Source organism: Cytobacillus sp. FSL K6-0265, from assembly GCF_038003465.1.
Taxonomy (GTDB): Bacteria; Bacillota; Bacilli; order Bacillales; family Cytobacillaceae; genus Cytobacillus; species Cytobacillus stercorigallinarum.
Window position 1 is genome coordinate 518,469 of record NZ_JBBOPE010000001.1, and the last position, 230,686, is coordinate 749,154.

Consider the following 230,686-nt stretch of genomic DNA (forward strand, 5'->3'; position numbering starts at 1 on the left):
AAAGATGGCCAGAAAGTTGTTGGGAAAAAGATTGGTTTAACATCCTTTGCGATGCAAGAACTTTTAGGAGTCGATCAACCCGATTACGGTCACTTATTAGATAGTATGAGCATATCAAACAAGGGATTAATCGATATCGACTCCCTTTTCGAACCAAAAGTTGAAGGGGAAATTGCATTTGTGCTTAATAAGGATTTAAAAGGTCCACATGTGACGGCCGAAGAGGTTTTATCCGCAACTGAATATATTATTCCTTCATTGGAGATTGTCGACAGCCGCATTCGCAATTGGGAAATCAAATTAGCAGACACTGTTGCCGATAATGCTTCTTGCGGGCTTTATGTATTAGGAGAGGAGAAATTTACTGTTAGCGGTTTGGAGCTAAATAAAATCGAAATGAGCCTGTATAAAAATGGTGAATTAATGAACAGGGGAACAGGTGCAGATGTCTTAGGGCATCCAGCTACATGTGTAGCATGGTTAGCGAATAAATTAAGCGAATATGATGTTGTTTTGAAAGCGGGAGAAGTGATTTTATCAGGTGCCTTATCCGCAGCAGTCGTTGCGCAAAAAGGAGATGTGTTTACTGCTGAATTTAGTGAACTAGGTAAAGTGGAAGTTTCTTTTCGTTAGGTTCTGTTAAACAATATTGTTGTTACTTTGACTAAGAAAAGGGACATATGAATTTAAATGTCCCTTTACGTTTATTTTAACTCCCCTATAAACCAAATTTCACCTTCATAGTGGTATCCATCTTCATCAGTAATTAATTCTTTATAACCTGATTTTTGCATATCATTTGGAATAGATAATCCACATTCAGTTTGAATGTTTCTATTATCGGGAAGATGAAGCCACTTCTGATATTCATCGTTTCTATTAAAGAAATCTTTAAAATGGGAGTCACCTTTAAATACAATAATTTGCGAACCCCATAAATCTGGTAAATCAACTGCAACCACTACTCGATATTTTTCTTTATCATTTGGCTTCAAACCAATTAAATGTTCAGCTCTATCTAAAAGTGTTTGAATGCATAATCGTTTGATATTTTGGGGTGTTTTGTTGGAACTTATAAAGTCCTGAGCAACTGGTAGGTGTAGATGCCAATAACCATTATAAAATTCTGTTGGAAACTCCAACGTGTTTGCTTCAATTCGTTCAATCATATTATAAGACTTCCGTTTAATTCCTCGAACCTTTTTCTCCCGCATACCATTTCTCCTCATTTTCCATAACTTAATACCCTAAGTTCTTTATATGTTATCTTAGTTGAGAATAAACAACTATCGAAATGCATCTTGCTAACAGTTGTATTGTCATTACGATGTTTAATGATGTCCAAAAATTGAAACCAACCCAAATAATGGTCGAGATATTTTGTCGCCACACCATTAAAACGGTCAATCCAACCTTTAAGACGGCTGTGATAATTATTAACATTTTGAATATGGTATAGACCTTTCACTCTGTCTTTACCATCAGACCGATAATGCTCCAATCCTTTTTCAGATGCATATGTTTTAAATGCCCTCCACTCATCTGTGCAAAGAACATTTGTAGAAGTAAGTTTTGACCCTATTGCTTTATCTAATCGGTCTTTTACAATATGCCCTCGACCAAGCACCTTGTGGATTTTTGACGGTCTCTCGCAATGAGAACACATACCTGCTCTTTACTAATTCCTCGGTATTGAGATGAACCACCTTGCTTACGAGATTTACGATCATCAATATTACGCTTTCCTTTTTCTGAGTATAGAAAGTAAGTCTCATCCATTTCTACGATACCTGAAAACTGTTCAAAATCCATTTGGTTTAGTGCGGAGAGCAGTTTGTGTCTCCAATAGAATAAGGTTACGAAATGAACATCAATCATCTCTGATGTCTTGCGTAAAGAGAACCCCTCAATCATACACTGAACAAAATCCAACCACTTATGAGGGAGGTGAGTACGATATAAAGGTGTATTGGTGACATCAGTAAAAGTTTTACCGCAGTCTTTACAACGGTAACGCTGACGCTCCATCGTTTTCATACCGACCTTCACTGAATATTTTCCAAAGCGAACTGCATTATTCGAATGGCAATGCGTACAAGTATATCCATCTTTATGCTTTTGTTCGGAAACCTCTTTAAAGAGGTTCACTTGCAGAAAAAGAGTTAAGTGATTTAACGAAAAACTCTTTTAAACGATATTGGTCTGTTGTACTAAGTTTTTCAATCTCTTTAATAATCTCCTTCAATGCCATTTGAACCAGCTCGCTTTCGTTCTTTTCATATATTATAGAACAATCGTTCGTTTGTTTCGAATATCAATAGAGTAATTTAACAGAGCCTTTCGTGAAAAAAATAATCCATGAGAAACCTTTATGAAGTATCAGTCTGATTACTTTATAAAGGTTTTTGCACTTTAATAGCATGCCTATGCTGCTTTTGCTCATAATAAAGGAATAACTAACCATTTTGAGTTACGTTTGATAAGTGATTATTACAGCTGATGTAAAAATTACCGTATCTTCAATACAAAGTCGTTAAGTTAGGATTAAAATGCGTATGATGAATAAATTCTTATGTATAATAAATGCGTTTTAATGCTAAAAAAGTAGGTGTGAAAATTATGGAAACCATCACAGATATATTAAAAAAACCAACTTCAAAGAATGAAATCCAATTCATCGGACCAGCAGATGAAGCACTTTCGTTTGATCATTCAAAGATTAAATTTGTCGGTGAGGGCAATACATTAATTGTTGAACGTGGTGCTAAGTTTAAAGATACGAATATTCATTTTAATGGGAATGATTCAGTTGTGATCATTGGTAAATCGAATCGGCGTGCGACATTTAATGTCTCGGTATGGAATAATAATACTTTCTTTATCGGTCGTAACTATTCCTTTAACGGCCGTGCCAGGTTTATTCTCTCAGAGCAAAAGAATCTTTTCATTGGTGATGATAATATGTTTTCCACAGGTGTGGTTGTAAGGTTAGCCGATCCCCATTTGATTTATGATGCGCCAACGAAAAAGCGCATCAATCCATCGAAAAGTGTTTATGTAGGCGATCATATTTGGATCGGACAAGATGTGATGATTTTAAAAGGTGTGAACATTGGCTCGGGTTCAATTCTTGGTGCAAAATCCCTTGTGTCAAAATCATTACCATCTAATGTATCAGCAGCGGGAAGTCCGGCTCGCATTATTCGGAAAGACGTGTTTTGGGCTCGCCCCTCTGTCCATGCTTATACGGACAATGAAACCGAAGCGGCTGAACATTTTTTGGATGACCGATTTATTTATCGTGAAGGGGGAAGCGTGGATAATCACTTTAAGTTGATAGAAAAAGATTTAACCAATGCAACGAGTGGAGCGGAAAGGGCAAAAATTCTCCTGCCTTATTTGGACAAACATGATAAAAACCGTTTTTTTATTCCTGCGAAAATGAAAAAGAAAGAGCCATTACTTAAAGGGTTATTTTCAAAAGGAGAATAATTACTTTACATAAGTTGGTAAATGGTATATTATAAGTCATAAATAAACAATGATTGATTAATCAATCATTAAAAGAAGGTGTTCAAATGCCATTATCGGAAAAACAAATTCAAAATATGGAGCTCCGTAAAAAGAAAATTCTTGATGCGGCTATGGGGTTATTTGCGACTGAAGGGTATGAGGGTACGACAATTAAGAAGGTTTCTGTTGCTGCCAATGTTAGTTTTGGTAGTGTGTTTACTTATTTTAAAGATAAGGAAGCATTGTTTTATACAGTTGTTGTTGAACCTTTAGCGGAATTGAAGGAACGCGTTTTATTTTTTGATGAGACTTCTGCTGATCCTTTATCGGAAACAAAACGGATGGTAAGAGAGCATTTTAGAGCATTTGCAGAAATGAATCAATATCTGCAATTGGTTGTGCAAGTTGTGGGACAGCATGAACGGTATGCTAATGTATTTAAGGAATTAGACGAGTTCCATGATGTATTTCGTGGGAAGATCGGGCAATTGGTCCAAAACGGGCAGCAAAAAGGGGTATTTACGAAACAGGATCCGCTTATTGTTGCCACGTTGTATACGAGTCTCTTAATTGGCGTTCGTTTAAATTCGACTGATAATCGCTATAGTGATGTGTGGGAACAATATGCTGTTACTGCACTGAACCTTTTTGCACCAACTGAAGAGTGATAGATAGAAGGCTTTCTTGTTGAGGGAAGCCTTCTCATTTACACCAATAATGATTGATTAATCAATCATTTAAAAGAAGGGAGATTTCTATGAAAAATTTGCACCCAGCCATCCGTATTAGATTACTGCTGCAATTCATTTCATCTATTTCAACAATGGCGATTTTACCTTATATCATTATTTACTTTGCTGAAGAAGTTGGAAAGGCAGTGACAGGTGTTCTATTTCTATGTGTGATGTTGGCTAGTGTTTTAGGCTCCTTATTAGGTGGGGTTGTTTCAGACAGAGTAGGGAGAAGGAAGGTAATATTGCTTGCAGAACTGTTTGTGTTTATAGGTTATTTAGGTGCGGCGGCTGTCAATACAACCGTTGGTGCCTATCCTTACATCACGTTTTTATTTTTTATCATTATTCAATTTAGCACAGGTGTCGTCAATCCAGCCTATCAAGCATTAATCATTGATGTGAGTTCCCCTGAAGAAAGAAAAATGATTTACACTTATGCCTATTGGGTTCGAAATTTAGGGGTTGCGATTGGGAGTATGATCGGCGCCTTCTTCTTTTTTTCCCACCTTGTCTTACTACTCCTCAGTGCAGCTCTTGTATCGTTACTTTCTATTTTGATGACAAAGGTGTTTATTAAGGAAACCTATCAACCTAACGTGCAGTGGCAAAAAAGGGGTCAAACGATTCAAATGTATAAAGATTATTTAAAGATATTAAGGCATAAATTCTTTATCCTATTTATTCTTGCAAGCGTATTGATTGTAGCTGTGGAGGAACAATTAACGAATTATATTGGTATTCGTTTAACAGAACAACTCCCAAATCCAGTACCGATCATTACCGCCATTCCTATGGAATTAGACGGTATGAATCTACTAGGATTTTTGAAGACAGAAAATACTTTACTTGTTGTTACCCTTACGTTTGTTGTTATCACAGTCATAAAAAAGTGGAAGGAACGTGTGACATTTTTGGTTGGACTTTTGCTATTTTTCACCGGGTATACGGTTCTTAGTTTTACAACCATTCCCATGTTGCTTATTTTTGCTATGTTCCTTGCATCTATTGGTGAGATGATGTATATCCCGATGCAGCAGGCCCTGCTCGCTAATACTGTGCCTGATCATGCGAGAAGTACTTATATGTCGCTGTATGGTGTTTCAATTTTCTTAGGTGTCAGTGCTGCAGGTGTTATAGTCATTGTAAGTGAATGGTTACCATCTCTTGTTATTACTGGTGTAATTGGTTTCATGGGCGGGTTGAGTTTTATTTTGTTTGCGCGGTTAGTAAGCATAGAAAAGAAACAAGGAGAAAGAAATATCTCTAACTTAAAATCAACTTACAGATATTAGGTTGGTTTTGCATAATACGTTTCAAAACAATTTTGACTTGTCCTGTTGTTTCAAATTTTGTCACTTAATCATTCTTCATGCCCTTTTATCATCAGAGTTAGATTTTTTTCAAAAAGTTAAATCAATTAAAACATTTTAGCTTTACTTTGTTAAAGAGTTTTCTTTTTCTGCAAAAAGGTCTACAATTTGATGTAAGTAATCATTGTGGAGGACTTAGGATGATAAAGCGAAGTTTAGTTGAAATCCAGGATATGTTAAATGGTTCAGGTCTGCAAGAAGAGTACTATGATATCCGTATAGACGGGGTTTCGATAGATACGAGAACCTTACATAAGGGGAATTTATTTATTCCTATTATGAGAATTGATGATGGTCATAACTATGTGAATACGGCATTTGATCGTGGTGCTGCTGCAACTCTTTGGAAAAAGGGGCATAAGCACGCACCAGATGGTGTACCGGTGATTTACGTCGATGATTCGTTACAGGCTTTACAGGAATTGGCGACGTCGTACCGTGAGCAGTTGAATATGAAGGTTGTCGGTATCACCGGGAGTAATGGGAAGACAACAACGAAGGATATGGTTAAGTCCATTTTACAGACGACATATAAAGTGCATAAAACAAAAGGAAACTTGAATAGTCAAATTGGTTTGCCTCTAACGATTCTAGATGTAGAAGAAGGAACAGAGGTACTTGTTCTGGAGATGGGTATGAGTGAACAAGGGCAAATTCATCGACTGTCAACCATTGCTCAGCCGGATGTAGTGGTGATTACGATGGTTGGTTTGGCACATATTGCCACACTTGGTTCAGAAGAAAACATTGCAAAAGCCAAACTAGAAATTATTGACGGACTAAGAGATGGTGGGCTATTTATTTACTATGGCGACGATCTCCATATTCGGAAGGCGTTAGCTAATGTTGATTTACCCATGCGTGTTAAAACATTCGGTCATGAGATGACGAATAATTACTACTATGAAAAAGTAAAAGAATATAAAAAATATCTTGAGTTTGATATAGCAGGAGAGCAGTCATTTAAAGATCTAAAGGTATCGATAATCGGTAAACATAATGTGAAAAATACGTTAGCAGCGGTGGCTGTCGCTCTTGAACTGGGTGTGACGCCTGAAAACATTATCGCTGGATTGGCGAATTTAGATTTGACTGCCATGCGAATGGAAACCATTCAAACAAAAAAAGGATACACTATTATTAACGATGCTTGGAATGCGAGTCCGAACTCTGTACAAGCTGCGATTGAAACAGTACAGGAAATGGATGGCTATCATCAGAAAATATTAGTACTAGGGGATATGCTAGAGCTAGGTGATAGTGCTGAAACTCTCCATAAACAAATGGCAAAGGCAATTGACCCGAATGAAATTGATTTTGTCGTCACATATGGTATATTAGCCTCTGCAATTGCTAAAGAAGCGAAACAAATGATGGGAGAAGACAAAGTGGTGTCTCCTTATACAAAATCAGAAATCGTCCAATTTATTAATAAAAACGTGAAGAAAGAAGCCCTCATTCTATTTAAGGGCTCCAGGGAGATGAAATTAGAAGAAGTAGTGAAAAACTTAATCTAAGTCTGAATGCAGCTCGCTTAAAATTTAAGTGAGCTGCTTTTTTATTTTCCTATTTGGTATAATTCTCCTTTCAATAACAAATAATAAGGTCAGAATATTGTGAAGGGAAGTGCACGCATGACTGAAGAAAAGATTAACCTTTCTTCTTCGGAGTTAGCGTCTTTATGGACATCTTATATGCAAAATACGATGTCAGTTCAGTTTTTAAGTTATTTACAAGCTACCGTTGAGGATAAGGCGATATCTCAACTAGTACAAACTGCTTGTCAGATTTCAGAAGACCATATAACAAAGGTAAAAAGTGTTTTTGAACAAGAGAAAATACCCATTCCAAAAGGTTTTACTGCTGCTGATGTAAATAGAGATGCACCGAAAGTTTATACAGATATTTTTATGTTGACATATATTCATCACATGGCAAAAGCTGGCATGCTTAGTTATAGTGGGTTTCTTGCGCTGAGTGCAAGAAAAGATATAAGGAAGCTTTATAATAAGACGCTTTTTGTAACAGCTGATTTATATGAACAAAGCTCAGAATTACAATTGAATAAAGGTGTATTTGTCCGATCACCAGTTATTCCTTATCCGAAAGAAATCGATATGGTAGATGATAAAAGTTATTTTAAAGGCTTAAATCCTTTTGCAGAAAAAAGGGCGTTGAATGCAGTAGAAATTTCTCATCTCCATCTCAATTTTTTCAATAATGTTGTTGGTTTAAAGTTAGCGACAAGCTTTGCTCAAATGTCTCCTAGAAAAGAAGTGCAGAAGATAAGTTTACAAGGTAAAGATATTTCAGAAAAACATGTAAAAGTGTTTGCGGATAAATTAATTAGCAATAATCTCCAAGCACCGATTGATGGAGATGTTAGTATTACAAATTCTACGGCGGAAGTATTTTCTGATAAATTGATCCTCTTTCAACTAGGGATGTTAACAGCTGCCGGAAGTGGAAATTATGCGACGGGTGCTGCAGCGAGCCAAAGGCATGATTTGATCCTTGATTATGAGCGTTTGTCTATTGAAGTAGGACAGTATGCAAAAGATATTGCAAATCTAATGATTGAATTGGGTTATCTAGAACAACCCCCTGGAACAATGGATAAAGAAAAACTAGCAAAAAGTAAAGAAAAGCAATAAAAAGGTAAGCATCATGAAGGTGCTTACCTTTTTACCTGTGTATGTCAGAACGTTTAACTTTGTGGCATTGCTCTAGCTCTATTTATTCTTAGGAGGCGATTAGTTCTCGTGTAAACAGAGTAGTTTAATTTCATTAACCATCTTTGAATTAGATGAATCAACTGTGCAATAAGTTTCAACGTTCATCCCTCCACATCGATATTACGTGACGAACACGTAAGTTTATCTTTTCCAAAATTATCACAATTATACTGAAGCGATTTGGAAATAAATAACTACCTGAGGATGTTTACTATGCGTAAGAAAGGGAATGGAATAAGTAGGATCAACAATATTTCTAAAGGAGCTTGATTATACTTATGCGAAATTATACAAAGCATTATATTAATGGCGAATGGGTCGCATCAACGGGATCTAAAACTATAGATGTCATTAATCCAGCAACGGAAGAAGTAATGGGGAAAATTAGTTCAGGAACGGAAGAAGATTTAGATAAAGCGGTGGCAGCCGCTAAAGCTGCATTTCCATCATTCTCGCAAACGTCAGTAGAAGAAAGAATTGAGCTACTTGAGCGAATCTGTCAAGAGTACGAAAAACGTAAAGACGATATTATAGAAGTCATTACAGAAGAACTCGGCTCTCCTGTAAATCGAAGCAATAAGGTACATTATCAAATGGGCTTACAGCACTTTAGACAAGCGGTAGAAGAATTAAAAAAATTCCAATTTGAAGAGGAGCGAGGAACGACGCTCGTCCGTAAAGAAGCAATCGGGGTAGCGGGTCTCATTACACCTTGGAACTTCCCTACAAATCAGACCTCAACAAAATTAGCGAGTGCGTTCGCTGCAGGTAGTACAGTTGTGCTTAAACCAGCATCTAATACTCCATTTGCAGCGATGATTTTAGCGGAAATCTTTGAAGCAGCAGGTTTGCCAAAAGGTGTCTTTAACCTAGTAACAGGTTCAGGTTCAACAATCGGTAACGGTATTAGTTCACATCCTGATATTGATTTCGTATCCTTTACAGGCTCTGGTGAAGTCGGACAAAAAATTATGGAAAATGCAGCCTCAACCATTAAGAAAGTTTCTCTTGAGCTAGGTGGAAAATCACCACTTATCGTGTTAGATGATGCCGACATTAAAGGAGCGGCAAAAACAGCCGTTGCGCTCGTCGCAGGAAATACAGGTCAAGTTTGTACAGCGGCAACAAGAACACTTATTCCAAAAGGTATGCATGATGAATTCATTGAGGCTGTAAAAGAAGTGATTGACAACTTCCCAGTCGGTGATCCAACAAGTCCAGATGTTCAAGTTGGTCCTCTTGTCGATGCAGATCAATGGGAGAGGGTACAATCGTATATTAAAAAGGGATCAGAAGAAGGTGCCCAATTAATTGCCGGTGGTCCTGGAAAACCAAAAGGACTGGAAAAAGGATATTATACAAAAATCACTGCTTTTACTAATGTGACAAACGATATGACGATTGCTCAAGAAGAAATCTTTGGACCAGTGATGAGTATTCTCACATACGATAACTTGGATGAAGCAATCGAAATCGCAAATGATACCATTTTTGGATTAGCTGGATACGTGTATGGTGGCGATCGTGACACATTACAAAAAGTGGCCAAAGGCATTCGCGCTGGACAAATCCAAGTCAATAATCCAAAAACTGATTTCTCAGCACCGTTTGGCGGCTTCAAACAATCAGGTATTGGACGTGAATGGGGAGACTTTGGTATCGAAGAATTTTTAGAACCTAAAGCCATCCTTGGTTACTATGCTTAAATATAATAGGTTCCCTTCTACGGGGGACCTTTATTAATTTTTCTAAAGGTGTTGACAGAATGTAACACTAGATGTAAAGTGAACATGGCAATCCATATGTATCCTCGTTAGGTGAGGCTCCTGTATAGAGATATGCTACTGCCCAAAAATGTCCAAAGACGCCAATGGGTCAACAGGAACCATCGACATAAGGTGGTTTTTAATGTAGCTGGTATTTACCTATGCTGTACAGTGCTAAAGCTCTACGAATGGAGGGGTAATTACTGCTTGTACAACGCGTACATGTTGTATTTTCTATGCATTTTATGCACCTCCACGGTAAGTTGGAGGTGCTTTTTCATTTTAAAAAAACAAGGAGGTGGTGCGGGATGGATAGTATTCCCAATCCGAGGTCGAGTAAACAGGAATTGATCAACACGGAGAAAAGAGGAGGGTATTTGTTCTGCACCACTCATCTTATACAGAATAAATAGGCTCTTCTTCCGAAATGGAGGAGTCGAAATGAACCAATTATTAAAATTAAAACAAAAAAAAGATTATCAAAAACAAGTAATAAAATATATTACTGAACGTAATTTGAAAATGTTTCGTGAGACATTCCTTGAATTGCATCCGACAGACCAAGTAGAAGTTTTTAAAGAAATGGAACTGCCATTACAAAAACAATTGCTACTTTTTCTGACCCCCGAAGAGTTCTCGGATATTTTTCAAGGACTAGACTTAGAAGATCAATCTGAGGTTTTCACTCATATTGGCTTTCAATATGCTGTTGCCATGTTTAATTATATGTCTGCTGATGATGTTGCCGATTTCTTGCTTGAAATTGAAGTAGAAAATGCGGACGATATCCTTCAATCCATGGATCAAGAAGAAGCCAATAAAGTCATCGAGCTTATGACTTATGCACCGAGAACAGCCGGTGCGATTATGACGAAAGAATTCATTCGCATTTCAGTTGAGTCCACTGCAGCCCAAGTCATTGAAGAACTAAGACAAACGGCAATGGATGCTGAGACAATTTACTATTTATATGTCGTCGATACAGAGGAACGCCTGGCTGGAGTTGTTTCCCTAAGAGATTTGATTATTGCGCAGCCCGATCAAACCATTGATGATATTATGAGCACACAAGTTGTTTCTGTACCGGTCAATGAAGATCAAGAAGAAGTAGCACGTTTGATTAAAGAATATGATTTTCTAGCGGTTCCTGTCATTGGGAAAGAAGGGAAGCTTGTCGGTATTATTACAGTCGATGATGTTATTGATGTACTAGAAGAAGAGACAGATGATGATTTCGGAGAATTTGCTGCTTCTAAAGGAGCCACAGACTTAAACTTAACGGCTTTTAGTGCCGCAAAAAAGCGTGCACCTTGGATTGTTCTATTAATGTTCTTCGGTATGATTACCGCTAACATCATCGGCCGCTTTGAGGAAACATTACAGCAAATTGTCATCCTCGCTGCATTTATGCCATTGATTATGGGAACGGCAGGTAACACAGGGACACAATCCTTAGCGGTTGCTGTCCGTGGATTGGCTACAGGGTCTGTAGAAAAAAACGGCGTTTGGCAAATTGTTAAAAGAGAATTAGGCACGGGTTTGATGCTAGGTGTTGTTTGTATGGTCGTCCTAACAGGGATTATTGGTGTTTTCTATCAAGGAAATTGGTTACTCGCCTTCATCGTCGGTGCGTCATTATTTTTAGCACTAAGTATGGCTGCAGTAATTGGTGCCGTTGTACCACTCATTATTAATCGCCTAAAAATTGATCCAGCAATCGCATCGGGTCCTTTTATTACAACATTAAATGATATTCTCAGCTTACTCATCTATTTCTCCATCGCAACGACCATGATGGATAAAATGATTTGAAAGAACCAACACTTCCATTTAAGAATGGAGGTGTTTTTTTATGGGGGAAATCCAAACAAAAACAAGGGGAGGATAATTGGGAAATGAGGGAAGGATAACTATATATCATTTTTGACCTGTTCCCGCATATCCGAAACAAGTCAGGTTTTGCGTAGTGTCCAAATTTCCGGAGCGTTTACTACTTAAACAAGTCAAATTCAGCGTTACCGCGGTTTTTTTGAGTGGTTTCCAGCAAGAGTGAGTCAGAATCTGGAGAAAGGTAAAAGATTTGACGCGTTTCGCTGTTAAACGAGTCAAATTTTGCGTAGTGTCCAAATTTTTGGAGCGTTTACTACTTAAACGAGTCAAATTCAGCGTTACCGTGGTTTTTTTTGAGTGGTTTCCAGCAAGAAAGAGTCAGAATCTGGAGAAAGGTAAAAGATTTGACGCGTTTCGCTGTTAAACGAGTCAAGTTTTGCGTAGTGTCCAAATTTCTGGAGCGTTTACTACTTAAACGAGTCAAATTCAGCGTTACCGTGGTTTTTTTGAGTGGTTTCCAGCAAGAGTGAGTCAGAATCTGGAGAATGACAAAATATTTGACGCGTTTCCAACTATAACAATCCAAGCTTGTTCACATATTTTGATTCGATTTCCCTTAAACAATCTAACATTTCCGGCTGAGTACAAAATACGCCCCATACCCTCGACAGCTCATTTATATATGCTACATCATTCTCCGAAAAATAAATGGTTATATAATATGAAGTTTCTTTTTTTGAGATATATCCTGTTATCAGTTAAAATATAATTGAGAATGGGGAGTTGTTTACTGAAAAAGCTACCACTTGATTTCAGTTCCAGTCCATTATATAATTTTCTCATAAACTATAACGTAATAGTTTATGATTTTCTTCAAAAGTTTCAACCTATAAACATAGGTTTTAAATAAAACTGAAACGTAATACTAAATATAGAAAGGGGGTTACTTCATTGGGAAGGCGTTATTGCGAATTGGTCAGGTGGCGAAATTGAGCGGTTTAACATCACGGACGATTGATTATTACACAAAAAAGAATTTATTGAGTGTCGAACGTTCCTCTTCAAACTACCGTCTTTATCCTGAGGATGTCCTGAATACGTTAGAAAGGATTAAAGCTTTGAAGAAAGAGAGATTATCAATTCTAGAGATTCAGAGAGTACTTCATACACAGGATAACCAAGGAGTAGACCCCATGGTGATAGAGGTCCAAGAGGAAATCAATCGTTTAAAAGGAAAGCTTGAGATCGTAGAACAACGATATCAACAATGTTCCGAAATCGAAAAAAAGCGTGTGTTTCGCATACTTGAAAAAGAATTATCTGATTGTTTCAAACGATTGAATAAGTGTTAACTATTTTGGAGGTGAATCCCTCAGATAAGAGGGAAATAATTGGACATAATAACCATTACGAATTTAATAATGCTTGTAATTTTACTTGCTCTGACTGCATTTTTCGTTGCGTCTGAGTTCGCAGTAGTCAAACTCCGTATGTCGAGGATTGACCAGTTAATTGCTGAAGGAAATAAGAAAGCGGTCCTTGCCAAGAAAGTAGCAGCGGACCTGGATTATTATTTATCAGCATGTCAACTTGGTATTACGGTAACAGCCCTTGGTTTAGGTGCATTAGGTAAACCGGCTGTAAGTGCTGTGTTGTATCCTGTTTTTAGTTGGTTAAATATTTCTGCTACGATTGCTGATGTGGCTTCTTATGCAATTGCATTTGCATTAGTGACTTATTTACACGTCGTAGTCGGAGAGATGGCACCGAAAACATTAGCTATTCAATTTTCGGAAAAAGTGACGTTAATGCTTGCTCCTTCACTTTACTGGTTCGGTAAGATTATGTCGCCGTTTATCTTTACTTTAAATGGTGCATCACGTCTTTTATTGCGTATGTTTGGTGTCGCGCCAGCTCCGCAAGAGAAGGCATACACTGAGGAAGAATTAAAAATCGTTATGGCACAAAGTTTCCAAGGTGGAGAAATTGATCAAACCGAACTGAAGTATTTAGAGAACGTCTTTTCTTTTGACGAAAGAGTAGCAAAAGATATCATGGTTCCAAGAACAGATCTTGTGACAATTGATAAGGATATGACCCCAGATGAACTGATCGCCATTTTAGATGAACATAATTATACGCGTTATCCTGTTGTAGAAAATGGAGATAAAGACCGTATTATTGGTGTTGTAAATGCGAAGAAAATGCTCAGTCACATTGTGAGTGGCAGGGAAGTAAAGTTAGAGCAATATATGCGTGATGTTCCATTTGTTGTGGAAGTAACAAGTATACAAGATGCGCTGTTGAAAATGCAGCAAGAACAAGTCCATATGACTGTTGTGATGGATGAGTACGGCGGAACTTCTGGTGTTTTAACGATGGAGGATGTACTTGAAGAATTAGTTGGCGAAATTCGCGATGAGTTTGATGAGGATGAAGTAGCGGATATCCGTCCTGCAGGAGAACAAAAGTATATCATCAATGGACGTGTGTTGTTGACAGATTTGGAAGACCGTTTTGGCCTAACATTTGAAGATAGTGAAGATATCGACACAATTGCTGGTTGGATTCAATATAAAAACCTTGAAGTAGTAGAGCAGGGTGACGAGGTTCATCACGATAATCATGTGTGGGAAGTGGCAGAAATGGATAATTATCAAATTAAACAAGTCATGTTCCATCAATATTTAGAAGATCAAATAGTAGAGGAAACCCCTCAATCATCGTAATCATCTTGGAGGTGAATCCCTCAGGAAGAGGGAAATAATTGGACAGTATAATCATATTAAACTTGTTTTTAGTTGCTTTATTTATTTTGTTTACGGCGTTTTTCGTAGGTGCCGAGTTTGCTATATTGAAAGTGCGTATGTCTAGACTCGATCAATTGATCGCAGAAGGTAATAAAAAAGCAGTACTTGCTAAAAAAGTAGCTCATAATCTTGACTATTATTTATCTGCCTGTCAATTAGGTATTACCATTACAGCGCTTGTTTTAGGTGCTTTAGGTGAACCAACTGTACAGAAGATTTTAGAACCTTTGTTTATTGAATTTGAAGTATCAGCCGCTGTAGCGACAATACTTTCATATATTATCTCACTGACCATTGTCTCGTTTTTACACGTCGTTATTGGTGAACTTGCACCAAAAACATTAGCGATTCAATATGCAGAAAAAATGACACTTCTACTGGCGCCAGCTTTATATTGGTTTGGGCGCATTATGAAGCCAGTTATTAGTTTATTAAATGGTTCCGCAACGTTTATTTTAAGAAGATTTGGTGTAGAGCCAGCTGGTCATGATACAGTGCACTCGGAAGAAGAGTTGAAGTTAATTGTGACACAAAGTTATGAAGGTGGAGAAATCAACCAAACAGAACTTGCTTATTTGGAGAACATCTTTGCCTTTGATGGTCGTCAATTAAAAGATATTATGATTCCGAAAGAAGAAATGATTACACTGCAGAAGAATCAGTCATTGGATAGTATGTTAAATGTCATCGATGAACATGAATTTACAAGATATCCTGTGACATCTAAGACGAAGGAATACATCGGATTCATTAATACGAAGGAAATGTTAACGAGTTTAGCTGCAGGACGTAAGGAAGATTTTAAAGAATTTATGCATGATATTCCAAGCTATAAAGAAACCATCTCCATTAAAGAGGTTTTCTTGAAAATGCAGCAAACACGTACACATATGGCCCTTGTGACAAATAATCAAGGCAAAACAGTCGGATTAGTAACAATGGAGGACATTCTTTCTGAAATTGTTGGTGAAATTAAAGATGAATCGGACGGCAATGAAGTGTACGCTTAACAGAAAAGATTGACAGCTATCCCAAGCTTATATAAACTGAGAAAAGTAAATAAATAGACTGGAAGATATCCAGAAGAGGTTCATAGCTGTAAACCCTCTATAAAAAACTATGGATGCATGAAAAAAACCATGTCCATATTCGGGCGTGGTTTTTTTGTTTCTTAGTTGACAGATGGTTTTAGCTCCCTGAACGAAATCGATTCAAGGAGGCTTTTTTATGTCAGGAAGAAAAGAAGAACAAGGATTAACCGATTTAACTTTATTAGGTAATCAACAGACCCAATACCCATCAGATTACGCACCAGAAGTACTTGAGGCTGTGGACAGCTTACATAGCGGCAGAGATTATTTTGTCAAATTTAATTGTCCAGAATTCACGAGTCTTTGCCCCATTACAGGCCAACCGGATTTTGCCACGATGTATATCTCTTACATCCCTGATGAAAAAATTGTAGAAAGTAAATCATTGAAGCTGTATCTCTTTAGCTTTAGAAATCATGGCGACTTTCACGAGGACTGTGTCAATATTATTATGAATGACCTCATTAATTTATTGAATCCCCGTTATATTGAAGTCTGGGGGAAATTCACGCCTCGTGGTGGCATAAGTATTGATCCATGGTGCAATTACGGCCGACCTGAAACGAAATATGAAAAGATGGCAGAGCATCGGTTAATGAACCATGATCTCTATCCGGAAAAAGTGGATAATCGATGATTCTATATCTAAACGGCATCTATGTGGGTTTGCTTATATTAGCCAATATTGTTGCGGTGAAATTATTCAGTCTTGGCGATTTAGCGATTCTCCCAGCAGCAGTAGTCGTTTTTATTTTTACGTACCCAATCATTGATATTATCGTCGAGTTATATGGGAAAGAAGCTGGTAAACAAACGGTGAAGGCAGGTCTTATCACACAAATATTGGCGATTATCTTTATTATGATTACTATCCAGTTGCCTGCTGCACCCGTATTCGGGGAACAGGCATCATTTCAGGCGATTTTAGGTGGCAGCTTTCGTGTAATACTCGCAAGTCTTGTGTCTTATTTCATCAGCCAGCATATCGTTGTTTATGTTTTTCATAAGCTAAAGATGCGTCATGGAAAGAAGAAGCTATGGTTCAGAAATAATATGTCTGTGATGATTAGTCAAATTGTCGACACATCGATATTTATTACGATTGCTTTTTACGGAACGATTCCAACTTCAGCATTATTGGGATTAATTCTCTCACAATATCTATTTAAATTTATTGCTTCTATTTGTATCACACCGCTTGTTTATTTAGTTGTGCATATGATTCGTAAGCGTGAGTTACTCATGGAAAAAGCGTAATTCAATGAAAAATTGGAGTCTTGCTTCCTTTTATTTGGAGCAAGGCTTTTTTATACCGTGCAAAATTTAGGGTACAGAATTAGGTAGTTATCGATTTGTACAAAGAAAAAGGCGTTAATTATGTAGATATCACTTCTTATCTTTCAGCAATCGTACCATAGTTTAAAGAGCTAGGTATTTTCGCCTTTGCACCACCTTCTCTAAATGAAAATAATATGATGAGGAGGAGGGGAAACCTTATGGAAAGAGGAAAATACGGAAAAGAAACAAAATGTGAGGAGATTGTATTTAGTTTTCCTAAGCAAAAGCAGAATAGACAGCCAGGGATGGAATACGAAATGGTCCCAAGACCTATATATGATAATCCGCAATATAGAGGTACAGGCAAGCTAAAGGATAGAGTAGTAATTGTAACTGGTGGCGATAGTGGGATAGGGAGAGCAGCTGCGGTCGCTTTTGCGAAAGAAGGAGCGAATGTAGTCATTGCCTATTATGATGAACATCGCGACGCAGAAGAGACGAAACAGGCAATCGCTTATTATGGCGGGAAATGTCTTCTTATCCCAGGTGATCAAAGAGAGGAAGCGCATTGTCAACGAATTGTGGCAGAGACCATCCAAACCTTTGGCAGATGCGATGTGCTTGTGAATAATATCGCTGTACAGTATTTGCAAGATGAATTGACAAATATTAGCTCAGATCAGTGGAACGTAACCTTTGATGTGAATATTCGGTCGTATTATTATATGACAAAAGCAGCCATGCCTCATTTGAAAGATGGGGCCAGTATTATTAACACAACCTCAATTAATGCTTATATCGGTAGAAAAGATCTCATTGATTATTCAGCAACAAAAGGCGCAATTGTTAGCTTCACACGAGCGCTAGCTAATAACGTTGTAGACAAAGGCATTCGTGTCAATGCCGTTGCACCGGGGCCAATTTGGACGGCACTCCAACCTGCAAGCCAATCCCCGGAACAAATCCAAACATTCGGACTCGATGTCCCAATGAAAAGAGCAGGGCAACCGTATGAATTAGCACCCGTTTATGTCCTTTTAGCATCTGATGATGGCTCTTACATCACAGGTCAAACCATCCACGTTAACGGGGGAGATTTTGTTGGCTCCTAATAAAAAAGCCGAGCGACTTTAACTAAAAGTGCTCGGCGATTTTTAAGAACTTTTCTGTCCAGCTAGCTTCCCATTCAAAAATTCAATCGTTTCAGCAACCGTCTGCTTATAAGCAACTGCCTCGTGAAGCTGATAAATCGCTTGATTTTCAAGCGCTACCATCTCCTCAAAAGAAATCGTTCCGAACAAATTCTTAAAGGGGTGATCTTTTTTAAAGCGCTTTATCTCTTTCTTTATCTCTTCGGCATTAATTTCATTGATGATATAAAAAGGGAATTGTAGTTGTTTTTCATTCATGATCTCTTGAAGTTTTACACGTTGCTTTTCATTCCAATCGGCATCTAGTATTTCTGTTGTCATTTCTACGTTATCTAGGTCTCCGACAGGAAAAGCAAATTGGGTATCGTATGTTTCCTGACTTGATACTTTATCCGTGTAGCAGGAAACTGCATAATATTGGATCGTTGCTTTTTTTAGTTTTTTTAAATTGAACATACCTTCCATTATTAGCTCAGTCCTTTATACAGGGTGTTGCCCTTTTGTTCTTCTGACGACATCTAAAATATCATTTATTAGTGATTCACCGAAAGCTTGTTTTGCTTCTAAAAACTCTTGACCATTATGTTGTATCATCTTTAAAGTCCAATTATAAGAGGGTGAACTTAACACATGTAATCCTTCGATATTCCATTGCTTCTCTTGGTTATAAAACATCATTAGTCGATTCGTATGAATCTTTCGTTGAATGGATCTCCTGAAATGTTGAATAACGGAAGAATCATTACGATAACCATTATAGGTCGCCAAGTCAGATAAGTTATGAATTTTATCGTGCTTACAATACAATTGATAATCTTTAGGATGAACAAGAATTTTTTCTGAATCTCGTGTTGGTAGAGGCGTTACCCCCCTCAACATTTTTGGCAGTATAATATGTTGCCAAGTCCATTCCGGTGTATCATGGACATAAATCTGATAGTCGTCCTCATCAGTTACTCTTAAACATTGGATAACTTGTTTTTCTCCAAAATAAAATAAAGAGTGATCCTCCTCATCTGTCAATGTTTCTACAACGACATTTGTTCTCGCAATAATCCACATTGTATGAATAAAAGAGGGTTCAAAAGATAATTCCCCATCGATCAGGTCCACTAAATTCATTTCTCGAAGTTTTTTAAACGTAAATTCCCACTCTAAATCCATCTCAGCATCCGTGTAATTTAAGAAGGGATTAGTAATGCCAATGAGTGTCTTCGCATCTAAGATTTTCATTAAAAGACATATATCTTTCGTAGATAAAGTAGTATACATATGTCATCCTCCTTTACTACAGATATTTTTGGTTTCTTTTTGATTTTGGCAAGCCGAATTCGGGGTAAACCTGTTTTACAATTTCTTTATGCTTTTTTATGTAAAAATATTTGTGTATATAAGTGCTAAAAAAAGCGGTAAAAATAGACAGTAAACCAAATAAAAGTACATAAATGAGCATTCGGATGGAGTAGTCATAAATAAAGGTGAGAATCAATTGACCGATCACATAACCTATACCAGATGCTGCAACAATAGGAGAAATATTAATATTATTCCCTTTTGCTTGTAGCTTTCTATATGTACCCGTTTCAATCATTTTTATATTACCAAATTGTATACCAATAATAAGGGCTAAAAAGAGTATGAATCCTATCACAAAGGTAATCGTATGACTTTCTCCAAATATGTACGCACTTGATAATTTTTGAATATTCAAGAAGAATACAAAAGTGTTAATGATTCCATATACGCCAAAGAATAAATAGTAGGAGTGCTCATACTTATAAGGATCGAAAATATAGAGTATTGCCCATAAATGAATAAAGACAATGGGTATGATACCAGCTAGGAAATACCCATATGAAAATGGCTCTGATAATAGGGGAATAATGCCTACGACATCCAAGAATATCAGAAAGAAAACAATAATATTTCCCCTATTTTCTTTCGGTGATTGAAATTTAAGATAAGAGAGGATACTCCCGTCAATTTCTTGATGTTTTTGCAATGTTTACACCTCTTGATTTTATTTAAACCACGACCCGACTTTATCAATAAGACCTTTAGTTCCTTTTTTAATTGCATCCCCAACGGAATCAGACTTACCATCCCCATCAACATCCATAAATTTGAAATCACTTAAAACTGATGTGACGAGTACACCAACTGCTGCACCAGCAACTGCGCCTACAGCTACACCAACAGGGCCACCAAATGTACCAGCTAAAGCGCCTACTTTTGCACCAGCAGCTGCTGAAGCAGCGATAGAGGCACCAGCAACGGCAACATCACCGACAACATTACCGGTAATTTCACTTGCTGATTGATTATTTTGTACACCGTGTGTAATATTTCCTGCTACTGTAGCTCCAATACCAATATAGCCGAGTTTGTTGCTTGCCCATTTAAAAGAATCTTTCACAGCAGCTGCAGGATTAATTAACTTATTTAATTTGGGATGGTTCGTTACATTTGTGCCGGAATAGGTTTTTTTGTTAAAACCACCTAATTCAGGATTATCAATTTTGACTACTGGCTTTCTAACGCCTTGAGCAGTTACTCGGTGTGTATATGTGACTCCAAAACCTCTTCTTGCCAAATCAACTCTTTTAGCTGCACCGTAGGCAGTTACAGACGTAGCAAACAGGTTAGCCCCTGCATTAATAGGCTGATCTTTCCATTGATCAAAATTGACGCCAAATGTTGGCGTTGGATCCCATTCCATATTTAAATGATTAGGGTCTGTTGCATCAACAGCATAGCACATGGCTCGTGGATGATTATAAAAAGATTGCGTATTAGAAGGATTATTATTCATTGTTGTGCTTGTCATCGGATAGTGAACATTAGGATTATATGTATCTACTGATAGTGTACCATTATTAAATAGTGTCTGTATGTCATTTACATAGTTTTTCATCATTTGTACATTTTGATCTAGAGAATCGATTGTAGATTGTTGTTGTTGGTCAAATTGATTTAACTTTTCAATTGTTTGTTCAACATGGTTTTGTGAGGTGCGGACATCAGTGTTGAACTGTTGATCATCTAGTCTAGGCAAACTGACGATATCTTGGACTGAACTCATGGTTTGGTTCGCTTCGTTTGTTAGATCAGTAGTCGTGTTTCTTACTGCGTTTAATCCATTCTCCACATCATTCTGTAAAAAATGTTGCTTGATGAATCCATTTTGAGATGACTCCATTGCACTTAGGTCGCTCTTTATCGTTTGTAAATTGGATTTGTAATCATCTATAAATTGTTGAAAAAAAGTGATAAAGGGTTGATGCATATCTTGATAGAATAAGCGGATTGCCTGCCCGCCACTTCCTTTTAAGGAATCGGTAAGTGAACTGATATTTAAAATGGATGTTTCTATTTGACTTAGTTGTTCATTATAAACTTGAAGTTTATCTATTGTTTGGGAAAGACCATTATTAAATGTTAACGCATCTAACGTCTTCATATAATTTATACACCTTCCTCTACCTCATTTTTATGTAGGATGAAATTTGTTCATCTGCTTCTGATAAGAATGCTACAGATTGACGGGTGGATTGCTCGTTTTGTAGTAAAAGTGTTTTATATGTTTCAGTCACTTGGATAATCACTTGATTAAGTTGATTTAATCTATCTACTGTTGTTAACACATTATTTTGACCGATATCTGCAGGAAGGGAGGATTTTAGGGCATTAGCTGAGGTTTGTAATTTTGCTAATGCTTCTTCCACATCCCCTTTTATTAGTTTAATTTCTGTACTCATATTGCACCTCTCAATTTTATATCTTATTTTTGGTTTTTAGCGCGCTCTTGCGCTTCTAGATAAGATATCGTCTGTTGGATCGACTGAATTTCGCTTTGAAGGTTTTGTATCTTATTTTGCAAAGAATTAAAGACTTGATTGAATTGATTTCCTTGTATGTCATCGTAGCTAGAAAGCATGCTTTCTCTCTTTTGTTCAAATTCATTCGCGTTTTGACCATGCCATGTATGTGGTGTGAGTTCTGGTTGTAACACCGTTCTACGAAAGTGGGAAAATTCTTGCTGTGTACCTTCTAATTGCCCGTTACAAGTATGTAATCGAGCTAGCTCATTTTTTTTCTGTTGTAATAAGGCAGTATAGTAACTGATAGACATGTAATCACCTCAATTTTAATGACGAAAATATTAATCTTATAAAAACCACAGGGTAAATGTGATTAGAAAATTCACTGAATTAGTCACCCCTTTACTATATCATGGGAGAAATTGAACATAATGATGTAAAATACTTATTTTGGGAGATAGTCGATAGGAAAAATGAACTGTTTTTCTTAAATGTGTAAAATATCTACATAATGTGCAATATAACCTCTTTGATAAAGGTGAATATAAAAAAAATTGGTCGTTTTTTTCATTACCTATTCCTTTAAAAAGAAATATACGGAATAAAAGTGTAAATATACAAACAGAGATGATGTTAATTGCTATATCCATTTTTAGAGATATTAAACCTTTTCCTGTTAAAAAAATCAAATAATATGGTTTATAATCCCAATCGTTATGGTAAAAGATGGATGAAATAAGATTAGAAGGTAGGGTATATATTATACTTGAATGTATGTTCTTGATGATAGAATGATAATAAAAATGAGTCCATAGAGTGACATATCACGAGTTTAAAAGAAAATGAATTTTGTTGAAACAGATTTTTCATCCTTCTTAAGTATCTACAACAGAAAGCCAAATAAAACAAAAGTACTGTAGAGAAAAATCAGGAAAAAGCTATTCTAAGTTGAATATAGAAATAAACTTTGCCGCTTAACTTAAAAGAAATCCTTTTCTAATTTTAAAAAAGTCTATAAAATTATTTACATCAGTGAAAATAAAGATAGGAATAAAAGGAAGTGGTACAACGGATAACATACTACGGTTCTTAACGGGAATGATGAGTAACTTGTGAGCAAGCAAAGAAATATGAAGGTCCTTTACCATGTTGTTACATAATTATGGTAAACTTTGTAAATGGTGATAAAATGAATGTAGGAAAATAGATATAGGTTATTGGCTTTTTTATTGCTTTGTAAGCAAAATGAATGATAAGAATAGTAGTTAATTATTACTGTTTTTCAATTTTTTACTAGATATTGATTGACCTTATTATTGTGTATTTTTACAATTAAAATAACTTTGAGAAAAGGAGATGTTTTTTTATGTCAGGAATTATTCGTGTTACCCCAGCAGAATTAGAGGCTATGTCCGCCCGCTATAATAATGAAAGTTCACAGGTAGAAGATCAATTGTCTAGATTGGATAGAATGATTGATGAATTACAAAGTATGTGGGAAGGGGAGTCTAGCCGAGCTTTTGCTGATCAATATGTGGCACTAAGACCTTCTATTGTTGATATGCAGCGTTTATTAACTGAAGTATCTGTACAATTGAAAAATACTGGTCATGCTCTTGCGGATGCAGATAGCCAAATCGCTAGCCAAATTAGAAGTTAATTTTTCCTTAATAGTAGAGCGCCTTCCTAAAGGTAGAGGCGCTCTTTATCTGTATAAATGAGGTGTGTGTATGTACATAGAAGTGACGATTGATTTAAAGAACTATAATAAAGAACTGTTTGATTTAAGACTATCTAACTATCATACTGTGAAGAATCTTGTACATATTGTTTGGCAAGCTCAATCAATTAAAGAACAGCCAAGAGAAGGATATTGGTTAATGGTTTCGAATAAAAAAATGGTTGTTCCTGGAGAGAAGAAATTGGTTGATTGTGGAATAACAAATGGGGATCGTCTCGAAATTTTGTAAGGGAGCTAAGGAAATGTCACAAGAAAAGCAGACCTATTTAGAAGAACAGCTAGGTGCAGAATATAAAGTAAATGAAGACAAAATCAGTATTATTTTTCAAAAAGAAAAGATTAAATTAGATGATGAATCCGAAATTGCCATGCTGAATGAAGTTGGTTCATCAATAGAAAAGCAAATCATCTTCACAGAGGACGAATTGATCCTCGAGTTTCATAAACCTTCAAATTTAAAAACCTTTTCCCAATTAAAGAAATCCGATGAAAGAAGTCGGATGATTTTTGCTGCCCAATTAATTAAAAAAGTGAAATCTCATCGTTTTACTAGACTTCATTTATTCATTTGTCCAGATAATCTATTGATTGACGAGAGCCTCACGCCACATTTTCTTCATTATGGGGTGAAAGAGAGTCTTCCTCCCTATGAAAATGAACCTAAAGAGCAATTAAATGCGCTAAAAGCAACCATTGCTGCAGCAGTTGATGGAAAATATCAATTTAAGCAGTATTTGCAGTTTAATCAAACGATTGATTTAACCCCCTTAGCAGCTGATATTGTTGCAGCTGAGAGTGTGGATGAACTATTGCTTTATATACAAACAAAAATAAAACAACTAGAGAAAAATGACAAGCAATTCTTAAAAGTAGAAAAGAAAAAGTGGAAGGGTATGAAGTATACCGTTATTGGTCTAAGTGTTATACTCATCCCGCTTATTGTCTTTTCCCTATATACCGCTTTTATCACTCAACCAAAACAAAATGCTTATATTAAAAGCCAAGAATCCTTTCTAAAAGATGATTATAGTCAGGTCATTAATACTTTGTCAGGTTACGATGTCCCTGATATGCCAAGAGTGACACAATACCAGTTAGCGCATGCTTATCTCGTGAATGAATCACTTAGCGAGTCACAAAGAAAGAACATTCTAAATACGCTTACTTTACAAGCGGATCAACGTTATAGCCAGTATTGGATCTATATCGGCAGAGGAGAACCGGAGGAAGCGTTAAAAATTAGTCGTGAGTTGGAAGATTATGATTTAATCATGTATGCATTGATTCATTTTGAAGAAGCGGTTAAAGCGGATCAAAGTTTGGATGAAGAAGAGAAACAACAGCAGTTAAATGATATTCAAAACGAAAAGGAAGAATATGAACGAAATATGGAAGAGCAAGAAGAAGGTTCGTTATTAAATAATGAAGAAGAGGCTCAAGAGACATCAACGGAAGAGGAAACAACTGAAGAGCCACCTGTAGAAGAAAAAGAGCAGCCTCAACAAAAAAAGAAAGATGATGAAAGCAAGGAATAGTTGGAACGGAGGTGATTGTATTGTTGAAAAAAACGTTATGGCTATTTTACGGAAGCCATTATCAATCATTGGATTTAGAAAAGGTGCAATCAGAATATATATCGATAGGAAATAGCTTAAAGGATTCCATCACCCTTACGCAATTTCCTTCTGATCAAGAGGCATTACGATTAAAAGTAGCAAGTGACGGGATAACAATTTTTCAAAATGATGAAGAAATAGGCCATTTATCAGCTAGTAACACCGTAGCAGAATTGACTGTTTATCAGATGAATATACGATTTGTCATCACGACGAATCATTTTCAATCAGCTACTTATTACATAGGTGATGTGAATGAAATTACTTTATCGAATGAACAAGAAAAGGCGGATATAAGATTTAAAAAAGAGGCCAACAGTAAATCTTATACTTTTACGCTATTTAAGCGGGAAAATGCGTGGATGATTGAAGGTGGCGAGAAGACGGTTTATAAAAATGGAGAATGGCTAGAAGTTAGCGGTGCCGTTGCTGAAGGAGAATGGCTTTTTGCTCCTTTTTTGATGGTGCGTTTCATCGAGAGTGATGTGATAGAAGTAGCCGGATTAACAGCTGTTGAATCCACATTACCGTTGATGGCCCTACCTGAATCGGAAATGAAAAAGAAATATCCTACCTATAGAAGGACGCCGAGAATGATTTACGAAGCACCAGACGACAAGGTGCGTTTATCTTTTCCTTCGCAAGAGGCGGATGATTCTAATCGAGGCTTATGGTTGATTATTTTGCCACCGCTCGTCATGTTGATAGTGATGGGGGTCGTTGCCCTTATTCAACCGAGAGGGATATTTATCATCATTACGATGGTGATGTTTATGACCACATTAATTACTTCTTCTGTACAGTATTTTAAAGATAAAAGTAATCGAAAAAGAAAAAAAGCAAGGCGTTATAAAGTATATACCAATTATTTGGAGACGAAGAGAAAGGAGCTTCATGATTTATCTGAAAAACAAAGACATTATCTAACCTTCCACTTTCCTTCCTTTGAAAGAATGAAATACTTAACAGGAGAAATATCTGATCGCATCTGGGAGCGCACGTTAGAGAGCGAAGATTTTCTACAGTTTCGTTTAGGTATTGGTAGAGTGGAATCGAGTTATGACGTGGATTTAAACGCAAGTGATATGGCGAATAGAGAAATGGATGAACTTGTCGAACAATCGCAAGCATTAGAGAAAGTATATAGCCATATTGAAGATGTACCGGTTGTAGCAAGCTTATCAGAAGGCCCAATCGGCTTAATTGGTAAAGCATCCGTGATGAAAAAAGAAATCCATCAAATGATTGGTCAATTATCTTTCTTTCACAGTTACCATGATATTCGGTTTGTGTTCATTTTTAATGAGTCTGAGTATAAAGAATGGGAATGGGTGAAATGGTTACCTCATTTTAGACTCCCCCATATGCACGCACGAGGGCTTATTTATAATGAACAAACGAGAGATCAATTATTATCTTCTATTTATGAAATTATTCGAGAGCGTGACTTGGAAGAGGATAAGGAGAAAATAAGGTTTTCTCCGCATCTTGTTTTTGTCATTACGAATCAACAATTAATTTCTGATCATGTCATACTGGAGTATTTAGAAGGCAATCATCAGCATTTAGGTTTTTCAGTTATTTTTGCAGCAGAGTCGAAAGAAAATTTAACAGATAATATTTATACCCTTGTCCGCTATATAAACGCGCAAGAAGGGGATATTCTTATCCAAAAGAAAAAAGCAGTCACCATTCCTTTTCGTCTCGATGATCATCAGCAAAATAGCAATGAAATTTATGCAAGGTGGTTGAGAACACTCGATCATCAAACAGGGATGACCAATTCAATTCCACAAAGTGTTTCTTTCTTAGAGATGATGAATGTGCATGATGTGGATCAATTATCGATAACAGATAATTGGTTGACGAGGGAATCTGCTAAATCTTTAGCTGTTCCGGTTGGATTGAAAGGGAAAAATGATTATGTTTACTTGAACCTACATGAGAAAGCTCATGGTCCACACGGATTACTTGCCGGTACAACGGGGTCAGGGAAAAGTGAATTTCTCCAATCTTATATTTTGTCGTTAGCCGTTCATTTTCATCCGCATGAGGTGGCCTTCTTATTAATTGACTATAAAGGTGGGGGAATGGCCCAACCATTTAAGAATATGCCTCATTTGTTAGGAACCATTACAAATATTGAAGGAAGTAAAAACTTTAGTGCGAGGGCATTGGCTTCTATCAGAAGTGAATTGAAGAGGAGACAGCGCTTGTTTGATCAATACCAAGTCAATCATATAAATGATTATACGCGCCTTTATAAAAAACAAAAAATCAAGGAACCATTGCCACACTTGTTTCTCATATCAGATGAGTTTGCTGAGCTAAAAAGTGAAGAACCTGAATTTATTAGAGAACTAGTCAGTGCGGCACGTATTGGTAGAAGTCTTGGTGTCCATTTAATTTTAGCGACGCAAAAGCCGGGTGGAGTCATTGATGAACAAATTTGGAGTAATGCCCGATTTAAAGTGGCTCTTAAAGTCCAAGATGCCAATGATAGCAAAGAAATCTTGAAAAACGCTGACGCAGCTTCCATCACCACTACTGGTAGAGGGTATTTACAGGTAGGCAATAATGAGGTATATGAACTATTTCAATCTGCTTGGAGTGGGGCACCGTATATGGAAGATCATTCCGAGGTAGAAGATGAGATTGCGATTGTTACCGATTTAGGATTATCACCGTTATCTGATATTTCCGCTAGTGAGAAAGTGAAAAAGGATAGTGTGACTGAAATAGAAGCAGTAGTGAATAGAATTGAAGAAATTCAACAAGAGTTACATATTCAGAAATTAAGTAGTCCATGGCTTCCACCATTAAAAGAAAGAATGATTAGAGAAGAATTTTCATCGGATGTACAGTCACAAATTCATTTTGCACTTGTGGATGAGCCGGAAAAACAAAGCCAGTATCCTTATTCTTATCATGTGATGGACGGTGGCAATATCGGCGTATTTGGTTCCTCCGGATATGGAAAATCCTATACAGTTCTAACATTACTAATGAGTATGGCAGAAAGGTACAATCCGGAAGAATTACATTATTATTTAATGGATTTTGGCAATGGAACACTACTCCCATTAAGACAACTTCCGCATACAGCTGACTTTTTCTCAATGGATGATGAAAGAAAAATTGAAAAGTTTATGAAGATGCTGAAGAGCGAGATTGCCAAACGTAAGCAGCTTCTACAAGCTTATGAAGTAAGCAATATTAAAATGTACAATCAGATGAGTGAAGAAAAACTGCCGATGATTTATGTTACGGTTGAGAATTTTGATTTTATTAAAGAAGAAATGCAAGATTTAGAACCATTGATCAATCAATTTGTACGTGACGGTCAATCATTGGGCATTTATATGATACTAACAGCTACCCGAATTACATCTATTCGCCAAGCCGTGATGAATAACTTGAAAATGAAGGTTGTCCACTATTTACTCGACCAAAGTGAGGCATTCTCGATTCTTGGTAGAACAGAATTCAGCCCAGAACCTATTCCGGGAAGAGCGATTATTAAACGAGAAGATGCCCAATTCACACAAGTGTTCTTACCAGCTAACGGCAAGGATGATATGGAAGTATTAGAGAACATAAGGATGCAAGTGAGCGAAATCAAAGAGAAAAATGCGCATTATCAGGCACCAGCTGCGATTCCGATGCTTCCAAATGACTTAACGGAAGTAAACTTTAAAAATTATTTACAAGGCTCTATACCAACATGGTTGATTCCGATTGGTTTAGATGAAGAGTTTGTCCACCCTGTAAATGTGAACTTCGAAACCATGAAGCATTGTATTGTCATGGGCCAAGGACAGAAAGGGAAAACCAATGTCCTAAAGGTCTTATTGAATGCATTATTAGATCGAGAAGTGGATGGATTAGCTATTTTCGATTCATTTGATCGATCATTAGCCAATTATGCTGACGATGATAAGGTTAGCTATATTGAAACGAAAGAACAAATTACAGATTGGCTAACATCTATCGAGGCGGTTCTTAAAGAAAGAGAAGTTGAATATGTAGCAGCCGTCCAATCAGGACAACTAAATATACAATTTACGCCTATTTCACTTGTTGTCGATGGATATGCGAGATTCTCTCAAACATTAGATAGCTTACTGCAAGATCGCATGGCAAAATTGATTCGCAACTATAGTCATTTAGGATTCAATTTAATTGTTGCAGGAAGTAGTAATGATGTTTCGAAAGGATATGATTCATTAACAACTGAGGTGAAACAAATTCGCCAGGGAATTTTATTAATGAAGAAATCTGATCAGACTTTGTTCACTCTTCCTTACGATAGAAAAGAAGTAGATATTCAAGCAGGTTTCGGTTATTACGTTACAAATGGTAAGGAAATAAAAATGAAAATACCATTATGTCAAACAGAAAGGAAGGTGTACTCGTGACTGGCAAAGTAGGATATATTGTAAAAATGCTTATCGTGATGGTTTTAGTTCTAGGTACGCCAATCATATTTTTCAGTTCTATTGGTGATAACCCTCTAACTGTTCGCACGAATGAAACAAGAAATATAGCCATTGTAAATGAGGATATTGGCGCGGAAAAAGGCGAGGGTGAAATATCTTTTGGTAATGAAGTCACTTCCGTTTTATCTTCTGACTCGTCCTTTGATTGGACAGTATTAAGTAGAAGTGCAGCTGTCAATGGACTAAAAAATAAACAATATGATGCGATTATGTACATCCCATCAGATTTTTCTAGTAATATCTTAACTTATGAAAACTTAACGCCTGTGAAGGCTGAATTTCAATTTACCATACAGGATCAGTTAAATGCTGTAAACAGAGAAAGTGTCCTACGGGAAATCGATAATGCGACAGCACGTGTGAATTCCAGTATTTCTACACTTTACTGGAGCTATGTTTCACAAGATTTAGAAGGCGTAAGAAGTAAGTTTGATGGCATTCTTGAGAAGGAAATCGCCTTTCAAAATACGATGTATGCTTTTTACGCTCCTAGTTCTGAAACGTTAGCGACAGAGATTGAACGGCAAAAAAGCATGTTAGAGGGGATTCAATCCTCGTTGGCTTCTAATGAGGAAATGACGACATCTAACACAGATCAAGTACAACAATTTGAACAATCTTTAAGTGCATTTGTTGAATACGTAGAGCAATATAAACAATATCAAACAGAACAACAAGAATTATTACAGCAATTGCAAAATGATAGCATGGGTATGGTAACAGCAGCTATTAATGAGCAAAACCCTCGCTATATGGAATTACGTAATTATTTGAAAGAGCAAAGCGATGAATTATCGAAAAACTTTGGTGTATTAGGCACAAGAATGTCTGATAACAATCAAACGATGGCGGAATTATCCGCTTATCGAATTGAACAAGTAGCGAAACAAAGAGATGCATTTTTGGCACAGCGAAGCAATGAAGAAAACAGCCAACAAAGTAATCTTATTCAGCGTCTATCGGAATTAAAGGGACAACTTTCTGATGGATCGCAAGAGGATCCTACGCTTCCAGAAGAGCCAGTAGAGGAAGTCCCGGATACCGAAGAAACCCCTGAGAATCCTGGCGAGGGAGAAGGGGAACTACCTGGTGAAGAACAGTCTATTGACACAGAACGAGCCAAGCTTGCTGAAGTCGCTGCAACAATCAATGAAGTTCAGGCGAGCTTAGTGGGTGTTAATGACCCTCCGGTGGAGCAAATCACGCTAGCTATTGAGTCTTTAGATGCTTTAACAGGAGAAATCAATACAGTTAATGAAAACTTAAGAATAATTGGTGAACGGGAAAATCCTTTAGAAGGTACAGTTGAAGAATTAAGAACACAAGTCGCACAACTTCAACAGCAAGTAGTAGACTTGCAGACACGTAATCAAGAATTGACAGAGAAGTTCAGAGAGCAATATTTAGACCTCTTTAGGAATCGTTTAAAACCTGTACTAGATGAAATTGAGAAGAAAGAGGCACAAATCATACAATCTAGTCATCTTTCTGAAGGTCAAAGAGGGCAATTGCAAGGCCTATTTTCACGTGAAATAGTTAATAAAAATCCAGAAGTGGTAATGAATTATCATGCTACTCTTGTGAAATTTGAAAATGCGATCAATAGCAGCCTGAGAAACGACAAAAATTATCAAGCGTTTATGACACAGCTTAATCAAGTGCTCGGTATAAAAGAAGAAGAGCAGGCGATATTGGATGAATTATTATTAGAAATGCCAGAAGCAAATGAAAGACTTACCGTATTAAAAGAGGAAACGGCTACTTTCTTTGATGGCTACCAAAATAATATGCAAACGATGCAGGATAAAATTAATGAGGAACTTGGCTCTATTCAAGAAAGTGCAGACAGTGTGATGCAAAAAATGCTGTCGGTAATTGGAGAAGCACCGGTACAAGGAAATGAAGCGCTTGGTGGTGTTTCATTAGTAAACAATCAGCAATCGATTAGTGAAGGCTTACTGACAATGAATGATGCCATTAATACGATTGGAGAGAGCCAAAGCAATGTTGTGTCGTATACCGATGAGTTACATGGGAAAGTGGAAAGCGTACAACAGGATGCGAACCATTTAAATGAAAAATGGTCAGAGAATGTAGAGACAACACAAATGTATCGCGATGATATTTTCTCTGTACTCGGAAATACATTCGTTGATGGACAGAAGAACGGTCAAGTGTATCAATATTTAGCCAATCCATTACAAGCCAATGGGGAAGTTGCAGCTAAACAAGAAGAGAAGAAAGTACCTCCTGTCGTTGTACTCGTCATTGTGTTAATTAGTAGTCTCTTAATCGGTTACTTTAGCTATTACTTTACGCATTCACCAAAATCTGTACGTGCAGCGATGTTTATTTTATTAAACTTAGTCGTTGGTCTTATCATTAGCATGTACGGCATGGATATCTATCCTTTAGCTGAGCAAGGAGCTATTCAATGGACGATATTTACGACACTACTATTAACAGCAACTGCTTTAGTTGTAACGATTAGTTTTTCTATTAGTCGATTAGTTGGTTGGTTAGCAAGTGTTGGTTTGGTCATCTTCTTTATCAGTCCATTATTGGCACTAATCGCGCCGAATATTGGCTATGAAGACCCAATGTCCAGTGTGTATTTGTCCATTCAATACGGACCAGATACATTATTTATCCCAGCGGTGTTATTGCTAACATCCATTATCGTCTTACTTGCTTGTATTCCTTTAGTGATTCAGTACTTTAAAAATAGAGATAAAACAAATGATGATGTGGAAAATAATGAAGCTTCTTAAAGCAACAATAATTGTTTGCATTCTGACGATCACCTGTAGCGTTCAAGATGCCACCGCATCACCTAATATTGATTCGTTAGTACCTAATTCTTATGAAAAACAAGAATTCAACGACAATAAAGACCTGCTGAGAAATGGCGAGACGAAGGAAACGAAACAAATCTCTGAGGAGAAGCAAGCATTAACTTTTGAAGAACGTAGTATCAATGATAATGAGAATTTAGTTGATACTCTGTTCTCTAATGTATCAGAGCCAAGAAAAACAGTGGCTCTCCAAGCAGAACAATATCAGTTATTCTCAGATGAAGCCTCTTCCGTTGCTACTATCCAACCAGAAGGTGAGGACGAAGATGGTGGATTACGTTTGCAAACAGTTTATCTCATCATTCTCGCCATTGCGATTATTACGATTCTAGCATTACTCGTACCTAAAATGGCACAAGGTCAACCATCCTCTAAATAGAGGATGGTTGACTATTATAAGTAGAAAGCAAATGAAAAAACCAACAAAATAGACCGCCAAAGTCACTTTTTAAAAAGAAAGAACATTTCGACTGACGATGGTATGGTTTTATTTGAAAATAATCTGCGGGGTGAAATATAATGAAGGTATTAGACGCAGAAGAACTACATACAGACATTGAAAATACGTTAAGTGGCTTGCGACGTTTAAACAACCAGCTGGCAAAGACGGAAGAAAGTATTCTCTCACTTACAAGTTTAGAAGAGGAACTAAAAGGAGACGGGGGAAAATCAATTCGGGCGTTTTACAAGGATGTGCACCTTCCTTTCCTTCAATCAATGAAGGCAATGATTGAACACTATGAAACGACCTTAAGAGCGCTTACCCAATCACTTCGATCTCTAGATTCATCCAGTCGCGCACTTATAAGAGAGAGTTTCTTAGAACACGACCTATCTCAAAGCATCAGAAGAACAGAAAACATCACAAGCGACTTAACAGACGAAGGCAACCGCACCATCCAATCAGTCGGTGATATCGTCTCCTTGCCGCGGTTGGATGATAACCGTTTACACCAACATGCCGAGTCGGCCAACAATCAAATCAAACAAACCGTGGAAAGATTACATCAATTCGACCAACAACAAACAAGTAAACTAGAAGCAACTGCCCAAGACTTATCAAGGCTCAAAAGCACGATCAGCGAGATTCAAACCTTATTCCAAAATGGTAAACTAAGTTTATCAACCTATCAGCCCAACCAGCTTGCTAGCCTGTTAAACAACCCAGTCATTGGTGGCATGTCATTATCACAAGCATACGGCCCAATGGCACTTGGCATGATGCCAGCCTATGCCCCACTTTCATCGATGAACTTTGCCTTTGGTGGTCAGCCGATAAAGGATGTCGAAAAGAATCAATCAACCTTAGGCTGGATTTCGACGGGTTTAGACTTTGTACCAGTTCTTTCTAATATCAAAGCCGGTATCGAAGCCGCCACAGGAACCGACTTCATCACCGGAAGAGAAATCGGCAACCTAGAAAGAGCTGCCCTCGTCGCCGCAATCTTCGGTGGACCACTCGTCAAAGGCGGCATCAAAGTCGTGAAGTGGGGAGGAAAACTCTTCAACAAGTTCAAGAATGTCCTCAACCCCAAAAAAGTCAAATCAGTAGTCGATGGTATCTTTAGCAAGGTGACCCAAGGATTTAACGCCTTAAGAAACACAGCCGCTGAATTGACGAAAAAAATGGCGGACATACGGATACCGTTGCCGGTGCAGAATCAGTATGCGCTGGCGGGTGGCGGTGGTGCATCAAACTGGGGCTTTAGATCAACAACAGTAGGCGAAATGGCATCTGGCACAATGGTGAGAATGAGTAGTTCGGTTAGGGATGGGGTTGGTAAGGGTACGGGTAATGTAAAGCATTTGGATGATGTACCAAGAATAAAAGAAGTTGAAGTTAATTTTAAAAGAAATGATAAACATGACTCCGAAGAGTTTGCAAGACAATTGAAAGACCAAGAAAAAGGTATGAATGAACTAACAGTTGATGAGTATTTAAAAAATCGTGAGAAGTATATTGAACAAGGGCGTGCAATTGAAGGTAACGCTGCACAACAAGCTGCTAGGGAAGAAGCTTATGTACAAAAGATAAATGAACTACAAAGAGAAGGATTAACGTTATCGAAAGCTAAGAAACAAGCTAAGGAGTGGTTAGATACTCAAGCTGCACTTCACAACCCAGACCAAATAGCGGGAGGAAAGGCAGAAGTAATAGGAGGTTTGGGAGATAAGAGAATAAATTCATCAATAGGTAGTCAATGGCGGTATAGGATTGATATTGTTGATGAACAAATCAAGGAATTAGCAAAAAGTATGACACCAGAACAACTAAAAAATACTTATTTGAATGTGAAATTAACACATTAGTGGGAGGAGTATAAATGGAAAAATACTTAAAAGATTTTAAATTGCATAATAAAGTTCCGAGTGAAATCATTGAAAAATATATGCAACTGGTACCAAATGAAATTATAGATTTATGGAGTAATTATGGATTTGGTACATTTATGCAAGGGTATTTTAAAAGTGTAAATCCAGAGGAATTTAAAGAGATTTTGGGAGAGAGTAGTCAAAGATACAAGGATTCAGTTGTATTGTTTGCTACAGGTATGGGTGACCTAGTTATTTGGTCAGATGGATATGTTAGACTACTTAATTACAGGTATGGTGTGGTAAAGACAATTATGTTTACATTTGAATTTTTCTTTCAAAATATTAATGATTTGGAATTTAAAGATGAAGATTTGTCTTGGCAACCTTATCCCGAAGCCCTTAAACAATATAGTGAGTTAGATTATGATGAGTGCTTCGGTTATACACCGCTATTAGGTTTAGGTGGAGCAGAAAAAGTAGAGAATCTAAAAAAAGTCAAACTGAAGGAACATATTCTTATTATTACTGAATTTATGGGACCAGTTCAGTAATATTCGGGAGTATGTTACAGAATTAACTATAAGCACTTGATTGCCTTATTAGGAATCAGGTGTTTTTGTTTTTTTAGAAATCTTAACTTTGGACGATATTGGATATTGCTTTACTGAAATTCATAGCTCATGAAGGTAGTACCACCATGGAGTATTGATTTTATATTTGGATTTTGTGAGAAGTACGATAAATAGGCGAGATGACATTTTACATGGCAGCGGTAGTTATGACATGGATTGGCTAATAAACTAACGAGAATGACAAAACTCGTGACGATAAACAATGGATAACGTGAAGGGCGTTCTATTACTGCTTTGGATTAAAAAATTTGGGTTGTGTTTTTACTAAAGACGGCCGTATAATACTCGCTATTCGTTTAAAAAGCGTTACATAAATTTTAATTTTCGTAACGGGAGGGTGAAAAGTTGAACGTTGTTGGGTATATACGAGTCTCAACTCAAGGGCAGGCAAGAGATGGATATAGCCTGAAATATCAAGAAGATGAAATTAAAGCATATTGTGATGAACAAGGCTTGAATTTGATACACATTTTTAGGTGAAGAAGGAACTAGTGGCGCAAAACTAAATGAAGAAGCATTGGAAATAGACAGGGTGGGCTTACAGGAGATGTTGGCTCACCTTTCTTCTGTCCAAATTAATTCTGCGGTGGTGTTAAACCCAAGCAGGCTTTGGCGCTCGGATATTGTTAAGGACTGATCAACGCGAGTTGTTGATGAGCAAATTAATTTGGATTAATATAGCTATTTGGTTATATTAGACTTCAATCATTTTAGACTAGTAATAGGCATTTACAACTCAAAACTATATTAAAAGCCGTCGATCCACAGGAACTGTAAATGCATCTTAGAATGAAATAAGGCACTTAAGGTAGTCTCTAATAATAGTTTTAGATTATTTTTTTCAGTGTCGGCTCATGAAAATAGAGAAAAACAATTGGAATGGGCCTCCCAAAGTATTTGATTGCCAACTAAAGGAACCACGTACTTTTTGTAATTTAGGAAAAGTAACGTGGGAATATTAGACAAAATAACCAATACCTCACTCACTCTTTTCCAACAAAAAAATCAATGCAAAAATTGTAGAACTTTCAATAAAGGAATATTCCTATCCATAGAGAATGTCTTGTGATGAAAAGAAATATCGCGATAAAGTTTATTGCTTTAAATCAAGAAAGCGTGTTATTATCAAAATATTAAAAAAGTTAGTAAGTGGGGGAGTTAGGTCATGAGGAAATTATTGGCAGGTTTGATTGGTAGTTCAATGCTGCTTCTTAGTGCATGTGGTTCTTCAGGTGCTGATGAAGCAAGCAGCAGTGGAGACAATGAAAAAGAGCAAGAGGTTGTTAAGATTGGTATAACACAGATTGTTGAGCACCCTTCATTAGATGCAGCCAGAGAAGGCTTTATTGCTGCCTTAAAGGATGCGGGTTATGAAGAAGGAAAGAATTTGGAGTTGGATTATCAGAATGCACAAGGTGATGCAAATAATAATATGTCCATTGCGCAAAATTTGGTTAATGACGACAATGATTTAATTCTTGCGATTGCAACAGCTAGTGCTCAGTCAGTAGTACAATCGACAAAAGATATCCCCATTTTATTCACCGGAATTACCGATCCACTTAGTGCAGACCTTGTAAAAGACTTGGACAAGCCAGGTGAGAATGTAACAGGCACTTCTGATACTCACCCTGATGCGATAAAAAATACCATTGCTTCTATTAAAAAGTTTGTTCCAGAGGCGAAAACGGTCGGTATTATCTATAACGATGGAGAGGCCAATTCAATTGTAAACGTCGAAAATGCGAAAAAGGCGTTAGAAGAAAATGGGCTAGAATATGCACTGACTGCGATTTCCACTAGTTCAGAAGTCAAACAAGCGGCAGAGTCACTTGTTGATCGCTCCGATGTCTTTTATATTCCAAAAGACAATACCGTTGTTTCAGCTTTAGAATCAGTCATCACAGTGGCCAATAAAGAAAAAATCCCTACATTTGTTGGTGAAAGCGATTCAGTCGAAAGGGGTACATTCTCTTCTTATGGCTTTGAATACCATGATCTCGGTTATAAAACAGGTGAAATGGCTATCGAAATATTAAATGGGAAAAACCCCGGGGACATTCCCGTCGGATTCCCAGATAACTTGGAATTGATCGTTAATAAATCGGCTGCCGAGAAACAAGGTGTTGAATTAACTGATGAACGATTAGAAGGGGCTAAAGTCATAGGTGATTAATTTAAGCCATGTTAAAGGGGTGTAGTTACTATTCTACACCCTCTTTTTATATGAAATCGATGTCTATTTTTGTAAACAGTTTTTTACGGAATTAAATAGTTCATCCAAGAAATATTTCAAGTGAAGTAATGTCTTTGCGAATAGGGTGTATTATTCAATTAGTATATAAAACTAAAATCCATTTGATTACAAAATTCATTAACGTTTATATGAGTATATTTGATGAATAAACGACTTTTGTTTACAAAATGATGCAATCACTCCAAGACTAATCCATCTATATCCACATTTACTCCTTTCTCCTTATGTAAATCAAAGTAAATTCTTTTATTGTTATAGATATAGAGGATAGAAATGTAAAAAAAGGGGTAATTGGATAGAGAAACTTTTTACCTTTTGTATCGTAAGTATGATTGAACTGATATTTATAATGATACGTTTGATAATTTTGGGTTCGTAAGGAGGTTAACATGTTAAAACGAGTTTCGTTGTTTCCTATATTACTTGTGATGGCGGGTGTGTTGCTGGTCGGCTGTAATGATAAGGGAGCCGTGAGTGGCGAAGATGTGAAAAAACAGGTTGATCCGTATGAACAGTTAGTGGAAGAAAAGAATAAAGAGTTAGAGCTAGCGCCTTTGACGTTAACGACGTATAGTGATGAAATTGGTGCGTCGTTTGTTTCGCCAGAGTACCGGGAATTTGCGGCGAATGGTACGGTGACGATTGAAGGAAGTATCGAGGATTACCGGGGATTGAAGTCTGATTATGCATGGATTATTGTGACGGCAGAGGAAGAAGGAGTTGCCGGAAGAGAACATGAATATTATGCGCCCATAAAAGATGGTCAAATCAAGCAGGATATTCAGTTTTTTAATGGTGAAGGAACGTATCATATAAAGGTACAATTACCCGATGATGAGCGGGAGAACTATTATTATGAAACAGTGCGGTTTACTGTCCATAATGTGAATCCGGATATGAAAAGAGATGTGACGTATACACCGTATGGTCAAGAAGTAGGACTTTCATTAGGGTTTGATACAAGCTTCTTTGAAGCAGAACAAACTTTCCCATTAAAAGGTGTGGCAGAAGGGTTGGATGAGGAAGATACGGTGATGCTTCGCGTGTCGAAGGGAACGGATAATTGGAATCATGTCCTCGCTGTTAATCAAGAGCACCAATTTGCTTATGATGTGCCCCTCTTTTATGGAGAAGGCTTGCATAAAGTGGAGGTCATGGTACCGGATGGTGACCGAGAGAATTATTATCAAACGGCTACTACTCTTATGGTGAATAATACGTCTCAGCAAACGATGAAGCCTATCGAGTTCTCTAGTCTTTATAATGAGCGAGGGGTGACTTTAGAAACGCCTGCGTACAGTGGAGATGAATCGAGTGGGGATTATACCATTAGCGGAATGATTCAACCTGAGGCAGAATTAGCGAGTGACACAACCCATCTTTATGTCTCGAGTAAAAAAGGGGAGGATACGGCATTAGATGTGATCCCTATTCATGATTTTCGCTTTGACGATTCCTTTTATTTAAGGTTTGGACCAGGTACTTATGATATTACAGTTAGTGTACCTGAGATTACGAAAGAAAATAGTGATACCTTTCGCTTTTATAGCGTAGCTAAATTTCAGGTGGAAAATAGCGGTGAAGATCGTCGGGATTTGTTACCATCTCGTGGGGTTGAGTCCGACCATCCAAAGATTGTTAGTTTAGCAGAAGAGCTGCTACAAGGGGTGGAAGGCGACCGGGAGAAAGCAAAGGCGATTTATGACTATGTGGCCGAACATATCGCCTATGATGTGGAGAAATATAATACAGATGACTTTCAATGGGATGACAGCGCATTAAAGGCATTAGAAACGAAAAAAGGTGTTTGTCAAGACTATGCCTACTTAGCGATTGCTTTACTGAGGGCAAGTGAAATGGAAGCAAGGTTTGTGGAAGGGAATGCCGGTTCTGGCTTTACAAGGGGGGCACTTGGTGGCCGCCATGCTTGGGTAGAAGTGAAGGTGGATGGTGAATGGCTGACAATGGATCCTACTTGGGGTTCTGGTTATGTAGAAAATGATACCTTTGTTGCTGCCTATAACGAAGACTATTTTGACCCGGAACAAGCCTCTTTTGAGGAGACCCATTATCGTACGGGTATATCTTATTAATAAAAAAACGACATTCTGATTGTGAGTGAATGTCGTTTTTTTATGGCTTATTTATGTTAAAAATGGATGGATTCGTTAATCCTCACGATTTACCCATTAGCTATGAACATTTATATAACCAACTTCAACCAAGTCTGTATGATGTATCTTAAGTGTTAAATCATATAAAATAAGAATCATAAATGTTTGTTCTTTGTGTTTGGTGCAGTGTGTTGATCCATCAATTTGATTCCTTCTCCTTTTTTCCTAATTAATAGGAAGAAAGAAGATGAATTTGTGCGAAGAATGGTAGATTTCACAGGAATTTAGCAAGATTTAGCGAATAAGAGTATAACTAAGGAATGTTTTGCCCTTTATTAAAAAATCAGGAGGATGGTCAATGAATCATAAAATGAATCCGGTTGTCGAGCAAGTGCTCATTAATATAGATAAAGTAATGATTGGTAAAAGAGAAGTGGCAGAGTTGAGCTTAGTTGCCTTATTATCTGGTGGTCATGTGTTACTTGAAGATGTGCCTGGTGTTGGTAAGACGATGATGGTTCGAGCGCTGGCAAAATCGCTCGGCGCGAACTTTAGAAGAATTCAATTTACCCCTGATTTATTACCATCGGATGTGACAGGTGTTTCAATTTATAATCCGAAAGAAATGGCATTTGAATTCCGCCCTGGTCCAATAATGGGTCAGATTATATTAGCAGATGAAATCAACCGGACATCCCCTAAAACACAATCTGCCTTACTAGAAGGGATGGAAGAGAAGAGTGTAACAATTGATGGCGTGACTCATCAATTAGGTAGCCCTTTTTTTGTTATGGCGACGCAAAACCCGATTGAATATGAAGGAACCTACCCTCTTCCAGAAGCGCAGCTTGACCGTTTTCTGTTAAAAATGCGTATGGGCTATCCTGCAGGGACAGAAGAGATTGAATTATTAAGTCGCGTTCAAAGTGCACTCCCGATAGAAGAAATACAGCCAGTAATGGAGTTAGAACAACTGCGAGACATGCAGGCGAAAGTAAAAGAGGTGTATGTCGACCATTCCATTAAAAGCTATATTGTCCATATGGCTGAGCAAACAAGAAACCATAAACATGTGTATTTAGGCGTTAGTCCTAGGGGGTCTATTGCTTTAATGAGAGCAGCACAAAGCTATGCGTTTATGCATGGAAGAGATTTTGTCCGCCCTGATGATGTACAATACTTAGCCAGTGCGGTCTTTAGTCATCGCATAATTCTCAAGTCAGAAGCAAAATTTGAAGGGATCAAGGCAGAACAAGTGATTGAGAAGATTATCGATGTTACACCGGTACCAGTGCAAAAGGCAGTGAAATAGGATGAGGCGCTGGTTATTCGCAGTGAAGGGCGTATGGAAGTTATTATTGTTGTTCCTTCTATTGCTCATTACTTTTTCATACGCGATGTTTCAAGGAGGATTTGTCAGCTGGTTCTTATTTTATAGCTTTTTACCGTTTGGTTTATATGCACTTGCACTGGCAATGTATCCGTTGTATCGCATCCATGTGAAGAGAGAACTTTCCAGTCAAGAAGTAAGTGCGGGAGATACACTATCGATACGGCATGCTATTCATATAGATACGGCTTTTCCGTTATTTTTCCTTGTCGTCGAAGATCATATCACTTCTTCGCTACAGATGAAGAAATATATGTTATTTCCTGGATTTCGTAAAAACATCGTTGTTTCACAATCATTTAAGCAAATCTCTCGCGGAGAGCATGTATTCCGATATATCCGCCTGAAAATAGGTGACCCTCTTGGATTAATTGAACGTGAAGTCAACATGCCCCTAGAAGACCGCATGATTGTGTATCCTACTTATGAAGAAATGGTTTATCAACCATTCAGTCATCAATTTGATCAAGGAATGACGGCTTCAGATGAAAGGGTGCAGAGAGATACATCTATGGCTACAGGCGTCCGTGAATATCAACCAGGTGATCGTTTTTCTTGGATTAACTGGAAAGCATCCGCTAAGCGTAATGAGATGATGGTTAAAGAATTTGAACAGCGCAAATCGCATGATGTGTATCTTCTCATAGATCGTTTCCCTGATGTGCATTTTGAAGCAGTCGTTTCTTTTACCGCTTCTCTTGCACATGCGATTCTGCGAAAAGGGGCACAGGTAGGGTTCCTTTCAGCGGGGAGAAATCGAGTAGAGTTCCCTATACTTGGTGGTGAAGGGCAGTTACAACGAATCTTTTACCATCTAGCTACAGTGAAGGCGGATAGTAAACGTCCTTTAGAACAAGTATTAGACGTAGAAAAAAGTCGTGCCCAACAAAATGATCAATTACTGCTTGTTACCGCTAAGTTAAACAAACGTTTGATTGAAAAGGCGAGCCTTTATTCTCAAAAAGGAAATGTGACGATTTTTCTTGTGAAAAGAAAGGAAGAGCAAGCAGTGCAAGAGGAAATTCGTTTAAAAGACACCGCTACTTCAAGAGGAATACGTATACAAATTGTGCATGAAGGTCAATTTTCTGCCGCATTCTCGGAGGTGAGGAACGGATGATGAAACGATTTTCTACTTTGGTTCTTTATCTATTTGGTTTTCTCCTCATTTGGGAATGGATTAGGCCGTTAGAGCAATTAACCGATACAGGGAATGTGTGGGTGTTCTTTCTTTTCCTATGTATTGCCCTTTCGATGGATTTTCTAAAATGGCATTGGGTCATTCGCTTTGTGATTAATGGAGCGATTATTTTCTTCAGTTTAATGTATATTTATTTTCTTGATCAATATGGGCTGATCGGTTCGGTTCCTATGATGATTCAAGAGTTATTTGATAACTTCTTGACAATGTTACAAGCACAATGGACGTCTATAACGGACATGTTTAGGACTTTATTATTCTTCATTCTTTTATGGTTGATGTCTTACCTTATTCAATATTGGCTCATTCAACGGAGACAAATCTTTATTTTCTTTTTCATGACATTGGTTTATATTACTGTTCTTGATACATTCACACCGTATAATGCAGAAATGGCTATTATTCGTACCGTGGTTAGTGGATTTTTAATGATGGGGATTCTCGCCTTCTATCGTCAACTAGAGAAGGAAGAGATTGAGACGAAAACAACGAAGCTAAGCAGATGGATGATCCCTCTAAGTGGATTTGTCCTCATCAGTTCTCTCATTGCCTTCGCTGCACCGAAAGCAGATCCAATTTGGCCAGACCCTGTCCCTTATATCACCTCATTTAATGAAGATAGTGACAATGAAGAGGCTGGAGGGATACGAAAAATTGGCTATGGTGAGGATGATTCTCTATTAGGTGGCTCTTTTGTTCCTGATGATACGCTCGTGTTTGTTGCGAAAACAGAAGATCCCCACTATTGGAAAGTAGAGACAAAAGATGTCTATACAGGTAAGGGTTGGGAACTTTCAGAAGAAGATCTTGGCAGCCAGTTTTTTGTATCAGGAGAAGAAGTTCCTTTGGAATCATTTTCAGAAAATGAAAATGTGGCTGTTGAGGAAAGAGTTAGTAATGTACAAATGAACGCAGCACGTCCTCAAATTGTCTATCCATTAGGGATAAAAAGTTTTCAAAGTGAAGGCATTCCATTTGAATTGAATGAAGCACTTGAGAAATTTTCTATTAGATATGCAGAGGATTCTCTCATGCCAACTTATGACGTCATCTTTAATGAACCAACGTTTAGTGTGAATGCCTTAACTGCGGTTAATAATGATAATCACGGATTGGATTCAGCGTTTTATGAAAGGTATACGCAATTACCAAAAAAACTCCCTGATCGTGTTCGTGAATTGGCAGAAGAGATTGTAGCAGGGCATGATAATTGGTTTAATCAAATCCGTGAGATTGAAGGATATTTTGCTCGATCGGGTTTTGTTTATTCCCAAACTGATGTGGCCGTGCCAGGACCGGATGAAGATTATGTCGATCAATTTTTGTTTGAAACGAAGTTAGGTTATTGCGATAACTTTTCTACAGCAATGATCGTGCTAGCCCGTTCAGCGGGTATTCCGACGAGATGGGTTAAAGGGTTTACAGAAGGTGAAAGAATCAATGGAAATGGATATAGTGTTGGTACCTATAACATTACGAATAACAATGCTCACTCATGGGTGGAGGCTTATTTTCCTGGTGTTGGCTGGATTCCGTTTGAGCCAACAACAGGTTTTAGTAATCCTGTAGAATATGAGTTTGATTTAGATGAAGAAACAACGCCTAATAACACTGAGGAAACAGAAACACCGGAAAGAGAAGAGAGACTAGAGGAAGCAGAACCAACTGAACAAACAGAAACAGCGTCAAGCACCTTTAGTTTGACGAAACTGTGGGATTCGGTAATGGAAGCTGTTCAACAACATTGGAAAAAGATTGTAAGTATCATCATTGCGCTTGCTTTCATCGGTTGCCTCACGTATATCAAGCGGGGGAGATGGCTGCCTTACTTCTATATTTGGACATATAAACATCGAAATAAAGACCAGGATTTTGAGAAAGCGTACCTTGTTTTATTACACGAATTAGCACGGTTCGGGATGAAAAGGAAACAAGGACAAACCTTACATTCTTTTGCTAAAGAGGTCGATTATGCGCTTGGGCATCAACAAATGAGTCAGTTGACGGCGAGTTACGAAGCTTATTTATACAGTAGTAGGCAAGAAAAGGGTATTTGGAAGAGGAATAAGGAATTGTGGGAAAATTTAATAAAAGCGACAATCGCTTGACCGTTAAAATAACCTGTTGTTAAAATAGTTGAATGAGAAGTCATGGATTCTTATACATGACGACTATCAATAATTTTAACGAATAACCTTCATATATCCTTGGTAATATGGTCCGAGAGTTTCTACCAGGCTGCCTATAACAGTCTGACTATGAAGGCAGAATATATTTTAGCCTAGCTAGATTTCTGCCTTCTGACTGTATTTAAAAGGGAAGAACTCTAGTTTTTTGTATGAAATAGTAGGTGTTGGATAACCTACAAATGATACATTCGGAGTCACTCTTCATTATGAAGTGGAATAAAAGAATGAGGGATTCATTCTATCAATGTTGACGAGGTGAACAGCGTGACGGGGAAAGTAGAATTGCATGACCAGGAAATGATCGTTGTACTAGACTTTGGTAGTCAGTACAATCAGTTGATTACACGCAGAATTAGGGAGTTTGGCGTTTATAGTGAATTACATCCGCATACCATTACTGCACAAGAAATCAAAGAAATGAATCCAAAAGGAATCATCTTCTCTGGTGGTCCAAACAGTGTTTACGGCGAAAATGCTTTTCGTTGTGACCCAGAAATCTTTGAGTTAGGTTTACCAATCTTCGGTATTTGCTACGGTATGCAATTAATGACGATGCATTTCGGAGGAAAAGTAGAAGGCGCAAAGCAGCGTGAGTACGGTAAAGCTGTATTAAAATTACAAAATCAATCTAAATTATTTGCCGATCTTCCTGAAGAGCAAGTGGTTTGGATGAGTCATGGTGACTTAGTCGTTGAAGCACCAGAAGGTTTTGCAATTGATGGCACTAACCCTTCTTGTCCTGTAGCGGCGATTAGTGACGAAGCACGTGGATTATATGGTGTTCAATTCCACCCAGAAGTACGTCATTCTGTATACGGTAATGATATGCTGAAAAACTTTGTTTTCGGTATTTGTGGCTGTAAAGGCGATTGGTCTATGGAAAACTTCATTGAAATCGAAATGGAAAAAATCCGCCAAACAGTTGGAGATAAGAAAGTCCTTTGTGCACTTAGTGGCGGAGTAGATTCTTCTGTTGTTGCTGTTCTTATTCATAAAGCGATTGGTGACCAATTAACATGTATTTTTGTTGATCACGGTTTACTGCGTAAAGATGAAGCAGAAGGTGTTATGAAAACTTTCTCTGAAGGCTTCAATATGAATGTCATTAAAGTAGATGCCAAAGATCGTTTCTTAAGCAAACTTGAAGGCGTCAGTGATCCAGAGAAAAAACGTAAAATTATCGGTAATGAATTCATTTACGTATTTGATGATGAAGCACATAAATTAGAAGGTATTGATTATTTAGCACAAGGTACACTTTATACAGATATTATCGAAAGTGGTACAGCAACTGCGCAAACAATCAAATCACACCACAACGTAGGTGGACTACCTGAAGATATGCAATTCCAATTAATTGAGCCGCTTAATACTTTATTTAAAGATGAAGTACGCGCACTTGGAACAGAATTAGGTATTCCAGATGATATCGTTTGGAGACAACCATTCCCAGGCCCTGGATTAGGTATCCGTGTGCTTGGTGCGATTTCAGAGGAAAAACTTGAAATCGTCCGTGAATCAGATGCGATTTTACGTGAAGAAATCAAAAATGCCGGCCTTGAAAGAGATGTATGGCAATATTTCACTGTCCTACCTGACATTCGTAGTGTAGGTGTAATGGGCGATGCGCGTACGTATGATTACACAATTGGTATCCGCGCCGTTACATCAATTGATGGAATGACATCTGATTGGGCACGTATTCCATGGGATGTCCTTGAGGTTATCTCAACAAGAATTGTTAATGAAGTGGATCATATCAACCGCGTTGTCTATGATATTACTTCTAAGCCGCCTGCAACGATTGAGTGGGAATAAAACAATACACCTTAGAATCCTAGTTTGGATTCTAAGGTTTTTTAATAAGTATTCTTTTGGGAGGGTGTTAGGTGTTATATTTAAAACATGCACAATTAGATGAGTTAGATGAAATCATGTCCATTGTTGACCGAGCAAGAGAAACGATTATTAAAAGAGGTATCCCACAATGGCAGGATGGAGATGGACCCAATCGAGAAATCATTACACAGGATATTTCGAATAAGGAAGCCTACGTGTTGATCGCGAATGAACGAATAGTCGGTATTGGCACGATCTTAACTGCGCCAGAAGAACCTTATGAGCAATTAGTGAATTGGCAGAAAGCAGAAACGCCGTATGCATCAGTTCATCGAGTAGCGATTGATCCAGAGATGCAAGGAAAGGGTTATTCGACGATATTGCTGCAACATTTAATTAGCGCTGCTAGGCTCAATGGATTTCGTGATGTTCGCATTGACACCCATCCGGAAAATGAAGTCATGCAAAAGGTGATTCAGAAAGCTGGTTTTTCCTATATTGGGGATGTGGAACTAGATGTTCCAAATGGTAATCGATTTGCCTACCAAATATTGCTTAAATAAAAGAAGTATTGCTTCCTAAATCCAGTTAGTTTATAGTTAAACCAGATGAAATTAAGTGTATAAAGTGGTAAATAAACCTAATTCCGAACATTGGTAAAAAACGGACTGTAAAATGTTCGTTTTTTTATATTGACTAGGACTTTTTTAATTGCTAATATAATAGAGAAATAAATATTAAAAACATCTTCGTATAATGTTGGGAATATGGCCCAAAAGTTTCTACCAAGTTACCGTAAATGACTTGACTACTTGATGTGTGTGCGTGACAAAGGAATGTGCTTTAGATATTATACTAATCTTATTTTTTACATTCCAGGTTACTTATACCATCCCTGTTGTCAAGACTTCGGTTACTTTCCGAAGTTTTTTTTAATGCCAACTTTAGGGGGAAAATGAAAATGAAAAAGTACTTCCGATTTGATGAACTCGGCACTACCTATCGCCGTGAGATTATTGGTGGGATTACAACATTCTTAGCTATGGCTTATATATTGGCAGTCAATCCAATTACATTAACGTTAGCGGATGTACCTGATCTACCAGATCATATGAGAATGGATTATGGTGCAGTATTCGTTGCAACAGCTATATCAGCTGCCATTGGTTGCTTGATTATGGGCCTCATAGCCAAGTATCCTATTGGTCTTGCACCGGGTTTAGGATTGAATGCGTTTTTTGCTTATACAGTTATCTTAGTGAATGGCATGCCTTGGCAACACGCGTTAGCAGCCGTATTTATTTCGAGTGTATTTTTCTTAATCTTAACTTTAACAGGTTTGCGTGAAAAATTAATCAATGCGATTCCTTTCGAATTAAAGATTGCTGTAGGTGCAGGTATAGGTTTATTCATTACTTTTATCGGTTTACAATCTGCAGGAATTATCGTAAATAATGATGCAACTTTAGTAGCTCTAGGAGATTTAACTGAACCAAACACATTACTTGCTGTATTTGGAATCATTGTAACAATTATTTTTATGACAAGAGGCGTAAAAGCTGGTATTTTCTTCGGAATGGTTATTACAATGATTGTCGGTATGATTTTTGGATTAATTCAAACACCTGAAAAAGTTATGGATGCAGTACCGAGTGTAGCGCCAACTTTCGGATCATTATTCTCAGCATTTGGTGATCCATCATTCTATACAACTGCAATGTTAGGTGTTATTTTAACTTTCTTATTCGTTGATTTCTTTGACAACGCAGGAACATTAATGGCAGTAGCTAACCAAGCAGGATTTGTGAAAAATAATAAGTTACCACGTGCAGGTAAGGCGTTATTTGCTGATGCAACTGCATCTATGACAGGTTCTATTTTCGGGACTTCAACAGTTACTTCTTTTGTTGAATCATCTGCTGGTGTTGCCGCAGGTGCAAGAACTGGTTTTGCAGCCATCATTACAGCGATTTGTTTCTTATTATCATTATTTTTCTTCCCGTTATTAGAAGTAGTTACATCCGCAGTCACAGCGCCAGCTTTAATTATCGTTGGTATCTTGATGGTATCCTCTCTTGGTCAAATTGACTGGAATCGATTCGAAATCGCAGTGCCATCATTCTTTACAATGGTGACAATGCCACTTTCTTATAGTATTGCAACAGGTATTGCAGTAGGATTTATTTTCTACCCAATTACAATGCTTCTTAAAGGAAGAGGAAAAGAGATTCATCCAATTATGTATTTCTTCTTCTTTGTTTTCCTAGCTTACTTGATTTTTCATTAATTGATTGGAATTTGAAGAGCATCCTTTAGAAGGGTGCTCTTTTTGGTGTGAACAATAATCAGATCATCTTTCTTCTATATAATATGTATGTTGTTTGGATGATAAGGAAAGGTGAGTAGGGTTCGTCCTTATTTAAGGCCGAAAGTCGTGTTTTGATTTGGTCATTTACTTTAGGTTTAGTAGACTATTAAAAAGGTAATGTATAAAACATATAATTTTTATTAAGAAAAATAATATTTTTTGTTGACGTAAGTCGGTGAGGGTGATATTATTATAAAGCAGTCGTTGATAACACCTTTTAAAAAACACTTTTGAAAAGAAATTTCAAAAAGTTGTTGACAACAGATTGATAGAATGTTATATTTATAAAGTCGCTTCTGAAGCGAATAAGATTGTTCTTTGAAAACTGAACGAACATAAAACGTCAAGCGTAATTCTAAAAAAGCTGATTTATCAGCAACAAAGCACCATAGGTGCAAACGAGCTAATCAAACACTTTATTGGAGAGTTTGATCCTGGCTCAGGACGAACGCTGGCGGCGTGCCTAATACATGCAAGTCGAGCGAATCGGAGGGAGCTTGCTCCCGATGATTAGCGGCGGACGGGTGAGTAACACGTGGGCAACCTGCCTGTAAGACTGGGATAACTCCGGGAAACCGGGGCTAATACCGGATAATATCTATTTATACATATAATTAGATTGAAAGATGGTTCTGCTATCACTTACAGATGGGCCCGCGGCGCATTAGCTAGTTGGTGAGGTAACGGCTCACCAAGGCGACGATGCGTAGCCGACCTGAGAGGGTGATCGGCCACACTGGGACTGAGACACGGCCCAGACTCCTACGGGAGGCAGCAGTAGGGAATCTTCCGCAATGGACGAAAGTCTGACGGAGCAACGCCGCGTGAGTGATGAAGGTTTTCGGATCGTAAAACTCTGTTGTTAGGGAAGAACAAGTATCGGAGTAACTGCCGGTACCTTGACGGTACCTAACCAGAAAGCCACGGCTAACTACGTGCCAGCAGCCGCGGTAATACGTAGGTGGCAAGCGTTGTCCGGAATTATTGGGCGTAAAGCGCGCGCAGGCGGTTCCTTAAGTCTGATGTGAAAGCCCACGGCTCAACCGTGGAGGGTCATTGGAAACTGGGGAACTTGAGTGCAGAAGAGGAAAGTGGAATTCCAAGTGTAGCGGTGAAATGCGTAGAGATTTGGAGGAACACCAGTGGCGAAGGCGACTTTCTGGTCTGTAACTGACGCTGAGGCGCGAAAGCGTGGGGAGCAAACAGGATTAGATACCCTGGTAGTCCACGCCGTAAACGATGAGTGCTAAGTGTTAGAGGGTTTCCGCCCTTTAGTGCTGCAGCAAACGCATTAAGCACTCCGCCTGGGGAGTACGACCGCAAGGTTGAAACTCAAAGGAATTGACGGGGGCCCGCACAAGCGGTGGAGCATGTGGTTTAATTCGAAGCAACGCGAAGAACCTTACCAGGTCTTGACATCCTCTGACAATCCTAGAGATAGGACTTTCCCCTTCGGGGGACAGAGTGACAGGTGGTGCATGGTTGTCGTCAGCTCGTGTCGTGAGATGTTGGGTTAAGTCCCGCAACGAGCGCAACCCTTGATCTTAGTTGCCAGCATTTAGTTGGGCACTCTAAGGTGACTGCCGGTGACAAACCGGAGGAAGGTGGGGATGACGTCAAATCATCATGCCCCTTATGACCTGGGCTACACACGTGCTACAATGGATGGTACAAAGGGCTGCAAGACCGCGAGGTTTAGCCAATCCCATAAAACCATTCTCAGTTCGGATTGTAGGCTGCAACTCGCCTACATGAAGCCGGAATCGCTAGTAATCGCGGATCAGCATGCCGCGGTGAATACGTTCCCGGGCCTTGTACACACCGCCCGTCACACCACGAGAGTTTGTAACACCCGAAGTCGGTGGGGTAACCTTTTGGAGCCAGCCGCCTAAGGTGGGACAGATGATTGGGGTGAAGTCGTAACAAGGTAGCCGTATCGGAAGGTGCGGCTGGATCACCTCCTTTCTAAGGAATATACGGAATTAACTTGATGTTAGATTGTTCGTTCAGTTTTGAGAGTATAATCTCTCAATTCAATCGTTCTTTGAAAACTAGATAATGTAATGAAGAAGATTACCGAGTAATCGCCACCTTAGTTATTTTCTCTCTATATAATAGAGTAGAGATACTAAACTTTTTTAATAAACACAACCGTGAGGGAAGCGAAAGCAACCCAAACATAGGTTAAGTTAATAAGGGCGCACGGTGAATGCCTTGGCACTAGGAGCCGATGAAGGACGGGACTAACACCGATATGCTTCGGGGAGCTGTAAGTAAGCTTTGATCCGGAGATTTCCGAATGGGGAAACCCCCTATCCGTTATGGGATAGGATCCATACCTGAATACATAGGGTATGGAAGGCAGACCCGGGGAACTGAAACATCTAAGTACCCGGAGGAAGAGAAAGCAAACGCGATTCCCTGAGTAGCGGCGAGCGAAACGGGATTAGCCCAAACCAAGAGGCTTGCCTCTTGGGGTTGTAGGACATTCTATACGGAGTTACAAAGGAACGAGATAGACGAAGAGGTCTGGAAAGGCCCGCCATAGGAGGTAAAAGCCCTGTAGTCGAAACTTCGTTCCCTCCAGAGTGGATCCTGAGTACGGCGGGACACGAGAAATCCCGTCGGAAGCAGGGAGGACCATCTCCCAAGGCTAAATACTCCCTAGTGACCGATAGTGAACCAGTACCGTGAGGGAAAGGTGAAAAGCACCCCGGAAGGGGAGTGAAAGAGATCCTGAAACCGTGTGCCTACAAGTAGTTAGAGCCCGTTAATGGGTGATAGCGTGCCTTTTGTAGAATGAACCGGCGAGTTACGATTACATGCGAGGTTAAGTTGGACAGACGGAGCCGTAGCGAAAGCGAGTCTGAATAGGGCGAATATAGTATGTGGTCGTAGACCCGAAACCAGGTGATCTACCCATGTCCAGGGTGAAGTCCAGGTAACACTGGATGGAGGCCCGAACCCACGTACGTTGAAAAGTGCGGGGATGAGGTGTGGGTAGCGGAGAAATTCCAATCGAACTTGGAGATAGCTGGTTCTCTCCGAAATAGCTTTAGGGCTAGCCTCATGCGTAAGAATCTTGGAGGTAGAGCACTGTTTGGACTAGGGGCCCTCATCGGGTTACCGAATTCAGACAAACTCCGAATGCCAAAGATTTATCCATGGGAGTCAGACTGCGAGTGATAAGATCCGTAGTCAAGAGGGAAACAGCCCAGACCACCAGCTAAGGTCCCAAAGTATACGTTAAGTGGAAAAGGATGTGGAGTTGCTTAGACAACCAGGATGTTGGCTTAGAAGCAGCCACCATTTAAAGAGTGCGTAATAGCTCACTGGTCGAGTGACTCCGCGCCGAAAATGTACCGGGGCTAAACGTATCACCGAAGCTGTGGATTGAACATCGTAGATGTTCAGTGGTAGGAGAGCGTTCTAAGGGCGTTGAAGCTAGACCGTAAGGACTGGTGGAGCGCTTAGAAGTGAGAATGCCGGTATGAGTAGCGAAAGATGGGTGAGAATCCCATCCACCGAATGCCTAAGGTTTCCTGAGGAAGGCTCGTCCGCTCAGGGTTAGTCGGGACCTAAGCCGAGGCTGAAAAGCGTAGGCGATGGACAACAGGTTGATATTCCTGTACCACCGTATTCTGTTTGAGTGATGGGGGGACGCAGGAGGATAGGGTAAGCGCACTATTGGATGTGCGTCTAAGCAGTTAGAGGGACCATGAGGCAAATCCCATGGTCACATACCTTGAGCTGTGATAGCGAGGGAAATTTAGTACCGAAGTTCTTGATTCCACACTGCCAAGAAAAGCCTCTAGCGAGGAATAAGGTGCCCGTACCGCAAACCGACACAGGTAGGCGAGGAGAGAATCCTAAGGTGAGCGAGAGAACTCTCGTTAAGGAACTCGGCAAAATGACCCCGTAACTTCGGGAGAAGGGGTGCTCATTAGGGTGTTAAAGCCTTGATGAGCCGCAGTGAATAGGCCCAGGCGACTGTTTAGCAAAAACACAGGTCTCTGCGAAGCCGCAAGGCGAAGTATAGGGGCTGACGCCTGCCCGGTGCTGGAAGGTTAAGAGGAGAGGTTAGCTCACGCGAAGCTTTGAATCGAAGCCCCAGTAAACGGCGGCCGTAACTATAACGGTCCTAAGGTAGCGAAATTCCTTGTCGGGTAAGTTCCGACCCGCACGAAAGGCGTAACGATCTGGGCACTGTCTCAACGAGAGACTCGGTGAAATTATAGTACCTGTGAAGATGCAGGTTACCCGCGACAGGACGGAAAGACCCCGTGGAGCTTTACTGTAGCCTGATATTGAATTTTGGTACAGCTTGTACAGGATAGGTAGGAGCCTTAGAAGCCGGAGCGCTAGCTTCGGTGGAGGCGTCGGTGGGATACTACCCCCGCTGTATTGAAATTCTAACCCACATCCCTTATCGGGATGGGAGACAGTGTCAGGTGGGCAGTTTGACTGGGGCGGTCGCCTCCTAAAGAGTAACGGAGGCGCCCAAAGGTTCCCTCAGAATGGTTGGAAATCATTCGTAGAGTGTAAAGGCACAAGGGAGCTTGACTGCGAGACCTACAAGTCGAGCAGGGACGAAAGTCGGGCTTAGTGATCCGGTGGTTCCGCATGGAAGGGCCATCGCTCAACGGATAAAAGCTACCCCGGGGATAACAGGCTTATCTCCCCCAAGAGTCCACATCGACGGGGAGGTTTGGCACCTCGATGTCGGCTCATCGCATCCTGGGGCTGTAGTCGGTCCCAAGGGTTGGGCTGTTCGCCCATTAAAGCGGTACGCGAGCTGGGTTCAGAACGTCGTGAGACAGTTCGGTCCCTATCCGTCGTGGGCGCAGGAAATTTGAGAGGAGCTGTCCTTAGTACGAGAGGACCGGGATGGACGCACCGCTGGTGTACCAGTTGTCTTGCCAAAGGCATCGCTGGGTAGCTATGTGCGGAAGGGATAAGTGCTGAAAGCATCTAAGCATGAAGCCCCCCTCGAGATGAGATTTCCCATAGCGCAAGCTAGTAAGATCCCTGAAAGATGATCAGGTTGATAGGTTAGAGGTGGAAGTGTGGCGACACATGCAGCTGACTAATACTAATCGATCGAGGACTTAACCAATTCGAAATGCGGAGGCGCCTTGCCCAGGTGCGACAAGCATAAGACGAATTTGACAGGAGGTTGTTCTTTAACCTCATGACAAATTTGGCTTATGACCTCGAGCACCTAGGCGCCGTAGCTAGACACAACTACCTTAGTAGTACCGTCAGCACGCATAGGCGATTACTCAACAACAATCTTCTTCAACATTACCTAGTTTTGAGGGAACGATTCCCTTATAATTTCATAGTCCGGTGGCGATAGCGAGAAGGTCACACCCGTTCCCATACCGAACACGGAAGTTAAGCTTCTCAGCGCCGATGGTAGTTAGGGGCTGTCCCCTTGTGAGAGTAGGACGTTGCCGGGCAAGATGAAAGAGCACATATTTGTATGTGCTCTTTTTTCGTGCTTATTTGCTAGGTCTCTATAGATGTTTTCAAGTTTTTTACGTTCAAGTTGAAAGGCTTTATCTATTTCATTTGTAAATACTGATAAAAATGATATAAGTCTGCCCGCATTTGAAAGTTTTCTTGTTGGAGGGTGGAAGTGACGTTTTTCAATTGATTCAACTCTTCTTGCAAATATTGCAGTTTCATCTGCATATTTGCCATATCCGTTTTGGCAATATTTTTTTCTCTTTCCTCTTCACGATCGATGATTTCATTTTCTTTTATTCCTTTTATAATCGAGACGGTTCCGATACTTTCTCCGGCAGCTACAATTATACTTCCTAGTAAGGCTAATCTAAATGACTCTAAACTAAGTATTCCTTCACTTTCTGATTCAGTTATGCCTTCTTCATCTTCTTCTAGTTGATCAAAAAGACCAATGACTACAATTATGCTCCCAATAGCAGAGAGAGCGCCGCCTAGTAATGCGAGTCTCTCACTTTCACGAACCCCTTCGCCTTCAGTTTGGAAATTTGCATGTTGTCCGTAAAATGGATACCAAAAGACCATCTCTCTCCACCTCTTCTCCTATCATTAGGCATACATCCTGTATAACAGAGTATTCTTTTATATGTAGATGGTACATTGTTTCAAGCGTTTAATTAAGGAAATTTGGGGAGTCGAACAGGAAAGTAGTGATTTAACCTTGAAAGATTGGGAATAAAGATAATAAGAAGTTTGAAGTGAGATAGGAGTGTTAAAATGTTAGAGAATGCCCTTGTAATGGTAACGATTATTTTAGTTATTAATATTGTGTATGTGTCCTTTTTTACGATTCGTATGATATTAACACTTAAGGGGCAGCGTTATCAGGCAGCATTTATTAGTATGATTGAAATTGTTATTTATGTCATTGGTTTAGGCTTAGTACTCGATAATTTAGATCAGATACAAAACATTATCGCCTATGCAGTCGGGTATGGTATAGGTGTCATTGTTGGAATGAAAATTGAAGAAAAGCTTGCACTTGGCTATATTACTGTTAATGTAATAACGAAGGAGTATGATAAAGATTTGCCAAAGGATTTACGGGCCAAAGGATATGGTGTAACGTCTTGGGCTGCGAATGGGCTTGAAGGGGACCGTATGGCACTGCAAATTTTAACTCCAAGAAAATATGAATTAAAGCTGTATGAAACGATTAAAACACTTGACCCGAAGGCCTTTATCATTGCTTATGAACCAAAAACGATATATGGTGGCTTCTGGGTTAAATCTGTTAAGAAAGGTAAGTTATTTAAGTGAGTCAAAAGAAAAAGAAATTTGAAGTGTTAGAAAATGAAACGATTGATCAATGCTTAGAGCGCATGAAGCAAGAAGGCTATTTTCCAATAAGAAGAATGGAAAAACCGTACTTTAAAGAAATAAAGAAGAATGGGAAAATAGAATATGAACCTGCAGGGCAAAAAATAGTCTTTGAAGGACAACTTTTGTAGTAAAACACGAACATTAATTTTCTGACTTCTTCAATCGTTCGAGATTATCATTGACGGACAATTCGGAAGTTGTTAAGATGAAATTGAAAGAAAACCTAACAACATTTTACCCCCTCATATAATAATGGGAATATGGCCCATGAGTCTCTACCCGGGAACCGTAAATACTCGGACTATGAGGGAAAGCTTCTTGTTTGTCCAAGGGACTGGTGTCTCTAAATTCATAACTTTTGGATTTATGAATGAATGGCTCAGACAGAATCTTTCTCTCTTAGATTAGAGCGAGGATTCTATCTGGGCTTTTTCATTTTTTGGTCAAAAAGAGAATGGAGGAGAAGGATGAATATCGAAGTTGCCGTCATCATGGGTAGTACATCAGATTGGGAAACGATGAAACATACTTGTGACATTTTAGATGAGCTTGAAGTCGGTTATGAAAAAAAAGTCGTTTCTGCACACAGAACGCCTGATTTGATGTTTGATTATGCAGAAAGTGCAAGAAATAAAGGAATCAAAGTCATTATTGCAGGAGCAGGGGGTGCCGCACACTTACCTGGCATGGTAGCGGCAAAAACAACCTTACCAGTCATTGGTGTTCCAGTTCAATCTAAAGCGTTAAACGGGATAGATTCCTTATTATCCATTGTGCAAATGCCTGGCGGTGTCCCAGTTGCTACAGTTGCCATTGGTAAAGCAGGGGCAATAAATGCAGGGTTACTGGCAGGACAAATCTTAAGCGCCTTTGATAAGGAACTTGCTCAACGGTTAGAAGATAGACGAGAAAGAACAAAACAACAAGTGTTAGAAAGTAGTGATGATCTTGTCTAAACAAACCATACTACCTGGACAAACAATCGGCATAATTGGTGGAGGGCAGCTTGGTCGTATGATGGCATTATCGGCAAAAGCGAACGGTTTTCGCATAGCTGTACTTGATCCTACGGAAGATTCTCCATGTGGTCAAGTGGCTGATGTGAAGATTGTTTCAGCTTATGATGATATGAATGCGATTAAACAATTAGCAGCTATAAGTGATATTGTGACATATGAATTTGAAAATATTAGTGCTGAGGCACTTGATTGGCTTTGTGAGAATGCTTACGTGCCTCAAGGTTCACATGTATTATCGCAGACACAGGATCGCATAAAAGAGAAGGTAGCAATCACAAAAGCTGGTGCGACTGTAGCCCCGTACGCAGAGATTCACGCAACGGAAGATATTTATGCTAATATAGAAGCGCTTGGCTTTCCTGCTGTTTTGAAAACAGCAAGAGGTGGATACGATGGGAAGGGACAATATGTGATTCATAACGAAGCCGAAATAGAAAAGGCGAAAGAATTATTAAATCATGGGGCATGCGTCTTAGAGAAGTTCATTCCTTTTCAAAAAGAAATCTCAGTGATTGTTTTCAGGAATCCCAATGGTGAAACAGCCTTCTTACCAGTAGGGGAAAATGTGCATCAAGATAATATTCTACATCAAACGATTGTACCGGCGAGAATTTCTGAATTAGCTGCGCAAACAGCCTTAGAAGAGGCAAGAAAAATTGCCGATGATTTTGAGCTAGTTGGTACACTTGCGGTTGAAATGTTCCTAGGAGAAAATGATGAGATCTATATTAACGAACTAGCCCCAAGACCGCATAATTCTGGTCATTACTCTATTGAAGCATGTGAGACTTCACAATTCGAACAGCATATTCGCGCAGTTTGTAATTGGCCTTTAGCTAGCACAGAATTACTCAAACCTGCTGTCATGGTCAATATCTTAGGAGAGCATGTTGAGTCTCTTATTCAGGCCATTCCAACTGTAACGGATTGGAAGGTTCATTTATATGGGAAAGCAGAAGCGAAGTTTAAACGAAAAATGGGTCATGTGACATTGCTTCGCGACAACGTAGAGGAAGCTTTACGTGAGGTAGAAGAAAGTGACATTTGGCAAATTGCTGCAGAAAAGATCGGAGGATAAATCATGATTGATCGTTATACTCGCCCAGAGATGGGAGCTATTTGGACAGAACAGAACCGTTTCCAAGCTTGGTTAGAAGTGGAGATCCTTGCTTGCGAAGCCTGGGCAGAGCTTGGAGATATTCCTAAAGAGGATGTAGCTAAAATCCGTGAAAAAGCTTCATTTGACATTGAGCGAATTAAAGAAATAGAAGAAGAGACAAGGCATGATGTTGTTGCCTTTACACGTGCCGTTTCTGAAACACTCGGTGAAGAACGTAAATGGGTCCATTATGGCCTTACTTCTACAGATGTTGTCGACACTGCACTTTCCTATATAGTAAAGCAAGCAAATGATATCTTACTAAAAGATATCGAACGTTTTGTAGAAATTCTTAAAGTAAAAGCACAAGAACATAAAAACACAGTGATGATGGGACGTACACATGGTGTGCATGCGGAGCCGACTACTTTTGGTTTGAAAATGGCGTTATGGTATGAAGAAATGAAACGTAACTTGGCACGCTTTAAAGAGGCGGCTGCTGGCGTTGAATTCGGTAAAATTTCTGGTGCTGTTGGTACGTATGCGAATATCGATCCATTTGTTGAACAATATGTTTGTGAAAAGCTTGGTATTCAACCAGCGCCTATTTCTACACAAACACTCCAACGTGATCGTCATGCACACTATATGAGCACGATTGCATTAATTGCAACGTCCATCGAGAAGTTTGCCACTGAGATACGCGGCCTGCAAAAGAGTGAAACACGGGAAGTGGAAGAATTCTTTGCAAAAGGACAAAAGGGTTCTTCAGCCATGCCTCATAAGCGTAACCCGATTGGGTCTGAGAATATGACAGGGATGGCAAGAGTCATTCGAGGTTATATGATGACCGCGTATGAAAATGTGTCATTGTGGCATGAGCGTGATATTTCTCACTCTTCAGCGGAGCGCGTGATTTTACCAGATGCAACGATTGCATTGAATTATATGCTTAACCGCTTCGGCAATATCGTGAAGAACTTAACCGTTTATCCTGAGAATATGAAACGAAATATGGACCGTACGTTAGGGCTTATTTATTCTCAACGTGTGTTGCTCGCGTTGATCGATAAAGGCCTTGTACGTGAAGAAGCGTATGATACTGTCCAACCAAAGGCAATGGAATCATGGGAAAAACAAGTACCATTCCGTAGCTTAATTGATCAAGATGAAAAGATCACTTCTCTTTTAACAAAAGAAGAGATTGATGATTGCTTCGATTATCATCATCACTTGAAGCATGTAGATACGATCTTTAATCGTTTAGGCTTATAAAAAATAATGGGGAGAAGAAGGTTTTCCTCCTCTCCCCATTCATTCCACTTAGTAAGAATATTGCTAATTTTCATGATTGGGAGGCGCAAGTCATGCAAAAAGGTTCACTTGTTTATGAAGGAAAAGCAAAAAGGGTTTACAACACAGATGATGCATCTATCGTTTGGCTAGAATACAAAGATGCTGCTACTGCTTTTAATGGAGAGAAGAAAGCAAGTATTGATGGCAAGGGCCGTTTAAATAATGAGATTACTAGCTTGCTATTTTTAAAACTAAAGGAGCTTGGTATTGATTCTCATTTTGTGAAGCAAATTTCTCCAAATGAGCAACTTGTAAAGAAAGTGGAAATCATTCCATTAGAAACTGTTGTGAGAAATACTTCAGCAGGTAGCTTTGCAAAAAGGCTTGGCGTGGAAGAAGGAAAACCATTAGCAAGACCAATTGTCGAATTTTATTATAAGGACGATGATTTAGGTGATCCATTATTAACAGAGGACCATATAGAAATCATGAATTTAGCAACGGAAGAAGAAGTCGCTATTTTAAAAGAAAAAGCATTGAAAGTAAACGAAGTATTATCGCAATTTTTTAAAGAGTTGGGCATCCGCCTCGTCGATTTTAAATTGGAATTCGGTAAGGATGCATCAGGTGCGATTCTGTTAGCAGATGAAATTTCACCTGATACATGCCGCTTTTGGGATTTAAAAACGAATGAAAAGCTCGACAAAGATGTTTTTCGTCGCGACCTTGGCAATTTAACAGATGCTTATGAAAATATTTTATCCAGACTGGGAGGAAAACTTCATGTATAAAGTTAAGGTGTTCGTCACATTAAGAGAGAGCGTATTAGATCCACAAGGAAATGCTGTTAAGCACTCCTTGCATTCCATGAATTACAACGAAGTGTCAGATGTGCGCATCGGAAAATACTTGGAGCTTTCGATTGAAAAGTCAGAGCGTCCTGTTGAAGAAGTAGTAAAAGAAATGTGTGAAAGACTACTTGCAAATATCGTGATTGAAGATTATCGTTTTGAAATCGAGGAGGCTGTTGCTCAGTGAAGTTTGCTGTGATTGTTTTTCCAGGGTCGAACTGTGATATTGACATGTATCATGCAGTAAAAGATGAGCTGGGCTGTGATGTGGAATATGTTTGGCACGATGAAAAAAGCTTAGATGGTTTTGATGGCATTCTATTACCGGGGGGATTTTCATACGGCGATTATTTGCGAAGCGGAGCCATTGCGCGTTTTAGTCACGTGATGAAGGAAGTCATTAAAGCGGCTGAGGCAGGGAAACCGGTATTAGGCGTTTGCAACGGTTTTCAAATTTTACTAGAAGCAGGATTACTGCCAGGGGCGATGAGAAGAAATGAAAGTTTAAAATTCATTTGTCGTCCAGTGCAATTAAAAGTAGAGAACAATCAAACGATGTTCTCGCAAGGATATGAACAAGACGAAGTGATTACCATACCGGTAGCTCATGGTGAAGGAAACTATTATTGTGATGAAGTGACACTTGCTAGTTTAAAAGAAAACAATCAAATTGTATTTACTTACCATGATGTCAACCCGAATGGCAGCTTAAGCAATATTGCTGGTATTACGAATAAAGCGGGTAATGTGCTTGGTATGATGCCCCATCCTGAGCGAGCGGTAGATGAGCTTATAGGTGGCGCTGATGGGTTAAAACTTTTTCAATCAATTGTGAAACAATGGAGGGAATCACATGTCGTTAATGCTTGAACCAAGTCCAGAACAACTAAAAGAACAACAAGTCTATAAGGAAATGGGTTTGTCAGATGACGAATTTGCAATGGTTGAAAAGATTTTAGGTCGCCTACCTAACTATACTGAAATCGGCCTTTTCTCTGTTATGTGGTCAGAACATTGTAGCTACAAAAACTCTAAGCCTGTATTGAGCAAGTTCCCTACAAAAGGCGAGCATGTGTTGCAAGGTCCAGGAGAAGGTGCCGGAATTGTTGATATAGGAGATGAACAGGCAGTTGTATTCAAAATTGAAAGCCATAATCATCCGTCTGCGATTGAACCTTATCAGGGGGCAGCAACGGGTGTGGGCGGGATTATCCGCGATGTATTCTCGATGGGCGCAAGACCTGTTGCACTCCTCAACTCTTTACGCTTTGGAGAATTGGATACTCCTCGTGTTCGCTACCTTTTTGAAGAAGTAGTGGCAGGCATTGCTGGATATGGTAATTGTATCGGCATTCCAACAGTCGGTGGAGAAGTGCAGTTTGACGCCTCCTATGAAGGGAATCCACTTGTGAATGCGATGTGTGTCGGTTTAATTGATCATAAAGATATTAAAAAAGGGCAAGCGCATGGGGTAGGTAACACAGTCATGTATGTAGGAGCCAAAACGGGGCGTGACGGCATTCATGGTGCTACTTTTGCTTCTGAAGAATTAACGGATCAATCAGAGGAGAATCGTCCGGCTGTTCAAGTGGGTGATCCATTTATGGAGAAGCTGCTATTAGAAGCATGCCTTGAGCTTGTAAAATCTGATGCATTAGTGGGAATTCAAGATATGGGTGCGGCAGGTTTAACGAGTTCATCTGCAGAGATGGCAAGTAAAGCTGGTTCAGGGATTGAAATGAACTTAGACTTAGTACCTCAGCGCGAAACAGGAATGACTGCTTATGAAATGATGTTATCGGAGTCACAAGAAAGAATGTTAATTGTTGTGACGAAAGGAAGAGAGCAAGAAATTATTGACCTTTTCTCCAAATATGATTTAGAAGCAGTGGCAATTGGCCGTGTAACAGATGATAAACAGCTTCGTTTAATTCATAAAGGTGAAGTAGTGGCAGATGTACCAACAGATGCACTAGCAGAAGAAGCGCCTGTATACCACAAGCCGTCCAAAGAGCCAGCTTATTACCGTGAATTCCAGGCGATGGAAAATGATATTCCGGCAGTTGATGATCATAAAGAAACGCTACTGTCATTATTACAGCAACCTACGATCGCTAGTAAAGAGTGGGTATATGACCAATATGATTATATGGTAAGAACGAACACCGTCGTCGCTCCAGGGTCAGATGCGGCAGTTATCCGTATCCGTGGAACGAAAAAAGGGTTAGCGATGACAACGGATTGTAATTCACGCTATATGTATTTAGATCCTGAAGTGGGCGGAAAAATCGCTGTAGCTGAAGCAGCGCGTAATATCGTTTGTTCTGGTGGGGCGCCGTTAGCCATTACGGACAACTTAAACTTCGGTAATCCGGAAAAGCCAGAAATTTTCTGGCAAATTCAAAAAGCTGCTGATGGGATCAGTGAAGCTTGTCGTACATTAAATACCCCGGTTATTGGTGGTAATGTTTCGCTATATAACGAAACAAACGGTACAGCGATTTATCCTACACCGGTTATCGGGATGGTTGGTCTAGTGGAGGATATTGAGCATGTGACAACACAAGACTTCAAACAAGCAGGCGACTTGATTTATTTATTAGGTGATACGAGAGCGGAATTTGGTGGCAGTGAATTACAGAAGCTAAGCTACAAAAAAATCTTCGGCCAAGCACCAGCAATCGACTTAACTGTAGAAGCAGCACATCAAGCACAAGTCTTAACAGCTATTCAAAAAGGGTTACTATCATCTGCACATGACCTTGCAGAAGGTGGGTTAGCGGTGGCGGTAGCTGAGAGCTTATTCGCGAATCAATTAGGTGCGAAGCTTAAGTTAACTGGGGAAGCGACAACACAATTATTCAGTGAATCTCAATCTAGATTCCTTCTTAGTGTGAAGAAGGAAAACAAAGAAGCATTTGAACAATTAACAAATGCAACACTCATTGGTGAAGTAACAAACGAGCAAATACTTGAAATTACTGTGAACGACGACATTGTGATCAAGGAGCAAACAGAAGTGCTAAATAAAGCGTGGAAGGGAGCCATACCAGCATGCTTGCAGAAATAAAAGGGTTAAATGAGGAATGTGGCGTCTTTGGTATTTGGGGTCATCCGGAAGCAGCACAGATTACTTATTACGGATTGCATAGCTTACAGCATCGCGGTCAAGAAGGCGCAGGGATTGTTGTAACAGATGGAGATAAGTTGAAAGGTGTAAAAGGAGAGGGTCTCGTCACCGAGGTTTTCTCTCAAGCTGCTATTCAAGAATTAAAAGGAACTTCAGCAATTGGTCATGTGAGGTACGCTACGGCAGGTGGCGGGGGCTATGAGAATGTTCAACCACTGTTATTCCAATCACAAAATGGCGGTCTAGCTCTGTGTCACAATGGAAATTTAACGAACGCTACTGCCCTTAAATATCAACTAGAAGCACAGGGAAGTATTTTTCAAACGAGTTCAGATACCGAGGTATTAGCTCACTTAATTAAACGAGGCGGTGTGTCTTCTCATAAAGAGCGTGTGAAGAATGCATTGTCCATGGTAAAAGGCGCTTACGCCTTCTTAATTATGACTGAAAATGAAATGATGGTTGCGGTTGATCCGAATGGTCTCCGTCCTTTATCACTAGGTAAAATCGGCGATGCTTACGTAATTGCTTCCGAAACATGTGCCTTCGATATTGTCGGAGCCGAGTATGTCCGTGATGTGTTGCCTGGAGAGTTATTAGTCATTGATGATAATGGCTTCCGTTCCGAGATGTTCGCAATGGCTTCAAATATTTCTATGTGTGCAATGGAATATGTGTATTTCTCCCGACCAGATAGTAATATTAATGGCATCAATGTCCATACAGCGCGAAAAAATTTAGGGAAGCAGCTTGCTGTCGAAGTTCCGATTGAAGCGGATGTCGTAACAGGCGTACCTGATTCAAGTATTTCTGTAGCCATTGGTTATGCTGAAGCAACAGGGATTCCTTATGAGATGGGCCTCATTAAAAATAAGTATGTGGGTCGGACATTTATCCAACCATCACAGTCTTTGCGTGAACAAGGGGTAAAGATGAAACTATCACCTGTAAGAGGCGTTGTTGAAGGGAAACGAGTTGTCATGGTGGATGACTCCATTGTACGTGGAACAACGAGCCGTCGGATTGTGACGATGTTAAAAGAAGCAGGCGCGACAGAAGTACATGTAATCATCAGCTCGCCACCGATTAAAAATCCATGCTTTTATGGCATTGATACTTCAACAAAAGAAGAATTGATTGCTTCTGATCGTTCTGTAGAAGAGATTCGCGAAATTATTGGTGCTGATACACTTACTTTCTTAAGTCCAAAAGGGATGATCGATGCGATTGGCAGAGAAGAAGAAGGCGAGACAAGAGGTCTTTGCTTAGCTTGCTTCACAGGGAAGTATCCAACGGAAATATATCCAAGCACGCTACATCCATACGAAAAAGTATAAATCATAAAGTAGCAACATTGTTTGCTACTTTATTCTTAGAAAACAAATAACTGCGTTTTGGTGTCTAATACTGGGCGCATATTGCTAGATTGAAAGAATACCTGTTAATAAATTGGTGAGGTGGATAGGAATGGCGAATGCTTATAAACAAGCCGGTGTAGATATTGAAGCGGGTTACGAAGCAGTGAACCGTATGAAGAAGCATGTGGAGCGAACGGTGAGGACAGGTATGATTGGTGGTCTTGGCGGTTTTGGAGGCATGTTTGATTTGTCATCACTTGGCTTAAAAGAACCGGTGCTTGTATCTGGGACAGATGGTGTCGGAACAAAACTGATGCTAGCTTTTATGATGAATCAGCATGACACAATTGGGATTGATGCTGTTGCTATGTGTGTCAATGATATCGTTGTTCAAGGTGCAGAACCTCTTTACTTCTTAGATTATATTGCTTGTGGGAAGGCTGAGCCAGAAAAGATAGAAGCCATTGTCAAAGGGATAGCTGATGGTTGTGAACAAGCAGGTTGTGCCCTTGTTGGTGGAGAAACAGCGGAAATGCCTGGAATGTACAGTGAAGAAGAGTATGATTTAGCGGGATTTTCTGTAGGTGCATGTGAAAAGAGTGATTTAATCGATGGTTCAAGCATTCAAGAGGGTGATGTTTTAATCGGCCTTGCATCGAATGGAATCCATAGCAATGGTTACTCTCTCGTACGGAAAATATTTTTAGAGGATGCAAAACTCTCATTGCAAGAGTATAGAGAAGAACTAGGGAGCACGTTAGGGGAAGAACTTCTAAAGCCAACGCGAATCTATGTGAAATCCGTTTTATCGGCATTAAAGCAATTTGATGTGAAAGGCTTCGCCCATATTACGGGTGGCGGATTTATCGAGAATATCCCTAGAGTGTTACCTCAAGGTTTAGGAGCTGAATTAATCGAAGATAGTTGGGAGATTCAGCCGATCTTCAAGCTGATGGAAGAAGTAGGTAAGCTTGCGCGCAAGGATATGTACAATATATTTAATATGGGCATCGGAATGGTTGCCATTGTACCTGTCAAAGATGCTGAAAAAGTAGTCAACCACTTTAATCAAATTGGTGAAAAAGCAAGTGTAATTGGTAAAGTTACACAGCAAGAGGGGATTACAATCCTTTAATAAGACGGAGGTTATCATGAAAAATATCGCCATTTTTGCATCGGGCAGTGGAACAAATTTTCAAGCGATTGTTGATGCCTTTAAAAACGGTGAATTGCAGGTTGATATTAAACTACTGGTAAGTGATAAGCCAGAGTCTTACTGCATTCAACGTGCTGTAAATGAAGGGATTCCAACCTTTGCTTTTCGTGCGAAAGATTTTACGAGTAAAATAGCATATGAAGAGCAAATATTAGTAGAATTAAAGAATGCGAACATAGACTTTATTGTTCTTGCAGGGTATATGCGTCTTATTGGGGATGTTCTTTTACGTGAATATGGCGGAAAAATTGTCAATATTCATCCTTCTTATCTACCAGCATTCCCTGGTAAAGATGCTATTGGACAAGCGCTGTCTGCAGAGGTCAAACAAACAGGTGTAACCATTCATTATGTAGACGAAGGGATGGATACTGGTCCGATTATTGAGCAAAGAAAGGTAGACATCCTGCCAGATGATACGAAGGAAGCATTACAGAGTCGCATTCATAAAGTAGAGCATCAATTTTATCCAGAAGTATTACAAAAGCTTTTAAATGAAGACGCCTAAGAAGAACATCTTACAGGGAGGAAAATGGACGATGAAAAAACGTGCGCTTATTAGTGTATCAGATAAAAATGGTGTAGCCGCATTTGCGAAAGAACTTCACGAATTAGGATTTGAAATTGTTTCAACAGGTGGAACAAAAAAAGCAATCGCTGAGGCTGGGATTCCAGTAATCGGTGTAAGTGATGTTACAGGTTTTCCTGAAATTTTAGAAGGAAGAGTAAAAACATTAAATCCGCTGATCCATGGTGGTTTACTAGCTAAGTTCGATGATCCATCTCATCAAGCACAGTTAGAAAAACATGAGATTCATCCGATTCAAGTGGTATGTGTGAATCTCTATCCTTTCCAACAAACGATTGCTAAGCCAGATGTGACAGTAGAAGATGCCATTGAAAATATTGATATCGGTGGTCCTGCGATGTTACGTGCCTCAGCTAAAAACCACGCACATGTGACAGTTGTTGTTGATCCAATGGATTACGAAACAGTCATTACACAATTAAAGGAAAATGACATTGTAGATGCTGCAACCAAACGCAAGCTAGCAGCAAAAGTATTCCGTCATACAGCTGCTTACGATGCAATGATAGCTGAATATATGACAGAATTAGCAGAAGAAGAGCAGCCAGAAAAATTGACAGTTACGTATGAATTAAAACAAGCATTACGTTATGGAGAAAACCCTCATCAAAAAGCTTCCTTTTATCGCAAACCTTTAGGGTCGGCCTTTTCGATTGCTAACGCTACACAGCTACATGGAAAAGAGCTGTCTTACAATAATATTAATGATGCTGATGCAGCGTTACAAATCGTTAAAGAGTTTGACGGTCCAGCTGCTGTGGCGGTTAAACATATGAACCCATGTGGTGTCGGTGCGGGCACAGATATTTATGATGCTTTCTCTAAAGCTTTTGCAGCTGATCCTGTATCTATCTTTGGAGGGATTATCGCCCTTAACCGTGAAGTCAATGCACAAACAGCAACGAAACTTCATGAGATCTTTCTTGAAATCATTATAGCGCCATCTTTTTCAGCAGAAGCACTTGAGATTTTACAAGGGAAGAAGAATTTAAGATTATTAACGATTCCGTTCGATGGAAATAAAAAGACTGAAAAACGTCTAACTTCTATAGAAGGCGGTTTATTAGCGCAAGATTATGATACTTACGGTCTTGAAGAAGCGAATATTACTGTTGCGACAACAAGAGAACCAACGGAGGAAGAGTGGCAATCACTCAAACTTGGCTGGAAAGTAGTGAAGCATGTGAAATCGAATGCAATTGTTGTCAATAATAGCGACCAAACATTAGGTATTGGTGCAGGGCAAATGAACCGTGTCGGCTCTGCAAAAATTGCGATCGAGCAAGCAGGAAAAGCAGTAGAAGGAGCAACGATGGCATCAGATGCCTTTTTCCCGATGAATGATACAGTTGAAGCAGCAGCACAAGCGGGTATTACGGCCATTATTCAACCAGGTGGCTCAATTAAAGATAAAGATTCTATCGAAAAAGCAAATGATTATGGCATTGCAATGGTATTCACTGGTGTGAGACATTTCAAACATTAAACTGGGGGAGAACATGAAAATGAACGTATTAGTAATCGGTAGAGGCGGACGTGAGCATGCCATCAGTAGAAAGTTAAGTGAAAGCAGCCAAGTGAAAACAGTGTTTGTCGCACCAGGAAATCCAGGAATGGAAGATGTGGCGACGATCATTGATATCTCTGAGAACGAACAAGAAAAACTGATTGCTTTTGCGCTTGAGAACCATGTTGAATTAACAGTTATTGGACCTGAAGTCCCTTTACTTGAAGGTTTGGCTGATAAGATGGAAGGAGCTGGACTTACTGTTTTTGGACCAAAAAGTCGAGCGGCTGAAATTGAAGGCAGTAAATCCTTTGCCAAAGATCTTATGAAGAAATATGCCATTCCAACAGGAAGTTATGAAGTGTTTGATCAGTATGAAGCTGCAAGTGCTTATGTGAAAAAACATGGTGCGCCGATTGTAATAAAAGCGGATGGATTAGCTGCCGGAAAAGGTGTCGTTGTCGCATTGACAGAAGACGAGGCGTTAGCGGCGTTAGAGGATATGTTAGTTGGAGAAAAATTTGGTGAAGCTTCTGCTACTGTCGTTATTGAGGAATTTTTAGCTGGTGAAGAATTTTCATTAATGGCTTTTGTTAATGGAAAGACAGTTATCCCCTTAGAGATTGCTCAAGACCATAAACGTGCTTTCGATGGAGATAAAGGACCAAACACAGGAGGAATGGGTGCTTATTCACCTGTCCCACATATCAGCAAGGAGACGGTTGAAACAGCGATTGCAACGATTTTAATTCCAGCGGCAGAAGCGTTAGTTCAAGAGAATCGCAGCTTTTGCGGCGTTCTCTATGCAGGACTTATCGCGACAGAGCAAGGGCCAAAAGTGATTGAATTCAATGCCCGCTTTGGTGATCCGGAGACACAAGTCATCTTACCTAGAATGAAGTCGGACTTAGCCCATGTCATGTTAGAAGTAATTGCCGGACATAAACCTGTGATTGAATGGGATGATGAGGCAATGCTTGGTGTCGTTGTCGCGGCCAATGGTTATCCGGATGCCTATGAAAAAGGCGCGGAACTAATCGGGATTGAAAAAGTTGCGGAAAGAGCATTCGTCTTTCATGCCGGAACAGCGAAAAATGCCCAGGGTACCTTTACAACAAATGGCGGACGTGTTCTACTAGTTGGCAGCAAAGCAAGTGATTTAGTAACCGCACAGAATCAAGTGTATGATGCGTTAACAAACTTAACAACTAATGAAGTCTTTTACCGAAAAGATATCGGCTATAAGGCGATTGATCAGGCTAAAATCAACGTTAAATAGAGGAAAAGTAAATGCCCCCAAAAAATAAGGGGGCATATTTTTTATTCTAAATCAGTATCTTTTAATAACTTTTGCTCTTTTAAAAAATCTATAGGTGGTTTAAACTGGTGATCAGAATCTTTTATGTTCTCTTTCCCTTTTTCAAATAAGGCAATGATAGGGCAGTAGCGGACAATACCTTCTGCGACTTTCATTGCACCAAGTGAAGTAAGAATGAGAAAACGATCACTCCAAGGTTTTTTAACGAGCTTTGTGGCACTCCAAGCAACAATGGTTAATCCACAAGTAATACGGATTAATGCCTGAATGATACCAATATTGGGCTTAACATTCATAAAAGGACCTCCTTCACAAAAAATTAACAAATATTTGTTATTCTTTACTGCGTTAAAAAGTTATATATGTTATGATAATAGGCAACAAATGAATGCTGCTTCATTATCGTAAACGAAAAAAAATAGATAATTGTAGTTACCATAAAAGGAGGAAACAGAGTGCTAGAACAGCGATACCGTTGGAAAAACAAACATCTACGTGAACATGTATCTGTTCTAGATGGGCGTATTGCGCCAACGATGTTACTGAAAAATGCTCGTTACTTAAATCAAGCAATTAAAAAATGGGTACATGCGAATATTTGGATTCTCGGTGATCGTATTGTTTATGTCGGTGAAAAGCTTCCTGACAAGTTAGATGGCTGCGAAATTGTTGATTGTAATGGTTTGACACTTGTTCCAGGATATATTGAACCACATGCACATCCATTTCAGTTATATAATCCCCTTTCTTTTGCTCGTTATGCAGCGCAATTTGGCACAACCACTTTGATTAATGATAATATGGTGCTAGCATTACAATTAGAGAAAAAGAAAGCGTTTTCATTCTTAAAAGAAATGAGAAATATCCCTTCAACGATGTATTGGTGGTGCCGTTTTGATGCACAAACGGAAATACAAAATGAAGAAACAACATTTTCACATGGTAATATTAAATCTTGGTTAGAGCATGATGCGGTATTGCAAGGTGGGGAATTAACTGGCTGGCCGAAGCTACTTGATGGTGATGATTTGATGCTTCATTGGATGCAAGAAGCGAAAAGAATGAGGAAGCAGATTGAAGGTCACTTTCCTGGAGCGTCAGAAAAGACTTTAGCGAAGTTAATGCTGCTCGGAGCTGATTGCGACCATGAAGCAATTAGCGGACAAGAGATTATGAATCGTCTTATGCAAGGATATACTGTATCGTTGCGTTATTCATCTATTCGACCTGATTTACCGCAATTATTAGATGAAATGCATGAATTGGGCATTGATCATTATGAATCATTTATTTTTACCACAGATGGCTCTTCTTCATCCTTTTCCGATCAAGGGATTATTGATCAGATGATTCGGATTGCCCTTGAAAAAGGGGTGCCGGTAATTGATGCGTATAATATGGGTACAATTAATGTAGCTAAATATTATAACATTCAACATCTGCATGGAAATATCGCAACAGGTAGAGTGGCGAATATCAATTTTCTAGAGAATGAAAGTAACCCAACACCTGTTAGTGTGTTAGCAAAAGGGAAATGGATAAGAAAAGATGGTGAAAATACATCATTTGAAGATAATATGCCGTGGGAAGAGTATGGATTTGAACCGCTAGAAATGAACTGGGAGCTTACTTCTCATGACATGCAATTTTCGATGCCATTCGGTATTAAAATGGAGAGTGCTGTTATTACAAAGCCTTACTCACTAGCCATTGATATTTCCGGTGATGAGCTAAGTAGGGAGCATGACGAATGTTTCTTCATGTTAATTGACCGTAAAGGAAAGTGGCGTGTGAATACGGTCATTAAAGGATTTGCCAATGAGTTAGACGGTTTAGCAAGTTCATATTCTAATACCGGTGATATTATATTAATCGGGAAGAGCAAGAAAGATATGATGAATGCCTTTAATCATATGAAAGAAATTGGTGGGGGAATCGTTATTTCTGAACAAGGAAGAATTGTTACAGAAATCCCACTTACATTAAAGGGGATCATGTCGAATAAACGAGTGGAAGATTTGATTGAAGAAGAAAGAACCTTATTAGCTTATTTGCGAGAAAGAGGCTATCGATTTGCCGACCCAATTTATACATTATTATTTTTTTCCTCGACTCATCTCCCATATATCAGGGTTACACAGCGAGGAATGTATGATGTCATGAATAAAACTGTACTCTTTCCAACTATGATGCGTTAAAATGTAAAAGAGGGTAATCATATAGTGATAAGGGGTGCATCATGCTGAACAAATGGATGACTACGTCTCTCGTAGCAATGCTTTTGGTAACAGGATGCAGCAAGAATGAAACAGTTGAGGATCCAGCAAACGAAGAGTTAAATGGTATGGACAATCAAGGTGAAGAAAATATTGATACGCCTGAAGAAAAGGTAGTTTATCCCCTCACAGGCTTAGCTCAAGAGGGGAATGGGAATCAGCGTGCTATAGCAGTTATGATTAACAATCATCCAAAAGCAAGGCCACAATCAGGGTTGACTCAAGCGGATATTGTTTATGAATTACTGGCTGAAGGTGAAGTCACGCGATTCCTGGCTATTTTTCAAAGTGAACAACCGGATAGAGTAGGGCCCGTGCGTAGTGCCAGAGAATATTATATTGAACTGGCAAAAGGGTTCAATAGTCTTTACATCGCTCATGGAAATAGTCCAGAGGCAAAGAAGATGCTTGCTGAAGAATATGTGGATCATTTGAATGGCTTATATTATGAGGGTACACTTTTTGAACGTGTGAGTGATCGCGAGGCACCTCATAATTCATACATTTCTTTTGCACATATTGAACAAGGGGCTAAAGAAAAGAATTATGAGCTTGAAGGGGCACCAGCTGCTTTTGCACATTTAACGGACGAAGAAGCGGATAAACTTAGTGGCTCTTTGGCTAAAGAGATTGCAGTAAGTTATGGAAAAGATGAACGATTTGATGTCACATATGATTATGATGAAACAACCAAAGCATACAAACGATCTTCAGATGGTGAATGGACAACAGACTATGACACAGGGGACCCTGTGTTATTAAGCAATATTTTAATTATAGAAACGAAGCATACAGTGATAGATGGAGAAGGCCGACGTGAGATTGATTTGACTTCAGGGGGTAAAGGGTATCTTATTCAAAGAGGTATGATGTCTGAAGTGAGCTGGGTGAATAAAGAAGGAAGAATTTATCCAGTAATCGATGGAAAAGAGCAACCACTTGCACCGGGGAAAACATGGGTGAATGTTATTCCACAAGAGCCAGGAATCGATCAGTCGGTAACAATTAACTAAAAAATGAAAAAGGGGTAAACAATATGCAAATTAATAAACTAAGAGGACAAGAATTAGACCAATTATTTCAGGCGGTATTATCATTAAATGATTTAGACGAATGTTATCGATTTTTTGATGACTTATGTACAGTGAACGAGATTCAATCATTAGCGCAAAGACTAGAAGTGGCACGTATGCTTAGAGAAGGAAAAACGTATCATAAGATAGAAACTGAAACAGGTGCAAGCACCGCAACAATCTCGCGTGTGAAACGTTGCTTAAACTACGGAAACGATGCTTACGAAATGGCATTAGAAAGAATTAAAGAAGAAGAAACAACAGAAAAACAATAAAAAATCCAGCGATGAAAACGACCGAACCGAGGGAATCAGCACCCGCGGTTTTTTTGTTTTGGAACGGAAATCAGGAACTAGTAGAAAAAGCGATTGGAGTAGGTGAGAAACGCGTTAGAGACTAGGATTCAAGGTGAAATCTGGTTGGATTAGGGAGAACCGCGTCAGAAACTCGGACCTAAGAGGAAATTTGATTGGATTAGAGAATAAACGAGTCAGAAACTCGGGCCCAAAAGGAAATTTGGTTGGATTAGAGAAGAAACGAGTCAGAAACTCGGACCCAAAAGGAAATTTGGTTGGATTAGGAGAGAAATGAGTCAAAAATTCGGACCCAAAAGGAAATTTGGTTGGATTAGAGAAGAAACGAGTCAGAAACTCGGACCCAAAAGGAAATTTGGTTGGATTAGGAGAGAAATGAGTCAGAAATTCGGATCCAAAAGGAAATTTGGTTGGATTAGGAGAGAAACGAGTCAGAAATTCGGATCCAAGAGGAAACCTGGTTGGATAAGAGGAGAACCGCGTCAGAAACTCGGGCCCAAAAGGAAATTTGGTTGGATTAGGAGAGAAACGAGTCAGAAATTCGGATCCAAGAGGAAACCTGGTTGGATAAGAGGAGAACCGCGTCAGAAACTCGGACCCAAAAGGAAATTTGATTGAATTAGGAGAGAACCGCGTCAAAAACTAGGACCTAAGAGGAAATTTGGTTGGATTAGGAGAGAACCGCGTCAGAAATTCGGATCTAAGAGGAAATTTGGTTGGATAAGAGGAGAACAGCCTCAGAAACTTGGATCCAACAGGAAACCTGATTGGATTAGGAGAGAAACACGTCAGAAAACAGACCCCAAGAGAAAATCTGATTAGCCAAAACAGACATTGCATCGGAATCCGAAAGAATCATATCATTTACATGCTGAATCGCCATGTCACAATGATGTCAATTTAGCCAAATAAATCCATCGCTTATTCTTTAGCGGTTTTCTTTTTGATTCGATGGACAAATGATATAATGATTGAATGGAAAGATAGAATGGAGGAACTATGTATGTATGATGTTCGCGCGTGGCACCATGCGTTTAAGCTTGACCCTAATAAATATATATCTGATGAAGATTTAGAGAAAGTGTGCGAGTCTGGTACGGACGCGATTATTATTGGGGGGACAGATGGCATTACGCTTGAGCGGGTGCTTGATCTGATGGGGCGTGTTCGTAGATATACAGTTCCATGTGTGTTAGAGGTTTCTACAATTGATTCAATTACACCTGGGTATGATTTGTTTTTTATCCCGACTGTCTTAAATAGTAAAGATCCCACATGGATTAATGGAATGCACCATCATGCAGTCAAGGAATTTGGCGAGATCATGAATTGGGACGAAATTCTTATGCAAGGATATTGCGTGTTAAATGAAGATTGTAAAGTTGCTCAATTAACAAGTGCGCATACGGATTTAACGATAGAAGACGTCAAAGCGTACGCATTAATGGCAGAAAAAATGTTTCATTTGCCGATTTTTTATCTCGAGTATAGCGGTACATACGGCAATGTAGAAATAGTGAAAGAAGTAAGTCAAACCTTGGATGAGACGATGTTATTTTATGGTGGCGGGATTACGACTGTGGAACAAGCAAGAGAAATGGGCGCGTATGCTGATGTAGTTGTCGTTGGAAATATCGTCTATGATGATATCAAAATGGCGTTAAAAACAGTAGAAGCGGTGAAACAATAAATCTTGAATAACCAAATCAATCAAGTTAGACTAAAAACAGAACAAATGTTTGTATGGTGGTGAAGAAAAGGAATGCAATATTTATCTGATAAATTATTAAATGGTTTGAATAAGGAGCAGCAACAGGCTGTAAAGGCAACAGATGGTCCTTTACTTATTATGGCTGGAGCAGGAAGTGGGAAGACGCGTGTACTTACCCATCGCATTGCTTATTTAATGGTAGAAAAAGGCGTGAATCCATATAATATTTTAGCGATCACGTTTACGAATAAGGCAGCAAGAGAAATGAGAGATCGTATTCGTGCGATGATGGGCGGTGTGGCTGAAGAGATTTGGATTTCTACTTTTCACTCGATGTGTGTGAGAATTTTACGTCGTGATATCGACCGAATTGGATTCAATCGTAACTTCACAATATTAGATGCTACTGATCAGCAATCTGTTATTAAGAGTATTTTGAAAGAGCGGAATCTAGATCCGAAAAAATTTGATCCTAGAGCGATTTTAGGGACGATTAGTTCTGCAAAAAATGAACTCATTGAACCAGAGGAATTCGCCAAGTCTGCCGGTGATTATTTTTCCCAAGTGACAAGTGATGTGTATACAGATTATCAAAAACGTCTGCGAAAGAATCACGCATTAGACTTTGATGATCTTATTATGAAGACGATTCAATTGTTTAATCGTGTCCCTGAGGTATTGGAGTACTATCAACGTAAATTCCAGTATATCCATGTGGATGAATATCAAGATACGAATAGAGCGCAATACATGCTAGTGAAATTATTGGCGAATCGTTTCAAAAATATATGTGTGGTTGGAGACTCCGATCAATCTATTTATAGATGGCGCGGCGCAGATATTGCCAATATCTTATCTTTTGAAAAAGATTATGCCCAAGCACAAGTCATTTTGTTAGAACAAAATTATCGCTCTACGCAAAGAATTTTAAATGCAGCTAATGGCGTCATTGATAAGAACATGAATAGAAAAGCGAAAAACTTATGGACCGAGAATCCTGAAGGAAATAAAATTCAGTATTACCGTGCCGACAGTGAGCAAGGCGAAGGTCAATTTGTCGTAAGTAAAATTAAAGAGTTGGCGCAGAGTCAGAATCGCAAGCTTGCTGATTTTGCTATTCTTTACCGCACAAATGCCCAGTCCCGTGTGATGGAGGAAATGCTATTAAAGTCGAATATTGAATATGCGATTGTCGGCGGGATTAAGTTCTATGATCGTAAAGAAATAAAAGATGTATTGGCTTATTTACGCTTAATTGCCAATCCTGATGATGATATTAGTCTACAACGAGTGATTAATGTGCCGAAGAGAGGGATTGGTTCTGGATCAGTTGATAAAATAGCTAATTTTGCAGCCATGCATGATATGACAATGTTTGAAGCGCTAGAATCTATTGAATTAATTGGTTTAAGCCCAAAAATTACGAAATCGGCTATAGAGTTTCGTGATTTAGTAAAGAACTATACACAAATGCAAGAATACTTATCTGTGACAGAATTGGTTGAGGAGCTTTTGGACAAGTCAGGTTATCGTGACATGTTAAAAGCGGAGAAATCGATCGAGTCTCAAAGTCGTTTGGAAAACTTAGATGAGTTTCTATCTGTAACGAAGAATTTTGAAGATGCGTCAGAAGATAAAACACTTGTTGCCTTCTTAACAGATTTGGCACTTGTTGCTGATATTGATAAGTTGGATGATGACGGCGAGAAAGCCGATGCAGTTGTGTTAATGACGCTTCACTCTGCAAAGGGATTAGAGTTCCCAGTTGTCTTTTTAATGGGTATGGAGGAAGGTGTATTCCCTCATAGCCGTTCGTTAATGGAAGAAGCAGAAATGGAAGAAGAACGTCGACTGGCTTATGTAGGAATTACGAGAGCAGAAGAACAGTTATTCATAACAAATGCACAAATGCGTACACTATTTGGCCGTACAAATATGAACCCACCGTCTAGGTTTATTCAGGAAATTCCGGCTGATTTAATAGAAGGATTAGAGCCAAAAGCCAAACCTCTTAGTCGAAGTCAGTCCGCGTTTAATGGTTCATCAGGAAATCGAATGCAACCTGCTCGTAAAGCGGTTGTGCGCCCAGCTGTACAAAATACTGGCGGTAGCAGTATGGATTGGAAAGTTGGAGATAAAGCTGTGCATGGTAAATGGGGTACAGGAACAGTTGTAAGTGTTAAAGGTGAAGGTGATGGAATAGAGCTTGATATTGCTTTTCCAAAGCCAGTAGGTATTAAACGATTACTTGCTAAATTTGCCCCGATTTCGAAAGGTTAAAGGAAAGGGTTGAACGTCTTGGAGGAAAAGAAGGTAGAACAAAGGGTCAAGGATTTGCAAAATCTCCTTAATCAATATAATTACGAATATCATGTACTTGATCAGCCATCTGTACCTGATGCAGAATATGACCAGCTTCTTCATGAGTTAATTGCACTTGAGGAGCAACATCCAGAGTTGAAAACAGAAGATTCACCTACGCATCGGGTTGGTGGGCAAGTATTAGATATGTTTGAAAAAGTTGAACATCGAACGCCGATGCTCAGTTTAGCCAATGCATTTAATGAGCAAGACTTAAGGGATTTTGACCGTCGTGTCCGCCAAGCTGTGGGAGAGCATTTCTCATATGTCTGTGAGTTAAAGATTGACGGATTGGCTGTTTCTCTTCGCTATGAAAATGGATTGTTTGCCATCGGAGCAACGCGTGGAGATGGTTCCATTGGTGAAAACATTACCGTTAACCTTCGCACCATTCGTTCTATTCCTCTGCGTGTAAAGGAAACGGTAACCTTTGAAGTGCGCGGAGAGGCGTTCATGCCAAGGAAATCGTTCTTAAGTTTAAATAAAGGAAAAGAAGAACGAGGTGAAGAACCATTTGCGAATCCTCGTAATGCTGCCGCTGGTTCACTTAGACAATTAGATCCGAAAATTGCTGCATCAAGAAATTTAGATATTTTTGTTTATGCTATGGCTGATGAGGGGAAAACGGGGATTCGTTCTCATAGTGAAGGGCTGGATTTTCTTGATTCCCAAGGATTTAAAACGAACAAAGAGCGCCAGAGGTGTAAAAATATAGATGAGGTCATCCAATATATCGAGAAATGGACAGAAAACCGACCAGACTTATCGTATGATATTGATGGAATCGTAATCAAAGTCGATTCATATGACCAACAAGATGAACTTGGGACAACAGCAAAGAGTCCAAGATGGGCGATTGCTTATAAGTTTCCCGCGGAAGAGGTAGTCACACAGTTAAAAGATATTGAATTAAGTATCGGCCGCACCGGTGTGGTAACGCCAACAGCATTACTTGAACCTGTTCGAGTGGCTGGTACTACCGTGCAACGTGCCTCCCTTCATAATGAAGATCTTATTCGTGAGAAGGACATTAAGCTAGGTGATTTCGTTGTGATTAAGAAAGCAGGCGATATCATCCCTGAAGTTGTCAATGTATTACCTGAAAGAAGAACGGGAGAAGAAGTTGATTTTCATATGCCAACTCATTGCCCGGCATGTGAAAGTGAACTTGTACGTTTAGAGGAAGAGGTCGCACTTCGTTGTATTAATCCGAAATGTCCTGCGCAGATAAGAGAGGGACTTATTCATTTTGTCTCACGAAATGCCATGAATATCGATGGTCTAGGGGAAAAAGTAATAAGCCAATTATTTGCAGAAAAGTTAATTGAAGATGTGGCAGATATTTATCATCTTACGTATGAACAGCTTATTCAATTAGAGAGAATGGGCGAAAAATCTGTTAACAATTTGTTAAAGGCGATTGAAGTCTCTAAGGGAAATTCTTTAGAAAAATTATTATTTGGGTTAGGGATCCGTCATGTGGGGGCAAAAGCGGCAAAAACGCTTGCGCAAACATTTGGAGAGATGGGTAAAATCCAGCAGGCAACTATGGATGATTTTATTAGCATTAATGAAATAGGCGATAAAATGGCTGATGCACTCGTCACATATTTTGAACAGGAAGAAGTAACATCTCTTATTCAAGAGTTACAAGATGTTGGCGTGAATTTGACTTATAAGGGACCAAAACCTGTCAATATAGAGGAATCTGATTCTATATTTGCTGGGAAAACCATTGTGTTAACGGGTAAATTAGAACAGCTTGCTAGAAATGAAGCCAAGGAAAAAATCGAAGCTTTAGGAGGCAAGGTTTCTGGCAGTGTGAGTAAAAAAACAGATCTAGTTATTGCCGGAGAAGACGCAGGCTCAAAATTAACCAAAGCGCAGGAATTAGGCATTACGATTTGGGACGAGGAAAAATTGATTGAGGAATTAAATTCGTAAGAGGTGAAAATCGTGAAAAAACTCATGGCAGTGTCGCTGTCATTCGTTCTTTTACTCGCGGGTTGTGCACCTAGTTTTAACCAGCAAGAAGAGGTTGTGCAAAATGAAAATGAGAGTAGCGAAGAAGAACAGGCGATCATACCAAACTTTAAAATATCCGATTCGTACTATCGGACAATCCTACCTTTTAAGCCAAGTGAGTCACGCGGTTTAGTCGTTAATAATGTAAATACAAAATATGATATAAATGAATTTGAGACAGGTTTAATGAGAGTTGCGCAGAACCATTTTGATACAGAAAAGTTCTTCTTCCAAGAAGGACAATACCTAGATAAAGCAACGATTTCCTCATGGTTAAGTCGCCAATATACGAAAGAACAATTAAAAGAAAAAGACATGACGGAAAAAGAGAATCTCGGTCTAAATCCCGTAGATGATGGAAAAGGGACAAAAGAAGAAAGAAATGCCCGTGCACCTCTTTACTTAGCGCATATTTTAGAACATAACTATCTTGTAAAAGATGGTGATAATAAAGTGAAACTTGGCGGTGTTGTCATTGGTTTGGCGCTTAATTCCGTCCATTATTATCAAAAAGAAGCATACGGTGCCACATTTGAAGAAGATATTTCTCATAGTAAAGTAGAAGCAGAAGGCAAAAAGATGGCTGAAGAAATTATAAAGAGATTAAGACAACAAGAAGGCCTTGAGAATGTACCGATTACCATTGCGCTATTTGAACAATCGGAAAGAACTTCTGTCGTCCCAGGGAACTTCTTCGCCTATGCGCATGCCGGTGAGGGAAGTAACCAGCTAAGTGGTTGGGAAGATGTAAAGGAAAACTATATTTTATTCCCATCTAATACAGCCGAAGAGAAGTATCGAGAAGACTATACGAATTTCTTGAATTTTAAGCAAGATGTTGAAAAATATTTCCCTAATTTTAACGGCGTCATTGGAAAAGGTTTCTATATTGGTGATCAATTGCAGCAGCTAAATATAGATATACCTATACAATTTTACGGTAAGTCAGAAAGTGTCGGATTCACCCAATATGTAACCAGCAAAGTCGTTAGCATGTTTCCAGAATACATCTCTGTCCAAGTAAACGTTACGTCAGTCAACGGACCAGAATCATTAATCGTCCGTAACGCAAACGAAGCTGAACCATTTGTTCATATTTATCAATAATACCGAAAACGCCGCTACTTAATGCGGCGTTTTTTATTTTGGGATAGGATTCAATGTGTTTTAACAGAGTACGCTAAAGATAGCGGAACTTATTGCGCGGGTTTAGGTAATATTCTGACACGGGTGATTGAGCCCTTGCACTGCACATCCCCCATGAATTGGTCCAGCCAAGACGAAAGCAAGGGTCAGCTAAGCTGAAGAAGGAGTAACCTATGATTCTGTGGAAGAAATAGTAGAATGAACTAAGAGTTTATAACAAAAGTAGAAACTTTGATTATAGACCAAAGGAGGTTTTGTTATGGAAAATAGAACAGATACAGCGTCAAGAGTGATCATGGCAGAATCACACACGATTTATGAAGCATTTCTCCATCCGAAAGCTTTAGTTTCATGGCTCCCACCTAAAGGAATGTCAGGTTATGTTGAAGATTTTGATCCGCGTGAAGAGGGAACTTACAAAATGACACTCTACTATGAAGGAAACCAACCCTCATATGGAAAAACTACTGAGAACAGTGATGTGTATCAAGGGAAATTTTTAGAATTAGTTCCTGATAAAAAGATAATACAACTAGTAATATTTGACTCAGAATCCCCCGAATTCACTGGTGATATGAAACAGACATGGCTATTTGAACCCCTTGCAAAAGGAACAAGAGTCACCGTTAAATGTGAAAATGTCCCTAAAGGAATAAGCAAGGAAGATCATGACATTGGTTTACAATCAACATTGGAAAATCTAGCGCTATTTGTGGAATCATTTTAAGTATTTGCGTGTGGCCTTTACTTAAAAAGTACCGACTAAATTTAGTCGGCATGTCATTTCTCAATATTTATGGTTTCTAATAAGACGGACTGAAATGTATCTATAAAAAAAGAGCGATGGGATATCCGCCGCAAACAACATGATGAACCTGTAAAGAAAGAGGTAAATAAATATTACCAATCTTATTGAAAAAATTTACCCAAGTATTAGCAAAAGATATCCAGTGAAAGCAGTCCATGGAATTATAGATAGGTTTAAGTCATTTTTACGTACCTAATGTATGTAATATGCTTTAAGCACCTATTTCTATGCAATCTATGCCCTTACTTGAAAAAGGGAGACAGCCACCCGTTGGAGCTTCTAGCTTTAAGAATGGTGAACCAACAAGATCATGTTTGTCACGGGTGGATCTATTATTTGCTATTTTCCACATACAAATATCCGGTACCCTAATAGCTCATTATATTTCATTAATAGGTTAAAATGTTCGGTCATTACAGTATAAAGTTCTGGTTCAATCTGTTTTGAGTAAAGAAAATCAGGATTGGGGTTGTATTGGAGCATCGATTGATTTTGACCACTTATGCGTATGTTCGTAAATCCTACTTCTTCAAATAAACGGAGCCAATCGGCTTCTGTGAGAACAGAATTGATCCCATAAAATCGGTTTATTTCCTCTGCTATCGATGGAGGGAGTGGGACATTGGCAGTAAACTCATTAGAAATGAAGCGACCACCATTTTTTAATAAGCGAAAAATCTCTTTGAGCGCTTTTGGTTGATTGACAAAAGTAAGGACTGATTCGCACATAATGAAATCAAATTTCTCATCTTCAAGTGGGAGTGCTTCGATAGAACCTTGGAAAATACGTACGGGCAGTTTAGCTTTCTTCATTCTATGAGTTGCTTTTTCCACCATAATCGGGTTAATATCAACCCCTGTTACGTTTGCTCCTGATTTAGCAGCCAAAAAGGCGGCTGTTTGACCGGTTCCGCAGCCTACATCTAAAATTTGTGACGTAGCGTCTAATTCTTCATTCATAAGAAGTGCCTTTGTTAGTTCAAAACCACCTGGGTGCGCCCCTCCAACACCAAACTTTGATAAGAAATCTAAATAAATAGGAACCACCTCCTTTTGTATTTCTATAAGGTATGAAAAACCAAATTTAATGTTCTTTGCCAAATGGGCTTTTACATCAGTAACAACTACCTAAAAGCATCATACGTTGTTACAGAGGGCAGGCTTGAGACGCTCTTTATACGTACTAAACCTAAAAAGGGGAAGAAAAGATGCAAAATTTTCAAAACGAACTTCAATCACTTGGAATGGATCAATATCAGGTGGGGGATTTAACACCTATACAATATCAAGCACCAGTTCCAGTTCAATTTAACGATATGCGTCGCTGTGGCGGCTGTGGTGGTTGTGGCGGTTGTGGTGGTTTTCGCTGTGGTGGTTGTGGCGGTTTTAGATGTGCAGGCTGTTTCGGTTGTTTTGGTTGCTTCGGGTTCTTTATTTAAAAAGTATCTGTGTAAGTTATCTTCGTTCCTTCGCTACAAAATCAATAATGACGCGTGTGTATACTCCCTACAAGTCCCTTTTATTAGGGGCTTCCTTTTCATTATTCATAATGGACAAATACAAATACATAAATTATAAGGAATATTTAATGAATGCTTAGTACGAAGGAGGGGCTACATGACAAAATTGAACGCAACCTCACGTCTCAAAGTGAAGAATGATACATTTTATCTACCAGACCCTAAGGGAGGCGTCTATTTTAGGAATAATGCCAGTTCATTTTGGATGGAAGGAGGCACTATTTATCAATGGATTGAAAAGCTAATACCTATGTTTAATGGAGAACATACTTTGGCAGAACTAACTGCGGGGTTGACAACTCCCTATCGTAACAGAGTATATGAAATTGGCGAGGCTTTACTTACAAAAGGCTACGTGCGAGATACTAGTCAAGATCAACCACACCAATTAACCGCAGATGTTCTAGAAAAGTATGCTTCTCAGGTTGAATTCATTGAGAGTTTTGTTGATTCAGGTGCTTATCGTTTTCAAATGTATCGCCAAGCAAAGGTATTAGTGATTGGATCTGGTTCTTTATTCGTTTCACTGACATCTTGTTTGGTGGAATCAGGGCTACCAACCTTTCACATGATGGTGACAGAAGCAGCACCAACAAACTATGGGCGGATTAATGAAATAGTGAATCATGCCAAAAAGGACGATCCCACCGTAAGGGTGAAGGAAATTCCTTATGGTAAGAACTTAGCTTTTTGGAGAGAAGTCGTACAATCATATGATTGGATATTATATGTTTCCCCCAATGGAGATATAGACGAAGTGAAGGAGATTAATCAGGTTTGTAAAGAAGAAAAGAAGAACTTTCTTCCTGCCTTATATCTAAAGCAGGTGGGAATGGCAGGGCCTATAGTGAATCCAGAAACAGAGGGATGCTGGGAATCTGCATGGCGTCGAATGCATGAGACAATATTGCAAAAAGAACGAAAGCAACAGCCTTACTCTTCGACCGCAGGTGCTTTATTGGCGAATATTATTGTTTTTGAGTTTTTTAAGCAGATGACAGGAGCATTTGATACGAAAGAAAACAAACAATTTTATTTGCTAGATCTTGAAAGTTTGCAAGGTGAATGGATTTCGTACTATTCACATCCATTAGTTGAAAACCCTACCTTTAAACCTGAACTTGTCGATGATGTAAACAACCGACTTCAGAGGGAGAATACGGAACAGCCAAAAGCAAACAAACTCTTAGAATATTTGAGTTTATTAACGGCTGAAGAAACGGGGATTCTTCATATTTGGGGGGAAGAGGATTTAACACAGCTTCCGCTTTCACAATGTTATGTTCAGGCAGTGAACCCCTTAGCAGAAGGACCTGCGACTCTTTTGGAAAAGGCTTTATGCTCGGGTCTAACACATGAAGAAGCAAGAAGGGAAGCAGGCCTCACTGGGCTTGAGATGTATGTTTCAAAAATGGTGAAGGGAAGAATGAGTGAATTTATGGGCATTGGTGCTGGTGAATCCCTTGCAGAAGCGGTTTGCCGTGGACTACAAGTGTATTTGGAAGAGGAAAGGAGAAGTCTTCCTGTTGATCAGCAATCGCTGTTACCTGTGAATCTTGAAAAGATAGAAGATCGCGCTTGTCGATATTATTTACAATCACTGACAACCTTAAATGGTCCACCCACTATCAGTATGGGAAATCAAATACTAGGCTTTCCAGTTATATGCATAGAGTCAAATGGGGTTTGTTACATTAGTTCTGGTTTAAATATAACACTGGCACTACGTCATGCGTTGCAAAAAGCATTATTGAATGTGCAAAATGAACCAACAACAATCAGTAAAGGGGAAATGAACGCCAATGATTATATAAGAGGGAAAGAAGGAAAATTAGACATTCCTTCATGTGAGCTTATGACAAAAAAGGAGTTATTACAATCTGCAATTTATAAATTAAACGAGAATCATAAAGAGATCGTTGTTTACGATCTTTCTTTTGAACCATTTTTAAGAAGAGAGTTAGCTGGGGTTTATGGCGTACAGATATGTGAGGAGGTACGTTAATGATTGTCATCGTCGGTAATGGTGAACTGGCCGATTTTGTCTATAGGCAATTGTCTAGCAATTATACAGTCAGACGGCAAGATCTATTAACGGATTTCCCTGAAGATACAACATTGGTGCTCGTATTGCATGATAATTGGCAGCCCTCTGTTCATCAACAAGCAGAAGAAAAATTCAGAAAGGAAAATATCCCTTGGCTTCGTGGCTTTGTTTCTTTTGGTGAAGGCATTATTGGTCCATTGGTACAACCGGGAAAACGGGGGTGTTCTCGTTGTGCCGACGTAAGGCGCATCATAGCAGGTACAGATTCTAAAGAAATGTGGGGGCTTTATTACAAACTATCAGGAGAAAGTCGCCCGCAAGACGCATGGGCATCACGAACGGGTCTTTGGCAAATGACCACTTTACTGTGTACAGAAGTGGATTATATTCTTCAAGGGGAGCCCAATCATTTAGAAAATCAACTGTTCATTACAAATCTTAAAACGTTCATGCATTCATCTCATCATTTCTCCTTTGATCCAATGTGCCCATTATGTGGGGACATTCCAGAAGATACAGCGAAATTAGCGGAAATTAAGTTGCAATCTAGTCCGAAAATTCAAGGTGCTGGCTATCGCTGTCGATCCATTGAAGAATTAGAAACCGTGCTTTTAAGAGATTATTACGATCATCGGACAGGTGTAATCAACGGGAAAATACAGGATTGGACACTTCCTTTTGCTGATGTTCTTATGAATATGCCCCTGTTTGGTGCTAGCGAGGGAGTGGCTGGAAGATCTAACTCTTATCAAATGAGTGAGTTAACCGCCATTTTAGAAGGATTAGAACGGTATTGCGGTATCGAGCCTAAGGGAAAAAGAAAGGGTGTACGAGAAAGTTATCAAGATGTCATGGATCAAGCTTTAAACCCTGCAACTGTTGGTTTACATGCACTGGAACATTACGAGAAGCCCGATTTTCCGTATCAACCATTCGAGCCTAATAAACCAATGAATTGGGTTTGGGGTTATTCATTTTTACAAGAACGATCTATTCTCGTCCCAGAATTACTTGCTTATTACAGTTTAGGTTGTGGGGAAGGCTTTGTTTATGAGACCTCAAATGGATGTGCCATCGGGGGTAGCCTAGAGGAAGCTATTTTTCATGGAGTAATGGAAGTCGTTGAGAGAGATTCATTTTTACTCACTTGGTATGCGAAACTTCCATTGCCACGTCTTGATTTAAGTTCTGCCGATGACAAGGAATTGCAGTTGATGGTTGACCGGGTACGTGAGGTGGCAGGGTACGATCTCCATTTTTACAATTCGACGATGGAACATGGGATCCCGAGCGTGTGGGCCGTAGCAAAAAATAGAAAAGAAACAGGAGTAAATATTATTTGTGCTGCTGGAGCTCATATGGATCCAGTAAGAGCTGTCAAAAGTGCCATCTATGAGCTTGCGGGCATGATGTTTGTTCATGATGAGAAATTAGCAGCAAACAGGCAGAAATACGAGGAGATGCTTAAAGATCCGTATAAAGTAAGAACGATGGAAGATCATGGCATGTTGTATGGTCTACCCGAGGCAGAAGAATACCTAGCGTTTATTCTGAAGGATCAGGGGCCATTACGTACATTTGCTGAAGAATTCAAGCAACCACCAGTATACAACGATTTGAAAGATGATCTTCAAGAAGTTCTTCAGACATTCCGTAAAAATAATCTTGAAGTCATCGTTGTTGACCAAACAACGCCAATTATTCAAGAGAATGGATTGTACTGTGTGAAGGTCATTATTCCTGGCATGTTGCCGATGACATTTGGACATCATCTGACACGGGTGAAAGGACTGGATAGAGTACTAGAGGTACCAAGTCAGTTAGGGTATAGGCAGAAGAAATTAGCGTATGAAGAGCTTAACCCACTTCCACACCCATTTCCGTAATGGAAGGATAGGAGGATGAAAGAGTTGGAGTTAGATACATTCATACACAATCTCCACTTTGATACAGAGAAGCTCGCTCCACCCGATTGGCAAGTCGATTGGGAAGGCGCCCCCCTTCCGTATAAATTGTACCGTGGGTTACCAGCTATTCCACTGGACGCTAATGTACCTTCAACCCTTCATCATGATCTATTGCCAACGTTAAAGGAGATTGGGCATTTTTTATGGTATACCTATGGAATCACTCAATATGTCCGGCTCCCTCATGGCACTCAATCATTGCGGAGATTTGTTCCCTCCGGTGGCGCACTTTATCCGAATGAAATATATGTATATATGAAACTCGAAGATGCCAAAACAGGCATCTATCATTATGATGTGGCTCATCACCGCCTCATTTTGTTGCGAGAGGGAAATTTTGATGCATTCGTTTCTAAAAGTTTAGGCACAGTGATTGAAGATTGTTTTTGCACTGTTTTTATTTCAGCTTTCTTTTGGAAAAATTTTTATAAATACAATCATTTTTCCTATCGATTACAGGGACTAGATACAGGGGTACTCATTGGACAATTATTAGAAGTAGCATCTCAATTAAATTATAAGACGAAGGTATGTTATCAATTTCTAGACCGAGCAATGAATCATTTACTAGGTTTATCTGAGGAAGACGAAAGTGTGTACGCAGTTATTCCGATATCAACTGAAGCCATTGTCCAAACGATTAAAGAAAATGTGTCCTCTCATACATTGTGCGCAGAAATAGCGAAATTAGATCAGTTGCCTCATAATCTGTCAAAGACCATGGACTATTCGTTACTCAGAAAGCTCAATGAAGCGGCCATGTTTGAATCAACAAAGTCTTTTAGAAAGGTAAAGAGCGATGGTGAGACCTTCACTTCTGGTACTGAAATAACCTTGCCACATACACAAAACTTTCCATATGAATTCTCATCGATTTGTAAGAAGCGGTATTCTCCAGACGCAGATTTTATCATGGAGAAAATAAGGAAGACGACTCTAGCAACCTTGTTAAAAGAGACATGTTCATTCTCTTATCATCACGACCTTGATGATACAGACGGCCATGTTACTGCACGCTTAGCTTTTTACGGCAGCTTCTATAATGTGGAGGGTATAGCGAATGGGGCTTATGCTTATGACAATGAAAATCATGTGCTTCGTCTAATTAAAGAAGGGGATTATCGCCCGTTTTTACAATCGGGTTTAGTTATTCCTAATGTTAATTTGTATCAAGTGCCGCTTTGTATGCATGTAGTAGGAGATCAAAGCCATTACAGAGAGTCATTAGGTTACCGAGGATACCGTATTCAACAGATGGAAGCAGGTATACTCACACAACGACTCCTCTTGCATGCGTCTGCTTTAGATTTGGGAGGGCATCCACTGCTGGGCTATTCTGCCAGTCAATGCGACCAACTCTATGAACTCGCTTCTAAAGGGAAAACGAGCTTAATTCAACTCCCGATTGGCAAGCACCGTCCTCGTGCTTGGTTGAAAGGAGGATTAGGAAGCTGAGTGTTATGTTGATGTCGTTCTATCATTAAGAGTGTAATACCTGGTCAAGAAAACAAGCCTTCTAACCCAACTTAGAAGGCTTATTAGGTTGCTTTAAATATCTCTCTTGCCTTAATACCTTCACTTTTTTACACAACCATCTAAATTTACATAAGGAAGTTTTTTCTATTAGAAAAAGCTTGCATCTAACGTTACGTTATCTCTTATGATTGGGTGTAGAAAGAGTGAGAGAGGCAGGGTATGAATGAAACAACGATATTCTTTAATGAGGAACAAACCATTTCTTTTCTTATTTTTAGGTAGCTTTTTGGCGATTATTGGATTTAGTATGTTTTTTATGACAACCACTTGGTTTGTTATTTCAGATGTAGGATCTGCAAGTTCACTAGGCATGATACTTATTGCTATTACTGTACCTAGAGTAGTCATGATGGCATTTGGTGGGGTACTTGCTGATAAATATAAGAAGACAACCATTATGTTTACTACGAGTGCCATTCAAGGAGCTTTACTCGTGCTCATTTTTTTACTAAACAATGCTGGTCAACTAACATTTGTTTATTTGCTTATTTTGGGGTTCTTTTTTGGAACGCTAGATGCTTTTTCAGGACCAGCTGGCACATCGCTAATTCCCAAGTTAGTACAAGTGAACCAAATCAAACAAGCGAACGCGATCATTCAGGGTTTAGGTCAAATTGGTTTTATTGTGGGCCCGATTATATCTGGAAGTATTATGGAGTTTGCTGGGGTGACAACAGGTTATTTAGTCTCCGCTATTATTGTTCTTTTGTCTGCTTTCTTTATGTTTCCACCTTTCTTAAAAGAAGGTCCAGTAGACAATACAATCAAACAAACACCGCTGAAAGATTTGATCGAAGGGTTTTCATACGTCAAAGCGAGCAAATTTTTAATCACAGGTATTCTTATTTTAATCACATTGAATTTCTTTGCATTTGGGGCGATTTCTATTGCTATTCCAATTTTAGTAGAGACGTATGGAGGGTCACCGATACATCTTAGTTACATTGAATCAGCATTAGGTGTGGGAATGCTAGTTAGTACTGCTATTATCGGTATGGTTAAAATACGCCGTAGGGGGCTCACCTCGATTCTTGGTCTAATGGCAACACTAATCGTTGCGATCGCATTTAGCCAAATCCCCAATTTGTATATATTGATCGCTTTAGCTTTCTTTATAGGATTTACGATGACATTTGTGTCTATTCCATTCTTCACTTCAGCACAAGAAGATACAGACCCAAGGATTATGGGGAGAGTGATGAGTATTGTCTTCTTAGCGATGAACGGCTTTGACCCGTTGGCTTATGCTACTGTCACATTACTCGTCTCCAGGGGGATTGATATCCAATTAGTCATTTTGTCCTTTGCTATTATTGGCTTAATCATTGCTCTAGTCACTTTATGGAAAGGAAAGACTTATAGAAATTACGAGTCAACTCATTAATATATTTAAAACGAGAGACCACTAGCATCCTATTATGCATCAACGAAGTAGATTCATTGAAAAGAATCAATTTAATAGCAACTTTATTATTTTTCTAAATAGTCTTAGTAGAATCGTTGCTGAATTTTCTCTAATTATGGTAGTATAATAATTGTTAGAGGGTTAATCTTTTCACAGTCTGAAATGTGCCAATTGTAGCAACATTTCAAAATGACTGATGTGAACTTATAGGAGGATGAAAAAATGGTACAATCTTATAAGCATGAGCCATTTACTGATTTTAGCGTTGAGCAAAACCGTGAAGGGTATTTAAAAGGTTTAGAAACGGTTAAAGGTTATTTAGGTCAAGATTATGATTTATTAATCGATGGAGAACGTATCTCTACTGAAGATAAAATCGTTTCTGTAAACCCAGCGAATAAAGAAGAAATCATTGGTCGCGTATCAAAAGCGAACCAAGAGCTAGCTGAAAAAGCGATGCAAGCTGCAGTGAAAGCTTTCCAATCATGGAGAAAAGTGAAGCCAGAAACACGTGCAGATGTGTTATTTAAAGCAGCAGCAATCATTCGTAGACGTAAACATGAATTCTCTGCCTTATTAACAAAAGAAGCAGGGAAGCCATGGAATGAAGCAGATGCTGATACAGCTGAAGCGATTGATTTCTTAGAGTATTACGCGCGTCAAATGCTTGCAATTAAAGATGGTGTGCCTGTTAACAGTCGTCCAAATGAATTTAATCGTTATGATTATATTCCTCTTGGCGTTGGTATCATCATTTCTCCTTGGAACTTCCCATTAGCGATTATGGCAGGTACAACTGTTGCTGCTATTGTTGCAGGGAACACCGTTCTATTAAAACCCGCTTCTACAACGCCAATTGTGGCTGCGAAATTCGTAGAAGTTATGGAAGAAGCCGGTCTACCAAAAGGTGTACTGAATTTTGTACCAGGAAGTGGAGCAGAAGTAGGTGACTATTTAGTAGATCACAAAGATACTCGTTTTGTATCATTCACAGGATCTCGTGATGTTGGTCTTCGTATTAACGAACGAGCTTCAAAATTAAATGATGGTCAAATCTGGATTAAACGTGTCATTGCTGAAATGGGCGGTAAAGATACCATTGTTGTAGATAAAGAAGCAGATTTAGAACTTGCTGCTCAATCCATTGTAGCTTCAGCATTCGGTTTCTCTGGTCAAAAATGTTCTGCATGTTCACGTGCAGTCATCGTTGAAGATGTTTATGACCAAGTGTTAAACCGTGTAATTGAAATTACAAAAGAGAAACAAGCTGGTAATCCGGAAGACACAAGCAACTTTACAGGACCGGTAATTGACCAAGCTGCGTATGATAAAATTATGGGTTATATTGAAATCGGTAAACAAGAAGGAAGATTAGTAGCTGGTGGAGAAGGCGATGACTCTAAAGGTTATTTCATTCAACCAACAGTATTCGCTGACCTTGATCCAGAAGCTCGTCTTATGAAAGAAGAAATCTTCGGCCCAGTGGTTGGTTTCACAAAAGCAAAAGACTTCGACCATGCAATTGAAGTGGCAAACAACACGGAGTATGGTTTAACGGGTGCTGTGATTACAACCAACCGTGAACATATCCAAAAAGCACGTGAAGATTTCCATGTCGGAAACCTTTACTTCAACCGTGGTTGTACAGGGGCGATTGTCGGTTACCAACCATTTGGAGGATTCAATATGTCAGGAACAGACTCAAAAGCGGGTGGCCCTGACTACATCATGCTACACATGCAAGCCAAAACAACATCTGAAATGTATTAATCTATTCAAAAGGTGCTCACCAAAATACGGTGAGTGCCTTTTTTTCTACATACTTTACTGAAACTACTGACGAAAAGTTGGGAGTAGTAGTCAGCGGAATGACAAACATGACTTGGGGATATTTAGCAGATTATTGCTGAAATCTGGTTTGATAGATAGTATAAAAGAGTTTGTGCGCAATTTTGTAGGAAACCGGGAAGATAGTGGAGCAAGTTGAGTTAGTGCATGCAACTCAGTAAGAAAACAGAAAGATAGCGAAGCAAAGAGAGTTTGTGCGTGCAACTCAGTAAGAAACCGGAAAGATAGCGTAGCAAACCGAGTTAGTGTGTGCAAATTTTTTAAGCAGAAGAGGTTCGCTTCGCTCCCCCAAAAGACTCCCCCACAGTTAGAAGATCCTAAACCTCAAAACGCCCCCTTCTAAACAAATAAAAGTTTTCTAGTTTGTAACTTTGAATGTTTTTCAATCTGTATTATAACAATTTCAAATTATATCCCCTTTAAAAACATTGATATATCAAGGTTTTTATCACTAATGTCGATTTTTGTCGAAAATAATATCAGATAATTTTGAATAAAACAGTTCCAATAACGGATTCTCTGTTATATAATACAAATTGTTAAGAGTTTATTGTAATACAACAATAAAGACGGGTTTTTATTTAAATGATTAAAGGGAGGATTTAACAGATGACGAATGAAAGAGTTAAACAATTACAAGAGGCTTGGGCAAATGACTCACGTTGGATGGGGATTGAAAGACCTTATTCTGCAGAAGAGGTTATTAAACTAAGAGGATCAATTGATATCGAATATACGCTTGCTCGTAGAGGGGCTGAGAAGTTATGGAAGCTCGTTAATGAGGAAGATTTCATAAATGCTTTAGGTGCATTAACAGGTAATCAAGCGGTACAACAAGTAAAAGCGGGGTTAAAAGCGATTTATTTAAGCGGGTGGCAAGTGGCTGCTGATGCGAACCTTTCTGGACAAATGTACCCGGACCAAAGTTTATATCCAGCGAATAGTGTACCAAATGTAGTGAAACGTATTAATCAAGCGTTACAAAGAGCGGATCAAATTCACCATATGGAACAAGATGAATCAATTGATTGGTTTGCCCCAATTGTAGCAGATGCAGAGGCTGGTTTTGGTGGACAGTTGAATGTGTATGAACTCATGAAAGGCATGATTGAGTCAGGTGCAGCTGGGGTCCATTTTGAAGATCAATTATCTTCGGAGAAAAAATGTGGACACCTTGGAGGAAAAGTATTACTTCCTACGCAAACGGCTGTGAAAAACTTAATATCTGCTAGATTAGCAGCAGACGTGATGGGTGTACCAACACTAGTTATTGCAAGAACCGATGCGAATGCCGCTGATTTAATTACTAGTGATGTTGATCCTTATGATGGCGCCTTTATTACTGGTGAGAGAACACCTGAAGGGTTTTACCGGACAAAAGCAGGTTTAGATCAAGCGATTGCCAGAGGACTTGCTTATGCACCATATGCTGATCTTATCTGGTGCGAAACATCAGAGCCAAGCTTAGAAGAAGCAAAAGCATTTGCAGATGCTATTCACGAGAAGTTCCCTGGTAAACTACTAGCGTACAACTGCTCACCTTCATTTAACTGGAAGAAGAAATTGGATGAAGAAACGATTGCTAAATTCCAAGTTGAGTTAGGTAAAATGGGTTACAAATTCCAATTCGTGACACTAGCTGGTTTCCACTCATTAAATCACAGCATGTTTGAACTTGCTCTAGGTTATAAGGACCGTGGAATGGCAGCTTACTCTGAACTTCAACAACGCGAATTTGCTAGTGAAGCAGATGGTTACACGGCAACAAGACATCAACGTGAAGTAGGAACAGGTTATTTCGACCAAGTTTCCATGACGATTACAGGTGGTACATCATCAACAACCGCACTAAAAGGATCAACCGAAGAAGAACAGTTTACGAAGGATGAAGAAGTTCAAGTTTAATTTTTTGTATTGCCCTAATAATAACTCCAATTTTTTCCTCCCTATTATAGATGGGGAGGTCTTTTTTTGTGTAGAGGAGAAGATGGGAGGTAATATAAATGCTCAGTAGTGACTTAAATAAATCTGAAAACATTTGAAGAATATTTATCGTCCTTATTTTTATGAAGCGGTGGGCATGATAGCCTTTAATGGCGTACTAGGTCTTAAAGAAGGTACGCTTTTTCGACTGACTAGTCGTGCTCGTTGAAGCTAAGGTAAGCAAAAAACATCGTAATAACATTTCGCAAAAAGTGTTTGCAGCCGCTCTACTGCTGAAAAGTGAATAAATACTATGTCCACTAATCACCTTTTGCCCAAATTTTCATACGCTTAAGTGAAAGAGTTGAGTTCAATTCAATGGGCAAGTATACTAAAACGAACATATCCATTAATCAAACGTTTGATTGATGAGGTGGAGGTAAGAACGGTATGGCTGAGAAGGTTGACGATTATATCACACAAGGAATATACGGAAAAAAAGAAACGAAGCCGGATGAACGTAGAAAATTTCTGGGTACATTGAGAGAAAGAACCGTTATTGCTTTGACACAGGCCCAAGTAAGGAAACCAGGTATCATGAAAGAAGTAAAAGAAGCGATGACGAAAAATAAACAGGCACGCGTATATTTAAATGGTCATATTGCGTATCGTGACATTTCAAAATATGCCAAATTAGCGTCTGAACAACAGATGTCATTTACCATTGTCACGAACAAAGACTACAACTCAGACCTTGGTCTTGTCCTCGCATATGATTATGCCATTGATCAAGATGACATTTATGTGCAAGAACAAAGTAAGGTTTATAAAGAAGCGAATCAAACTGAGGCTGGATTTAAACAGTGGATGAAGAAATTATTTAGAAAATAAAGGGAGAAAGGTCGTGAGATAACGGCCTTTTTCTAATTCAACTTTGTTGAAAAGAGTGAAACTTTATTTGGTTCTTATCATTGCCACTTACAGGTATGGCTGGGGAACGAGTGACATTTCTCATTTAGCGATTGGGGATGCTGTCAGTCAATAAACGAATGTAATATTATATATCCTTTATTCGTTTTATTTTTGATAAAAATCAAAACTACTAAATTTTCTTCATGATAACCAGAAAAATTAGTTTGCGAAAGGATAAATAAGCTTTTTCTACATAATTGAATCTGACTTATTTAAACGCCTATACGTTACCCTCTTATCAAAAAGGTGACAATTATTTGTATTAAAAATTTTCTGCATCGGAAGGTTTTTTTGTCCAGTTGCGCCAATATAATGCTTTGCTCCAATTTGCTTAAGGTATTCTAGGGATTGTCTATGGATTAAAGATCCATGACCTTTTCCCCTATACTCTGGAATGAACCCAAAATAAAAAAGTCGTCCTTCATCCACTGTACCTTGTTCAATATGGGGCATGGTGACGCCGATTGGATCATTTTCTTTAAACACAATTAAACAACTTTTTGCATAATGATCCCCAATCTCAGATTTCATCCCCTCAAATTCTTGATCTATTGTTGTTTGGGAAGGTGCGTTTAGCGATAAGGCCATGGATTTTTGCCATACCTCTTTAAATAAACCCTCGCTCGTATGCTCAAGTGATTTTAATGTAAATGACGAATGATCATTAAAATCATGGATACTTGTTAAATCCAGATGATAAAAATACTGAACTTCGTGTTGAACAAATTTTAAGTCCTTAAGATATTTAATATAACTTGAATTTAAAGATTCCTGTTGATTTAAAACAACGGATACTGATTTGATATTTTCATTTGAAACAGTTTTCATTGTCTCGGCTAATAGTGTTTTAAAATCTTCGGTCCCTTTCAAATCTCCTATTTCCTCTATTATTAAGTAGTATGGGGATCCATTTATTACTTTACTATCAAACGAATGTAACATTCATATTACCTCCCTTACTTTTCTTATAGATTTAAATTTAAATACGCGCCGTTATCAAGATCATATTGTGTCATGCCAATATAGAAAAGACCAGAATTAACGTCCTTCGCAATTAAAAATTTAATATGATTTGTATAAACAACACTAGCAAACCTATTATTTATATAATAATAACTACTTTAAATTATCACACATACTAGAGTTAATAGGACAAATATTTTATTGTGTTTCTTCTTCAACAAGACTCCTCCCCCTATTTTTTGTACGCTAAATTATTATTTTAATGAGTGGTGTAATTTTTTTGATACTTGAGAAGGATTTACCACCTGAGAAGTATAAAGAGTATACATCTTTTATAATGGGGGTTTCTTAAAAAGGCGAGGAGCTTGAGAAAGAAATTTTTGATATTGAAATGATGATTGAACACATCGAAGCCGTTCGACCGCCGGGGGAAAATTAGATACTGCAGAAAGTAGAGTAGGTTTTAGAAATAAGGAGACAGGCGGCAAAACGGAAATAAATTGAAATTTATTTTTGGTGGTGTAATCATGAAAAGCAACAAAATCCCAAAAACAATTTTTAATATTGGAAATTTTCTACTTATCCTTATTGGAATTTGGATTTTTAGTGAAATTAGTAACAACATTTCTATAAAAGGAAGACAACCAACCGATATTGGCCATGTTGTCTTTTTTCAAGGAATTACTTATTTTGTAAAGGGTGAGGATATCAAGACTTCAGACTTTGAAGTCTTTTCGCATGAAGATATCATGTTTTCAAGAAAGTTTGAGGAAGTATCAATATTTGATGATAGCGGAATAAAGCTACTTGGAAAAGGAATAAAAAATGGTGATAAGGTGGCAATTTGGTATGATGTTGTTTTAGAGTCATATCCAGCTAGAATCAAATTAATCCAAATAGAGAAAAGAGATTAATATAAAAAAATTTACTAATTTATAAAAATATTAGTCATAAACTTCATTTTTTGCCGTCGTTTTATTCGCATTTTTATTTATTCCAGTCAGTGTTTTTGCAAAAGAATCATTAGGGGATTTTAAATTTGATGCAGGTATTAATCATCCTATTTGCACTCTCCCCATACCATCTTTAGGTTTAATACTATGTATTCTTATGGGGCTTATTATCAAGTAAGGGATATATGTCAGGAAACTATTTTGCAATCTACTATTCCTGCACGGGATAGATACTGAATTGTTAGAAGATAATTTTATTGCGCAACAACAATAATTACATAACCGAACAAGTGGTTTACAGGAAGCGTTACAACTTTGATATACGGTTTGAAAAGCGGAAGAAAGGAAGAAAAAGAATGGAAAAGAGAATTTTTCATATTCGCAAAGCGACAGTAATGGATGCGGAACAATTATCTCAGTTAAGGTTGGTTGTGGACGGGGAGACGGATAACTTTGACCGGGAGCGTGGAGAAGATTTTTTAAGTAAGACAGATTTTGAAGAGATGATACGTTCTGAGTCAGTTGAAGGCAACAGTTTGTTTTTGGTAGCAGAAGTCGAAGGTCACCTTGTGGGATTCCTAAGAGCTAAAGGTGGTCAATTAAAGAGGAATTCACATCGAGTGGAGTTCGGTGTTGCTGTGAAAAAACAATATTGGGGACAGTCCATAGGAAAAAGTCTTATTCAAGAAATGTTGCAATGGGCAAATCAAAAAGGTATTAGAAAAGTAACGCTGCAAGTATTAGAAACAAATCAAAAGGCGATTGCACTATATGAACGCCTTGGCTTTATCGTAGAAGGCGAATTAAAGGATGATAAAAAAATAGGCGATATCTATTATTCTACGATCTTAATGGGGCGGAGGAATGAAGGCAATGGATAAGAGGGAGTTACTTGCGGAAGATCTTTTGAAAAAGGTCATTCAGGGAAAGCGAGTGGGTGATTTCTACCCTTTTAACCATGGTGATGATGCCCAGGTGGAACATTACATCTCCCATTTGGTAGGAGAAATAGGTGGATTAAAGGGATTGCTGTATGAAGCAGATTTTGACCATTATGGCAGTGGGTTTGCCTCTTATGTCAGTGTGTTTTTCTGGAAAAAGGAAGAGGAAGAAGTATTAGCAAATGGTGAAGTATCTATGAAGGGTTTATGGTTATATATTTCAAGGTTAGCGACTGTAGTTATTCTGGGTAAAGGTGAAATGACGAGACACGGGAGTAGTGGGAGTAGAGATTTTTTAGCCAGTCATACTGTATGTGAATGGCCAACTGAGACATGGAGTAAACAAATTTGGGCAATAAAAAAAATCGTGGAAGCATATCATTATGTTATTTTGACAAAAGCAGATGTAGATCAGTATTTAGATTTTCAGCTAGACATCCCAACAATTCTAAGTGAACCGCCATACAAAGTCTTTGACGCGCATTTTTATTGGGAAGATTGATTAACTGTTGTGAAATAAAAGTTTACCAAAGATTATGCAATGAAAATCGTAAGACAATCGAGTATGATGAGAGAAGTTTGAGTTTGGTTACGGAGGCTATGGGATGATTATTCGGAAAGCTAACTTCGCTTTATTATTGTTTCTCTTTATGATAGGAAATTTCTTATTATTTGCGATTGCCATTCACTCCTCATCTCTTGAGGTCTTTTTTTTCCATTGGGCAGTTCTACTAGCTAGTGTTATAGTTATACTTTTCCTTTCACCAAAATGGTCTTATATAGTTATAAGTGCACTCACTGTGTTATATGGCTTTCTATTATGTTATTTCAGTTATTTACAAACGGTTTTTAATCAGGTGCAATTGATTTCTTTATTTATATCTTATGTATTATCTGTTGTCCCTCTCCTTTTTATCAGGCATAGCTTTTTAAGTATGGACATCCGCATGAAAGAATTATTAGCGGAAACGGTTGCTTTAAGAAGGTATATGGACTCAGACGGGCTAATGCTTACAAAACAGGAGTTTTATGAACGTAGCAAAATAACATTGCGGGGAATGAATAGAAGGAATGAAACAGGTTTCCTATTAAAGGTATCTGTTTTAAGTAATGGAGTGACGCAAAAAGCTTGGCAAGGCTTAGTACAAAATGTAATAGAAGAAACCATTCGGAGTGATTTCGATTTCTTTATGAGTGAAGGCGCGTCTTTCATTATTTTCTTGCAAAATACGAATGAAGAAGGCGTCATTAAATTTCAAAACAGACTATTAAGTAATTTACGTCTGCAAATGAACATGATTCAGCCACCTATCCAATTTCGCGATTATGCTATAGTCGATTTTGACGAGGTCTATCAGATGTTGCTGGAGGAGAAGTCGAATGTTTAAGGTCGTGTTACTCTTGATTATGGCTTTCTTTTGGTTTTTGCTTTTTTATTATACGATTTTATTAGTCTCTGGTGTTTTGCATTATAAAAGGGAAAGAGAAAGAAAGCGTAGACCTCTTTTGAAATATCCTTCTGTTGCTATTTTAATCCCTGCTCATAATGAAGGGTTAATTCTTGAGGATACGCTGAATGCTATGATGAATTTAAGGTATCCTGGTCACCTTGATGTATTCTTATTAGACGACCAGTCGATAGATCAAACAGCGGCAGTGGCTAGAAGTTTTGCAGAAAACTTTTCGCGTATTCACTATATTAAGGTCCCGCCTGGCGAACCTAAGGGAAAGTCGAGAGTGCTTAATTATGGATTGAGTATTAGCCAATCTGATTATTTTCTTGTGTACGATGCGGATAATCAGCCAGATTCGGATGCTGTGACAAAGCTAGTAGAAATAGCAGAACAAACAGAGAATGCAGCCGGAGCTGTCGGAGTAGTGCGTACCCTTAATCAAAATAAAAATTTGCTCACTCGGATGATTTCAATAGAGTTTCAAGTATTTCAATTGACAATGCAAAGCGGTAGGTGGAAATTGTTTAACCTTGGCTCTTTACCGGGAACTAATATGCTTTTAAGACGTTCTGTCATTGAAGAGCTAGAGGGGTATGACCCGTATGCACTTGCGGAAGATGCAGAGTTGACGATACGAATTACCCAGAAGGGATACGTATTACCGATTGTTCCATATGCACAAACGTGGGAACAGGAACCAGAGAATCTTCAAACCTTTTTAAAACAAAGAACAAGATGGCTCATTGGTAATCTTTATTTACTAGAGAAGAGCTTCAAGGATATTCATTTTTGGAAAGGTAAAACTTTCTTCCATAGTTTGCAACATCTTTTAACCTATTTTGTATTTATATTTTTCTTAATTACTTCAAATGTTATTTTTGTCGGTAGCTTATTCGGTATTAATTTTCCCGAAATGACCGCCCCTTTAATGATGATTTGGTTAATGAGTTATGTGGTATACTCCATCCAAATTATAAGCAGTTTAGCAGTAAATCAACAGCTCTCGCTAACAAGCCTATTTGTTGGGGCAATTATGTATTTTACGTATGCCCAACTATTCGTCATCTTACTTATTCGCGCGTTTGCGATTTATCTTTATCATCGTGTGAGAGGCTTAACGATTGGCTGGGATAAAACAACACGCTTTAAAGCAGACGAGAAAGATGAGGCAGCATAAAATGGCTTCATCTTTTTTATATGGATGTGGTTCACTTTTATTGTCGAGTTGTGGTAGAGATAAATGCTTGGGGCCTGATAAGAATTACTGGTTGCAAATGAAGAGGCAGAGGTGAGTGCGTCCAAGGGGGAATGGTGGGTCTCATGTAATGAAATCAGAATTATAGAAGAAAATCTTGGTTCTCTGGTGGTTATTCAACCTTATGAACCACTCATCCCTACTTTGCCTTTGATCTTACTCTATAGCTAACTAAACTACAAACTACGTAATCCTTCTCCTCTATCTGGAAGTTCTTTGACCCCTTTATCAAAAATCAATTTCTATTATTTGTCCATTAGGCGATCTATTGAACTCGTGGTAAAATAAAGGGTGGTGAAAACGATCAGATCTTCATGTTGCTTTAACGCGTGAAAGTTTGATATGATCAATATAATTGTGTGTTTTTTATTTGAATTTGGAGGTGTCTATATGTCTAGAATTACAATTGACGAGGTTAAGCATGTGGCAAATCTAGCAAGATTAGCGATTACGGAAGAAGAAGCAGAGCAATTCCAACATCAGCTAGATGCAATTATCTCGTTTGCCGAAGAGTTAAACGAGTTAGATACCGATCATGTGGAACCGACTTCCCATGTGTTGGATATGAACAATGTATTACGTGAAGATGAGGCAACTAAAGGACTGCCGCAAGAGGAAGTTCTGAAGAATGCACCTGATTCACAAGACGGCTATATTAAAGTGCCGTCAATCATGGATTAGTTGGAGGGGAAATAGTTTGAGTTTATTTGATCATAAAGTGTCTGAGCTTCATGAGCTTTTACATAAAAAAGAGATTTCAGCGACTGATTTAGTCGACGCATCTTATAAAAGAATTGCTGAAGTAGATGACAAAGTAAAAGCCTTCTTAACATTGGATGAAGAGCATGCGCGTCAAGTAGCGAAAGAAATCGATGGTAAATTAGGAACGGATGAGCAAAAAGGTCAATTATTTGGTATGCCAATCGGCGTAAAAGATAACTTAGTCACAAAAGGTTTAAGAACAACTTGTGCGAGTCAAATATTAGATAATTTTGATCCCATCTATGATGCAACTGTTGTTTCGAAATTAAAAGAGGCAGAAGCCATTACAATCGGTAAATTAAACATGGACGAGTTTGCTATGGGCTCATCTAATGAAAATTCAAGTTACAGCGCAACACGCAATCCATGGAATATCGAAACGGTTCCTGGTGGTTCTTCAGGTGGATCAGCTGCAGCGGTTGCAGCGGGAGAAGTATTATTTTCACTAGGATCAGACACGGGTGGTTCGATTCGTCAGCCCGCATCTTTCTGTGGTGTTGTTGGGCTTAAGCCTACATATGGTCGTGTATCTCGCTTTGGTTTAGTGGCATTTGCTTCTTCTCTTGACCAAGTGGGGCCAATTACACGTACAGTTGAAGATAATGCGTATCTTCTTCAAGCGATTTCTGGTATAGATCCAATGGATTCGACCTCAGCTAATGTGAGTGTACCGAATTTTGCTCAAGGTTTAACTGGCGATGTGAAAGGATTGAAAATCGCTGTTCCGAAAGAATACTTAGGCGAAGGTGTGCAAGAAGATGTCAAACAATCGGTGCTTGCTTCCCTTAAAGTATTAGAAAAATTAGGAGCAACATGGGAAGAGGTTTCACTTCCACATTCTAAATATGCACTTGCAGCTTATTATTTACTTTCTTCTTCTGAGGCTTCAGCTAACTTAGCACGATTTGACGGTGTACGTTACGGTTATCGCACTGAAAATCCAGAGAGCTTAATTGATCTTTATAAAAAGTCTCGTTCTGAAGGATTTGGTGATGAGGTAAAACGCCGTATTATGCTTGGTACATTTGCCCTTAGTTCAGGTTATTATGATGCGTATTATAAAAAGGCGCAAAAGGTTCGTACACTAATTAAACAAGACTTTGAAAATGTCTTTGAAAAGTATGATGTCATTATCGGACCAACAACGCCAACACCGGCATTTAAAATCGGTGAAAAAACGAAAGACCCATTAACAATGTATGCGAACGATATTTTGACCATTCCTGTGAACCTTGCTGGTGTCCCGGGTATCTCTGTACCTTGTGGATTCTCAGAAGGGTTACCACTAGGGCTGCAAATTATCGGTAAGCACTTTGATGAAAGCACGGTTTATCGTGTTGCTCATGCATTTGAGCAAGCAACTGATTTCCATAAACAAAAACCGGAGCTGTAAGGGGGGACAAGGAATAATGGAATTTGAAACAGTCATTGGACTTGAAGTCCACGTTGAATTAAAAACAGATTCAAAAATTTTCTCTGCGAGCCCGAACCATTTCGGAGCAGAGCCAAATACAAATACGACAGTTGTTGACCTTGGTTACCCTGGTGTATTACCAGTAGTCAACAAAAAAGCAGTTGAATATGGTATGAAGGCATCTATGGCCCTAAACTGTGAGATTGCACCAGTGACGAAATTCGATCGTAAAAACTATTTTTATCCGGACAATCCAAAGGCCTATCAGATTTCCCAATTCGATAAACCAGTTGGAGAACATGGTTGGATTGAGATCGAGGTAGATGGTTATAAGAAAAAAATCGGAATTACACGTATTCACCTAGAGGAAGATGCGGGTAAATTAACGCACGGCAAAGGATATTCTTTAGTCGATTATAACCGTCAAGGGACACCTTTAATTGAAATTGTCTCAGAGCCGGATATACGCACACCAAATGAAGCCTATGCGTACTTAGAAAAGCTAAAATCAATCGTACAATATACAGGTGTTTCTGATTGTAAGATGGAAGAAGGTTCCTTACGCTGTGATGCCAATATTTCATTACGACCTGTCGGCCAGAAGGAATTTGGTACAAAAACAGAATTGAAGAACTTAAACTCCTTTAACTTTGTTCGTAAAGGATTAGAGTACGAAGAGAAGCGCCAAGCGGAAGTCCTTCGTGAGGGCGGTGTCATCGAACAAGAAACACGCCGTTTTGACGAAGCTACTGGGAAAACATTGTTGATGCGTGTGAAGGAAGGTTCTGACGATTATCGTTACTTCCCAGAGCCGGATTTATTAGATATCGTGATTGATGAAGATTGGAAAGCTCGTATTCGTGCGGAAATTCCTGAACTACCAGATGCACGTAAAACACGTTATATCGATACGTTCGGCTTACCTGCTTATGATGCAGGCGTCCTTACAGTAACAAAGGAAACAGCGGATTTCTTTGAAGCGACTGTTGCTGCGGGAGCAGAGCCGAAACAAGCTTCGAACTGGATTATGGGTGAGGTATCAGCCTATCTTAATGCAGAAGGGCTCGAACTACATGAAACAAAGCTAACAGCAGAAGGCTTAGCAGGGATGATTGCCTTAATTGAAGATGGAACCATTTCTTCAAAAATTGCTAAAACTGTTTTCAAAGAATTAATTGAGAATGGTGGAGAAGCAAAGAAAATCGTTGAAGATAAAGGATTAGTGCAAATCTCAGACGAATCAGCGCTACTCGCTATCGTTACTGAAATCCTTGATAATAACCCTCAATCCATTGATGATTTCAAAAATGGGAAGAAAAAAGCTGTCGGGTTCCTTGTTGGTCAAATGATGAAAGCAACAAAAGGACAAGCGAATCCACAAATCGTTAATAAATTATTGATGCAGGAAATACAAAAGCGTTAAACAAAAAAATCCGGACATTGAAACTGCACCCCAATTGTTAGACACAATCTAACAACTGGAGGTGCAGTTTTTTTATGGCCAAATTTAATGCTGAGGAAAAGTCAGCTACTGTCAGTAGAGCTTTAAAGGGAAATGAAAAGCATTTTTAACGGAGCAAATTTTGTGCAACCAATAGCAAGATTTTGCAACTTAGTTACGCAAAAGGTGGAATCGATGCTTATAGTAGAATCCCGTGAGATATAAGGAACGTATAATAGAGTATCCGTAGCTCAGAAAAGGATCCTCGCCATATAAGCATCGTAATTTTCGTTTCTAAAATATATGCGGAACAATTCTCTGCACTAGATAACTTAGCACTCATGTTTATAATAAGTGGAGAGCAAGACTCGCTTTAGCGAAATGTATGTGGCTCCTTAAGATCTCTACTAATAATTATTGCTAATAAAACAGCACTAACGCCACCGACAAGTTTGCCAATAATCATGGCAAATACGACTTCTTTCTGAATACCGGCGACAAAGGCTAAATGGCTTCCTAGAACAAAAGCTCCACTTACGGCAAAAGCAACATTAATGATTTTGCCTCTCGGTTCCATGTCCTTTATCATGATAAGCATAGGAATATTATGAGCGAGTGAAGCAATCAATCCAGCTGTGGCTGTATCACTTAATTTTAACCAAGACCCCATCTTACTGAGCGGCACCCTGAAATATTTCGATATAAATGCGACCATAGGAAAAGCTCCGGCTAGGAAAATCGCAATAGACCCGACGGTTTGAATTCCTTCCTCAATAGGTGTTAAATGAGGAATAAGTGTTAGACCAGTCAATGTTTCAAAAATAATTGCTGTTAGTCCGATAATAGCAATCACTTCTATACATTTACCGAAAATGGCAAATCCGCGAATCATCCTTTCTGGTTTTTTCCATAATCCCCAAGCGATGATCAAAGAGAAAGCAATGGTCGGGATAAGATTTTTAATAATCATCACAAATGACAATCCAGCGACCAAGCCCCCAACTAAACAACCAATGGGAACAGTAATAAGTCCTACTAGGATTCCTTTCGCAAAATAAGGTTGGTCTTCTTTTTCAATCAAGCCTAACGCCACCGGAATGGTAAACACAATGGTTGGTCCCATCATAGTACCAAGGAATACCCAAGCGAATAATTCTGAATCCGCACGAACTGACATCTCGGTAGCTAGAGAATACCCGCCCATATCGATGGCGAGAAGGGTATTAGCGAAAGCTGCCGGGTCTGCGCCTATAAACTGGTAAACGGGAGAAATCACAGGTGTCAATAGCGCTGCTAGGACGGGCGCCAAAGAAATAATACCAATCATAGATAACGCGAGAGAGCCCATCGTCATAAGCCCTGCAGTGAACCTTTCACCTAGTCCTAATTTATTCCCGCAGATTTTATCAAGTGCACCGATACAAAGGAAAGCGGCAACAATAAAAATAATCAAATCATTTATGTTCATCTTTGTTTCTCCATTCAGACTGATGTTGATTAAAAAATAGCAGGAGTGGTAATTGAAATGATGACCGTCTCTTGATTGAGTGGATTTTCCCACATATGAGGAACGGTGGATGGAAAATGTATTGTTTCTCCTTCGTTTAGATGATATTCCTCATCTTCCACTCTTACAACCAGTGCCCCCTGTAATATATAGAAAAACTCTTCACCCGGGTGCCTTACCATTTCAACATCTTTTTGTCGAGGTTTTAACTTTACAATGAATGGTTCCAATTTTCGTTCAGGAAAATGACCACTTAGTTTTATAAAAGTAGAGTCAGAGCTTTCAATTTTAAATGGTCGTTGGTTCTCTTTTTTCATCACATAATGAAAATCATCATCCTCTTCAAAGAAATGGATCATCTTTACTCCGAAGGCATCGGCAAGCCTTTTTAATGAAGTGATGGCTAATGAAGAGGCACCTCTTTCGATTTGTGATAGAAAACTAACAGATAGCTCCGTTTTCTCACTTAATTCTTTCAATGTCATGCCTTGCTCGTTCCGAAGTTGTTTAATCTTCTTATATATATCATCCATTGAGGTGACATCCTTTCTTTTTTTGCTTTTTTATCTTATCATGATTTATACAGTGAGAGTATAATAATTTTACATATACTATAAAAAGGGGAATTTAAAATGAGTATTTACCAAGAAAGGTTAAAACAATTACAGTTATATTTGAGTGAGCAGAAACTTGACTTTGCTATTGTCACTCAACCTAAAAACATTTTCTATTATACTGGGTTTAATAGTGAACCGTATGAAAGATTCATGGCGATTGTGATTAATCTACAAAAGAGTGAAGAATACTTATTTGTGCCAGCATTAGATTATGAAGCAGCGAGCGAACATTCATATGTGAAAAACATTATACCGATTAGTGATGATGAAAATCCATATGAAAAATTAAAATCAGTAATCAAAGTGACTAACGAAGTAGTAGGATTGGAAATAAAAGACATCAATCTTTTTCAACAAGAACAACTTAAAAACGTATTCTCGCATTTTAATTATCAAGATATAGGTAGGTTCATAGCCAACCAAAGAATGTTGAAGACACCTGCTGAACGGACAAAGGTTTTACATGCAGTAACAATTATTGAAAAAGTACTAGCCGAGGGATTAAAGAAGGTCGAAAAAGGGATGACAGAACTCGATTTAGTATCAGAGTTTGATTATTTAATGAGGAAATTTGGTGCTGATGGACCTTCTTTTTCCACAACGGTCCTCTCAGGTGCAAAATCATCTTTACCACATGGGCATCCTGATCAGAAAAAGCTCGAAAAAGGGGACTTTCTCTTAATTGATATGGGGGTTGTTGCGGATGGGTATTGCTCCGATATCACACGTACATTTGTTTTAGGTGAACCTACTACTAAGCAAAAAGACATTTATGAAATTGTAAGGAAGGCTACTCGTATGGGTGTTTCAACGGCTAGGGCAGGCATCCCTATTGGCTCGATTGATCAAGCGGCGCGACAAGTCATCCAAGAGGCAGGCTACGGACAATATTTTAATAATCGCGTCGGTCATGGATTAGGTATTGATGTTCATGAAGAGCCATCCATTCATGAAAAGAATGGTACCTTAGTTGAAAAAGGTTTACTTTTTACGGTAGAACCTGGGATTTATATACCTGGATTTGGTGGGGTGAGAATAGAAGAAGATGTCTATATAAACGAAGAAGGAAAGGCTGAGGTGTTGACATCTTTCCCAACAGAATTACAAGTAATTGTTCGTTTTTAACTTAGTGCTACTTTCGTATTAGCGCAGATAATTGACTTACAACCTTGGACAGTTGATCCGACTTTTGTATACAATTCGTGGACACAACTAGCAGGTTGTAGACATAAATTTTTTTTATAATTTATCTTTTAGCTTTTATTAAGGAGAAAAAAACCCCTATAATTATTGGAGTTATGAATGTACTTCTAAATTTCAAATTCCTAATATATCTTCTAATTAATGGGGGGTTATTCTTGTAAGAATATATAAATAACACTTTTTCAACATAGGGTCGAACACTATCAATCGTACAAAATAGCCTTATTCAACAATCATGTCACATGGTTGTTGAATAAGAGCTTTTTCTTTTTTTATATTAATAAACTATTTTATTCTCAGGTTATTAAACTATGTTTACAGAGAGCCTTAGATTAATTGATTTTAATCGTGAATTTACTTTTTGTATCTGTAAAAACGAAGCTCTAAATATATATACTTATATTTTTCATCTTGTTTCTGATAATAGCAATTAGTAAACAAGCAGTGGACATAATAATACAAATGGAGATATTAATATAATGAGGAACATTACCAAATATAAAAAAATTTCCTTTATCTTCAATACACATTTTAATTGCAGTGTACATTAGGAAACCAGCTCCTAAATATATTATGAATCGGTATTTTTCTACTAATGATAAGATAAAGTGGCTACCAAACAGAATGATAGGAATTGAAATGAGTATTCCATATAAAACTGGCATAAGACCATCTGTTACACTCGTTAAAGCTATTACATTGTCAATTGACATTGCTAAGTCAGAAATGATAATTATCTTAAGTGTATGCCAAAAGTTAGTATCTTTTGTATAATGGTCATCTTGTAATTCTTGCTTTTGCACTATTAGTTGAAACGCGATTCTCATTAACAGTATCCCACCTATTACTTGGATGAATGGGAGGCTTATTAAATTTATTATTAGTGTGGCAGATAGAACTCTAAGTATTATTGCACCCACCATCCCATATAGTATTACTTTTTTTTGCTGATTAACCGGTAACTTCTTTGCTGCAAGGGCAATGATAATAGCATTATCCCCGGATAGTAGGATGTCAATTCCAGCAACTTGAATAGTTTCAAGAAAATTCATAGTACCTCTCCTTAACCAAATTACAAACCGAATAATCGGTCTGTTTTTTAATTACTATGAGGACAAGAAATAATTCATTCACAAATAAATATATAAATACTTGAAAGAATGAAATACAATTTTCTTCTAGCTCCTAGGCATTATAGTAAAGGAATGTGAAAATATATAAATAATAAAGACAATAAAGTAACAGCGTGAAAATGAAATTTAAACTTCCACAGACTTTTTGGTCTGTAAAGGTTGCATTAATTTTGTTTACACTTCATAATATGTTACAGGGTTTGAAAAGGGAGACGATTATTTTTATGGGGAAGCATAATAACGTGATGCTAAGGGACAATATAGTCACTAGTGCAAAAGAGTTATTTCGTACAAAGGGGTATTCAGAAACAACAATGAATGATATTATCCAGATGGCCCAGACTAGTAAAGGCAATATTTATCACCATTTCAAAAATAAAGAAGACTTATTTCTGTATATTTTTGAACAAGACATTTCTATATGGATAGATAAATGGGGAGAATTCTCCTCACATTATCAAGACCCTATTGATAAAATCCATGCTTTAGCACAATTTTCTTCCGAAACAACTCATAGTCAATACATTCATAAAGCCACTGAGGAATTTTTCTTAAGTACCTTTAAAAATCAGGAAACACATAAAAAAATAAAAGAATTGGATCAAAAATATGTTAATCTTTTCAAAGAGATTATTATTCAGTGTTTAGAGAATGATAAAATCGAGAAAGAGAAAGATGTAGATTTATTAGCTCATATATTAATGAACATTATTCATGGAATTGAATATAGTTCATTTGAGGAAATATCATTTACAAGGAATAAATATTACAATACAGCCATAGATATTTTCTTAAATGGTGTAATTAAAAAGTAGGGTAATAATTACACTCTTTTCTATTTTTAATGGACACTTTTTTATACCAAACAGACTGTACAGTCGGTCTGTACTATAAAAGGAGGTAATTAAATGCAGAAAAATGAGCATGTGTTAATTATTGGCGGAGGAATAGCGGGGTTAGCGGTATCAATATTTTTGAAAAGGGCAGGTATTAAAGCAACTATTTTTGAAAGCAAACCTTCTAATGATGAATCAGGTGCAGGTTTTGTACTGACCCCAAATGGTTTTAAAGTATTACAGTCCTTAGACTGCGAACAGGAGATTTTACAGAATTCAACAGTGATTAAAAGTATGCACATGATAAATCAGGAAAATGATGAAGTTTTTGTACAGAGGGATTATTCTGATAAATATTATAATTCTGCAATGATTAATATCACGAGAGCAAATTTAGCAAACGTACTTTTAAAAAAGGCTAATCATCTTGGGATAGAAGTTAAATATAATAAGAAGTTAGATGGTCTCAAGCAATCTAACAAGGGTGTGCTAGCCACATTTGAAGACGGTAGCACAGTTGAGGGTCATATTCTAATTGGAGCAGACGGCACATTTTCGAAAACTAGAACTAACATCTTTCCTAGTCTAAAGTTAGATTATGCAGGTATTTGGGGAGTTCAGGGGGTTTCTTCTATTGAAGATACTAAATTAAATTTAAGTGCGGAATTTTATGGGTACATGGGTAAAAATAACTTTTTACTTTGCTTTGCTAAATGTCATCCAACTAATCAGGATAATATTTTATGGCAAGCAATTGGAGTTAGCCCTGAAAAATTACCAATCAATAAATTTGAAAAAGGATCTTTAAACAATATTAAAGCAAAAATATATGATTTAATGAAAGATTGGAATATAGATAAGGCTGTTTACAATATGTTAGAGAACACAAAAACATTATATCCTCGGAGTATCTATTCTATTGGGGACCTTCCCTCGTGGTCTCAAGGGCGTGTTGTCCTCATAGGAGATGCATTACACACAACGAACCCTTTAGTAGGTCAAGGTGCTTCTTTTAGTTTGGAAGATGCAATGTATCTGGCCAAAATGCTGAAAGAGCATGATTACAGAGATGCATTTTATTATTTTGAGGCAGATAGACGACCAAGAACTAAAAAAATAACGGAGCATTTTCTAATGAACCAAGAATTTGATTTAGAAGATTTTATTAATAATTATAATATCAAATGGGAAAGTGAGTCTCTAATCAACTGAATAAATGTCATGCAGATTACAGACCGATTAATCTGTGTGTAGTTTAGATAGTAGTTTAGTTGTAAGTTATAAACCATCTAAAGAGGGGATTAAGAGGTATTATTTTAAAGAAAAAACTACTGATTTTCAACATAGGATTTTTATTGAGGAAATAAAAAAAAGGATAGATAAATATGTAATTTATAAAATATCAGACAATAAAGTTGTTTAAAAGGTATATGAATAACTATCTTGGCGAGAATCACCTTTAATAGTCTTCTGTTTTTGGATAATCAGGAGGCTTTTTTTTTGTGAAAATGTAGGTTAATTAATACTTAGGAGGAAGTTATGTCTTTATTATTAAGAAACAAGGGTGCAATGGTTTTCCTTATGATTAATATGTTCTTGGCTATGTCGGCCTTTGGTTTGGTAGTTCCTGTCATGCCAGAATATATCAGGATACTCGGTTTAAATGGAACGACTGCAGGATTATTAACAGCAGCCTTTGCAGTCACACAATTTTTTTTCTCGCCGGTTGCTGGAAGGATATCAGATAACTTCGGAAGGAAGAAGTCAATAGTTTTAGGATTGATTATTTTAGCCTTGTCAGAATTGCTTTTTGCATTAGCCACTTCTGCAGTTTGGCTATTTGTATCCAGGTTTTTAGGGGGAATCGGTCTAGCATTCGTAATGCCCTCGGTAATGGCGTATACAGCGGATATCACATCAGAACAAGAAAGAGCTAAGGGAATGAGTTATGTATCTGCTGCGCTTTCAACAGGGTTTTTAGTTGGGCCTGCAATTGGAGGATTCTTAGCGGAATTCGGTACTAGAGTACCTTTTTTTGTTGCTGCAATAGGAGCAGGAATAGCTGCAATAATTACTGGCCTCATATTACCAGAAGTGAAAAGAAGTGGGGAAGAATTAAAGGTAATAAAGGGAAATGGTATTTTTAAGATGATAGTAACTTCTATTAAGACGCCGTATTTCAGTACGCTTTTGGTGTTATTAGTATTAGGATTTGCACTTGCGAATTTTGAGACTGTTTTTGGTCTATACTTAGATGCAAAATATAGTTTTGGACCTAAAGATATAGCAATGATTATGACCATTGGTGCCATTGCAGGTGTTATTGTCCAACTAGGTATATTAGATTTATTAGTTAAGAAGCTGGGAGAACTTATGGTAATTTACTTAAGTGTCCTAATTGCTAGTTTGTCTGTGATGTCGATATTATTAACTAATAGTTATTGGTCGTTAATTTTAGTTACAATAATTATTTTTGCTGCATGTGATATTTTAAGACCAGCTGCAAGCACTTACCTGTCAAAACAAGCAGGAAACGATCAAGGGTATGTTGCAGGGTTAAATTCTTCTTATAATAGCATTGGTACTATTTTAGGTTCTTCCATTGCTGGAGTACTTTATGATGTGAATATTAATTTCCCTTACTTAGTTGCTGGTTTAACATTATTGATTTGTTTCTTATTTTTATGTTTAAAAAGTAGAAGTAGTAACAAAAAAAGTTTTAGACTTAACGCTTAAAAGATAGCAAAAGAAATCATTAAGCAAAAGTATAACAAAAAATTAATAATTAACTCAGGTTGTATACTGAGGGTAAGACTAAATAAAAGAGCCAAGATTAATACCGTACAATCTTATGGTGTTTTTACTGGCTATTATTATATGGTCATTTAATGATTTCTTCGGATAAAAGATTGATTGATAATATAGAATCAATCTTTTTTTTTGTTAATTTTCCTGCTTGTCGTGTATAAGACTGGCCCCCTATAAGAGATTGTTAAACAATTGCAACAAATTTCGACAAAAGTCTTCCCATTCCTGTGGTATATTGGCTTATGGTGATAGTAGTTAGAAAATTAAATAAAAAAACAGTGATAGTTTAGCATCTTGGAGGGGATAAAAATTGCATTACGATACAATTATTATCGGCGCAGGTTCAATGGGGATGGCAGCAGGCTATTATTTAGCGAAAGAGGGCAAAACGGTTTTGCTTATTGATGCGAATAGGCCACCTCATCAGAAAGGAAGTCATCATGGTGAAACGAGAATCATTAGATATGCTTATGGTGAAGGACATGCTTATGTGCCACTCTTGTTGAAGGCTAAACAACTATGGGAAGAAGTAGAGAAAGAATCCGAAATGGAGTTGTTTTTACAAACAGGTGTTTTAAATATTGGTAGTGAGACTTCTCTTTTTATGAAGGAAGTCAAGACAAGTGCGGAAAAATATCAATTACCACTTGATGTTTACACACATGAAACGGTCAATTCTAAATGGAAAGCATTACAATTAGATGATGGAATGGTTGCTTATCATGAGCCGACATCTGGGGTTTTGAAGTGTGAGGATTGTATCGAGGCTTACCGGAGACTTTCTCTCTCTCATGGCGCTAAAATCGTGACTGATAGCGAAATTACTGACTTATCTATTATAGAAGGAATTGTTAATATTGCTACAAAGGATGGACATTATTCAGGTGACTCGTTAATCGTTTCCGCAGGAGCGGGCACAAATTCCATTCTTCATTATCTGGACTTGCAGCTTCCGTTATATCCGATTCGGAAAACTTTCGCCTGGTATAAAGCACAAGAGGATGTTTATGAGGCGAAACAGTTTCCAGCTTTTACATGTGAAACGCCATTAGGTCATTACTATGGCTTTCCAAGTATAGATGGTTCAGGATTGAAACTAGGTAGGCATGATGGTGTTGTTCAGAAAATAGAGAATAAACAAGAAGTGCAGCCTTTTAATGAGGAAGATGAGAAAGAGCTTGCCACTTTTTTAGCGAGATATTTCACTGAAAAAACAAACTTACAAGTAGGTAAAACCTGTATGTACACAATGACGCCAGATGAACATTTTATTATTGATCGCCATCCTCAATATGAGAATGTAGCAATCGCAGCTGGATTTTCCGGTCATGGATTTAAATTTAGTAGTGTAGTGGGTCATGTTTTAAGCGAACTAATCCGAGGAAAAACTTCCTCCGTGGATATTTCCCCTTTTACAATTGAGAGATTTGCTGAATTGAAGCGATAATAATATGGGAAATGTCGATAATCAGATTCTTTCCTGGGAAATAAGAGGAATTATGTCGGAGAGAGATTAGAAGAAGGTTCAAGTTTCGACACCAGGTCATTGTGGAGGGGGATGAGCATGAAAAAAATCGGTGTTCTGTCGTCATTGTTACGTTATCCTGTCAAGTCATTTGGCGGTGAAAATGTGGAATCCACTAGGGTCTTATCATACGGTGTATATGGCGACCGAAGTCATGTCATTGTAGATGAAAGTAGGCAAGGAAAATACCTTACAATCACTCAATATCAAGAAATGGCAGCATATCAAGCAGCATTTGTTGGTGAGGAAAAAGAAGATACATACCCTGAGTTACAAATACATACAGCAAATGGCGAGAGGTACGGATGGACTAATGGGAAGTGGAGGCGAGACCTTCAGCTGAAAAGTGGACGGGATTTATCTTTTCATTCTTTTACCCCATCCTTTGTACCAATTGGGGCTATTGAGGAAGCGCCTCTTTTGTTAGTAACCCATTCATCACTACAATATTTGAGTAAGCAACTTGGGAAAATGGAAATCGACGCCAAGCGTTTCCGTCCCAACTTAATTATTCATACTGATCTAAATACGCCATTTTCGGAACATGATTGGATCTCCAACCAAATGAAAATAGGAGAAGAAGTGGTGATTGAGGTAACTCAGCCTTGCGAACGTTGCATGATTATTACGGTTGATCCGAAAAATGGACAAAGAACGCCTAACATACATAAAGAGATCATTAGAACCAATCATAATTATTTTGGTGTTTATGCAAAAGTGATTCAAACGGGGAAGGTAAAGCTTGGTGATGAAATTTGGCTCGTAAATGATTGATGAGGGGATGATAAGGTGCATTCGCAAAAACAAGCAATGATCCGCCATCATGAACAATTTATTCAATTTATTGAATCAATCCAAGCTAGCCATTGGCGAAAAGAAATAAATGAAGGAAAATGGTCAGTCGCTGAAGTGGTAGGCCATTTTATTCCGTGGGATGAATTTATTTTAAGAAAACGTCTACCCTTTCTTTTATTAGACCTGCCCCTACCAAAGGCTCCTTCTGCAGATGAAATCAACCCTATTGCCGCTGAAACAGCAAGAAATCAATCACAGGAGACAATCATTGCAGAATTAATCGTAAAAAGGAAACAAATAATAGAAGGAATCTCTAAGATCCCAGATGCGTATTGGCATAAAACAATCATCATTGGGAATAAGAAAATAAGTCTTTATGATTATCTCATCGGACTTGCTGCACATGACGAACATCATATGAAGCAAATTAGTGCCATACTTTCATCGTTCAATGGTATGATATGATTGGATAAAAACGCAAAAGGGATGTGCAAAGGAAATGGAATTAAGAGAATGGTTTGAAAAGGGTTTAACGAAAGAACAATACCTTAATCATATGCAAGTCAACAAAGAAGGTATGCTTAGCATTTATGAAGGTTTTTCGCTTAGTGAAGAAGAAAAGGAAGCATTACAAGAGATTAAGCAAAAAAACCTGCACGCCATTGTTCTTACGGAAGATTGGTGTGGTGATGCAATGATTAATAATCCCGTACTATTAAAAATTGCTGAGGAAATAGGCATGGAAGTACGCTTCGTTTTAAGAGATAGTAACTTAGAATTAATGGATCAATACTTAACAAATGGAACAGCACGAGCGATTCCTATTTTTGTATTTATCGACGAAAAAGGTGAAGAACAAGCTGTATGGGGCCCTCGTGCACCAAGACTACAAGATTATGTGATGGAGAGAAGAACCTCCCTCCCTGCTAAGGAAGATCCGAGCTTTGAACAGGCTCAAAAAGAGCTCTATAAAAGCATTGGAGAAACCTACCAATCTGATCCGAGTTTATGGCATAGTGTGGCTGAGAGTATTATTGCAAAATTAAAATAAGAGGTGAGGGGAAATGAGTTGGAACCAAAATAGAATAACAGATATGTTAAAGGCGAAATACCCAATATTCCAGGCACCAATGGCAGGAGGAGCGACGACTGTTGATTTAATTAGCAGAACCTCGATGTATGGTGGAGTTGGAAATATCGGTGCGGGTTATATGAGCCCAATGGACATGGAAACGATGATTCATGATATTCGTCAAAAAACCAATCACCCTTTTGGCATCAACTTATTTATACCTGAGAATGATATCGCTTTCACAGAAGAGGAAGAAGAAAGGGCGATTCAATCATTAGATGTATTCCGTAACGAGCTTCAGATTGATGCACCGCTTGAATTACCAAGAAAAGATCACCGCTTATTTTTTGAACAACAATTAGAAGTTGTGATGAAATCTTTTGTTCCTGTATGTAGTTTCACTTTTGGTATTCCAGAAGAAGCTGTGATAAAAGCATTACAAAAAGAGGGAACCAAAGTAATCGGTACAGCGACATCCGTAGAAGAAGCTGTTCTCTGGGAAGAGAGAGGTTGTGACCTTCTTGTTGTACAAGGGAAAGAAGCAGGCGGTCATCGTGGTACATTTATTGGTGATGCACTTCATTCCCTTATTCCGTTAGTCGACCTTATTCCAGCCGTTACGGATGAGATCAGTATTCCAGTTATTGCAGCTGGTGGCATCATGGATGCTTCGGATGCAGAAGTTGCCTTTCGCTTAGGGGCTGAGGGTGTTCAATTAGGTACTGCTTTTTTAGCAACAGAAGAAAGTGGCATTCATCCTGCTTATAAGAAAATGCTTGTCTCTTCTAACAAGGAAACAAGTTTGACAAAAGCTTTTTCGGGTAAATGGGCAAGAGGGATTCACAACCGTTTTATGGAGCAAATGAAAAACCAAACTAGCTTACCTTATCCACTACAAAATGACTTAACACAAGCGATAAGATTAGTGGCAGCGAAACAAAATCAGACTGACTTCATGTCGCTTTGGGCAGGAGAAAGTTATCACAAAGCTACCCTACAATCTGTAAAAGTTCTGATGGATCATCTTGTTGCCGGCTTGGATAAGCAATTGGATGATGAATAAGATTATATTACTTACGCGTGGAAAGAAGAGACCACGCGTTTTTTTTCTTGACAAAACCTCTTATTTTTAATAAAATCAAATAATTTTCAAAAATGAAATAGTTGGGGGATGCGATGTTACTAGAAAGAGCAGGGAAAAGAAAAGAGTGCGCTAATCAAATATTAAAGGAGCTTTCTTTACTTGAAAGGTGGTCTCGAATAGGAGAAGTATATGTAGTGGGAGCCTATGCTTATGATTTAATGGTTGATTATGATATAGATATCGAAGTCTTCTGTGATAAGCCTAGTGCCAATCAAGTGTTTACAATGTTAGCGGAGGTTGCTGATCACCCACAAATAGTAGACATTACATATCATAATTACCTGAATGAATCATTTAACGGTCTCTATTTTAAGATTTTATTTAAAAATGATGATTTAGAAGTTTGGAATATCGATATGTGGTTATTTCCAAAAAGTCATAAAGGACCGTTATCTAGGGATCTTGTGAAGGATATGCAATATTCGTTAACAGATGAATCAAGAACACACATCCTATCAATAAAAGAGGAACTCTCTAAGAGAGACTTAACCTGCCCATCCATTTTTGTGTATCAAGCAGTCTTAGAAGATGGAATCGAAAATAATGAGCAGTTTTACGATTGGTTAGCTGACCAAGATATAACACAATGGACGCATTGGAAACCAGAAAGAAAAGGAGAGAAACACAATGGAGATCAGAAAGCCGACTGAAAAAGAGGTAGAAAGTATTTTAAAGTTATCTGTTCAATCAGTGTATGAAGGTACATTAAACCGTTCTAAACCGGAAGAGCGTAAACTGAGAGAGATGGTTCAATCTATAAGAAGGAACGGAGGAGAATATCTTGTTGCTGTAGAGGATGAAGAAATAATGGGATGGGTGCTGCTTGGTGGGAAAAGAGACGAAATGACCGAGCAGGAAATTGGCTTCATTTATGAGCTGTATGTACAAGAAAGCAATAGAGGAAAAGGTCTTGGTCGGCAATTAATGATGGCAGCGATGAAAGAGTTAAGAAAACTACAGTTCAAAGAATTTCGATTAACAGCTTATCATGGCAACCCAGCCATTGGATTGTACGAGTCACTTGGATTCCAACCAAGAAATATTTCAATGGAATGGAAAGAATAATGATGATCTACGGTAATTAAATATTATGTTTATTAAGACTCTCATCTTGGGAGTCTTTTTTTTAGTTGGTGAGAAATAAATGGTGATGATAAAAAGATATCAAGCATATATTCTTTACAATCACCTATTGTTGTTTATTTCAACAACTGATATACTTTCTTAATTGGCATCTGGTATACCAGATGCAGATACAAAATTTCCAAAGGGGAGATTGTATGGTTTTTCAAAAGGTTGAACAACCGCCTTCTTTTAAGGATCATGCCTATCGTGAAATAAAAAGAGCGATTATTCAACATGATATTACACCAGGTTCAACGATTCACGAACGTACCTTGAGCGAAAGCCTAGGGATTAGTCGGACGCCTTTAAAGTTAGCACTTCAACAATTAGAAATGGAAGGCTGGGTACAATCATTACCGAGAAAAGGGATTACAGTGAAAGGGATAGAGCGTAAAGATGTCAATGAAGTATTTCAATTGCGAAAAGCAAATGAAGCGCTCGTCATCGAACTTTTAATCCCATTATTGAATCCGGAGATGTTACATAAAATTGAGAAAAAGGACCAACAACTCTTTGAATTGAAAGAGGATCCTGTCGCTTTTATGTATCATGATTCTTCCTTTCATTTATTATTAGCAGAGCTAACAAATAATGAAAGATTGTATCAAATTATTCGTAATTTAATTGATTATGTCAATTGGTATGGATTATATATATTAAATAAAAGAGTAAGTATCGAAACGGTCTATAATGAACATCAATTGATAATAGAAGGGTTAAAGTCAGGAGATATTGATCGCACAAAAACGGCTATGGTTCGACATCTTGATCATTTTTATTCTGAAATGATGGTCAATCTATCATCCTATTAATAGAAAGAAGGGCAGTTGCTCAGGAAAGTAGAGCAGCGTGAATGATGAAAGTTTTATTGGTTATTTTACAAGTTTGTATTTTGTATATTTTTTCCTTCGTCGGAATCTCTATTCAGCATTTCTTCTCATTAACTATACCAGGAAATATAATTGGTATGTTGTTATTATTTGTTTGTTTATGTTTTAACATTGTGCCAGTCAAAATGATAGAGAGTGGTGCGCAGTTTCTTCTTAGTATTCTGATGTTGTTTTTTATTCCAGCAACGGTGGGGGTCATGGATTACCCAGAATTACTATCTGTGCACGGATTATTACTGATTATTGCGATATTGGTGAGTACAATGATTACAATGGCGGTATCTGGTAAAACAACACAGTATTTTGCGAAAAAGACACAGCAAAGAGAGGCGGATCAAGCATGCGAGACATCTTCTTCCCAATCTCTATGATTCTTCTCACTTTAGTCATCTACTTCGTTGTTACATGGCTATATAAAAAATATCCCCTACCAATCTTGCTACCAATTTTGTCAGGTACAGTTCTAATGATTATCATTCTAGTAAGTTTAGGTATTTCATATGAAAAATATATGATAGGTGGGCAAGTCATTACATCATTATTAGGCCCGACCGTCGTTGCCCTAGCCTATCCATTATATAAACAACGTGATTTCTTGAAAAAATACCTTTTTACGATTATAGGTGGGGCGTTTATTGCAACTCTGACAGCGATGTTAAGTGTAGGTCTTCTTGGAAAAGCGCTTCGAATTGATTCTGGTTTCATCATTTCATTGTTACCAAAATCACTCACAACACCAGTGGCGATTGAAGTAGCTAAAGTGTTAGAAGGTAATGCATCTATGGCAGTTGTCGGGGTAACGATTACTGGGATTTTTGGGGTGATCATCTCTCCCTATATTTTCAAATATGTTCGGATACACACTTCCATTGGTCGCGGAATAGCGCTTGGTGGCACTTCACATGCGATGGGTACAGCAAAGGCAGCTGAATACGATGAACTTGCCTTTTCTATCAGCTCCATTACAATGTCCATTTGTGCCATCATCGGTTCAATCATCGGACCACTCATGGTGTGGGTCTTGCAAATGTAAGCTTCTATTTTCAATAGAGGCTTTTTCTGTCATATTGATGATGTTAAATAGATGCTGCGGTGATGAATAACTGGAGATTGTATTTAAATGAAATAGATAGCTTTCACAACAGTTCATTTTATAGAATCTCCATACCAAATTAAAGGGTTTTCAACGATCACCAAGAATAGATACAGTACAGAGTCAATAAAGGAGGAAGCGATTTGCCACAAAAAACAGATGAGATTTTCTCACAGCAGTTTCATCAAAACCCTTATGATTATTACAAAGAAATTAGACCACACCAGCCATTTACAAAGGTGAAGTTAATCAGTGGTATGGAGACTTGGATGGCATTTAGTTATGAAGCGAGTGAAGCGGTGTTGAAAGATCCGCGTTTTATAAAAGATATGAGAAAAGTGTATCCTGACGAAGTAACAGATGAGAATATGCCACCAATTATGAGTAGTATGTTATTTGTTGACCCGCCAGACCATAGAAGATTACGCAATCTTGTGCAATATGGCTTTACGCCCCAAAAAATAAATGCACTGAAAGGAAGAGTAGAAGAGATTGCTCTTGAGCAAGTGGAACGAATGAAGGGGAAAGAGACCGTTGATTTTATAGAAGCTTATGCTTTCCCAATTCCTATTCGTGTCATCTGTGAATTGATTGGTGTGCCTGAAAAAGACCAAATGGATTTTCAAAGATGGTCACATGTGTTAGTAGATGTAATGGACCCCGAAGATCACGAGGAAGCGATGGGCGAATTCATTGTGTACTTGGAAAATTTAATTGAACAAAAGAAACTTACTCCGCAGGCGGATTTACTTTCTGATTTAATTCGAGCGGAGGAGGATGGGGATAAATTATCGAAGCGTGAGCTAATCGGTGTCATCATGTTATTAATCGTAGCAGGGCATGAGACAACAGTAAATTTAATTGCCAATGGGTTACTCGCATTATTGTCACATCCAGATCAGCTCCAATTATTAAAGGAAAACCCAGACTTGATGCCACAGGCAATTGAAGAGCTTTTACGATATAACGGGCCAGTTGAATTCAGTACGGACCGTTGGGCAAGTGAGTCTTTTACCTTTATGGGGCAGGAAATTGCAAAGGGTGATCATGTCATTGTTTCTCTCGCTTCAGCCGATCACGATCCGCAAGTTTTCTCAAATCCAGAGCGGTTAGATATCACAAGAGAAAAGAGCCCACATATTGCCTTTGGAAAAGGAGTTCACTATTGCTTAGGTGCCCCATTAGCAAGATTAGAAGGGGACGTCGCTTTACGTATATTATTGCAGACCTTTCCTAAAGTAAGCTTAGCTGTCTCTGAATCTGAACTAGAGTGGAGACAAAGTATCATTATTCGTGGGCTAAAAACCATGTTTATTAACTTAAATAATAACTAAAAAACTAAGAGGATAAACAAAATCTCTTTGTTCTTGGGTGCTTTATGGATAAATCGCAAAAAATGACGTGTAAACAGGTACACGTCATTTTCCTTTTTTATTAACTATTATAGGTTTTCATTGTTCTTGACTTTATATTTAATGTAGGACAAATCACTCGTATAAGAGCACCTAAATAATCTAAATGGTGCAGATTAATGAAAAGTTGAAAAGGAATAGAAATATCATTGTAATTCCTTGTGAAGAAACAAGAGTATGGTAATACTCTGCTAGCTACCTTCAATAGAAAAAATATTTATGTGTTCTAACAATGAAGAAGGAAAATCAACAGAAACCGAAGTTTGGATTGGGAGGCACAATGTTTCTAAGTCGTAAGCATTTAATTATTACTTAAAAGGTATTAACTTCATAAATATATTTCCTATAATTATCCCAGGAATTACACATAACATTGGTAACCAAACAGGTCCCAATAGTATACCAAAAATCGTAAAGTCTACTGAAAAAAGCAAACCAGCTGTAACAAAATAACCCGAAAACACAAATGGGATGAAAGAATATTTACTTCCTGCACCTGATTCTTTATAAGCATCCCAAATCGCATAGAAATATAAACAAGGATAAAACATAAGCCAGTGATAATTTGCTTGTTCTATAGCCATATGAATATCCCCTTTAAAACTATATATAATGATTTCATTAAAGTGTGATTTAATGTTTATAAATATTTCTAGCATGAGAAAAACGGTGCCCTTAAATAGTTTTCCATTTAAATATTGTCCAAGTCCTGGTAAAGCAATACTCCATAATATTTTCTCTAGTGGAGAATATTTCATACTGTTCCACCTTTACAAGCATTACTTCTTTTTCAAAGGATTTAAGTGCTGGAAATTAATCTCTCTATATAATTGAGCTAATACCTTCATTTGACCAGCGACCGTTTTTTCCAGAAGCGGTTAAAATTCTCTACTTCTTTCGATTGTTCCACTTGACTAGAGACGAGGATTTTGCCGACTTTCCTTTTCTAGCATCAGTTGTAAGACACAATGTCTTCGCCTCTTTATACAGTTTCATCACACGGAATTAATGAAATTTAATTATATGTGGATAATTGCAAAATACGATTTCATTAGTCCAATTTGACCTGTAATACCCTAAATCTCGTACGATCTTGTTTCTTCTGCTATGCAAAAAAGTAACAACATGTTAAATATTTCTTTAATAGATTTATCCACAACTATAGTCATCAGACTACCCAGTAATTATATCTTTATTGTTCGATTCATATAATTATATCTTTATTGTTCGATTCATATATGCCCCCCATATTTATCCTTGTCTTTAGAGAAGTAAGTCTGAGATTATTATTCATATTATCACCTTAAATTTATCATTTTCAAACTCCCAATAAATTATGAGTTTAAGTTAATTATTACCTTTATTCTTTTAAAACAGGGTTTATTAAAATGTAATTGAATTTCCTTTTTATCGCATCGAATATTACTTGGTGAATGGGACACCTTATGAGTAAAAACTGCGAGGAGTCAAAAATGAACAATACATCTAAAGCAAAGTTAACTTCTGCTGAGATTGCTGCATTATGGACACAGTATATGAACGAAACGGCAAGTATTTGTATTCACAAACATATGTTGGAACATATAGAGGATACTGAAATAAGAAGTGTATTTGAATATGCAATGGCCCTTAGCCACGAACACACACGAAAAATTAAAGATTTCTTTAAGAGTGAAAATTTTCCGATTCCCATTGGATTTTCTGACAATGATTACATACCAAATGTACCCCGCGTTTTCTCTGATGTTTTTTGTTTAAATTATTTAAACATTATGTCCATACATGGTTGTAATGGGTATAGTGGTGCAATAACTACATGTACTAGAGTAGATGTTCGAAATTATTTCAGTGAATGTATAACTACTTCGGTGGAATTGTGTAACCAAACGAAAAACTTACTTTTAGAAAAAGGATTGTATTTGCGTCCGCCTGTGATTACCCCTCCAGATAGAGCAGAATACATAGATGATAAAAGTTATTTAACGGGATGGTTGGGAGAAAAAAGGCCATTAAGCTGCATTGAAATAGCAGATATTTATTTTAATTTAAAGAAAAGCATATTTGCTAAGGCGTTTGTAGTATTTGCTCATCAAGTTGCAAAATCAAAAGACGTAAAAAAATTATTAAAGAAAGCTGTAAAGACAAAAGAGAAGCATGTAAGGACGTTTTTTGAAGTTTTTCTAGCAGAAAACCTCCCGAATCCTTCTATTTTTGATGCTGAAATTACAGATTCGACAAACTCACCATTCTCTGAAAAACTCATCATGTTTCAAGTAGGATTTTTATTTTCAACAGCAATGGTGTATTACGGGACCGGTTGGGCTACATCACCAAGAAGAGATTTATCACCAAAATACATGAAAGCAATGGCAGATGATTTAGAAATTGGCAATGAATGGATTAATCTAATGATTAAGAATCGTTGGATCGAACAACCCCCATTGTCTGAAGATAGAAGTAAATTAGCAGAACTAAAAAATGAATAGCTACCATTAGGTGGCTTTTTCTTCTTAATACTAATAGGAAGGCAAATAAAAAAAGAGCTAAGAAGCTCTTTTTTATTCCCAATGACTTGCATGCTCTTGAACGATTTCCATCATGCACTTTATCGATGGAGAAATCCATTTATCTTTATGATGCGTCATATAAGTTGAAATCGACGATTGCTTATTAGATACCTTTTCCCCCTTAAACACCCCATTTTTCAATTCTTCTTTCACTGAGAACAAAGGCACTAATGATATGCCCAACCCATGTTTAACACAATGCTTAATGGCTTCAATGCTCTGAAACTCTAAACTATCTTCAATATCTAACTGGTTTAATTTTATATACTCATCAAAAACAGACTTGTAACTACATCGTAAATCAGAATACAATGCGGTTCTGGAGAAGTCTTTTTCATTGGGGCTGATTAATACCATTTTCTCTCTAATCAATTCCTTAATAAATAAATCTTCTTTTATCCAATCTTCTTTTTCCAAAATGAGTGCTAAATCAATATCTCCGCTTTGTAGACTCTTAGTAACATCATAGTTCTCTAATGATTTGACATGTAAATTAACCTTAGGATATCTCTGTTTAAATTCAAGTAGAATAAGTGGAATTCGACAGATGGTCAACGATTCCGATATACCAATGGTTAGTTGTCCCTGTGGTTCTTTATCTATATTTAAAGATTGATTGTAAAGTTCAATAATTTGGGTAGCATATGGATAGAATTGTTTTCCAAAATGCGTTAAAACTACCTTTTTTCCTAATCGGTCGAACAAAGGATTGTCTAACTCTTTTTCAAGCTCTTTAATGTGTGTTGTAATAGAGGATTGTGAATAGCCTAGGTGTTGGGCTGTTCTATTAAAACTACCTTTTTCTACTATCGTTTTAAATGTAATTAATTGACGTAGCTCCATATTTATAACCCCTTATTGGTTCAATATTATTGAATGTTTAATTTTAATATATTCATTTTACTAAACTACATACTTCATTTAAGCTATTTACTAAGAAGTTGTCAATTATCAATTCAACAGGAGGGATCTTATGATGGATAAAAATATTTTGTTTCAATCATTCAACATCAACAATACAGAACTTAAAAATAGAGTAGCGGTTGCACCTATGACACGAATTAGGGCAGACCAAGAAGGTTTCGTTACTGACAGAATGATTAAATACTACCGTTCTTTTGCAGAGGGTGGCTTTGGGCTAATTATTACGGAAGGCACATATATAGATGAAAAGAACAGTCAAACGTATCAGTTTCAACCGGGAATTGCATTGGATGGACAAGCGAAAGAATGGAAGAAAATTGCTGATGCAGTTCATTCAGAAGGTGGAAAGATCTTTATGCAATTGCAACATACCGGACCACTTTCCCAAGGAAATCGATTTACTGTAGAAACCATAGCGCCATCTGCTGTTCAACCGAAAGGAGAGCAATTAAAATTCTATCTTGGAGAAGGTGCTTTTAAACGGCCAAGAACCATTACAAAAGAGGAAATGGTGGATGTTAAATACAGCTTTGTAGAGGCGGCAAAAAAAGCAAAATCTGCTGGTTTTGATGGTGTAGAATTGCATGGTGCAAACGGCTATTTATTAGATGCTTTTTTAACAGAGTACACGAACGTTCGGACAGATGAATATGGGGGGAGCACCGAAAATAGAGTACGGTTTCTTGTTGAAGTTGCCAACGCTGTAACGGAAGCCGTTGCGGATGAGCAGTTTATTGTTGGGATGAGAATTTCACAATCACAAGTCAATGACTACTTTTATAAGTGGTCAGGCAAAGAAGTAGATGCAGAGATCATTTTTAGTGCATTAGGTAAGTCAGGATTAAATTATATTCACGTAACAGAATTTGAAGCTTGGCAACCTGCCTTCGAAGGTAGTGAGACATCTCTTGTATCTCTTGCAAAAAAATACAGCGAATTACCGATAATCGCAAATGGACAACTCGAAAATGTAGATCGAGCAATTGAAATGTTAACCGATGGAGGTGCCGATCTAGTGGCTCTTGGTAAAGGAGCCTTAGCTGATCATGATTGGGTTAATAAGGTTCAGCAAGGTGTAGCACTTTCTACATTTAATGCCGAAGCAACACTTCATCCAATAGCCAATATAAAGGATTTTGAAATAGAATAATACTAACTTGAAAAGTGACATAGTCAAGAGCTTCCTTATTGAACTAACAGTCAAATAAGGAAGCTCTTTTCTTATGGAACAATGGGAGTTTAGTTAAAGGAGATAATATTATGAAGAGGTTAGTGGTTATTACTGTGGGCAAGACTCATTGTGGGAAAAGTACTTTTGCAAGAGAATTAGAAAAAGAACTAGAAAACTCTTTTGTGTTAGATCAGGATAATCATGCTGAATTTGTTAATAGGTATTACAAAAAATCACAACCGAAAACTGGAGCTAATACTCTTAAACATTCCATATCCAAGTTAATTGCTGAATATGCAATAGAATATACGGATCTTCATATTATAGTTAGTAGTGCAAATAGAACTAGAAAAGGTAGAAAATATTTGCTTAAAGAAGTCTATAATAAAGATGAGTTTATCCGCATCTTGGTTAATTTTGATATTCCAGATGAAATTCTAAAAGAACGGGTTATTAATAGTAAAAGAAATACCAATATATTAAGAGGTGCATATTCTAATTTTGAGCAAGTGCTTATTCGGCAACAAGCTGAATCTTTACATGAAGATGTAGTTGACCCAGTAGAAGGGGAAGCAGACTATTTATATATAATTAAAGATAGCAAGGAGGTTAATTCTACCATTGAAGAAATTGTTAAAATATCTAAATGTAGATGATTATTTCTCAGTTTTATAATAAAGTTTCTATGGTGCTAATGTTCAAATTCAGCTGCCAAATTAACTAACTAGCAATAAATTCATTAAAAAGAGAAACTGTCATCTCGTTTGAGGATTACAGCTTCTTCATGTTACGTGATGATATTTGATCGTTATTTGTCAACTCGTTATTCCGCTGACTTTCTCAGTTTTCTTACAATATAGGACTAAAATTGCAGATACAAATGAAAAGCCATTTTCTCATTGCATTTTCATTATTTACGGCTTTAATACAACCTTTATACATTGATCTTCGTGGTTATTAAAAATCTGGTATCCACGGCTAGCATCTGCTAAAGAGATTTTATGTGTGATAATCTCTTTAGGATTAAGCTTCTCTTCTTTTATCATTTGATAAAGTTCTGGCATCAGATGAATGACAGGAGCTTGCCCCATTTTAAGCTGAATGTTTCTTATCCAAAAAGAACCAAGTGGGAATGCGTTATAATTGCCTCCATATACGCCAGTCAATTGAACTGTTCCGAATTTCCTGACGGCCTTTGTAGCAATTTGGATGGGTCCCAAAGTGCCGCCTTGTAATTTAAGTTTCTGTTCAAGAAACTCTAGTGGCGATTTTTTTCCGTCCATACCCACGCAATCGATGACAACATCTGCACCACCATTTGTGATTTCTTTCAAATGCTCCCCCATATCAGGATACTTAGTAAATTCAAATGTTTCTACTTTGTTCATTTTTTTTGCGTGATCCATTCGGTAGTCCAAATAATCGATGGCAATTACTCTCTTCGCTCCCATCATCCAGGCAAATTTTTGTGCCATGAGCCCAACAGGTCCGCAACCAAGAACGATTACGGTATCTCCTTTTTTTACTCCGGAATGAAGTACACTCCAATAGGCAGTAGGTAATACGTCAGATAAAAAAAGCAGAGATTCATCTTCTAATTCACAATCTTTAGGTATAATAAATGGGGTGAAATTACCAAATGGCACTCTCAGATATTCTGCTTGTCCTCCAGGATAGTTACCGAATTTCTCTGTATAGCCAAAGTATCCACCTGAATCATAATGAGGGTTAGAGTTATCGCATTGGCTTTCCATTTGGTGTTCGCAGTAGAAACAATGGCCGCATGATACGTTAAAGGGGATGACAACCCGATCCCCTTTTTTCACCTTTGTCACATCTGGACCTACTTCTTCTACGATTCCCATCGGTTCGTGGCCAATGACATAGCCTTCAGGTAGTGGCATATTTCCTTGATATAAATGAAGGTCTGATCCGCAAATGGCTGTTGAAGTAATTTTTACTATAAGATCGTCTTTCTTCTCTATTTTTGGATCAGCTACCTTTGTTACTGCTACTCTTTTTGGTCCCTGGTATGTGACAGCTTTCATAGTGTTCACCTCAATGTGTTTTAATGCTTATTCTCTCAAAAGCATAGGCTATTATGCAAAAAAACGCCTTATTCGGCGTTTTTATTCGTTTTTGTTTTTTGTTTAGGATCATGATGTTTATACTCGATTAATTCAACTTTAGAACCTGCCACAGCTTGCTGGCTAAATATTTTGTTGTTATCAAGTGGTGTGACACCAAAGCTGATTTTATCAATACCAGTTGGTTCCGTTTGATCACCTTCGTAAGTATTGACGATGAAAGTTAATATATATGGGTGACTCAGTTTATTTTCTTCTTTAGATTGTTCAATTTTTACCATCGCATGAGGGTGCTGACTTCTTGTATGATATTGAACCTTCATTGAATCCTTTTTGTAATAGTTGCTGACGGCTTTATTAATTTCTTCATCAAATTGGTCGAACAAAAATTGGTTAAATGCCTCATGCATCCCGTGCATTTTATGGTTACGATGTTGATGATGGCCCTCGGCATTCGCTATAGGAGTCATGACACTAGTTGCAAGAAAAACAATGGACAGAAATGTTAGGATTTTTTTCATCATATTACCTCCTTTTTCTTAAAATTTGTATGTATATCCTTTTTTATACATATAATTTCCATAAAAAAAAGTATCCTCATTTTGTTGTGAGGATACTTTTTAGAAAAGCTTATGCTAATACATTTGTTAAAGGTGGTACGATTTGCTTCTTACGAGAAACAACGCCTTTTAGTAAAGCTTGATTATCAACTAAGATAACTTCGAATGCTTGTTCAACAGCTTTCGCTTGAGATCCAAGTGCAATGGCAATCGAGTCGTTGTTAAGAATGTCTGTTAAAACAAATAAAAATAAATCTAAATCTTTATCAGCAATAACGGTCGTCATCGCTGCTTCAATTTCGGTTTTACGTTTAAGCACATCATCTAAATCGACAGCGTTCACTTGAGCGATATAAGCTTTATGGTCACCTAATTGAAATTCTTTAGCATCAAGTGTGATCAATTGCTCCACAGAACTATCACTTAAATCTGCACCAGCTTTAAGCATTTCCAAACCATATACTTGTGGGTCGACACCAGCAATTTCAGCCAACTCTTGAGCGGCTTTTACATCTTGATCTGTGCATGTTGGTGATTTGAAAAGTAAAGAGTCAGAAATGATAGCTGAAAGCATCAAACCAGCAATTTCTTTTTTTATTTCTACACCATTCTCTTTATAGATTTTGTTTAAAATCGTTGCTGTACAGCCGACTGGCTCTGCACGATAGTAAAGTGGATCGCTTGTTTCAAAGTTGGCAATACGATGATGGTCAATGACTTCAAGAATTTGGACATCACGAATATCATCTGCACTTTGTTGAAATTCGTTATGGTCAACGAGGATGACTTCTTTTACATCGCTAGCTACTTTCTCCACATAACGAGGTGCTACTTGCTTGAAATAGTCTAATGCGTATTGTGTTTCACCGTTTATTTCGCCAAGGCGAATCGGTTCTGCATCCATGCCTAATTCTTTTTTGAGATCTGCATAAGCAATTGCAGAGCAAATTGTATCAGTATCTGGGTTTTTATGACCGAAAATATATACTTTTGACATCGTTCGTCTCCTTAAAGTAAAAGATTATTCATTGCTATTTTAACATAAATCTTAGCAGTAATCATGGCCAGAACACAATACATTCATGTTTAATTCATAGAAAAGAAATGGAAGGAAGAGAGGAAAAATCGTAGTAATAGCGAAATCCTTTACTGGTTAGTAAAAGAGGAGTAGACTCTTCGTAGTTAGAGAGAAATCGCCCCTTAAGGTGTTAAAATTGGAGAAGAGAACCACCGGAGTCGGAAAAGCAAAATGGATTGAGAGCGTGGCAAATAAAAAAATTGCGGCTCTGAGAAAAGCAACGTCACAAAAAAGGAAATCATTGGCCGAAGGAAGGGAGTCAAAATGAGACTGTCATAAAAAAAGAGAAATCCCCCTTCTTGAACAAAATAGAACTGAAGCAACAATAATACTGCTATCATCACAAAGGAGGCAATCACCATGGCAATTGCAATTATTTCAGATATTCATGGCAATTTAACAGCTTTAGAAGCGGTCCTACATCACATAAAAGAAAGAAATATAGATAAAATTTTTTGCTTAGGTGATTTAATTGGTAAGGGTCCGAGCGGTTTAGCGGTAGTACATAAAATAAGAGAATCATGTGAAGTGGTATTGCAAGGGAATTGGGATGATTTTATTACAAAGCCTATTGATAGTGAAGAAATCGCGTGGCATCAGAAGCAGCTTGAGGGAGAAGCTATGGACTATTTAAAGAGCTTACCCTTCCATTATGATTTTTATATGAGTGGAAAATATATACGACTTTATCATGCTTCTGCAAAAAGTGTTTATCATAGAATCATCCCCATGAAGGCCTCCGTCCAAGAGAAAAATGAGATGTTTGAAACAAGTGAGTGGATAAAGGCGCTTGAACAGGAGAGGAAACCTGATGTGATTGGATACGGAGATATTCATGCCGCGCTCATTGAGCCAATTCAACCGCAAAGAACATTATTTAATTGTGGCAGTGTAGGTAATTCATTAGATATTCCTCAGGCAACCTTTGCGATTATGCATGGGAATTATCAATCTAAACAAAAAGGTCCCTTCTCAATCGAAATAGTGAGAATTCCTTATGATATAGAAAAAGAAATAGATCTAGCTGAAAAAATGGGTATGCCAAATGTTGCCGCCTATGCTCTTGAACTACGTGAAGGGAGATATCGAGGAGCGCCAACAAAATAATGGAGGGGGAGATAACGTGGAATATCGGGGATCATCCGTTTATGAAAATGAGGTGTTTCTGCAAAATTATTTGAATAGAAGAATGCGTGAAGAAAGCCCCAATGAAATGATAGAGAAACCAGCTTTTTTAAAATTACTAGGAGATACGAGCAATAAAGATGTGCTGGAACTTGGGTGTGGTGCCGCCACTTTGGCTAAAGAGTTGGCACCATTTACTCGCTCCTATACAGGGGTGGATGGTTCTCAAAAAATGTTAGGATTGGCTATAAAAAACCTCGAAGGCATTCCTAATGTAACATTGACTCATGCTAGTTTAGAAACATATGACTTTAAAAATGAAACATATGATTGTATCTTTTCACAATTAACGCTTCACTATCTTGAAGATTTTAAACAAATTTGCGAGAATATTTATAACAGTTTGCGAACGGATGGGAAATATGTCTTTAGTGTGCAGCATCCGGTCCTTACAAGTGCTTTCATCAGCGGTGGAGGTAAGCGGGAAAATTGGCTAGTGGATGACTACTTTCTAATTGGTGAGCGGGTAGAGCCGTGGATTGATGAAAAAGTTGTGAAGTATCATCGGACGATCGAACAGTATTTTAAAATATTGCAAGATTCCCAATTTAATATTATGAAACTTAGTGAAGCTACACCAGATAAATCATACTTCCCTTCAGAAAAAGAGTGGAAAAGACGCCAAAGGATCCCATTATTCCTACTCTTCGCATGTGAAAAAAGGAGCCGCAAATGAGTTTAACAAAAGGAGATAGACAGATGAATATAGAGGTTCCAGCCGTTTTTCCTGTTTCATACCAATCATTAGAACAAGAAGCAAAAAAAATGATGTCTAAGGGAGCATATGGATACGTCCGCTCGGCAGCAAGTAATGAGGAAACATTACGAAAGAATACAGCAGCCTTCGAAAAATGGTCGATTCTGCCACGTATGCTAAGAAATGTAGCAGAAATAGATATGAGTGTGACATTGGGGGAGCATACTTATCCTTATCCCATTTTTATTGCCCCGGTCGGTATGCAGAAATTGACACATGAAGAAGGTGAGTTGGCTACTGCGAGAGCGGCGAAAACAATCGGAGTTCCTTTTATCCAGAGTACAGTCTCTAGTTACTCGATTGAGGAGGTCAAGGCAGCAACAGTGGATAGTCCAAAGTGGTTCCAGCTTTATTGGTCTAAGAATGAAGAGGTTTCATTCAGTATGGTAGAGAGAGCGGAAAGGGCAGGCTATGAAGCAATTGTCGTGACTGTAGATACAATCATGACAGGCTGGAGAGAAACGGATATCGCTACACAATTTTCTCCGCTAAAAGAGGGTTACGGTAAAGCAAATTACGAATCAGATCCAGTCTTTATGCATGCACTTGGTGAGAAAGCAGACCACGAATCTATTATTCAATCTGTATTAGATAATATTCATTATCCTGCAATGAATTGGTCGCATATTGAAGCATTAGCAAATAAAACGTCCTTACCTATTTATATTAAAGGTATCCTTCACCCGGAAGATGTACAATGTGCAATAGAGGCAGGCGCATCAGGGCTGATTGTATCTAATCATGGTGGCAGACAATTAGATGGAACAGTTGCTGCGATAGATGCATTGCCTGCCGTTGTCAAAGCAGCGAATCATAAAGTGCCAGTATTATTTGATAGTGGTATTCGCCGCGGGACGGATGTAGTAAAGGCATTGGCATTAGGCGCAGCAGCTGTATGTATTGGTCGACCGTTTGTATATGGTTTAGGTATTGACGGGCAGGCAGGAGTTGAAAAAGTATTGGAAAACTTAATAGAAGAAACGAGAATTACCATGTCCCTAGCTGGCATTGCAAGAGTGAGAGACTTAACTCAGTTAAAATTGATAAGAGAATAATTTTAACCGTGCAGACAACTCAAAGCCAGCTGATTGATATAACTTGATCGCCTGATGATTATCAAGTGATACACATAAGGTAATTTTATCTATGTTTTCATACTGGAAGAGTGTTTCGAGCGCAGCTTCAATGAGTTGTCGCCCTCTTCCTTTTTTTCTTGCTTTAGGAGAAACAGCAAGGAATTCAATCTGTCCTTCACCAAAGTGTGGTGAAGATTCGAGATACACATATCCCTGTAATTGCCCATTTTCAGTCAATAGAAGCAGTTTATGATGCTCATCCAACAGTTTTAGTATCTCTTCTCCTGACAAATAAGTTTGCGGAAAAGTTGCTTCATGCAGTAGCAGAAAATCGTTTCGATAGTGCTCATGATAGCTGTGACAAATATTTTGAAAGGACCCCCGCTTCGCTGCTAGTATGGCGTGATTTCCTTGGTGAGTAGCATGGATTGATTGTAAGAAATGTAGGGCACTATCATTCTTTTCGTTCACAAAAAATGATAATTGCTGTAATTTATTTTCATAGGAGTTTACAACTCGATTCCACAAATCTTTTTTTACCTCATGATTCTTGGCAAATGGACCCCATACTTCTGCACTCCCGTCAGATTCATTAATATCTAATCCTATGGCAGCTTCAATTTCACCATCATATTCATAAGTGATAAAGTGAGGCTTTATTTCCTGTAAGTCATGCAGAATTTCCTCTTCTTTTTCTCCGCAATAGCCTATATGATGCTTGTCTATTTGATTTAAATCAGCGATGAATTTGGCTAACTGTTTAGTCATTACAAACCTCCTTAAGCTTGTTTAGGTGGCAGACGGTCATCTTTAATTTTCTTATCATTGATTTTAGGTTCCTGCTGTAGTAAATGATTGCGAATATTTGAACGGTGTAAATAAATGAGCAACAATAAGAATAGGAAGAAAATCCATTCATTTTTTTGCACCGGCGAAAGCATCGCGTATAAGAAAAGAGCTATTCCAACTGAAATGGAACCATAGTAAAGATATTTTGTGATAGAAACTACGGCAACAAAGGTGATATAGGCAATGAGAAATAACCAGATATTTGCGATTAATAGCACGCCAGCAGTTGTAGCGATGGCTTTTCCTCCACGAAATCCAGCGAAAATAGGGAAGCAATGCCCAACAACTGCAAACAAACCAATAATCAATGGATCATCACCTGTTTGAAGTAAAAGGGGGAGTGAAGCAGCAAGTGCTCCTTTACCTATATCAATAATTAAAACAGTAACCCCTGCTCTTTTTCCTAAAACCCGAAGTGTATTCGTTGCCCCGGGATTGTTGCTACCATGTTCACGAATATCGATGCCAAAAAATAGTTTACCTACAAGTAAGGCGGTAGGTATTGAGCCAATGAGATAAGATAGTAATAAAATAAATAAGTCCATAACTAATCTCCTTATCAAGAAAATTCTAACATTACTAATTTTACCATATTAGTCTATGCGAAAATATCTTATAAAATAATAAATAAATACTAAAATCATGTCTAGAGTTAAATGGCAGTGTAAGAGATTTTCGGAACTACTAGGAAACCAATCCTCTCTCAAAAAGATTATCTCAATAAAGTTATTCAATCGATTGCTCAGTTAGAAAGTCACCAAAAGCCTAATTCCAGCCCTGATTTGTAAATCAGCCTAGTTCAAGTGATGTAATTTTTCTAACTTTTAGGAAGAAATCCATACGGCTATGGCTAGTTGCGATGCCTCTTTTTAAAGTTCCTATCTATGGTGGGGGAGTAATAAGCAAGGAAAGGTGGAGATGAGCAATGTAAAAAGGAAATATCGAAGTTAATAGGAAGTGGGAAAAGGTATTAGCAACGCAAAAGGAAATATCGATGCTCATAAGAAGATGGAAAAAGAAGTGAGCAACGTAAAGAGGAATATCAATGCTAATAAGCAGTGGGAAAAAGAAGTGAGCAACGTAAAAGAAGTAAACGTTGCTAATAAGAAAGGAAGGTAGAATATGAGCAACGCAAAAAGGAAAATCGAAGCTAATGGGAAGTGGGAAAAAATATAAGCAACGCAAAAGGCAATATCGATGCTCATAAGAAGATGGAAAAAGATATAAGCAATGCAAAGAGGAACATCAATGCTAATAAGCAGTGGGAAAAAGAAATGAGCAATGTAAAAGAAGTAAACGTTGCTAATAAGAAAGGAAGGTAGAATATGAGCAACGCAAAAAGGAAAATCGAAGCTAATAGGAAGTCGGGAAAAGATATAAGCAACGCAAAAAGGAAAATCGAAGCTAATAGGAAGTCGGGAAAAGATATAAGCAATGTAAAAAGCAAAATCGAAGCTAATGGGAAGTGGGGAAAAAATATAAGCAACGCAAAAGGAAATATCGATGCTCACAAGAAGATGGAAAAAGATTTAAGCAACGCAAAGAGGAATATCAATGCTAATAAGCAGTGTGAAAAAGAAATGAGCAATGTAAAAGAAGTAAAACGTTGCTAATAAGAAAGGAAGGTAGAATATGAGCAACGCAAAAAGGAAAATCGAAGCTAATGGGAAGTGGGGAAAAAATATAAGCAACGCAAAAGGAAATATCGATGCTCATAAGAAGATGGAAAAAGAAGTGAGCAACGTAAAGAGGAATATCAATGTTAATAAGCAGTGGGAAAAAGAAATGAGCAACGTAAAAGAAGTAAACGTTGCTAATAAGAAAGGAAGGTAGAATATAAGCAACGCAAAAAGGAAAATCGAAGCTAATGGGAAGTGGGGAAAAAATATAAGCAACGCAAAAGGAAATATCGATGCTCATAAGAAGATGGAAAAAGATATAAGCAACGCAAAGAGGAACATCAATGCTAATAAGCAGTGGGAAAAAGAAATGAGCAACGTAAAAGAAGTAACGTTGCTAATAAGAAAGGAAGGTAGAATATAAGCAACGCAAAAAGGAAAATCGAAGCTAATTGGAAGTGGGAAAAAGATATAAGCAACGCAAAAGGAAAAATCGATGCTCATAAGAAGATGAAAAAAGATATACGCAACACAAAAGGAAAAATCAAAGCTTATAAGCAGTCAAGAAAAGATATAAGCAACGCAAAAAAGGATTAACACACCAATAGACTCAAAAAAAAGAAACACAATCAACACAAAGTGGGAAAACTCAACAAAGAACTAAAAGCTCCCCATCCCCATACTAAAAATCCCCTTGCCACACAAACAGCAAAAACATTTCCCCCGTGTGATCCACATACTTTTATAAAACGATTATTCAATCATCTCCACTAGCCCAATCAATTCAATCATCTGATAGACATAATAAAAGGAACAACTCCCCATGTTGGAGAGCGTTCCTAACTACTTCTTTACACATAAACACTGTCACATGTGTTAGCGATGGGCTCGTAATAGCAGTGGTTTTTAAATTGGCCGGAAAAAGGTTGGTTGTACCAAGTAGGCGGGCAAGGGGCATATGGATTGAAATACCAGAGTGCATATTTAGCAGGGTGCTCACGCCAATATTTCAAATTTTTCTCGGCGAGTCTTTTTTCTGTGCTCCTTGCTCTGTTGTAAAAGAGGTTCCCTTTCTGTACGGCTTCGAATGAATAATTACCGCCTTGCACATGATAAATGACATCCTCGATTGTTCGAACATCCTTAAAGTCAAGACAGTCAGCGATTGCACGATTAACGATTACATTGCCTACGTATAACATTCCTTGCTTTCCTTCACCCTCAGCTTCGGCTCTCATCATCCTTGCCATTAAATCCACGTCGGAACTTGTATAAGCTACTCTCATGATGTTCTCACCCCATAGTTAAGAATATGAAGATAAAGTCATATTCATGATTGAAAATGTCTAGAACCCCGTATTTTGCAAAATATAAGTATAGTCAAGCAGGCTAATTTTTGCTTGAATAAAGCTAGTGAAAAAAATTTTATCTTTTGTGTAGGGGAACGATGACTGTTTAACGTCTATTATGATGGAAGCTAAAAAAGAAAGGGGGAGAGTGACATTAGCGACCAAGTTCTTATCCAAAAAATATTAGATGGAAACGATCATGCCTTCCGATTGCTTGTCGAAAAATACCGCAACGAACTTTTTAAAGTGACGTTTGCGGTATTGCGTGATCGGAATGCTGCTGAAGATGCCGCACAAGAAGTGTTTTTGAAAATCTATCACTCTCTCCCCCAATATGAGGATCAAGGTTTTAAAACATGGATGAAACGAATCGCCGTCAATCACGCGATTGATATGAAAAGAAAGAAAGAACGACAGCGTGAAGACATCATGGAAGTGATTGATTTTGATATGAGGGAATCTTCACATGGTAATATTGAAGCAAAGTTCCTGAGGAAAGAAACGGTAGAGTTAGTCAGACAACGGATTCATCAATTGCCAGAAGGCTATCGTCATGTCATTTATGATTTTTATATAAACGAAAAAACTTATCAACAAATGGCAGATGAGCAAAATGTGCAAGTGAAGACCATTGAAACAAAATTATACCGGGCACGTCAATGGATGAAAAAGCATTGGAAGGAGGACGATTTTTCATGAAACATTACAGTTATGAACAATGGACGAAATATGTGAAGAATGAATTAGATGGTGAAGATAGAATTCTTTATGAGGACCACCTCTATACCTGCGATCAATGCTTGGAGGTCTATCTGACGGTAATTGAAGCAGAGGAACTTCCAGATATTATAGATGGAACAGCTTTTACCGACAACATTATGGCTCAATTGCCAATTGAAAATAATATACAAGATACAAACAATGAAACATTCCCTCGTAAAGCCACAGCGTTCTATAAGAAAACGATTTTTCATTATGGGGTAGCGGCAGCGATGACTTTATTACTTATGTCAACGGGGTTTTTCCAAACGCTCACACAATACGCTGGAGATGTGGAGAGTAAACAGTTTAAAGAGGATAAAGCCTCTATAACAGAAGGAATTATGGATAAAACATTTGCTTGGATGGATACAAAGAAGGAGGAGGATAAAAAATGAAAAACCCTTTATTGGCATTTTTATTAGGTTTTTTCCCTGGAGGAGGTCTTTTATATTTAGGCGTCTTCCTCCGCGGAATGACCTATTTAATAGGTGAATTTACCCTCATTGCCTTTACATTTTACGTGCTTTCAGTTGGGGTAGGAGGCGAAATTATACTTGTTATTTTTGCTGGTGTGATTCTTTATATTATCAATCTCGTCGATACAGCTATTATGGCTTCAAAGTTGCTAAAGAATAAACAGGACCCGTCCTCTAAAGTCGCAGAGGAACTTGATTATGAACGGTTCCGTACCATTCTTTTATCTTTTATTCCAGGCGTTGGGCATTTTCATTTAGGATTAATGAATAGAGGGATTACCTTATTAACGGCTTCACTGGGTTTCTGTATTATGGTTTTGTTTGTCGCTTTTTTAACCGATCGTGGAGAATTTATGGTCTTTCTTTTACTATTCCCAGTGATTTGGGTGTACAGTTTCTTTGATGCGATTCAACAATTGAATAAAAAGCAAAAAGGGGAAGAGCTCGTAGACAGAACTTTATTAGACGATATTGAAAGAGGAAGAGAAGAGGGGCGTAAAAGCAAAGGGCTTGCTACTTTCTTATCTATTTTCCCGGGGGCAGGTCATTTGTATTTAGGACTGCAGCGAAGAGGGATTCAATTAATGGCTGCATTTCTTTTCTCTATCTATATTTTGGACGTTCTACGTTTAGGTATTTTCCTGTTTCTCATACCAATCATATGGTTCTATAGTTTTTTCGACGGTTTACAAAAATCCTCTCGCTATGGAGAAGAAGAGTTAGAAGATGTACCGATTGTTTCTTATTTTGAAAATCATCAAAAATGGTTAGGAATAGGGTTGGTTGTAGTTGGTTTGTATTATATGACTACAAATGTCTTATTGCCGGCATTTGCACCAAGTATTATTGAATTGTTGAATATTGACGTCTGGTACTGGTTTAATCGTTATTTCCAAACAGCCATTGTCTGTATCGTTTTAATTGGTGGCGGGTTAAAGCTCTTATCTGGAACAAAAGAAAAGAAAAAAATGAAGAAGGGGTGAAGAAAAAATGAGGACATGGAGAGTAGGAACTTTTTCAATGGGAGCATCACTTTTATTTTTGGGTGTGTATTTGCTTCTTTCACAAATCCTTAAGCTGGATGTCTCGCGTATACTTATTTCATGGTGGCCGATTATTTTTATTATTTTAGGCGGCGAAATCTTGCTATATTTATTTTTCTCAAAACAAGAAAAGCCTTACTTGAAGTATGATATCTTTAGCATTTTATTTGTGGGTGTGTTAGGAACAATTGGTATTACCATTGCCCTTCTTAGTATGACAGGTATTGTTGATAAAGTGAGTGCCAATATGGACCTTGAACATAGAACAGGTGATTTACCAACATTCGATTTTGCTATGAATAATGATGTGAAAAGAGTCGTTGTTGATTCAGGCTCAACTGGTATAAGTGTGGAAGGATCGACAGGAAAGGAACTGTCTGTATTTGGTACGTACACTGCCACCCAATTAGAGAAAAAACCATTAATTACGGATGTTGAAGATTATATGACAACTACTGTAAAGGGAGATACCTTATACATTGCATTTAAGGAGCTACCACGTGAGTCAATCGCAATGTTTCAAAATTATAGTACCTTGGATCCGACACTTGTGATTCCACAAGATATAACACTAGAAATCGACGGGAATTATAACGAAATTTCGATGAAGCCTCGTCAACTAACAGCGGATTGGGACGTAAATAACAGTTCTGCAGTGAATGTGTACATGAGTAAAAATAGTAATGCCCAGCTTGTTGTATCAGATGTTGGAGACCTTAACTCTGAAAAAGAACCAAATGAGATGGTTCTTGCAGAGAAACAGGATGAATATGATGAACAACAAAGAGTGGAAGAAGCCATTCTTAAATATGGCGATGGTAAATATACCATTTCAATCAATAATAGTGATTACTTGCAAATAAAAGATAAAGAGTGATTTGAGGAGAAGCCGGCTTATAGTCGGTTTTTTTTGTTTTTTAAAACATTAAAATGATGTTAAAATAAATGATTAAAAGCGTAGTTAGGAGAACAATTGATGGCGACGATGGAATGGAAAAGACTAGAAGGGGTATATAACTTCAGAGATATCGGTGGACTTGTTACGAGCAACGGATTACGGATGAAATCAGGTCTGCTTTACCGATCAGATGAACTGTCTCGTTTGACTGAAGCGGATATGCACCTTTTTCGAAAGTTAAATATAAAAACAATTTGTGACTTAAGAACTGTGTCAGAAGGAGAGTCAAAGCGAGCGAAAATTCATGAAGAACAACATCTCTCAGTAGTGAAAATCCCTATTCAAGACCCTAGTTGGGAATTGACGCGAAAAGGAATGCTAAAATTTTTACTAACCGGTGCGAGGCATATGAATTTTGAAGAGTTGATGCTTAAAATGTATCAGCATATGGCGTTTGGTTGTCAAAGGGAAATTAAACAAATCTTTGACCTCATAGTTGAAAAAGAGCACGCGCCACTGCTTATTCATTGTACAGGAGGGAAAGACCGGACTGGTTTTATGTCATCGTTAATTCAATTAACAGCAGATGTGCCATACGATAGAGTAATGAAAGAATACCTCTACTCCAATGATTTGATTGAGCCCAGAATGAAGAAAACCGCAAAGGCACTAAAGATAGCTAGCCTTTTCCGTTTGAAGGAAACAGATATTCAACCAGTGCTTGAAGTACGAGAAGCCTATCTTGAACAAGCCTATAAAGCTATATTTTCTAAATATGATACAATCGAGGACTATCTTATGAAGGAATGCTCAGTTGAGAGCGAAGTTATTGAGAAATTAAGAAGAAGGTTGTTGGATTGATTAGATTACACGGAGAATAATGGAAAATGCCTTTTAGGGGTGAAAAACTTTTCCTTTTCTCCGTTCTATGTAGTTTTGCTTACACTCTTTGTAAAAAATTATAAGTAAATAAGACTGAATATTTTTACTTTAAAAATATATCTTCTACACAACCTTTTTATATTCTCTTCAAGTTCCTCCTATATCATTTGATTCGAAAGATAAAATAAAGGAGTTGGGGAATTTGAAGAAGGTATTACTTTTTTGTTTATTAGCGACAGTGGTTTTTGTGACTTTGCCTTTTGGTGAGGCTGAGGCAAGTAGGAAAGAAAAAGAAATTGCGAATGTGGCGCATCGGGGGGCTTCGGGCTATGCACCAGAAAATACGATCGCAGCATTTGATTTAGCTGTTGCGATGGGTGCAGATTATATTGAGATTGATGTGCAAAGAAGTAAGGATGGCAAGTTAGTCATTTTACATGATACGACAGTCGACCGCACAACTGATGGAACTGGCAAAGTAGGTGACCTCGATTTTAAGGATTTAAGACAACTAGATGCTGGTAGCTGGAAAGGTGAGGAATTTGCAGGAGAAAAAATTCCTAGTTTCGATGAAGTCCTCGATCGTTATAAAGGAAAAATCGGTATTCTCATTGAACTGAAAGCGCCCGAGTTATATCCTGGTATCGAGAAGCAAATGACGAAAGCATTAAAGAAACGGAAGATGGATAAACCGAAAAGAGAAGAAATTATTGTCCAATCCTTTAACTTCGAATCCATGAAACTGGCAAATAAATTATTACCAAGAATGCCCATTGGCGTATTAACTTCATCTTCAAACGATGTCAGTGATGAAGCGCTTAAAGCCTTTCGAAAATATGCCGATTATTTTAATCCGAGTATCGGTCTCGTGAATGAAGAACTCGTCAAAAAGGTGAGAAAAAACAAAATGAAAATCCAGTCCTGGACTGTTCGTACACCTGAAGCAGCACAATTCTTAAAAGAAATGAAAGTGGATGGCATTATTTCTGATTATCCGGATTATGTATATTAAATAGTGGGGCAAGGGCGTTTTCAAAACGTCTTTGTCTTTTTTTTTATTTCCATAAAAGTAATTTATAGTAAAAATATTTAATGTTAAAGTATACTTGTACAAAGTCAAGGATGAAAGGTGTGATAAGGAATGCTCGCAAATGAACATTTATATTTAAGAAAGATGACTGTTGATGATATACCCATTTATCATAAATGGCGAAATGATTTAGATGTGATGACTTATACAAGTATGGATTTAGATAGATATACATATGAAGAAACAAAGGATTTCGTCGAGACAGTCATTCTAGGGGCAACTGATTCTAAATGCTACATCATTGAGGAAAAAAGTCATCAACGTCCAATCGGCATTATTTCATTAGTGAATATGGACATGAAAAATCGCAATGCTGAACTGATTATCGATATTGGTGAAAAAAATGAATGGGGTAAAGGTATGGGTACTACCGCTGTTCAATGCATTTTAGATTACGCTTTTATGGAGTTAAATCTTCACCGCCTGTCATTGAAGGTGTTTTCATTAAATACAAGAGCACAGCATGTTTACGAAAAATTAGGGTTTATCGAAGAAGGTCGTGTAAGGCAATGTCTATTTAGAGAAGGCAAATGGTTTGATATGATCCATATGGGTCTATTACAAGAAGAATATATGAATAGGAGGAAATGATGAACATACGGTCGTACAATCATAAAGACAAACAACACATTCTACAATTATCAGCTCGACTGAGTGATATTCCTTTTCTTGAACACCGTCATCCTGAACAGATGCAGCAAAAACAATTGGAAATGGCACAAGCCTCAATTGATGAGAATAGTGATAATATATTTGTCGCAGACGAGGAAGGTGTGTTTTTAGGATATATTGAATGTAGGATAGAAGAGGATTATTTTTCAAAAGAAAAGCAAGTGTATATATCTGCTATTGTGGTCACTGCTGAAGGTGAGGGGAAAGGAGTTGGTAGGCAGTTGATGCGTTTTGCAGAAACTTGGGCAAAAGAAAAAGGAATCAAAGTCCTCGTTCTAGAAGTGTTTTCCGAGAATCAACGTGCCGTCCAATTTTACGAACATATCGGATATTCGCAAGAGATCGTGAAGATGACAAAAGTAATCGGGGGTTAATAAAGTGAAAGAAATTTATATCGTCAGACATTGCCAAGCAACTGGGCAGTCACCAGATGCTGAACTAACCATAACGGGCCAGCAACAAGCAGAAGAGTTAAAGGTGTTCTTTCATGACAGGCAAATTGATCGTATCCTCTCTAGTCCATTTTTACGTGCTAAACAAACGATCGAACCGTTAGCTGAAAAAATTGGCATAACTGTGGAAGTGGATGAACGTTTATCCGAACGTGTGCTGAGTACAACAAGCTTAGAAGATTGGCAAGATAAGTTAAAGGCCACTTTCGATGATCTAGATTTATATTTTCCTGGTGGTGAATCAAGCAGACAAGCAATGGACAGAATCTCTCAAGTCATAGAGGAAATAAGAAGCAGTGAGGCTGAGCATGCAATCATCGTTGCCCATGGAAATATTATTTCCTTACTACTAAAAAAGTATCAAGTGTCATTTGGGTTTGACGAATGGCAAGCATTAACAAATCCTGATGTCTATAGATTAAGAGAAACACCAGATGGATTTAGTGTAGAGCGGATATGGGTAAGGTGATTTTAAGGATTTGTTACTTAAGTATCAGCGCCGTTATTGGCGAGCGGAAGATTATTATTCGACAACTGAGAAACCGCTTGAAGTTTCTTCTCAAGTGGTGTTAGAGAATTGAAAATCAAGAAGGTGCAGAATGGATATTCCTTTAGGAGACGGGAAGGCGATTGTTTTACCTCCAATACCGTATACCATTGCAATAATTATAATTATTTTTTTATTAGTACGTTGGGCAAAAAAACTTGAAACGAAAAAAATTAGGATTTTATTTTATTTTTTAATCAGTACTTATGTGCTCCCGGTTTATACAAGTTCTAGTGAAGAGGGATATTTTCAACTTTTCATACCAATCGGTTTTATCTTTATTCTTCTTCATTTAAAAACATCAAAAAAGTACCATCATTCAAAGTTAAAAGCCAGTATACTAGGATTCAGTTTAGCAGTGTATCAAATAGTGCTTCCATATATATAGCTCTTTATTTACTCCTAAAGAAGGTTACTCTTTATCAGCAAAGAATAACCTTCTCCCTCATTTATTCCTCAGAAAAAACAAATCTTTCTTTCAGTGGGCGTCCTTCATTGCCTTTTTCTGTCCAGATGATTTCAATTTCAAGTTCTGTTGCTTTTTCAGCTAGGATAAAGTTTGTGAAATTGTATGGGGAGCCATTATTTAATTGTGCGGCAAGCGTATACTTTTGATCTTCTGAAATTTGCCTGCAATCCAGTGCTTCCGGACAACCGTGTAGTGCATACTTTGTTGTTGATTTTGGTTCATTTCGGTACATTGAAATTTCAGCAGTCATGAGGTTGTTCTCTCCCATGTTTTCAACTTTCAAAGACCGTGTATCATAATGACCGACCTTGGATTGCTGTTTTACTTGCTTACCGACGCCTTCACTTATTTCCACTGACCAATGTTGTGATGATTGCTCGACAGGTAAGGTGTCGAAGGTAAGGGCACTAACATTTGATACAAGACCAAGATAGATGAAAATGAAAAGTAATATGACTATTCTTCTTTTTTTACGCATATTGAACAGCTCCTTTTGTAATAAGATTCTTTTTATTATGTCGTTAGATGAAAGGAATATTCTTCTAAAAAGTAGAAATATAGAGTTGAATAAAAGAAGGAGTATGACTGATGGAATTGTCAGGTTGAATGAAGTGGCGCAAGGACGGGAGCTTTTTGTTAATCAAGCAATTGCATTCTTCGTTAGAAGACCTTATTTGTTATTGTGGCGGCAAGCATGTGTATATGTCAGAATTCGTCACGGATGCAACTGTTCGTTCAAAAGGATAGGGAGGAAAGCTAATTCAATTGGTGAAACTTGGAGCAGACTATATTTATCTTTAATCAGCCTTGTCACGAAAACAGCTCATCGTTTTTATGAAGAAAAACTGGACTTTCCTAAATGCTCTATTCTTTCGGAAAAGAATGATAAAGGAGGTAAACTATGATTATAGGAATTCATCATGTACAATTAACGATTCCAAAAGGGGTAGAAGAAGAAGGCAAGCGGTTTTATTGCGAAGTTCTGCAATTAAAGGAAATTGAAAAACCAGCTTCATTGAAAGGGAGAGGTGGTTTTTGGTTACAGGTAGGCGACCGTGCTGTCCATGTTGGCACGGAGAATGGATTCGATAGAACGACTACAAAGGCACATATTGCTTATGAAGTAGATAATCTATCCTTTTGGAAGGAAGTGTTATCGCAGCAAAACATTAGTTTAATAGAGGGTGTCCCTATTCCAGGTTTTGACCGTTTTGAATTTAGAGATCCGTTCGGCAATCGTGTAGAAATGATTGAAGAGATTAGTAAATGAAGACGTTGATGACTGAGAGATGTGTATTAACTCCGCTCTCTATGAAGCATCTTCCCACAATGGTGAAATTGTATCGGAATGCTGAGGTCCGCAAGTATCTTGGTGGGATAAGAACAATTGAAGAAGTAAAGGAGCAAATGGAGAATATGTTAATGAACTTATCTTGGAAGTATTGGATCGTATTAGATAAGCATACACATCATCACTTAGGATTCATCGCCCTTACCCCCCACCATTGTGAGGCAGATATAGAAATTTCTTATCAATTTTTTCCCGATAGTTGGGGGAAAGGGTATGCAAGTGAAACCGTTCATGAAGTGTTGGTGTATGCCTTTTCTAAACTAAACGAGCAAAAGGTTGTCGCTGAAACACAAGTAGCTAACGAGCGTTCGTGTCAACTTTTAGAAAAACTTGGGTTCATTATTGATTGTTATATTTATCGTTTTGGAGCAAAACAAGTGATTTATAGATTAGAGAAAAATGCTTAAGCTGTATGATGTTTGCTAGAAACACGAGTGCTTTTTAAGAAGGAACCAATCGCTAAAAAGAGTATGAGCCCACCAATATAAAGATAGATGTTCCTAGTTGGTAATGGCAAAGAGGCAAATAAAATCCCTAAAGGCATCGTTACTCTTAAAAAAAGGAGACGGATGGCACTTAATTCTGCTAATTGATCCCTCGGAGCTACTCTCTGGAATTTTGCTACACTCTGTGCGTTAAATAATGGGAATAATAACCCCCCGAGTAGCTCGCAAGCCCATGCAAGGGTTATGGATGGTGTAAGAGACAAAAGCATAAAAGAGAGTCCGCCTCCAAACAAACCGAGGTATAGCGTTACATCGTTCTTAGGCAACTTCGCTAACAAAAACGTACCTAGTACATAACCAAATGGAAAAGCAGCGGCAAATAGAGCATACTCCCAGGAAGTGCCGCTTAATTCTTCACGAAAAAATGGGATTTTTATCACCATTGTTGCTCCTACTGCAAACTGTACCGCTGAAGCGAGAAGGGTTAACTTCCATAAAGAAGGATAGGAAAAGAAGGTTTGATACCCTCCTATGATTGCTTGGCGCCAACTTTTTTTATTTTTGTTGACTGACGAACTTGCTGTTGAGTATGGCAATTGGTGAAGTGAAAAAGCACTAAGAAGAAAGAGCAATGTTGTGAGTAGATAAAGAAAGTGTAAAGGTAAGAAGAGTAATAAGACAGAAGCCATTCCTGGTGCGATAAAGCTCATTAATCTTATCGTTGCATCGATTGAACTATTGGCTGAGACAAGCTTGTTATCTTCACAATATACTGGGATTAATGAGAATGAAATACTAGCATAAATTGGTTGCAATATACCGATTGTACATTGCAGAATCACGAGCACTACTATGGTTATATCGTTTATGCCTACTATGCTCCCTAACAGAGGTAAAAGATAGACAGCTGAGCGGAAGAGTTGGGTATTAAATAACACTTTCTCTTTATTGATATTGTTCAAAAAGGGGGCACTTAAGCTTTGAACAAATAGTGATGGCAGGAAGTAACAAAGCCACATGGTTGCCATCCATTCCTTTGAACCCGTCAGTTCATATAGTAGTAAGCCATTTATAATCCTCCCGATAGCACCACCAAATTCAGAAATTAAATTTCCCAACCATAGTATTTTAAATGACCGCGTATGTAACATGAATTGGCTCCTTTCCTATAATGGATAAATAGATTGTCTATATTCTATATTTTTAGAATTATTTATTCAATATATTTCGAATAAAAAGAAAAGGAATTTGTTTCTCCTTGATAGAATATTTTTAAAAAGAGAATGTATAATTTAACCTTTAATGAGAGGCTTTAACTATATGAATGATCCTTGTGAAAAGGTGGACATAGATAGAGTTAGATATGGAAAGCGAAGTGAAAAGGATGGAAATTAACTTAATCAGACATGGCGCCTCCATTCATAAAGAGAATAAACGAATAGATGGAGCTGGGTATCGTTCGTGGATAGAAGTTTATGATGAATCCGGAGTCGAACCAATGGAACGCTATCCAGCATGGACTATCGAAAAAATCAAAAAAGCACATACATTGCTGACGAGTGATTTGTTACGGGCGAAGGCGACTCTTCATCATTTAGCTGTCAATCAAAATTATGCGGCTCATGCTCTTTTTCGGGAGGCCGAGCTTCCTCATGTTTCCTTAGGTAAGTTTATAAGGCTAAAACCAAATCAATGGACACTCTTTTTAAGAATTGCATGGTTTTTAGGTGCCAAGCATGGGTGCGAGTCTTATCGTGAAGCTAAAGAGAGAGCAATTGCCGCGGCTGATTTTCTCATAAAGGAAGCGCGAGAAAATGGATCGGTCTGTTTAGTCGGACATGGGGTTTTCAATCGCCTCATTGCTAAAGAGTTAGAAAAACGACAATGGCAAGGAACGATTCATCATACACATTGGAGCTGTAGTACTTATATTTTGCCAAAGGGGGGCCCAAGTGAAGGTTAAATATAGTTTGTTCATTTTAATGATTGTTTCACTTTTCGGATGCACAAAGGAACCCACTTTTGAAGAATTTAAGGAAGAAATGTTAGCTGAACAATCGTCCTATCTAACTCATGTAGTGGCATATGAAGAAGCAAAGGAAGATAATCAAGCAGAAGAGATGTTAAAGGAACTAGAAATTTTATATGAAGAGGCAACGAAACTAGCAAGTTTATACAACCAATATCCGCCACCTGAAAATCTATCTGAAAGTATGTTATCCGTATTTGAAGGGGCGAGTGCCGATCTCTCTACAGCTTTCTCATTAAAGGCTGAGGTACATCAATTAGAGAAAGAAGCTTTAGAATCGGGATTAGATCAACAGGATGACATCAATCGTTTAAAGACGGAAGCCAATGAGTTTGAACAATCAGGATTGAAAAAGCTTGATCGCATCGCAAGTTCATAATGGTAAAATTCATATAGTTTTCAAAATTATGTTATAATTAGAGTATCCAATTTGAATGAGAGGTGGCAATATGTTTCGACGAAAGTTGATTGCAGCTTCCATTACAAGCGTGCTTTACCCACTGACCTTAAATCCTCATTTCATAGAGTTAGAATACCTTGGTCTTGTCATGGTGTATAGTCTTCCAGTTATTTATATCTATGGAATAGCGACTTCCCTCGTTAGTGATTGGCTTGCCAGTTTACTTGCTAAGAAAAAAAATAAGTTAGTTATCTTCCTTACCTTTCTCTTCCATACTATATTTGGCCTCGTTCTCCTACAAATTAGTTTAATTGCCGCTTGGTTGTTTTTTATTATCGATCGTTTGTTAAACAGGAAACAGGAAAACTATCAAACGAAGACAGCACTTTTAAGTTTTCTTTTACCGATATGCTTTTTTATATTCTTTCTAGTGTTAATCAGTATTTAATGAAAGGGGAGGTTAAATGAACGCTCAACCACAGGAACAGCAGGTAGTTACCTATGTGGAAAAACGAGAAATAACAATAAGGTCTGTTTTAAATATTTACGGTTTTTTCGCCATTTTAGGGTTTCTCTTTGGGATTTTCACCACCCCACTTTCCTTGAATGAACAATTACAGTTTGTTTATCATACTGACTATTTATTAAAAGGAGAGAAGCTCATTAGCCTCCTTCTTTTCTTATCAGTAAGTGCGCTCATTTATTTTCCAGTTCTGAATATGTTATACAAGCAATTAAATAAACGAGAAGAAACTAGTGTCTAATCTTATTTGGGTTGGGTATGGTCACTATGCTCCCTCTCATCTTTATCTCTATTCTCCATCGTTTCTTGCTGCTTATCAGTGTAAGCTCTTTGCTCATTGCTTTGTTTATTTTTTTGTCTTAAATAATCGGAGCGCTCCCCGTAATAGATGAGGTCAAAAATCGCCCGACCGTTAGTAGGTTGCCCATCTGGCAAATAAACAGGGACAATATCAAAAAATACATAATAAAAGCAATAAAAGATAAATGTTTGCCAGAAAATATTATTTGGTAATATCCCTTCTAATACAAGCGAATTAGCAATAATCGCGCAACCACCTGTCGTTAAAATAGGAGAAGCATAAATGAACCCGTGCCAAAAGCGTCCGCTCGGATTTAATTCTTCATACTCCATCCAGCTATTCATAAAGAAGTATCTTCTCACCTCGATAGTAGGTACTTTAAATAATACTGGCCCACTGCCAATCACTAACTTCTTTTCTTTGCTACCTAAAATGGTCGCTGCTAGGTAATACCCAAACTCTCGAACGATTGTTGTTAATGGCAAAATGATGATAGCAAATAATAAAAGTCTAAGCCAATCAAAAAGATCAAACACGATAGTCACACTCCCTAGCAAGAATATATAGTTTCTATTTAGTCTCATTTCTGATGAAATAAACTTTTTAATATACATTTTTGAAAAATAGATAAAAGGTAGGAGGTAAAGCTTTTCTATGGAGATCACGCTCGCTTTTTTACTTTGTAGTGTTTTAGTGGTAATTGGTTTGGTGATTAAACGTAAGGGGAGTGTCGGTTTTATCGCTGGTTATAAAGAGGGAAGAATAAGGAATGAAAAGAAGCTAGCCAATCGAATAGGGTTGACTGTTATTTTGTTTGCAGTGGAATGCTTTTTACTTATTTTGATTCACTTGTTACTTTTTCCACTAAATGGTTTATATATTGGGATATTGGCGGTTGTTCATTTATTTGTTGTCTTTGCTTTGTTTGTTCATGCGGTTATGGTTTAAAACCATTATTGAATTTTGGTATATATCATGCATCTTATTACAGATGAAAAAGAAGAAAACTTCCCTTAAGATTAGTGGGAAGTTTTCATTGCCATCATTTACGTTTGCTTCACATTTCCTTTAACAAAAACCTGTTGATTAACCTTTATCAAGACACTAATCACTGCCATTAAAGCGGCAGAGATGAGAAAAACAAGCTGCGCATTAAACGTTTCAGCGAGCCACCCCATTAGCAAAGCGGAAATGGCGAAAATACCTGTGCCCAATGCGCCTAGTGCGGCATAGACCTTTGATAACTGTGTAAGTGACACACTCGTTTGAATCATTGTATGTTGCGGTATGCCTTTTATTTGTATAGAAGCACCAAATGAAAAGGCAAGGATAAGTGCAAGAATGGGTATCGTATTTAAAGCGAATAAGAAAGTACTAAAAAACGCTGCGATGCTCCCTAACAGGAACACCTTTCGTATCTTGTTTTCTACTAATTTTGCATACTTCATACAATAAAGACTGCCGAGAATGAGCCCAAGGAAGAAAGCGCCATTTATCCAGCCCCACCATTGATGGTCGGCTTGTAGCCTTTCATTCACATAAACATAGAGAATAGCAGCGAGCCATACTGTAGCTGCGATAGAGTCAAGCCCTTCAATATAGGCCATTTTTCGCAATATCGGTGTTCGGTACAGGATGTTCCAGCCTTCTTTCATTTCGGCAAGCGGAGACGGCTGTTTTTCGTTTGATCCTTGTATGTTGTTTAAGAAAGAAAGTAAACAACTAGATAAGAAGAATAAACCAATCACTATCCACAGTAAGTTGTTGCTTCCCATACTAATGAGCAACATACTACTGATGAACCACATGCCAGCTTGAATGATTTGTGTAATCGTATCGAAAAATCCATTTGCTTTTACTAATTGTTCACTACTTACATAGTGAGGAATCAATGTTTGGCTAATCGGATTCGCACAGCCATCGAGAAAGCCGATGCCAGCAATGAGCATAAAGACGATTAAATACGGAACAGCAACCATTTCAGTTACAAGCAGGGTGAGTAGGATAATAATGATCGTTTTCCCAACTTGTGAAAAGGTGAGTAACCATTTTAAATTCCAGCGGTTCATCGCAAGCGGTGAGAGTAGGCTTGATAGAAACATAGCTGATGTTATCGTAAAAGGAACAAATGCTGTAGAAAAGCTAGATCCTGTCCATTGATATATCATATTAATGATAGAAGTAATATAAAGAATATCCCCCATATTCGCAAGAGACTGCCCGGATACTAATAAAGCAAAATTTTTGTTTTGAAACATGATTATTTTCCCCCAAGTTTAGTTCATTTAATGTTAGATTTTTAGGGGGTAAATCAAATCGGATTATTCAAAAATTCCTCAAACTCCTTTCACATAATAGAAAGATAATGGGGGGCTCACTTTCTACAAATTTATCTATATGGAATAGAACTGGCTTTACATTATTTTATCTTTTAGCTATTCGTTTAAAAGACTAACTTTTCCTTTGTTTAATCAAACTTTTAAGCTTTTATTTGTAGTATAGATGAATAAGGATACCAGGGAGGGAATACCCATCACCACTTATGACTTTCTACAGTGTAGAAATCATAAGTGGCATTTTAAAGCCTATATAAGCTGAACAGCTTCTTCTAATAATTCTATGGTTAGGTGAGGGGAAGAATTCATTTGATTCATCTCTACTAATTCCTTCAATGATGTTTTCATTAAGGAAAAGTGTTGATGTTCTTTGAAATACGGGAATGCCTTTTCTGCTAAGTATTGTAGATATTTCTCTTGTTTTTCTTCTAATTTATACTCCAATAAATTAAAAAGGTGAATAAAAACATCTTCTTCTAGTTCTTGTGCTATTCTTTGTCCTTCGATAATATTTTTTCTTAAGGTTTTTTTACTACTTAAATTACCTTCAACCGCAACGAGATTATAATTGAAAAGGCGATGAATGTAGACTTTCCCTTTTTTATTACATAGGCGTAAAGATTCCTTTAGGTATTGATAAGCCTCATTATATTCTTTTCTTTTGAGAAGTGCGTTGCCAAGATTATTCAGTAACATCCCTTTTTTTTCGTTATCATTAATTAGTTCACAGGCATAAATTAATCGGTTATACATAGGTTTCACATCGATATAAGGATCTTCAGATATGTGTAATAACAATATGGACTCCGCCTTAATTGCATCAGCGTAATGATTAATTTCTTTAAAGTATTTTAAAGCCTTTTCTGCATACATGTATGCCATGACTTGTCTTCCTACATATTGATAAGCAAGTGCTAAATGATAATAGAATTCCTCATTTGGGTAATAGGCAATCTGGATCTTATTGAAAATAGCAATGGCTTCATAATGATCATCTTTTTTAGATGAATAGCGGATGAGATACCACCCTTTCATATGAAGTAAAAAATTTTGTTCATAAGGGTTCATCCATGCTTCCACTTTGGCTAAAGAACCTAAGAGGGCTTCGATCTCCTTTTTCTCCTCCTTTACAAACCAATATCGTAACATTACGAGTTGATAAAAATAGGCATACTTAGTAGATAGTAAGTACGGTATATTATTTAAGATTCTTCGGTAAGACTCTACTTGTTTGATCTTATTCAACATCAAAGCTTCATTGAATGAATGCAATGTTTTTTCGATTTCCTCGAACTTCTCACTTTCTTTTTGTAGATCAATTTGTAACTTTTGCGAAAACAATTGAATAATTTCTAATGAATAATCTGTTTTACCATTCTCAATTTTACTCACATGTGTTGCGGTACAAATACCGTCACCTAATTGTGATTGCGTCATACCTTCTTTTTCTCTATAAAATTTAATAATATGGCCTACTGACAATGGTACTTACCCCCTAGATCTATTTAATTAATAATGTATACAATTGTAATATAAATTCACTGAATTGCTACATTATTTTTAAAATTATAATCATTAGTGGGTATTTTGTCTGATAGATGTAGAGAGTATAAAGGAGGGAATTCATAAGGTTATAAACAAGAAGATAGTAGAGGAGATTGCGTGTAAAAGTGAGAAAGGAAGAGCTAAAGTAAATTTGTGCATCACTTAAGAGAGAGATGGGTGTGCACATGATTTAGATAAAAACAATGGAAATGCAAAAAGTTTATAGATCTATGAGTGGGAATCATAGAATGACTTTAAGGCACAATGAATTTTAAACGCTAGCAATAAAAAAACGAACAAAGGCTATAATTTATAGCGTTTGTTCGTTTAGATGCAGCTCAGCTCTTAGTAAGCAGTGATCATTCTAACACTCCGATAGAATCATAGGCAGCCATTACAGCAGCTGTTTCAGCGGAAGGCTCTCCATTTTTATCAGGATATAAATCACGTGCAGATTGGACCATAGCTTCTCTCATCTCGGAAAAATTAGATGATGGCACTAAATAGACTGTTAATGCTTTATAGAGGATTTTGCCTAATTTATCTGATCCAATTCCATTCACAGTTGTACCGTAATGTTCTCCACCTTCAGCAATAAGGTAGGCTGCTTTATTATTTATACTACTGTTAATATGAACGCCACCTTCATCCAATTCCCCTAAATATCGATCATCATAATGATCAGGATAACGGTTATCTTTCAGGCCATAATTGGGGTGAAGCGCATTGGCTTTCGGATCTTCTAATGAACGAAGGCCGCCATCATTCGCGATATTAGGTGTATATACATCTTCACCTATTAGCCAGTTTCTATCTTCTTCGGCTTTGAAATGATTCTCTGCTAACACACCGAAAATATCAGCAATGGATTCATTTAGTGCTCCTGATTCACCTTCATATGTTAGATTAGCTGTATTTGTAATTACTCCGTGTGTCATTTCATGTCCTGCAACATCAAGTGCCCCTGCTAGTGAGCTGAAGTATGAACCATCACCGTCTCCATAAAGCATTTGTTTCCCGTTCCACGCGGCATTATTCCATTTTTCACCTATGTGCACGGTGCTTATAATTTTCATACCATCGTTATCTAAGCTATTACGATCATGTTGATTTTGAAAGTATTTGTTTACCTTTATCGAGTTTTGTTGAGCAGAAATGGCTGCTGGATCGTAGAAGAAGTTTGACGCTGTCTCTACTTCAAAACCTGTAAATCCTAGTAAAGCAGATAAAAGGATAAAAGGCGTTTCACCCATTCTTGCTGCATCATACGTATGAATTGGTACCGAACGATTTTTGACAGTTTCCAATGAATACAAATGGGTTTTGCCCGTTTCAATATTCTTTGTTGCATTGAAATTTTGCATTTTGCCAAATAAGTCTAATCCACGAGCACTGACAGTTTCTGTTTCCGGCTCCGCAGAATGAAGGGCATTAAAGTGATGTTGTACTTCACCTGTATGTGCATCAATAAAATAATGGAAATAACCAGGCACAGGAATGGAAGTAGAGGCTTTTACTAAATAAGTTAGATGGTATTCATCATTCTTTGGAAATACCATCAGTTCTGTTTCAATGCCATCATAATCTTTTATCGCACCGACTTCATTTTCTATCGCAGCTTTCGCATGAGACTCTGCTTCTTCTTTAGTAATACTAGGAGTTGTATTTATATTTACTTTCACTAACTCATCATTTACTTCCCCGATAGAAGCATAAACATTTAAGTTTTCATCTAGCGAAATGGTTTGACCTGAGCCATAAACTGGGACCCCGTCAACTTGCTCAACGGTTTTCATATGAATCGTTCCTATTTGTTTATCAACATGTTCATCAATGATTTTAAATTGATTCACACTCTTTTTACTTGTTCGCGCTTTAGATTGGGTCTCATCTTTCAGCTGGTCTTGTAAATAAGCTTGTACAACCTCCTCTTTATTTAACCCTTTCGGTGCTTGCCAGATGACTTCATTGGTCTCTGTTTGAATCGCTGCATATGTGGACAATGGAGAAAACCCTGCGAATGTGACGGACAAGGCTAATGCAGTAGGTAATATCACTTTCTTAGTAAAATTTTTCTTCTTCAAAACAATCACCTCATATTATTTTCTGTAAACAATTATAATTATTCTGAAAATTTAATATTACGTCAATATGTCAGCGATTGGGTTAATAAAACGCGACTTTGGACTCGCATCTCTATCATCTTCTATATGAATCACACGCTTTATTAGGTCTAATTACAGATAAAAATAACCCAATTTATTTATCAGATATTTCAGTTATATTAATGTTAGCAGAGAAAATCGATTAAGTTTTTTATGAAAGGAGAGTCATTCATATTGTTAAGTCTAGCAAAATGGACACTGCGATTAATTGGTAATCTACTATTTCTGCTTATCTGTGTTTTATTATTTATCATGCTTTTCGCACGTTTTACCGGTAATGAACCTAATCTCTTTGGATACCAGTTTAAAACAGTGCTTTCTGGATCAATGGAACCATTATTTAAAACAGGTTCAGTGATAGCGATTAACAAAACAGAAGAAAACAAAACCTATCAATCAGGAGATATTATTACTTTCAAACTTGATGAGATCCTTATCACACATAGAATAGTAGAAACGTCTTTAAAAGATGGAGCCATTACTTACACGACTAAAGGTGATAATAATGACGCTGTTGATAGATGGGAAGTCCCAGCACATCATGTGGTTGGGGAATATGCCGGTGTGACTATTCCCTATCTAGGCTATGTGCTACATACCGCACAAACCAAAGTAGGAGCCGCATTATTAATGATTATTCCAGGCATTATTTTACTCTTCTCTGCCTTTGTGCAACCTAGCGAAAGAAAACCAAAAGAGGTATATACGCAGTAACTCTCTTCCCTACTAAGGGGAAGTGAAACATATATTTAGGAGGAATGTTTACATGGGATTAAATTTTAAGTTAACAAAAAAGAATCTGATGACAGCTGCACTTGGATTATCATTAATTACCGGAGGAACTTATGCTTATTTTAGTGATAGTTTTGCAACTGAAAATACTTTTGCAGCAGGAACGCTAGATTTAGCTGTAAATCCGGATTTCGTCGTGAATATTGATAATATTAAACCAGGTGATGAAATCTATCGAGAATTCACTTTAGAGAATAATGGGACATTAGATATTCATAAAGTACTGCTACAAACAGATTACTCTGTCGTCGATGCAAATGGGGATAATGTAGAAGACTTCGCTGACCATATCAAAGTAACAATTATGTACAATACAAGCAGCGCAACCGTCCCAGTTGTTGAAACTACATTGGCAGAATTATCGAATACAGAGCCAGATTTAACGGCTATTGATACATTCGTTGGCGGTGGACAAATACCGGATGGCATCCCAGCAGGGGAGAAAGAAAAAATGTTTGTGTTATTCGAATTTGTTGACAATGGACAAGACCAAAATCAATTTCAAGGTGATCAGCTTCGTGTAAATTGGACATTCAATGCTGAGCAAACTGCTGGGGAATACATTGACGAACAATAATGAGTCTTTATTTAAAAGTGTGAAACACTGCTCTTAAACGGGGAATCTGGTTTGAGAGTGTAATGTGATGGAGAATGGCGGTCTCTCAAATCAGCACTGTAAATTGAGGACGTCGCAAAAGAATTCGCTTTTAAACATGAAAAAATCAAGTATATCAGCCAGCGTTTCCATCAAAATAGTGCCTGATGAGACATCTCATCAGGCACCCCAAAAAGGGCGTTACCCTATTACTGATTCTCCTTACCACTACCTTTCATTTCCTCTCTCAAAGTTACCAGTAAGTTTTGCTAGCATAATTGAATGCTGCCCTCTTCGTTCTCAATCTTATTATGAATTTCGCCGCTTCTTTTTCCACTGATTGATTCTTTATTATGTGAAAACTAAATGTTTCTCCTTTTAAACGTTCCCTTTTAACTTCCCCTCCCTTTCATTTAAGCATTCAGCGTCTTTATTGAAATTATTTTCCAAAAAAATGAAACTTTACAATTCACACCACGTATACATAATTGTAGAAAATTTTAAAAGGGGAGATTTTTTATGGAAGCTGAATTAAAGCAAGAAGTGGAAGAACCAAAGAAACCTCGTTTGTTCGGGATGATTGCCAATCCATCAGAGCAATTTGAGCGGATTAAGCAACAACCGAAAATCTGGGTACCGTTATTGTTAGTGTCGTTATTATTTACAGTTGGTATGATTATCACCGCTTTGTCGATGGATCCAGCTTATCTTGGAATTGAGGATTTATCTCCAGCTGAGCAAGACATGGTGTATATGTTTTCACTGATTACGACTGGAATTATGGGCATTATTTCACCCATTTTCACGGTGTTAATTTCTTCAGCTATTTATCTATTAATTTGTAAAATTGCTAGTTCGGATGTGTCATTTAAGCAGCTATTTTCAATGAATACATACATTCTGGTTATTAGTGTGATTGGACTCATCTTGAATGGTGTGATTCGTATGATAATTGGTGGCAATCCAGAGTTAAATGTGACGAGTTTAGCAGCTGTATTAAATACAGAAGCTACCAGTGTTTGGGCAAGTATTGAAGTTTTCTCCATATGGCAAACAATTCTTGTCGGTTTAGGTTTGCATAAAGTGGCGGGATTAAGTAAAGGGGTTGCTTACGGTATAGCGATTGCTTTCTTTATTATTAGTCTGGTCTTCGCTTTAGTTGGTTCTACGGTGGTGTAAGGTAAATATGAAGAAAAAAACTTGGATCATTGTTGGAGTGGTAAGTGTAGTCGTGATGATGATAGGTGCTAGCGTCTACCATCAAGCTTTTGCGAAAGGACCTTCTGTAACGACTGCGAATGCAGAGAATGAAGTAATTACAGATACGTTAATTGTGCCAGGTACATTATCTTTGAAAAATGAACAGAAAGTGTACCCCGGTGTAGAAGGTGAAGAAATTGCTGATATCCTTGTTAAGGAAGGTGATGCTGTTGAAAAAGGTACAGCTGTCGCAAAGTATGATGATACGCGAGTGGCGATGGAACTTGAAAGGTTGAGTTTACAGATTGAATCTGGTTATTTACGAATCAATCAAGTGGATAAACAATTAGATCGACTCTCAGATCAAGAAAAGGAATTGCGTGATACCGTCGGCAAAAAAGAAGCCGCTAAGCAAATAGAACCGGAAAGAGATCAGCTGCAATTAGATTTAAGAATGGCAAATTTAGAGGTCCGACAGTTTCTTTTAGAGAAGAAAGAAATTGAAGAACAACAAAAAGATTTAGAGATTAAAAGTAAATTAGATGGAACGATTTTACAAGTGAATGAAGATCAACCAACGGATCCGATGGCGCAGCAGCCAGTCATCCATATTGGTAATACGGATGAAATGGTAGCGCGTGGTGTTTTATCAGAATTTGAGTCTTTAAAGGTCGAGAAAGAGATGAAAGCGACGATTCGGACAGATGTACTACCTGATAAGGAATGGAAGGGAAAGGTTAATTTCATCGGGTTAATGCCAGATGAAAACAGCCAGTCAGTCTCTGGTGAAGCGACCCCAGCGCAATATGGCATGATGGTTGAAATTGAAGATGACATTACTGAATTGCGAACAGGATTTCAATTAATTATTGAAGTGGAGACAAGTAGTAAGAAGGCACTTACTGTCCCATCTGAGTCTGTGTTATCTGCTGATGGTGATTCTTATGTCTATCTTCTAAAAGATGGAAAAGCTCATCGTCAAAACGTGAGTGTAGGCGTTGCCACTGGTGATAAGATAGAGATATTAGATGGTATAACAACTGATGATGATGTGATTACTAATCCTTCTGATGACTTGAGTGATGGCTTGGAAGTGGAAGCGGAATGATTCATTTACGAGAAATCACAAAGTCTTATCAAATAGGCGATGAAATGGTCGATATTTTACAAAGCATTGACTTAACGATTGAAAACGGAGAGTCGCTCGCAATCATGGGGCCGTCGGGTTCTGGAAAATCGACATTAATGAATATTATTGGTTGTCTTGATCGACCGACGAATGGAACCTATCAACTAGACGGTGAGTATATATCGCAATATTCTGAAGTAGAACTAGCGAAAATTAGAAATCGTTCCATTGGTTTTGTATTTCAACAATTTCATTTACTACCAAGGCTATCGGCTTTAAAAAATGTCGAACTACCGATGATCTATAGTGGTTTGAATAAGAAAGAAAGAATGGCTAAAGCTGAGCGTGCGCTCATTAAGGTAGGTTTAGAAGACCGAATGGAACAGCTTCCGAGTATGTTATCAGGTGGACAGAAGCAACGGGTAGCCATTGCCCGTGCACTTGTCAATGAACCGAAGTTGATACTGGCTGATGAACCGACAGGCGCGCTCGATACGAAAACGAGTGAAAATATTATGGAGCTTTTTACCCAACTAAATAAAGAAGGTACCACGATCGTAACGGTAACACATGAACCGGAAATCGCTGCTTATGCGAGTCGTAGAATTCTCGTCCGCGATGGTATCATTGTCGAAAATGAGCGCCAAGTAGGGGGTCGATGACTTTGAGCCTTCTTGAAAGCATAAAAATGGCACTTAGTTCGTTAATGGCACATAAGCTGCGCTCCATTCTTACAATGATAGGGATTATCATCGGTGTTGGCTCTGTTATTATTGTCGTTGCTATTGGCCAGGGCGGGGAAGCAATGTTGAAATCACAACTCACAGGCCCGGGAAATACGATTGATTTATTTTATCAACCGTCAGATGAAGAGATAATGGCAAACCCCAATGCATTGTATGCCTCGGCGTTTTCACAAGAGGATATTCGCGCTTTAGAGGAAATTGATGAAGTGAACAGGGTTGTTGCGTCAAGCTTAGAATTCGGTCCTGTCCAGTTTCGAGATCAGCAGATAGAAGCAACTTTAATGGGGATTAACGAATCTTATTTTCAATTGAACCCGTTAAATCTATCAGATGGAAGAGGTTTTACAACAGCAGATTTCTTAAGTGGAAAACGGGCAGTTATTGTTAGTCAATCACTTCAAGAAGAGCTATTTGAAGGAGAAGAAGCAGTGGGTGAGGTGATTCGCCTTGGTGCTCAACCGGTTGAAATCATTGGTGTGCTAGAAAAACCAACGGGGATTTTCTCCTTCGGTAGTATGGAAGTTTACTTGCCTAGTTCGACTTGGCTAACGATTTATGGTAGTAGTGATATATCGCAAGTGACATTGCAGACTAATTCTGCAGATGATCTACAGCAGGCAGGGGAGAAAGCAGCCTCTCTTATGAACAGTCGCTATAACACGGAAGAAGCATACCAAGTATTAAATATGGAAGAAATCGCTGAAGGACTCGGTCAAGTCACAACAATTATGACGATGATTATTGGTAGTATTGCCGGAATCTCATTATTTGTTGGTGGAATTGGTGTCATGAATATCATGCTCGTTTCTGTCACAGAGCGTACGCGTGAAATCGGCATCAGAAAAGCGTTAGGCGCAACGAGGCAGCAAGTATTAACTCAATTCCTCATAGAGTCAATTACTCTTACCTTCATTGGTGGTGTAGTCGGTATTCTGCTTGGCTGGGGTGTGACAACATTAATTAGTTTATTTGCGGGTTGGCCTTCTCTCATGAGTTGGCAAGTCATTGCTGGAGGCATGCTATTCTCTATGCTAATTGGTGTCATCTTTGGTATATTACCTGCAAGTAAAGCCTCAAAGCTTGACCCGATTGAATCATTGCGTTATGAATAAGCGTTTAGTATTTTAGGTGTTTTTAGGTCCTACGTCTGTAACCAATTACAGGGATAAAGTAGTGTTTTTTTAATAAACCGTTAATTCTGACTAAAATAGTTTGAATTAACGGTTTTTTCATGTAACGATAACAATAAGAAAAAAGATAAATGGAAGGAGAGTGAATAATGGTAAAGAAAAATCAAATTGCTGCTGCTATTTTAAGAGTGGTTTTAGGCGTCATCTTTTTTATGCATGGTCTGAGTAAGTTTCAAGATGGTATACACAACACAGTTGGATTTTTTGAAAGTTTAGGGTTGCCAGGTTTCACTGCTTATATGGTTGCATTAATCGAACTCATCGGTGGGATTGCGTTGGTAATAGGAGTTGGAACAAGGTTAATTTCTGTTCTATTTGCTCTTATCATGGTTGGTGCAATTATTATGGTAAAGATTGGGGATGGCTTCTTTGGTATAGAATTCGATCTTGTTCTTTTAGCCATTTCAATTTGTTTAGCTATTGTTAATCAATCATATCTAGCGCTAGATAATGTGCTAAAGCGTCATAAAGACCAATCGATGGATATGGATGGATAGATATCGAAAACATAACCGAGAAAAACATTTCTCGGTTATTTGTTTCATTATTCGATTACTTGCCACAGATAGGCAAGGGGAACAGTGTCAACAAAACGTTGGAATTACTTCGCTTTTATTGAAAAATGAATATTATAACCCTTGTTTTACAAGATAGTATCTTTTATACTGTTTATATACCTTGTAAAACAAGATAGTGAAATGGGTGGAATAGAAATGTCACACACACAAATGATGAAGGGGATAATCGATGGCTGTTTGTTAGCGATTATTGATGGTAAAGAGTGCTATGGCTATGAAATGGCTGAACGGCTAGGTGAGTATGGTTTTGATGCAGTCAGTGAAGGGACAATTTACCCGCTACTCATGCGCATGCAACGAGAAGGATTAGTCACTTCTGTTCGCAGGGCATCGACAGCTGGGCCACAGCGAAAATATTATTCTCTTACAAAAGAAGGCAAGCAAGCATTAGTGGAATTTAGCCTACGCTGGCAACAGCTAGAGAAAAGCGTAAATGCCGTCCTAAAAAAAGAAATGGAATAGTGGAGGTGGAAAAAATGTCATTAACACAGAAGAGTAAGAAATTTCTTGAGGACTTGCATATTTATTTACTATCAAGTGGAAAAAACCTCAACGAAATTAAGGAGATTACAAAAGAACTCGAAGATCATCTATTAGAAGCAGAAGCAAATGGTAAATCGGTTGACCAAGTTGTAGGAGACTCCCCAAGTGCATATATGGAGAGCATTTCAGGTGAAATGAAATCAGATCTTGCCTCATGGACAAAGTACTTTCCTCTTGTCTTACTGGGACCGATTGCTTTTACCATATTCGGAGATTTAATTAATGGCGGAGAACTGGCTTATAGTCTATTTCATATCATTGGTATCATTGTTTATACCTTACTATTTATTATTGGTGTTGCCATCGTATTGAAATATACATCAAAAAAGCAGTCATCCGTAACAAAGGAAATATTCATCTTATCATTACCAATCATCGTTAGTATGCTGTTTTATCTGTCAGTATTATTTTTGGACACAATGATAGACACACCAATAGTCCATTTTGGAGAAATCGGCAGTATTGTGATAGGGAGCGTTGTATTCCTACTCATCATTGCTTTCTCCATTTGGAGCAAAACGATCATTATTCCAGTTGTTTTACTCGCATTGTTTCTACCAGATATTTTACTTAAGGAAACGGCATTATCTGAATCTAGTAAGCTGATCATTGGTATGTTTATTACCTATAGCCTCATTGGACTGTACTTGTTTTATATTTTTGTAAAAGAAAGGAAGAAACAGCAAGGAAGTGAATGAAAAACTAACAGCGATTGATTGTTCACACGACCTAAACTAAAAGAGACGGATGAAGAGCAACCCAGGAGTATAGAGAAAAGAATAGATCACTTGAAGAATTAAATTCTATAGCAAAATTAACAAAAGGCGATGTGCTTAAATCTGAATACGATGAAGCTATTAAATTGGTGGAACCTTAAAGCTTTTTATCTTCATTCTAATTCATGCACATCTGTCCATATTTTTAATCAACACTTTATTTATTGAGTAAATTATCTACGCCGTTATATGTTAATCATTTATATCCATATCACATTACCTTTATAAAAGTACGTTTTGAATACAAATGTTTAATATAAATAAAACGTATTTATAAACAAAAGATTAGTAGGATAATTACTATTCCAAAAACTCTACCTTTATAACTGGGAAAATTGAATAACTCCTTTTGCATGGAGATAACTTGTATTTTTAAAAATCGTCCAGATTGAGAGAGATACAACAAAAAAAGGACTTATAGCCCTTTTTATATATAGATTGGAAGCATGGACTTGAGATTTACTTATATAAAATTAATGCACTAAATAAAATTACTGGTGAAGAATATTTTATGTCAATAACCTCAATTTTTGTGTCGGATAAAAACTCATTAAGCTTCCTATTGAATTTTCTTTCTGACCAACATACTATAGTTTTTGCTTTCAATCTTTCCCCTCCTTAAATTTGTTGTCTAGTTAAAATAAGAACATTTTTTTTGCCTTTTGATTGATAACTGGGCAAGCTTTATTGGTCATTATTTGTCTTCTTCTTTTTGCTATAAACTTATAAATCCCATCTCTAATTGTTCTTGGAATAATTAGAGCTATTAATAATGGTTTGAAAATAAAATGAGTCGAGGCCATTAATTTTATAACTGCATCTGAATAAATATATTCCTTTGAATTATCAATAAAAATCATGCTATCAATATTTGTATTTGTTTCATAATTAGCTTTTGTCCAATTACTATTAAAATCAGTAATTTTTAATTCTGAATTTGTATTCATATCTACAATAAATCGGATAAACCTACTACACATATTGCATTCACCATCATAAATTAAAACCTTCATTTTTAACACTCCCAATTTGCTATCTTTAAGTAAGGTATGTGCCAATTAAACCCATGAATGATAACACAAATATAAAGCCTAAAATATAAATTAGAGTATTTCCTTCTTTTCTAAATAAACTTAGTATCGTTCCAATAAGGATTAATGGAAAAGAGAGGAATGGTAATACGTAATTAAACATAGGGTCGTAAATTAAATATTCGTTTAAAACTTCTAAGAACAATACAAGAAATCCTATCGTGAAACTTGTTGTTTTAATTTTATAACTTAAATCATTCGTAACTTCTAAATGCTTCCCTTTCCAAGTACCAAACAATAATTTATAGGGAGTCTTTTTTTCTTTACTATGTATCCTTGGATATATCGGCTGTAAAAATGGTGCTTTACCATCAACAGACTCATACCCCCAAGCTATTTCCTTTCCTGCAATGCAAGCTTTTTCAACGGTATTAAAATGAGAATGACTATCTTCATAATTTGGTTCAAGTGTTCTTTCTGGTTCTATTGAGAAGGCAAATCTCTTTCCCTCATGATCTCCAAAGTATTTATTCTTATTAGAGAGTACACCATAATATATAGCAGTAGAAATATTAAGAAAAGGATGGTAAAAGAATTTAAGCCTACCCATGCTTGGGTCAACTGGTATCCAACCCTTTCCTTCTATAAAAACTTCACTCCAAGAATGAGGCGAAAACTTTTTAAGAGTCCAAGTACCATAGAGTATCTTTGATGGGATATTTAATGCCCTACAATAAGAACAAAAAAGTGCTGCAAATTCTCCGCAATCGCCCTTTTTTCTTTTTAAAAACGAAAAAACTCCTCTTTCATCAAACCGTGTAGAATACTTAAAGTTTTTAGTAATAAACTTATATATTTGATGAGCCTTATCATAATCTGTCTTAGCATCGCCTATGATAGATAGCGCTTGCTCTTTAATTTCTTTATTTACAGGAATCAGCTTAGTTGATCTTAAAAAGAACAATTTCTCTTCTTCGGTTATTTTACTTTGATTAATTCTATTTTTTAACCTATTTCCAGTATATCGGTAATTGATTTTCAATTTCTCAGTGGGTTTTAAACTGTAATACCAGATAGGATTTAAAAAAGAATAATCAGTAACCTTATGAGGTTCAATGGTTGAACTTATCTCTATATTATTTTGCGTGCTTGATTCTATTGGTTTAGATAGCCAAAGTTCAATATTTTCTTTTGTTGTGTTTTCATACAAATAAGTGATTTGAAAATTTTGTTTTTTCAAGTTATACCACTTCCTTATTCAAAGATGTTGTTCCTTTCTGCTTTTTTTGTTGTGAAGAACCTTTAAAGAATTTAAGCTTATTTAGAAAAGAAAAAGCTTTTTTATACTCTTTATCAGAGAATACAAGTACTTCAATAGCAATCATAATTGCAGAAAAGGTTATTAATCCCATTGCTATTGCGATACCTAAATGGAAACCCATCATAAGTGTCACAATTACATATTTACTCCATTTATTGAACAATGAGAACGGAAAAGCTAATTTAACTAAAATAGAAGCATAAGTAAATAATACAATGAAATAATCATTGCTTGTAAGAATCTGTTCCCAGAAAGGTTTTGAAAATGTATCCACTTGTAAAATGTAGTAAAGAGCAGTACCATTATTCCATTTTTCTCCCATTACTTGAAATATACCAGAAAAAAAGTACATAATACATATTTGCACGATGATAAACAACAAAGCAAAGTTATGCAATACAGATTTTACTTCTGGAAGAATTTTTGGGAATGACCATTGAGGTTTTATTTTTATTGAATAATAGGCGGTAGTATTCAAAAATATCATATAGAGTAGACATAATGACATTATATTATCTCCACCATCACTTATTAACGAATTCCTACTAATTAATGATAAATAGAAGATATAATTTAAAATATGGACAATTTTCCCACCGAAACCAATAGTAAATAATAAAGCAAAAATAAAACCACTATGATATAAGATTTCAAAATACAAAACTGAATCATTTAGTCCATAAGGCGAAAAGAATACTTTATACATAGAATTGTATACTTCATCACTAATGACACCAGAATCATGCCAGAAAAAATGACGCATACCATAGTTTACAATGTAATTATATAAAATAATTATACCAAAGAGTATTCTTAATAAGCTTGCTCCAATTAAATGATTTTGAGTAGTCAACTTATTATAAAAGTGATTTATATTATTAATTTTCTCCACTCGATTTCTTTCCTCCTTTATTTTATAGTGACAACTTCTTTAAATTCTCCTCTAAATTCTCTCCAATCATATTCTACAAACAACTCTTCAGTTTTATAATTCTGATCATTTCTTTTCGAGTAAGGAACGGGAGTGTCATTTATAACTCTTACTTTGACCTTTTCTATGTTATTTGGGTGTTCAATTAATTGTGCCATAGAAAAACTAAACCTATAAAGTTGATCAATGTGATTTTCGTGCCTTACTTTTTCTTCATTTTTATCTAGGAATTTATCGCTATCATCTTCACTTTTCTCTTTGAATTTTGCAATTATCTCTTCTTCTTCAAAGAGATTTTGTACTAACCCAGTAGGAATTCTGGCTGCTCTATTATATGGGCTTATACTATTATTTTGATTTTTATCTAATAAAGGACGTCCAATATCGAACCATTCCGATTCATCCCCCTGATTGTTCATTACTTTTATTGCAATTCTGTCTGTATGCGACACTGGCTCTGGGGCGAATAGGTTCCATTGTTGGAATAATAGGGGATGCATATATGAATGAAAAAAGTTTTGTTGTTTCATAGATACTGGGTTAAGTGGACCTGTAGACAATGCTATTATCGAAAAGTGAAAGATTGTAAATATTGATAAACAAATTATTAAAATTGTAATCATTTTTTTTTTCATAATTTTACCTTCCATATCTTTTTAGTGAGGGGAGAATTAATTAGAGGAGTAGAGGAATTATAATGTTCCACTACTCCTTGAATTATTTAATTAATCAAACACAACATCAAGGTCTTTGTCATACTCTACTGCAGGCTGTTCAGCGTTGTTACCTAATTTGTCCAATAACCATGAAGTAGCTTTTGTACCAGCTTTAAAAGCTACACCGCCTACAAATCCTGCAGCTGCTACAGCTGGAATTGCTTCTGGTTCAACTTCTGCTACTTTTTTAGATGAATCGAAATTAGCAGTTTTGATTTCCAAGTCATTAGTAGCATTTGCTGAAGCAAAAGTCCCTCCCCCAATAATTAATGCGGACGCGAATACTGCAATTAGTCCCTTTTTCATTACTTTCTCCCCTTTTTATGCAAAATTTCTCTTTATTACAAGAGATGATTTAATCTTACAAATTTTCCGATTTTATTTCAATAATATTCTATAAAATGTAAAAAATGATAGAAAAGAAGTAAATAGGAAAAAATAGGTAGGTAAAAATTAGTGTACACTCCTTTTCTTGTAGCATACTGGTAAATAAATGTAATGATATCTTTTACCTAATTTATGTAAATTATTTGTAAAATAAAAAAACTAATAGTTAATTTTTACTATAAGAAAAAACAAGAGAATGGTCTCTTATTTTTGGTATATATAGCCTTTTTGAATTATCATCTCATACTCCTCAGTAGGAATGGAGAGTGATTTAATAGCAAAATAGTTATTGTTATGTTTTGATGGTCTGAAACTTGTGAAAGTAAATGCATTAAGAAACTGATTGACGGTGGTTGGATCATCCAATATTTGTTAAGATAAAATGGTAAAAGGAGTGATTGTGTGAGAGCCTTAACAATAGGTATCCTGACGGGTTCTTTAGCTTTTATTCCCCTTTTAATTTTTAATGGACTCCATTCGGCAATGGGCGGCGGATTGCTGATTGGTTATTTCGCTTTTGAAATCACTTATTTTTATAAAATAGAAAATAATCGACATCAGAATATAGGGGAGATGAATCAGAAAAGGTGAAATCTGAGACGCTTATAAAGGAGAAAGACAGCTTCATTATTGCAATTGCAGCAGTTTCTGGTGGAGGGAAAACAGAGATAACGAAGGCTTTGGTCAATCAGTTGCCACATGCTGTGGCGCTCCATTTTGATGAGTTTGCGTTAGCAGGACCGAGTAGTATCATCCAATGGATTGAAAAGGGTGCGGACCCTCACGCATGGGACATCACTCCGATTGTAGAAGTGGTACAGCGATTTAAACAAAACTATGCTTATATTATTTTAGATTTTCCTTTTTCTTATCTTCATCAAGCGTTAGCTTCTGAAATTGATTTCCTTTTTCATAGATACACCGCTTGATATAGCTCTTGCACGAAGGATTGTAAGAGATTTTGAGCTTTTAGAAGATATACACGACGATCTCCGGTTTTATTTAGAGAAGGGTAGAGGCGCCTATATCCATATGCTTGAGACAGTAAGGATGGATGCAGATAAAATCATCGATGGCACCTTAAGTAAGGAGGAGACAATGCAACAAATAATAGAAGAAGTGAACAGGAGAATAAAAGATGAGTCAGACAGCGATAGATAAAATGTGGCAGCAATATCGACAACAACAACCAGAAGCGCCAAATACTTATGCAGCATGGGCGTTCGGTGATAGTGAGGAAATGGCGGAAGCTTTGGCGGAACTAGTTACAGAAGGAAAGAAAACAGCAACAGCATCCAATTACCTTTTATACGAGTTAGAAAATGAAGAGTTACCGCAAGTCGGACAGTTGAATATTATTCTTGATGGTAAAGGGCTGCCACAAGCAATTGTAAAAACGACAAGTGTAACAATCGTACCTTTTGATGAAGTGACAGAGAGTCATGCATTTAATGAAGGAGAGGGAGATCGTTCGCTTGGCTATTGGAGAGAGGTACATGAAGCCTTTTTTAAACGAGAGTTAGCACCTTTAGGCAAAGACTTTCATGAAAAACTCCTCGTCGTATGTGAAGACTTTGAAGTTGTCTATAAAAAGGAGTGACAAAACAATGACGATTGTCTTTGAACTTGTAAGAATTATCGCTATCTTTTTAGTGTTAGGCTGGCTAGGTAGTGCGGCGTTAACAGCTGTCTATACAATAGGAGGAGAAACGGTTACGCAACCTTGGATGGGCTTTCTTGGTATATTACTTCTATTATTTGTGCTCTACCGGAATAAATGGCAATTTTCTGGTTGGTATAAGGGGGAAGGAAGAGAGAAGCTATCAAAGCCTTTGACAAAAACAATGACGATGATAGCCCTCTTGCTTATCATTGTGCCATTTATTTATCACCCGTGAGGCGTAAGTAGATGACGGGCAAACGACAATAGGTAATGAAATGAGTGACCAGCCGATGAGGTATGTCATACTTATAAATTTAATATATTTTTCGTAGGTCAATGAGTATTCAGGATCCTCGAATAAATACGGCGCTGCCTACCATATCGAATCTTTCGATGTTAAAAACGTTCAGATATATAGTAAAGAAAGGGACAATAAAAAAAGTAAAAAATATTTGTGCAACATTTTTATTCTCCTAGTTTAAAAACACATCAACCAAGTAAATAGTGATGTGTTTTTTCGCAGTAGTTGGTTATTCTTTTTTAAAGCGGCTGCCTCTATTTAATAACTTTGCTTGTTTTTGCTTGATTCTTTCTTTGGCGGCTTTTGTTGTTTCGTGATCGATGATGATTTCAGTTATTTCGTCTTCCTTCATTGTAATAAGGAGCCATGTACCTTCGGCTGCGTCAGGAGGTAGGAGATGAGTTTCAATTATTTTTTCTACCTGCTCATAACCGACTAGGAGCGCAGCTTTACCTTCTTCTATCCTATCTAAAACAGCTTTCATCACTCGACACCACTCCTTTTAAAAACAAATCATAGATTGGGCTTCAATTTCTTTCGCTTTGGCTGGACCAATACCATCAATGCGTTGCAGGTCATCATAGGAAGTGAAAGGTCTTTTCTCGATGATTTCCTCGGCACGATCTGGACCTATTTCGTGGATTTGTTGCAGTGTTTCGCTATTCGCTTCATTAATTTTCACATGATTTGCGGGACAACTTTCACTTGCAACTCCCTCGTTAGCTTTGGTATCTTTCTGTTTTTTTACCCCTTTTTCAACGAGATAATCGCTACCATCTGATTGAATGATCACCGTCCCATTTTCTATCGTTCCGTACACGTTTATATTCATTTGCTGAAGGCGGTTCAATACTTCTTGATGCGGATGACCGTAAGAGTTGTCGGCACCAGCAGAGTAAATAGCGATTTCAGGATCGATTGCTTCTATAAATGCCTCGCTATTAGATGTATCTGAACCATGATGAGCGATTTTGAAAATATCTGATTCTAAGTTACCTGAAGCAAGCATCTCATTTTCGGCTGAAGTTTCAGCATCGCCTGTGAAGAGAAACGATTGTTCTTTATACGTGACCTTCATCCCAATCGAGCTATTATTCAAATCTTCATCAACAGATGATGGATGAAGAATATCAATCTGAGCTGAACCAATAGTAAATGATTCGCCCGCTCTTGGTATATGGAAAGCTGCTTCACTTTCAATAATGGCATCTAATGCGTCTTCATATACTTTCGACGTTGTTTCTGCTCCGCTCATCCACACTTCTTTGACAGGAAAAGAGTCAAGGACTTCAGGCATTTGCCCAATATGATCAGCATGGGGATGAGAGCCAACGAGTAAGTCAATTTCTTTTACCCCAACTGATTGTAAATAGGGTACGACTTCATCGCCATCATGTCTCCCGCTATCTATTAAAATCGTAAAATCTTCACCTTGTAATAGTGTCGCATCTCCTTGATCTACATCAATATAGTGGGCTGTTAACGTTGGTGAAAATGTTGTTTGTTCTTCGGTTATTGTTTCAGTGGCACATGCCGTTAATGTAACGGTTAATAGTATAAAAATAAATAATAATGGTTTACGCCAATTATGTATTGTCACGATGGTGTCACTCCTCTTTCGCACATTCGCTTCTTTGTTGATTATAATATAAAAGAAAAGGGAAATGTGGGAATCTGAATATTCCTTAAATAATGATAGAGATAGGTATGAAACTTGTCTAAACGGTCGAGATTAATTAGAATAGGATAGGGCAAGGGGAAATGGTTAAATATTGCTATCTGATTATGGACAATGTATGATGTAAAATGATGGAACGAATGGCTCATTACAGTATAAAGAACAGTAAAAACAGATATAAGCACTTATTTTATTTTATAGGATGATGGGTAATGAAAAGAGCGAGAATTATATATAATCCAACTTCTGGTCGTGAAATTTTTAAAAGACATCTTGCAGAAGTATTAGAGAAATTCGAACGCGCAGGATATGAAACTTCTTGTCACGCGACAACAGGCGAAGGTGATGCGACAAAGGCTGCAAGGCTTGCAGTAGAGAGAAAATATGACCTTGTCGTAGCTGCTGGTGGAGATGGTACGATTAATGAAGTCGTCAATGGACTTGCAGAGCAGGAATTCCGCCCGCAACTCGGTATTATTCCGACAGGGACAACGAATGATTTTGCTCGTGCATTGCACATCCCGCGTGATGTAGAAGCGGCAGCGGATATTATTGTCAAAGGTGAGAAGATTCCTGTTGATATTGGCCGTATGAATGAAAAGTATTTTATTAATATCGCTGGTGGCGGTCGTATTACAGAGCTCACATATGAAGTCCCAAGTAAGCTAAAAACGATGATTGGTCAACTTGCCTACTATTTAAAAGGAATAGAAATGCTACCAAGTATTAAACCGGCTGATGTCACAATTGAATTCGATGGCAAAGTTTTTGAAGGAGAAGCGATGTTATTCCTTGTCGCTTTAACAAACTCTGTCGGCGGTTTTGAAAAATTAGCTCCAGATGCATCCATTAATGATGGCATGTTCACCTTATTGATTTTGAAGAAAACCAATCTAGCAGAATTTATTCGCATTGCCACACTTGCCCTGCGTGGTGAGCATGTCAATGATCCACATGTTATTTATGCAAAAGCGAATAGAATAAAAGTGTATTCAAAAGATCCGGTCATGCTGAACCTTGATGGCGAGTATGGTGGGGACACCCCAGCTGAATTTGTGAATTTGTATCGTCATTTAGATGTATTTGTACCACTCAATCAAATACGTAAACAAGATCGCCCTGATTATCAAGGTTAAGAATGAATAAAAGCTACTGTCGTGATTGCTGCCTCAGTAGCTTTTTTTGAAAAAAGGGAAGAGGGGAAACCATGAAAAAATGGCAATGGAAAGAATATAACCTGTCGATTCTTTTACCAGAAAATGAAACACCGCAACTGACGATTATTGTTCAAGATGGCTCTTATTTATTTGCGCACTTCGAACACCACCCACTAAAGCATATCGCCTTTGTAGGTGTGGACCCGATCGATCGTAATAGAGAATACACTCCTTGGTATGCAAAAGTAGATGACTATGCCTATGAGGGTGAGGCAGATACATATTTATCGATGGTGAAAGAGGAGCTATTACCTTTTTTACATAAAGAATTTCACCTATCAATTGAACCGAAGCATGTAGGCATCGCAGGCGCATCGTTCGGAGCGCTCGTCTCCCTTTATTCTTTATTAACAAGGCGAAATGATTTCGACTATTATTTCTTACTATCAGCTTCTCTTTGGTACCCTGACTTTCTATCATTCTTGCAAAAACAACCAGCCATCTCGGATGAGAAACATATTTTCTGGTACGTGGGTGAAAAAGAAGGGGACGAGTATCCAAATATTCTTAGAGATATGGTACCTAATACAATAGAAGCTACAAAAGCACTTGATGAGAAGCTCGTACATCCGCATGCAAGCTTCCAGTTCATTACTGATGCGGAAGGGATTCATCGTCATCCTTATTTTGAGAAGTATTTTCGTGGGTTTATTCTTGAGGTGGAGGATCGGTTTGAAGCAAACATCACTAGTCATGCGTAATGCATGGCTTTTTTATTTTAAATTGAGGAAGAAACCTCCTTTCGTATTGCGCTTGTTTTTATGTTACAATCTGACTAGCGATTTGCACGGATTTTAAGAGAAGAGGAAGAATGAAATGAAGCAAACATTACCTGTTAAGAAAAACGATTATATAGATGTTACTTTTGAAGATTTAACCCATGAAGGAGCGGGCGTGGCAAAGGTCGACGGTTATCCACTATTTGTCCCCAACGCCCTTCCAGGTGAAAAAGCGCAAATTAAAGTGCTTAAAACAAGCAAAGGCTACGGCTTCGGCAAACTGATCGAAACATACGAAGAAAGCCCATATCGCGTCACTGCCCCATGCCCAATTTATAAGGAATGTGGCGGCTGCCAGCTCCAGCATTTAAGCTACGAGGGCCAGCTACTAGCCAAGCAAAAGCAAGTCCGTGACGTGCTAACAAGAATAGGCAAGCTTGAAAACGTCACTGTTCACCCAACCCTTGGCATGAGCGATCCATGGCGTTACCGCAATAAATCGCAAGTACCGATCGGCGAACATGAAGGCGGATTAATAGGTGGATTCTATCAACAACGTTCCCACCAAATCATAGATATGAAATCTTGCCTCATTCAGCAAGAAAAAAATGATGAGGTTATTCAAAAAGTCAAAGACATCTGCAATAAAAACGGTGTGCGTGCATACGATGAGCAGCGTCATAAAGGCGACCTTCGTCATATTATGGCTCGCTACGGTTTAGTTACGGGGGATGTCATGATTGTCCTTGTCACAAAATCGAAGGATCTTCCCAATAGAAAGAAAATCATCGCAGATATCACAGAGAATATTAAAGGTGTCAAATCCATCGTTCAAAACGTAAACAACAAGAAAACAAATGTCATCATGGGCGACGAAACTCGTGTGCTCTGGGGACAAGAAGTGATCTATGACTATATTGGTGATGTCCGCTTCGCTATCTCAGCAAGATCCTTCTATCAAGTCAACCCAGAACAAACAAAAGTCCTTTACGACAAAGCTCTAGAATACGCAGCACTCACTGGCAAAGAAGAAGTCATCGACGCCTACTGCGGCATCGGCACCATCTCACTCTTCCTTGCCCAAAAAGCAAAATCCGTCTTCGGCGTCGAAATCGTCCCTGAAGCCATCGAAGACGCCAAACGCAACGCCGAACTCAACAACATCACCAACGCCAACTTCGCCGTCGGTAAAGCAGAAGAAATCATCCCAGCCTGGTACGAAAAAGGCCACAAAGCAGACGTCCTCGTCGTCGACCCACCAAGAAAAGGCTGCGACGAAGCACTCTTGCAAACCATTATTGACATGAAACCGAAGAAGGTTGTTTATGTGTCGTGTAATCCTGGAACATTAGCACGGGATTTAAGGGTGCTTGAGGATGGGGGGTATCGGACTGTAGAGGTGCAGCCGGTGGATATGTTTCCGCAGACTACACATGTGGAGTGTGTATCGCAGTTAGTTTTGAAATAAGTCTGCCATCACCAATCAAGCCACGTGAAGTGTGTGGCACAGCTTGTTTTGAAAGAAGGCAACTAACCCCTTTTAGATATTTAGGTTTTTATTAATTAGACTTATAGCTTATAGTGAAAATTTGATAACCTCATTGATATGGAATATTTATTATTTTCTTCTTTGAAAGTTATAATTACTCCATATCAATAATCTTGCCATTATCTCTTAACCATCGCTCTTGGAATGCCCTTCTTGCTGCCCAACTTACATCTTTAATGTACCAACCGTTTGTTGACCCACCTACGACTGCTCCGATTACTGGAATTGCTTGTAAGGCTTTCCTTTTCGTAAGGTTAATTCCTAACTGTTTAGAGAGATTACGAAGTGCTATGACAGCCGCTTCTTGACTAAGTGGATGAGTTACAGCTTTTTCAGACATAATTTTCCAAGTTTGTTTTGCCACAGTGGTTTCTAACGATTTTAGCATTGTAATAGCAATATTCTTTTCTTCCATTGAATTAGCTCCAGAAGCAGATAGAATTCCTAGTACAAATTTTTTATCTACTTCTGAATTACACTCATAACCATAGCAAATACCTATCTTATGGATAGTCCTTAACGCTAGTGTAATGATAGTGGGAATGTCAATAGCAGCACCAGCGAGTCCAAATGCACCTGTAGTGCCCCCCTCGGCAATTGCAACGCCTATGGCCCATTTATGAACGCTTTCAGCTAGTGGATCTGATATTCTTAAGTCTAGATATTGAAGGTCTTCTATTTCCACTATTTGGGCTTTTTGTATAATATCCTTTTTGTCTGTTAGTAATCGTCCAACTTCATTTGCTCCATCTAGTAGACCTTGTACAGCTTTATCTGGAACAACCTTTTTAATTGTCCAAGCTAGAGGTGCTAATGCTTTTCCAAAAGCTTGTGAAACTACACTGGGTTCTGCACTTTTCCAATTAATAATTTCAGAAATCTGCGCTAATTCATAATCTGAGGGCTTTTCTTCTTCTTCAAAGTTATTGGGCACTATCATTACACTCCTATTATTTAGTATATTATATATTATGTTCCAAAATACCTATAAAGAGTAGTGATAATTTACCTATTGTTTTAAAAATACAGTTAAATATCACCATGATTAATGATAGAATTCTTTTTAGTGGTATTTAATTCAAATTTGTGCGTCTCGATATATCAAAAAAAATATTAAGATTGCAAGGCATATAAAGATTATTTCAACCACTTTTTCTCAGACTCAATTTTATTGCAGAGTTTCTTCATCCCCAATTCGGATTGAAATGATCATTTTCATGTGTGTATTTCCTATAAAAATATAAGCGATGAGGGGAATTTTAATGACTTAAATTATTGTATATTTATACTAACGAGTAATTTTAAGGATGAGGCTGAAACTATAAAGAAGTAGGGATAGGGAATGCTAATTTATTCCCAAATTAGTTCGAACATTGGTTTTGATGAATTAAATGATAGTGAAAAGGTTGAAGTTATAACCAGGACTTATGAAAACGTTACCTCAAATCTGGATTCGGAAGGAGTTAAAATTGTTGAGGAATTAAAAGTGAAAGACTGGTTCATTGACCATGCTTCAAATTAGAACAATATTCGTTTGCTAAATTCAAGGATACAAGAAGCAACACTACCGCCGCTTAAATAACGATTGAATTTTCTGTTTTCTTAAACTTGTTCCATTTGGAGTAAAAAGAAAGACGCTTAACTAGAGGTAGTAAACATTCATTTTTTTACTATAACCTTTGGCGACTGCAATGGGCGACGTTGAAAGCATTACGGGACGGTATTGCCTTCAATTTTACGCAACAATGTATGTGCGGACTTCCATAAAGCTGCTTTTAAATAACGACTAATTTGTAGATATGGTCGCTTACTTTTTGTATTCAACTGTGCCAGTACATTTTAACAGTAAGCAATCATCGCAATATAAACTTGATTATGCACAGCTTGCTCACTCTGGCCAGAGAATTTCTTGATATTCAAATGTTCTCTTTCCCAGCTTTTAAAGTACTGATGTCTGTTCTTCTAACCTTTCAGATAAAAGCGTGTGACCAAAACTCCGTTCTTCGCATAAAAATATTGACCAATTCTCTGTTCCTTTATTAGTTTGTAACCAATTCCCCAGTACTTTCTTAATTTTTTTTTTCGTCTCTCCGTACTCGACTAAAGAAGTGTTCAGTAAATTTGTCCTTTAAACTTCCATTATTTTTTTCTCGAATTTTTTTATTTGCACTACTTTTATAATAATAAACAATACCATAGAATTACTATGAGAAGTAAAGGAATGCTCAAATCTGAATAGGATAGAAGGTGTCATAGAGTGTCAATTTATAAAAATATTTTTCATTATTATCGGGGACAAACAAGAAAAGGATCTGAAGAAACAAAACAATTACAAATTGAAAATAACGCAACAAAAGCATTTATAAATGTTTTACAGCACTCTTCATCGATTCTAACAAGGAATTTTATCCATTGGTTAGGATTAAAGGAAAGTAGCAAATCCACTTTTGAATACATGTATCAAGTCTCAAATGAACTTCACTGCAAGACTCCTCAAGCAGTTGTAATAGGAATTGCTGAGACTGAAAAAGTAATTAATAATTTTCGAAATAAAAAGTATTACATTCCCGATGGAGCAATTCTCTCAAATTCGGTTTCAATTTTAATAGAAACAAAGATTGGCTTAAATTCTTACTTAGAAATTAACCAGCTTGAGGGGCATAAGAACAGATTTGCTGTAAATCAGAAAGTTGAAGAAAATATCATTTTAAAATGGGATGAGATTAGAAAGTTTTTTCTGGAACAGCATCAATATTTTAAAAATACTAATGAAGTTTTGACATGCTTTTTATTAGACCAGTTTGAAGAGTTCTGCGTTATTAACTGTATAGGTAGCCCAAAAAACAATGAATATTTCTTTTTGCAATTTGAAAAAGTAAAGGCACAAGAATTAGCAAGAAAAATTCATGATTATATATGGTATGAGGCTGGTTTCACAGATATAAAGGATGCAGAAACGAGAGATGGTATAGGATATAAACGTGTTGGTAAGCCGAAATTTGCCACATTATCTATTCAAAGACAGCGTCACTTTATTCTTCATATCGGAAAAAAGGTACAAAAATTAGGCCTTAGTATTCAAGGTGAAATAGATAATGTACTTGGAAGAGAGTTTGATAGGCAAGGACATGATGATGAAAGATATCCACATGAGGCGTATATTCGATTAGAATGGGTAGATAATTTTGAACAAATTCAACCATACATAGATTTAGCATATAAATTACGGTAAAAAGGGATGGAATAGTATGAGGAGGGTTGATTCTCTCTTAACCTTATAATTAAACTTCTATGGTACCCGTAGATTCAACTGTGCCGAGTAAAATAAGTTGTTTAAAACAAGCGAAATCGGAAAGTTATTCTGAGTTCACTCTTTTTTTGTCCAAAATAGGAGTAAAACCAGAAAAGTAACTGAGCAATAAAAATTTCAGAAGAAAAGTAACGAACGAGAAAACAATTATAGTTAAATCTTGTATAAGCGCGTATTCGCCAGGTTTACTGTTTAGGGTGAGTTTCATAATACCTCTTAAAACAGTAAGATGCCCTGTAATTTCGTTGTATGTGTTTACTGGATACATCTTATTTTCTATAGCATAAGTTATATTCTTTCAGGAAGAATAAAGCCAATCGACTCGACCCATACGTCAAGGAGATAGGAGAACGCCTTCTATTCCTATCTTATATAAAATCGCTGATGGATTGGAATTCCACTTTCGATTTTAAACATAGTATTACTAACTTCTTCACTTACTAGGACAACCTCTTTAACCTCGCTATTTTGCAATGCTTGTTGAATTCTATCTGCAATTTTCTCTTCAGCTATGACTAAAAATGAACTACAACAAACTACCCGTTTTGTGACCTTTTACAGCATCAAATCGTTAGTGATTCAGTTGATATTTTCTCGTGAAACTTGTATATAATATGATTACACACGATTCAGATTTGAGGGAGAAGATGAAAGAATATGAATCATTAAAAAGAGAAAATGATTATCTGAAAAAATTATTGATGAAGTTGATGCATAATCAAAATACAACTGACATTAATAAAATAGTAACGAAAAGGTCTCGATTAACAGAGAAAATAGGACTTTTGAAAAGCTTATTTAAAGGGCGGACAGATGTTTATGCGTTGCGTTGGGAATCCAAAAGTGGAAGTAATGGATACACACCTGCATGTGCATTAGAATGGCAAAAAACGATTTGTCCTAAGCCACAAATTAAATGCAATCAGTGCCAGCATCGTGAACTGCTTCCACTCACAGACCAGGTGTTTAATGAACATTTAAAGGGTAAGAAAACAATTGGAATCTACCCATTATTACAAAATGGAACGTGCTCATTTTTGGCTGTGGATTTTGATAAAAAGCAATGGCAGCAAGATGTTTTAGCTTTTTCTGAAACTTGTAAGCGGCTTAATATTCCCTATCATATAGAAAGATCAAGATCGGGTACTGGCGCGCATGTTTGGATTTTCTTTATTTCAGAGGTTTTAGCAGCGCTGGCACGGAAATTAGGAATGATTCTATTAAGGAGAACGAAAGAGGAGAATAATGGCTTTAACTTGGAATCATATGATCGAATGTTCCCAAGTCAAGACACTTTGTCAAAAGGCGGTTTCGGAAATCTTATTGCACTTCCGCTTCAAAAGGAACCGGGACAAAAAGGCAATAGTTTATTTGTAAATGAAAATTTAATTCCCTATCCAGATCAATGGATGTACCTGTCTACTGTTAGAAAAATGGTAGAAAAGGATATTCAAGCAATCACTCAAACTAATGTAGATGACAGTGGGTTACCGCCAGAGGAAATACAACTAGAGCTGAAAAATGGAATTTATATTAAAAAAACTGGAATCCCATTACCCTTATTGGATCAAATTGTGGACATCGCGTCATTTAACAACCCTAAGTTTTATAAGGCTCAAGCAAGACGATTATCTACACATGGAATACCAAGATTGATTCAATCAGCAAGTGATAAACAAGATGTGATCATTCTCCCACGTGGATGTTTGGAAGCATTACTAGCGTTTCTAAAGGAGCAATCGATCAAAGTGGATGTAATCGATGCTCAGTATCCTGGTGAAAATATTAATCTGAATTTTCACGGGACATTATCTTCCCAGCAAGTAGATGTTTTAAATTCGTTATTAGTATTCAATCAAGGTACACTCGCTGCAACGACAGGGTTCGGTAAAACAGTTGTTGCCATCGCAATGATTGCAGAAAGGAAGATCAATACATTGGTCATTGTGCATCGTACTCAATTAATGAAACAATGGGTAGAGAAGCTTTCTGTATTTTTGAATATTTCACCTGATGAAATAGGACAAGTGGGTGGAGGGAAAAATAAGATTACAGGTAAGGTCGATGTTGCAACGATACAATCCTTGAATTATGGAGGTAACTTAAAATCCTTTATCACTCAATATGGACAAATCATTGTAGATGAATGCCATATTATTTCAGCGATAACTTTTGAAAATGTATTAAAAAAGGTGAGACCAAAATATGTGTATGGATTGACAGCTACACCAAAACGCAAAGATGGAATGCATCCAATCATTCATATGCAGTGTGGGCCCATTCGTCATACGATCGATGCGAAATTGCAAGCGAAAGTTCGTCCATTTGGGCATCTATTAATTTCAAAAGAAACGAACTTTAGTACAACTAAGACTGAGTTTCATGAAATCTATAAGGAACTAATGTTAGATTCTAGGCGTAACCTTCAAATTTTTGATGATGTATTACATGCACTTGAAAAGGGACGCTCCCCAATTATTTTAACCGAGCGGCTTGAACATCTGGAAATATTGAAAAATCAATTCAGTGGATTTGCTAAGAATGTCATTGTATTATCTGGAAATATGAATAAAAAGGACCAGAAAAAAGAACTTAAACGATTAGCTTCGCTTCCATTGGAAGAGGAACGGTTAGTGCTTGCTACAGGAAAATACATTGGGGAAGGCTTTGATGATGCAAGGTTAGATACTTTATTTTTAACGATGCCTATCTCATGGAAAGGCACCCTACAACAATATGTTGGTCGCATTCATCGTCAGTTTCACAACAAGCAAGAAGTCCAAGTCTTTGATTATGTAGATGGAAAAGTCCCTGTTTTAAAGGAAATGTATGAGAAACGACTAGCTGGATATAAATCAATGGGGTATATAGTGGGCAATGGAGAAAAAGTGTCAGAGCAGATGAGACTGTTTTAGTCAATTAGTATGAAAGAAGCGGCCCTAATGGAATACGATTGGCACCTATTTATGACAACGGTTCTTCCCTCGGTTTTAACGAAGTTGCTGAAAAAAGCAAAAAATGTTAACAGATAATGAAATGCTGGAAGGCTTCTGCAACCGCGATAGACCAAGTATTGGATTACCTAATCGAAAAAGACCGAAGCATTTAGAGTTGTTATCTTTCCTTCACCGTCAATTCCCTAGGGAACTGGAATTGGCTGTTACAAGGTTAAAAAAAGGTTGGATATTTTCTTATTTTGATAGCTAGATATAATAGAATAAATTCGGGAGTTTATAAATAAAAGGTGATGTAATTTACTTACACGAGCTTATTTAAGGAAGAAAGGAGAAAGTCTAATTGGAAAATCGTTTGTTGGATTTAGGTGCAATCATTGAAAAGGTGAGACATGATGATCTTGTTAAGTTGGTTTCTAAAATGTTATCAACTAGTAAGGAAGCAAGGGAAGAAGTGACTCGTTTTTTGGATCAGAAAGGTTACTTGCAGGACAATCAACGTCAGCAAGTCTATATAGAAAAATTTTCAGATAAGCTATATGAAGCGGTTGGTATTATTGAATCTTTTAATGAATATGGAGGAGGACCTGAATATGAGGAGGGCAATGCCTATTCTAATATGAATTTTGTCATCTCTCTTTTTGAGGAAAATAAATTGCCTAACTCATGCAGGGAAGAGTGCATTGATATATTAATGCAACAGTATGTGATAGGAAACTCGGGGTTTGAAGATGCCATTCAAGATTGGGTAGGGGAGATTGCTAATCAAAATGAACATTGGGAATTGATCATTAGCTATTTGCAAAAGTCCGGTTCCAGTTATGATCAGTCTATCATTATGAGAATTTATCGTGATATTCTTAATGACCAACAGACGTATGAACAGATAAGGATCAACCATTTACATTATGGCAATGATTATTTTGATTATGTTCAATTTTTACATCGTAATGGAGACAGAGAAGAGGCGCTTAAGTTTGCAAAGAAAGGCTTGAAAGAAGGGAAAGGAAGATTAATGGATCTTTATGAGTATGTGATCAAAAGGTACCAAAAAGACGGAGAAAGACAACAAGCATTGGAGTTACTATGTCAATATTTCCGCCATCAACCAAGCCTTTCTCTTTACAAAAGTGTTTTAGAGTATGCAGGCAATGCTGATAGGGAACATATTAAAAAGCAATTGTATGAAAGTTTCTCGGATCATTTTTACTCACATATTAAAGTGGAAATTGATTTCGAAGAACGTAATTATGAAGCAGTTCTTGCATATGTTACCAAACAGCCTCGCTCTTATTTATCAGGACGCGACATGGAGAAGTATGAGAAAGTTTTAAGAACAAGTTTTCCAAATGAGATGATTCAACACTATCAAACGGTCGTACAATATTTTATTAATCAAAGAAAACGCAAATCTTACAAAGAGGCAGCTTACTGTGCGCTTCATATTAAGAATATATTTAGCAACGTTCTTGGAAAACCGGATGAATGGAATAAATATATTCATCATCTACTAACTACATATGCTAAGCTACGAGCTCTTCAGGATGAGTTTAAAAAGGTGAAGGAAAAGTAGAAACATGCAAACAGTGAGGTGCGATTGTTACCCACCCGATGTGGAATATGTCTCGCAAAATAAGGCAGTCAGCCCTCGAATATGAGGCGCTGCCTTTTTACGTTGTCATCTGGGATCTCACATTTCAGTACCTATGAAGGGTGTTTCTTAACATATCCCTCAGCCTTTTAAAGAGTCATTTGAGATGCTCCACGGTTGTATCGTGTTTGTCAGCTAATGATGGAAAAGGAATGTTAAATAGTGGAGATAGGCTGGTAGTGAAAGTTTGAAGGATATTTCTCTGTTGAGGGAATGAAGCCTTTCTTCAAATGGAGAGGGGGTTTGTAGTCTCGAACGTAGTAATGATGGTCATAATATGTTTATTGAACCTATGCGAAAATAACTAGTAAATAGTATAATGTAGTGTGTACTTATTTGAGGGATGATTTTTATGACTCATAGTCTAATTAATATGTAAAAAATAACATTATCCATCTTAAATAAGGTTCGAATGACCAACTATCGAAAATTTAGAATAGAAAATCGTATTTGTTTTCCGAGCATGTGAAGCGCTCTCAAATTAAGGAGAACGGAAAAAATAAGAAGATAAAAAAGCGAGGAACTAACATGGCAGTTTTACATCAAAAATTATTTAGTGCAGCAGATAATTTACGAAGCAAAATGGATGCTTCAGAGTATAAAAACTATTTATTAGGATTGATTTTCTATAAGTATCTATCCGATCGCCTATTAGAAAAAGTTGTCGAAGTCGCAGATGAATCTCTAGAGGCATTTGATACTCAAGAAAAGCAATCCGAATTATACAAAGGATTACTAGCCGATGAAGACATTAGAGCTGACTTAGTCGAAACATTAGTCGATACATTAGGGTATGACATTGAACCACAGTATTTGTTTAATGAATTAACGGCGCAAGCGAAACAGAATATTTTTCAATTAAATGATTTAAATAAAGCGTTTATTGACTTATCTACTAAATATGTTCAGTTCAACGGCTTGTTTGACGATGTTGATTTGAAATCGAAAAAACTTGGGTCAGATGATCAACAAAGGAATATCACTATTACGGAAGTGTTGAAAAAGCTCAATGATATTGATGTTGTCGGGCATAGTGGTGATGTCATTGGTGATGCGTATGAATATTTAATTAGTCAATTCGCTTCAGAAGCTGGAAAAAAAGCTGGCGAGTTCTACACGCCACATGAAGTATCGGTGATGATGGCACGGATTGCTGCCATTGGTCAAGAAGACAAGAAATTATTTAGTGTGTATGACCCTACAATGGGTTCAGGCTCGTTAATGTTGAATATCCGTAACTTTATTAACCATCCAGAAAGCATGAAATATCATGGACAAGAACTGAATACAACAACGTTCAACTTAGCAAAGATGAACTTAATTTTGCACGGTGTAAATGACGAAGATATGCGATTGCGTAATGGAGACACATTAAATAAAGACTGGCCAACGGATGAACCTTATACATTTGATTCTGTGACAATGAATCCACCATACTCAGCCAAATGGTCCGCAGACGATACGTTCTTAGATGATTCGCGTTTTAATCGTTACGGAAAATTAGCACCAAAATCAAAAGCAGACTTTGCTTTTCTTTTGCACGGCTTATATCATTTAAAAGATTCAGGAACGATGGCGATTGTCCTACCGCATGGTGTCCTGTTCCGCGGTGCAGCTGAAGGTGTTATACGTAAAAAGTTACTCGAAGACGGAAGTATCGATGCGATAATCGGCATGCCAGCGAACTTATTCTTCGGGACAAGCATCCCAACAACCGTCATTATTTTAAAGAAAAACCGGACTACTCGTGATGTATTGTTTATTGATGCAAGCAAAGAGTTTATTAAAGGAAAGAACCAAAATAAACTATCTCAAGAAAACATCGATAAAGTTGTTGAGACTTACAAAAAAAGAGAAAACGTTGAAAAATATGCGCATGTAGCAAGCTTTGACGAAATCAAAGAAAATGATTTTAACTTAAACATTCCAAGGTATGTTGACACATTTGAAGAAGAAGAACCTGTGGATATGGCTTCGGTTGGAGCATCCATTCAAGAGATTCGGAAAGAGAAAGAAGAACTTGAATCTAACCTGTATGAGATGATTTCTTCGATGAAATTTGAGGAGAAAGATGCAGAGTGGATAAAAGGTGCGTTAGAGGTGTTTAATCGTGGTAAATAAGAGAGTACCGGAAGTTCGTTTCTCTGGGTTTAGTGGGGAGTGGGAACAGCGTAAGTTAAGTGAGATTGCAGAATTTAATCCTAAATCAATTTTGCCAGACGAGTTTGAATATGTTGATTTAGAATCTGTTGTAGGTACTAATTTAATTGCTCATCGTACTGAATCTAAAGAATCTGCACCATCTAGAGCACAACGGTTAGCACAACATGGAGATGTCTTTTATCAAACAGTCCGCCCTTATCAAAAGAACAACTATTTATATGATTTGCCTTATAATAATTATGTTTTCTCAACTGGTTACGCTCAAATGAGACCAATTATTGACAGTTATTTCTTGCTTAGCCGTGTGCAAGAAGAGTTATTCGTTAAGACTGTTCTGGATAGAAGTACAGGTACAAGTTATCCAGCAATCAACTCAAATGACTTATCAGAAATTGAAATTAAAGTACCTACTGATAATGATGAACAAAACCAAATCGGCAACTTCTTCAAACAACTAGACGAAAGAATCGCTCTCGGGCAGCAAGAACTAGACACCTTAAAACAAACGAAACAAGGATTTTTGCAAAAGATGTTTCCAAAAGAAGGGGAGACTGTACCGGAAGTTCGTTTTCCTGGGTTTAGTGGGATGTGGGAAGAATCTATAGTTATAGATAGAGTTGAAAAAGTTCTAGATTATAGAGGGAAAAGTCCTTCTAAATTTGGCATGAAGTGGGGAGAATCAGGCTACTTGGTTTTATCTGCTTTGAATGTGAAAGATGGGTACATAGATAAGCAAGTAGAAGCTAAATATGGAGACCAGTTACTATTTGAACGATGGATGGGAAATGAAAAATTAGAAAAGGGTGATGTGGTATTTACTACAGAAGCACCTTTGGGTAATGTTGCTCAAATACCTGATAGTAATGGGTATATACTTAACCAACGTGCAGTTGGTTTTAAAGTTGAGTCTAATAAAACAAATAGTAATTTCTTAACACAATTATTAAGGAGCCCAGTATTTCAAACTAAATTAAAAGCAAATGCATCTGGAGGGACGGCTAAAGGAATTGGAATGAAGGAGTTTTCTAAAATGAGTGCTCTATTCCCAACTACTATTAATGAACAAAGTAAAATTGGTGAATTTTTTAATCAGTTGGATGAATTGATTACAATTAATGAGAATTTATTACTTGCCTTAAAAGAAATAAAAAAAGCATTCCTACAAAAGATGTTCATATAAGAAAGTGGTGAGAAGATAGTGAGAGTGGCACATCGAGATGAAGCAGAGGTTGAGCGCCGGCTGATAGAGGTGCTTGGAGAAGGGCATAATCAGTGGAATTATCGTCCGGATTTAAAGTCGGAAGCTGATTTATGGCAGAACTTACGTAATATCATTACACAGAATAACTTATCAGAAATTGGGGAACACCCGATTTCTGATAAGGAGTTTGATAAAGTAAAGACGGAAATTTTACTGAGAACGCGGACTCCTTTTGATGCGGCACGATGGTTAAAAGGGGAGAATGGCATTACTCGGATAACGATTGAGCGCGATGATATTTCTTTAGGGTCGCTGTCGTTAGTTCTTTTTTCTAACCAAGATATTGGTGGAGGAATTTCGAGATACGAAGTGGTTCATCAAATTGCGAAGAAAAGAGTCCAAGAAGATGGTCGTGATCGCCGTTTTGATGTGACTTTGTTGATTAACGGCTTACCTATTGTTCAAATCGAATTAAAACAAGCGACGGCTAAAGATGGTGTGTTTCAAGCATATAATCAAGTGAAAAAATATGCCGAAGAAGGGGTTTTTCGTAACAATATTTTTTCGACTCTTCAGTTATTTGTTATTTCGAATGAGCAGACGACGCGTTATTTTGCCAATGCGATGCCAAAAGATATGCATAAGAAATTCGTCTTTAGCTGGCGGACAAAAGACAATCGCAAAGTAGATAATCTCTATGAATTTGTTAAACAAGTATTGAATATTCCTGATGCGCATCGTCTTATCGCTCATTATACAATTGTTAGTGAGGAGAATAATTTCAAAGCGTTGATGGTCTTACATCCCTATCAAATACACGCCATCGAAGCATTGTTTACTTCAGCGGTGAGACACGAATCTGGATACGTCTGGCATGCGACAGGTTCAGGAAAAACGTTAACGAGCTTTGTTTCAACAAAGTTATTGGCCCGAAAACCGGGAGTAGACCGGACGATTATGTTGATTGACCGCAAAGATTTAGATAACCAAACGACATCAGAGTTCACGAAGTTTGCTTCTGAATTTAATACCGGGATTTCATCAGGCAAGGCAAAATCAAATAGTTTAATCGTCGGAACAGGTAGTTCAAAAGAGCTCAGTCAAACATTACTAGCGGATGCAAATTCAAATACGGTCATTATTACAACCCGTCAGAAATTAGAGAAAGCGATAGAGTATGCCAAGAAACAAGAAGAAAAAGAGGGGAAAAATCGATTTCATAAGTTAGTTGGACAACATATTGTCTTTGTTGTCGATGAATGCCACCGTGCATTAAGTGCAGAAGGGATGGAATCCATTAAGAAGACTTTCCCTAATTCGACTTGGTTTGGATTTACTGGCACACCGATATTTGATGATAATAAGAAACAGGCGAAAGGCAGATTAGCGCGGACAACGAAGGATCAGTATGGAGAAGTATTACATACATATACGATTAAAAATGCGTTAGATGATCATTCTGTTCTTGGGTTTCAAGTTGAACATGAAGATACCGTAGTTCCGGTTTCTTTAAGCAACCATATTTACAATGAGCTGCGCCAAAATGAGAAATACGCGAATCATACGGATCATGAAATTAATGATTTGATTGATCAAATGGATGGTATGGAAAAAGAGACTTACTTATCGCCAGCAAACTATGAAAATGATGACCATATCCAGAAAGTCATCCACAAGATCTTTCGACCAGATAATGCGTATACCAAGTTTGATTTTCAAAACGGCCGACCACAAAAGTCTGCCATTTTAACGACCAGCTCTATTGATATGGCCAAACGGTATTATCATGCGATTAAGCAAATGACACAAAACCCAAATTGGTTAACGGATGAGTTTGCTGATCACCCAATCCGTAAAGGGCGTACGATAGAAGATGCTGATTTCCCTCGCATTGCCATTACTTACTCTTTACAGGAAAATGAAGAAAATGCCAATGAGAATCAAGAGGAAATGAAGCAAATCATCAAAGAGTACAATGCGTATTATGATACGTCATGGTCGCTTCAAGATATTGAGAGATATAATGGCGATATTAATAATCGGTTAGCACGAAAAAAGGCGGAGTTTAAACAATTTGGAAAACATTTGGACTTAGTCATCGTTGTCGATCGCCTTTTAACGGGCTTCGATGCCCCGACCATTCAAACACTGTTTGTCGACCGAAACTTAAGCTATGCCAATCTCATACAAGCTTTTTCACGAACGAACCGTACGTATCCAGGGAAAACAAAAGGGCTTATTATGACTTTTAGAAAACCGTGGACGATGGAGAAGAATGTAGCGGATGCGACGAAGTTATACTCTGACAAACAAGAAGAAACAGATCTTGTCTATCCAACGTATGATGACTCATTAAGACGATTTAAAAAAGCACATAAGAAATTAAAGTCTTTTGAAATCATCCCGACGGATATTGATGAGCAATCGCCAATAGAGACACGTATTGAATTTGTCAAAACCTTTCAAGAGCTAAGCAATGCTTATGAAGCCCTTGTCACGTACGATAATTATAATGATGATATGGAGAAATCACAGGCACTCAGAGATCAGGTTATGCTAATTGAGGAAACAGTCGGTGTATACAATACGATAAAAGGGTCACTCGTCAATGAAAAAGACGAGGATGATGAGGAAACAAGTCCTGATTTCTCAGAGATTGAATTTTACGGAGAAAATACAATCAAACTCTATGATATTGATTCCGCTTTTATCGATCAATTACTCGGGAACTACTCAGCCAACAACCAAGATATCCGTCAAGAAATCGAAAAAGCTTTACAGAAATTGAAGAAGCCTGAAGCAGTAAAAGCAGTGTACAATGACATCTTGAATGCCATAGACCATAAAGAAATTGATGCCAACGAAGATATCCTAGCTGTCAAACGTCAATTCTTTACACAAACAAAGAACGAACGTATTCAAGAATTTGCCCAAACATGGTTCGTAGACGAAAATGAACTCCATCTATCAGCCATGCAATACATCATCGGCATCGAACCGATTCCTAATATTGCCGGCATCCTTAACAGCAAGCAATTTGATAAGTACAAAGCAATCCATCCGGAAGCAAAACCGTTGAAATATGGGCCGGAGATGAAGCGGGCGTGGCGGAAAGCGTTGGATGAGGTTATAGTGCCATTGGATGAAGAGTTGAGATAAAAATTTAGTGTAGTTGATCGAGACGGGTAGCTAGAATGATACGCTTCCTGTCCTTTTTTATTATTTTGTTAGTAAGATGAGTTCTATTTGAAACCAGCATTCATCCACCTGTTGCTGCAAGAGGTCGTAGTCGCCTCTTTAAGTTGGGAACCTATTTGACTAGTGGAGAGTACGTTGAATTCATTGAGGGGGGAATATCAAGATTATTCTTTGCGCCGTTTATCAAACTCTATTAAAACGGCGGCTTTATAATGCAAGACCTAATTGTAAAAATAGTAAAAAAATACGATGTGTTGTATAATTTAGGAAAATATGGTTTGTTGTCTACCAATGGGGGGGGAGATTTCATGGTACTAGAAAAAAGACTACAGTAGAAACAACAGTTATTTTTTCAGATGATCAGTTACATAGATTTCTCATTTCTCTTACAAAGGAAGTGGGACGAAAATAAAAGAAAGCCACAATTATAATGTTAAACCCAAACTTCGCAGATCAAATAAAAGTTGATTTAACTGTAATGAAAATGGGAAATTACTTAGTAGAATGTCAGTATGGTTCATTAGATATAGTTATCCTATTCTCTTATATAGCTACTGATCCTGAGAAATTAATAAAGGACCAAGACCTAATTAGAAGAGAAACGGATAAATACATTGTTGAAGCTATAAAGAAATCAGACCTAGTAATCATTGCATGGGGAAGTGATTAAAAAAATATGATAAGAGAAAGATAGAAATAACAACAGTTATACAAAAATTATCCAGAAATGTAAAGTGTTTTAAAAATTCCCAAGGAAGAAAGGGAAAAAACCAAAGTAGACTAGGGAATGAACCAGACTTAGTAGGTTTTTTTAATTAATTCTTCACTAAACATCTCATGTATTGCAAGATCCAGTTCCACACGTGGAATTTGTAGCAGAATTTTCTAAAACTTAAAGATCTGCATTTAATAATAGGAGATAAAAATATATTTCGTGTAATAATTACAAAAATGGTTATTGGATTTTCATTGAAGATTATGGGGGATGGTTGAATGATAGAACTTGATTTTTTACATATTAGACCTTTTGATGGTAGTAAAGATGGAGAATTTGAAGAGTTAATTTGTCAATTAGCTCATTTAAACAAACCTAGAAATAGTCTTGTTTTTATAAGAAAAGGGGGTGCAGGCGGAGATGCTGGGGTTGAATGTTTTGGGAATTAAAAGATGACTCAGAACAAGCTTGGCAAGCCAAATATTTTACTGAGAGGCTTGAGATTAGCGAGTGGAGTTAAATCAATAGTTCTGTTAAAACTGCACTTAGAGTAAAGAATGTTATTGTAGAGAAAAATTTTCCTATTAATATGTTTGGTATTGATATTAATGAGCATATGAAATTATACAAAATATAGATCCTAAACCTAATTTCAGAAAAGAGTTAATAGATTTATTAATTTCAGAAGGATTACTAGCATTAGGTATAATCACTGATAAAATGGAGAATTTATTGAAGTAATTAGGTTTACATATGAGAGATTTAGAGAGTATTTCATAGAAGAAAATATAGTAAGTAGCTTGAATATAGAAAATCTAGTATCCGAATTTAACAAGTATGGAAAATAGAGGTGTTTCTAAATGAATTTTACATGTATTCAGGTATTATAGAAGATCTAGGAATAACTTTCTCAGAGAAATTTAATAGAGAATTTATAGACTTTATAATAAAACTTTGTTGGTGAAAAATATTCTTCGATTAAGAGTTCACTAATGAGTTCCCTGGAGATTTCGGAAATTATACGATGACTTGTGTTTATGAGTGGTCACCTACAAAACTAATAGAAGAACAGCCGGGGAAATCTTCAGATGGATTAATGGTTTAGGTGTTACAGAAAGAGTAGCGGAATTTAGGTGGAAATGGCCGGAAAGATGTTTAGATGGGTAGCTTGAAAAGAATGGTATGCAAATAATTTGGTGTATTGGTGGGGAATAACAATTCTTAAATGATAAGGGTTATGTGTCGAAAAGATTAGAATTCAACTATATTTATAGTAATGAAGGGAATTTAAAAGAGTTAGATGGCTAGAACAGTATAGTTTTAAGATTAGAGGTGGTAACATATGAACAATTATAAACAATTTAAAGTTGTATCTAAAAATGATTACTTAATTTATCTAAGACAAATTATTATTGGTTTAAATAATCATTTCAACTCCCTTGAAAAGTATGGAGATAGTTTAAAATCAATTGTAGAGGAATTAGCGTTAATAGAAAATCCAGAGTTAGAGATTGATTCAAATTTATACGAAGATTTCAGAGATAAAACTCAATTTGTTGAAAATAAAATATTAAATTTGCTGGGTGATATGCAAAATGATTCAATGTCTTATACTAAATTTAAAAAGAAACTAGTTAAGCGAAATATAGAGGTTAAACAATTAATTGGAGAAGTACCAGATAATTTATCTCAAATGCTTAGTGAAATGAATAATTCAAGGAATTGGGGATTGCATGAACCTGAATCACTTTTGAATGCTCACCTAGAAAATATTAAAGAATTTTGGCCTAAAGAAGAATTGAATTGGTACTTAAATAACTTTAACCCAATATATATTGCAAAATTTAATAAATATGAAGGCCAATGGCTACTCAGTCTATATCATAGCATGACTGGCAATTTAGAGTTTTACAAAGAAATTTATAATTATATCATTGAGGATTATAAAATTCTGAGTGGAAATGAAGATATACAGATAACTTATAATGATATAGATGTTCGTCCATTTGAATTAGAAATAAAACTTCCAAAAACTTCTATGAAAATGCAAAAGAAAAAATATACAAGGAAGAAGAGCGAAAAAGACGCTACAAGATAAATATAGTCTCGTTTAGGAAACTAATAACAGGTTATTGTACAATAATAATGAAGTGTTAGGTGTATATGAATAAAAAAGAAAAAGAAAAGTGTTCCAAAAGAACATAATTGAAGTTGGTTACTAATAGAGGGAGCCTGTTGAAAATTTCATAAGAATTAATGAGTTAGGAGATTGAATGAGTAATTGAAGATACTAACATTAGTGACCATTAGAGGATACTTTTAAAGTCGGTAAGTTGTATATATAGGATTAAAGGTGGGGTGTTTAATAAAGTATCAATACAAAACAGTAAAAACTTTTTATAAAAAATTGTTTTAATAAAGCACGAAGCGAAAGGATATTAGGTATGATAAATAAATTAAAAATAAATAACTATAAGTCATTTCAGGAATTTGAGTTAGATTTGAATTCTGATTTAAATATTATCATTGGAGATAATGAAGCTGGGAAATCAACATTATTAGAAGCAATAAATTTAGTTTTGACGGGCCAATTAAATAATAGGCTGCTTCAGAATGAATTAAGTCCATATTTGTTTAACATTAATAGTGTAAGACGTATTTACAACAATTAATAACTAATGCACAAGCTGAATTACCTAGAATCAGTATTGAACTGTATTTTAATAATCCAAACAACATTTACAGCGAATTAAAAGGGACAAATAACTTGTTAAGAATTGATACTCCAGGTGTATCTATCAGCATTGAATTTGATTCAACTTACCACACCGAGTACGAAGCATATATTCAAGATGTAAGTACAATTAAAACGTTACCAATTGAATATTACAAAGTAGTTTGGCGATCTTTTGCTGGGAATAGCCTAACTTCAAGAAGTATACCTGCCAGATCCACACTAATAGATACATCCACTTCAAAATATCAAAATGGTACAGATATATATCTGCACAAGATTTTAAATGACTCCTTAGAACCTTCACAACGCACAGAACTAGCTGTTCATTACAGAAAGCTAAAAGAAACATTTTCCGAAAATCAATCCATTGCAACAATAAATGAAAGCTTAAACGAAAAGAAAGGAAATATTACTGATAAAAATTTAAATGTATCGGTCGATATTTCGAGCAAAACTAATTGGGATAAAATTATTACTGCATATTTAGATGAGGTTCCATTTGATTACATAGGGAAAGGTGAACAAAATGCTATAAAAATGAAATTAGCATTAGAATCTAATACAGATTTAGAAGCAGTAGTCTTAATAGAAGAACCTGAAAATCATTTATCTCTTTCTAATTTAAATAAATTATTAAATATAATTAAAACTAAGAATGAAAATAAACAATTAATAATTACAACGCATAGTAGTTTTATTTTAAATAAATTGGACATTGGAAGGATGATTTTACTCTCTAGTGAGAAGGAGACAACATCGTTCAATGATCTTGAAGATGAAACTAGAGAGTTCTTTATGAGGTTGCCTGGTTATGATACGCTGCGTATCGTATTAAGTCGTAAAGTTATTTTAGTGGAGGGACCATCTGAAGATTTAATAGTACAACGAGCGTATAAAGATTTGTATGGCAAATTACCTTTAGAAAATGGTGTAGATATATTTTGTATAGATGGTTTGTCTTTTAAAAGGTTTATAGAGATATCCGCTAATCTTCAAAAAGAAATTACAATAATTACAGATAACGATGGTGACATTGAACAGAATATTCATAAGAAGTACGAAGAATATTCATCAAATGATTTAGTGAAACTCCACTATGGTCTGGATGAAAATCTTAAAACACTTGAACTAAATATTGTTGACGCTAACAAACCAAATCTATCGATTCTTAAAGAAATTTTAGGTCATCCTGATTATACAGATGATCGTTTAATTACGTATATGCTAAATAATAAAACAAGGTGTGCATTAAAAATATTTGAATCTGATAAAACTATTCAAATGCCGAGGTATATATTAAATGCAATTGAAGAATAAAATTATTGTTGCAGCTGCTGGTTCTGGAAAAACAACATATATAGTGAAAAAAGCGCTTAAAAATGCCCCCAAAAAGACTTTGATTGTTACATATACTAATAAGAATCGTGAAGAAATTGAGAAGAAAATTATAGAGCTACATGGATTTATACCAAAGCATCTTGTAGTGAAAAGTTGGTATGCATTTTTATTATCTGATTTAATAAGACCGTATCAAAATTTCGTTTATGAAGAACGTATAGAAGGTGTATATTTTCCTACAGGCCCTATTAATAGGTTTGCAACGAAAACTAATATTAAGGCTTATTTTTTAAATGCAAAAAATGAAGTTAACAAGGATAGACTTTCTGAATTAGCAGAGCTAATTGCACAAAACAGTGAGTATAAGGGTGTTACTCGTATTAGCGAATTATATGACTCTATTTTTATAGATGAAGTACAAGATATGGCTGGGTATGATTTAGAGATATTTAATTTTTTTATGCATTCTAATATAAACGTATTATTTGTAGGTGATATTAGACAAGCAACTTATGCAACGAATAATACTAATAAGAACAAAAAATATAAAGGGATAAATATTATTCATTACTTTATGGAAAGAACAGATATCTGTGAGGTTGATCAAAGTTTAAATATTAGCCATAGATGCAATCAGTTAATATGTGATTTCGCTGATAGCTTATTCTTGGGTATGGCTAGTACAGTATCAACAAATGAAGAACGTACTGGACACGATGGCATATTTATTGTTCATCCAAATGATGTGGAAGAGTATCTTCAAAAATTTAATCCCCAGTGTTTAAGATACGACGCTAGAACGGTCTTACCAAGAGCGATTAATTTTGGAGATTCAAAAGGTCTAACATTTGATAGGGTGCTTATAAAACCTACAGCTAAGATGGAGAAGTTTTTGAGAACTGGGGAATTAGATTTAGATGAAACCACTTTAGCTAAATTTTATGTTGCTCTTACAAGGGCTAAATATAGTGTAGGAATTATTAGTGCAACTAAAAATGTTAAGATAATTGGAACTTGTAATTTTAAGGAAGAGAGTATTTTAAAATAATTACGATTAAGGTGATATTATGGCTAAATCTAAGAGTTTTGAAGAATTTTATTATGTTAAAACGGGTAAGAACTGTAATGTTAAAGCTGTGGTGGATTATGCTAAAAACAAATACGGTGATTACACTCCTTTTGAAGAAGCAATGTTTTGTCCAGAGTGCGAAAAAGCAGAATTGTTTTTAGTAAGAGAAACGTCTGGTAGAAGAGCTCATTTAAAAAAGAAACCGTCATCTTCACATGAAGATAATTGTTCATATATATACGACTATGCTTCTAGGAAAACGATTCAAAATTATGTTAAAGGATTAACTAATTGTCAAATCCAAGAAAAGTTAAATTCTATTATGCATATGTTGTTTAAAGTGAAAAATCAAAAACCTAATATCTTAACTAATAACAATATCTCTAATAGTAAAAACAGCTCAAGTCCAATGTTAATTCCTGAAGTGAGAAAAGATGTTATTGAGTTGAAATCACTCAGAAGAAAAAGCTTATCGAGTTGGATTGATGAAACTGATGGAACGGATCTTTATTTATTTTATGGGGATGTAAAATTAGAGATAGTTGAAAAAGAAAAAGTTAATGTTGATGGAGACAGCTATAAATATTATTTATTAAATTTATGGACTCTGAATAAAAACGGAGAATGGAAGTACAGAACACAAATTTATAGAGGCAGAAATAAAGACATAATTGATATTAATAAAGTATACCGAATAGCTATGATAGGTAATCTTAATTTTAAATGGAAACGATGGCAAATTGATTTGATTAATCAATCTGCGATACGTTTTGTAGATATATGAATTAAATAATTCAATCGATAAAGGAAAGATATTTAAACATGGATGATAATAGAGATTTATCTTATTTGATTGATAGAATAGTATCCTCTAATTTGTTTCGAGAGGCGAATTATTATTTTAGGAGTATGAAGAAGCAGCCACATGGTGGGGTAGCACGTATATTCCATCCAAATGTATATTTGAAATATTATACAGCAGATACATTTCGTTTATTTACTCATGAACCATATAATATTCCATATTTTTTAACAGCACTAGTTGAGGAAGCTTATCATGAATATCTAATGAGTGAAGTAAATATAGAAGAATTATGTTGGTTATGTTTTGATGACGATAATTTTTGGTATGTTGGTTTCCGATTATTGATACCTAAACAAGAGTTTGAAGAGATAAATAAAAATGTACCCCTAATCTGGTCTGTTATATCATCGAAGTCAAGATTTCAAGATTATTATGAATTGGATAATAAGCTCTTAATATATGCATTAGTATGTTATTTAATAAAAAGTAAAATGATTGAAATAAAAGGTATTGAAGAAATTCGAAGATATGAAGTGTTACGGACTCCACATAACAAATACGGATTAAGTTTAGTAAATGATGCGAAGTTTTTGAGGCAAGGATTTATTCTTGATGGTCGATACTACCTTTATAATATATTTTTTGATACTACTATTGGGGCAGCTATTGATGACGTTCCATATACTATTAAGATAATTAATGCAGAAATTCCTAAAGCTGAGTTATATTTTAGGTGTGATGAAAAAGTTGCTGTGCCGGCAGATAAAATGATATGCACTGCGACTAAGGATTTTCAAAAATATCGTGGGATTACAGTTGATTTTGGTGATATAGAAAAACTAATCAACAAGAAGGAAATTATAGTACATTATGATCCAAAATATTTAGATAAAGTGGTTATGATAATTAAACCAGATAGAGATCCAGATGGTCGGAATTTTTATCATATTGAGGTTGAAGAATTATGGAATCCTGAGAAGGTTAAAGACAACTTTGTGCTTACAAATTATGTGCATGCAAAGTACTATCCGGATAAAAAGATATTTAATCATATTGATTTTTCGGTAAATCAATACTCAAAAGGTCTTTTTGAAGAAAAATATAGAGATGCTATGACGGATACAGATGTACCAATTGATAGATATGGTGATGAGCATTATAAAATATGGTGTGTTGAAAGTGATACCATTGAAATAAGCACTTGGAGTAAACTTGTATGTGCAACTCTTGATGAGCCTTTTAGAGAGTTGTTTATAGAGATGTTTTATTAACATTTTCAAAATACCATCTTTCTCGTTTTTTGGATACGAATGCAACCTTTTTTATAATTATAACCAGAAGAAATCATGCAAAAGCTTGAAGAATTAGGTAGTGGCTAAACGAACAGAGTCTACTTGAACCACGGAGTAAAGGAACCTTATTTTTTATATCACATTTAAGATTACTAAGAGTTCAATGAGAACCGCTGGTGTTGAGTCTTAAGCTTTATATGACAGAATATAGAGCACGTAAATAGTGATGTTTTATTGAGCAAAAAAGTACACTAAGATGATGCAAGAGACTCTTACAGGTAGCTGTGAGAGTCTATATGCCTTTCTTAGTTGTTAGGTTCTCATGATTGCTTACTTACTTCTTCATAACAGGTATCCAAACTTCACTATAAGCGTAACCTGGCTTGAGCTGATCCATTTTAGTAAAGGAAAAGTTTGGTGCCCTTATTAATTCATAATTAGAAGATGGGAGCCACTCAGAGTAAACTTTTGCCATAGGTGTCTTGTAAGGTTGTAGGAAATGGACCTTCATTCGGGAATATTGCCCATGTGTTTGCAGAAACAGGTACTTTGTCTAATTGGTTACTTATTTGATTTGAAGTTGTTAGAACACCTATAAGGTAAGTCAAATCCCCTTCTTCTTTTATGAAGTTTGCGTCAGCTTCATATGAAGCGTTGATAATCTCAAAAGGGGCAAAGTTCTGCAGGGAGCGCATTTCCTCTTTTTGTTCGTCTGTGATACTTTTGGCTAGTTGGACGATTTCGTTGTGGACGCTTTCAAATTGCATAAGTACTCGCATACTTACACCGACCATCCCATCTGAATGGCAGGTTTATTTTCAATCCTAAATTCCATATCGCTTTCTCCTTTGAACAGGCCGAAAATATCTAACTACCATTTTAGAAAGATATTTTTTTATCTTCCAGGTTTAACACTTAATGAATATTTAAAAAGCAGAAGAATATCAGAGCAAGCATGGATTCATTAAATGAAGAAAAAGTGACAGGTGTTGCGCTAAAGTATGGTTATCAGTCAATGGATGGGTTCAGTCGCGCGTTCAAAAAGTGGAGTGGCTTTTTACCTCCGATGTAATAAAGAAAGGCGTTAACAAATCTTCCAAACTTTCATTTGTTATCAACGTCGCCAATGATGAAGGGATGAATGTGAATGAGATGATATCTCCGAGTTCGGGTTTTGAAGGTGATTCTAAGTCAATCAAGTCGAAACTCTTAAGACAAATGCGTCAATGAACCATGTAGCAAACCCAACAATACAAAACATGATATATAATTCTGTACAATTGTTTCTCTTTATGGGTATAAGCAAAAGGATTAATAATAGAGTAACAACAACGATGATTGGAAACTATAGTCCTTTGGCACTAAGGTCTAAATTATTAATTCCAGTATAAATTAGCATAATATTTCATTATAGAAGGAGGAATATTTAGACTCTAAAACGAATTACTTACAAAAATACCCAGGGGAGGAAAAACAATGAATCAAACTTCTTTTACCATTAGAAAAGCGGTTATCGAGGATGCCATGGGTATAGCAAGAGTACATGTCGATAGTTGGCGCAGCACCTATGCTGCTATTTTTCCACAAGAATATTTAAATGGGCTTTCGTATGAGAAAAGGGAAACATTATGGAAAAACAATATTCCTCTCGGTGGGGTATATGTAGCTGAAAATGAGGTGAGTGAAATCATTGGATTTTCTTCGGGTGGGAAAGAGAGAAGTGGGAAGTACGATGGTTTTGATGGCGAACTATATGCGATTTATTTATTAGAGGAGTATCAAAGAAAAGGAGTGGGGTCGGCTCTGTTTGCAGCCGTTACTACTGAACTGAAACAAAAAGGATATCAATCAATGCTTGTCCTAGTTGTGGAGGATAATCACTCTTATCGATTTTATGAAGCCCTTGGTGGTGAAAAGATTGATTCTATTGAAATGAATATGGCTGGTGAGAAATACACGGAGATCGTGTATGGATGGAGAGATCTAACTTCCTTTGACATCAGAAATCAATAAACTTTTTACATATCGTTAAAGTGCGATTCATACTCAATTGTTATCTTATTGATAGCGGGGATAGCATCAGTGGCTGTCAGTACATTTGGCGAAGGAGGAGCCAAATGTTTTTTTGTTTAATTACAAAGAAAAAATTACCATATTTACTGTATAATAGGCTTATATAAATAGAAGGTGGGATTTTAATGACTTATTCAATAAGAGTGAGGGCATGTGCGCTGATTATTGAGAATGATTCGATTCTTTTGATTGAATATGAAGATGAGAGAGGCGTTCATTATAATTTACCTGCAGGCGGTGTAGAACCGAATGAATCAGTCATTGAAGCTGTGAAGCGAGAAGCGAAAGAAGAAGCATCAGTGGACGTAGAAGTAGGTCCTTTAGCATTTATATATGAGTATGCTCCCCACTTGAATGCGAATAAATTTGGTGATATTCATTCGTTGCAGTTAATTTTTGAATGTACCCTGGCAAATGCCTCTGTTCCTAAACAACCAAAGTATCCTGATCCTAACCAAATAGACGTAAAATGGATTAAATTATCTGAATTAAATAACAACGTACTATATCCCCATTTAGAAGAACATATTCTTACCTATCATCAACAGAAAAGAAATATCGAATTCATAGAAGAACAAACGATTAGGGGATAGTAGGTTTTGCTAGAATCATGATGAAAGTAAGGGGTTCAATATGAAGTACAAAAAAACGAAAGTCATAATTAGTATCATGTTGGTTAGTGTCGTTTGTGTGATGTTATTCAACTTTTTCAAGAAAGATATCTGGGATGTGAATGCTGATTTATTGAAAGAAGAGGTATTATCCATTGAATCATCTATAGAAGAGGTGAATTTATTGGATATCACCCCATTTGATTGGGATAAAGTTTATTTCTTTGGTCCTTATACTCCGAAAGAGTGGATATATGAAACGGTCGGATATAAATGGGATACTATTAGTGAAACAGTAAACGAAGGAATGAATCAAATTGTATTTTTAAAGAATGATCAAGTGGTTTGTTATGTATATGGTTACCCAGAAAATACAGGGTATGGTATTTCTATGAGTGAAAATGCAAGTCAAATTCCTGCTGGTTTTGTCCTGAAGGCGGATGAACAGCGCCCATTTGAAGTGGCCTGGGATGATGATGTCGTTTATTTAAAAAGCAAATAGCAGACTTAATATAGTAAAAAGGAGAGAATGAGACTGAATACATCTGAAGAAGTTCAACTAGCATTTTATCGCGAGGAGCACTTAGACATTTTAAATAGATTCGAATTACCAGAAACGCAAGCGAAATTTACAGCATTACCAAAGGAAAAAGTAGCTGTTTCTGATGGGCAATATCGAGTGGTGATCCTTTCAAAAAAAGTTCCGGTAGGCTTTTTCCTGTTACATAGTACAAAAAGAGTAAGTGAATATACGACCAATCCTCATGCAATGTTATTGACAGCTTTTTCTATAGATTACAAACATCAGGGTAAAGGGTATGCTAAGCAAGCGATGGTCGATTTAAAAGCGTTTATCACCACTCATTTTCCCGATTGCAATGAAGTGGTTTTGGCGGTCAATCATAAAAATCTTCCCGCACAGAACTTATACAAGAATGTTGGCTTTGTTGATACCGGTGAGCGGAAAATAGGGAAAATTGGTGAACAGCTTATATTGAGATTAGAGATGAAGTAGTTTGATACTTTCGTAGGGTAGGAGAAACTAACCGTTGGCAACACAGGATGTCCAAGGGGGTAGCTTCCTACAAAAATCGACGGAGAACAGTATTCATTCATACGATGTATTTTGATTTTGATATTTGATAAAGCTGCTATAAAGGCTAGTATTTGAATCAATATGAAGTCAAAGTGAGGGGGTGGAACTTTCCACTTTCTTTTTTTATGTCATCCTACCTCGAGTTAGAGATTCAATAGAGCGTCTTTCGTTTTCCAAAAGTCGCCTCAAGTAATCCATTTGTTACGGAAAAATTTTTCATTTAAAACCATCTATTCTCAATTGGAATGATATTTTGTTAGTAGTTGGGTTATTTCACAATAATGTAACATATTGATAGATATTCACTTTTTTTATGTGTAATCGCCGTTTATACTGAATTTTTTATGTTGTTTTATAAAAAAGATTGAGCGCCTTATTTAAAATAATTCTCGCTTTTTAATTGACAAATATAATGTTAGTAATATAATAATAAGTGCTAGTTAATAATTATTATAGATTGAAAAGGTTTTTCACTCTTTTTCATCTATAATTAAATCTAACAACTTTTAGGAGGACTACAACATGTCATTAATAGGAAAAGAAGTATTACCATTTAACGCACATGCATATAGAAATGGAGATTTTATTGAAGTATCTGAAGCAGATCTTAAAGGTCATTGGAGTGTCGTTTGTTTCTACCCAGCTGACTTTACATTTGTTTGCCCAACAGAACTAGAAGATCTTCAAGATCAATACCCAGCTCTACAAGAACTAGGTGTAGAAGTATTCTCTGTTTCAAGAGACTCTCACTTTACTCATAAAGCTTGGCACGATACATCAGAAGCAATTGGTAAAATTACTTATACAATGATTGGTGATCCATCACATACAATTTCTCGTAACTTCGATGTTCTTATTGAAGAATTAGGTCAAGCAGATCGTGGTACTTTCATTATCGATCCAGATGGTATCATTCAAGCAGTTGAAATCAATGCTGATGGTATTGGCCGTGACGCAAGCATTCTTATCGATAAAATTAAAGCAGCTCAATATGTACGTTCTAATCCAGGCGAAGTTTGCCCGGCAAAATGGAAAGAAGGATCTACTACACTTAAGCCAAGCCTTGATTTAGTCGGCAAAATTTAAGGAGTGGAACCCCATGATATTAGAAGCAGAAATTAAAGAGCAACTCCATCAGTATCTTCAACTGATGGAGGGCGATGTATTACTGAAAGTAAGTACCGGAGAAGATGACGTATCAAAAGATATGCTAGCTCTCGTTGATGAACTGGCAACCATGTCATCTAAAATTAAGGTAGAAACAGCTACCTTAAAAAGAACGCCAAGCTTCAGCGTGAATCGCATAGGTGAAGATACAGGTGTCGCTTTTGCTGGTATTCCTCTTGGTCACGAATTTACTTCCTTAGTATTAGCCTTATTACAAGCAAGTGGCCGCGCGCCAAAAGTAGATGATAAGGTGATGGAACAAGTAAAGAATATTCAAGGGGAATTTCATTTCGAAACTTACGTTAGTCTGACATGCCATAATTGTCCTGATGTGGTACAAGCCTTGAATATCATGAGTGTGTTAAACCCTAACATTACACATACAATGATCGATGGCGCGGCTTTTAAAGAAGAAGTCGATAGCAAAAACATTATGGCAGTACCAACTGTTTTCCTTAATGGAGAAGTATTTGGTAGTGGACGTATGACTTTAGACGAAATTTTAGCGAAGATGGGTAGCACAGAAGATCCAGCTGAATTTTCGAATAAAGATCCATTTGATGTGCTAGTTGTTGGTGGTGGACCAGCAGGTGCGAGTGCAGCGATTTATGCGGCACGTAAAGGTATCCGTACAGGAGTTGTTGCTGAACGATTCGGCGGACAAATCATGGATACACTAGGCATCGAAAACTTCATTGGTACAAAGTATACAGAAGGCCCTAAGCTTGCAGCTAGTCTTGAAGAACATGTGAAAGAATACGATGTCGACGTGATGAATCTTCAACGCGCGAAAAGCTTACAAAGAAAAGAACTCATTGAAGTGGAATTAGAAAATGGTGCAGTTCTTAAGAGTAAGTCAGTCATTCTTTCTACAGGTGCAAGATGGAGAAACGTTGGCGTACCTGGTGAAGCAGAATTCAAAAATAAAGGTGTCGCTTACTGTCCACATTGTGACGGCCCATTATTTGAAGGCAAAGATGTTGCGGTCATCGGTGGCGGTAATTCAGGCATCGAGGCAGCAATCGACTTAGCAGGTATCGTTAAACATGTAACTGTCATTGAATTCGGTGCAGAACTAAGAGCAGATTCGGTCCTACAAGAGCGACTCTATAGCTTACCGAATGTAAAAGTGATTAAAAACGCACAAACAACTGAAATCACGGGTACAGATAAAGTGAATGGCCTCACCTATCTAGACCGTGAAACAGAGCAAGAACACCATATTGAATTACAAGGAATCTTTGTTCAAATTGGTCTTGTTCCAAATACGGACTGGTTAGGAGATACGGTTGAACGTACAAGAACAGGCGAAATCGTGGTCGATAACCATGGTGCAACAAACGTCCCTGGCCTCTATGCAGCAGGTGACTGCACAAATAATCCGTACAAACAAATTATTATTTCTATGGGATCAGGTGCAAACGCATCATTAGGCGCATTTGATTATTTAATTAGAAATTAATTATATTTGCGAGAAAGGTAAGGTGAGTTGAAACTCACACTGCCTTTCTCTTTTTTTATGGAGTGGATGTTAACATGGATTTGTTTGGTTCGAGCATATAAGCGATGAAAAAGGGTTTTGCTCGTGCATCCGGGATGAAAAGAAGAAAGATGGCGTAGCAAATGAATTTTGCTCGTACATCCAGCGTAAAATCATCAAAGTTAGCTGAACAAATGGTTCTAGGTCTCCGCTTTCAACCTTATGTGTTGACTAAGAGTTTATCTGCTAGGATGTTTTCCCCTTTTTTACATATATTTTGATAAAATAATAGTAAGACCAAAGGATTTTTAGAGGGTGGATGACTATAAATATGTGGAGACCTTTTTATGCTAGCGGTATCGTGTTAGAGAAATTAACAAAAGAAGATGTATGGAAAGCTGAGGAACATTTTGGTGTGAAATTGCCAAGGGAGTATGTGGAGTTACTTCGTATACAAAATGGCGGATACCTTTTGAAAGATAGCATCAACATAGGCGTAGAGATAGATAATGAACATACGCTAGCAATTGATTATCTCCTCGGTATTAAAGAAGATAAAGGTATCATGGAGACCGGGTATCTATTGAATGAGTGGGGAATTGATAGCAATCACCTTATCGTTATTTCTGGCGATGGCCATTATTTTATTGTGTTAGATTATCGTGAGGATCAAAATAACCCAAAAGTTGCTTATTTGATCTCTGATTCAGGTGAGCTAATCGAGTTATTCCCAACATTTTATGAAATTATGAACGAGCTCGTACCAGATGAGAGTGAAATATCATATGACCATGAAGAAGAGATTAATCAATTCCTACGTAACCCTAATTTAGTTGATGCAAAAAAACTTGTAAACTCGGAGAACGAGGATTTAATTTATCAAGGTATAGAATATTGGAATCAAACAGGCAAAGATAAAAGTGAATTCAATCGTCTATTGCTTCACATTGTTCAGCAAACTAAATTTTTGTCAGTTCAAGCATTAGGAGCGGAGATATTATGGAAAAAAGTAGCATCGGAAGAGATAAAAGAAAAGCCTGCCATTCAGGCGGTCGTTGATAGCATTCCAGATTCACCGTTAGATTTAGTGAAAGAATGTAAACAAAGAATAGTGGAAGAATTGAATGGGAATTAATCCCCTATGGAACGAGTGCATGATGATATAGCGGAAATTCTTAGAGTTAATAATATGTAAGCCATTGTCAGCAGCAAATGAAATATACATTATTTTAATATCAGAGCATAATGCGATATCCATTCAGTAAAAAATTTTACATTGACTAATACTGCTGTGGAAGTGAACTGCCTGGCAAAATTTCCGTACATAAATAATCTCCTATTTTTTTTATGTACAATACTTACTATATTCTTCAAAATAGGCATTGTGCCTGTTTGATAAAGAAGTATACCAACTAATAGTAAAGTGGAAAAAAGAGCCTTATGAGAAAGATGAAAAAGATAGCCTCGGTAATGACCCCCTTTTTGATTTATAGTAGCCAATTTCTTCATAAGTGGATTGCATAGCAATGACAATGTTAAAATAGAACAATGGCTTTAACGCTACATAGCAAAGTCTGTTCAAGATAGGAGCGATAAGTATGGTTGATAATAATGATCTTTTAATCCGATTGCGTTATGCGTTGGATATTAAAAATAGTGAAATGGCAGAGATTTTTAAGCTAGGTGAGGAAGAAGTTTCAGTGCCAGAAGTGGTGAAGATTCTTAAAAAGTTTGATGAAGATGAGGCGGATAACCGAATTGAATTAACCGATGCGATGTTGAATTCGTTCTTAAATGGTCTCATTATTTATAAAAGAGGAAAACAAGAGCAGAAACCGGGACAAGCCAATACACCGGACCCGTCGATTAACAGCCATCGACATATCAATAACATCCTCTTAAAGAAAGTTAAAATTGCCTTGGCATTAACAACAGATGACATGATTGATATCTTTAGAAAAGCGGGACTCAACGTTTCAAAAGGAGAAATTGGCGCTTTTCTAAGAAAAGAAGGGCATAAAAATTATAAAGTGTGCTTAGATCACTTTGCTAGGAACTTCTTAAAAGGTCTAACGATTAAATATAGGGGAGCTTGATATAAATAAAAGCAGTGGGAGGGAATCCTGCTGCTTTTTTCTTTAGATGGTTAGCCAAAGTGCTTTTTTCTTGCATAATGACCGAAATGTTTTGTTAGACTTTTGAACAAAATGGAAAAGATGTTTGAAGAAAAGCCCGCACCTTATTTGGACGCAGGCAAAGGTTTAGAACGCTTAATTAAAAGATAAGTGGAAACCATTCCCCAAATAAACAATATGAAATAAAAAAGTCTTTGAAGTAATCCTGAAGGGAGAGGAAAGAGTGGCACAAGTGAAATCAGAATAGTAATGAATATTAAGCTGGCTAAGCAATAATATGTCCATTTTCTAATCGCGGTAAGTTTTTTTGCGAAAATGAATAGGCCTGGGAATACGGTTAGCATTGCGACCCATACGAAAATAGAGTGCCCCAATAAATTGACATCAGCAGGGATTAAGCCTGAGATAGAGGTAGAAATGCCGATTAAAAGAATAAATGATGTTGCCATTCGATGAATCAAAGATTTCTGTAAATATTGGGAGAGATATAGTACTCCGATACAAAAGGTTAATCCATTAAATAGAAAGAGTAAATTCATCCCTACATGATGAGGGGAGCATATTTCATAAGGTGCAAACGCATAGGTGAATTCGCCGCAGGTCGTTACACCAAGGTCACTCATAGCGTGATGTAAATAGCTATAAGGTGCTGTTGAGGTAAGAATGAAGAAAGGTTCAATAAGAAAGTATAGGCAAGTCATCCCCCAACTTAAGAAGCCTATTCTATTTGATATATACATGTGATTCCTCCCGAGAGAAAGTTTATGTATATTTTATATCCATTATTTTCTAAAGAGTATGGGCTATTTGTGTATATTGGTTTAAGGCTTGAGGCTGAAAAATTTTAAGTACCTCACGATTCCTCGCTTTTTATTTCGTATGTTTACATTTTGAAATCGTATCTTCGTCAATATCCTAGCGAAAATCTTGTCATTCATTTAGGGTCATAAAGTGAGCTCCTCATACACACCATCTGATTCCCCGATATGCTAAACTATAAATGTCAAAATTAACTGTTGTTTGAAAAGCAATGTGTAAACATGCTATAAGTGTAGTTAGAAGGAATGATTGATAAATAAAATAGATATTTCACCGTGAGAGGATTGAATACATGATGAAAGAAAATTTTTGGCGTGAGTTGCCACGCCCATTTTTTGTGCTTGCGCCGATGGAAGATGTGACGGATGTTGTTTTTCGTCATGTCGTTAGTGAAGCAGCACGGCCAGATGTGTTTTTTACTGAGTTTACAAATTCGGAGAGTTATTGTCATCCTGATGGACTAAAAAGTGTCCGTGGTCGTTTAACTTTTACTGAAGATGAGCAGCCGATGGTGGCGCATATATGGGGAGACAGACCGGAGAACTTTCGTGAAATGAGTATGGGTATGGCGGAACTAGGCTTTAAAGGTATTGACCTTAATATGGGCTGTCCTGTTCCCAATGTCGCTGGAAACGGTAAAGGTAGCGGATTGATCTGCCGTCCGGATGTTGCTGCTGAGCTGATTGCTGCTGCAAAAGCAGGGGGACTGCCTGTTAGTGTAAAAACAAGGCTCGGTTATAGTGAAATCGACGAATGGCGTGATTGGCTGACGCATATTTTAAAACAAGATATTGCCAACCTTTCTATTCATCTTCGTACGAGAGAAGAAATGAGTAAGGTAGACGCGCACTGGGAGCTGATTCCAGAAATTAAAAAGCTTCGTGATGAGGTGGCACCTGATACGCTGTTAACGATTAATGGTGATATTCCTGACCGACAAAAGGGATTAGAGTTGGCAGAAAAATACGGTATTGACGGTGTGATGATTGGTCGAGGTATTTTTAAGAATCCATTTGCTTTTGAAAAGGAAGCGAAAGAGCATAGTAGTAAAGAATTGTTAGATCTTTTAAGGTTGCACCTCGACCTTCATGATCAATATGCAGGGTTAGAATTGCGCCCATATACCGGCCTTCATCGCTTTTTCAAAATTTATGTCCGCAGCTTTAAAGGAGCGGGAGAATTAAGAAATCAGTTAATGAATACAAAGTCAACGGATGAAGCACGTGCGTTGCTTGATGATTTTGACAGAAACAATCATTCATAAGGAAAAAAATGAATATTTACTTCTTTTTATCGATATGATATGATGCTTAGTAATTAGATTCCATATGAATTTGGAGAGGTGCATTTATGAGTGCAGTAGGTTCTAAATAGGCAGTTAAAATTTGAAATGAATGCAATAACAAAAGGGAAAAATTTTCTTAATGATTCCCTGCTATTTGTTATGGATTGATTTCAACCTATGAAGATACCTACTATACTTTATAAAGCATGTGATGAACAGGGATAGCTATGCTATGGTTCATGACGTCTTCTTGCCTTATAAATGTAAAAGCTGCGGGGTATCCCTGCGGCTTTTTCTGTTTAAAATCTATTGGAATCTAATAAGTAGGTGTCTTCACAATGAAAAAAAGTGAGGAGCATCGAAATTGAATAATATGACATTTGAAAAACTACAATATCACGAATTAAAACAGATTGTGCAATCTTATTGTGTGAGCGGTTTAGGTAAAAGGCTAATCGACAAACAAGAACCGAGTACAAATATACAAGTGGTGAACAACCGCCTACAGGAAACTACTGAGGCCAGAGCAATCATAGATGCCGAGGGCCATATTCCTTTTGTAGGTATTACAAACATTGAAAGTATTATTGATTCACTTGAAAAGGGCATTATTTTGCAACCGAGTGATTTAGTTAGCTTATCTGACTTTTTAAGAGGCTGTCGCAAAATCAAACAATTCATGCAAAGCAAAGAGTTTTTCGCACCAACGCTTGCTTCTTATGCTCAGTCGATGTCTGAAATGAAGACAATAGAGGAAGAAATCAATTTCACGATTAAGGGCAGTCGAATTGATTCGTCGGCAAGTAGAGAGTTAAAAAGAATACGTTTTAAAAAAGAAGCAACAGAAGAGAAAATCAGTGAGCGTTTAAATAAATTTTTAAATAATAGTACGAATAAGAAGTATATCCAAGAATTTTTTATTAGTAAAAAAGATGACAGATATACGATTCCGATTAAAGCTTCTTATAAAGGTCAAGTGCCAGGTGCCGTTATCGAAGTATCTTCAACAGGTGCGACTGTTTTTATCGAACCTCAGACGATCTCGAAGTTAAGCGCAGAATTAGCGAGCCTTAAAGCAGATGAAGAGATGGAAGAATACCAAATATTAGCGACACTCTCAGGAATCATAGTAGCAGAATTGCAAAAGTTGAAAGTAAATATGGAGTTAATTAGCCAGTATGACATGGTGTTTGCCAAGGCAAAATATAGTAAGCAGATTGCTGGCATACAGCCGATAGTCAATGATCATGGTTATATTAAAATAGTGAACGGCAAGCATCCGCTGTTGCCAAAAGATGCCGTACCCCTTCAGTTTGAGATTGGTAAAGAGTATAGAAGTTTAATCATTACCGGTCCTAATGCAGGGGGGAAGACTATTGTATTAAAAACCATTGGACTATTGACTTTAGCGACAATGTTAGGGCTTCATATTGCGGCAGAGCAGGGGACGGAAATCGCTATTTTTGAACATATATTCGTTGATATTGGCGACAATCAAAGTATCGAAAATGCATTAAGTACGTTTTCATCTCATATGAAAAACTTGTCGGAAATCATGAGCGCTTCTAACCATCGTACGCTTTTATTATTTGATGAAATCGGTAGTGGAACAGAACCGAATGAAGGCGCAGCACTTGCGATTGCAATATTAGAGGAGTTCTACCATATGGGCTGCCTCACCATTGCGACTACCCATTATGGAGAAATCAAACGTTATTCAGAATTGCATAGTGATTTTATGAACGCAGCGATGCAATTTGATCAAGAAACATTGTCACCATTGTATCAGTTAGTTATTGGCGAATCAGGGGATAGCAACGCATTATGGATTTCTCGCAAGATGAATATAAAAGAATCCGTATTAAAGCGAGCAGAAGCTTATATGGAGAATAAAGATTATCAACTAAAGCAAGTGAATCCAGATAAAATCCGTCAGCCAAAACTCAGAAGTGAAGCAATTACAGCAAAATATGATTATAAAAAAGGTGACAGAGTAAAACTATTGGATCATAATGACTTTGCGATTATCTACAAAGAAATGGATCAATTCTATAATGTTGTGGTCTACTATAAAGGTGAAATGATTGAAGTAAATGTAAAACGAATTACTTTAAATCTCCCAGCACATGAACTATATCCAGAAGGTTACGACTTAGAAACCTTATTCACTGATTTCGCTACAAGGAAAATGGAACATGATATTAACCGAGGATCGAAGAAAGCCTTACGGAAAATTCAAAAGGAAATGCGGAAGAAATAAAACACTATCGATGAACCCGAGTCCACATATATGGATTCGGGTTTTTTCATATTTAGCCATCTAGAAAGAAATCAAGGAAGATAGCAGAGCAAAAGAGATTTGCCCGTCCAACCAGAGTAAAATCATCAAAGATACCAGAACAAAAGAACTTTGGCTAGTGTTCACCGAAAAAACGGTACATAGGCGAATCTGATTATATTAATCTTCAATACCGCTCTCCCTCTATCCATTCCTAAGAAGCCCCCCAATAACTGAAAAAGTATTAAGTATATGATGAATTACGACCAAAGACCTAGCGGAACTTTAGTCTCTAGCTAGTTAATCAGCCATGATTCCTTTTGTATGATTATTTTATGCAATCGGAAAAAATGGTGGCTAGAGGAGAGACGGTTATGGGTTTAGGTGACAAGAAGGTTTATATTTTGCTAACAGATACAGGTACGTATTTTACGAAATTGATAAAAGTCTATACGAAGAGGAGTTATAATCATGCTTCTATCGCTTTTGATCATGAATTAGCAAAAGTGTATAGTTTTGGCAGGAAAAAGCCGCGGAATCCTTTTATCGGTGGGTTTGTCGTGGAGGATATAAATAAGGGGTTATTGAAACATGCAGATTGCATCATTTATTCTTTCACAGTTAACCATGAAGAGCTGAGGAAAATGGAACAATATATTGCCACAATTGAATCCGAAAAGGAGGATTATCGTTATAATCTTTTTGGTCTATTTGGCGTGCTGTTTAATAAACCTTTGAAAAGGAGAAAAGCTTTTTTCTGTTCCCAGTTTGTGGCTTCAGTCATCCACGCAACCGACAGTATCGAATTTGAAAAACCACTTTCATTAATCACGCCGTATGATCTCCGTAATATCCCCTCTATACAGGTTGAATATGAAGGGAAGCTGAACGAGTATTTGGACAGGGAAAAAGCACCATCTGAGAGCGAAGGTTCTTTCTTTGTCTCAATATAGTTTATAAGTTTAATAAATTTTCTTGTCATATTTTCTAACAGATTCATTGCGGCTCTCCATGTGATAGGTATCATAGAAACTATAGCTGTGATCACATATCACATAAAGGAGGTGACGATCCCTCATATGCGTACAAGCGAAGTAATAACCGTCCCCACATTATCTCAAGAAGTGTATAACCGTCTGCGAAAAGACATCATGAATGGTCTATTCCCACCAGGTAAAAGAATTTCTATTAGAAAATTAGCTGAACAATTGAATGTGAGTACGATGCCGGTTAGAGAAGCATTGAATAAATTACAATCAGAAGGCTTTGTTCATTTTGAGCGGAGGAGTATTTTTATTAGACAGCTTTCATCGCAAGAATTAATTGAATTATTTGAAATTAGGTTAACTTTAGAGAAGATGGCTATGGAATGGTCGTATAGGCATATTGATCGTGTAGCGCTAGCTGAGTTAAACGAAATGGTAACGGAGATGAAGAAGAAACTGACATCACCGGTGGAATGGAATGAGTTAAATAGACAGTTTCACCTGTTGATATATACGTATGCCCAATCGAAGCCAATGCTTGAGATGTTAAGTATTGTCTGGGGAAGGGTGGAACCATATATGAATATTTACTCTGTCGAACAAGACGATTTAATCATCTCGCAAAAAGAACATGACCAATTGCTTGTAGCGCTCAACAAAAAGGATATTGCCACATTACATCAATTAATCACACTTCATATTCAACAAACAAAAGAAGCAATCTTAGAGAAACTTGAAAAATAGTCAAAATACATAGGGTGGGTGGAAAATTATGGAATATAATGGAAACGCCTTTGTAAAAGCTGATTTTATACTGGAACCAACAGGCAGTGGGCCCCTTAATGGATTGACGTTTGCTATAAAGGATGTATTTGAGATCGAGAATTACAAAAATACAGCAGGAAATCCTGATTGGTATCATACTCACGGACCAGGTCAACAAAATGCAACCGTCATAGAATCCTTGTTGAAAAATGGCGCGCGACTACAAGGAACAACACATACGGATGAACTAATGTATAGTTTAAACGGAGAAAATCATCATTACGGTACACCGGTTAATCCACGCACGCCTAACCGTATTCCTGGAGGTTCTTCGAGCGGTTCAGCTGTTGCTGCTGCGTCAGGACTTGTAGATTTTGCAATAGGAACGGATACAGGTGGGTCTGTCCGTATCCCGTCTTCTTACTGTGGGATTTTTGGATTCCGTCCGACACATGGGAAAGTAAATATGAACGGTGTAATTCCGCTTGCTAAAAGCTTTGATACTGTCGGTTGGATGTCGCAAAACATAGACACTTTATTAAAGGTAGGAGAAGTGCTGATAAGTAATGATGAAGTAAAAGATCATTCTTTTCGGCATGTCTATTATGAGGAAGAGGCTTGGCGGTTGATTGATGAAGAAAACAAAGAAATATTGCTAGACAGTTTAAAAGATATTTCTAAACAAGATGTAAACATTGCCTCTGATGGATTGGTAAAATGGGCAGAATTATTTAGATTCATACAAGGCACAGAAATCTGGCAAGCACATGGTGAATGGATTAACAAGGAGCAGCCAACTTTCGGACCTGGTATCGCCGAAAGGTTTCAATGGACGTCAACTTTAAATCCAAGTGAACTTCCAGCACTAGTGGAAAAACAAAATGCAATTAGAGATCAGCTTTCATCTCTACTTAAAGAGAATGGTATCTTAGTCATTCCTACGGCACCAGATGTTGCCCCGTTGAAAAATTTGCCAAGTGAAGAGTTAGAACAATATCGACACCAGTTAATGCAACTCACTTGTATCGCAGGTCTAACAGGACTTCCACAGGTCACTATTCCGTTTGAAAATAAAGACGGCCTGCCAATTGGTCTCTCTTTTATTGCCAATCACCATCAAGATATCGCTCTTATTAAATGGGTGAGGGAAATGTTGTTTGCTAAAAGGAAGGTGACAAGATGAGTAGCGACAAACAATCGTACCGTCCAACAACGATGGCAGTAAACGGAATAATCACAACACCACATTATTTAGCTTCTCAAGCAGGATTGGAGGTGTTGCAAGCTGGCGGTAACGCGGTGGAAGCGGCAATTGCTGCATTATCCACAATTGGTGTAGTTTACCCTCATATGAACGGGATTGGTGGGGATAACTTCTGGCTTGTGTATGATGCGAACCAGAAAAAATTAAAGGCATTAAATAGTAGTGGCCGTTCGGGTGAAGGGGCAACAATCCCGTTTTATCAACAGCAAGGCTACAGCAAGATTCCTTCAAGAGGAGCTTTGGCTGCCAATACCGTTCCGGGTGCTGTGGCTGGGTGGGAGAAGGCCTATCAATATTCACAGAATTATATGAGTGGCACGGTTGAATGGTCTGAGTTATTGCAGTCATCTATTGATTACGCCAAAGATGGATTTCCTGTTACTCCTAGTCAAGTTTATTGGACTAATATCAATTTGGATGAAAAGGATAATGAGTTCCGTCACCTCCAACGTTTTACTGAATTTCAAAAGGTGTTTTTACAAGCGAATGGTCTTTCCTATCGGGCAGGTGACCTTATGAAACAGCCAGATTTAGCAAGAACATTAGAAGGGTTAGCAGCAGAAGGTGGTGCGTTTTTATATGAAGGCGAATTAGCGAAGTTGATGGCAACTGACCTGCAACATCACGGGGGGATGCTAACCATTGACGATTTTAGGCATCATCATTCCAATTGGGTAGAACCAATCTCTGTGCGTTATCGCAATCATCAAGTGTTCAATGTCCCACCTAATTCTCAGGGTTTTGCATCATTATCCATTTTAAATATTTTGAATCAATTCCCACTCTCAGACATAGAGGAAGGCTCAGCTGACTATTATCATTTATTAGCAGAGGCGACAAAACGGGCATTCGTTGATCGTGATCAATATTTGACTGATCCAGATTTTGCTACGATTCCTCTAGATGAAATATTGTCTGTGAGAAGAGGAATCGAACTAGCCGAATCAATTGATTTTACTAGAGTGAGGCCGTTTGAAAAACAACTTGATCCTAAGGGGGATACGATTTGGCTAGGTGTTGTTGATAAAGAAGGCAACGCAGTTTCGGTTATTCAAAGTATTTATCATGAGTTCGGATCAGGCTTTATTCCGAAAAATACAGGTATCGTCTTGCAGAATCGAGGCAGTTATTTTTCATTAGACGAAAGTCATATCAATTGCCTGCAAGCAAGAAAGCGAACATATCATACATTAAATCCTGCGATGTTATTTAAAAATGATCAACCGTATTTAATTTATGGAACGATGGGAGGGGAAGGGCAACCACAAACACAAGCAGCCCTTGTGACGAGAATCATAGATTACGATTATCCTATCCAATCAGCCATTGAGGCACCGAGATGGTTATATGGTCGAACATGGGGAGCGACATCTAACAGTTTGAAAGTAGAAGGAAGAATAAGTGCATCCATTTGCTTAGAGCTCGAGAAAAGAGGGCATGAAGTAGAAGTATTAGAAGACTTTACAGATGTCATGGGGCATGCAGGTGCTATTCTAATTAATCAACAGACTGGTGTAAAATATGGCGGGGCTGATCCTCGCGGTGATGGGGTTGCTAGTGGATATTAGTAGATAATAAAGAGGTCACTGAAAAAATGGAAGAAGGTCTTTATCGTCATGTTTATTGATGATACAGATGGGGGGGCTTATTACAGCTACCACAGTTCCATTTATTATTCAGTTTGTAGCAATCCCTGACTTACAGTACAATTTTAATGTTGAAAAAGTTTTTGGTAAGAAGAAAAAGTGAGTGATTGACAATCAATGTTCAAAATGATAAATTATTTTTGTTTATAAATGAATAATGGCGACATGGCTATGGGCGTCATGTTAGCGAATTCGCATAGAATATGTTTGAATGCAGCGCCTCCCGTTTTTATTGGGAGCGCTGCCTTTTTGCGTGGAGGGAAAGTCAGATGGATAAAAGAGTGTATTTACTAACTATAATTACTTTTATTGTCGGTTTGGTTGAGTTAATTATTGCGGGCATCTTGCCACTTATTGCAACGGATTTAGGTGTGTCGCTTGGTGAAGTCGGGATGTTAATCTCCTTGTTTTCTTTAAGCTTTGCCATATCTGGTCCTGTGCTATTATCTTTAACTGCAAAGATAGAGAGAAAACGGTTATTCCTATTCGTTCTCTTTGTTTTCTTCTTATCTAACTTAATGATCGTCGTTATGGATGGTTATGTATCTTTGTTGATTGGAAGAGTATTATCAGCTATGTGTGCGGCTCTTCTAATTTCATTATGTCTCACGATTGCTTCACAAATCAGTGGTGAAAAATATCGAGCGAGAGCGATTGGTATTGTGCTGATGGGGGTCAGTGCATCCCTTGTTTTTGGGATTCCGTTCGGATTGTGGTTAGGTAATGAATTTAGCTGGAGAGCGCCGTTCTTGTTTATTTCGATTCTGACATTAATCATCATGATTGTTGTTTATTTTGCATTAGGTCCAATAGAGGCGAAAAGAGCTTTACCTTTAAAGGAACAGTTGAAAGCATTAAAAAATAGAAAGATTGTACTCGTGCAACTGACATCGGTTCTCTTTTTTGCCGGTCATATGAGTCTATATGCGTATTTAACACCGTTTCTAAGTGAGACAATGAGTATTACTGGCAATTCACTTAGTTTGATTTACCTTATTATCGGCATCGTTGCTGTATGCGGGAGTTTTTTAGGTGGGCAGATTACGGATCGCTTAGGTGCGAAACGATCGATTATTATCGTACTTTCTGCTTTTATTGTTACGATTATCCTTATCCCATATTTGCAGTTTTCCCTTGCTTTGTTTATTTGTGCATTATTGTTATGGAATTTATTAAGCTGGTCTTTGCAGCCCGCCATTCAGAGCTATCTTGTATCTGCTGCGCCAGAAACATCTGATATTCAACAAAGTTTAAATAATTCAGGGGTTCATGTTGGTATGGCTATTGGTTCAACTGTTGGTGGAATCATCATCGATCAATATCACGTTGAGATCAACCCGCTTATTGCAGGGGGCTTCACATGCATCGCCTTGCTTATTATCTTGGCGGCATTTAAGCAAAAGCGTATATGATAATAAAAAGCAGTCTTCAAAGGTAGACTCATAGAGTCCCAATTGAAGACTGCTTTCCTTTACCTAAATTAATTCCAAATTTCTTCAACCCATTCAGGATGATCGATAAATGGATTGCGATTATGTTGATAGTCATGATAGATAATGTCATTTCTTTGGCGTTCTAAGTCATCTACAGGGTCTAAGTTATGCCACTCAATTAAGGTTGAGCGTTTGCCATGATAAGGAGCTGAACCGTTGCTTACTCGATCGTTCACCTCTAAATCCAGTTCACCACTGTCGCCTTCGTAACGGACATCCATATAGAAAATCATTCTTGCGACATCCCCTTTTACTTCATCACGTGGTTCCCAAGAATCGTTATCTGTATAGGTATCAGGTGCTTCACCTTGTGGAGAGCCACCATTATCAAAATCTTTATTACCACGTGCGCCATTTACTGATACATCTGTTGGGCGTAGATGATGTAGGTCTGTTCCAGGGCCCATAGAAGTTCCGAAATCACCATGCGATTTAGCCCACACATGTTCTCTGTTCCATTGATCTGGATTACCACCGTTCGTTGATTTACTTTGTGATCTGCCTGTGTATAGAAGGATGACGTTATTCGTATTATTTGGATCTTGATCCGTTTCCTTTAATGCTTCCCAAACGGCACTATAGGAAATTTCTGTATGATCATCAATGATATTGTGTAACGCAGTTTTTAATGCTTCGCCAGTTTTTCCAGTAGCAGAATCATAATAAGAACCAGGGGCATTATTTTCCTCATCAGGTCCTTCAGGTTCCTCTTCTTTAGATTGCTTAATCATTTCAGCTGTGTTTTTCAATCCAGGATGTGAATAGTACGCTGTGAGATTACCAGTGACTGTTATTTTTTCACCAAGTAATTCGGGGTTGCTCTTAAGGCCGAACTGTGTGCGGAATTGAGAAGGAATCTGAACATAAAGCATATTAGCTGTATTTGTTTCTGTGCGAGAATCCGCAAGAGCTAAGGAGTAATCATCTGGATAGTTGCTCGTAATCACTGTGTTGGCTGAGGTAGGCTTCCCTACTATATAGCCTTCCACCGATTGTATAGAGTTATTTTGCCTGTCGATGGCTTGTGATACTGGCAAGGTAGCAGCAGATGTTTGCGAAGAATCGAATGATACGGTAGAAAAGAAAACGAGAAAAGCGACAATAGATAACTTCAAGAATCTACGCATACTAATCCTCCTTTAATTTTTTTATGGTATTCTGATTCATCTTACCATTTTCCTGTTAAAATATTTTTAATAATAAGTAAATTTTAGGGGCGTGGATAAAGATAAGAAAATCTACTCGGCTTAATTACAGGAGAATAGAACGGGTTTAGAGGGAATTTATGGTGAAAATAGGTTGTAAGGAGGGGGAGAGTCTAACGAAAGTATCTCTTAGTTCTTTCCCTCATTATTAGTGCTTCTGAAAATATTAAATACAAATCTAAACAAGAGTTAAAAGAAACAGGTTGAAGTAATCAACTGCTTTAGAGGGAGATAAAAGCTTCTGCACAGGGATGGAGATTAAAAAATGAGAGTGAGGAATCAAATTGCTTAATTATAACGGGAAGAAATTTGTATCAATAGAGAATACAAATAATGGTGAAGTCTCTGATCAAACGTTTTTTGAGTATAGTCAAGAGGGAAATATCATATCTGCTAGCTATTATGGTGGACAAATTAGAAAAGGAACATTAATTGGCATTGTAAAAGAGGATGGTTCTTTATTGTTTAACTATAATCATGTAAATATCAAAGATGAATTAAGAGGTGGTACTTGTTTTTCGACGCCTGAATGCCTTCCAGATGGGCGAATGAGATTACATGAACAATGGCAATGGAACGATGCAGATCAAACCGAAGGGCACTCGATTATTGAGGAAATGAAAAAAGAATCGAAAGCGTATTAATAGAAAGGCTAGTGGGTGCTGCTTTAAGATTAATTTTCACCATTACTGCAAAAGCGTCCACTAGCTATTCTCAATATGATTACACAGAATGAGGTTGATACCTTTTAGGTTTTGTCACTTTAAACCATTGATAACAGAAAATAATAATAATTACAAGGTCAACAACATCGCCTCCATAATACATAATCATGCTTCCTTTTTCAGCTTCCATTTTCTCTACACTTGAAGGAGGATAACCATAGAAAGATTTGGCTAGAATCTGATGCCCAGCGAGAGCTAAAATAAGGATAATGGCTCGGAATTGAAAACTATAACCTTGGTGAAGCTTATCAATATAGATGATTGATGCTGTAAAAAAATAACCAGCTAAGAAGATATGTGCATGAATGACGATATACAACAGCATGGAATGATGCATCAGTGTGAACAACTCTGTTCGATATAATAACCATAATCCACCAATATTTAACACAGTAGTAAATAGCGGGTTCAATAAAAGGTGAAATGGTCTCTTTTTTAAGGTAGTAGTCACTTTTCTAGCAGTTTTTATAGGTAATGAGCGTAGTAGGAGCGTGACTGGTTTTGCTAATACCATGAAAAGTGGGCCAATCATGCCTAAAAGTAAATGGGCAACCATATGGACACTAAAAAATTGGTGTGAAGCCTCTGCTAAAGGACCAGCAACTGCTAATAGACAAAGGACATTTCCACTAATCCAGCATGCGGTGTGATACCAAGGCCACTGACGATAAGATTGATTAGATTTGATGACAGCGATTCCATAGAGAATGATCAAAAGAAAAAAAGGAATCGCTAAAATAAATGAAACACTGGTTATGTCTAAGTGTTGGTGAGCAGGCATAGTATCCCCCCTTTTAGCTTTACTTGCTTTGTGAGTGACTCGTTTTTCGGATGATAATGATTCCGATAATCGTAATCAGTGCAGCAGTGATATTCCATACCAAATCATAAGGTAGCAAATCAACTCCATAGCGTATTTGATGTAATTTAAACACTTTATGTTGGATTAAACCATCATATAAATTAAATAAACCAATACCTAATAAAACCCCGCCAATCCATCTTTTTTTCCACCAAGAATCTCTTCTGCGCAAGTCAGCCACCATAAACAGACTTGCTACTGTAGCGAACCAGCTAAATGCATGGAATAACCCATCAGAAAGTAGTCCGATTTTTGTTGTGGATTGATCATAAAAATGATGCCAACTTAATAATTGATGAAATACCATCTCATCAATAAATGCAACCAAACCAAGTCCGAAGAGGATACCTGAGATGAGATTGTATGTTGAGTGCTTGGTTATGTTCTTTTGGTAATCCTTATGTTCGCCTTTGATTGGACTATCGATAAGTATCAGCTCATTTCTGTAAGGTATTTCCTCTATTTTTCCCGAGTGTTTAAACTCTAAACATATATAGGAGTGTAAGTTAATAAATGAATTTGAAATTGATTCGATATTCATAGGGTTCATTGGATGAGTTTGTGAAATAAAAGGAACCTAACTACACTCAGGGTAGTTAGGTGTTTTATCGTAGCTCTGAAACTTTCATTACTAGCTTCCTCGATATACTTGGTATCCCCAAGGTGAAATGAGGAGGGGGACGTGATAATCCTTGTCTATATTTGCCACTCCGAAACGAACTGGGACTGTCTCTAAGAATGGTGGGTCGGGGAGGGGGATCTCTTTTTCGCGGAAATACTCCCCGATATGGAAGATGAGTTCATAGCGTCCTACTTTCATTTCTTCTCTAGTAAGTAATGGAGCATCTAAGCGGCCGTCTGAATTGGTTTTTACTACTTTTAGCTTTTTCCAACTATTGCAATTTGCTTCTTGTATGAAAAGCTCTATTAATACATTGCATGCTGGTGTACCGTGGGTTAAATCCAATATATGTGTTGTTAGTCCTGTCATTTTAAACTCCTTAATGATAGTAGAATGATGCTCTGCACAATTATCATTTTAATTTTCGATGGCTGATATCGTGTTACTTTGTCTAGTTTGAGGGTTGATTGGCCACGTTCCTGTAAATTCAGTCACATGATAATCAAAGTAATCTTGTAAAATTTCCTCTTTGTGATCTTGAAAAAGTTCATCTGCAACTGCCTTAGCCAGTCGCGGTAAGCCAAATTTCATCCCAGAAAGAGCAGCGGCAGTAATACCACAGCTAATTAAAGCAGAATAATTAAATGTATAAAGGCCATGAAGATATTTTTCTCCTTCCTTATCGCGACTCGTAAAGGAGTAACCTGTGCTTAAATAAGGATGTGCATCTAGAACTGGGCTGGCACTGTTCTTTGGAGGGTGGTATATATCCTTCCAACGGGCAATATATTTTTCGACTAATTTCAGCTCTGGTCTTAATGCAGGGTCAGTGAACAGTCCTGTGCTAATAATGAGATAATCAAATGAGAAGGAGGCATGAGGGGTTTGGACTGTCACCTGATTATTTGCTTGCCTTACTTCTTGCCAAGGTGAATCTAAATGAAGGTTAAAACCTGGCCAAGCAGAAGCGCGATTAAAGGTATCGTTCGTCGGTGGTTGATTATTTTGAAAGAAATGAGTCATGACCTGGTATTTATCCACATCTGATAACGAGTGATATCTTTCTATCATACCTGAGGCTTCCATTTGCCGTATGGGATTAATTCTAGGCATTTCTTTGCGCCGAACAAAAACATGCGCCTCTGCTACGCCTGAACTAAGGGCATAATTGGCATTATCGAATGCGGAGGCGCCACCGCCTAAAATAGCGATTTTTTTATTTTTTAATGAGTGAAAATCGATATGTTCGGAAGTGTGGGCATAGAAATTTTTCGGTAGATTTTCAGAGACGAGTGGTGGTACATGCCATTCCCCGCCGCCCTGAATACCTGTCGCTAAAATAACTTTGCGTGCAAGTAGGGGTGCTGTAGGTTCGTCTGATTGGTTGATATGGAGTCGATGTAAACCATCTTCAATAGGTTCTACGAGATGCAATTTGACATCGTTTTTGACCGGTAAACGAAGAACTTTTCGATACCATCTGAGGTAATTCATCCAATCCTGACGTGGTATTTTATCCACTTGATCCCAGCCCTTTTTGTCTGTTTGGGCTTCCCACCAAGCACGAAAGGTGAGGGAAGGAAGGCCCAAATCAATAGAGGTGATATGTTTCGGTGTTCTGAGAGTAACCATTCTTGCATAGGTCTCCCATGGCCCTTCGTAGCCTTCGTGATTCTCATCGATAATGAGGAAGTTCGTAATTTTTTCTCGTAAAAGAGCAAATCCAGCACCTAAACCGCTTTGCCCACCTCCGACAATGACGACATCATATACATGTCTCTTCATATGTTTAGTTTGCGGTACCCATGTATCCGTATAGTTTATGTTCAAATAAGAAAGGTCCCTTTGTACTCTCTCATATAAGCTTTCTATGCTCATTGTTTTTCATCCCCTTCTGTCTAGTTTGTTGTGATTGAATCTTTAATAATGATTTCTTCAAGTCGTAATAAGGCGATTTGGTAGATTTCTGTTAAGGCTTGATGAAACTCTTCTTCTTTTTCATTTTTGATTCTCTCTACCATAGAGTGATAAATTTCATCCTTGTTTTTCCCGCGAACAGCTAATATAAATGGGAATCCGAATTTGTCCAAATAAGATTGATTCATAGAAATAAATTGTTTATATTCCTTTTCCGTGAGCTGATTTAAACCAGCGTTTTTTTGTTCGTTAACGGAATTTTCGCTCATTTTAATGCGATCCCCTAAGTTTGGATGCTCTTTAATAAGGGCAAGTTTTTCTTGATTTGTCGTTTCTTTGACTATGTGAACCATCGTTTGATAGAGGTGATTAAATGATGAAAATGGTCTTGCCATGAGCGCTTTTTCAGCGACCCATGGGGAATGCTCGAACACACCTCCAAATAATTGGATAAATGATGCATCGCTGATTTTATTAATTTCTTGAAGTGTATACATGATTGAAAACTCCCTTCTATGAGCTTTTTAATTGGGCTTCCATTCTCGCCTCTTTCAACGGCGGTGCTTCTTTTGTTTTTCTCTTTGTTAAAAGAAGGTTTAAGATAATGGCTGCTAGGCTGCCGGTAATAATCCCATCGCCGACGATAATGCGAAGTGTTTCAGGTAAATGGGCGAATAATTCGGGAACAACGGATGCTCCTAGTCCTAGTGAGATCGAGCAAGCCATAATGAGTTGATTGTTATTGTGCGTAAAATCGACTTTCTGAAGCATGCGCATGCCAGAAGTGACGACCATTCCAAACATGACTACAGTGGCACCGCCGAAAACGGCGGGAGGAATGAGTGTAGCTAAAGTTGAGATTTTCGGAACTAAGCCTAGTACAATCAAGATAAAGCCAGCAGCAATCGTAACTTTATTTGACCTTACTCCAGATAATTGGACAAGTCCGACATTTTGAGCAAATGTACTATAAGGGAAGGCGTTGAAAATCCCACCTAAAGTAAAGGCCATTCCTTCAGCTCGATATCCACGAGCAAGATCTTTTTCTTTTAACTCTTTATGATCCATTTTTCCAAGGGCAAGAAAAGCACCAGTGGATTCGACAAGAATGACTGTACCTACTAAGATCATTGTTAAAATAGGAACAACTTCAAACGTAGGGTATCCGAAATGAAAAGGGGCAGGAAAGTGTAACCAAGAAGCTTCTTGAACGGATTGTACATCTACCTTTCCCATTAGTGCCGCGATGAGTGTACCAACGATCATCCCAATTAAAACAGAGATTGCACGTAAGAACCCTTTAAAGAAGCGGTTCATTAGTAAAATAATTACGAGAACACCAAAGGAGAGTAATAAGTTTTCGGCTGAGCCAAAATCAGGATTATTCGCTCCGCCGCCCATATTTTTAATTCCTGTAGGGATGAGTGATAGACCAATAATAATGACGACGGTACCAGTTACGATGGGGGGAAATAATTTTACAAGCTTGCCGTATATATTTGAAAAGAAAATAATGAACAATCCTGTTATAATAATCGCTCCATATATGGCTGATATCCCGTAATTACTACCGATTGTAATCATGGGAGATACGGCTACGAATGAAGTACCCATGACAATAGGGAGGCCTGTTCCAAAGTATTTATTTTTGACAGATTGAAACAATGTAGCAATCCCGCAAGTTAACAAATCAATAGAAATGAGAAAGGCTTGTTGTTCTGGGGAGAAACCTAAAGCGCCGCCAACTAAGATTGGTACTAAAATGGCACCAGCGTACATAGCAAGGACATGCTGTAATCCTAATGAGAATGTTTTTGATGGATGAATGTATTCTCCCAAAGTGAACCCTCCTGTTTATAATGTTAAGAAACATAACATTGAATGTTGTTATATTTAACATAATAAACAATTTTCTGATTATTGTCATTGTTCAATATGCCTAAAAATGACTAACTTATTTGTGTAAGGTGCATGGTTGGGTTGTTTAAGCATCTAATAATTTTTTCATCCGTAATGCTGTACGTAATTGTAGGGTTGTTTCTGGATCTTTTAAATCTTTACCGAGAATTTCTTCACATTTATCTATTCTGTAGACAACTGTATTCCTGTGGACAAATAATCTTTTCGCTGTTTCGGAGATTTGACAATGCGTTTCTAGATAGACAGAAAGTGTTTGTAGTAATGATTCTTTTTCTTCTGGTTTAATCGATAAGAAACCTTTAAATGTATGGGTGTAAAAATGACTCAATTCTTTTTCGGGAATAAGGCGGAGCAATTCTAATAGATCCCTTGTTTGAAATGATTGAATAAAGTTGGTTCGTTTTGAGAGTGCTCCTTGAGAAAGAGATTCACTTGCCTCGTGATAGGCTGCTCTTACTTGGACAAAGGAATGAATCACATTACTTATGCCGAAAGAAAGGGTTTGATTAAAGCGGTTTGTCATCCGTAGTTGGATGTCTTTTAGTATCTTCATATAAGATAACCCTTGATGGGCTTCAAAGAGCAAGATACATTCATCACTTTTAGTAAAGAAATGAATGTTGACAGCGGTTTGCTGTATCACTTCCTCTAAGTATTCAAATATATAATCAGATTTTTGTTGGCGCTGTGTGAAACTATCGTGTGAATCTGCTTGATCGACCTTTCCGACAGCACAAATATAGTCACAATCATTTTGAAGAGAGAACTCTTTGGCACGATTAATAATTTCGTCTTGTGACTTAAAGGTCCCATCCAAGAAGTGGAGAAAAAAATCGTTGCGAATAGCTTTTGCGTGTGTATTCAGTGCATGCTCTTTCATCAGGGCAAAGGAGAGCACATTTGTCGCTTGTTCAATCGTTAATGTATGGAGGTGATTCTCATGAGGGATTTCTCCTTCTATAATTAAAAAAACCCGCTTTTTTTCGCTCATGTTGATAGGAAATAGATGATAAGTTTTTTTGGAAACACGTAGTGAAAAAGAAATAGCCATATGGCTGGAAGGTGAAAACCGGTTACTTTCTCTCTCGATATCTTCTCTTATTACGCCTAATTCTAGTTGGGGATGTCGACCAGAGATCGAATGAAGATGCTGATCAACTAAATGAACAGAACAATCAATTATCATGCTTAATTCTTGCATCAATGTTTCGATGCCTTTTCCATGAAGAATGATATTTGTAAAATGTTTATGTGTTTCTAAAGCAGCAGCTAATTCATTTGCGCGGCTATCTAAAATAACTCTTAATGTATGGTTGACTACCTCTCCAAGTGATAAAGCGAGTGGCAGTTCGATAATGGGGAAACTTAAATCATTTGCAAGCTTCAATGCAGATGGAGGAACGGAGTCTAAGAACCTTTTTGTTTTTATCCCAAGTGCGGCACAGCCTTGATTAGCCATCGCTTGTATTAATTCATTTAGTAAGTGTGGTTGGTCTTTTAAATGATAGGCTGTTGTCACTAAAAATTCATGGCGATTCAAAAAGGGAATAATATCAGGTGCATCCATCATATTAACGGTATGTACCTCACGTTTGATCCCGCTTTCTCCAGCTACAATTCTCATCCCTTTTAATGAAGGGGAAGAGAGTAATTTAGAAACCTTCATGTGGCTGACTCCTTTCGTTTGCATCCTCTTTTTTTATATAGATTAGTTAATGTGCACAAAATTGTATGAAAATTTGTACACTTTTGCTGATGAAGTTTCAATGTTTAATAAGTAAAATTGATTTATATAACATAATTATGTAAGAAAATATTCCATAAGTAAAGAGGGGAGTGAAAGGATTGGCCATTCATGTGAAAGAATTTCATGATACAAATAAGGAAATTATAGCAGAAATGATTGAATGGCTTTCATCATTTGGCAAAACAACCAATGAAGGCGTTACGAGATTACTCTACTCTAAAGCTTGGTGTGAAGCGCAATCAGCTTTGAAAAATAAAATGAAGGCATTAGGGTTAGATGCTTATTTTGATTGTGTCGGTAATTTATTTGGTCGGCTACAGGGGACAGATGAAGATCATGCAGTCATATTGACAGGTTCTCATATTGATACGGTTATTGATGGCGGAAAGTATGACGGTGCTTACGGTATTGTCGCCAGCCTGCTTGCGGTGTCGAGGCTCTATGCCTCTTTTGGCAAGCCCAAAAAAACGATTGAAGTCGTCTCGTTCTGTGAAGAAGAAGGGAGTCGGTTCCCTTTAACCTTTTGGGGGTCAAGAAATATTACGGGCATGTACGATATGGGTCATATTAGAGGTTTAGTCGATGCAAATGGTATTTCTTTTATAGATGCGATGAAGGAGGCGGGCTTTGGTACAGAAAAATATATTCAACCAATTAGAAGTGATATTGCAAGATTTATAGAGGTTCATATCGAACAAGGGATGGAACTAGAGAGAAATCAAAATGCGGTTGGTATTGTCACACATATCGTTGGACAGCGACGTTACAATATACGAATAAAAGGAGAAAGCAATCACGCAGGCACAACACCAATGACCCTTCGCAAGGATGCGGTTGTGACAGCCTCAAAACTTATTTCTTTCTTAACGGAAAAAGCAGAAAGTATCGACTCACAGTTAGTAGCTACAGTGGGAAAAATTGAAGCGCAACCGAATGTGCCAAATGTTGTGGCAGGAGAAGTCGAGTTTAGCTTAGATATTCGTCACCATAAACAGCATGTATTGGATGAATATTGTATGTCCGTGTTTTCTTATTTTGAAGAGGTGGCTAAGTCTAATGATCTGATTATCGACTGGAAACAATGGATGAATGTAAAACCTGTTGCAATGGACGCCGTGATGCAAAGTAAAATCAAGGCGTTAGCGGAACAAAAGCAATTTTCTTTCCAAGATATCGTTAGTGGCGCCGGTCATGATGCGCAAGTTTTTGCTAGTACACTTCCTACTAATCTTATTTTTGTCCCAAGCAAAGGGGGCATTAGTCATAACCCGCAAGAGTTTACGAGCTCAGAAGATTTGGAAGTAGGAGTAAAACTGTTAACAGATGTTTTATATCAATTAGCTTATGAGTAGAAGGAGTGAATATATATGGTATTTGATGGCTTGAATACACCTAGTCGTACGATTATGACACCAGGTCCAGTTGAGGTAGATCCTCGTGTGTTGAGAGCGATGAGTACACCTATAGTAGGACAGTTCGATCCAGCTTTTACAAAGTTGATGAATGAAGTCATGGAAATGCTCCGTCAAGTTTTTCAAACAAAGAACCGTTGGGCGTTTCCGATAGATGGTACTTCAAGAGCAGGTAACGAAGCGCTCTTAGCAAGTATTATTGAACCTGGTGATAAAGTGTTTGTCCCAATTTATGGACGCTTCGGACATTTACTAGTGGAGATTTGTGAAAGGTACGGTGCTGATGTCCATTCGATCCAATGTCCTTGGGGAGAGGTATTTGACCCAGATGTAGTCATTGCAGAAATGGAAAAAATCTCACCTAAAGTGGTCGCTATTGTCCATGGTGAAACATCAACAGGAAGAATGCAACCTTTAGAAAAAATCGGCAAGGCTTGTAGAAAGCAGGATGCAATCCTCGTCGTAGATGCAGTCGCATCTATTGGTGGCGTAGAGGTAAAGACAGATGAGTGGTTTATAGATGGGCTAATAGGGGGAACGCAAAAATGTTTATCCGTTCCTGCTGGGATGGCTCCCATTACATTTAACGAGCGGATTGAGAAGCTTATATTAGAGCGGAAAAAGGTAGAGGCAGGTATTGCAACTGCAGAAGATGAGCAGTATCAACGTAGTCGAATGGCAATTGCAAGTAATTATTTTGATCTCGCCATGCTGATGGATTATTGGAGCCCAAGGAGATTGAATCATCATACAGAAGCGACATCGATGGTTTATGCCCTCTATGAAGGGTTGCGTCTTGTGCTAGAAGAGGGGTTAAAGCCTCGTTTTATCCGCCATCTCCTTCATGAAAAAGCTTTGGTAACAGGTATTCAAGCAATGGGGTTAAAGCTATATGGTGATGCTGAACATAAGCTTCCATGTGTGACATGTATAGAAATCCCTGCTGGTGTTGATGGTGAATCCGTACGGAAAATGTTGCTTAAGGAGTTTAGTATAGAAATTGCTTCCTCTTTTGGGCCATTACAAGGGAAGATTTGGCGTATTGGTACGATGGGATATAGCTGTCGAAAAGAAAATGTGCTTGCTGTTCTCGGCGGATTGGAAGCTGTTCTTATACGCCACCAAGTCCAAGTAAACCGAGGGGAAGCACTGCAGGCAGCGCTTGACATATACGCTGCTGAGGAAACTTCTATGACTATCCTTTAAATAAACACGGAGGTGTTGATTTTGGCTACATATGATCTCATTATTCGCAACGGCAATGTTGTTTTACCTGATAAAGTGAAGAAAACCGATATGGCTATTAAAGATGGTATCATCGTCGCTATCGAAGACGATATTTCAGATACGAGTAAAGAAGAGAGAAATGCGGATGGTTATTATATTTTTCCAGGTTTAATTGATATACATGTCCATTTCAATGATCCTGGCAGAGCCGAATGGGAAGGTTTTGCATCGGGTTCTCAAATGATTGCTGCAGGAGGGGGAACAACTTTCTTTGACATGCCTTTAAATGGTGTCCCTTCTACCACTGATACAAAGGCATTGTTAGAGAAAGTGGAGATGGCAGAGAGTAAGTCAGTCGTGGATTTTGCCTTATGGGGTGGCCTTGTTCCAGGTAATATCCATGAGCTAAAGGGATTAGCAGAAAATGGGGCAATAGGTTTTAAAGCGTTTTTATCTGAAAGTGGAAATGAAGAATTTGAACGTGTCGATGATTTAACATTAATCGCTGGGATGAAAGAGATTGCTTCATTGAAAAAAATACTTGCACTCCATGCGGAAAGTGCAACAATTACAGAGTTCTTAACGAAGGAGAAAGTAACGAATGGTCACTTAACAGCAGATGATTATCTAGCATCTAGACCCATCGCTGCAGAAGTTGAAGCGGTGGAGCGTGCCATCGCTTATGCAAGAATAACGGGCTGTCCCCTACATTTTGTCCATATTAGCTCTGAGGAAGCTATTAAAAAAATTACGGCTGCCAAGGCAATGGGGCAAGACATTTCGGTTGAAACTTGTGCTCATTACTTATTGTTTAATCATAATGATTTGAAAGACAAAGGTGCGATAGCCAAATGCGCCCCGCCATTACGAAAATCGAAGGAACAAGAGAAATTGATTCGTTTATTAATAGAAGGAGAAATCGATATGGTTTCCTCTGATCACTCACCATCACCTTTTATGTTGAAAGATCCAACAGCTCATCATTTATTCTCAGCTTGGGGTGGAATTAGTGGCGGACAATTTACACTTTTAGCATTAATTGAACTTGCGATTACCTATGAGATTCCTTTTAATAAAGTGGCGGCATTAATAGCAGGTAATCCAGCTGAAAGGTTCGATTTAAAGACAAAAGGGCATATCGAAGTGGGCAAAGATGCTGACATAACATGGATCTCACTCGAGGAATCCTACACTGTTTCAGAAAAGAATTTCTTTGCTAAACATAAGCAAAGTTTGTACATGAAGAGGACTTTCCCTTGTGCGGTTAAACTGACGATGAACAGAGGGTCTGTCGTTTTTGAAAACGGACAATTAGTAAACAGGATGGAAAAAGGGCAATGGATAAAACCACAAGAAACGAAAATGAGTACTAGTAGTTAACTGTATCCTATAAGAAATTTATTTCTATTGTTAGAAAATCTAACACACTAGTAGCGAAAAAGGAGAAAATGGCAGATAATACATTTTAAACCTTTAATCGATGAGTGAAAGAGGTGTGTGAAGATGGATAATATTCATCAAATATTCAAGGAACCCCCTACAGAAGGTGATGTATTAGCAACAGTGATTCATGTGAATGGATCTGCTTATCGAAAAGAAGGCACAACCATGTTAATCAAACAAGTTGGTCCAACAATTGGCGTCCTTAGTGGCGGGTGCTTGGAAGAAGATATCAAGTATAGGGCAGAAAAACTAGTGAAAGGCCAATCCCAATCTTTTTTATACAACTTAAAAAGTGAAGATGACCTCGGTTGGGGGCAAGGTTCGGGATGTAATGGTGAAATTCGTGTTCTGTTAGAGTCGATTGATTCAACCTTTCAAACGCATTTAGAAAAGGTGAATGAACAACTTTTACAAGGAAGGTCTGTTTTAACAATAAAGAAGCTTTCCGAAGATTATGAGGTCATGGGATATGCATTTATCGTTGATGGTGACAATTATTGGGGCAAAGCTTTAAATATAGGTTCAAATGTAGAATTAAAAGAGGTAACGACTGGTATTCACTACTCAAAAGAGTTATCTGGATATTGTTATTTTCAGTGGTTTCACCCAAAACCTCGCCTCTTTATTTATGGTGCAGGGGCAGATGGCGTTCCGCTATGTGATTTTGCTCATAAAACAGGCTACCATGTAACAGTAGCTGACTGGCGTGAAGCTTTATGTAGTAAAGTAAGGTTTCCTCGAGCAGACCATTTAATCATAGGTTTTCCACATGAAGTGTTACCAACTGTCCTTCTCCCACAAGACCATATTGTGATTATGACCCATCATTTTGAACACGATAAAGAGATTTTACAGTATGTGATCGATCGACCTTTTAAATATATAGGCATCATTGGTTCTAATAGACGAACGATGAGGTTATTAGAAGGCCAGTCTGTACCACCGAATGTCTATACACCTGTTGGTTTATCAATTGGCGCTGAGGGACCTGAGGAAATTGCTATTAGCATTATGGCGCAACTAATTGCGGTTAAACAAAGGGGAGTTTCCGAGAGTGGGAAACAAGCGGATTGTGAGACAACGTTTTACGACAGATAGTAGTCGTTTTGTGAACGTAAAAGGAGGGGAGCCATATGAGAATATTAGAAACAACCGTTTCTTCACCTACTACCATTGATGAAGCATGGACAATGTGGAAATCATGCGAAGAGGCGATCACATTTATCGCTGGAGGCACTTTTTTACAAACCAAATGGGAAAAAGGGGTTGCTGTTCCTTCAAAAATGCTTCACCTAGGTGACGTTTTGGAATATAGACAAATCTACATGGACACTGAAAGGCAGATTCACATCGGTTCTTTTGTTAAACTAGCGGAATGCAAGAATCATCCTCTTATTGCTAAAACACTACCCCAATTATCACAAACGATTGAGAAAATCGCTGCACCTGCTGTTCGAAACTTAGGTACGATTGGAGGCAATATTGCCAATCGTGTCGGTGATACAATCCCCCTTTTACTAGCACTCGATGCCGAAATACTATATTTAAATAAAGAAGGAAGACAGCGAATAGATTTGCAAGATTGGTTTGAAATGACCGAATGTTCTATTATTTTAGAGGTCATCATTACATTGGATGATGAGGAGAAGAGCTATTTATTTACTAAAAAAATCGGTCGAAGGGAGGCTTTCTCGGCATCTGTTGTTACATTGGCTGGCAAGTTAACAGTAAAAGGCAATCAGCTATGTAAGGTTCGAATAGCAGCAGGCGGTGGAGAGACGCAACCATCACGGTTAAGAAATGTAGAGAATATTTTACAACATGATCAAATAATCGATTCAAATGTCTTAAAAAGGGTGTATCAAGCGTTAATGACAGAATATCGTCCAGTTGAAGATGCTTTTTATTCTAGTAATTATCGCTTGAAAGTAGCGAGTAACCTATTAATCTCAGAATTAGAAAAGTGGAGGGGAGAATATGGCGGATTATACAAGTAATTTAGCTTCTTCCCGTCCAAGGCCAGATGGAATGGGAAAAGTAACAGGTGCATTAAATTATTTAACAGACTTGCAATTTCCAAATATGCTTTATGGAAAAGTACTGCGTAGCGAGCACCCTCATGCTAAAATTCAGCAACTAAATATTGAAAAGGCAGAACAATTACCCGGCGTCCTGGCCGTGATAACAAGTAAGGATGTACCTGGATTGAATGGATTTGGTCTTATTACGCAAGATCAGCCGGTCTTTTGTGATCAAGTCGTTCGCTATGTAGGTGATGCGGTGGCAGCAGTAGCAGCTATAACTCCTGAAATTGCAGAACGAGCAATTAAACGAATAGAAGTAACGTATGAACCATTACCAATTATAGATGACCCTGAAAACGCAATGAACCCCGATAGTACCCCATTACATTCTGGTGGCAATATTCTTCATGAGGCATCCTATGAAAATGGTGATGTTGATGAAGGGTTCCAATTATGTGACGTCATTATAGAAGAAACCTATCTCCTGCCGAGGCAAATGCATGCTTATATGGAAACAGAAGGTGGGGTCTTTGTTCCTGAAAGAGATGGCAGGCTGTCTGTTTATGCGGGCACGCAGCATGGATATAAGGATAGACTACAATTAGCGAGAATATTGAATTTATCAGAAGAGCATATTCGTGTAATTTCAAGTCCGATGGGCGGCTCATTTGGTGGTAAAGATGAGTTGAATATTCAGCCTTACGGAGCCATTTTAGCATTGAAAACAGGTAGACCGGTGAAAATTCATCAATCA

General features: G+C 37.5%; 210 protein-coding genes, 3 rRNA genes, 5 pseudogenes and 4 riboswitches (2 of these 222 only partly in view). Of the genes and pseudogenes, 168 read left to right on the forward strand and 50 right to left on the reverse strand.

Annotation, left to right across the window (positions count from 1 at the left end; genetic code table 11):
- Nucleotides 1–633 carry the 3' portion of a 2-keto-4-pentenoate hydratase gene (locus tag MHH73_RS02785; protein ID WP_341064465.1) on the forward strand. The gene continues 159 nt to the left of window position 1, outside the view, so the window shows 633 of its 792 coding nt (coding positions 160–792); its start codon lies off the left edge, out of view; it ends in the stop codon at nt 631–633.
- A gap of 71 nt (nt 634–704) precedes the next feature.
- Here MHH73_RS02785 and MHH73_RS02790 read toward each other — a convergent pair whose 3' ends face one another.
- Together MHH73_RS02790 and MHH73_RS02795 are read right to left on the reverse strand one after the other, a co-directional pair.
- Nucleotides 705–1,214, reverse strand: a complete 510-nt coding sequence (locus tag MHH73_RS02790) for a DUF3916 domain-containing protein (RefSeq protein ID WP_341064467.1) — start codon at nt 1,212–1,214, stop codon at nt 705–707.
- An 11-nt stretch (nt 1,215–1,225) separates the two neighbouring features.
- A pseudogene (locus MHH73_RS02795) lies at nt 1,226–2,251 on the reverse strand (IS1595 family transposase).
- A 368-nt stretch (nt 2,252–2,619) separates the two neighbouring features.
- Here MHH73_RS02795 and MHH73_RS02800 point away from each other — a divergent pair.
- The 13 genes from MHH73_RS02800 (at nt 2,620) to MHH73_RS02860 (ending at nt 18,239) form a co-directional block, all read left to right on the forward strand.
- On the forward strand, nt 2,620–3,492 hold the full coding sequence (locus tag MHH73_RS02800; protein WP_341064469.1) for an acyltransferase: 873 nt from the start codon (nt 2,620–2,622) through the stop codon (nt 3,490–3,492).
- An 86-nt stretch (nt 3,493–3,578) separates the two neighbouring features.
- Nucleotides 3,579–4,181 carry a TetR/AcrR family transcriptional regulator gene (locus MHH73_RS02805; protein ID WP_341064472.1) on the forward strand — a complete coding sequence of 201 codons (603 nt, stop codon included), beginning with the start codon at nt 3,579–3,581 and terminating at the stop codon, nt 4,179–4,181.
- Between the two features lie 89 nt (nt 4,182–4,270).
- Nucleotides 4,271–5,539, forward strand: coding sequence for an MFS transporter (locus MHH73_RS02810; RefSeq protein ID WP_341064474.1), 1,269 nt, complete (start codon nt 4,271–4,273; stop codon nt 5,537–5,539).
- A gap of 218 nt (nt 5,540–5,757) precedes the next feature.
- The gene (locus MHH73_RS02815) at nt 5,758–7,134 is read left to right on the forward strand and encodes a UDP-N-acetylmuramoyl-tripeptide--D-alanyl-D-alanine ligase (protein WP_341064476.1); all 1,377 of its coding nucleotides are present in this window, start codon (nt 5,758–5,760) and stop codon (nt 7,132–7,134) included.
- A 117-nt stretch (nt 7,135–7,251) separates the two neighbouring features.
- Nucleotides 7,252–8,271, forward strand: a complete 1,020-nt coding sequence (locus tag MHH73_RS02820; protein ID WP_191817095.1) for a DUF3231 family protein — start codon at nt 7,252–7,254, stop codon at nt 8,269–8,271.
- A gap of 359 nt (nt 8,272–8,630) precedes the next feature.
- Complete coding sequence (locus tag MHH73_RS02825) at nt 8,631–10,058, forward strand: aldehyde dehydrogenase family protein (RefSeq protein ID WP_191817094.1); 1,428 nt, start codon at nt 8,631–8,633, stop codon at nt 10,056–10,058.
- A gap of 96 nt (nt 10,059–10,154) precedes the next feature.
- A riboswitch (M-box (ykoK) riboswitch) is annotated at nt 10,155–10,319 on the forward strand.
- 240 nt (nt 10,320–10,559) lie between these two features.
- Nucleotides 10,560–11,930, forward strand: coding sequence for a magnesium transporter (gene mgtE, locus MHH73_RS02830; protein WP_341064481.1), 1,371 nt, complete (start codon nt 10,560–10,562; stop codon nt 11,928–11,930).
- A 998-nt stretch (nt 11,931–12,928) separates the two neighbouring features.
- On the forward strand, nt 12,929–13,300 hold the full coding sequence (locus MHH73_RS02835) for a MerR family transcriptional regulator (protein ID WP_318245532.1): 372 nt from the start codon (nt 12,929–12,931) through the stop codon (nt 13,298–13,300).
- Between the two features lie 39 nt (nt 13,301–13,339).
- Nucleotides 13,340–14,677: a hemolysin family protein gene (locus MHH73_RS02840; protein ID WP_191817356.1), complete on the forward strand. Its 1,338-nt coding sequence runs from the start codon at nt 13,340–13,342 to the stop codon at nt 14,675–14,677.
- A gap of 38 nt (nt 14,678–14,715) precedes the next feature.
- Entirely contained in the window at nt 14,716–15,768 is a 1,053-nt protein-coding gene (locus tag MHH73_RS02845) for a hemolysin family protein (RefSeq protein WP_191817355.1), read from the forward strand.
- Between the two features lie 217 nt (nt 15,769–15,985).
- Nucleotides 15,986–16,486: a preQ(1) synthase gene (queF, locus tag MHH73_RS02850; RefSeq protein ID WP_191817354.1), complete on the forward strand. Its 501-nt coding sequence runs from the start codon at nt 15,986–15,988 to the stop codon at nt 16,484–16,486.
- Nucleotides 16,483–17,106 carry a queuosine precursor transporter gene (locus MHH73_RS02855; protein ID WP_341064487.1) on the forward strand — a complete coding sequence of 208 codons (624 nt, stop codon included), beginning with the start codon at nt 16,483–16,485 and terminating at the stop codon, nt 17,104–17,106. The genes queF and MHH73_RS02855 overlap by 4 nt, the downstream gene beginning before the upstream one ends.
- A 239-nt stretch (nt 17,107–17,345) precedes the next feature.
- A complete protein-coding gene (locus tag MHH73_RS02860; RefSeq protein WP_341064489.1) occupies nt 17,346–18,239 on the forward strand; it encodes an SDR family oxidoreductase in 894 nt (297 codons plus the stop codon).
- A 42-nt stretch (nt 18,240–18,281) separates the two neighbouring features.
- Here MHH73_RS02860 and MHH73_RS02865 read toward each other — a convergent pair whose 3' ends face one another.
- From MHH73_RS02865 to MHH73_RS02890, 6 genes are read right to left on the reverse strand one after another with little or no spacing between them, the layout of a single operon-like run.
- The gene (locus tag MHH73_RS02865) at nt 18,282–18,743 is read right to left on the reverse strand and encodes a hypothetical protein (RefSeq protein WP_341064491.1); all 462 of its coding nucleotides are present in this window, start codon (nt 18,741–18,743) and stop codon (nt 18,282–18,284) included.
- A gap of 15 nt (nt 18,744–18,758) precedes the next feature.
- On the reverse strand, nt 18,759–19,550 hold the full coding sequence (locus MHH73_RS02870) for a hypothetical protein (RefSeq protein ID WP_341064494.1): 792 nt from the start codon (nt 19,548–19,550) through the stop codon (nt 18,759–18,761).
- 16 nt (nt 19,551–19,566) lie between these two features.
- The gene (locus MHH73_RS02875) at nt 19,567–20,280 is read right to left on the reverse strand and encodes a hypothetical protein (RefSeq protein WP_341064496.1); all 714 of its coding nucleotides are present in this window, start codon (nt 20,278–20,280) and stop codon (nt 19,567–19,569) included.
- Between the two features lie 18 nt (nt 20,281–20,298).
- Nucleotides 20,299–21,738, reverse strand: a complete 1,440-nt coding sequence (locus MHH73_RS02880) for a ribonuclease YeeF family protein (RefSeq protein ID WP_341064499.1) — start codon at nt 21,736–21,738, stop codon at nt 20,299–20,301.
- A 19-nt stretch (nt 21,739–21,757) separates the two neighbouring features.
- The gene (locus MHH73_RS02885) at nt 21,758–22,036 is read right to left on the reverse strand and encodes a YwqI/YxiC family protein (RefSeq protein WP_191817347.1); all 279 of its coding nucleotides are present in this window, start codon (nt 22,034–22,036) and stop codon (nt 21,758–21,760) included.
- A 23-nt stretch (nt 22,037–22,059) separates the two neighbouring features.
- Nucleotides 22,060–22,410: a YwqH-like family protein gene (locus tag MHH73_RS02890; protein WP_191817346.1), complete on the reverse strand. Its 351-nt coding sequence runs from the start codon at nt 22,408–22,410 to the stop codon at nt 22,060–22,062.
- A 1,055-nt stretch (nt 22,411–23,465) separates the two neighbouring features.
- On the opposite strand from MHH73_RS02890, the gene MHH73_RS02895 reads away from it, so the two are divergent.
- From MHH73_RS02895 to rrf, 21 genes and pseudogenes are all read left to right on the forward strand, one after another.
- Complete coding sequence (locus MHH73_RS02895; RefSeq protein ID WP_095370753.1) at nt 23,466–23,759, forward strand: WXG100 family type VII secretion target; 294 nt, start codon at nt 23,466–23,468, stop codon at nt 23,757–23,759.
- 70 nt (nt 23,760–23,829) lie between these two features.
- Nucleotides 23,830–24,069 carry an EsaB/YukD family protein gene (locus MHH73_RS02900; protein ID WP_191817345.1) on the forward strand — a complete coding sequence of 80 codons (240 nt, stop codon included), beginning with the start codon at nt 23,830–23,832 and terminating at the stop codon, nt 24,067–24,069.
- Nucleotides 24,070–24,082: 13 nt separating this feature from the next.
- Nucleotides 24,083–25,375: a type VII secretion protein EssB gene (essB, locus tag MHH73_RS02905; protein ID WP_341064503.1), complete on the forward strand. Its 1,293-nt coding sequence runs from the start codon at nt 24,083–24,085 to the stop codon at nt 25,373–25,375.
- Nucleotides 25,376–25,398: 23 nt separating this feature from the next.
- Entirely contained in the window at nt 25,399–29,874 is a 4,476-nt protein-coding gene (gene essC, locus MHH73_RS02910) for a type VII secretion protein EssC (protein ID WP_341064506.1), read from the forward strand.
- The gene (gene esaA / locus MHH73_RS02915) at nt 29,871–32,726 is read left to right on the forward strand and encodes a type VII secretion protein EsaA (RefSeq protein WP_341064508.1); all 2,856 of its coding nucleotides are present in this window, start codon (nt 29,871–29,873) and stop codon (nt 32,724–32,726) included. Before essC ends, esaA begins: the two co-directional genes overlap by 4 nt.
- On the forward strand, nt 32,713–33,189 hold the full coding sequence (gene essA, locus MHH73_RS02920) for a type VII secretion protein EssA (RefSeq protein WP_191817341.1): 477 nt from the start codon (nt 32,713–32,715) through the stop codon (nt 33,187–33,189). The genes esaA and essA overlap by 14 nt, the downstream gene beginning before the upstream one ends.
- A 140-nt stretch (nt 33,190–33,329) precedes the next feature.
- Nucleotides 33,330–34,286, forward strand: a pseudogene (locus MHH73_RS02925) (T7SS effector LXG polymorphic toxin); the annotation flags it as partial.
- Between the two features lie 276 nt (nt 34,287–34,562).
- A complete protein-coding gene (locus MHH73_RS02930; protein ID WP_341069635.1) occupies nt 34,563–35,120 on the forward strand; it encodes a polymorphic toxin type 15 domain-containing protein in 558 nt (185 codons plus the stop codon).
- Nucleotides 35,121–35,134: 14 nt separating this feature from the next.
- Nucleotides 35,135–35,677, forward strand: a complete 543-nt coding sequence (locus tag MHH73_RS02935) for a T6SS immunity protein Tdi1 domain-containing protein (RefSeq protein WP_144454110.1) — start codon at nt 35,135–35,137, stop codon at nt 35,675–35,677.
- A 426-nt stretch (nt 35,678–36,103) separates the two neighbouring features.
- Nucleotides 36,104–36,389, forward strand: a pseudogene (locus tag MHH73_RS02940) (recombinase family protein); the annotation flags it as partial.
- A 534-nt stretch (nt 36,390–36,923) separates the two neighbouring features.
- On the forward strand, nt 36,924–37,934 hold the full coding sequence (locus tag MHH73_RS02945; protein ID WP_191817365.1) for an ABC transporter substrate-binding protein: 1,011 nt from the start codon (nt 36,924–36,926) through the stop codon (nt 37,932–37,934).
- Between the two features lie 470 nt (nt 37,935–38,404).
- On the forward strand, nt 38,405–40,108 hold the full coding sequence (locus tag MHH73_RS02950; protein ID WP_341064513.1) for a transglutaminase domain-containing protein: 1,704 nt from the start codon (nt 38,405–38,407) through the stop codon (nt 40,106–40,108).
- Between the two features lie 379 nt (nt 40,109–40,487).
- Nucleotides 40,488–41,441, forward strand: coding sequence for an AAA family ATPase (locus MHH73_RS02955; RefSeq protein ID WP_191817363.1), 954 nt, complete (start codon nt 40,488–40,490; stop codon nt 41,439–41,441).
- A gap of 1 nt (nt 41,442) precedes the next feature.
- The gene (locus MHH73_RS02960; protein ID WP_341064514.1) at nt 41,443–42,639 is read left to right on the forward strand and encodes a DUF58 domain-containing protein; all 1,197 of its coding nucleotides are present in this window, start codon (nt 41,443–41,445) and stop codon (nt 42,637–42,639) included.
- Entirely contained in the window at nt 42,636–44,828 is a 2,193-nt protein-coding gene (locus tag MHH73_RS02965) for a transglutaminase TgpA family protein (RefSeq protein ID WP_341064517.1), read from the forward strand. Before MHH73_RS02960 ends, MHH73_RS02965 begins: the two co-directional genes overlap by 4 nt.
- A 69-nt stretch (nt 44,829–44,897) precedes the next feature.
- Nucleotides 44,898–44,999: riboswitch (purine riboswitch) on the forward strand.
- A 207-nt stretch (nt 45,000–45,206) separates the two neighbouring features.
- On the forward strand, nt 45,207–46,727 hold the full coding sequence (gene guaA / locus MHH73_RS02970) for a glutamine-hydrolyzing GMP synthase (protein WP_445662537.1): 1,521 nt from the start codon (nt 45,207–45,209) through the stop codon (nt 46,725–46,727).
- 71 nt (nt 46,728–46,798) lie between these two features.
- Nucleotides 46,799–47,311 carry a GNAT family N-acetyltransferase gene (locus tag MHH73_RS02975; protein WP_341064521.1) on the forward strand — a complete coding sequence of 171 codons (513 nt, stop codon included), beginning with the start codon at nt 46,799–46,801 and terminating at the stop codon, nt 47,309–47,311.
- Between the two features lie 166 nt (nt 47,312–47,477).
- Nucleotides 47,478–47,581, forward strand: a riboswitch (purine riboswitch).
- Between the two features lie 128 nt (nt 47,582–47,709).
- Nucleotides 47,710–49,035, forward strand: coding sequence for an NCS2 family permease (locus MHH73_RS02980; protein ID WP_341064524.1), 1,326 nt, complete (start codon nt 47,710–47,712; stop codon nt 49,033–49,035).
- A gap of 497 nt (nt 49,036–49,532) precedes the next feature.
- Nucleotides 49,533–51,081: ribosomal RNA gene (locus MHH73_RS02985) — 16S ribosomal RNA — on the forward strand.
- A 217-nt stretch (nt 51,082–51,298) separates the two neighbouring features.
- Nucleotides 51,299–54,232 (forward strand): 23S ribosomal RNA (locus MHH73_RS02990).
- 229 nt (nt 54,233–54,461) lie between these two features.
- Nucleotides 54,462–54,578, forward strand: a 5S ribosomal RNA gene (rrf, locus tag MHH73_RS02995).
- The 16S, 23S and 5S rRNA genes sit together here, the layout of an rRNA operon.
- Nucleotides 54,579–54,681: 103 nt before the next feature.
- On the opposite strand, the gene MHH73_RS03000 is transcribed toward rrf, so the two are convergent.
- Nucleotides 54,682–55,170, reverse strand: coding sequence for a hypothetical protein (locus MHH73_RS03000; RefSeq protein ID WP_341064526.1), 489 nt, complete (start codon nt 55,168–55,170; stop codon nt 54,682–54,684).
- A gap of 192 nt (nt 55,171–55,362) precedes the next feature.
- Between MHH73_RS03000 and MHH73_RS03005 the strand changes: the two genes are divergently transcribed.
- The 14 genes from MHH73_RS03005 (at nt 55,363) to purD (ending at nt 69,312) form a co-directional block, all read left to right on the forward strand.
- Nucleotides 55,363–55,905, forward strand: a complete 543-nt coding sequence (locus MHH73_RS03005; RefSeq protein ID WP_341064531.1) for a DUF2179 domain-containing protein — start codon at nt 55,363–55,365, stop codon at nt 55,903–55,905.
- A complete protein-coding gene (locus MHH73_RS03010) occupies nt 55,902–56,096 on the forward strand; it encodes an NETI motif-containing protein (RefSeq protein WP_191816433.1) in 195 nt (64 codons plus the stop codon). Before MHH73_RS03005 ends, MHH73_RS03010 begins: the two co-directional genes overlap by 4 nt.
- A 94-nt stretch (nt 56,097–56,190) precedes the next feature.
- Nucleotides 56,191–56,292: riboswitch (purine riboswitch) on the forward strand.
- A 143-nt stretch (nt 56,293–56,435) separates the two neighbouring features.
- Nucleotides 56,436–56,924 carry a 5-(carboxyamino)imidazole ribonucleotide mutase gene (gene purE / locus MHH73_RS03015; RefSeq protein WP_191816435.1) on the forward strand — a complete coding sequence of 163 codons (489 nt, stop codon included), beginning with the start codon at nt 56,436–56,438 and terminating at the stop codon, nt 56,922–56,924.
- The gene (gene purK, locus MHH73_RS03020) at nt 56,911–58,065 is read left to right on the forward strand and encodes a 5-(carboxyamino)imidazole ribonucleotide synthase (RefSeq protein WP_341069638.1); all 1,155 of its coding nucleotides are present in this window, start codon (nt 56,911–56,913) and stop codon (nt 58,063–58,065) included. Before purE ends, purK begins: the two co-directional genes overlap by 14 nt.
- 3 nt (nt 58,066–58,068) lie before the next feature.
- Nucleotides 58,069–59,361, forward strand: coding sequence for an adenylosuccinate lyase (purB, locus tag MHH73_RS03025; protein WP_191816437.1), 1,293 nt, complete (start codon nt 58,069–58,071; stop codon nt 59,359–59,361).
- 92 nt (nt 59,362–59,453) lie between these two features.
- Nucleotides 59,454–60,173, forward strand: a complete 720-nt coding sequence (gene purC / locus MHH73_RS03030; RefSeq protein ID WP_191816439.1) for a phosphoribosylaminoimidazolesuccinocarboxamide synthase — start codon at nt 59,454–59,456, stop codon at nt 60,171–60,173.
- On the forward strand, nt 60,166–60,420 hold the full coding sequence (gene purS / locus MHH73_RS03035; RefSeq protein WP_341064541.1) for a phosphoribosylformylglycinamidine synthase subunit PurS: 255 nt from the start codon (nt 60,166–60,168) through the stop codon (nt 60,418–60,420). Before purC ends, purS begins: the two co-directional genes overlap by 8 nt.
- Complete coding sequence (gene purQ / locus MHH73_RS03040; RefSeq protein ID WP_191816441.1) at nt 60,417–61,103, forward strand: phosphoribosylformylglycinamidine synthase subunit PurQ; 687 nt, start codon at nt 60,417–60,419, stop codon at nt 61,101–61,103. The genes purS and purQ overlap by 4 nt, the downstream gene beginning before the upstream one ends.
- Nucleotides 61,087–63,303: a phosphoribosylformylglycinamidine synthase subunit PurL gene (gene purL / locus MHH73_RS03045; RefSeq protein WP_341064546.1), complete on the forward strand. Its 2,217-nt coding sequence runs from the start codon at nt 61,087–61,089 to the stop codon at nt 63,301–63,303. The genes purQ and purL overlap by 17 nt, the downstream gene beginning before the upstream one ends.
- Nucleotides 63,288–64,700, forward strand: a complete 1,413-nt coding sequence (purF, locus tag MHH73_RS03050) for an amidophosphoribosyltransferase (protein ID WP_191816445.1) — start codon at nt 63,288–63,290, stop codon at nt 64,698–64,700. Before purL ends, purF begins: the two co-directional genes overlap by 16 nt.
- Before the next feature lie 130 nt (nt 64,701–64,830).
- Nucleotides 64,831–65,856 (forward strand): phosphoribosylformylglycinamidine cyclo-ligase, encoded by a 1,026-nt coding sequence (purM, locus tag MHH73_RS03055; RefSeq protein WP_341064548.1) that lies wholly within the window; start codon nt 64,831–64,833, stop codon nt 65,854–65,856.
- Nucleotides 65,857–65,872: 16 nt separating this feature from the next.
- Entirely contained in the window at nt 65,873–66,445 is a 573-nt protein-coding gene (purN, locus tag MHH73_RS03060) for a phosphoribosylglycinamide formyltransferase (protein ID WP_191816450.1), read from the forward strand.
- A 31-nt stretch (nt 66,446–66,476) separates the two neighbouring features.
- A complete protein-coding gene (gene purH / locus MHH73_RS03065) occupies nt 66,477–68,012 on the forward strand; it encodes a bifunctional phosphoribosylaminoimidazolecarboxamide formyltransferase/IMP cyclohydrolase (RefSeq protein ID WP_341064552.1) in 1,536 nt (511 codons plus the stop codon).
- Between the two features lie 19 nt (nt 68,013–68,031).
- Nucleotides 68,032–69,312: a phosphoribosylamine--glycine ligase gene (purD, locus tag MHH73_RS03070; RefSeq protein WP_341064554.1), complete on the forward strand. Its 1,281-nt coding sequence runs from the start codon at nt 68,032–68,034 to the stop codon at nt 69,310–69,312.
- A gap of 41 nt (nt 69,313–69,353) precedes the next feature.
- Here purD and MHH73_RS03075 read toward each other — a convergent pair whose 3' ends face one another.
- Nucleotides 69,354–69,647 carry a YgaP family membrane protein gene (locus MHH73_RS03075; protein ID WP_191816456.1) on the reverse strand — a complete coding sequence of 98 codons (294 nt, stop codon included), beginning with the start codon at nt 69,645–69,647 and terminating at the stop codon, nt 69,354–69,356.
- A gap of 159 nt (nt 69,648–69,806) precedes the next feature.
- On the opposite strand from MHH73_RS03075, the gene MHH73_RS03080 reads away from it, so the two are divergent.
- From MHH73_RS03080 to MHH73_RS03115, 8 genes are all read left to right on the forward strand, one after another.
- Nucleotides 69,807–71,549, forward strand: coding sequence for an adenine deaminase C-terminal domain-containing protein (locus MHH73_RS03080; RefSeq protein ID WP_341064556.1), 1,743 nt, complete (start codon nt 69,807–69,809; stop codon nt 71,547–71,549).
- Between the two features lie 41 nt (nt 71,550–71,590).
- Nucleotides 71,591–72,640 carry a DUF3048 domain-containing protein gene (locus MHH73_RS03085; RefSeq protein WP_341064558.1) on the forward strand — a complete coding sequence of 350 codons (1,050 nt, stop codon included), beginning with the start codon at nt 71,591–71,593 and terminating at the stop codon, nt 72,638–72,640.
- Nucleotides 72,641–72,663: 23 nt separating this feature from the next.
- The gene (locus tag MHH73_RS03090; RefSeq protein WP_191816462.1) at nt 72,664–72,975 is read left to right on the forward strand and encodes a YerC/YecD family TrpR-related protein; all 312 of its coding nucleotides are present in this window, start codon (nt 72,664–72,666) and stop codon (nt 72,973–72,975) included.
- A gap of 1,042 nt (nt 72,976–74,017) precedes the next feature.
- Nucleotides 74,018–74,704, forward strand: coding sequence for a heptaprenylglyceryl phosphate synthase (locus MHH73_RS03095; protein ID WP_191816464.1), 687 nt, complete (start codon nt 74,018–74,020; stop codon nt 74,702–74,704).
- 72 nt (nt 74,705–74,776) lie between these two features.
- Entirely contained in the window at nt 74,777–77,005 is a 2,229-nt protein-coding gene (gene pcrA / locus MHH73_RS03100) for a DNA helicase PcrA (RefSeq protein ID WP_191816466.1), read from the forward strand.
- An 18-nt stretch (nt 77,006–77,023) separates the two neighbouring features.
- Nucleotides 77,024–79,030, forward strand: a complete 2,007-nt coding sequence (gene ligA, locus MHH73_RS03105; protein WP_191816468.1) for an NAD-dependent DNA ligase LigA — start codon at nt 77,024–77,026, stop codon at nt 79,028–79,030.
- A gap of 12 nt (nt 79,031–79,042) precedes the next feature.
- The gene (locus tag MHH73_RS03110) at nt 79,043–80,218 is read left to right on the forward strand and encodes a CamS family sex pheromone protein (protein ID WP_191816470.1); all 1,176 of its coding nucleotides are present in this window, start codon (nt 79,043–79,045) and stop codon (nt 80,216–80,218) included.
- Nucleotides 80,219–80,516: 298 nt separating this feature from the next.
- A complete protein-coding gene (locus MHH73_RS03115) occupies nt 80,517–80,984 on the forward strand; it encodes an SRPBCC domain-containing protein (RefSeq protein ID WP_341064563.1) in 468 nt (155 codons plus the stop codon).
- A 103-nt stretch (nt 80,985–81,087) separates the two neighbouring features.
- On the opposite strand, the pseudogene MHH73_RS22445 reads toward MHH73_RS03115, so the two are convergent.
- Both MHH73_RS22445 and MHH73_RS03120 read right to left on the reverse strand, forming a co-directional pair.
- Nucleotides 81,088–81,257: pseudogene (locus MHH73_RS22445) on the reverse strand (CatA-like O-acetyltransferase); the annotation flags it as partial.
- A 147-nt stretch (nt 81,258–81,404) separates the two neighbouring features.
- Nucleotides 81,405–82,166, reverse strand: coding sequence for a class I SAM-dependent methyltransferase (locus tag MHH73_RS03120; RefSeq protein ID WP_341064565.1), 762 nt, complete (start codon nt 82,164–82,166; stop codon nt 81,405–81,407).
- A gap of 107 nt (nt 82,167–82,273) precedes the next feature.
- Between MHH73_RS03120 and MHH73_RS03125 the strand changes: the two genes are divergently transcribed.
- The 8 genes from MHH73_RS03125 (at nt 82,274) to MHH73_RS03160 (ending at nt 94,202) form a co-directional block, all read left to right on the forward strand.
- Entirely contained in the window at nt 82,274–82,504 is a 231-nt protein-coding gene (locus MHH73_RS03125; RefSeq protein ID WP_191816481.1) for a heterocycloanthracin/sonorensin family bacteriocin, read from the forward strand.
- A 178-nt stretch (nt 82,505–82,682) separates the two neighbouring features.
- Nucleotides 82,683–84,590 carry a putative thiazole-containing bacteriocin maturation protein gene (locus MHH73_RS03130; RefSeq protein ID WP_341064567.1) on the forward strand — a complete coding sequence of 636 codons (1,908 nt, stop codon included), beginning with the start codon at nt 82,683–82,685 and terminating at the stop codon, nt 84,588–84,590.
- Nucleotides 84,590–86,518 carry a TOMM precursor leader peptide-binding protein gene (locus tag MHH73_RS03135; protein WP_341064569.1) on the forward strand — a complete coding sequence of 643 codons (1,929 nt, stop codon included), beginning with the start codon at nt 84,590–84,592 and terminating at the stop codon, nt 86,516–86,518. Before MHH73_RS03130 ends, MHH73_RS03135 begins: the two co-directional genes overlap by 1 nt.
- Nucleotides 86,519–86,542: 24 nt before the next feature.
- Complete coding sequence (locus tag MHH73_RS03140) at nt 86,543–88,054, forward strand: SagB family peptide dehydrogenase (RefSeq protein WP_341064572.1); 1,512 nt, start codon at nt 86,543–86,545, stop codon at nt 88,052–88,054.
- A gap of 244 nt (nt 88,055–88,298) precedes the next feature.
- Nucleotides 88,299–89,519: an MFS transporter gene (locus tag MHH73_RS03145; protein ID WP_341064573.1), complete on the forward strand. Its 1,221-nt coding sequence runs from the start codon at nt 88,299–88,301 to the stop codon at nt 89,517–89,519.
- Nucleotides 89,520–89,762: 243 nt separating this feature from the next.
- Complete coding sequence (gene pruA / locus MHH73_RS03150; RefSeq protein ID WP_341064577.1) at nt 89,763–91,310, forward strand: L-glutamate gamma-semialdehyde dehydrogenase; 1,548 nt, start codon at nt 89,763–89,765, stop codon at nt 91,308–91,310.
- 687 nt (nt 91,311–91,997) lie between these two features.
- Nucleotides 91,998–93,293, forward strand: coding sequence for an isocitrate lyase (aceA, locus tag MHH73_RS03155; protein WP_341064579.1), 1,296 nt, complete (start codon nt 91,998–92,000; stop codon nt 93,291–93,293).
- Between the two features lie 468 nt (nt 93,294–93,761).
- Nucleotides 93,762–94,202: a YueI family protein gene (locus MHH73_RS03160; RefSeq protein ID WP_191816496.1), complete on the forward strand. Its 441-nt coding sequence runs from the start codon at nt 93,762–93,764 to the stop codon at nt 94,200–94,202.
- 270 nt (nt 94,203–94,472) lie between these two features.
- Here the strand turns inward: MHH73_RS03160 and MHH73_RS03165 are convergent, their stop codons facing one another.
- Nucleotides 94,473–95,225: a GNAT family N-acetyltransferase gene (locus MHH73_RS03165; RefSeq protein ID WP_341064581.1), complete on the reverse strand. Its 753-nt coding sequence runs from the start codon at nt 95,223–95,225 to the stop codon at nt 94,473–94,475.
- Nucleotides 95,226–95,773: 548 nt separating this feature from the next.
- Between MHH73_RS03165 and MHH73_RS03170 the strand changes: the two genes are divergently transcribed.
- From MHH73_RS03170 to gatB, 8 genes are all read left to right on the forward strand, one after another.
- Complete coding sequence (locus MHH73_RS03170) at nt 95,774–96,160, forward strand: DUF3221 domain-containing protein (RefSeq protein ID WP_191816503.1); 387 nt, start codon at nt 95,774–95,776, stop codon at nt 96,158–96,160.
- Between the two features lie 395 nt (nt 96,161–96,555).
- Entirely contained in the window at nt 96,556–97,080 is a 525-nt protein-coding gene (locus MHH73_RS03175) for a GNAT family N-acetyltransferase (protein WP_341064583.1), read from the forward strand.
- Complete coding sequence (locus MHH73_RS03180; RefSeq protein ID WP_341064585.1) at nt 97,064–97,642, forward strand: hypothetical protein; 579 nt, start codon at nt 97,064–97,066, stop codon at nt 97,640–97,642. The genes MHH73_RS03175 and MHH73_RS03180 overlap by 17 nt, the downstream gene beginning before the upstream one ends.
- Nucleotides 97,643–97,745: 103 nt before the next feature.
- Nucleotides 97,746–98,528 carry a hypothetical protein gene (locus MHH73_RS03185; RefSeq protein WP_341064586.1) on the forward strand — a complete coding sequence of 261 codons (783 nt, stop codon included), beginning with the start codon at nt 97,746–97,748 and terminating at the stop codon, nt 98,526–98,528.
- Entirely contained in the window at nt 98,521–99,771 is a 1,251-nt protein-coding gene (locus MHH73_RS03190) for a glycosyltransferase family 2 protein (RefSeq protein WP_341064588.1), read from the forward strand. Before MHH73_RS03185 ends, MHH73_RS03190 begins: the two co-directional genes overlap by 8 nt.
- A gap of 468 nt (nt 99,772–100,239) precedes the next feature.
- Nucleotides 100,240–100,530: an Asp-tRNA(Asn)/Glu-tRNA(Gln) amidotransferase subunit GatC gene (gene gatC / locus MHH73_RS03195; RefSeq protein ID WP_191816513.1), complete on the forward strand. Its 291-nt coding sequence runs from the start codon at nt 100,240–100,242 to the stop codon at nt 100,528–100,530.
- A 16-nt stretch (nt 100,531–100,546) separates the two neighbouring features.
- Nucleotides 100,547–102,004, forward strand: coding sequence for an Asp-tRNA(Asn)/Glu-tRNA(Gln) amidotransferase subunit GatA (gatA, locus tag MHH73_RS03200; RefSeq protein WP_341064590.1), 1,458 nt, complete (start codon nt 100,547–100,549; stop codon nt 102,002–102,004).
- A 16-nt stretch (nt 102,005–102,020) separates the two neighbouring features.
- Nucleotides 102,021–103,448: an Asp-tRNA(Asn)/Glu-tRNA(Gln) amidotransferase subunit GatB gene (gene gatB / locus MHH73_RS03205; RefSeq protein WP_191816517.1), complete on the forward strand. Its 1,428-nt coding sequence runs from the start codon at nt 102,021–102,023 to the stop codon at nt 103,446–103,448.
- 391 nt (nt 103,449–103,839) lie between these two features.
- Here the strand turns inward: gatB and eutH are convergent, their stop codons facing one another.
- Both eutH and MHH73_RS03215 read right to left on the reverse strand, forming a co-directional pair.
- The gene (eutH, locus tag MHH73_RS03210) at nt 103,840–104,934 is read right to left on the reverse strand and encodes an ethanolamine utilization protein EutH (protein WP_341064593.1); all 1,095 of its coding nucleotides are present in this window, start codon (nt 104,932–104,934) and stop codon (nt 103,840–103,842) included.
- Between the two features lie 29 nt (nt 104,935–104,963).
- A complete protein-coding gene (locus MHH73_RS03215) occupies nt 104,964–105,506 on the reverse strand; it encodes a cupin domain-containing protein (protein ID WP_341064596.1) in 543 nt (180 codons plus the stop codon).
- Between the two features lie 99 nt (nt 105,507–105,605).
- Here MHH73_RS03215 and MHH73_RS03220 point away from each other — a divergent pair, with 99 nt between their 5' ends.
- Nucleotides 105,606–106,715: a M24 family metallopeptidase gene (locus tag MHH73_RS03220; RefSeq protein WP_341064598.1), complete on the forward strand. Its 1,110-nt coding sequence runs from the start codon at nt 105,606–105,608 to the stop codon at nt 106,713–106,715.
- A 461-nt stretch (nt 106,716–107,176) separates the two neighbouring features.
- Here the strand turns inward: MHH73_RS03220 and MHH73_RS03225 are convergent, their stop codons facing one another.
- Nucleotides 107,177–107,845: a YjbE family putative metal transport protein gene (locus tag MHH73_RS03225; protein WP_341064601.1), complete on the reverse strand. Its 669-nt coding sequence runs from the start codon at nt 107,843–107,845 to the stop codon at nt 107,177–107,179.
- A 305-nt stretch (nt 107,846–108,150) separates the two neighbouring features.
- Between MHH73_RS03225 and MHH73_RS03230 the strand changes: the two genes are divergently transcribed.
- The 14 genes from MHH73_RS03230 to MHH73_RS03295 all read left to right on the forward strand — a co-directional run bounded on the left by MHH73_RS03230 (nt 108,151) and on the right by MHH73_RS03295 (nt 120,548).
- Nucleotides 108,151–108,741, forward strand: coding sequence for a TetR/AcrR family transcriptional regulator (locus tag MHH73_RS03230; protein WP_341064603.1), 591 nt, complete (start codon nt 108,151–108,153; stop codon nt 108,739–108,741).
- Between the two features lie 93 nt (nt 108,742–108,834).
- On the forward strand, nt 108,835–109,974 hold the full coding sequence (locus tag MHH73_RS03235; protein WP_341064605.1) for an FAD-dependent oxidoreductase: 1,140 nt from the start codon (nt 108,835–108,837) through the stop codon (nt 109,972–109,974).
- Nucleotides 109,975–110,301: 327 nt separating this feature from the next.
- Nucleotides 110,302–111,498 (forward strand): MFS transporter, encoded by a 1,197-nt coding sequence (locus tag MHH73_RS03240; RefSeq protein ID WP_341064607.1) that lies wholly within the window; start codon nt 110,302–110,304, stop codon nt 111,496–111,498.
- Nucleotides 111,499–111,880: 382 nt separating this feature from the next.
- Nucleotides 111,881–113,017, forward strand: coding sequence for an N-methyl-L-tryptophan oxidase (solA, locus tag MHH73_RS03245; RefSeq protein ID WP_191816527.1), 1,137 nt, complete (start codon nt 111,881–111,883; stop codon nt 113,015–113,017).
- A gap of 117 nt (nt 113,018–113,134) precedes the next feature.
- Nucleotides 113,135–113,869: an MOSC domain-containing protein gene (locus MHH73_RS03250; protein WP_341064609.1), complete on the forward strand. Its 735-nt coding sequence runs from the start codon at nt 113,135–113,137 to the stop codon at nt 113,867–113,869.
- A gap of 15 nt (nt 113,870–113,884) precedes the next feature.
- On the forward strand, nt 113,885–114,355 hold the full coding sequence (locus MHH73_RS03255) for a DinB family protein (RefSeq protein ID WP_341064612.1): 471 nt from the start codon (nt 113,885–113,887) through the stop codon (nt 114,353–114,355).
- A gap of 34 nt (nt 114,356–114,389) precedes the next feature.
- Nucleotides 114,390–114,941, forward strand: a complete 552-nt coding sequence (locus MHH73_RS03260; RefSeq protein WP_341064614.1) for a thioredoxin family protein — start codon at nt 114,390–114,392, stop codon at nt 114,939–114,941.
- Nucleotides 114,942–114,954: 13 nt separating this feature from the next.
- Complete coding sequence (locus MHH73_RS03265; RefSeq protein ID WP_191816536.1) at nt 114,955–116,025, forward strand: NAD(P)H-dependent flavin oxidoreductase; 1,071 nt, start codon at nt 114,955–114,957, stop codon at nt 116,023–116,025.
- Nucleotides 116,026–116,138: 113 nt separating this feature from the next.
- Nucleotides 116,139–116,756 (forward strand): nucleotidyltransferase domain-containing protein, encoded by a 618-nt coding sequence (locus MHH73_RS03270; RefSeq protein ID WP_341064619.1) that lies wholly within the window; start codon nt 116,139–116,141, stop codon nt 116,754–116,756.
- On the forward strand, nt 116,734–117,171 hold the full coding sequence (locus tag MHH73_RS03275; protein WP_191816541.1) for a GNAT family N-acetyltransferase: 438 nt from the start codon (nt 116,734–116,736) through the stop codon (nt 117,169–117,171). The genes MHH73_RS03270 and MHH73_RS03275 overlap by 23 nt, the downstream gene beginning before the upstream one ends.
- 215 nt (nt 117,172–117,386) lie before the next feature.
- Nucleotides 117,387–118,043, forward strand: a complete 657-nt coding sequence (locus MHH73_RS03280) for a GntR family transcriptional regulator (protein ID WP_341064622.1) — start codon at nt 117,387–117,389, stop codon at nt 118,041–118,043.
- A 41-nt stretch (nt 118,044–118,084) separates the two neighbouring features.
- A complete protein-coding gene (locus MHH73_RS03285) occupies nt 118,085–118,492 on the forward strand; it encodes a CidA/LrgA family protein (RefSeq protein WP_445662509.1) in 408 nt (135 codons plus the stop codon).
- Nucleotides 118,462–119,154, forward strand: a complete 693-nt coding sequence (locus MHH73_RS03290) for an LrgB family protein (protein ID WP_341064624.1) — start codon at nt 118,462–118,464, stop codon at nt 119,152–119,154. Before MHH73_RS03285 ends, MHH73_RS03290 begins: the two co-directional genes overlap by 31 nt.
- 203 nt (nt 119,155–119,357) lie before the next feature.
- The gene (locus tag MHH73_RS03295) at nt 119,358–120,548 is read left to right on the forward strand and encodes a cytochrome P450 family protein (protein ID WP_191816546.1); all 1,191 of its coding nucleotides are present in this window, start codon (nt 119,358–119,360) and stop codon (nt 120,546–120,548) included.
- Between the two features lie 386 nt (nt 120,549–120,934).
- Here the strand turns inward: MHH73_RS03295 and MHH73_RS03300 are convergent, their stop codons facing one another.
- Nucleotides 120,935–121,384 carry a hypothetical protein gene (locus MHH73_RS03300; RefSeq protein ID WP_191816548.1) on the reverse strand — a complete coding sequence of 150 codons (450 nt, stop codon included), beginning with the start codon at nt 121,382–121,384 and terminating at the stop codon, nt 120,935–120,937.
- A 714-nt stretch (nt 121,385–122,098) separates the two neighbouring features.
- Between MHH73_RS03300 and MHH73_RS03305 the strand changes: the two genes are divergently transcribed.
- Complete coding sequence (locus MHH73_RS03305) at nt 122,099–123,112, forward strand: DUF3231 family protein (RefSeq protein WP_341064630.1); 1,014 nt, start codon at nt 122,099–122,101, stop codon at nt 123,110–123,112.
- A 72-nt stretch (nt 123,113–123,184) separates the two neighbouring features.
- Here the strand turns inward: MHH73_RS03305 and MHH73_RS03310 are convergent, their stop codons facing one another.
- Nucleotides 123,185–124,036, reverse strand: a complete 852-nt coding sequence (locus MHH73_RS03310) for a LysR family transcriptional regulator (RefSeq protein ID WP_191816552.1) — start codon at nt 124,034–124,036, stop codon at nt 123,185–123,187.
- A gap of 133 nt (nt 124,037–124,169) precedes the next feature.
- On the opposite strand from MHH73_RS03310, the gene MHH73_RS03315 reads away from it, so the two are divergent.
- Together MHH73_RS03315 and MHH73_RS03320 are read left to right on the forward strand one after the other, a co-directional pair.
- Nucleotides 124,170–125,267 (forward strand): NADH:flavin oxidoreductase, encoded by a 1,098-nt coding sequence (locus tag MHH73_RS03315; protein ID WP_341064635.1) that lies wholly within the window; start codon nt 124,170–124,172, stop codon nt 125,265–125,267.
- 110 nt (nt 125,268–125,377) lie between these two features.
- Nucleotides 125,378–125,944: an AAA family ATPase gene (locus tag MHH73_RS03320; protein WP_191816556.1), complete on the forward strand. Its 567-nt coding sequence runs from the start codon at nt 125,378–125,380 to the stop codon at nt 125,942–125,944.
- A 258-nt stretch (nt 125,945–126,202) separates the two neighbouring features.
- On the opposite strand, the gene MHH73_RS03325 is transcribed toward MHH73_RS03320, so the two are convergent.
- From MHH73_RS03325 to MHH73_RS03335, 3 genes are all read right to left on the reverse strand, one after another.
- Entirely contained in the window at nt 126,203–127,336 is a 1,134-nt protein-coding gene (locus MHH73_RS03325) for a zinc-dependent alcohol dehydrogenase (RefSeq protein WP_191816558.1), read from the reverse strand.
- Nucleotides 127,337–127,404: 68 nt separating this feature from the next.
- Nucleotides 127,405–127,896, reverse strand: a complete 492-nt coding sequence (locus MHH73_RS03330; RefSeq protein ID WP_191816560.1) for a DUF3888 domain-containing protein — start codon at nt 127,894–127,896, stop codon at nt 127,405–127,407.
- A 109-nt stretch (nt 127,897–128,005) separates the two neighbouring features.
- Nucleotides 128,006–128,932: a manganese-dependent inorganic pyrophosphatase gene (locus MHH73_RS03335; RefSeq protein ID WP_341064638.1), complete on the reverse strand. Its 927-nt coding sequence runs from the start codon at nt 128,930–128,932 to the stop codon at nt 128,006–128,008.
- A gap of 441 nt (nt 128,933–129,373) precedes the next feature.
- Between MHH73_RS03335 and MHH73_RS03340 the strand changes: the two genes are divergently transcribed.
- From MHH73_RS03340 to MHH73_RS03350, 3 genes are read left to right on the forward strand one after another with little or no spacing between them, the layout of a single operon-like run.
- Nucleotides 129,374–130,120, forward strand: coding sequence for a metallophosphoesterase family protein (locus MHH73_RS03340; protein ID WP_341064641.1), 747 nt, complete (start codon nt 129,374–129,376; stop codon nt 130,118–130,120).
- Nucleotides 130,121–130,136: 16 nt separating this feature from the next.
- A complete protein-coding gene (locus MHH73_RS03345; protein WP_341064644.1) occupies nt 130,137–130,874 on the forward strand; it encodes a class I SAM-dependent DNA methyltransferase in 738 nt (245 codons plus the stop codon).
- Nucleotides 130,875–130,897: 23 nt separating this feature from the next.
- A complete protein-coding gene (locus MHH73_RS03350; protein ID WP_225230725.1) occupies nt 130,898–132,010 on the forward strand; it encodes an alpha-hydroxy-acid oxidizing protein in 1,113 nt (370 codons plus the stop codon).
- Here the strand turns inward: MHH73_RS03350 and MHH73_RS03355 are convergent.
- Complete coding sequence (locus MHH73_RS03355; protein WP_341064648.1) at nt 131,990–132,799, reverse strand: GNAT family N-acetyltransferase; 810 nt, start codon at nt 132,797–132,799, stop codon at nt 131,990–131,992. The genes MHH73_RS03350 and MHH73_RS03355 overlap by 21 nt on opposite strands.
- A gap of 11 nt (nt 132,800–132,810) precedes the next feature.
- Entirely contained in the window at nt 132,811–133,425 is a 615-nt protein-coding gene (gene plsY, locus MHH73_RS03360) for a glycerol-3-phosphate 1-O-acyltransferase PlsY (RefSeq protein ID WP_341064650.1), read from the reverse strand.
- 412 nt (nt 133,426–133,837) lie between these two features.
- On the opposite strand from plsY, the gene MHH73_RS03365 reads away from it, so the two are divergent.
- From MHH73_RS03365 to MHH73_RS03380, 4 genes are read left to right on the forward strand one after another with little or no spacing between them, the layout of a single operon-like run.
- Nucleotides 133,838–133,999 carry a hypothetical protein gene (locus tag MHH73_RS03365; RefSeq protein WP_341064652.1) on the forward strand — a complete coding sequence of 54 codons (162 nt, stop codon included), beginning with the start codon at nt 133,838–133,840 and terminating at the stop codon, nt 133,997–133,999.
- 41 nt (nt 134,000–134,040) lie between these two features.
- Entirely contained in the window at nt 134,041–134,202 is a 162-nt protein-coding gene (locus tag MHH73_RS03370; protein WP_341064654.1) for a hypothetical protein, read from the forward strand.
- 3 nt (nt 134,203–134,205) lie between these two features.
- Nucleotides 134,206–134,493: a hypothetical protein gene (locus tag MHH73_RS03375; protein WP_191816576.1), complete on the forward strand. Its 288-nt coding sequence runs from the start codon at nt 134,206–134,208 to the stop codon at nt 134,491–134,493.
- A gap of 19 nt (nt 134,494–134,512) precedes the next feature.
- On the forward strand, nt 134,513–134,713 hold the full coding sequence (locus MHH73_RS03380; protein WP_341064656.1) for a hypothetical protein: 201 nt from the start codon (nt 134,513–134,515) through the stop codon (nt 134,711–134,713).
- Nucleotides 134,714–135,350: 637 nt separating this feature from the next.
- Here the strand turns inward: MHH73_RS03380 and MHH73_RS03385 are convergent.
- Nucleotides 135,351–135,788, reverse strand: a complete 438-nt coding sequence (locus MHH73_RS03385) for a cell wall hydrolase (protein ID WP_191816652.1) — start codon at nt 135,786–135,788, stop codon at nt 135,351–135,353.
- A 213-nt stretch (nt 135,789–136,001) separates the two neighbouring features.
- Between MHH73_RS03385 and MHH73_RS03390 the strand changes: the two genes are divergently transcribed.
- From MHH73_RS03390 to MHH73_RS03435, 10 genes are all read left to right on the forward strand, one after another.
- On the forward strand, nt 136,002–136,547 hold the full coding sequence (locus tag MHH73_RS03390; protein ID WP_191816653.1) for an RNA polymerase sigma factor: 546 nt from the start codon (nt 136,002–136,004) through the stop codon (nt 136,545–136,547).
- Nucleotides 136,544–137,005 carry a hypothetical protein gene (locus tag MHH73_RS03395; RefSeq protein ID WP_341064659.1) on the forward strand — a complete coding sequence of 154 codons (462 nt, stop codon included), beginning with the start codon at nt 136,544–136,546 and terminating at the stop codon, nt 137,003–137,005. Before MHH73_RS03390 ends, MHH73_RS03395 begins: the two co-directional genes overlap by 4 nt.
- Nucleotides 137,002–138,069 (forward strand): hypothetical protein, encoded by a 1,068-nt coding sequence (locus MHH73_RS03400; RefSeq protein WP_341064662.1) that lies wholly within the window; start codon nt 137,002–137,004, stop codon nt 138,067–138,069. The genes MHH73_RS03395 and MHH73_RS03400 overlap by 4 nt, the downstream gene beginning before the upstream one ends.
- Before the next feature lie 7 nt (nt 138,070–138,076).
- Complete coding sequence (locus tag MHH73_RS03405; protein ID WP_341064664.1) at nt 138,077–139,006, forward strand: hypothetical protein; 930 nt, start codon at nt 138,077–138,079, stop codon at nt 139,004–139,006.
- A gap of 99 nt (nt 139,007–139,105) precedes the next feature.
- Nucleotides 139,106–139,888, forward strand: coding sequence for a tyrosine-protein phosphatase (locus MHH73_RS03410; protein WP_341064667.1), 783 nt, complete (start codon nt 139,106–139,108; stop codon nt 139,886–139,888).
- Nucleotides 139,889–140,111: 223 nt separating this feature from the next.
- Nucleotides 140,112–140,921 (forward strand): glycerophosphodiester phosphodiesterase, encoded by an 810-nt coding sequence (locus tag MHH73_RS03415; RefSeq protein WP_445662510.1) that lies wholly within the window; start codon nt 140,112–140,114, stop codon nt 140,919–140,921.
- Nucleotides 140,922–141,050: 129 nt separating this feature from the next.
- Complete coding sequence (locus MHH73_RS03420; RefSeq protein ID WP_191816590.1) at nt 141,051–141,590, forward strand: GNAT family N-acetyltransferase; 540 nt, start codon at nt 141,051–141,053, stop codon at nt 141,588–141,590.
- Entirely contained in the window at nt 141,590–142,045 is a 456-nt protein-coding gene (locus MHH73_RS03425) for a GNAT family N-acetyltransferase (protein WP_341064671.1), read from the forward strand. The genes MHH73_RS03420 and MHH73_RS03425 overlap by 1 nt, the downstream gene beginning before the upstream one ends.
- Before the next feature lie 4 nt (nt 142,046–142,049).
- A complete protein-coding gene (locus tag MHH73_RS03430; protein ID WP_341064673.1) occupies nt 142,050–142,592 on the forward strand; it encodes a histidine phosphatase family protein in 543 nt (180 codons plus the stop codon).
- Between the two features lie 130 nt (nt 142,593–142,722).
- Nucleotides 142,723–143,058, forward strand: coding sequence for a hypothetical protein (locus MHH73_RS03435; RefSeq protein ID WP_341064675.1), 336 nt, complete (start codon nt 142,723–142,725; stop codon nt 143,056–143,058).
- A 61-nt stretch (nt 143,059–143,119) separates the two neighbouring features.
- Here the strand turns inward: MHH73_RS03435 and MHH73_RS03440 are convergent, their stop codons facing one another.
- Nucleotides 143,120–143,617, reverse strand: coding sequence for a hypothetical protein (locus MHH73_RS03440; RefSeq protein WP_341064676.1), 498 nt, complete (start codon nt 143,615–143,617; stop codon nt 143,120–143,122).
- A gap of 423 nt (nt 143,618–144,040) precedes the next feature.
- Here MHH73_RS03440 and MHH73_RS03445 point away from each other — a divergent pair, with 423 nt between their 5' ends.
- Both MHH73_RS03445 and MHH73_RS03450 read left to right on the forward strand, forming a co-directional pair.
- Nucleotides 144,041–144,409, forward strand: a complete 369-nt coding sequence (locus MHH73_RS03445) for a VOC family protein (protein ID WP_341064677.1) — start codon at nt 144,041–144,043, stop codon at nt 144,407–144,409.
- Complete coding sequence (locus MHH73_RS03450) at nt 144,406–144,897, forward strand: GNAT family N-acetyltransferase (protein ID WP_341064679.1); 492 nt, start codon at nt 144,406–144,408, stop codon at nt 144,895–144,897. The genes MHH73_RS03445 and MHH73_RS03450 overlap by 4 nt, the downstream gene beginning before the upstream one ends.
- On the opposite strand, the gene MHH73_RS03455 is transcribed toward MHH73_RS03450, so the two are convergent.
- Nucleotides 144,894–146,087, reverse strand: coding sequence for an MFS transporter (locus MHH73_RS03455; RefSeq protein ID WP_341064680.1), 1,194 nt, complete (start codon nt 146,085–146,087; stop codon nt 144,894–144,896). The genes MHH73_RS03450 and MHH73_RS03455 overlap by 4 nt on opposite strands.
- A 212-nt stretch (nt 146,088–146,299) precedes the next feature.
- Here MHH73_RS03455 and MHH73_RS03460 point away from each other — a divergent pair, with 212 nt between their 5' ends.
- The 4 genes from MHH73_RS03460 (at nt 146,300) to MHH73_RS03475 (ending at nt 148,129) form a co-directional block, all read left to right on the forward strand.
- Nucleotides 146,300–146,899: a histidine phosphatase family protein gene (locus tag MHH73_RS03460; protein WP_341064681.1), complete on the forward strand. Its 600-nt coding sequence runs from the start codon at nt 146,300–146,302 to the stop codon at nt 146,897–146,899.
- The gene (locus tag MHH73_RS03465; protein ID WP_341064684.1) at nt 146,889–147,344 is read left to right on the forward strand and encodes a hypothetical protein; all 456 of its coding nucleotides are present in this window, start codon (nt 146,889–146,891) and stop codon (nt 147,342–147,344) included. The genes MHH73_RS03460 and MHH73_RS03465 overlap by 11 nt, the downstream gene beginning before the upstream one ends.
- A 70-nt stretch (nt 147,345–147,414) precedes the next feature.
- Nucleotides 147,415–147,813 carry a hypothetical protein gene (locus MHH73_RS03470; RefSeq protein WP_341064687.1) on the forward strand — a complete coding sequence of 133 codons (399 nt, stop codon included), beginning with the start codon at nt 147,415–147,417 and terminating at the stop codon, nt 147,811–147,813.
- Nucleotides 147,814–147,829: 16 nt separating this feature from the next.
- Nucleotides 147,830–148,129, forward strand: a complete 300-nt coding sequence (locus MHH73_RS03475; protein WP_341064690.1) for a hypothetical protein — start codon at nt 147,830–147,832, stop codon at nt 148,127–148,129.
- Between the two features lie 2 nt (nt 148,130–148,131).
- Here MHH73_RS03475 and MHH73_RS03480 read toward each other — a convergent pair whose 3' ends face one another.
- Nucleotides 148,132–148,725 (reverse strand): hypothetical protein, encoded by a 594-nt coding sequence (locus MHH73_RS03480; protein ID WP_341064691.1) that lies wholly within the window; start codon nt 148,723–148,725, stop codon nt 148,132–148,134.
- A gap of 118 nt (nt 148,726–148,843) precedes the next feature.
- Here MHH73_RS03480 and MHH73_RS03485 point away from each other — a divergent pair, with 118 nt between their 5' ends.
- Nucleotides 148,844–149,137 (forward strand): hypothetical protein, encoded by a 294-nt coding sequence (locus MHH73_RS03485; protein ID WP_341064693.1) that lies wholly within the window; start codon nt 148,844–148,846, stop codon nt 149,135–149,137.
- 98 nt (nt 149,138–149,235) lie between these two features.
- Here the strand turns inward: MHH73_RS03485 and MHH73_RS03490 are convergent, their stop codons facing one another.
- From MHH73_RS03490 to MHH73_RS03500, 3 genes are all read right to left on the reverse strand, one after another.
- Nucleotides 149,236–150,447, reverse strand: coding sequence for an MFS transporter (locus tag MHH73_RS03490; protein WP_341064696.1), 1,212 nt, complete (start codon nt 150,445–150,447; stop codon nt 149,236–149,238).
- Nucleotides 150,448–150,774: 327 nt separating this feature from the next.
- On the reverse strand, nt 150,775–152,007 hold the full coding sequence (locus MHH73_RS03495; protein WP_341064699.1) for a helix-turn-helix domain-containing protein: 1,233 nt from the start codon (nt 152,005–152,007) through the stop codon (nt 150,775–150,777).
- A 422-nt stretch (nt 152,008–152,429) separates the two neighbouring features.
- Complete coding sequence (locus MHH73_RS03500) at nt 152,430–154,154, reverse strand: M4 family metallopeptidase (RefSeq protein ID WP_341064702.1); 1,725 nt, start codon at nt 154,152–154,154, stop codon at nt 152,430–152,432.
- A gap of 255 nt (nt 154,155–154,409) precedes the next feature.
- Between MHH73_RS03500 and sipW the strand changes: the two genes are divergently transcribed.
- From sipW to MHH73_RS03545, 9 genes are all read left to right on the forward strand, one after another.
- Nucleotides 154,410–154,949, forward strand: a complete 540-nt coding sequence (gene sipW, locus MHH73_RS03505) for a signal peptidase I SipW (RefSeq protein ID WP_225230729.1) — start codon at nt 154,410–154,412, stop codon at nt 154,947–154,949.
- A 52-nt stretch (nt 154,950–155,001) separates the two neighbouring features.
- A complete protein-coding gene (locus MHH73_RS03510) occupies nt 155,002–155,604 on the forward strand; it encodes a TasA family protein (protein ID WP_191816621.1) in 603 nt (200 codons plus the stop codon).
- A 537-nt stretch (nt 155,605–156,141) separates the two neighbouring features.
- Nucleotides 156,142–156,801 (forward strand): Yip1 family protein, encoded by a 660-nt coding sequence (locus MHH73_RS03515; RefSeq protein ID WP_341064707.1) that lies wholly within the window; start codon nt 156,142–156,144, stop codon nt 156,799–156,801.
- A gap of 7 nt (nt 156,802–156,808) precedes the next feature.
- A complete protein-coding gene (locus MHH73_RS03520) occupies nt 156,809–157,930 on the forward strand; it encodes an efflux RND transporter periplasmic adaptor subunit (protein ID WP_341064710.1) in 1,122 nt (373 codons plus the stop codon).
- A complete protein-coding gene (locus MHH73_RS03525; RefSeq protein ID WP_341064712.1) occupies nt 157,927–158,613 on the forward strand; it encodes an ABC transporter ATP-binding protein in 687 nt (228 codons plus the stop codon). The genes MHH73_RS03520 and MHH73_RS03525 overlap by 4 nt, the downstream gene beginning before the upstream one ends.
- Nucleotides 158,614–158,615: 2 nt before the next feature.
- Nucleotides 158,616–159,809, forward strand: a complete 1,194-nt coding sequence (locus tag MHH73_RS03530) for an ABC transporter permease (protein ID WP_191816629.1) — start codon at nt 158,616–158,618, stop codon at nt 159,807–159,809.
- Nucleotides 159,810–159,976: 167 nt separating this feature from the next.
- Nucleotides 159,977–160,384, forward strand: coding sequence for a DoxX family protein (locus tag MHH73_RS03535; RefSeq protein ID WP_191816631.1), 408 nt, complete (start codon nt 159,977–159,979; stop codon nt 160,382–160,384).
- Nucleotides 160,385–160,600: 216 nt separating this feature from the next.
- Nucleotides 160,601–160,927: a PadR family transcriptional regulator gene (locus MHH73_RS03540; RefSeq protein ID WP_191816633.1), complete on the forward strand. Its 327-nt coding sequence runs from the start codon at nt 160,601–160,603 to the stop codon at nt 160,925–160,927.
- A gap of 14 nt (nt 160,928–160,941) precedes the next feature.
- On the forward strand, nt 160,942–161,706 hold the full coding sequence (locus MHH73_RS03545) for a DUF1129 family protein (protein WP_191816634.1): 765 nt from the start codon (nt 160,942–160,944) through the stop codon (nt 161,704–161,706).
- A 713-nt stretch (nt 161,707–162,419) separates the two neighbouring features.
- Here MHH73_RS03545 and MHH73_RS03550 read toward each other — a convergent pair.
- From MHH73_RS03550 to MHH73_RS03570, 5 genes are all read right to left on the reverse strand, one after another.
- Entirely contained in the window at nt 162,420–162,797 is a 378-nt protein-coding gene (locus MHH73_RS03550) for a thiol-disulfide oxidoreductase DCC family protein (RefSeq protein WP_191816635.1), read from the reverse strand.
- Between the two features lie 25 nt (nt 162,798–162,822).
- A complete protein-coding gene (locus MHH73_RS03555) occupies nt 162,823–164,055 on the reverse strand; it encodes a transglutaminase-like domain-containing protein (protein ID WP_341064722.1) in 1,233 nt (410 codons plus the stop codon).
- 1 nt (nt 164,056) lies between these two features.
- The gene (locus MHH73_RS03560; RefSeq protein ID WP_341064725.1) at nt 164,057–165,028 is read right to left on the reverse strand and encodes an HTTM domain-containing protein; all 972 of its coding nucleotides are present in this window, start codon (nt 165,026–165,028) and stop codon (nt 164,057–164,059) included.
- Nucleotides 165,029–165,045: 17 nt separating this feature from the next.
- Nucleotides 165,046–165,702 carry a DUF5819 family protein gene (locus tag MHH73_RS03565; RefSeq protein WP_191816637.1) on the reverse strand — a complete coding sequence of 219 codons (657 nt, stop codon included), beginning with the start codon at nt 165,700–165,702 and terminating at the stop codon, nt 165,046–165,048.
- 90 nt (nt 165,703–165,792) lie between these two features.
- Nucleotides 165,793–166,089 (reverse strand): hypothetical protein, encoded by a 297-nt coding sequence (locus MHH73_RS03570; RefSeq protein ID WP_191816638.1) that lies wholly within the window; start codon nt 166,087–166,089, stop codon nt 165,793–165,795.
- Between the two features lie 483 nt (nt 166,090–166,572).
- On the opposite strand from MHH73_RS03570, the gene MHH73_RS03575 reads away from it, so the two are divergent.
- The 5 genes from MHH73_RS03575 (at nt 166,573) to MHH73_RS03595 (ending at nt 168,068) form a co-directional block, all read left to right on the forward strand.
- A complete protein-coding gene (locus MHH73_RS03575; protein WP_191816639.1) occupies nt 166,573–166,761 on the forward strand; it encodes a hypothetical protein in 189 nt (62 codons plus the stop codon).
- Nucleotides 166,758–167,099, forward strand: a complete 342-nt coding sequence (locus tag MHH73_RS03580) for a hypothetical protein (RefSeq protein WP_341064730.1) — start codon at nt 166,758–166,760, stop codon at nt 167,097–167,099. Before MHH73_RS03575 ends, MHH73_RS03580 begins: the two co-directional genes overlap by 4 nt.
- A gap of 103 nt (nt 167,100–167,202) precedes the next feature.
- Entirely contained in the window at nt 167,203–167,331 is a 129-nt protein-coding gene (locus MHH73_RS03585) for a hypothetical protein (RefSeq protein ID WP_341064732.1), read from the forward strand.
- A complete protein-coding gene (locus MHH73_RS03590) occupies nt 167,309–167,770 on the forward strand; it encodes an ASCH domain-containing protein (RefSeq protein WP_341064734.1) in 462 nt (153 codons plus the stop codon). Before MHH73_RS03585 ends, MHH73_RS03590 begins: the two co-directional genes overlap by 23 nt.
- A 7-nt stretch (nt 167,771–167,777) precedes the next feature.
- A complete protein-coding gene (locus MHH73_RS03595; protein WP_341064736.1) occupies nt 167,778–168,068 on the forward strand; it encodes a hypothetical protein in 291 nt (96 codons plus the stop codon).
- 295 nt (nt 168,069–168,363) lie between these two features.
- Here the strand turns inward: MHH73_RS03595 and MHH73_RS03600 are convergent, their stop codons facing one another.
- Complete coding sequence (locus MHH73_RS03600; protein WP_341069649.1) at nt 168,364–168,618, reverse strand: DUF3006 domain-containing protein; 255 nt, start codon at nt 168,616–168,618, stop codon at nt 168,364–168,366.
- Between the two features lie 18 nt (nt 168,619–168,636).
- Nucleotides 168,637–169,734 carry an MBL fold metallo-hydrolase gene (locus tag MHH73_RS03605; protein WP_341064739.1) on the reverse strand — a complete coding sequence of 366 codons (1,098 nt, stop codon included), beginning with the start codon at nt 169,732–169,734 and terminating at the stop codon, nt 168,637–168,639.
- Nucleotides 169,735–170,024: 290 nt separating this feature from the next.
- On the opposite strand from MHH73_RS03605, the gene MHH73_RS03610 reads away from it, so the two are divergent.
- The 3 genes from MHH73_RS03610 (at nt 170,025) to rlmD (ending at nt 173,216) form a co-directional block, all read left to right on the forward strand.
- A complete protein-coding gene (locus tag MHH73_RS03610) occupies nt 170,025–170,948 on the forward strand; it encodes a diacylglycerol kinase (RefSeq protein WP_191816646.1) in 924 nt (307 codons plus the stop codon).
- A gap of 71 nt (nt 170,949–171,019) precedes the next feature.
- On the forward strand, nt 171,020–171,730 hold the full coding sequence (locus tag MHH73_RS03615) for an alpha/beta hydrolase (RefSeq protein ID WP_341064743.1): 711 nt from the start codon (nt 171,020–171,022) through the stop codon (nt 171,728–171,730).
- Nucleotides 171,731–171,845: 115 nt separating this feature from the next.
- A complete protein-coding gene (gene rlmD, locus MHH73_RS03620) occupies nt 171,846–173,216 on the forward strand; it encodes a 23S rRNA (uracil(1939)-C(5))-methyltransferase RlmD (RefSeq protein WP_341064746.1) in 1,371 nt (456 codons plus the stop codon).
- A gap of 175 nt (nt 173,217–173,391) precedes the next feature.
- Here rlmD and MHH73_RS03625 read toward each other — a convergent pair whose 3' ends face one another.
- Complete coding sequence (locus tag MHH73_RS03625; RefSeq protein WP_341064748.1) at nt 173,392–174,231, reverse strand: EcsC family protein; 840 nt, start codon at nt 174,229–174,231, stop codon at nt 173,392–173,394.
- Nucleotides 174,232–175,007: 776 nt separating this feature from the next.
- Nucleotides 175,008–175,226: pseudogene (locus MHH73_RS03630) on the reverse strand (IS4 family transposase); the annotation flags it as partial.
- A gap of 328 nt (nt 175,227–175,554) precedes the next feature.
- Here MHH73_RS03630 and MHH73_RS03635 point away from each other — a divergent pair.
- The 14 genes from MHH73_RS03635 (at nt 175,555) to MHH73_RS03700 (ending at nt 195,709) form a co-directional block, all read left to right on the forward strand.
- A complete protein-coding gene (locus tag MHH73_RS03635; RefSeq protein ID WP_341064752.1) occupies nt 175,555–176,529 on the forward strand; it encodes a hypothetical protein in 975 nt (324 codons plus the stop codon).
- A 725-nt stretch (nt 176,530–177,254) separates the two neighbouring features.
- Nucleotides 177,255–179,522: a TOTE conflict system archaeo-eukaryotic primase domain-containing protein gene (locus MHH73_RS03640; protein WP_341064754.1), complete on the forward strand. Its 2,268-nt coding sequence runs from the start codon at nt 177,255–177,257 to the stop codon at nt 179,520–179,522.
- A gap of 382 nt (nt 179,523–179,904) precedes the next feature.
- Entirely contained in the window at nt 179,905–181,134 is a 1,230-nt protein-coding gene (locus MHH73_RS03645) for a hypothetical protein (RefSeq protein ID WP_341064756.1), read from the forward strand.
- A gap of 606 nt (nt 181,135–181,740) precedes the next feature.
- The gene (locus MHH73_RS03650) at nt 181,741–183,333 is read left to right on the forward strand and encodes a type I restriction-modification system subunit M (RefSeq protein ID WP_341064758.1); all 1,593 of its coding nucleotides are present in this window, start codon (nt 181,741–181,743) and stop codon (nt 183,331–183,333) included.
- Nucleotides 183,323–184,555, forward strand: a complete 1,233-nt coding sequence (locus MHH73_RS03655; RefSeq protein ID WP_341064762.1) for a restriction endonuclease subunit S — start codon at nt 183,323–183,325, stop codon at nt 184,553–184,555. Before MHH73_RS03650 ends, MHH73_RS03655 begins: the two co-directional genes overlap by 11 nt.
- A gap of 15 nt (nt 184,556–184,570) precedes the next feature.
- On the forward strand, nt 184,571–187,735 hold the full coding sequence (locus MHH73_RS03660; protein ID WP_341069652.1) for a type I restriction endonuclease subunit R: 3,165 nt from the start codon (nt 184,571–184,573) through the stop codon (nt 187,733–187,735).
- A 466-nt stretch (nt 187,736–188,201) separates the two neighbouring features.
- Nucleotides 188,202–188,444 carry a DUF1643 domain-containing protein gene (locus MHH73_RS03665; protein WP_341069655.1) on the forward strand — a complete coding sequence of 81 codons (243 nt, stop codon included), beginning with the start codon at nt 188,202–188,204 and terminating at the stop codon, nt 188,442–188,444.
- A gap of 323 nt (nt 188,445–188,767) precedes the next feature.
- The gene (locus MHH73_RS03670) at nt 188,768–188,938 is read left to right on the forward strand and encodes a hypothetical protein (RefSeq protein WP_157733796.1); all 171 of its coding nucleotides are present in this window, start codon (nt 188,768–188,770) and stop codon (nt 188,936–188,938) included.
- 893 nt (nt 188,939–189,831) lie between these two features.
- Nucleotides 189,832–190,587, forward strand: a complete 756-nt coding sequence (locus tag MHH73_RS03675) for a hypothetical protein (protein ID WP_341064765.1) — start codon at nt 189,832–189,834, stop codon at nt 190,585–190,587.
- A 346-nt stretch (nt 190,588–190,933) separates the two neighbouring features.
- Nucleotides 190,934–191,161, forward strand: coding sequence for an AAA family ATPase (locus tag MHH73_RS03680; RefSeq protein WP_341064767.1), 228 nt, complete (start codon nt 190,934–190,936; stop codon nt 191,159–191,161).
- Between the two features lie 95 nt (nt 191,162–191,256).
- Nucleotides 191,257–192,543, forward strand: coding sequence for an ATP-dependent nuclease (locus MHH73_RS03685; protein WP_341064770.1), 1,287 nt, complete (start codon nt 191,257–191,259; stop codon nt 192,541–192,543).
- Nucleotides 192,527–193,612 carry a UvrD-helicase domain-containing protein gene (locus tag MHH73_RS03690; protein WP_095370576.1) on the forward strand — a complete coding sequence of 362 codons (1,086 nt, stop codon included), beginning with the start codon at nt 192,527–192,529 and terminating at the stop codon, nt 193,610–193,612. Before MHH73_RS03685 ends, MHH73_RS03690 begins: the two co-directional genes overlap by 17 nt.
- Before the next feature lie 19 nt (nt 193,613–193,631).
- Nucleotides 193,632–194,417, forward strand: coding sequence for a hypothetical protein (locus MHH73_RS03695; protein ID WP_341064775.1), 786 nt, complete (start codon nt 193,632–193,634; stop codon nt 194,415–194,417).
- A gap of 125 nt (nt 194,418–194,542) precedes the next feature.
- Nucleotides 194,543–195,709, forward strand: coding sequence for a hypothetical protein (locus tag MHH73_RS03700; RefSeq protein ID WP_341064777.1), 1,167 nt, complete (start codon nt 194,543–194,545; stop codon nt 195,707–195,709).
- A gap of 355 nt (nt 195,710–196,064) precedes the next feature.
- Here the strand turns inward: MHH73_RS03700 and MHH73_RS03705 are convergent, their stop codons facing one another.
- Together MHH73_RS03705 and MHH73_RS03710 are read right to left on the reverse strand one after the other, a co-directional pair.
- Nucleotides 196,065–196,241 carry a GyrI-like domain-containing protein gene (locus MHH73_RS03705; protein ID WP_341064779.1) on the reverse strand — a complete coding sequence of 59 codons (177 nt, stop codon included), beginning with the start codon at nt 196,239–196,241 and terminating at the stop codon, nt 196,065–196,067.
- Nucleotides 196,186–196,509 (reverse strand): GyrI-like domain-containing protein, encoded by a 324-nt coding sequence (locus MHH73_RS03710; RefSeq protein WP_341064781.1) that lies wholly within the window; start codon nt 196,507–196,509, stop codon nt 196,186–196,188. The genes MHH73_RS03705 and MHH73_RS03710 overlap by 56 nt, the downstream gene beginning before the upstream one ends.
- Before the next feature lie 697 nt (nt 196,510–197,206).
- On the opposite strand from MHH73_RS03710, the gene MHH73_RS03715 reads away from it, so the two are divergent.
- The 8 genes from MHH73_RS03715 (at nt 197,207) to MHH73_RS03750 (ending at nt 204,253) form a co-directional block, all read left to right on the forward strand.
- Nucleotides 197,207–197,743, forward strand: coding sequence for a GNAT family N-acetyltransferase (locus tag MHH73_RS03715; protein WP_341064782.1), 537 nt, complete (start codon nt 197,207–197,209; stop codon nt 197,741–197,743).
- A gap of 185 nt (nt 197,744–197,928) precedes the next feature.
- The gene (locus MHH73_RS03720) at nt 197,929–198,396 is read left to right on the forward strand and encodes an NUDIX domain-containing protein (protein ID WP_341064784.1); all 468 of its coding nucleotides are present in this window, start codon (nt 197,929–197,931) and stop codon (nt 198,394–198,396) included.
- 40 nt (nt 198,397–198,436) lie between these two features.
- A complete protein-coding gene (locus MHH73_RS03725; protein ID WP_341064786.1) occupies nt 198,437–198,916 on the forward strand; it encodes a hypothetical protein in 480 nt (159 codons plus the stop codon).
- A gap of 27 nt (nt 198,917–198,943) precedes the next feature.
- On the forward strand, nt 198,944–199,429 hold the full coding sequence (locus MHH73_RS03730; RefSeq protein ID WP_341064788.1) for a GNAT family N-acetyltransferase: 486 nt from the start codon (nt 198,944–198,946) through the stop codon (nt 199,427–199,429).
- 603 nt (nt 199,430–200,032) lie between these two features.
- Entirely contained in the window at nt 200,033–200,596 is a 564-nt protein-coding gene (ahpC, locus tag MHH73_RS03735; RefSeq protein ID WP_191816738.1) for an alkyl hydroperoxide reductase subunit C, read from the forward strand.
- A gap of 13 nt (nt 200,597–200,609) precedes the next feature.
- Nucleotides 200,610–202,139 (forward strand): alkyl hydroperoxide reductase subunit F, encoded by a 1,530-nt coding sequence (gene ahpF, locus MHH73_RS03740; RefSeq protein WP_341064792.1) that lies wholly within the window; start codon nt 200,610–200,612, stop codon nt 202,137–202,139.
- 349 nt (nt 202,140–202,488) lie between these two features.
- Nucleotides 202,489–203,292 carry an SMI1/KNR4 family protein gene (locus MHH73_RS03745; protein ID WP_341064796.1) on the forward strand — a complete coding sequence of 268 codons (804 nt, stop codon included), beginning with the start codon at nt 202,489–202,491 and terminating at the stop codon, nt 203,290–203,292.
- Nucleotides 203,293–203,755: 463 nt separating this feature from the next.
- Entirely contained in the window at nt 203,756–204,253 is a 498-nt protein-coding gene (locus MHH73_RS03750) for a YehS family protein (protein WP_191816734.1), read from the forward strand.
- Between the two features lie 143 nt (nt 204,254–204,396).
- On the opposite strand, the gene MHH73_RS03755 is transcribed toward MHH73_RS03750, so the two are convergent.
- A complete protein-coding gene (locus MHH73_RS03755; RefSeq protein WP_341064799.1) occupies nt 204,397–205,032 on the reverse strand; it encodes a DUF998 domain-containing protein in 636 nt (211 codons plus the stop codon).
- A 374-nt stretch (nt 205,033–205,406) separates the two neighbouring features.
- On the opposite strand from MHH73_RS03755, the gene MHH73_RS03760 reads away from it, so the two are divergent.
- The 7 genes from MHH73_RS03760 (at nt 205,407) to MHH73_RS03790 (ending at nt 214,747) form a co-directional block, all read left to right on the forward strand.
- Nucleotides 205,407–206,375 (forward strand): tRNA dihydrouridine synthase, encoded by a 969-nt coding sequence (locus MHH73_RS03760; protein WP_341069658.1) that lies wholly within the window; start codon nt 205,407–205,409, stop codon nt 206,373–206,375.
- Nucleotides 206,376–206,760: 385 nt separating this feature from the next.
- Nucleotides 206,761–208,656 (forward strand): endonuclease MutS2, encoded by a 1,896-nt coding sequence (locus tag MHH73_RS03765; protein ID WP_341064801.1) that lies wholly within the window; start codon nt 206,761–206,763, stop codon nt 208,654–208,656.
- Nucleotides 208,657–209,048: 392 nt separating this feature from the next.
- Entirely contained in the window at nt 209,049–209,627 is a 579-nt protein-coding gene (locus MHH73_RS03770; protein ID WP_341064804.1) for a hypothetical protein, read from the forward strand.
- A gap of 126 nt (nt 209,628–209,753) precedes the next feature.
- The gene (locus MHH73_RS03775; RefSeq protein WP_341064806.1) at nt 209,754–210,404 is read left to right on the forward strand and encodes a GntR family transcriptional regulator; all 651 of its coding nucleotides are present in this window, start codon (nt 209,754–209,756) and stop codon (nt 210,402–210,404) included.
- 28 nt (nt 210,405–210,432) lie between these two features.
- Nucleotides 210,433–211,608, forward strand: coding sequence for an amidase (locus tag MHH73_RS03780; protein ID WP_341064809.1), 1,176 nt, complete (start codon nt 210,433–210,435; stop codon nt 211,606–211,608).
- Nucleotides 211,605–213,257: a gamma-glutamyltransferase gene (gene ggt, locus MHH73_RS03785; protein WP_341064811.1), complete on the forward strand. Its 1,653-nt coding sequence runs from the start codon at nt 211,605–211,607 to the stop codon at nt 213,255–213,257. The genes MHH73_RS03780 and ggt overlap by 4 nt, the downstream gene beginning before the upstream one ends.
- A gap of 347 nt (nt 213,258–213,604) precedes the next feature.
- The gene (locus MHH73_RS03790) at nt 213,605–214,747 is read left to right on the forward strand and encodes an MFS transporter (protein WP_191816727.1); all 1,143 of its coding nucleotides are present in this window, start codon (nt 213,605–213,607) and stop codon (nt 214,745–214,747) included.
- Between the two features lie 68 nt (nt 214,748–214,815).
- Here MHH73_RS03790 and MHH73_RS03795 read toward each other — a convergent pair whose 3' ends face one another.
- A complete protein-coding gene (locus MHH73_RS03795) occupies nt 214,816–215,955 on the reverse strand; it encodes an endonuclease (protein WP_341064815.1) in 1,140 nt (379 codons plus the stop codon).
- Nucleotides 215,956–216,317: 362 nt separating this feature from the next.
- Here MHH73_RS03795 and MHH73_RS03800 point away from each other — a divergent pair, with 362 nt between their 5' ends.
- Complete coding sequence (locus MHH73_RS03800) at nt 216,318–216,677, forward strand: n-acetylglutamate synthase (protein WP_341064817.1); 360 nt, start codon at nt 216,318–216,320, stop codon at nt 216,675–216,677.
- 79 nt (nt 216,678–216,756) lie between these two features.
- Here the strand turns inward: MHH73_RS03800 and MHH73_RS03805 are convergent, their stop codons facing one another.
- From MHH73_RS03805 to MHH73_RS03835, 7 genes are all read right to left on the reverse strand, one after another.
- Nucleotides 216,757–217,539, reverse strand: a complete 783-nt coding sequence (locus MHH73_RS03805) for a cytochrome c oxidase assembly protein (protein WP_341064819.1) — start codon at nt 217,537–217,539, stop codon at nt 216,757–216,759.
- 19 nt (nt 217,540–217,558) lie between these two features.
- Nucleotides 217,559–218,035, reverse strand: a complete 477-nt coding sequence (locus MHH73_RS03810) for a DUF2243 domain-containing protein (RefSeq protein ID WP_445662538.1) — start codon at nt 218,033–218,035, stop codon at nt 217,559–217,561.
- Between the two features lie 216 nt (nt 218,036–218,251).
- Complete coding sequence (gene uraH, locus MHH73_RS03815; protein ID WP_341064820.1) at nt 218,252–218,611, reverse strand: hydroxyisourate hydrolase; 360 nt, start codon at nt 218,609–218,611, stop codon at nt 218,252–218,254.
- Between the two features lie 48 nt (nt 218,612–218,659).
- Nucleotides 218,660–220,120 (reverse strand): NAD(P)/FAD-dependent oxidoreductase, encoded by a 1,461-nt coding sequence (locus MHH73_RS03820; RefSeq protein ID WP_341064822.1) that lies wholly within the window; start codon nt 220,118–220,120, stop codon nt 218,660–218,662.
- 20 nt (nt 220,121–220,140) lie between these two features.
- Nucleotides 220,141–220,656 (reverse strand): 2-oxo-4-hydroxy-4-carboxy-5-ureidoimidazoline decarboxylase, encoded by a 516-nt coding sequence (uraD, locus tag MHH73_RS03825; protein ID WP_191816720.1) that lies wholly within the window; start codon nt 220,654–220,656, stop codon nt 220,141–220,143.
- Nucleotides 220,657–220,672: 16 nt separating this feature from the next.
- The gene (locus MHH73_RS03830) at nt 220,673–221,998 is read right to left on the reverse strand and encodes a nucleobase:cation symporter-2 family protein (protein WP_341064828.1); all 1,326 of its coding nucleotides are present in this window, start codon (nt 221,996–221,998) and stop codon (nt 220,673–220,675) included.
- A gap of 145 nt (nt 221,999–222,143) precedes the next feature.
- Nucleotides 222,144–223,745 (reverse strand): PucR family transcriptional regulator, encoded by a 1,602-nt coding sequence (locus tag MHH73_RS03835; RefSeq protein WP_341064831.1) that lies wholly within the window; start codon nt 223,743–223,745, stop codon nt 222,144–222,146.
- A gap of 179 nt (nt 223,746–223,924) precedes the next feature.
- On the opposite strand from MHH73_RS03835, the gene allC reads away from it, so the two are divergent.
- The 6 genes from allC to pucD form a co-directional block, all read left to right on the forward strand.
- On the forward strand, nt 223,925–225,178 hold the full coding sequence (allC, locus tag MHH73_RS03840) for an allantoate deiminase (RefSeq protein ID WP_341064833.1): 1,254 nt from the start codon (nt 223,925–223,927) through the stop codon (nt 225,176–225,178).
- Between the two features lie 15 nt (nt 225,179–225,193).
- Complete coding sequence (locus tag MHH73_RS03845) at nt 225,194–226,444, forward strand: pyridoxal-phosphate-dependent aminotransferase family protein (RefSeq protein WP_341064834.1); 1,251 nt, start codon at nt 225,194–225,196, stop codon at nt 226,442–226,444.
- Between the two features lie 21 nt (nt 226,445–226,465).
- On the forward strand, nt 226,466–227,845 hold the full coding sequence (locus tag MHH73_RS03850) for an allantoinase (protein WP_445662511.1): 1,380 nt from the start codon (nt 226,466–226,468) through the stop codon (nt 227,843–227,845).
- 123 nt (nt 227,846–227,968) lie between these two features.
- Complete coding sequence (locus MHH73_RS03855; RefSeq protein WP_341064839.1) at nt 227,969–229,006, forward strand: XdhC family protein; 1,038 nt, start codon at nt 227,969–227,971, stop codon at nt 229,004–229,006.
- Nucleotides 229,007–229,041: 35 nt separating this feature from the next.
- Nucleotides 229,042–229,905: an FAD binding domain-containing protein gene (locus MHH73_RS03860; protein WP_341064840.1), complete on the forward strand. Its 864-nt coding sequence runs from the start codon at nt 229,042–229,044 to the stop codon at nt 229,903–229,905.
- Nucleotides 229,886–230,686: the 5' portion of a xanthine dehydrogenase subunit D gene (pucD, locus tag MHH73_RS03865; RefSeq protein ID WP_341064841.1), read on the forward strand. Its footprint extends 1,440 nt past the window's final position; 801 of the gene's 2,241 nt are visible here — the first part of the coding sequence; its start codon is at nt 229,886–229,888; its stop codon lies beyond the right edge, outside the window. The genes MHH73_RS03860 and pucD overlap by 20 nt, the downstream gene beginning before the upstream one ends.

Coding starts and splice junctions, on each gene's coding strand:
- MHH73_RS02980 (WP_341064524.1), top strand. CDS start 47,710: ATGAAAAAGTACTTCCGATTTGATGAACTCGGCACTACCTATCGCCGT.
- MHH73_RS03190 (WP_341064588.1), top strand. CDS start 98,521: ATGTTTAAGGTCGTGTTACTCTTGATTATGGCTTTCTTTTGGTTTTTG.
- MHH73_RS03215 (WP_341064596.1), bottom strand. CDS start 105,506: ATGGATGATATATATAAGAAGATTAAACAACTTCGGAACGAGCAAGGC.
- MHH73_RS03600 (WP_341069649.1), bottom strand. CDS start 168,618: ATGAAAGCTGTTTTAGATAGGATAGAAGAAGGTAAAGCTGCGCTCCTA.
- MHH73_RS02885 (WP_191817347.1), bottom strand. CDS start 22,036: ATGAGTACAGAAATTAAACTAATAAAAGGGGATGTGGAAGAAGCATTA.
- MHH73_RS03780 (WP_341064809.1), top strand. CDS start 210,433: ATGGAATATAATGGAAACGCCTTTGTAAAAGCTGATTTTATACTGGAA.
- purE (WP_191816435.1), top strand. CDS start 56,436: ATGAATATCGAAGTTGCCGTCATCATGGGTAGTACATCAGATTGGGAA.
- MHH73_RS03225 (WP_341064601.1), bottom strand. CDS start 107,845: ATGAATTTTCTTGAAACTATTCAAGTTGCTGGAATTGACATCCTACTA.
- MHH73_RS03250 (WP_341064609.1), top strand. CDS start 113,135: ATGAAAAAAATCGGTGTTCTGTCGTCATTGTTACGTTATCCTGTCAAG.
- MHH73_RS03450 (WP_341064679.1), top strand. CDS start 144,406: ATGAAGACGTTGATGACTGAGAGATGTGTATTAACTCCGCTCTCTATG.
- MHH73_RS03590 (WP_341064734.1), top strand. CDS start 167,309: ATGAGTCAGACAGCGATAGATAAAATGTGGCAGCAATATCGACAACAA.
- MHH73_RS03270 (WP_341064619.1), top strand. CDS start 116,139: ATGTTACTAGAAAGAGCAGGGAAAAGAAAAGAGTGCGCTAATCAAATA.
- queF (WP_191817354.1), top strand. CDS start 15,986: ATGTCAGGAAGAAAAGAAGAACAAGGATTAACCGATTTAACTTTATTA.
- purF (WP_191816445.1), top strand. CDS start 63,288: ATGCTTGCAGAAATAAAAGGGTTAAATGAGGAATGTGGCGTCTTTGGT.
- MHH73_RS03615 (WP_341064743.1), top strand. CDS start 171,020: ATGAAAAAATGGCAATGGAAAGAATATAACCTGTCGATTCTTTTACCA.
- uraH (WP_341064820.1), bottom strand. CDS start 218,611: ATGACAGGACTAACAACACATATATTGGATTTAACCCACGGTACACCA.
- MHH73_RS03595 (WP_341064736.1), top strand. CDS start 167,778: ATGACGATTGTCTTTGAACTTGTAAGAATTATCGCTATCTTTTTAGTG.
- purK (WP_341069638.1), top strand. CDS start 56,911: ATGATCTTGTCTAAACAAACCATACTACCTGGACAAACAATCGGCATA.
- MHH73_RS03300 (WP_191816548.1), bottom strand. CDS start 121,384: ATGAAATATTCTCCACTAGAGAAAATATTATGGAGTATTGCTTTACCA.
- MHH73_RS03090 (WP_191816462.1), top strand. CDS start 72,664: ATGCAAATTAATAAACTAAGAGGACAAGAATTAGACCAATTATTTCAG.
- MHH73_RS03435 (WP_341064675.1), top strand. CDS start 142,723: ATGGATATTCCTTTAGGAGACGGGAAGGCGATTGTTTTACCTCCAATA.
- purN (WP_191816450.1), top strand. CDS start 65,873: ATGAAAAATATCGCCATTTTTGCATCGGGCAGTGGAACAAATTTTCAA.
- MHH73_RS03145 (WP_341064573.1), top strand. CDS start 88,299: ATGAAACAACGATATTCTTTAATGAGGAACAAACCATTTCTTTTCTTA.
- MHH73_RS03775 (WP_341064806.1), top strand. CDS start 209,754: ATGCGTACAAGCGAAGTAATAACCGTCCCCACATTATCTCAAGAAGTG.
- MHH73_RS03690 (WP_095370576.1), top strand. CDS start 192,527: ATGCAATTGAAGAATAAAATTATTGTTGCAGCTGCTGGTTCTGGAAAA.
- MHH73_RS03220 (WP_341064598.1), top strand. CDS start 105,606: ATGAGTATTTACCAAGAAAGGTTAAAACAATTACAGTTATATTTGAGT.
- ahpF (WP_341064792.1), top strand. CDS start 200,610: ATGATATTAGAAGCAGAAATTAAAGAGCAACTCCATCAGTATCTTCAA.
- MHH73_RS03675 (WP_341064765.1), top strand. CDS start 189,832: ATGAACAATTATAAACAATTTAAAGTTGTATCTAAAAATGATTACTTA.
- MHH73_RS03705 (WP_341064779.1), bottom strand. CDS start 196,241: ATGAAGGTCCATTTCCTACAACCTTACAAGACACCTATGGCAAAAGTT.
- MHH73_RS03820 (WP_341064822.1), bottom strand. CDS start 220,120: ATGAGCATAGAAAGCTTATATGAGAGAGTACAAAGGGACCTTTCTTAT.
- essA (WP_191817341.1), top strand. CDS start 32,713: ATGAAGCTTCTTAAAGCAACAATAATTGTTTGCATTCTGACGATCACC.
- MHH73_RS03610 (WP_191816646.1), top strand. CDS start 170,025: ATGAAAAGAGCGAGAATTATATATAATCCAACTTCTGGTCGTGAAATT.
- MHH73_RS03845 (WP_341064834.1), top strand. CDS start 225,194: ATGGTATTTGATGGCTTGAATACACCTAGTCGTACGATTATGACACCA.
- rlmD (WP_341064746.1), top strand. CDS start 171,846: ATGAAGCAAACATTACCTGTTAAGAAAAACGATTATATAGATGTTACT.
- MHH73_RS02890 (WP_191817346.1), bottom strand. CDS start 22,410: ATGTCTATCAGTTACTATACTGCCTTATTACAACAGAAAAAAAATGAG.
- purB (WP_191816437.1), top strand. CDS start 58,069: ATGATTGATCGTTATACTCGCCCAGAGATGGGAGCTATTTGGACAGAA.
- MHH73_RS03005 (WP_341064531.1), top strand. CDS start 55,363: ATGTTAGAGAATGCCCTTGTAATGGTAACGATTATTTTAGTTATTAAT.
- MHH73_RS03165 (WP_341064581.1), bottom strand. CDS start 95,225: ATGTTACATTCGTTTGATAGTAAAGTAATAAATGGATCCCCATACTAC.
- MHH73_RS03125 (WP_191816481.1), top strand. CDS start 82,274: ATGCAAAATTTTCAAAACGAACTTCAATCACTTGGAATGGATCAATAT.
- MHH73_RS03350 (WP_225230725.1), top strand. CDS start 130,898: ATGAATATAGAGGTTCCAGCCGTTTTTCCTGTTTCATACCAATCATTA.
- MHH73_RS02870 (WP_341064494.1), bottom strand. CDS start 19,550: ATGTATACTACTTTATCTACGAAAGATATATGTCTTTTAATGAAAATC.
- MHH73_RS02855 (WP_341064487.1), top strand. CDS start 16,483: ATGATTCTATATCTAAACGGCATCTATGTGGGTTTGCTTATATTAGCC.
- MHH73_RS03745 (WP_341064796.1), top strand. CDS start 202,489: ATGTGGAGACCTTTTTATGCTAGCGGTATCGTGTTAGAGAAATTAACA.
- MHH73_RS02945 (WP_191817365.1), top strand. CDS start 36,924: ATGAGGAAATTATTGGCAGGTTTGATTGGTAGTTCAATGCTGCTTCTT.
- MHH73_RS03730 (WP_341064788.1), top strand. CDS start 198,944: ATGAGACTGAATACATCTGAAGAAGTTCAACTAGCATTTTATCGCGAG.
- MHH73_RS03525 (WP_341064712.1), top strand. CDS start 157,927: ATGATTCATTTACGAGAAATCACAAAGTCTTATCAAATAGGCGATGAA.
- MHH73_RS03265 (WP_191816536.1), top strand. CDS start 114,955: ATGAGTTGGAACCAAAATAGAATAACAGATATGTTAAAGGCGAAATAC.
- MHH73_RS03520 (WP_341064710.1), top strand. CDS start 156,809: ATGAAGAAAAAAACTTGGATCATTGTTGGAGTGGTAAGTGTAGTCGTG.
- MHH73_RS02865 (WP_341064491.1), bottom strand. CDS start 18,743: ATGGAAGGTATGTTCAATTTAAAAAAACTAAAAAAAGCAACGATCCAA.
- MHH73_RS03320 (WP_191816556.1), top strand. CDS start 125,378: ATGAAGAGGTTAGTGGTTATTACTGTGGGCAAGACTCATTGTGGGAAA.
- MHH73_RS03375 (WP_191816576.1), top strand. CDS start 134,206: ATGAGCAACGCAAAAAGGAAAATCGAAGCTAATAGGAAGTCGGGAAAA.
- MHH73_RS03285 (WP_445662509.1), top strand. CDS start 118,085: ATGATGAAAGTTTTATTGGTTATTTTACAAGTTTGTATTTTGTATATT.
- MHH73_RS03400 (WP_341064662.1), top strand. CDS start 137,002: ATGAAAAACCCTTTATTGGCATTTTTATTAGGTTTTTTCCCTGGAGGA.
- purD (WP_341064554.1), top strand. CDS start 68,032: ATGAACGTATTAGTAATCGGTAGAGGCGGACGTGAGCATGCCATCAGT.
- MHH73_RS03305 (WP_341064630.1), top strand. CDS start 122,099: ATGAACAATACATCTAAAGCAAAGTTAACTTCTGCTGAGATTGCTGCA.
- MHH73_RS02800 (WP_341064469.1), top strand. CDS start 2,620: ATGGAAACCATCACAGATATATTAAAAAAACCAACTTCAAAGAATGAA.
- MHH73_RS03710 (WP_341064781.1), bottom strand. CDS start 196,509: ATGCGAGTACTTATGCAATTTGAAAGCGTCCACAACGAAATCGTCCAA.
- MHH73_RS03170 (WP_191816503.1), top strand. CDS start 95,774: ATGAAAAGCAACAAAATCCCAAAAACAATTTTTAATATTGGAAATTTT.
- MHH73_RS03095 (WP_191816464.1), top strand. CDS start 74,018: ATGTATGATGTTCGCGCGTGGCACCATGCGTTTAAGCTTGACCCTAAT.
- eutH (WP_341064593.1), bottom strand. CDS start 104,934: ATGAACATAAATGATTTGATTATTTTTATTGTTGCCGCTTTCCTTTGT.
- MHH73_RS02965 (WP_341064517.1), top strand. CDS start 42,636: ATGATGAAACGATTTTCTACTTTGGTTCTTTATCTATTTGGTTTTCTC.
- MHH73_RS03650 (WP_341064758.1), top strand. CDS start 181,741: ATGGCAGTTTTACATCAAAAATTATTTAGTGCAGCAGATAATTTACGA.
- MHH73_RS03335 (WP_341064638.1), bottom strand. CDS start 128,932: ATGTCAAAAGTATATATTTTCGGTCATAAAAACCCAGATACTGATACA.
- MHH73_RS03290 (WP_341064624.1), top strand. CDS start 118,462: ATGCGAGACATCTTCTTCCCAATCTCTATGATTCTTCTCACTTTAGTC.
- aceA (WP_341064579.1), top strand. CDS start 91,998: ATGACGAATGAAAGAGTTAAACAATTACAAGAGGCTTGGGCAAATGAC.
- MHH73_RS03755 (WP_341064799.1), bottom strand. CDS start 205,032: ATGTATATATCAAATAGAATAGGCTTCTTAAGTTGGGGGATGACTTGC.
- MHH73_RS02950 (WP_341064513.1), top strand. CDS start 38,405: ATGTTAAAACGAGTTTCGTTGTTTCCTATATTACTTGTGATGGCGGGT.
- MHH73_RS03715 (WP_341064782.1), top strand. CDS start 197,207: ATGAATCAAACTTCTTTTACCATTAGAAAAGCGGTTATCGAGGATGCC.
- purL (WP_341064546.1), top strand. CDS start 61,087: ATGTCGTTAATGCTTGAACCAAGTCCAGAACAACTAAAAGAACAACAA.
- MHH73_RS03175 (WP_341064583.1), top strand. CDS start 96,556: ATGGAAAAGAGAATTTTTCATATTCGCAAAGCGACAGTAATGGATGCG.
- MHH73_RS03260 (WP_341064614.1), top strand. CDS start 114,390: ATGGAATTAAGAGAATGGTTTGAAAAGGGTTTAACGAAAGAACAATAC.
- MHH73_RS03410 (WP_341064667.1), top strand. CDS start 139,106: ATGGCGACGATGGAATGGAAAAGACTAGAAGGGGTATATAACTTCAGA.
- MHH73_RS03420 (WP_191816590.1), top strand. CDS start 141,051: ATGCTCGCAAATGAACATTTATATTTAAGAAAGATGACTGTTGATGAT.
- MHH73_RS03795 (WP_341064815.1), bottom strand. CDS start 215,955: ATGCGTAGATTCTTGAAGTTATCTATTGTCGCTTTTCTCGTTTTCTTT.
- MHH73_RS03485 (WP_341064693.1), top strand. CDS start 148,844: ATGGAGATCACGCTCGCTTTTTTACTTTGTAGTGTTTTAGTGGTAATT.
- MHH73_RS03670 (WP_157733796.1), top strand. CDS start 188,768: ATGATAGAACTTGATTTTTTACATATTAGACCTTTTGATGGTAGTAAA.
- MHH73_RS03330 (WP_191816560.1), bottom strand. CDS start 127,896: ATGAAAAAAATCCTAACATTTCTGTCCATTGTTTTTCTTGCAACTAGT.
- MHH73_RS03275 (WP_191816541.1), top strand. CDS start 116,734: ATGGAGATCAGAAAGCCGACTGAAAAAGAGGTAGAAAGTATTTTAAAG.
- MHH73_RS03835 (WP_341064831.1), bottom strand. CDS start 223,745: ATGAAGGTTTCTAAATTACTCTCTTCCCCTTCATTAAAAGGGATGAGA.
- MHH73_RS03700 (WP_341064777.1), top strand. CDS start 194,543: ATGAAGAAGCAGCCACATGGTGGGGTAGCACGTATATTCCATCCAAAT.
- MHH73_RS03235 (WP_341064605.1), top strand. CDS start 108,835: ATGCAGAAAAATGAGCATGTGTTAATTATTGGCGGAGGAATAGCGGGG.
- MHH73_RS03540 (WP_191816633.1), top strand. CDS start 160,601: ATGTCACACACACAAATGATGAAGGGGATAATCGATGGCTGTTTGTTA.
- MHH73_RS03570 (WP_191816638.1), bottom strand. CDS start 166,089: ATGAAAAAGGGACTAATTGCAGTATTCGCGTCCGCATTAATTATTGGG.
- purS (WP_341064541.1), top strand. CDS start 60,166: ATGTATAAAGTTAAGGTGTTCGTCACATTAAGAGAGAGCGTATTAGAT.
- MHH73_RS03440 (WP_341064676.1), bottom strand. CDS start 143,617: ATGCGTAAAAAAAGAAGAATAGTCATATTACTTTTCATTTTCATCTAT.
- MHH73_RS02880 (WP_341064499.1), bottom strand. CDS start 21,738: ATGAAGACGTTAGATGCGTTAACATTTAATAATGGTCTTTCCCAAACA.
- MHH73_RS03515 (WP_341064707.1), top strand. CDS start 156,142: ATGGAAGCTGAATTAAAGCAAGAAGTGGAAGAACCAAAGAAACCTCGT.
- MHH73_RS03230 (WP_341064603.1), top strand. CDS start 108,151: ATGGGGAAGCATAATAACGTGATGCTAAGGGACAATATAGTCACTAGT.
- MHH73_RS03585 (WP_341064732.1), top strand. CDS start 167,203: ATGCTTGAGACAGTAAGGATGGATGCAGATAAAATCATCGATGGCACC.
- MHH73_RS03240 (WP_341064607.1), top strand. CDS start 110,302: ATGTCTTTATTATTAAGAAACAAGGGTGCAATGGTTTTCCTTATGATT.
- MHH73_RS03135 (WP_341064569.1), top strand. CDS start 84,590: ATGATTGTCATCGTCGGTAATGGTGAACTGGCCGATTTTGTCTATAGG.
- MHH73_RS03565 (WP_191816637.1), bottom strand. CDS start 165,702: ATGAAAAAAAAAATGATTACAATTTTAATAATTTGTTTATCAATATTT.
- MHH73_RS02810 (WP_341064474.1), top strand. CDS start 4,271: ATGAAAAATTTGCACCCAGCCATCCGTATTAGATTACTGCTGCAATTC.
- MHH73_RS03315 (WP_341064635.1), top strand. CDS start 124,170: ATGGATAAAAATATTTTGTTTCAATCATTCAACATCAACAATACAGAA.
- MHH73_RS03855 (WP_341064839.1), top strand. CDS start 227,969: ATGGATAATATTCATCAAATATTCAAGGAACCCCCTACAGAAGGTGAT.
- MHH73_RS03550 (WP_191816635.1), bottom strand. CDS start 162,797: ATGAAGGTTTTAATTTATGATGGTGAATGCAATATGTGTAGTAGGTTT.
- MHH73_RS03760 (WP_341069658.1), top strand. CDS start 205,407: ATGAAAGAAAATTTTTGGCGTGAGTTGCCACGCCCATTTTTTGTGCTT.
- guaA (WP_445662537.1), top strand. CDS start 45,207: ATGATCGTTGTACTAGACTTTGGTAGTCAGTACAATCAGTTGATTACA.
- mgtE (WP_341064481.1), top strand. CDS start 10,560: ATGAACCAATTATTAAAATTAAAACAAAAAAAAGATTATCAAAAACAA.
- gatB (WP_191816517.1), top strand. CDS start 102,021: ATGGAATTTGAAACAGTCATTGGACTTGAAGTCCACGTTGAATTAAAA.
- MHH73_RS02820 (WP_191817095.1), top strand. CDS start 7,252: ATGACTGAAGAAAAGATTAACCTTTCTTCTTCGGAGTTAGCGTCTTTA.
- MHH73_RS03720 (WP_341064784.1), top strand. CDS start 197,929: ATGACTTATTCAATAAGAGTGAGGGCATGTGCGCTGATTATTGAGAAT.
- gatC (WP_191816513.1), top strand. CDS start 100,240: ATGTCTAGAATTACAATTGACGAGGTTAAGCATGTGGCAAATCTAGCA.
- purH (WP_341064552.1), top strand. CDS start 66,477: ATGAAAAAACGTGCGCTTATTAGTGTATCAGATAAAAATGGTGTAGCC.
- MHH73_RS03535 (WP_191816631.1), top strand. CDS start 159,977: ATGGTAAAGAAAAATCAAATTGCTGCTGCTATTTTAAGAGTGGTTTTA.
- MHH73_RS02825 (WP_191817094.1), top strand. CDS start 8,631: ATGCGAAATTATACAAAGCATTATATTAATGGCGAATGGGTCGCATCA.
- MHH73_RS03790 (WP_191816727.1), top strand. CDS start 213,605: ATGGATAAAAGAGTGTATTTACTAACTATAATTACTTTTATTGTCGGT.
- MHH73_RS03075 (WP_191816456.1), bottom strand. CDS start 69,647: ATGAATGTTAAGCCCAATATTGGTATCATTCAGGCATTAATCCGTATT.
- MHH73_RS03355 (WP_341064648.1), bottom strand. CDS start 132,799: ATGACTAAACAGTTAGCCAAATTCATCGCTGATTTAAATCAAATAGAC.
- pruA (WP_341064577.1), top strand. CDS start 89,763: ATGGTACAATCTTATAAGCATGAGCCATTTACTGATTTTAGCGTTGAG.
- MHH73_RS03325 (WP_191816558.1), bottom strand. CDS start 127,336: ATGAAAGCTGTCACATACCAGGGACCAAAAAGAGTAGCAGTAACAAAG.
- MHH73_RS03770 (WP_341064804.1), top strand. CDS start 209,049: ATGGGTTTAGGTGACAAGAAGGTTTATATTTTGCTAACAGATACAGGT.
- MHH73_RS03000 (WP_341064526.1), bottom strand. CDS start 55,170: ATGGTCTTTTGGTATCCATTTTACGGACAACATGCAAATTTCCAAACT.
- MHH73_RS03695 (WP_341064775.1), top strand. CDS start 193,632: ATGGCTAAATCTAAGAGTTTTGAAGAATTTTATTATGTTAAAACGGGT.
- MHH73_RS02860 (WP_341064489.1), top strand. CDS start 17,346: ATGGAAAGAGGAAAATACGGAAAAGAAACAAAATGTGAGGAGATTGTA.
- ahpC (WP_191816738.1), top strand. CDS start 200,033: ATGTCATTAATAGGAAAAGAAGTATTACCATTTAACGCACATGCATAT.
- MHH73_RS03490 (WP_341064696.1), bottom strand. CDS start 150,447: ATGTTTCAAAACAAAAATTTTGCTTTATTAGTATCCGGGCAGTCTCTT.
- MHH73_RS03380 (WP_341064656.1), top strand. CDS start 134,513: ATGAGCAACGCAAAAAGGAAAATCGAAGCTAATGGGAAGTGGGGAAAA.
- MHH73_RS03460 (WP_341064681.1), top strand. CDS start 146,300: ATGGAAAGCGAAGTGAAAAGGATGGAAATTAACTTAATCAGACATGGC.
- MHH73_RS03160 (WP_191816496.1), top strand. CDS start 93,762: ATGGCTGAGAAGGTTGACGATTATATCACACAAGGAATATACGGAAAA.
- MHH73_RS03455 (WP_341064680.1), bottom strand. CDS start 146,087: ATGTTACATACGCGGTCATTTAAAATACTATGGTTGGGAAATTTAATT.
- pcrA (WP_191816466.1), top strand. CDS start 74,777: ATGCAATATTTATCTGATAAATTATTAAATGGTTTGAATAAGGAGCAG.
- uraD (WP_191816720.1), bottom strand. CDS start 220,656: ATGTATACACTTCAAGAAATTAATAAAATCAGCGATGCATCATTTATC.
- MHH73_RS03180 (WP_341064585.1), top strand. CDS start 97,064: ATGAAGGCAATGGATAAGAGGGAGTTACTTGCGGAAGATCTTTTGAAA.
- MHH73_RS03130 (WP_341064567.1), top strand. CDS start 82,683: ATGACAAAATTGAACGCAACCTCACGTCTCAAAGTGAAGAATGATACA.
- MHH73_RS03805 (WP_341064819.1), bottom strand. CDS start 217,539: ATGCCTGCTCACCAACACTTAGACATAACCAGTGTTTCATTTATTTTA.
- MHH73_RS02955 (WP_191817363.1), top strand. CDS start 40,488: ATGAATCATAAAATGAATCCGGTTGTCGAGCAAGTGCTCATTAATATA.
- MHH73_RS03310 (WP_191816552.1), bottom strand. CDS start 124,036: ATGGAGCTACGTCAATTAATTACATTTAAAACGATAGTAGAAAAAGGT.
- MHH73_RS03545 (WP_191816634.1), top strand. CDS start 160,942: ATGTCATTAACACAGAAGAGTAAGAAATTTCTTGAGGACTTGCATATT.
- MHH73_RS02895 (WP_095370753.1), top strand. CDS start 23,466: ATGTCAGGAATTATTCGTGTTACCCCAGCAGAATTAGAGGCTATGTCC.
- MHH73_RS03425 (WP_341064671.1), top strand. CDS start 141,590: ATGAACATACGGTCGTACAATCATAAAGACAAACAACACATTCTACAA.
- MHH73_RS03510 (WP_191816621.1), top strand. CDS start 155,002: ATGGGATTAAATTTTAAGTTAACAAAAAAGAATCTGATGACAGCTGCA.
- MHH73_RS03640 (WP_341064754.1), top strand. CDS start 177,255: ATGAAAGAATATGAATCATTAAAAAGAGAAAATGATTATCTGAAAAAA.
- MHH73_RS02930 (WP_341069635.1), top strand. CDS start 34,563: ATGAGTAGTTCGGTTAGGGATGGGGTTGGTAAGGGTACGGGTAATGTA.
- MHH73_RS03445 (WP_341064677.1), top strand. CDS start 144,041: ATGATTATAGGAATTCATCATGTACAATTAACGATTCCAAAAGGGGTA.
- MHH73_RS03405 (WP_341064664.1), top strand. CDS start 138,077: ATGAGGACATGGAGAGTAGGAACTTTTTCAATGGGAGCATCACTTTTA.
- MHH73_RS02790 (WP_341064467.1), bottom strand. CDS start 1,214: ATGCGGGAGAAAAAGGTTCGAGGAATTAAACGGAAGTCTTATAATATG.
- MHH73_RS03680 (WP_341064767.1), top strand. CDS start 190,934: ATGATAAATAAATTAAAAATAAATAACTATAAGTCATTTCAGGAATTT.
- purC (WP_191816439.1), top strand. CDS start 59,454: ATGCAAAAAGGTTCACTTGTTTATGAAGGAAAAGCAAAAAGGGTTTAC.
- MHH73_RS02805 (WP_341064472.1), top strand. CDS start 3,579: ATGCCATTATCGGAAAAACAAATTCAAAATATGGAGCTCCGTAAAAAG.
- MHH73_RS03470 (WP_341064687.1), top strand. CDS start 147,415: ATGTTTCGACGAAAGTTGATTGCAGCTTCCATTACAAGCGTGCTTTAC.
- MHH73_RS03395 (WP_341064659.1), top strand. CDS start 136,544: ATGAAACATTACAGTTATGAACAATGGACGAAATATGTGAAGAATGAA.
- MHH73_RS02960 (WP_341064514.1), top strand. CDS start 41,443: ATGAGGCGCTGGTTATTCGCAGTGAAGGGCGTATGGAAGTTATTATTG.
- MHH73_RS03185 (WP_341064586.1), top strand. CDS start 97,746: ATGATTATTCGGAAAGCTAACTTCGCTTTATTATTGTTTCTCTTTATG.
- plsY (WP_341064650.1), bottom strand. CDS start 133,425: ATGGACTTATTTATTTTATTACTATCTTATCTCATTGGCTCAATACCT.
- MHH73_RS03085 (WP_341064558.1), top strand. CDS start 71,591: ATGCTGAACAAATGGATGACTACGTCTCTCGTAGCAATGCTTTTGGTA.
- MHH73_RS03725 (WP_341064786.1), top strand. CDS start 198,437: ATGAAGTACAAAAAAACGAAAGTCATAATTAGTATCATGTTGGTTAGT.
- MHH73_RS02900 (WP_191817345.1), top strand. CDS start 23,830: ATGTACATAGAAGTGACGATTGATTTAAAGAACTATAATAAAGAACTG.
- ggt (WP_341064811.1), top strand. CDS start 211,605: ATGAGTAGCGACAAACAATCGTACCGTCCAACAACGATGGCAGTAAAC.
- MHH73_RS02935 (WP_144454110.1), top strand. CDS start 35,135: ATGGAAAAATACTTAAAAGATTTTAAATTGCATAATAAAGTTCCGAGT.
- MHH73_RS03340 (WP_341064641.1), top strand. CDS start 129,374: ATGGCAATTGCAATTATTTCAGATATTCATGGCAATTTAACAGCTTTA.
- essB (WP_341064503.1), top strand. CDS start 24,083: ATGTCACAAGAAAAGCAGACCTATTTAGAAGAACAGCTAGGTGCAGAA.
- MHH73_RS03475 (WP_341064690.1), top strand. CDS start 147,830: ATGAACGCTCAACCACAGGAACAGCAGGTAGTTACCTATGTGGAAAAA.
- purM (WP_341064548.1), top strand. CDS start 64,831: ATGGCGAATGCTTATAAACAAGCCGGTGTAGATATTGAAGCGGGTTAC.
- MHH73_RS02815 (WP_341064476.1), top strand. CDS start 5,758: ATGATAAAGCGAAGTTTAGTTGAAATCCAGGATATGTTAAATGGTTCA.
- MHH73_RS03280 (WP_341064622.1), top strand. CDS start 117,387: ATGGTTTTTCAAAAGGTTGAACAACCGCCTTCTTTTAAGGATCATGCC.
- MHH73_RS03115 (WP_341064563.1), top strand. CDS start 80,517: ATGGAAAATAGAACAGATACAGCGTCAAGAGTGATCATGGCAGAATCA.
- MHH73_RS03750 (WP_191816734.1), top strand. CDS start 203,756: ATGGTTGATAATAATGATCTTTTAATCCGATTGCGTTATGCGTTGGAT.
- MHH73_RS03860 (WP_341064840.1), top strand. CDS start 229,042: ATGAGAATATTAGAAACAACCGTTTCTTCACCTACTACCATTGATGAA.